Source organism: Seongchinamella unica, from assembly GCF_004354085.1.
In the GTDB taxonomy this organism is placed as follows: Bacteria; Pseudomonadota; Gammaproteobacteria; order Pseudomonadales; family Halieaceae; genus Halioglobus; species Halioglobus unicus.
Map to the genome: position 1 here is coordinate 1,138,859 of NZ_SMSE01000001.1, position 228,894 is coordinate 1,367,752.

Sequence of the window (228,894 nt, forward strand, 5' to 3'; positions counted from 1 at the left end):
ATCGAGCGGGCGCTGGATAAAACGGAGATTTTTGAACTCTATTTCAACCGCGTGTTCCTGGGCCACCGGGCGTACGGTTTCGAGGCCGCGGCACAGGTTTACTATGGCAAGGGCATTGCCGAACTCAGCCTGGCCCAGCACGCCATGCTGGCGGGCATTCCCAAGGCACCTTCCCGCAATAACCCGGTCAGCGGCCCGGAGGCTGGCCGGGAACGACGCAACTGGATCGCCGGCCGAATGCTGGAGCTGGGCTATATCACCCGCGAGGCGTACCAGCAGGTGTTGACGGAGCCGGTTACCGCCGAACTCCATGGCGCACAGATTTCCTTCGCCGCCCACTACGCCGCCGAGATGACCCGCCAGGCGATGCTGGATCGCTACGGCATGGGTGCCTATAACGACGGCTACCATGTGTACACAACCATCAGCAGCGAACTGCAGCAGTTGGCGAAGGAAGCGCTCATAAACGGCCTGCTCACCTATGACCGCCGGCACGGCTACCGTGGTCCGGAGCAGCGCTGGCCGATCAAGGAGGGCGACGCCACCGATCCCATCGCGCGCTGGGGCGACAAACTGGCCAAGATTCCGGTTATCGCCGGCCAGCAGCCGGCGGTGGTCACCGACATTCTCGAGGACCGCGTCTCGCTGCTGCTCAGTGACGGCAGTTCCGACGAACTGCTGTGGGAAAACGGGATGTCAGAAGCCCGACCCTACATCACGGAAAACTCCCGGGGTCAGCCACCGGAAGCTCCGGCAGACCTGTTCCAGCCCGGCGACCTGATACGCCTGGTGCGCAACGAGCAGCAGCTCTGGCAACTGGCCCAGGTACCTGCGGCCCAGGGCGCCCTGGTTTCACTCAACCCTGACAATGGCGCCATCATCAGTGTGGTCGGTGGCATGGGATTCGAGCTGAGCAAATTCAACCGGGCAACCCAGGCCATGCGGCAGCCGGGCTCCAACTTCAAGCCCTTCCTCTACGCCGCAGCGCTGGAAGCGGGCTTTACCGCCGCCAGCATCATCAATGATGCGCCGGTGGTCATGGAAGACCGGTCCCTGGAGGATATCTGGCGGCCAGAAAATGACGGCGGCGTATTCCACGGACCCACCCGCCTGCGCTGGGCGCTTACCAAGTCTCGTAACCTGGTGTCCATCCGGCTGCTGCAACAGCTCGGCACCGGCGAGCTGATCAGGGCGATTGATCGCTACGGCTTCGACACCGCGGACATGTCACCCGACCTGTCCCTTGCCCTGGGCACCCATGCGATGAGCCCGCTGGAAGTGGCGACAGGCTATGCCATGCTCGCCAACGGCGGGTTCCGGGTAGAACCCTACCTGATCGACCGGGTGGAAAACCTCGACCGACAGGCGATATACCAGGCCAGGCCACTCACTGTTTGCAGGGACTGCGATGAAAAACCAGTCACCGGTGGGGCGCAAGAGCTGAGTATGGAAGAGATCCTGGCGGCGGATAACGACCGGGACGAAGCCATGCCGGCGGCCCCACGGGTCATGGAGGAACGCGCCAACTTCATCATCAACAGTATTCTCCAGGATGTGATCACCCGCGGCACCGGGCGCCGGGCGCTGGTGCTGGAACGCAAGGACGTGGCTGGCAAGACCGGCACCACCAACGGGCCCATGGATGCATGGTTCTCCGGCTACAACCGCGATGTCGTCACCACCACCTGGGTGGGCTTCGACAACTACACCCCGCTGGGTCGGCGCGAATTCGGCGGCACAGCAGCACTGCCGATCTGGATTGACTACATGCGGACTGCGCTCGAAAACAGCCCGGACCAGCAGCGGCCGCTGCCCCCCGGGGTGGTCAATGTCCGCATCGACCCCGATACCGGCATGCTCGCGGGTTCGCGGCAGAAAAATGCGATATTCGAGTACTTCCGTGAGGAGAACGTGCCGCGCCAGGGGACAGACGGCGCGGAGGCGGGGGGCAGCCAGGGCACAGGCGACCTGGTCAGGGATATATTTTAGGGCTCGCTGCGAGCGACAGGCAATGCCCCCCGACCGGACTGTCAGTCAACCGGCTGCAGCATGGTCGGGTGATCGAGGTTCAGCATCCACCAGCCGCCACTCATCGGGATCAGCCAGCCGCGCACTTCCACCATGGCGCCTTCCAGTGCACGCAGTTGCCGGCGCGAAAACCGGCCCTGGTCATCTGCGTCTATTTTCACTCCCAGCTTACCCCCCAACTGCAACCACCAGCCATTGTCCTTGAACGAGACCCGGGTCACCCGGTCCCTGACGATATGAAACCCCGCCGCTCCCTGCGACAGGTCGGCCATCGCCCGGGGGTAAAATGCCGGCTCCGCCCAGAGGCCCAGGCCCTGCCGCCGCGCTGTGCGCTCCACTGAGGCGAGGCAAGCCGCGAGCGCCAGGTTGGGGGCTATGGCCACATGAAACCCCATTCCACTGGCGATCAAGCGGGCCGAGAGGCTGTTGCCCCGGCCATCAAAGGCATACGCCAACAACCGGTGATAGCGGTCGCGCCGGTCCTCCGCCGGCCGCAGCCAAACGGTCCTGTCCGGCCCCAGCAGGTCTTCCAGCGCTACCCGTGCTGCCTGCGCCAGCGGTTCATCTGCACGACCACCACGTCCTATTTCCGCCGTGTTCACGCCAACCAGGCGCACGCTTTCGCCATCGGCGAGACGCAGGGTATCACCGTCGATGACCACGGCGACCGAATGGCGCTGAAGCGCAGCCGTATCCGCCTGACAGGCGCCAGACGGCGGCGCGGGACGCGCGACGACACCCGCGCCGGGGCCATCACCGCGGGAACAGCCCGCGGCCAGCAGGCATAAAAAAAGCGCCAGTCCGGAGAGGAGCTGGCGCTTTCTGGATTCTGCGACGCGGGGCCGCATGCCATGCCTAGCGCTTGGCGCCGCCACGGTTGCCAAAACGCTGCTTGAAACGGTCCACTCGGCCGCCGGAGTCAACGATCTTCTGCTTGCCGGTGAAGAAGGGGTGGCACTGGGAGCACACGTCCACGTGAAAATCTTTACACAGGGTGGAACGGGTCTCGATCGTGTTGCCGCAACTGCAGGTAGCTGTCACAGTCTCGTACTTGGGATGGATCTCTGCTTGCATGGTATAGCTCCTTACATTGACGTCGCCACCCGATCTCCTGCCGGGCACCACGTCTGGTTACTGGAGTCTGCCGCCCAGCCCGGCCGGCCTGTTACGCCAACCTGACCGAACAGGGTCCAGGGAAAAAATAGGCGCGCATCTTACCAGACACAGCGGGATTGGCAAGCGCCCTGATTGGTGCTATTGCACCCCGGTGGGCACTGGTCACGGCGCTGGCAAACCCCCGTGGCCCGCCGGTGGCATTGATTGCTACACTTGCCTCCTCTCAGCAATCACCCCCAAGGGGCCCCATGCCCGTACTGCGACTGGCCATTCCCACGCCCCTGCGCACCCTGTTCGACTACCTGCCTCCCACCGATGCACCCGCTGGCAAGCTGGTGCCGGGTATCAGGCTGCAGGTTCCCTTCGGCAGGCGGGAGGTGACCGCTTACCTGGTAGAGGTCGTCGAAAACAGCGACCTTGACCCCCAGGCCATCAAACAGGCCATTCGCGTACTTGACCCCGAGCCATTGCCAGCACCCGCTGTACTGGCGCTCTGCGCCTGGGCTGCCAACTACTACCAGCATCCGCCGGGAGAGGTCTACCAGGCCGCTTATCCCCGGGCGCTGCGCAAGGGAGCGCTTCATAAAGGCCATGCAGAACCCGGCTGGCAGCTCACCACACGCGGCAAGGGGCTACCTCACGGGGCCCTGGCCCGCTCACCGAAACAGTCGCGTGCCCTGGCCCTGCTGCAGGCGTCGGGACAGGTCGCAACAGCGGGCCTGAAAGCGGCGGATATCGGGCCCGCCATCCTGCGGGCGCTGGAGCAGAAAGGCCTCGCCAAGCGCTGCGAGCTGACAGCGACGCCAGTTGCAGCCAGTGCGGCCAGCGGCCTGGTGCTGAACCCGGAGCAGGCCGGCGCCATGCAGCAGATCCTCGACGCGGGCACGGGGTTCAGCTGTCAGCTGCTGGAAGGTGTTACCGGTAGCGGTAAAACCGAAGTTTACCTGCAACTGATCGCAGACTGCCTGCAGCGAGGTCGGCAGGCACTGGTGCTGATCCCGGAAATCGGGCTGACCCCCCAGACCCTGGCTCGCTTCCGCGATCGCTTCCAGGCAGAGATTGCGGTACTCCATTCCGGCCTGAGTGATCGCCAGCGCTACCGGGCCTGGGAGGCGGCCCGCTCGGGGGCGGCTCACATTATCATCGGCACCCGCTCCGCGGTGTTCACTTCTCTGGCCAGGCCCGGTCTCATCGTGGTGGATGAGGAACACGACGCTTCCTATAAACAGCAGGACGGTTTCCGCTATTCCGCCCGGGATGTGGCGGTAAAACGCGGCCAGCTGGAAAACTGTCCGGTGGTACTCGGCAGCGCTACTCCCTCGCTGGAGAGCCTGCACAACGCCCTGCAGGGCCGCTACGGTCACCAGCGCCTGCTGCAACGGGCCGGCACCAGCGAGCTGCCGCAGCTGCGCGCTATTGATATCCGTCACACCCCGCTGGAATCCGGGTTTTCGGAAGCCCTGGTGCAGGCGATAGCTCAGGCACTGGCAGCGGGCCGCCAGGCCCTGTTGTTCCTCAACCGGCGCGGCTATGCCCCCACAGTGCAATGCCACGATTGCGGCTGGATTGCCGATTGCCGGGAATGCGATGCCCGGCTGACCCTGCACCGCCGACAGCGGCGCCTGCGCTGCCACCACTGCGGTGCCAGTCAGCCCCTGCCCCGGCACTGCCCGGAGTGCCGGAGTGAGCAGTTACTATCGCTGGGACTGGGAACGGAAAAGGCCGAGGACTTCCTGCGTCAACGGTTTCCAGGGGTGCCCGTTTACCGCGTGGACAGTGATTCCATGCAGGGCAGGGAGTCCATGGCGGCACTGGTCGGACAGGTAAATGCCGGCGAACCCTGCATCCTCCTGGGCACCCAGATGTTGACCAAGGGGCATCACTTCCCGGCGGTATCGCTGGTCGGGGTGCTCGACCTGGACGGTATGCTGTTCAGCACCGACTTCCGGGGCGAGGAGCGCTGCGCCCAACTGCTCACCCAGGTCGCCGGCAGAGCCGGGCGCGCCGAGGCTGCTGGAACCGTGCTGCTGCAAACCCACCACCCGGAGCACCCCACCCTGCGGGCCATGCTCTCCCTGGATTATCACCAGCAGGCCCTGGCGATGCTGGAAGCGCGGGAGCAGTCGCGGCTGCCGCCCCGGGGACAGTTGCTGCTGGTGCGCACCGACTGCCAGGATGCCGACTGCGGCGAGCAGTTTTTGCGCGACCTGCGCCAGAACTGCCAGGACCAGTTACCCCCGGGGGTTGAACTGATCGGCCCGCTACCCGCGCCGATGCAGCGCCGGGCCGGGCGCTTTCGCAGCCAGCTGCTGGTCCACTGCGACCAGCGCCGGCACTCGCAGCAGGCGGCTCGCCTGCTGGTGGCGCAGGCCCAGGTACTGCCGGCGCGCAAGGGACTCAAATGGTCACTGGATGTGGACCCCCAGGATATGTTCTGACACAGCCCTGTGATGCCCGATGGGGCCAGGGGCCCCGAAACTGGCTATCAACGGTGTATCCGGGGATAATACGCCCACGCGACCCGGCCAGGCCGGGCCCTCGAGACAACTCAGGTAACTCTCCCCAGATGAAGCAAGAGATCACCCAGCTGATAGAACAGGCGCTGGATGCACTGGTGGCACAAGGCCACCTGCCCGACGATACCCAGCCCCGCGTGCAGATTGACCGGACCCGCGACAAAAGCCATGGCGACCTGGCCAGCAATATCGCCCTCACCCTGGCGAAGGCCGCGGGTATGAAACCGCGGGAGCTGGCCACACTGATCTGCGAGTCCCTGCCGGCATCAGGGCTGGTGGCCCACACCGAAATTGCCGGGCCCGGTTTCATCAACTTCTTCCTCAGCGACAGCAGCAACCAGGCCATCGTGCGCACTGTGCTCGAGCGGGGCGACAGTTTCGGACACAGCGACACTGGCGCCGGGCGCCGGGTGCAGGTGGAATTTGTTTCCGCCAACCCAACCGGTCCCCTGCATGTCGGTCACGGGCGCGGCGCGGCGGTGGGCGACAGCATCTGTCGGCTGCTCGCGGCTACCGGTTGGGAGGTCGCCAGCGAGTTCTACTACAATGACGCCGGTGCCCAGATCGACAACCTGGCGCGTTCAGTGCAGGCCCGCTGCCAGGGCCTGGAACCCGACAGTACCGAATGGCCGGAGGACGGTTACCGGGGCGACTATATCGCCGAGGTGGCCAGGTCATACCTGGCCGGTGACACCATCGACGCCGAGGATCGGCATGTCACCGGCGCCGCCGATGCAGACAACCTGGAGGCCATACGCAAATTTGCGGTTGCCTATCTGCGACGGGAGCAGGATCTGGACCTGAAGGCTTTCGGCGTTCATTTCGACCTGTATTTCCTGGAGTCCTCGCTCTATGACAGCGGCGCCGTGGAGACAACCGTGGAGCGGCTGATCGCCAACGGCCATACCTACGAGCAGGACGGGGCCCTGTGGCTTCGCACCACCGAGTTCGGCGACGACAAGGACCGGGTAATGCGCAAGAGCGATGGCGGCTATACCTATTTCCTGCCGGACGTCGCCTATCACCTGAACAAGTGGCAGCGCGGCTTCAAGCGGGTGATCAACGAACAGGGCGCAGACCACCACAGCACGGTCACCCGGGTCCGGGCGGGGTTGCAGGCACTGGAACAGGGTATCCCTGAAGGCTGGCCCGACTACGTTCTGCACCAGATGGTCACCGTGATGCGCGATGGTGAGGAGGTCAAGATCTCCAAGCGGGCCGGCAGCTATGTCACCCTGCGAGACCTGATCGACGAGGTCGGCCGGGACGCAACACGCTATTTCCTGGTGGCCAGGGGACCCTCGTCCCAGTTGACCTTCGACATCGACCTGGCCCTGTCGCAGAGCAACGACAATCCGGTGTACTACATCCAGTACGCCCATGCCCGGGTTTGCTCAATCATGCGCAAACTGGCCCAGCAGGGCGACACCTGGACCGTCGACAGCGGGCTGGGCAGCCTGGAACGACTCACCGAGGAACACGAAAAAGCCCTGCTGCGCAGGCTGGACCAGTTCCCGGAAGTGGTCGCCAGCGCCGCAGCCGCCTCTGAACCGCATACCGTGGCCAACTACCTGCGGGAACTGGCCGGCGAATTTCACGCCTGGTACAACGCCCACAAGACCCTGGTGGATGACAAACCCCTGCGCGACGCCCGCCTGGCCCTGTCCGAGGCAGTGCGCCAGACCATTCGCAACGGCCTGGACCTGCTGGGCGTATCCGCCCCGGAGTCCATGTAAGACATGGGCAGGGACTACGCCAAAACGGGCAAAAGCGGACGCAAGCATCCCCCGGCGAGCAAGAAAACAGCGGCCCGCGGGCGCAACACCAATCCTCAGGGAAGCAGCGGCTGGCGCTGGTACGGTGCCGGGGTAATCACCGGTGTTTTCCTCAGTTTCCTCGCCTACCTTGGCAGCCTCCCTCCGACAGAGGCCCCGGGCGCCGGGGGCCACACCACCCCCGCAGCGGAAGAACCGGCACCGCCGAAACCTCGCTTCGATTTTTACACCATGCTGCCAGAGCAGAGCCTGGAGGAAGAGCCGCCGGCCAGTGAACCGGCCCGGCCATCGGCCTCTGCTGCCCCGCGGGAATACTACCTGTTACAGGCGGGGTCCTTCCGCCAGCGGGAGGACGCGGATCGGCGCCGGGCTGAATTGCTGCTGCTGGGACTGGAACCGGCGATCGAGGAGAGTAATGGCGAGAACGGCCGCTGGTTCCGGGTCTACCTCGGGCCCTTCGACTCCCGCTCAAAGATGTCCAAAGCCCGCAGCCTGACGGCAGCGCAGAATATCGACACCTTGTTGTTGAAGCGCGGCGGTTGATGCCAGTTAGTAACTAACCACCGGTCTGCGGGGCTGTATCTCCCTTCCCGGGACCGCCAAAAAGCGTACGTCCATGTACAGGCTCGGCCTCGGGCGTCCCTGCCCTCGGACGCCCCGGGAAGGGAGATACAGCCCCACAGCCCTCCGTCAGCTCCATAATCGCCTCTCTGGCGGGTGATCAGTATCGATGAGCGTTTCGACGAAATGCCCCAGGTCAAATGTGTGTATCTGGCAGAGGTCCGGAGAGTTGAAGGATCTTTTCCGGGGCGTCGGACGACAGGACGTCGTCCGCCGAGCCTGTACATGGACGTACGCTTTTTGGCGGTCCCGGAAAAGATCCTTCAACTGTCCGGACCGTGTAGCTTGAAAGAACCTTGAATCCCGGATATTCGACCCCATATCCGACAAACGACACAGGAGATCCTCCCACCATGGAACAATACAGAGGCACGACCATACTCTCGGTCCGCCGCGGCAACAGCGTGGTCATCGGCGGCGACGGCCAGGTTTCCATGGGTAATACCGTGATGAAAGGCAACGCGCGGAAAGTGCGACGCCTGCACAAGGACCAGGTGCTGGCGGGGTTCGCCGGCGGCACCGCCGATGCATTTACCCTGTTCGAGCTGTTTGAAGCCCAACTGGACAAACACCAGGGCCACCTGGTGCGGGCAGCGGTTGAGCTGGCCAAGGCCTGGCGCACCGAGCGTGCCCTGCGCCAGCTGGAGGCGCTGCTGGCCGTGGCCGACAAGGAAACCTCACTGATCATCACCGGTAACGGCGATGTCATCGAACCGGAAGACAACCTGATTGCCATCGGCTCCGGTGGCCCCTTTGCCCAGTCCGCCGCCCGCGCGCTGCTGGACAATACGGACCTCGACGCCCGCACCGTGGTTGAGAAAGGCCTGGCTATTGCCGGCGACATCTGTATTTACACCAACCACAACCGCACCATCGAAGAACTGACTTTTTAGGCTGTACCCATGTCAAACATGACCCCCCGGGAAATCGTCTCGGAACTCGACCAACACATCATCGGCCAGGACGAAGCAAAGCGAGCGGTGGCCATTGCCCTGCGCAACCGCTGGCGACGCATGCAGCTGCCGGAAGAGCTGCGGGCGGAAATCACCCCCAAGAACATCCTCATGATCGGCCCCACCGGCGTGGGCAAGACCGAAATCGCCCGCCGGCTGGCCAGGCTTGCGGCGGCCCCCTTCGTCAAGGTAGAGGCCACCAAGTTCACCGAGGTCGGCTATGTAGGCCGGGACGTGGAGTCCATCATCCGCGACCTCGTGGATACCTCGATCAAGATGATGCGGGAGCAGGAAATATCGCGAGTGCGCTTTCGGGCCGAGGAAGCGGCGGAAGAACGCATTCTGGATATACTGCTGCCGCCGGCGCGTGACAGCGAGGGCAGTACCGGCGAGAGTACCCGGCAGCTGCTGCGCAAGAAACTGCGCGAAGGTGACCTGGACGACAAGGAAATCGAGGTCGAGGTGACCGCGCCCGCCATGGGCATGGAGATCATGGCCCCGCCCGGCATGGAAGAAATGACCAATCAGCTACAAAGCATGTTTTCCAACATGTCCCGTGGCCAGCGCAAGACCCAGAAAATGCCGGTCAAGGCGGCCTTCGCCGCGCTCTGTGACGAGGAGGCGGCGAAGATGGTCAACGAGGACGAGCTCAAGCAAAAAGCGGTGGAAGCAGCCGAGCAGAATGGCATCGTGTTCATCGACGAACTGGACAAGGTCGCCAAGCGCAGCGAGGGTGCCGGCGCCGACGTCTCCCGCGAGGGCGTGCAACGGGATCTGTTACCGCTGATTGAGGGCTCCACTGTCTCTACCAAGCACGGCATGATCAAGACCGACCATATCCTGTTCATCGCCTCCGGCGCCTTCCACCTGGCCAGGCCGTCGGACCTGATCCCGGAACTGCAAGGGCGGCTGCCCATTCGGGTAGAACTGAATGCCCTGGGGCCGGAAGACTTCGAGCGCATTCTCACCGAGCCCAATGCCTCACTGACCGAACAATACCAGGCCTTGCTGGCCACAGAGGGGCTGCAGGTGGAGTTCACCCGGGACGGGCTGCGGCGGATTGCCGAAACAGCCTGGCAGGTCAACGAAAAAACCGAAAACATCGGCGCTCGTCGCCTGCACACGGTGATGGAGCGCCTGCTGGAAAAAGCCTCTTTCAGTGCCGCCGATGCCGGTGTTTCCAGCAACCAACTGCTCGTGGATGCCCATTACGTCAATCAGCAACTGGAAGCGCTGAGCGCCGACGAAGACCTGTCGCGCTTCATCCTCTAGGAGAGTGACGTGAGCACCGGCCCGATACCGACTGACATCCAGCTTCACACTCGCTCCCGGGAGCTGGAACTGACCTATCCCGAGGGCGAACACTATCACCTGAGCTGCGAATACCTCCGGGTTTACTCGCCTTCGGCGGAGGTCAAGGGTCACGGACCGGGACAGGAGGTGCTGCAAACGGGGAAACTCAAGGTCGCCATAAAGGCCATCCGCCCCGTGGGCAACTACGCCCTGCAACTGGTTTTCGACGACGGTCACGACACCGGGCTCTATTCCTGGGATTACCTCTATCAGCTGTGCACGGAACAGGAAGCCAACTGGCAGGACTACCTGAACAGGATGGCAGCCGCCGGCGAGGCACGCGACCCCGATGTACAGGTTGTAAAATTAGGTCACCCCTAAACCACCAGCCACACTGACCGCGGGGCCACATCGCGTTACAATGGCGCGTTCCCAGGAGGGCCCATGAGCGAAAAAGACACCACCCACTTCGGCTATAAAGAAGTCGACAAACAGGCCAAGGCCGGCATGGTCGCGGATGTATTCCACTCCGTGGCTTCCCGTTACGACTTGATGAACGACCTCATGTCAGGCGGCGTACACCGGATCTGGAAGCGCTTTACCATCGAACTGTCGGGTGTGCGTAAAGGCAACGCGGTACTCGACATTGCCGGTGGCACCGGCGACCTGGCCGCCAGGTTTTCGCGTATCGTCGGCCCCGAGGGGCGGGTGGTGCTGGCCGACATCAATGACTCGATGCTCAGGGTCGGCAGGGACAAGCTGCTCGATAATGGCCAGTGTGCCAACATCGAATTCGTCCAGGCAGACGCCCAGTTCCTGCCTTTTCCGGACGACTCCTTCGACTGCATCACCATCGCCTTCGGCCTGCGTAACGTCACCGAAAAAGAGACCGCACTGCGTTCCATGCTGCGGGTGTTGAAGCCCGGGGGGCGCCTGCTGGTACTGGAGTTTTCCAAGCCCGACAACGAGCTGCTCAGCAAGGCCTACGATACCTATTCTTTCCGCGTACTTCCGCTAATGGGCCGGCTGGTGGCCAATGACTCCGAGAGTTACCAATACCTGGCCGAGTCCATCCGCATGCACCCGGATCAGGAGACGCTCAAGGAAATGATGGAAGACGCCGGATTCGGCCGGGTGGAGTTTCACAATATGACCGGGGGTATCGTCGCCCTGCACAAGGGCATTAAGGCCTGAGTATGGCGGGCGCGATCAACCCCACCCTCCATACCGCCGGGCTGGCAGCGGCGGAGACTGCGCTCAACCGGGCCCTGGAGCTGGCGCCAGCAGGAGCAGGCCGGCTGGGTCAGCTGGACGATTGTGTCTTTGCCCTGCACTGTACGGCACCGGAGCTGGATGTCTACCTGCAACCCGACGGCCGGCACATCCGGCTGATGGGGATTTACGATGGGCCGGTTACCACCTCCATCCGCGGCAAGGCCTCAGACTTTGCCGAGCTGGCAACCGCTGGCGATCCCGCCGCCGCGTTGATCAATGGCAACCTGGAACTGCACGGCGACAGCGCGCCACTGCTGGAGTTGCAGTCCATCCTGGCGCAGCTGGATGTGGACTGGGAAGCACCACTGGTCAGCGCCCTGGGTGATGTCGCTGGTCACCAGCTGGCGCAGTTCCTGCGCGACAGTTTCAACTGGGGCAAACAGGCGTCGGCCAGTTTCAGCCGCCAGCTTGAAGAATTCATTCACGAGGAGGCCCGGCTCTGCCCGCCCAAACTGGAACTGGAAGATTTCTACCGGGACGTCCAGGATCTCGGCCTGCGGGTGGATCGCTTGCAGTCCAGGGCGGCGCGGCTGCGGAAAAAGCTACGCCAGCAGTCGGCAAAAGCCTGATATGTCCCGCGCCCTTCGCCTGCTGAAAATTTCCCGTACCATCGGACGCTACCGACTGGATGAGTTCATAGACACCAGTAATCTGCGGCCACAGCTGCGCTGGGCCTTGCGGCTTTCTCCCTGGCGACTGAAGGGGGCGCCCGATCTTCCCCGCGGGGTGCGGTTGCGCAAGTCCCTCGAGGAACTGGGGCCGGTATTCATCAAGTTCGGGCAGATGCTATCCACCCGCAGGGATCTGCTGCCGGAGGACATCGCCGACGAACTGGCCATGCTCCAGGACCAGGTGCCCCCTTTTCCGGGAGAGCAGGCCATCGCCATCATTGAGAGTGAGCTGGGGCGGCCGGTCGACGAACTCTTTGCCAGCTTTGAGCCGAGCCCCATGGCTTCCGCGTCTGTCGCCCAGGTTCATGCCGCGCGACTGCACAGCGGCGAGGACGTCGTGGTCAAGGTGGTTCGTCCCGACATCAACCCGGTGATCCGCCAGGACCTGGCGCTTATGTTCTCGCTGGCAAAACTGGTGGAGCGTTACCTGCCCGACGGCAAACGATTGCGGCCGGTGGAAGTGGTGCGGGACTACGAACTGATTATTCTCGACGAGCTGGACCTGAATCGCGAGGCGGCAAATGCCTCCCAGCTGCGGCGTAACTTCGAAGACGGCAAGCTGGTCTACGTACCCCAGGTGCACTGGGACTACACCTGCAGGAACGTCTTCACCATGGAACGCATCAGCGGCATCCCGGTCACCGACCTGGACACCCTGCGGGCCAGAGAGGTGGACCTCAAGCTGCTTGCCGAACGGGGCGTCGAGATCTTCTTCACCCAGGTGCTGCGCGACAGTTTCTTCCATGCGGACATGCACCCTGGAAATATATTCGTCGATGCCAGTGATCCGGCGGACCCGACGTACATCGCCGTTGATTGTGCCATCATTGGTGCCCTGTCGGAGTCCGACCAGTACTACCTGGCCCGTAACCTGCTGGCTATTTTCCGCCGCGATTACCACGAGGTTGCCCAACTGCACGTGGAGTGTGGCTGGGTGCCGCCTGATACCCGGGTCCAGGATTTCGAATCCGCCATGCGCGCGGTCTGCGAACCCGTATTCGAGCGGCCGATCAGTCAAATTTCCTTTGGCCAGCTGTTAATCTACCTGTTCAAGACGGCCCGGCGGTTTGACATGGAGGTCCAGCCTTCGCTGGTCCTGCTGCAGAAAACCCTGCTCAATATCGAGGGACTGGGGCGCCAGCTGTATCCCGATCTCAACCTCTGGGATACCGCCCAGCCATTCCTCGAGGAATGGGTTGCCGAGCGCTATTCGCCCCAGTCGATGCTGCGCAGGCTGCAACGCCACGCCCCCTCCTGGCTGGAACAGTTACCCCAGTTGCCCGACGTGGTGATGGACAACCTGCAACATGCACGCGAGCTGGAGCAGCGCTTTCATCAGCAACAGCAGCGCGCCCAGAAGCTGGCGGAGCAAGCCAGCATCAACACCCGTCGACGCCGGCGCCAGCTTGTGGCTGCGCTGGTCTGCGCGGCTGCCGCCATCAGCATGTTTCCCGGCGCCTGGCAACAACTGTCTTCAGCCCCCGCGATCAGCTGGGTGCTGGCCGGTGTTGGCCTGGCCCTGCTGTGGCCCCGGGAACCCTGAGCTGTGCCATAATGGGCAGTCCGCACGGTATACGCTATGAGTCTCAGTAAACACATTAAATGGAATGAAGCCGGCCTGGTGGCCGCGATCGCCCAGGACTGGGAAACCGGTGAGGTGCTGATGATGGCCTGGATGAATCCCGAAGCGCTGGATTTGACTCTGCGGGAACAGCGGGCCATTTACTACTCGCGTTCCCGTCAGGCGCTCTGGCGCAAGGGCGAGGAGTCTGGCAATGTGCAGCAACTCAGGGAGCTCCGCGTGGATTGCGATGGCGATACCGTGCTGTTGAAAGTCGAGCAGGTTGGGGGCATTGCCTGCCATACCGGACGTCGCAGCTGTTTCTATCGCCTGGCCGATAACAACGGTGAGCTCGTGGTGACTGATGAAGTGATCAGGGATCCAGCCGACATGTACGGAATAAAACGCTGATGAACGATATTCTGCAAGAGCTCGCCGGGATTCTGGAAGAGCGAAAATCGTCGGCCAATGCTGACACGTCCTATGTGGCAAGCCTGCACCAGAAAGGCCTCAACAAGATCCTCGAGAAAGTCGGGGAAGAGGCCACCGAGGCCATCATCGCCGCCAAGGAACTGCAGGCGGGAGGCAGCCGGGAGGCGGTAGTAGGTGAAGTTGCCGACCTGTGGTTTCACAGCATGATAATGCTGTCGCACCTGGACATCAGCCTGGACGAGATCGGCGCATGCCTGGCGGGCCGCTTCGGCATATCCGGGCTGGAAGAGAAAGCAAGCCGCGGGCAATAGGACCAAAAATTACTTGATACGGAGAACGTCATGGGAATAGGTGGCATAAGCGTCTGGCAGTTACTGATAATCCTGGCCATCGTGGTCATGCTGTTCGGCACCAAGCGACTGCGCACCCTGGGATCCGACCTCGGCAGCGCGGTCAAGGGATTCCGCAAGAGCATGGGTGAGGACGAATCAGCGGCCGAGAAAAAGGAAGCCGGAGACGACAGCTCTGAAAAGCCTGACGACAAAAATCGATAGTTGAGCAAACATGTTTGATATCGGATTTGCCGAACTCATTGTCATCGCGATAGTGGGCCTGCTGGTGGTCGGCCCGGAACGCCTGCCCGGTGCCATTCGTACCGGCAGCGCCTGGCTGGGTCGAATCAAGCGCGGCTTTAACGATATCAAGCGTGAAGTGCAACAGGAACTGCACAATGATGCAGTGATGCAGGAACTGAAAAGTACCCAACAGCAGCTCAGGGATGAAACGGCAGCCCTGCAGGAGCAGGTTCGCGGTGTGGTGGAGGAGGCCAGTCCGCTGCCAGAGACGAAAAAACGGCCTGAAGCGTCCGCCTCCGACGACAAAACAACCCCATGACCGAAACAGAATCCAACGATCAGCCGCTGCCGCTGGTCGCCCACCTGACCGAGTTACGGGATCGTCTCCTGCGCGCCCTGCTGTCGGTGCTGGTGGTGTTTATCTGCCTGTTTCCTTTTGCCAACGAAATTTACACCTTCGTCTCTGAACCCTTGCGCGAGTTACTTCCACCCGGGGCGACCATGATCGCCACCGAGGTCGCCTCGCCGTTTTTGACGCCCTTCAAACTCACCCTGGTGGCAGCGATTTTTATCGCCATTCCCTATATCCTGTTCCAGGCTTGGAGTTTCGTCGCTCCCGGCATGTACCGGCATGAGAAACGGTTCGCCATTCCCCTGCTGGCCTCCAGTGTCGCCCTGTTTTACCTGGGAGCCGCCTTCGCCTACTTCGTGGTGTTCCCGCTGATTTTTGCGTTTTTCACCAGCGTCGGGCCCGAGGGCATCACCATCATGACCGACATCAACAGCTACCTGAACTTCGTGCTCAAGCTGTTTTTCGCCTTCGGTATCGCCTTTGAAATCCCCATCGCAGCGATATTGATGATCTGGGCGGGTCTGACTACCGCCGAAGACCTGGCCAAAAAACGGCCCTACATTATCGTTGGCTGTTTTGTATTCGGCATGCTGCTGACCCCGCCGGATATTATTTCCCAGTCATTGCTGGCTGTGCCCATGTGGATTCTGTTTGAATTCGGGATCTTCTTTGGCAGGTTCCTGGAAAAAAACGCCACCGGCCCCGAAAGCGACAGCGTCTAGGGCATTCCACCTTATTGCGCTAACATGGGCAGACAGATCATCCGGACCGACCCGACGATGCCCATGCTCACCCGTTTATTGTTGTCTCTCACCCTTGTCGCTCCACTGGCCTGGGGCCAGGCCCGGGAAGCCACTGACCTCTCCGCCAGGGAGTTGATAGAGACCGCCCAGAAGGCTGAAGAGCTGGTTAAGGAAAAGGCGTCCTCCGACCCAAACGCACTCGAAGGCCAGAGCACGCCGCTGGCGACGATGCTGGGGCTGCGTGATGCCATACGCAAAAAAGACTACGAGACCGCCGGGGAATATCTTGATCGCCGCTACATTGACGATGCAGTGGGACAGTACAGCGACGAGGCATTGGTCCGGGCCCTGGCCTATGTCTGGAACCGCCAGAACATCAACGACGTTACCTCCGTCAGCGACAACCCCGAGGGCAAACTGGACGACGGGCTGCCCGCCTACCGAGACCAGATTGGCAGTGTCAGGCTGCAGGATGAGAAAGTTCCCATCTACCTGCAGCGGGTTCCCGACGGCAAGGGCGGCAGGGTGTGGAAACTGTCCAACGCCACCGTGGCCAGAATCCCCGACATGTGGGATGAGTTGGGCTATAACGACACCATCGTAAAAATTGGGCAATGGCTGCCGCAATTCTATTTCCTGGGATTGCAGAACTGGCAGGTCTTCGGCGTTATCGTATTTTTCATCATCGCCTGGCCCCTGGCCATGCTTGCCAGTTACCTGCTGATGAAGATTGCGCTGTTGATCCCCAATCGCTTCCCGCTGGGTATCGAGCGGTTCTTCCGCGGGCCGATGAAGTTTTTCCTCTATATCCTGATTGCCCGCGGGCTGATCAACGAACTGGGCCTGTCCCTCACCGCGCGGATTCTGCTGGATTCGTCGGGTGTCGACTACATCGCGTTCACGGTGCTCGCCCTGGGCTTGCTGTCCCTGCTCCGCGATTACCAGATTCGCAAAATGCAGTACGCGGGCAATACCCATTATGTGGCACTGCTGAAGCCGTTTACTACCATCGTCAAGGTCATCATGGTGACGATCATCGCCCTGTTCTGGGCGAAGCAGGCCGGCTACGACATGTCCACCATCCTCGCCGGCCTGGGCGTTGGTTCATTGGCGGTTGCCCTGGCGGCCCAGAAAACCCTGGAAAACGTGATCGGGGCGATTACCCTGTATACCGCCAGGCCGGTGAGCGCCGGTGACTTTTGCCGCTTCGGCAAGGTGAAGGGCGTTGTCGAGGAAATCGGGCTTCGCTCCACCATAATCCGCACCCTGGACAGATCGGTACTGGTGATTCCCAACTCGATGTTCTCCTCGGTAGAGATCGAAAACTATTCGCAGCGAGACCGCATTCGTTTTTTCAAACGCTACCAGATGGAGGTCCCTTCCTCGGCGCAGATGCAGCAGATTCTTGCAGATATTCGTGCCCTGATGAGCGAACACGATCTGGTGATCGACGAAACGATCAGCGTTCGTTTTGAAACCATCGTCGATGCCAACGCCATACTGCGTTTGGATGCCGGCGTCGACACGCTCGATTTCCAGGAATACCTGGCAGTGGCGGAAACCCTCAACCTGGGCATACTCGATATCGCCGAGCGGGCCGGTTGCCGGTTTACTGGCCCTGCCCAGCTCAATCTTGATGCCAAGGCAGAGTCGGCCAGCGCCGCTTCATGAGCAGTCCTTCGGGGGCCCTTGGCTCCCTGATCCCGGTCCTGGGATTCCTCCGACCCTACAAACTGCGATTGCTGGCGGCCAGCGCGGCCCTGTTATTCACCGCAGCAGCAACACTCTCCATGGGACGCGGACTCCAGGTGTTGATCGACCAGGGGTTTGCCGGTGACAGCGCCGACCTGCGCGCCGCCATTGGCCTGTTACTGCTCATCGCCGCTGCCATCGCCCTGGGTACATTTGCGCGTTTTTACCTGGTCTCCTGGCTGGGGGAGCGGGTCAGTGCAGATATTCGCAAAGCCGTTTTCGACAATATCGTCCGATTGCACCCGGGCTACTTCGAAGTCAATCGTTCCGGCGAAATCATGTCCCGCCTCACTACCGACACCACGCTGCTGCAGACCATTATCGGCTCGTCGTTCAGCATGGCCCTGCGCAGCGGCCTTACACTGGTGGGCGCGCTGGTTATGATGGTGATCACCAACCTCCAGTTGAGCCTGTATATTGCCGTCGCTGTGCCCCTGGTGCTTTTACCCATTCTGGTGTTCGGCCGTCGGGTCAGGCGCCTGTCCAACCAGAGCCAGGACAGTATCGCCAGCGTCGGCAGCTATGCCGGGGAAGTGATCCAGCACATCCGGGTGGTGCAGAGTTACACCCGGGAACAGTTCGAGAGCGCGGCCTTTGCCGGGGAAGTCGAGCGCGCCTTCAGCATTGCCCGCCGCCGGATCCGCCAGCGGGCACTGCTTATCTGCGCGGCCATACTGCTCATGTTCGCTGGCATGTCCGGGATGATCTGGTCCGGCGGACAGGATGTGATCTCCGGTGAAATGAGCGGCGGCGAGCTGGGCGCCTTCGCCTTTTACGCCATCATGGTGGGTTCAGGGGTGGCGACCATTTCCGAAGTCTGGGGAGAATTACAGCGGGCTGCGGGCGCTGCCGAGCGATTGATCGAACTGCTCAACACCCGCAGCGTGATTGTTGACCCGGGTCAAAAGCCCGGGAACAACGCCCGCAGGCAGCCGGCACTGGCGCTGGAGGAAGTGACCTTCCGCTATCCCACCCGCACGGAAGTGCCGGCGCTGGAGGACTTCAGCCTGCACATCCCCGCTGGCCAGTCGCTGGCCCTGGTCGGCCCGTCGGGAGCCGGGAAATCCACCGTCTTCGAATTACTGCAGCGCTTTTACGATCCACACTCAGGCAGGATCAGCCTGGACGGTGCCGATATTCGTGAACTCGGACTGAAACAATTGCGGGAACAGATAGCCCTGGTGCCACAGCAGCCGGCCCTGTTCACCGGGGACGTGCGCTATAACATCGCCTACGGCAAGCCCGGGGCAAGCGAGGATGAAATCGTAGCCGCCGCTTGCGCTGCCCACGCCCACGAGTTCATCAGTGCACTACCCGCTGGCTATGCCAGCCACCTGGGGGAACAGGGCGTCAGACTATCCGGAGGGCAGCGCCAGCGGATTGCGCTGGCGCGCGCCATACTCAATGACCCCCGTATTCTGCTGCTCGATGAGGCCACCAGCGCCCTGGACAGCGAAAGCGAATACCATGTGCAACAGGCGCTACAAGAGCTCATGCACAACCGCACCACGGTCATTATTGCCCATCGACTGTCGACCATCCGGCATGTTGACCGCATCGCCGTGCTCGATCAGGGCCGGCTGGTCGCGACGGGGACCCACGAAGAGTTGCTGTCAAATTGTGAACTGTACCAGCGCCTGGCGAGACTGCAGTTCCGCGATCAAAGGTCTGCCCGCGAGGCCTAGTCAGTCCTCAAACAGTTCGCCCCGCTCCCGACGCTCCCTGTTAATCCGCTGCAGATCGTCGAACGTCTCGCGAGAAATATCGACCATATCGCCAACCAGGCGAAAGCCCAGCTTCATGTTGTTGACCGAGCAACGCAGCGGCGCACTCAAAGGGGCTTCACGAAACATCTCCCGGGAGTTATCCAGCGCGGTACGCAGGTGATCGCCAGCGGTCTCGCTGGCAGTTTCTGCTGCGAGGGACAAGACCTCCAGCGATTCCATCAAAGCCTCTACACCCAACCATTCCTGGACAACGCCGCGCTCTACCCGACGGCGAACACCCCGGCGCAGGCGTCGAGCGAGATTCCGGAACTCCCGTTGTACCCTTGGGCCGAACACCGGTACCGATACCGCCCGCAAATCATCATCCTCTGCCAGTTCCCGCCAGTCCTCCAGGGTGAGCACCGATTCGATGTGGGGAAAGACCACTTTTTCCTCCACATTCATGTGCTCATACATGTGGCCCACATATTCCCTTCCAGCTTTGACGATGGCAGCGCCTTTTACCTCGCCCTCACTCCAGCGCTCTATTTCCCGCAGCAGTTGCCGACCACGTTTGGCCGTAGCATCGTGATCACGTTGCAGCGTATCCACATCTTCCGCCGCCCTGCGGTCCAGTTCAGCGACCCGGCCATAGATGAGATCTTCCCGGGGGTGGTGATAACGATCGGGCCAGCTGGCCATGTAGTCCATCACCTCGTAAACCACATGGGCGTCGACCGGCTCACCGGCTTCAATGGCCTGTAGCTGATCGGAAAACAACTGCATCACCGTGGCGATGTGCCGGTGTTCCGCCCGTAACGCTTTCATCAGCGGCTGTTCAGGCCCGGGCGCTGCCGTGGCCGGCCCCGGTTGCGCCCATGCCTGACGGCTGTAGGCCTTCCGGTCTTTGTCACTACTGGTGCTGCCAGCCTTTCCTTTCACGCCACCCTGCTTGCCGGGCGCTGTCGTGGGGGATGGTTTTGCAGTTCGTGCGGGGGCTTTTTTGCGCGCCGCGGGCTTCCTGGGGCTGGCTTTCTTTGCTGCCGACATGAGCGTACTCCTCGTTTACTGCTTCCAGCATAGGGCCCCAGCCTAGCCTGTCCAGTGAAGTTGGGCATTGATCGGGCTCATGAAAAGCAGGTAGGGACGAACAGGGTAATTAGCTGAACCGGAGCCCCTCAAAAAAAAACGCCGGCACTGGGCCGGCGTTTATCGGGGCGTTGTTGAACCCTAGCTGAACTCGCGGATCAGGCCGCCGATCGATTCCTTGGCGTCGCCAAACAGCATCCGCGTGTTGTCTTTGTAGAACAGTGGATTCTCGATCCCGGCGAAGCCGGAGGCCATGGAACGCTTGAGCACGAACACCGTGCGTGCCGCATCGACGTTGATCACCGGCATGCCGTAAATCGGGCTGCCCTCGTTCTCGCGGGCCGCCGGATTAACCACATCGTTGGCGCCGATCACGATGGCCACGTCAACATTTTCCATGCGTGGGTTAATGTCGTCCATTTCCAGGAGCTGATCGTAGGGCACGTCGGCCTCCGCCAGCAGTACGTTCATGTGTCCGGGCATGCGACCCGCCACCGGATGGATGCCGAAATTGACCTCAGCCCCATTCTGTTCCAACAACTCGGTGAGTTCCTTGACCACATGCTGGGCCTGGGCTACCGCCATGCCGTAGCCGGGAATAATCGCCACGTTGGTTGCAGCCTCCAGCACATAGTAGGCGTCTTCGACAGAGATGGGTTTGATTTCTCCCTCCACTTCCGTGGTGTCCTGCTTGCCACTGCCGAAGCCGGAAAACAGTACGTTGGACAGGGAGCGGTTCATCGCCTTACACATGATCTGGGTGAGGATGATACCGGAGGCTCCCACCAGGGAACCGGCAACGATCAGGATATTGTTATCCACCGCAAAGCCGGCGGCGCAGGCCGCCAGGCCGGAGTAGGAGTTCAGCAGTGAAATCACCACCGGCATGTCGGCGCCGCCAATAGGGATGACCGCCATGATGCCGAACACCAGCGAAAGGGCGATAACCACAAACAGCCAGGTCAGGTTGCTGGGATCCAGGCAGAACATCACCGCGCCACCGAGAATACCGAGCACGATCAGACTGTTCACCACCTGTTGGCCACTGAACAGCACCGCGCCGGAACCGATGGTCTCGGAGAGTTTGCCGTAGGCGACCAGCGAACCGGTGAAGGTCAGGCCACCAATCAGGATGGACAGGATAATGGTCACCAGCGTGAACGTACCGGCGTCTGGCGACAGGGCGGCCCAACCTACCAGCAGCGACGCCATACCGCCGAAGCCATTGAACAGGGCGACCATTTCCGGCATCGACGTCATCTGCACCATCCGCGCTGCTCCAGCACCGATGGCGCCACCGACAACAATGCCGATAACAATCCACTGGTAGTCGACAATGCCCTGGTCGAGCAGGGCGGCGACAATGGCAACCAGCATGCCGGTGGAGGAAATCATGTTGCCGCGCCGGGCTGTCGCCGGCGAGCCCAGCTGTTTCAGGCCGAAAATAAACAGGCCCGCGGATATCACATAGGCGAATTGAATCATCGTATCCATGATGTCCTAGCCCTCCTTTTTCTTGAACATGGCGAGCATGCGATCGGTTACCAGGTAACCACCCACCACGTTAATGGAGGCAAGGGCCACGGCTCCGGCTCCCAGCCAGTTGGCCAGGTCCTGGTTGCCGGTACCGGCCAGGCTGATCGCTCCCACCACGGTAATGCCCGAAATCGCGTTGGCGCCGGACATCAACGGGGTATGCAGGGTCGCCGGTACCTTGTTGATCAATTCAAAGCCCAGGAAGATGGACAGCATCAGGATAAATGTCAGGAATACTACTGCGGGTATCATGATTACGCCCCCTCTTCCACGATGTTTTTAATGGTGTCGTTGGTGATCTCTCCACCGTGGGTGATGATGCACCCCGGGAGAATGTCATCGTCGAAATCCACCACGAACAGTTTCTTTTCCTCACTCCAGTTGTCTTCCACCAGGTTGAACAGGTTGGCGGAATACATCTGGCTGGCGTCGACAGCCACCTCGCCGGCGAGGTTGCCCTTGCCGATAATGGTGACGCCTGACCACTCGACGGTTTCGTTAGGCACCGAGCCTTCCACATTGCCGCCGGTCTCGGCCGCCATGTCGACGATGACCGAACCGGGGGCCATGCCCTCAATCATGTCCTTGGTCACCAGCACCGGCGGCTTGCGGCCAAATACCTGGGCCGTGGTAATCACCACATCAGACTTGGCGATCACGTCCTTTTGCGCCTGACGCTGGATTTCTACCTGTTCCGGGGTCAGTTCCCTGGCGTACCCGCCGGCGGTTTCGCCGGTTTCACCAAGGTCGATCTCCAGAAACTTGGCCCCCAGGGAAGTCACCTGCTCCGCGACGACCGGACGGGTATCAAAGGCGGTTACCCGGGCGCCCAGGCGCTTGGCGGTGGCGATTGCCTGCAGGCCGGCAACACCGGCACCGATCACGAAGACGTTGGCGGGCTTGAGGGTGCCCGCCGGGGTCATCATCATCGGGAAAATGCGCGGCAGCGCCATGGCCGCCTCGATCACCATCTGGTAACCGGCCAGGTTAGCCTGGGAGCTGAGCGCGTCCATCTTCTGACTGCGGGTGGTGCGGGGAATCATTTCCATGGAGATGGAAGTAACGCCGGCCTCCTTGAACGCCTTGACGAGGCCGTGCTCGTTAAAGGGATCAAGATAACTGATATGGATCGCGCCACGCTTCATGAGAGTGATTTCATCCAGCTCCGGCTTGCGCAGGCGCAACAGCAGGTCCGCGCTGGAAAACAGCTCTTTGCGGTCGCTGGAGATAGTGGCGCCGGCGTCGGAATATTCGCTGTCAGTGTAACCGGAGCCGGTTCCCATGCCAGCTTCGATGACCAGATCAGCACCCATGCGGACCAGTTTCTTGGCCACCTCTGGCGTGATGGGCACCCGGTTTTCTCCCGGATGTGTCTCCCTGGGTATTGCGATGCGCATAACGGTTGTTACCCCCCGATGCTTGCTGTGTATTTTTTGTCGGCCTGTGGCTCACCGAAATTTTCCGTCCGGCGCGCTGGCGCTTTGTTGAGCTGGCCTCTGCGGGCCATTTATCCTACCCGCCCCGTGGAGCGGGCGCCTACTCTAGCACAGAGCAGAAAACGCCGGAACAATGACCAATATTCATCAGGTGAATTGTTCTGCCTCGCGCCATAGGGGTGATGAACGTTACTCCAATGCGCGGCAGTCGGCCAATTTACCTCCCTGGTGGCAGCAGACAAGGACGATGCAGCCCAAAAAAATTGACCAAACGGACCGGCCGCCAGTGCCTAGTCGAGGTAGGACCACCAGGGTGGCAACAGGGACCGGTAAGCCGGCCAGGCATACCGGCTGTCGACCAGTAGCGCCCGCCCATTGTCAGTGGTGGTACGAACCACCCGTCCCAGGGCCTGGTCCACCTTCTGCATGGCGGGATACAGGTAGGCGTATTCAAACCCGGCGCCGTAGGCCTGCTGGTACCAGTCGCGCAGGTTCTCGCGCTCCGACCCGACCTGCGGCAAGCCCACCCCGACAATGGCGACTGCCGATAACAGCTCACCCGGAAGATCAATCCCCTCGGAGAACACACCACCGAGGATGCAGAAAGCGGCCATGTTGTCGTGGTTGCCCAAGGCCTGGAAAAGGCCGTCGCGATCCTCGAGGCTCTGCTCCGGCAACTGCTGCCATAACCGCCGCTCCCGCCACAGGGATTCGTCCTCTTTCATCAGCGCGAGCACCGCGCCAAGGTATCGATAGGAAGGGAAGTAGACAATACAGTTGCCGGGCGCCTCCCGCAGAAAGCGGGAGAGGCGGCGTCCCAGCTCAGGGGCGCTGCGGTCACGCTGCCGATACCGGGTATCGATGGCCGTCTCCAGCTCCACCTGCAACTGGGCTTCGGAAAAAGGTGAGTCCAGCCGGCGGCACACTGCCGATTCATCCAGGCCGGTCAACTGGCGCATCCAGTGTTGCGGTGAGAGGGTGGCGGAAAAGGCGATGACCGCGTGGGCCCTGGCCTGGCAGCGGGCCAGCAGGCGCGACGGGTCCAGGCAATTGAGGCCCAGGCTCAACCCCTGGCTGCCCTCGCCACGTTTCAGCTGCAGGCGATATTCCCGTCCCCAGTTTTCAGCGACGCGCAACCACTGCAACAGAGCGAAATAAAAGTTCATCAATTGCGGATTGGCGGGGACAAACCGGGGATCGTCTGCCATGGCCCTGCCTACCGCCGCCACCACATCCCCCAGCGAGTTGACCAGGCCGGCAGGGAGCTCCTCGCGGAAGACCTCCTCCCCCCAATCCTCTTTCTGTAGCGCCAGCATCGCCCGGTTGACCTTCTCCAGGGCGCGTTTGGCCTCGGGCGAAGAACTGCGCTTGACCCGCATCAGCTCCGCCTTGCTGAGCCTGGCGCTGTACATTTCGCGGGCGCGTTCGGGCAGGTTGTGAGCCTCGTCCAGTAATATGGTCCAGCGTCGCTCGTCCCGGGCCATGAGGGAACCCACGCCCGCCGTGAGACTGTAGACGTAGTGCATGTCAGCCACAACGATATCCACCCAGGGCAGGAGATCCAGGGCCAGTTGATAGGGGCAGATCTGGTGAGCCCTGGCGATCGTCTCCACCGCTGGCCGATCGAGCACTCCGTGCCCGACCGCTTCGGCCAGTGCCCGGGGCAGGCGATCGTAATAGCCGCGGGCGAACGGACAGTCGTCACCGTGGCAGGCCCGGCCCGGGGAAAAACAGATCGATTCCTTCGCCGTCAGCGAGAGGCTGGATGCATCCATTCCCGCCCTAGCCATCAGCCCCAGGCAGTCCTCGGCACTGCGCCTGCCGACGGTGCGCGAGGTAACAAATACCACCGCTTCATGCTTGTGCCTGCCCAGGGCCTTGAGGGCCGGATAGAGCACTGCCGCGGTCTTGCCGATGCCGGTGGGCGCTTCCAGCATGGCCTGGCCACCCTGGTCGATGCACTTGTAAACCAGTTCCGCCACCACTCGCTGCCCCCGGCGAAATTCGCCATGGGGGAAATCCAGCCGCTGCAGGCTTGCCTGGCGGTCACGCCGACGCCGGCCCAGCAGACCGAGCCAGTCGGCAAATGCCGCCAGTGTTCCGGCAAGGAATTCCTGTAGCTCGGCCCGACTGTAGTACTGCAGCAGAGGCGCTTCCTCATCGCGGTCGATGTTGAACCAGGTCAACTGCACGGCCAGCCCATCGAGGGACTGCTCCTCGGCAATCAACGCCGCGTAGATCCGTGCCTGTGCCAGATGCAGGCGACTGACTGACGCGGGAATCTTTCCTGGATCCACCCGACAGGTTTTTATCTCCTCCACCAAGCCCCGGGCGGGGTCAAAACCGTCTGCCCTGCCCCGCAGCTGCAGCTGGATATCGCCCTGGCGATGGAGGTAACGGACCGGATACTCGCGAACATAGCTGTCCGGCCGGCGCCGGTACAGCCGCTGGTGCCCCTCCATCCCCTGCTCGGCACTCGGCGACGGGGTATAGCGGTGATCAATATCGCCGGAACGATGGCAGAAGGCCACCAGGTCACGTACGCTGAGACTGAACTCAATCATCAGTCCACTGTACCCAGGCGACACTGGCGGGTATGCCTTCCCGGGCGAAAAACCGCAGCCATCGCCGCTGGCTGTCCTGCAGGGCATCGCCAGGACCCTTAACCTCGATCATCCGGTAGTCTCCCGGGGTGCTTCCCAGGGCCAGCAAATCGGGAAATCCGCGACGATTTTCCCCGGGATCAAACAACATGCGCTGCCATATAGCCAACAGATGATCTCCGGGAATGATGCCTGCCGCCGCTGTCACCAGCGACTCGTCCAGGTATTTCCAGTTGACCCAGCGGCACTGGTAGCCCTCATACCTGCGCCACAGCGCCGGCAGCTCCTGCGCCAGGTCCGCCTTGGCCAACTGCTGCAGGCGGACCGATAGCCTATCCCTGCGGCGACTCTGGAATGTTTGCTCGTACATGTCGGCCGGCGCCGACTGGAAAGGATTATTGAAGGCGCCGGGCAGCGGCGCAAATATCTGTTCCCAGAACGCCAGGCCGAAGAGGCCATTCAGCAGCAGGTTCTCGACATAGTGAACAGCCTGCCATTGGGCCGCCAGCGCACTGCCGGCCAGCAACTCTACCGGTTGGTCGCCAGGGGTCAGGCGCAGGTGGATGTCATCGAAACTGTCTCGCCGTCTCGGTTGGGCGGTACCTTCCAGCTTGCGGCGCAGGCGCGGCGCCATACGCCCGGCTGCGTCGAGCTCCTCCTCACACCAGGGTTGCGCCTCAATCGTCTGGCACAGGGCGAGCGCCTGCTGCAACTCACCTTCCTGTTCCAACACCCGGGCCGTCCTTTCCCTGGCCGGGTGTAACTCGCTGAGTCGGTACAACGCCAGTGCCTGCTCATTGCAGCCCTTCCTCTCGAGCTGCCGGGCCAGCCGGTTACAGAGCCGATACCAGCGAGGCAGACTGGTGGCAAACCCGGGCGGCGTCGCTATCAGTTCGTCCGCCAGCGCCAACATACCCTCCAGGTCATCCGCCTCCTGCAACTCCCACCAGCGGTCCGTCTGCGCCGCACAGTCCAGGTATTCATCCAGTTCCGGCCGACCCGGAAACAGGCGATTGCCACGATCCACCGGGTAGGGGAAGTAGCGGGCAACGCCGAGCTCGCTGAGCACGAAATCAGTCAGGCCCTGGCGGCGATTGCCAAAAAACAACAACTGGAAAAGCGCTACTGTTTCCGGGTACTGGGGCGCGACGATGCGGGCAGCGTCAAATGCCAGCAGCTTCTGCAACAGGTCTGCCGGAGGTATTGCCGCCAACTGCTCGAGTTGCTCCCCCTTGCCACGACCGGACACCTCGAACATGACAGCAAGCTCCTCTCTGGTGCACAGGCGCCCGAGCGCTTCCGGCTCCAGACCGTCGGGCCGGAGAGCCAGGCCCGCCGCGAGCAACGCATCGAGGGCGCGGCCAGGATCGCCCAACTCCGCGTAGTCGAGCTTCCGCTCCCGGAACCAGGGGCCCACGCGCGAGACCAGCCGCACGTAAAGGCACTGGGCATCGAAGGGCTGCTGCGCATAGACTGCCAGGAACTGCTGTTCCGCGGCGGTGAGGATGTCGCCGTACTGTGACGCTACCGTCTCCAGCAGGCGCAGGAAATTGTCTCGATAATAGTGCGGTGAAAGGTCGGGCAAGCGGCCTGGCTCCCTAGTGCGGCTCCAGCCGAATCAGCCGGGAACGATCGGCCAGTGCGTAGATCAGGCCGTCCGGTCCGACCTGCACATCCCTGATCCGCATCCCCAGGTCCCCCAGCAGCCGGGTTTCACGGCCCAGGGAACCATCGGCATTGACCTCCAGGCGATTGATGCGGGTCATCCGCATGCTGGAAATCAGCAATGACTGCTTCCAGTCAGGGTAGGTATCCCCCGTATAAAAGTCGATACCCCCGGTGGCCAGCGAGGGTGTGTAGTAGATTAGCGGCTGCTCCATTCCCGGCTTGTGGGTCCCTTCGCCGATCTTACCGCCCCCGTACTCCTCGCCGTAGGTTATGACCGGCCAGCCGTAGTTTGCCCCGGGCCTGAGGATATTGATCTCGTCACCCCCCTGGGGGCCGTGCTCGGACACCCATATTTGTCCGCTATACGGATGGCGGGCGATGCCCTGGGGATTGCGATGGCCGTAGGTATAGATCTCCGGTCGTGCCCCGGCTTTACCCACATAGGGGTTATCGGGGGGAATCCCGCCGCTCTCGGTCAGGCGCAGGACCTTGCCGCTGTGATCCATGAGGTCCTGGGCCGGCGCCCGCCTGCCGCGGTCTCCCACTGTGATGTAAAGCTTGCCTGCATCCAGCAGCAGCCGCGACCCGAAGTGACGGCGCTGGGGGTAGGCCGGTCTCGCGGTAAACAGGTCCTGTCGATCCACCAGCCTGTCGCCCTGCAGGCGGGCGCGGCTGACCCGGGTGGTTAAGCCTTCTTCCACCGCCACGCTGTAACTGAAATATACCCACTGGTTGCGCTCAAAGTCCGGGTGCACCAGCACATCCATCAGCCCCCCCTGCCCTTCGTTCGCCACCGCGGGCAGCCCGTCGATATCGCGCGTGCTCCAGCTGCCCGGGGTGACAATTTTCATGACCCCCGGTTTTTCCGTGAGCAGAATGCGACCGTCGGGCAGAAAGTCCATGCCCCAGGGCTCTTTCAGCCATTCAATCAAGGTAACGACACGAATCCGGGTTTTCTCTCCGGGGCCGCTGGCACTGGCATCCTTCTCACGCACGGGCTCCACTACCGCGGGGCCCGGTTCCGGCAGACTACAACCGGCAAGCAGAATAACGGTGGCGACAAACAGTGCCGCAGGGGAAGATTTCGGGGTCATTCGGAGCTCAAAAGCAGATCTAAAACTCGGCGCTATAGTACGCGATCATCACCCGCATGTCAGATCCACAATCGCCCGACCCTGTACCGCTGGCGCAAATTGAGGCATTCTGGACCGGCATTCTCATAATCCGGCAGGAAGCGCCGGTAACGGCATCCCGTGACAGAAACCAACGAACAGATAACGCCGCTGCAGGCGTTCACTCCCATCATTTTCCTGGTGGTCATGCTGGCCTGTTCGGTCTACCTGTTCGGTTCGGACTCGTCCTATGGGGCCAACCAGATCGCCCTGATACTGGCAACCTGTGTCACGGCCCTGGTTGCCCGCCGCAGCGGCATTAGCTGGCGCCAGGCACAGGAGGGAATTGTCCACGGCATCGGCGTGGGGCTGGGTCCCACCCTGATCCTGCTGAGCGTGGGTATGCTCATAGGAACCTGGATTCTCTGTGGGACTGTGCCCGCGATGATTTTTTATGGCGTACAGATACTGGATCCAGGCATTTTCTACGCCGCCAGCGCGATCATTTGCGCCATTGTCGCGGTGAGTATCGGCAGCTCCTGGACCGTCGCCGGCACCCTGGGCATCGGCCTGATGGGTATCGCCGGCAGTTTCGACCTGTCGCCGGCGATTACCGCGGGTGCCATTATCTCGGGCGCTTACTTCGGCGACAAGCTGTCACCCATGTCTGACACCACCAACCTGGCATCTGCCGCCACCGGGGTTGATCTCTTTGACCATATCCGCCACATGCTGTGGACCACCATCCCCAGTTTTGCCATAGCGCTGCTGATTTTTTCCCTGATAGGCAGCTCCGAAGGTACAACACCGGAACAGATCCAGGCCCTGCAGCAGTCATTGAGCAGTGAGTTCAGTATTGGCCCGCATCTGCTGTTACCCCTGTTACTGATGCTGGGCCTGGTGTTCAAGCGCTTCCCGGCTTTTCCTTCCATCGTCATCAGCGCCCTGACCGGCGCCGTATTCGCCGTTATTTTCCAGCCCGAGCAGGTACAGAAACTGGCGGGAGACAGTGGCGACCTCGCCATGGGCTTTGTGCTACTGAAGGGTGTGTGGATTGCCCTGTTCGATGGCTATACCGCCAACAGCGGCAACGAATTCCTCGACGCTCTGTTGAGCAAGGGCGGCATGAGTTCCATGCTCAATACCGTCTGGTTGATTATCAGCGCCCTCGGGTTCGGCGGCGTTCTCGAGCGCACCGGCATTCTCGCCTACCTGCTGGGACTGGCACTGCGCGGTGTCAAAAGCGTCGGCTCACTGATCGTGACCACCGTGGTCACCTGCATCGGTACCAACATTCTTGCCGCCGACCAGTTTATCGCCGTAGCATTGCCAGGCCGTATGTTCAAAGACGCCTACACCGACAAAAACCTGTCGCGGCTTAACCTGTCCCGTACCCTGGAGGATTCCGCCACCCTGACCTCGGCGCTCATTCCCTGGAATACCTGCGGCGCCTACATGTCCGCCACCCTGGGAGTGGCCACGATCAGTTATGCGCCCTACGCGTTCTTCAACCTGCTGTGCCCGCTGATGGCTATTTTCTACGGCTTTATTCACTTTGCGCTGAAGCCCGCCTCCTACGACCTCTCGGGGCCGGCGGCCGTGACCGACTCATGAGTCGCGGCGACATCAGCTGGGACTATCCACAGCCCTATACCCTGGACGTGCGGGTGTCGACGGAAAATATCGACGGTCTCCAGCACACCAATAACACCGTGTACGTGCAATGGTGCGAGCAGGTGGCCTGGGCCCACTCGGTATCGCTGGGCCTTGACCTGGACGCCTACCGCAAGCTCGACCGGGCGATGGCTATCACCCACAGCCAATACCATTACCTGCAAGCCTCACGCGAGGGTGACGAGATTACTGCCGCTACCTGGATCGTCAACTGGGACAGGAGGCTGACCATGCAACGTCGCTTTCAGCTGGTTCGTGTCAGCGACGGCGTCACCCTGCTGCGCGGGGCAATGCGGTTTGCCTGTATTGAGATTTCCAGCGGGCGGCCCCGGCGCATGCCCCCGGAATTCCTGGATGGCTATGGCGAGGCTGTTCTGGGACTGGAAGACAAGGACCTGGTCAGCTAGCAGCGGGCCCAGTCAAAAGCGAGCACCTGGCGAATATCCGTTTTCCCGGTAGCGAGCATCAACAGCCTGTCCACCCCCAGCGCCACCCCGGAACACGCCGGCATCCCGGATTCCAGCGCCGACAGGAGCCATTCATCCAGCGGCCGTTGCGCCTGGCCACAGTCGCTGCGGCGTCTGTTGTCAGCCACAAAGCGCCGGCGCTGCTCGCTGGCGTCGGTCAGCTCACAGTAACCGTTGGCGATCTCCATACCCCGCACATAGAGTTCAAAGCGCTGGGCTACAAACTGCCCCTCTTTTTCCTCGACCCGGGCCAGGGCGGCCTGACTGGCCGGGTAATCGTAGACAAAACAAAGGCCGCGGTCAGCGAGGGCCGGCTCCACCAGATGACTCATCAGCAGGTCCAGCCACATGTCCCGGTCACCGCTGAGTGAGCCAACATCCAGGGATTCCCGGGCCCGGTCCTGTAACTGGTTGACGGTCGCGGTCAGGGGGTCCAGGCCGAGCTCGGCGCGGAACAGGTCGCGATAAGTGTGATACTCAACCGACTGCGGCCCCAGGCAGTGAGTGACAAGCTCAGCCACCTCCGTCATTAACTGGTGATGGTCCAAGCCGGGGCGATACCACTCGAGCAGGCTGAATTCCGGATTGTGCCGGGATCCTGCTTCGCCATCGCGAAAGGCTCTCGCCAGTTGGTAGATCGGCCCGCTGCCCGCGGCCAGCAGCCGCTTCATGGCGTATTCCGGGGAGGTCTGCAGGAAGCGGGGTGCGCCAAGGGAATTGCCCCGATCAACACAGAGTGGCTCGATGGCGGGATCCGTCACCCCACGGCTACACAGCAGCGGGGTCTCCACTTCCAGTACATCGCGGCTGGCGAAGAATGCCCGAATCCGGGCCAGCAGGCCCGCCCGGGCCCGCAGCTCCTCAATCGCTGCCGAGGGCCGCCAGTTCATCGGGATCAGGACTTGCTGGCGCGGCCCTGGTATTCACCGGTACGGGTGTCGACCCGGATGACTTCACCCTCACTGAGAAACAGTGGCACTTTGACCACGGCGCCAGTGCTGAGTGTGGCGGGCTTGCTGCCCCCCTGGGCAGTGTCGCCTTTCAGGCCTGGATCCGTCTCGGTAATTTCCAGCTCGACAAAATTTGGCGGCGCTACCGACAGCGGGCTGTCATTGTAAAGCGTCACCTCACAGCGTTCCTGTTCCTTGAGCCACAGATGAGCGTCGCCCACCGCCTTGGCATCAGCCTGGTACTGCTCAAACGTGTCCGGTTCCATGAAGTACCAGAACTCGCCATCGGTATAGAGGTATTCCATGGTGCGATCCATGACGTCAGCCCCTTCCAGCGATTCCCCCGACTTGAAGGTACGTTCCCACACCCTGCCGGTGTTGAGATTGCGCAGTTTCACGCGATTAAAGGCCTGGCCTTTGCCGGGCTTCACGAACTCATTGTCGAGAATGCTGCAGGGTTCACCGTCGAGCATGACCTTGAGGCCCGAGCGGAATTCGTTGGTTGAATAATTCGCCATGGTGCTACCGTTTTACTGTGGGCTGGAAAAGGGCGCTAATGATACCTCAGGGGAGGGGAATTGGGGAGATCGGGATTATTGCCGCTGGCCGTCACCTCGAGAAATAAGCTAATCTTGCTGCCAGGCACCTGAACCCGACGCAGGGACCGCGAACATGAGCACTGAAGCGCCAATAAAACTGAAATTTCCGCGGCAGGACCTGGCGCACTTCGACCCGTTCCAGACCGATGAAAACGCCGCCCGCAGCTGGGCAAGCGAATTGCCCGTGGCCAATCCACGCAGCGTGGCGCAACAGCTGCTGCAGGCAGTGAGCGAGCTGAATCGCCACCCATTGGCATCGGAGCTGAGGTTCAGGATTCTCGAGGCGATGGCCGACAAGCTGCAGGTTACCCTCGCCAACCTGACCCGCCGCTTCCTCAATCAGCCCCTGGTCATGCCGGAGGAGCCGCGGCAACTGGCCGAACTCACCAGTGACCTGCAGGGCCAGCTGGCTACGGCCTATTCTCTGGTCGCGGTAGAGACCCTGCAACGCAGTGACGAAGTTCGCCAGAGCAACCCCGCTCGCCTGGTGTGCGAATCGATACAGCGCGCCCTTTATCACGCGGGACACAATATCCTGCTGACCTTCCAGCTCTATCACCCGGTGGCACTGGGCGGCTGGCTCTCGCTGCACCAGTTGTATGCCCTGGCGGAGCGCCAGGGCCTCGCCACCCTCTCGGTCAGTGACGTACATGGCCAGGCTACCAGTGTCAGCGCCACTTACCTGCAGGCCCTGTTACTGGGTTGCTGTAAGCCGAATCAATTGCGCCAGTCCGACCTGGCGGCGATTTACGCTGGCCTCGGCGAGTGGCGGGAACATCTGCGGATCGGGCCAGCGGGCAGTTTCGAGGGCCTGTTCCTGGTGGACCTGGAATCTGACCAACCGCCGCTGTACAGCTCACTCTACGGCAGCGCTAACAGCAGTCAGTGCCGTCAGTTGGGCACCGCAGCACTGGTTACCTACCTGAAGCAGCTCAAGCAGCTGGATGACGCCCAGGGTAAACCGGGGATAAAACTGGAGAGCGGCATCACCCTGCCATCGAACATGCTCAGTCACCTGATCGACGCCCTCGGCAGCATGAGCATGCGCAACTTCAATCGCGTGCAGCTGAGCGCGCCGCTGTCAGTCAGTATCGGCCTGGGGTCAGCCCATGTGCATTCCTCCGGGGAGAGGACGTTTGGCCAGTTGCTCTACGGCGACGATTATATTCCCCCGCCGTCCGAAAGAGTCGGCAGCAACCCTTTTATGAGGGAAGAGGAAACAAAGCGGGACAGCTGGAGCACGGCCAATCCGGAAGAAGACTTTGTCCGCGACAGCAGCGGCAGTGGCATCGAGGCGGAACTGGCCCACCGGGTGGAACTGGATGACTATACCCGGCACGCCATTGAAGATGATTTACCCAACATCCCGCCGGAGCCCGAGGTGCCGGTTTACCAGGTCAGGCTGACCAATGTCAGTCCCGGTGGCTACTGCCTCGACTGGAGCGAAACGCTCCCGGAAGAAGTGCGAGCGGGAAACATTGCCTGTGTCCAGGAGAACCGGGACGACTACTGGGCCATTGCCGTGATCCGCTGGGTGAGCTCGCTACAGGATGCCCATACTCTGGTGGGACTGGAGTTGTTGAGCCCCAGAGCACAGGCCTATGGCGCCCTGGTCCAAAAGAAAACCGGACAGACACCCGTGCCACAGCGGGTATTGCTGCTGCCCGAAATTCCGCTGGTGGGGCAAGCCCAGACCCTGATCACTCCCCGGGCGGGCTTTCGAGAAAGACAGAAAGTTTCCCTGCTCCGCAAAGGTGAGAAGCTCCTGATCCAGCTGACTCACCAGATTTCAGCCACTGCCAGCTATGCGCAGTTCGATTTCCGCTACATCAGGCAGTTGGATGAAGTGCTGGCAGACGACAAGAACGGGCCACTGGATAGCGCCTACGACTCTGTGTGGAGCAACATCTAGCCTGCCCCGGAAGGGCTGTGTTCTCCGGGCTGCTGGTCGCGGTCACTGAAACCCAGCAGGTAGAGTATCGCGTCCAGCCCCAGCGTGGAGATGGACTGCTCCGCCGACTGTTTCACCAGCGGCTTGGCCCTGAACGCGATTCCGAGGCCGGCAGTGCTGAGCATCGGCAAGTCGTTGGCGCCATCGCCCACCGCTATCACCTGCTGCAGGTCTATGCCTTCGTCGTCAGCCAGCTGTCGCAGTAACTGTGCCTTGCGCTGACCATCAACAATAGTACCTGTCACCTTGCCGGTTACCCGGCCGTCTTCGATATCGAGGTCATTGGCGTAGACGTAATCCATCCCCAGACGCTGCTGCAGGAAATGGGCAAAATAGGTAAACCCGCCGGAGAGAATAGCCGTCTTGTAGCCGAGGGTACGCAGGGTCCCGATGAGGTGTTCGGCGCCCTCGGTAATCTTCAGCTGGCTGGCGATCTCGGCCAGGACGTTTTCCTCCAACCCCTTCAACAGCGCAACCCGCTCGCGAAAACTCTCGGCGAAATCCAGCTCTCCCCGCATGGCGCGCTCGGTGATGGTACTGACCTGCTCGCCGACACCGGCCCGGGCAGCCAGTTCATCGATGACTTCCGCCTCAATCAGGGTCGAATCCATATCGAACGCCACCAGCCGGCGATTGCGCCGGAAAACACTGTCCTGCTGGAATGCCAGGTCAACCTCCAGCGCACCCGCCACTTCCAAGAGATCGCGCCGGAAAGTGGAAGAATCCGACAACGGTCCTCGCACCGAGAACTCGACACAGGCTTTGGAGAAGGCGGGCAGCTCTCCCAGCGGAATTCTCCCGGACAGACGATTGATACCGTCAATGTTGAGACCGTGGGCAGAGACCACCTCACTCACCCGGGCCAGCTGGTCGGCGGTTATCTTTCGGGCCAGCAGCGTTATTATGTAGCGGGCCCGCCCCTGCGCATCCACCCACTCGCCATAGCTCTCGTTGCTGACTTCCGCTATCCGCGCGCGCATGCCCTGGTCTGCGGCGCAGGCCCGCACATCGGCAATCACCTGGTCATGGGGGCAATGCTCCGGTAACTCCGCCAGCACACCCATGGACAGCGTGGCATGAATAACCGCCTGGCCGATATCGAGAATATTGACCCCGTGGCCAGCGAGTATCCCGGTTATTCGAGCGGTGACTCCGGGATGGTCCTCTCCGGAGATAGTAATCAGCAGTATCTGACTCACGGCCTTTCCGACAGCTGTGCAATGGGAGCGCCATTCTACCGTTGGCGGGGGATAAAAACACCCGCTGCCAGCTGGACTGGTTTATACTGGCTGTCGTTTCCGCAGTGACGCCAAAACGTGCCCGACCGCTTTAAAAACGCCCCCCTGAGTCAACAGATCGCCACCCTGGCAGCCGCCCTTTGCCTGCTGGTCAGCCTGGCACTGGTCATTCTCGGCGCCATTTCCAGCAGGCACCTGCAACAGCAGCAGCAGCAGGAATTCGGCAATGCCCTGGCACACCAGATCGCCAGACGGGTCGGTGTGGCCCTGGAGGCGGGAGATCTGTTAAGCGTCACCGCGTCGCTGCAACGCTTCGTGGAAACCTCCTCCGCGGAAGAAATTGCCATTTTTGATGTCGAGGGAAAGGTGCTCGGCGAAGCAGGCCGGGCAGTCGGGAGCAACCTCCACCGCTACCGCGCCCCGGTACGTATCGAATCTGACGTGGCGGGAGAAGTGCTGGTCACCGTGAATTCCGATACTGCCATCGCTGCGCACCAGCGCTTCGTTCTCAGCCTGCTGGGGCTCGCGGTGCTACTGAGCCTGGCGGTGTATGGCGCCGGGCTGCAACTGGGCAAACGCCTTGGCTCGCGCATCGGACGGCTGTCACGCGCCCTGGCGCTGGAAGACAACGACCCGGGGAAAACCCCCGGGAACGAGCTGGAACTGCTGGAATCGCGGGTGGCGGCGCTGCCCATGGACCTGCTTCGTACTCGCAACGACACCGGGGCGAGGGAGGAAAACTATCGCTCTACCGCGGTACTTTACCTGCACCTGGAAAGCCTGGTCGACTACGTTGAGACCCTTAACGACCAGTCCCTGCAGCGCTACATCGACCGCCTGCACCAGGTGGTGTACGCCGCCGCCGGTTTCTACGGGGGTGAGCTGCACGTGTCTCGCCAGTTCGCCCTCGCCGTGTACTTCAGCGGGCCCAATAAGGCGGGCAGTGCCGCCTTCCGGGCGGCTTCCTGCGCCTGGCTGGTACAGGCCGTCAGCCGCGAGCTGGAAAAAACCATGCCCCTGTCAATGAAGATTTTCATGGCCATGTCGCAAAGTGAGCTCGGCGTGGGTGATGGCAGGGACATTTATCCGGGGCTTTACATGCAGCATACGCTGGACGAATTGCAGGCGGTATGTACCAGCAAACCGCCAAAACTGTTGCTGGCACCCGCGGTGCTGGAGGACATGGATATCGCCGGACGTCTGCAACTGCAGGAGACGGAGGTCCAGGACTTCGCCATGCTGGAAAGTTTTGCCGGTCCCTACCAGGACCTGCTGGAACGACAGCTGCAACTCATTATAAAGCGCTTGCTGGACCCGGGGCTGATCTAGCGGTCAGCCTGTTTTTCCACCACCATCGCATCCACCTTCTGGAACCCGCGGGGCAGCTTGTTACCCCGCCGACCGCGCTCACCCCGGTAGTGCTCCAGGTCAGCAAACCTGAGTTTGTGATGTCGTTTTCCGGCGTAGACCACGAGCGAATCCCTGGCGGTCAGCACCTGTACCGCGACCACAAACTCTTCACGGGCCTGCACCCGCGCCGAGGGAATACCGATAATCTTGTTGCCCTTGCCCCTGGCCATTTGCGGCAGGTCTGCCAACGGAAATACCAGCAGTCGCCCCTCGTTGGACACCGCCGCCACCCAGGCATTCTCGGCATCGCTGACGGCGGCCGGTTGCAGTACCGCGCTACCCTTGGGCAAATTGAGGGCACCCTTGCCTGCCTTGTTCTTGGTCTGCAGGTCACCCAGTTTGGCAACAAAGCCGTAGCCGGCATCGGAGGCCAGCAGAAACAGGTCATTTTCCGCGCCCATCATCAGCCCTTCAAAGGTGGCGCCGGAGGGAGGATTGATACGCCCGGTCACCGGCTCACCCTGGCCACGGGCTGAGGGCAGGTTGTGGGAGGGGATGGTATAGGCCCTGCCAGTGGAGTCGAGGATGACGGTCGGCTGATTACTGCGGCCTCGGGCGGCCATCTTGTAACTGTCGCCGGATTTGTAACTGAGGGACGCCGGATCAATTTCGTGGCCCTTGGCTGCGCGAATCCAGCCTTTTGCTGACATGACGACAGTAATGGGATCTGCAGTCATCAGGTCCAGCTCGCTAAAGGCCTGGGCCTCACCGCGGGCGACCAGTGGCGAACGCCGATCGTCGCCGTATTGCTCGGCAACAGCCAGCAGCTCTTTCTTTATCAGAGTTTTTAACCGGGTCGCACTGCCCAGAATTTTCTCCAGCTGGTCGCGCTCCGCTTTCAGCTCGTCCTGCTCGCCACGAATCTTCATTTCTTCCAGCTTGGCCAGGTTGCGCAGCTTGAGCTCGAGGATGGCTTCAGCCTGGATATCGGATATTCCGAAACGCTCCATCAACGCCGGCTTGGGCTTGTCTTCGGTGCGAATAAGATGGATGACCTCGTCAATATTGAGGTATGCCACGAGGTAGCCTTCCAGGATGTGCAGCCGGCGCTGAACCCGCTCCAGGCGATACTCCAGGCGCCGGCGTACCGTGTCGGTACGGAACGTGATCCACTCCTTGAGAATACGGTCAAGGCCCTTGACGCCCGGGCGACCGTCGATGCCGATCATGTTGAGGTTGACCCGGTAGCTGCGCTCCAGGTCGGTGGTGGCGAACAGGTGGTTCATCACCGCGTCCACGTCTACCCGGTTGGAGCGCGGCACCACGACCAGCCGGGTCGGGTTTTCATGATCCGACTCGTCGCGAAGGTCCGCCACCATGGGCAGTTTCTTTGCCTGCATTTGCTGGGCGATTTGCTCCAGCACCTTGGAGCCGGAGACCTGGTGCGGCAGCGCATTGATGACGATGTCGCCGCCCTCCCGCTCCCAGACTGCACGCATCTTCAGCGCCCCCCGGCCGCTTTCGTACATGGCGATAATATCTTCCCGGGGAGTGATAATTTCCGCCTCGGTGGGAAAATCCGGGGCGAGAACGTGCTCACAAAGCTCGCCGACAGTTGCCTTGGGCGATTCCAGCAGGTGTACCGTGGCGGCAACCACTTCTTTCAGGTTATGTGGCGGCACATCGGTGGCCATGCCCACCGCAATACCGGTGGTGCCATTGAGCAGGACGTTCGGCACCTGGGCCGGCAGCACCGAGGGCTCGTCCATGGTGCCGTCGAAATTGGGCATCCAGTCCACGGTGCCCTGGCCCAGCTCTCCCAACAGCACATCGGCGTAGGCCGTCAGGCGCGATTCGGTGTAACGCATGGCCGCGAAAGACTTGGGGTCATCGGGCGAACCCCAGTTGCCCTGGCCATCAACCAGCGGGTAGCGATAACTGAAATTCTGGGCCATGAGGACCATCGCCTCATAGGCTGCGCTGTCGCCGTGGGGGTGGAATTTACCAATCACGTCGCCCACGGTCCGGGCGGATTTCTTGAACTTGGCGGATGCTTTCAGACCGAGCTCGCTCATCGCGTACACAATGCGCCGCTGTACCGGCTTGAGGCCGTCGCCAACGTGGGGCAGGGCGCGATCCAGGATCACGTACATGGAGTAATCCAGGTAGGCCTTCTCGGTATAGGTCTTCATCGACACCTGTTCGATGCCGTCTTCGTCGATTTCGATAACGTCTGTCATGTGGTTTCCGTTGAATGGGTCACCGCTGACGGGCAGCGGTGGTAAAACTAGCCACGCAGGCCCACCAGCTGCTCATTGAGGTTGACGATGGAATTGGCCATGTCGATCAGCAAGCTGTGAATTGTGGAGGGGTTGCGCTTGATAAGCTCGGTGAACTGTTCTTTGGGGACCTTGACCACGGAACAGGTAGTCTTGGCGCGCACGGTGGCACTGCGATCGGCCTGGGTGAGGGCCGCCATGGCACCGAAGATTTCGCCTTCGCCAATGCGGCCGACAATGACCTCATCCACCAGCACCTCGGCGACACCCGCTGACATGTTGAACACGAAATCGGCCCGCTCACCCTGGCGGATAATGATCTCTCCCGGCTCGTACACCTCAAAGCCTGGCGTGGCTTCGGCCTGCTCCTGTACGCTGGCGGCGGTGATGCGCAGCATCAGGCCCGCGTAGGTCACCAGCAGCCGGGTCCACAAGCGGGTTCCGGCCTGGTCATTGAACACCCGGCGCATGAACTCCAGCGCAGGATAGCTGGCGAGGCGCGCACCGGAGTCAGAGCCATAGCATACCGCGGCGCTCTCATCTTTGGTGCCGGCGATGTCGGGCAACAGGATATCGCCCTCTTCCAGCAGGAATACGGTCTTGTCCTGGTAGCGGGCACAAATAGCACCGCGTTCCACCACATAAAACTGGTTGCCGTCGAATCCGCGAAAGTTTCCGCCACTGGTAGGCGCCACTTCCACCGGGATGGCGGGCATGTTGACCACCTCCAGCAGGGCGCTGATAAGTTTTTTATACTGCTGCCCGAGGATACTGAAATCCTGGGAGAGTTCGGCGTTAGCCAGCATGTGCGTCTCTCTGGGATGGCAGCTGTCCCCGGCCGCCGTGCCTCATTACCGCCGGACTGGGAACTACCCTGTTCCCGCGGCTATTTCGACCCTATAGTAGCAACTTCTCCCGGCCGGGAGAACGCCGAGTCGATGGAAAAGGAGAATCAGCAAAGTGAAGCAGCGCTGGCAAATCGCGGGCTTCGGGGAACTGGGCAATACCGAGCTCTACGAGATACTGAAACTGCGACAGGAAGTTTTTGCGGTTGAGCAGAACTGTGTCTACCAGGACGCCGATGGCCTGGACCCGCAGGCCATCCATATCGCCTGCTGGGAGGGGGAGACACTGCTGGCCTACCAGCGCTGCCTGCCGCCAGGGCTGCAGCAGCCCGAAAGCGCGCTGGGGCGTATTGTGGTGGCCCCCTCTGCCCGGGGCAGGAACCTGGGACGGGAACTGGTGCGCCGCGGCATCGCCCACAACCTCGAACAATGGCCAGCGGCAGCTATCCGCATCCACGCCCAGGCCCATCTGGAAAGGTTTTATAACGACCTGGGATTCGCCACCGATAGCGCCCCCTACCAGCTCGACGGCATCCCACACCTGGAAATGGTGCTGGCTAGACCTCCAGCATGAAGGTGACCGGGCCGTCGTTGACCAGGCTGACCTGCATATCGGCACCGAAGCGACCGGCTGCCACCGTCGGGTGGCGCCGGATGAGTTGCTCCAGCGTGTAGTCATACAGCGCCCGGGCCTGATCCGGCGGCAGGGCGGATGAAAAACTGGGACGCAAGCCCTTACGGGTATCGGCGGACAGGGTGAACTGGGAGACCAGGAGCACGCCACCATTGATATCGGCCACCGAGCAATTCATCCGCCCGGCGCCATCGGCAAAAACGCGGTACGCCAACACTTTGTCCAGCAGGCGGCAGGCGGCCGCCTCGTCATCGTCCCTGTCCAGACCGAGCAACACCAGCAGGCCCGTGCCTATTTCACCGACAGGCTCGCCCGCTACGGTCACCCGCGCCTCGCTGACCCGCTGTAGCAGGGCCTTCACGGATCAGCTGCGTGCGGCGCGCTTGCGCTCGTGTTCCTGCAGCAGCTTCTTGCGCAGGCGGATACTCTCGGGCGTCACTTCCACCAGTTCATCGTCTTCAATGAACTCCAGTGCCTGCTCCAGGGTGTGCCTTACCGGCGGCGTGAGCGTCAGGGCATCATCGGTACCGGACGCGCGCACATTGGTCAGCTGCTTGGCCTTGGTGGGATTGACCACCAGGTCGTTGCCGCGGCTGTGCAGGCCGATGATCTGGCCCTCGTACACGTCGACGTTGGGGTCGACAAACAGGCGCCCTCGGTCCTGCAGGTTAAACAGGCCATAGGCCAGGGTTTTACCCTTGACCATGGACACCAGCACCCCGTTGGTACGGTGGATGATCTCGGCATTCTTGACCGGGCCGTAGTGATCGAACACGTGGGTCATAATGCCGCTCCCGGAGGTCATGGTCAGGAACTGGGAGCGGAAGCCGATCAATCCGCGGGCGGGAATGATGAACTCCAGGCGCACCCGCCCCTTGCCGTCGGGGACCATGTTTTCCAGCTCGGCGCGGCGCAGGCCCAGCTCTTCCATCAACGAACCCTGGTGCTCGTCCTCACAGTCGATGACCAGCTGCTCGAAGGGCTCCTGCATAACGCCGTCGATCTCTTTCTGAATAACCTCGGGCCGGGAGACACCCAGTTCGAAGCCCTCACGACGCATGGATTCGATCAGTACCGACAGGTGGAGTTCGCCGCGGCCGGACACCTTGAACTTGTCGGGGCTGTCACCGGGTTCGACCCGCAGGGCCACGTTGTGGATAAGCTCCCGCTCCAGGCGCTCCTTGATATTGCGCGAGGTCACATATTTGCCTTCCTTGCCCGCGAAGGGCGAGTCGTTAACCTGGAAGGTCATGCTCACTGTGGGTTCGTCCACGCTCAGGGCAGGCAACGCCTCCACGTTAGCGGGATCACACAGCGTATCGGAAATATTGAGACCATCGATACCGGTGATACAGACGATATCACCGGCCTCGGCACGGTCTACATCGACCCGTTCCAGGCCCAGGTAACCCATGACCTGCAGCACCTTGCCGTTGCGAGTGCCGCCCTCGCTATCGACCACGGTCACCTGGCTGTTGGGCGCCAGTTTGCCGCGGGTAATGCGACCGACACCGATCACGCCAACATAGCTGGAGTAGTCCAGGGCGCTGATCTGCATCTGCAGGGGACCTTCGCTGTTCACCTGTGGTGAGGGCACCTTGTCGACGATGGTTTCGAACAGGGGCTGCATATCGCCGGCCATGTCCTCGTGGTCCAGGCCGGCTATCCCCTCAATCGCCGAGGCGTAAATCACCGGGAAATCCAGTTGTTCTTCATTGGCGCCAAGGCGGTCAAACAGGTCGAAGACCTGGTCCACCACCCAGTCGGGGCGCGCGCCGGGACGGTCGACCTTGTTGACCACCACGATGGGGTTGAGGCCCTGCTCAAATGCCTTGGAGGTAACGAAGCGGGTCTGGGGCATGGGGCCATCGACCGCATCCACCAGCAACAGCACCGAGTCCACCATCGACAGCACCCGCTCTACCTCGCCGCCAAAATCGGCGTGCCCCGGGGTGTCCACAATGTTGATGTGGTAGTCGTTCCACTCGATGGCGGTATTCTTGGCCAGGATAGTGATACCGCGCTCACGCTCCTGGTCATTGGAATCCATCACCCGCTCGGCCCCTTCAGTACGACGGTCAAGGGTTCCCGATTGTTGCAGCAGGCAATCCACCAGGGTGGTCTTGCCATGGTCTACATGGGCGATGATGGCGATATTGCGCAGTTTCTCTCTCAATGGACTAGCCTCAGCGGGTGATCGGGGCAAAAAAGGCCGCGAATTATACAGGAGATAAGCCCCGGACTGCCGCCTGTTAATGGTATTTTTACGGCGCGTACACTTTTACCCGGGTCAGCCCGGAATCCACCAGGTGGCTGGCGTGCAGCCGGCTCATGACACCCTTGCCGCAATAAAGCATATAGGTGGTGTCGGGGTTCAGCCCGGCCGCCTTGCTGTGTAGCTGATAAAACGGGATTTTTTCCACCGGTACGTGCACGTCGAGCGGGGCGAGCTCCTCTTCGTCCGGGTGACGAATGTCGATGATAGTGCTCTGGGCCAGCGGTACCGACAGGACTTCCACGTCGGTACGCAGCAGTTCCTCCTCCGCCAGCCTGTCAATGCGGGTGCGGGTGACTCCCGCCAGGGCCCGGTCGAGAATCGCCATGTCGAAGCGCTCTTCCTCCGCCCTTACCCGCTCCAGTCGCGCCCTGGTGGTGGGGTTCACCGAGATGACGCCGCAATACTCCGGCATGTTGGCGGCAAACTCGCCGGTACCAATCTCATTGGCCATACGAACAATAACTTCCTTGTCGGTGGCCACCAGCGGTCGCAGCACCAGGCTTGTACAGACCTCGTCGATCACCGCCAGGTTGCGCACGGTCTGGCTGCTGACCTGGGCTACTGCCTCACCAGTCACCAGGGCATCGATTTCCAGGTCGCGAGCGATACGATCCGCCACCCGCAGCATCATGCGCTTGAGGATGACCCCCATCTGGCTGTCCTGGATACGGGTCAGCAGTTCGGCAACCACCTCCTCAAAGGGCACACTGATAAAGAGTACTCGCTGGTTGCAGCCGTATTTCTGCCACAGGTACAACGCCACTTCCTTGACGCCGACTTCGTGGTCGCGACCGCCGAGGTTGAAAAACAGGAAGTGGGTACGCATACCCCGCTTCATGGTCAGGTAGCTCGCCACCGGAGAATCAAAACCACCAGAAATCAGCGACAGCACCGGGTCCACACTGCCCACGGGATATCCTCCCAGGCCCCGATAGCGCCGGCCAATCACGAACAGGGTTTTTTTGCTGATTTCGAGCTCTACCCGCACCTCGGGGTGCTTCAGTTTGACCCCGGCTGCCCCGCTCTGGGCCAGCAGCGCGGCGCCCACCTCGCGCTCCACGTCCACCGAGGTGAAGTCGTGACTACCCGTGCGCTTACAGCGCACGGCGAAGGTTTTACCCTCCAGCCGTGGCCCGTAAATGGGCAATACCCGCTCCGCAATATCCTCCAGGGCCGGCAACGGAGACTCAACCACCTCCAGGATATAGGTAATGCCGGGGGTGTTACGCATAGCCGCCACCATCAACTGCAGTTGCACCGGATCCTCGATGGAAGTTTCAACCTGCAGTTTGTCCCAGGCTTTTCTCACCTGTATGTCGGGATCGAACTCCAGCAGCACCGATTTCAGATTTTCGCGCAGCTGGCCTACCAGGCGACGGCGCACCGGCTTGCTCTTGATCGCGATCTCGGAGAAAAACTTGACAACAAATTTCATTGGAGTGGTAATGCTATGGCCTTTCGGGGCCGCGTATTATACCCCCGGACAGACAAGAGCGGGCTGTGCGGTATTGACAATGGCACGGCGCACCACAATAGATCACCCACGCACCCTATTGGTGCGCACCCGAACCACTGGCGGCAAGCTTCAACAAAAATGCTCTAAAAATCATATACTTATGTGCAGCACCTTTTTGGCACAGCTTTTGCTGTCTCTGAGACTGCCAATAAACGTAGGCCATGGCTCAGCCAGCCTGCAGCAATAGCACGCAGGCCGGCCCGCTGGCCATACACAATCCCATGGAGGAATAGCGATGTCAGAGAACACTCTGAACCTGATTAAAGAAAATGAAGCGCGCTGGGTAGACCTGCGCTTCACCGATACGCGTGGTAAAGAACAGCACGTTACCATTCCGTCCAAGGAAGTCGACGAGGACTTCTTCGAGGGCGGCAAGATGTTCGACGGCTCCTCCATTTCCGGCTGGAAAGGCATTAACGAATCAGACATGATCCTGATGCCCGACGACAGCGCCTCACTGGTGGACCCGTTCACCGATGACACCACGGTCATCGTGCGCTGCAACGTGGTCGAGCCCTCCACCATGCAGGGTTACGATCGGGATCCCCGCTCCGTTGCCCAGCGCGCCGAGGAATACCTCAAGTCGACCGGCATCGGCGACACTGCCTTCTTTGGCCCCGAGCCCGAGTTCTTCATTTTCGACGACATCAAGTGGAAAGTGGACATGTCCGGCGCCAGCTACCAGATCCATTCCGAAGAGGCGGCCTGGGTGTCCAATCACCAGTTCGAGGAAGGCAACATCGGCCACCGCCCGGGCGTCAAGGGCGGCTACTTCCCCGTGCCTCCGGTTGACTCCCTGCACGACATTCGCGCTGCCATGTGCACCGCCATGGAGCAGATGGGCCTGGACGTGGAAGTGCACCACCACGAAGTGGGCACCGCCGGCCAGTGTGAAATCGGCGTCAAGTTCAGCACCCTGGTAGCCAAGGGTGACGAAGTACAGGTCCTGAAGTACTGCGTACACAATGTTGCCCACGCCTACGGCAAGACCGCCACCTTCATGCCCAAGCCCGTGGTAGGCGACAACGGTTCCGGCATGCACGTGCACCAGTCCATCTCCAAGGACGGCGAGAACGTCTTCGCCGGCGACGGCTATGCCGGGCTGTCCGAGACCGCCCTGTACTACATTGGTGGCATTATCAAGCACGCCCGCGCTTTGAACGCGTTCACCAACGCGTCCACCAACTCCTACAAGCGCCTGGTGCCCGGATTCGAAGCACCGGTTATGCTGGCTTACTCCGCCCGCAACCGTTCCGCGTCCATCCGCATCCCTTACGAGCCCAGCCCCAAAGGCAAGCGCGTCGAGGTTCGCTTCCCGGACCCCACCGCCAACCCCTACCTGGCCTTTGCCGCCATGCTGATGGCTGGCCTGGACGGCATCCAGAACAAGATCCACCCCGGCGATGCCGCGGACAAGGACCTCTACGACCTGCCCCCGGAAGAAGGCAAGGCCATTCCCACTGTGGCGGCCACCTTCGACCAGGCACTGCAAGCCCTGGACGCAGACCGTGAGTTCCTGACCGCCGGCGGGGTCTTCTCCGACGACATGATCGATGCCTACATCGAGCTCAAGTCAGCCGAGATCGAGCGCCTGAACATGACCACTCACCCGGTTGAGTTCGACATGTACTACTCCGTGTAAGTCAGCGGCCAGTAGCGACAAGCCCGCCTCTTGGCGGGCTTTTTTATGCGCTTTCACACCATCTGAACTCTCCCGGCGGCGACTTTTCTGCTAGGGTACCGGGACGAGTTCCTGTCAGGCTGGAGAAAGCGCCATGCCCAAACACTTTTTATCGGTACTGTTCCTCGGGGCCCTGTTCGCCGTCCCCGCGCTAGCGCAAATCTACAAAACCACCGATGCTGACGGCAACGTGGTGTTTAGCGATAAGCCGCCGATAGGCAGTTCGAGCGCAGAAGCGGTTGAACTATCCCCCACCAATACCGCACCTCCGCCGCCGGTCATCGCGCCGGTGGAACGCAAACCCGCTGCACAGCAGGAAGAACCGGTCCCTGTTGCAGTCAGCATCAGCTCGCCCACCGATGAAACCACCATTCCGAAGGGTGGTGGGATTTTCGATGTGGTCGCAGCGACCAGCCCGGAGCTGGCCCCGGGACAGACCCTCCAGCTGCTGATGGACGGCCAACCCCAGGGACCGCCACAAACCGGTAATCGCTGGAAACTCGAGAACGTATTCCGGGGGCCGCACGATCTGGTGGTGCAGCGTCTTGGTGGGGATGGCGATGTACTTGCCAGTTCCGAACCGGTGCGTGTCTACGTACTGCGGCCAGGTATCTGACGCCGGCGCCCTTTACTGGACATGCCTTCCAAGCTGGTGCACCATATTGGTGCGCCAGGCCGTTACACCCGTTTCAGACCTCTACCAACCGGGCCGGGGACATCGCCATATCCATAGCGCGAGCGTCGATAGTCAGTACTTACATACCTCGTGCGCACAAGTTTCAAGCAATTTACTGCTTATTTACCGGGTTTGGCTATGTTGGCTCCATAATTGCTTGCCCAACAACGAATGAGCGCCGCAAACATTTAACTCGAGCACAGCACGCTATTTATGCAGTCCAACCAGGTCATTCTCGACAATATCAGTACCGCGGTCGTGGCCCTGGACGCCGAGCTCCGGGTCGTCTCGCTGAACAGTTCCGGGCAGGACCTGCTGGAAACTTCCGAGGCCCGCTGCCTGGGCCAGCCCATCCGCAAACTGGTGGCCCAGCCGGAGAGCCTGATGGATGTCCTCAAGCAGGTTCGCGCCAACCGCAGCCCCCTGGCCAGACGGGGCATGCCGCTGACCCTGCTCTCCGGACGGGAGATTCATGCCGACCTCATGCTTACCCCGGTCGCCGACAATGAGCATGGCTTCAGCCTGCTGCTGGAAATGCAGCCGGTAGACAGGCTGTTGAAAATCAGCCGCGAGGAAAGCCTGCACAATGTCCAGGAAACGACCCGGGAAATGGTCAGGGGCCTCGCCCATGAAATCAAGAACCCGCTGGGGGGTGTTCGCGGCGCGGCCCAGTTGCTGGCCCGTGAACTGCCTGATGAAGGACTGACCGAGTACACCAACATCATTATCCGTGAGGCGGACAGGCTGCGGGACCTGGTGGACCAGTTACTGGGTCCCAACAAGCATCTGCAGGCCCGCAAACTGAATATCCATGAAGTACTGGAACACGTGCTCAACCTGATCAGCGCGGAAACCGATAATCAGGTGACCCTGGTGCGAGACTACGACCCCAGTCTTCCCGACATTTTCGGCGACCGCAGCCAGTTGATTCAGGCCCTGCTTAATATCGTACGCAACGCGCTGCAAGCCGCTGAGAGTGATGCGGAATGCGTGATTGCGCTGCGCTCCCGGTCACAGCGCCAGTTCACCATCGGCACCCAGCGCCATCGCCTGGTTTGCCGACTGGACATAGAGGACAACGGGCCCGGTATTCCGCAGGCAATGCTGCAGACCATTTTCATGCCCATGGTGACCGGAAGAGCCGAGGGTACCGGGCTGGGCCTGACCATTGCCCAGTCGATTATCACCCGCCACGGCGGCCTGGTGGAGTGCGCCAGCGAACCTGGGTGCACCCGTTTCTCAATATATCTACCAATGGATTTAGATCATGCATAAACAGGCGCAAGTCTGGGTCGTCGACGACGACAGCTCAATCCGCTGGGTGCTGGAACGCGCCCTGAAGCAGGCCGGCATCAGCAACGAGAGCTTTGCTGACGCCGACCAGCTGCTGCAGCGGATCGAGACGGAAACCCCCGATGTCATCATCAGTGATATTCGCATGCCCGGCACCAACGGGCTGCAGCTGCTGGCGCAGATCAGCGAGAGCCACCCGCAGCTGCCGGTGATCATTACCACTGCCCATTCCGACCTGGACAGCGCCGTGGCCTCCTACCAGAAAGGCGCCTTTGAGTACCTGCCAAAGCCTTTCGACCTGGATGAGGTGGTCGCGATTACCGAGCGCGCGCTGGCCCAGGCCCGTGAACGCAATATGGAAACCCCCCAGCTGGAAGACCTGCCGGGCACGGAGATCATCGGTGAGGCGCCGGCAATGCAGGAGGTATTCCGGGCCATCGGTCGCCTCGCCCACAGTAACATTACCGTACTGATCAACGGCGAGTCGGGTACCGGCAAGGAACTGGTGGCGCACGCACTGCACAAGCACAGTCCCAGGGCCGCCAGGCCATTCATCGCCCTCAACATGGCCGCCATTCCCCGCGACCTGATGGAGTCGGAACTGTTCGGCCACGAAAAAGGCGCGTTTACCGGCGCCAACGCCAAGCGCGCGGGCCGCTTTGAACAGGCCGACGGCGGTACCCTGTTCCTCGATGAAATCGGCGATATGCCCGCCGAGACCCAGACCCGCCTGTTGCGGGTGCTGGCGGACGGGGAATTTTACCGGGTCGGCGGGCACACGCCGGTCAAGGTCGATGTGCGCATTATTGCCGCCACCCACCAGGACCTGGAGGAACTGGTGCGCCGCGGCGAATTCCGCGAGGACCTGTTCCACCGGCTCAACGTGATTCGCATACACATCCCCAAACTGGCCGAGCGGCGGGAAGACATTCCCCGCCTGATGCAGCACTTTTTCCAGTCCGCCGCCGACGAACTGGGCGGCGAGCCCAAAGTACTGCTGCCAGAAACCGAGGAGTTCCTGGTCAACCTGGACTGGCCGGGCAACGTACGCCAGTTGGAAAACACCTGCCGCTGGATTACGGTCATGGCCTCAGGCCGGGAAGTCCACCTGACCGACCTGCCACCGGAGCTTAGCCGTGATGTGACGGAAACCGCCGAGCGCAGCGAAGCCGACTGGAAAGAATTACTGCAGCGCTGGGCCCGCAATGAGCTGGTGCAGGGCAAGCAGCATATTCTCGACCAGGCCACTCCCGCCTTTGAGCGGGTGATGATCGAAGTAGCGCTACAGCACTCCCAGGGCCGCAAACGGGACGCCGCCGAACTGCTGGGCTGGGGCCGCAATACGCTCACCCGGAAGATGAAAGAACTGCAGATGTAGCTCCCGGCTACCGCCGCCTGTACCATGCAGGCATGCTCAAAATCGTTCTTTACCAGCCGGAGATTCCACCGAACACCGGCAACATCATCCGCCTGTGCGCCAACACCGGATGCAGCCTGCACCTCATAGAACCGCTGGGCTTCGACCTGGACGAAAAGAAATTGCGCCGGGCGGGGCTGGACTACCGGGAGTTCGCCACGGTACAGGTGCACCAGAGCCTGGTGTCATTCTGCGACCAGCATCCCGATTGTCGACTGGTGGGGGTGACTACCCGCGGAAGCAGCCTTTACCACGAGGCCCGCTACTCACCCCGGGACGCCCTGCTGTTCGGGCCGGAAACCCGCGGCCTGCCTGACGAGGTGCTGGCGCAATTACCGCCGGAACAGCGTATCCGCATTCCCATGCGGAAAAACAGCCGCAGCCTGAACCTCAGCAATGCCGCCGCGGTAATCACTTACGAGGCACTGCGGCAGCTGGGATTTTCCGGGCTGCAATAAAAAAGGGGCCGAGGCCCCTTTGCTTTGACGCAGCGGTCGCGTCAACTCAGTGAGTTGCTTCCTGGGCAGCTTCACCACCCTGCTGGGCTGCTGCTTGCGCCAACGCCTGCTGGTACAGCGCATCGAAGTTAACCGGTGCCAGCATAATGGGCGGGAATCCGCCTTTCACACACAGGTTGTCGATGGTCTCACGGGCATAGGGGAACAGGATGTTAGGCGCAGCCGTGGCCAGCACCCGGCGCAGGTCATCACCCTCGATGCCGGTGATCAGGAAAATGCCTCCCTGCTGCACTTCCACCAGGAACGCGGTTTCATCGTCTACCTTGGCAGTGATGGTGACGCTGAGCACAACCTCGAAGTTGCCGCTGTCATCGATCTTGTCGCTCTTGGTGTTCAGGTCCACGTTGATTGCCGGCTGCCACTGCTTCTTGAACACACCGGGAGTCGCGGGAGACTCAAAAGAAATATCCTTGGTGTAAATGCGCTGCATCGCAAATTGCTGTTGTACTTGTTCGTCGGCCATGGTGCCGTCCTCCATTGGTATTGGTTTGGTGCCGGGTTTTACGCCGATGTCACCTGTTTGAGTAAATCGTCCAGTTCGCCCATCTGCTCCAGACGGGACAGGTCGTCGTAGCCGCCCACGTGGCGCTCGCCGATCCAGATTTGCGGTACCGTCCTGCGGCCGCTTTTTTCCATCATTTCCCGCCGCAGTTCCGGGCGAGCTTCCACCCCGATGTCGGTGAAATCAACTTTCTTGCTTTCCAGCAACATGCGCGCCCTGACGCAATAGGGACAGAAGCGGGTGGAATACATGGTTACCGTTGGACTCATACTGCTTACCCGTTGTTTACCACGGGCAGTTGCAGATTGGTCCACTCCATCATGCCGCCGGTCATTATGTTTACGTTTTCAAAGCCTTCGGCGTTGAGTTTTTTACCGACCGGGCCAGCAGACTGGCCCATCTTGCATACCAGTACAATGGGCTTGTTCCGGTATTTTTCAAGCAGGCCGGTGTTGTTTAGCAGCTTTGCCGAAGGGATGTGCATGGCATCGACAATATGCCCGGCGCGAAAATCCGCCGTATCACGCAGATCGACAAAAACGCCCTGCTCCGCGTTCACCAGGTTGATGGCCTGCTGCGGGCTTAGGGAGGTGCCTGCTTTACGGGTTTCGTGCATGAACAGCATCACGACAACCGCCAGCAAGGCAGCCACCAGAATCCACTGCTGGGTCAGGAATTCAAAAAATAAATCCATGGTTGTGTCAGTCTCGAGATGGCGCGGCCGCCGGATGTGCGGTGAAGCCGTCGTTCCGCATCGCGCTGCAGGAACCGGGGCTGTTTTCAAAAGGACGCAAGTATACAGGCTAAGGGAGTCGGCAACCACCCCCGGAAGCCGCGCCAGCGCTGGCCTCGCGCCCACTGGGCAGCGGCGGTGCAAGGGTCGGCCAGACAAGGTAAAATGCCGACCTCTGCTACTGACCCCACACTGGAACTTCGATGAGCGATAGCCGCAAAAAAACCACTGTATTAATCATCCTCGACGGCTGGGGCCACAGGGAGGAAAGCGCGGACAACGCCATCGCCGGTGGTGATACACCGGTGTGGGACCGCCTGTGGCGCGAAGCTCCCCACACGCTGGTTTCAGGCTCCGGCCTGGATGTCGGTCTCCCGGCGGGACAAATGGGCAACTCCGAAGTGGGCCACATGAGCCTGGGTTCCGGGCGGGTCGTATACCAGAATATCACCCGTATCGACCAGGCCATCGCCGATGGCAGCTTCGCTGAAAATCCCGCTTACACTGACGCCATCGACAAGGCTATCGCCAACCACGGGGCTGTGCACGTGTTCGGCCTGCTGTCACCCGGTGGGGTCCACAGCCACGAGGAGCAGATTTTCGCGGCGATCCGCCTGGCCGCCGGACGCGGCGCGGAAAAAGTTTACCTGCACGCGTTTCTCGACGGCCGCGACACCCCGCCGAGAAGCGCCGGCCCCTCGCTGGAAAAAGCGCGGGCACTGTTCGAGGAACTCGGTTGTGGCCGGGTCGCCAGCATCTGCGGACGCTATTACGCCATGGACAGGGACAATCGCTGGGAGCGGGTGGAGCCCGCCTACCGTCTGTTAACCGAAGGCTTGGCGGAACAGACCGCGAGCGACCCCCTGGCGGCGCTGGAAGCAGCCTACCAGCGCGATGAGAATGACGAGTTTGTGCTGCCGACTGCTGTCGTGCCGGAAGGCACCGGGCCGGCTGCGGTCAGGGACGGGGATGCGGTCCTGTTCATGAATTTCCGTGCTGATCGGGCCCGGCAGCTGACCCGCGCCTTTGTGGACGATCACTTTGACGGCTTTGAGCGAAAGTGCCGACCGGACCTGGCCGCCTTTGTCACCACCACCGAATATGCCGCCGACCTCGACGCCAGCTGCGCCTTTCCGCCGGAGGGCCTGGAAAATGTGCTGGGCGATTACCTCGCCCAGCAGGGTAAAACCCAGTTACGCATCGCCGAGACCGAAAAGTACGCCCACGTCACCTTCTTTTTCAGCGGCGGTCGCGAACAATTGTTCCCCGGGGAAGACCGCGAGCTCATCCCCTCACCCGATGTCGCCACCTATGACCTCAAGCCCGAAATGAGCGCGCCGGAAGTGACCGACAAACTGGTGGCGGCCATCAAATCAGGTAAATACGACCTGATCGTGTGCAACTACGCCAACGGCGACATGGTCGGTCACAGCGGCGTTTACGAGGCCGCGGTACAGGCCGTTCAGGCCCTGGATACCTGCCTGGGCCGGGTCGAGGAGGCACTGCTGGAAGTCGGCGGACAGGCGCTGGTTACCGCCGACCACGGCAACTGTGAGCAAATGATGGATTACGAATCAGGCCAGCACCATACCCAGCACACCACTGAGCTCGTGCCTCTGGTTTACATCGGCAAGGAAAATGTCGAGCTGGATCCCAAGGGCGGCATTCTCGCCGACATCGCACCTACCCTGCTGGGTTTGATGAACATGCCCCAGCCTGAGGAAATGACCGGCCGCAATCTGGCGACAGCCAGCGCCTGACTGCGGGAGCTTCGACAATTTCACGCCTGGGAGCACTGCTGTTAGCGCTGGCGCTGGTTTCGCCGCAGGCGCTGTCGCAGTCCGACGAGGAGAAGACACGGGAGCAGCTGACCCGGTTACAGGCCGATATCACCCGCATCAGCCAGGAGATCAGCAGCGCCAACCGGCGTCGCAACACCCTGCAGAACCAGCTCCGCGAGGCGGAGCTGGAACAGGCGCGGATCAACCGGGACATCGACCGGGCCAACAGGGCCATCACCGGCCAGCGCGCCAGGCTGGAAGCGCTACAGAGCCGGGAAGCCGCACTGGAGAGGGACCGGGAAGCACAGCAGACCCGCATCGCCCTCGAGTTGCGTACTGCCTGGCAGATGGGCCAGCAGGGCCAAATCAAGGTGCTGCTCAACCAGGAGAGCCCGGATACCGTTGCCCGGGTGATGGCCTACTACCGCTATTTCTTCCGCGCCCGCAACGAATTGCTCAACGAGTTCCGGGCCACACTGGAGGCCCTGCAATCGACCCGGCAGGACATTGCCAACACGCTGGAGGAGCTGGAACAAAAACAGGCTCGGCTCGCCCGCAAACAGCAGGACCTGGAACGCGCGCAACAAACCCGGCAACAGGCGGTCGCCAGACTGAACGACAGCATCGAGGGCAAGGGTGCCGAGCTGAAACAACTGGAAGCAGACCAGAAAGAACTGCAGCAACTGCTGAACGCCATTCGCGAGGCCGTGGTCAACCTGCAGGTACCGGACAACTATCAACCGTTCAAGTCCGCCCGCTCCAAAATGCCCTGGCCGGTACCCGGCAGGGCCAGTTCCCGCTTTGGCGACCAGCGCAACCAGGGCAAGATGCGCTGGCAGGGCGTGACCATTCCCGCTCCTGCCGGCACACCGGTCAAGGCAATACATCACGGTCGCGTGGTCTACGCCGACTGGCTACGGGGTATGGGCCTGCTGCTGATCATAGACCACGGCAGCGGTTACATGAGCCTCTATGCCCACAACCAGACCCTGCTGCGTGAGGTGGGAGAATGGGTCAGCGCGGAAACGCCAATCGCCACCGTGGGCGACAGCGGGGGATTGAGCCGGCCGGCGCTTTATTTCGAGATCCGCGAGCAGGGCAAGCCGGTCAACCCCGCCCGCTGGTGCCGCCGCTGAGCACTTGGCCACTATCGTGGCCTTTGGGGTACACTTAATTCCCTATTGGACAATACAGGCCCCCGGCCAACTGGCGGTACCCATGTTCTGCACCATCCTCAAGCGGCTACTGAGCGCGGCCGCTATCACCCTGCTGTCGCTCCCGGCCAGCTCCGCCATTGAGGAGCAGGGACAGTTGCCACTGGACGAATTGCGCACCTTTGCTGACGTCTACAACCAGATCCGGGTCGGCTATGTCGAGGATATCGACGACAGTACCCTGTTGGAGTACGCCATCCAGGGCATGCTGATGAGCCTGGACCCACACTCCGTTTACCTGACCAAGGACGCCTTCGAAGGCCTGCAGGAAGCCACCACCGGCGAGTTCTCCGGCCTCGGCCTGGAGGTCGGGATGGAAGATGGCTACGTTAAAATCATCGCCCCGATTGATGGCTCACCCGCCGCCGAAGCCGGCCTGCAAAGCGGCGACGTGATACTCAAGCTCGGCAAGGCGCCGGTGAAGGGCATGACCCTGAACGAGGCGATTGACATGATGCGCGGACCGGCAGGCAGCGAGATCGAACTGACCATCGGCCGCCCCGGGGAAAGCCAGCCGTTCGAGGTAACCCTGATACGCGATGTCATCAAGGTCGCCAGCGTCAGGCAACGCTGGCTGGAGCCAGGTTACGGTTATATCCGCATTGCCCAGTTCCAGAGCGCTACCGGCGAGGATGTCAGCAAGGCGCTGCAAATATTGATGACCGAGACCGAACTGAAGGGTCTGGTGCTGGACCTGCGCAATAACCCGGGAGGCGTGCTGCGCTCCAGCGTTGACGTGGCCGGCCTGTTCATGGACGGCGGCAAGGTGGTATACACCGAGGGCAGGCTGCCCAATTCAGACATGGACTTTGACGCCCAGCCCACGGATGCCAGCTCGGGCACGCCAATAGTCGTCCTGATCAATTCCGGCTCAGCCAGCGCCTCGGAAATTGTCGCGGGGGCACTGCAGGATCACGGTCGGGCAGTCATCATGGGCACCCGCAGTTTCGGCAAGGGTTCGGTACAAACCATTTTACCGATATCGGATTCACGCGCGGTCAAGCTGACCACCGCGCTCTACTTCACCCCCAACGGTCGCTCCATCCAGGCGGAAGGGATAGAGCCGGATATTGAAGTGGAGCGAGCCCGGGTAACGGCCTACGACAATTCCCGCAGGGTGACTGAGTCGGACCTGTCCCGCCATCTCGACAACGCCAACGGCAGCAGTGGTGTCAAAAACAAAAAACCAGCCAGCAGCCTGCTGGGTAGTGATAACCAATTATACGAGGCCCTGACCCTGCTCAAGGGCCTGAACGTGCTGGGGATGCGCAATAAACAAGCGGAGAACACAGGGAATAACGCGGCGGCCGAATCCTGAGCGGAATTCGAGGCGCCCCCGGCTGCCAGGGCTGTTGCTATGGCTGTCGCTTGTCGCTCTGCCGGCCAGCGGCCAGGGCGCCGGTCACTGGAGCCAGAGCTGTGACACCGGGCCACCCTTCGCAATAGCCGCCCCGGCGTCGCGCGCCTCGCTGGTGCTGATCATCGATGACCTGGGGCACCGGCGCAGCCTGGGCATGGCCATGGTAAACCTGCCCGGCAAGGTCACTCTCGCCGTCCTGCCTCACACCCCTCACGCCAGGGAACTGGCCGAGGCCGGATTTGCCGCCGGCAAGGAAATCATGCTTCACGCCCCCATGAGTAATGCCGGTGGCATGCCCCTGGGTCCCGGCGGCCTGACTCCGTCACTGCCGCGTTCGGAATTCGATCGCATCCTCGGCGAAGACATCGATGCCGTTCCACACGCCCGCGGGATCAATAACCACATGGGCAGCGAGTTGACCACTAAACCGCTGCAAATGGGCTGGGTAATGCAAACCCTGCTGCGCCGGGACCTCTATTTCGTTGACTCGCGTACCAACCCGGCAACCGTTGCCGCCCAAACCGCCGCCGACTTCCAGGTTCCCCACCTGTCGCGTTCGGTATTTCTCGACAACGAGATCAAGACCGAGGCCATTGGCGCACAGTTCGAGCGTCTGGTGACGCTGGCAGAAAGGGACGGGCTGGCGGTAGGCATCGGTCACCCCTACCGGGCGACCGCTGAATTCCTGGCTGACGCGCTGCCGGCACTGAAATGTCGCGGCATCGAACTGGCGCTGCTGTCTGAAGTCCTGGCCCGAGGACAGGGCCAGCGGGTGAATGACGGGGCGCCGGCGTCAGAGCCGGACTTCAATTCCGTGCTCAGCCATGTAGGCCTTGGCTTCCGGCACGGTGTACTCGCCGAAGTGGAAAATGCTGGCGGCGAGGACCGCATCGGCCCCTCCCTCGATCACACCGGCCACCAGGTGATCGAGGTTACCGACGCCCCCTGAGGCGATCACCGGGATTTCCACAGCGTCGGTAATAGCCCGGGTCACCCCGAGTTCAAACCCGTTTTTGGTGCCATCCCGGTCCATGCTGGTCAGCAGGATTTCCCCGGCCCCCAGCTCCGCCATCCGGCGTGCCCAGGCTACCGCGTCGATACCGGTGGGTTTGCGGCCACCGTGGGTAAAAATCTCGTACCGCGGCTGGCCATCCACATCAGCCACCCGCTTGGCATCGATAGCGACGACAATGCACTGGGAACCAAAGCGCTCGGCGGACTCCCGGACCAGTTCCGGATTGTGGATGGCGGCGGTATTGATGCTGACCTTGTCGGCCCCGGCATTAAGCATGGTGCGAATATCATCCACGGTACGAATGCCACCGCCCACCGTGAGGGGGATGAACACATTCTCGGCGATCTGCTCCACCGTGTGCACGGTGGTTTCCCGACCCTCGTGGCTGGCGGTAATATCGAGAAAGGTGATTTCGTCGGCGCCCTGCTCGTTGTAGCGGATGGCGATTTCAACCGGGTCACCGGCATCGCGGATGTCGACGAAGTTCACCCCCTTCACAACGCGGCCATTTTCCACATCCAGGCAGGGAATAATACGTATCGCCAGCCCCATGCTCAGGCGGCCCCGTCGCAGAGGCGCTGGGCTTCGGCCACGTCCAGCGTGCCCTCGTAGATGGCCCGGCCGGTAATGGCGCCACAAATACCCTCGTCCGCAACCGCAGTGAGGGCACGGATGTCCTCGATGTCGGTAATACCGCCGGAGGCGATCACCGGAATGGAGGAGGCCCGTGCCATGGTCACGGTGGCCTCCACGTTGACGCCCTGCATCATCCCGTCCCGGGCGATGTCCGTGTAGACAATGGCGGAGACACCATCGGATTCAAACTGCCTGGCAAGATCGGTTGCCCTGACCTCGGATACCTCGGCCCAGCCATCGGTGGCGACCAGGCCGTCCCTGGCATCGAGGCCGACAATGACCTTGCCCGGGAAGGCGCGACAGGCTTCGCCGACAAACGCCGGCTCCTTGACCGCTTTGGTACCGATAATGACGTAACTGACGCCGGCGCGAACGTAGTGCTCTATGGTTTCGAGGTTGCGGATACCGCCGCCGATCTGGATGGGCAGGTTCGGGTAGGCGGCGGCGATGGCCGTGACCACCTCGCCGTTTACCGGCTCACCGGCAAACGCGCCATTGAGGTCAACCAGGTGCAGGCGCCGGCAACCGGCGTCCACCCAGCGCGCGGCCATGGCCACCGGGTCATCGGAAAACACGGTACTGTCGTCCATCAGGCCCTGGCGCAGGCGCACGCACTGGCCATCCTTGAGGTCAATCGCGGGGATAATCAGCATTGGCCGTTCCACTCCAGGAAATTTTTCAGTAATTGCAGGCCGGCGGTATGGCTTTTTTCGGGGTGAAACTGCACCGCGAACAGGTTGTCCCGGGCCAGCGCTGCGTCGGCGGTGACGCCGTAATCCAGGGCACCCGCCACCAGACCGCGGTCTTCCGCGTCTACATAGTAGCTGTGCACAAAGTAAAATCGCTCGCCATCCTCGATCCCCTGCCAGAGGGGGTGGGGGCGGGTCTGGCGGACTTCGTTCCAGCCCATGTGCGGTACCTTGAGGCGCTCACCGGCCGCGTCTCGCAGCGGATTGCCAAAATACCGGACTTCACCGGGAATCAGGTTGAGACAGTCGACACCGCCATTTTCCTCGGAGTGGGTCATCAACGCCTGCATGCCGACGCAGATCGCCAGTACCGGCTTGTGTTGTTCCACCAGGGCGTCGGCGAGCAACTGGTCACACTTGAGCCGGCGAATTTCGGCCATGCAGTCGCGCATGGCGCCCACCCCGGGAAACACCACGCGGTCGGCCTGGCGAATCTGTTCTGCATCGTGGGTGACCAGCACCTGCTCCGCGCCCACATGCTGCAGGGCGCTGGCCACCGAGTGCAGATTTCCCATGCCGTAGTCGATAACGGCGACAACACCACTCATAAGCGGGTCCTAAAGAACACCCTTGGTCGACGGGGTAACACCCGCCATGCGGGGGTCCTCGGCCAGCGCCATCCGCATGGCGCGGCCGAAGGCCTTGAAGATCGTTTCCGCCTGGTGGTGGGTATTGTCGCCACGCAGGTTGTCGATATGCAGGGTGACCTGGGCGTGGTTGACGAAGCCCTGGAAAAATTCCATGAACAGGTCCACATCAAATCCACCCACCGAGGCACGGGTAAAGTCCACGTTGAAGGTAAGCCCGGGTCGGCCTGAAAAGTCGATCACGACCCGTGACAGCGCCTCATCCAGCGGACAGTAGGCGTGGCCGTAACGCATGATACCTTTCTTGTCGCCGACCGCCTGGCTGAACGCCTGGCCGAGGGTGATGCCGATGTCTTCCACCGTGTGGTGGTCGTCGATATGCAGGTCACCGGTGGCGCTGATCTCGAGATCCATGAGGCCGTGGCGCGCAATCTGGTCCAGCATGTGCTCGAGGAAGGGAATCCCGGTATCAAAATTCGCGACACCGCTACCGTCCAGGTTCACCGCGGCGGTGATCTGGGTCTCCAGTGTATTGCGTTCAACGGTGGCCTTGCGTTCAGCCATCATGCACTCCAAATGGGTGGTTTTCCGGGGCCTGTCCCCAAAAGGCCGCACATTATAAGGGAATAGATAGCTGAATTCACTGGCAGAAATCCGCCTCCCTCAGTACCCTGTTCCGATGTGACAGAGCGTTAGGAAACTTCTTCGCTGCCGAGAACCGTCATCCCCGCGCACAAGGTGAATTGCGCTGCAAGCGCAAGAGAAAGTGCCCTGGGGTAGGCGGGGATCCAGAAACCCGGATTGCCAAGCCGCCCCATGCCCAACAATTTCGCCACCCGCATCCTCGCCTGGTTTGACCACCACGGCCGCCATGACCTGCCCTGGCAGCGCGATATCAGTCCCTACCGGGTCTGGGTATCGGAGATCATGCTCCAGCAAACCCAGGTAAAAACCGTGATTCCTTTCTTTGACCGCTTTATGGCGGCCTTTCCCACGGTCGATGCCCTGGCCGCCGCACCGGAGGATGAAGTGCTGCACCTGTGGACCGGGCTGGGTTATTACGCCAGGGCGCGCAACCTGCACAAGGCGGCGAGGCAGGTCTGTGAGCAACGGGGCGGGGAATTTCCCACGGATGTCGAGGGGCTGATGGCCCTGCCTGGCATCGGTCGTTCAACCGCCGGGGCCATCGTCAGCATCGCCCAGGGCAGGCGCGCTGCCATCCTCGATGGCAACGTCAAACGGGTACTGGCCCGCTACCATGCGATTGCCGGCTGGCCGGGAAAGACAGCGGTGCACAATGCGCTGTGGGATATCGCGGAAGCATATACCCCCGGTGAACGCTGCGCAGACTACACCCAGGGCATGATGGACCTGGGGGCTACCGTCTGCACCCGGTCCTCACCCCAGTGTCAGCGCTGCCCGCTGGTCGGGGACTGCGCGGCCCATCGCCTGGGCCGGGAGGGTGACTTTCCCGGCAAAAAACCGAAAAAGACCTTGCCCGTCAGGCGCACGCGCTTCCTTATGCTGCGGGACAGTGACGGTTGTGCCTGGCTGGAGAAGCGCCCGTCCCCGGGCATCTGGGGAGGGCTCTGGTGCTTTCCGGAGGGCGAGGACCTGGATCCGGAGCGCTGGTGCCTTGACCGGACCGGCCGCAAGCCGGACGCGGTCGAGACCTGGCCCGAGTTCCGTCATACGTTCAGCCACTATCACCTGGAAATCGTGCCGATACTTGTCGAGTTGGATGCAAAGCCCGGGTGGGTCATGGAAGCGGACCGGCAGCTCTGGTATAACGTGCGCCAACCACCACAAATTGGCCTGGCAGCCCCCGTTGCGGACCTGCTGGAGCAACTGGCCCGGCAGGGCCAGGCAAAGGAGTAAACACATGCCCCGCACTGTCTTCTGCAAAAAATACCAGCAGGAACTGGAAGGCCTGGATGCGCCTCCCTACCCCGGTCCCAAGGGCCAGGAGATCTTCGACAATGTCTCGAAAAAAGCCTGGCAGGACTGGCAGGCCCACCAGACCATGTTGATCAACGAGAAGCACCTGTCGCTGGTCGATCCGGAGGCGCGCAAATACCTGCAACAGGAAATGGACAAGTTCCTGGCGGGTGAGGACTACGACCAGGCTGAAGGCTACGTACCGCCCTCAGAGTGATCAGATTTCGTCCGCCTTCCGCCCTTGACTCGGAAACCCCATACGGGTTTAATACGCGCCTCTCGCGATCAGCGATTTGGCCCGGATAGCTCAGTTGGTAGAGCAGGGGATTGAAAATCCCCGTGTCGGCAGTTCGATTCTGTCTCCGGGCACCATACCTCCCTCTTAGTTAACCCCTGTTAATCTAAAAAATGTCGCTTTATCAGCGCCTTAGCTGGTATTGTTGCCCTCGTTAACCCAAGTTCACCCAGACCCATCGGGCACGCTCCGGGGGCATCAACGGGGGCACAGGGCCATATATGCCCATCTTATGCCCCCAATAGGGGGCACCATGCCACTCACTGATCCAGCGGCAAAAAACGCCAAAGCGAAGGAAAAAACCTACCGCCTTACGGACGAAAAGGGCCTCTACCTGGAGGTGCATCCGAACGGCTCCAAGTACTGGCGGCACAAATACCGCTTTGCCGGTAAAGAGAAGCGACTGGCCTATGGGGTATATCCAGAGGTCACCCTGAAGGAGGCTAGAAACGCCAGGGATGACTCCAGACGCCTCCTGAGAGACGGAATCGACCCCGCCAAGATCAAGCGTACCCGCAAGGCCCGCAGGAACTGGGAAGCCGAAAACACCTTTCAGGCGGTCTCTGAGGAATGGTTCCAGAAGCAAATTGGAAGCTGGGCAGATGGCACCACTAAGAAGCGTCGCGCCTTACTGGATAACGACCTACTCCCCTGGCTCGGAAAAATCCCAGTCGCCGATATCGAAACCATGGATCTCCTGGCCTGCCTGCAGCGAATCGAGGACCGCGGTGCCCTTGAGACCGCTCATAATGCCCGGCAAGTGCTCGGACAAATTTTCCGTTACGCCAAGCAGACCCGCCGCGTGTCCGAAAATCCAGCGCTGGACCTGAAAGGCGCCCTCAAGCCCAAGGTCACCACACACCATGCGGCCATTACCGCCCCCGCTGATTTTGGCAGGCTCCTCAATGCCATCGACGGGTATGAGGGCACCCACGTGGTTCGCTGCCTGCTGAGGCTATGCCCCCTCCTCTTCCAGCGACCTGGAGAAATGATCGCGATGGAGTGGACGGAAATTGACTGGAAGCAAGGGCTCTGGCGTCTGCCGGCCGACAAGATGAAAACCCGCCAGGCTCACGATGTTCCCTTGAGCACCCAGGCCATTTCCATCCTCAAGGATCTAGAGCCCCTTACAGGCAATTTGCCCTACGTCTTCCCCAACGCCCGGCGGCGCAAACATCACGTCAGCCCTGCGACCATCAACAGCGCCCTGCAGAAGCTCGGCTACGACACGAAAAAGACCCAGAGCGCCCACGGGTTCAGAGCTTCAGCAAGAACTCTTCTGGATGAGCAACTGGGATACCGGCTGGAGTGGATAGAACAACAACTCGCCCACCAGGTGAGGGATTCACTAGGCCGTGCCTACAACCGCACGAAACACCTACCACAGCGTCAGGAGATGATGCAGAAGTGGGCCGACTACCTTGACCAACTTAGGAAAGTGGCAATCTCTGGGTAATGTAAAAGAATCGCCAGATGTGCAAAATTCACGGAAGAATTTTCTGACAAAATTCCGCTGTAACACCTCATAAAAATCTTCATTTTCAGCCCAAAACCAACGACCCAAACTTACGCCATCCATAAAAATCAATGGGTTAGCATGGATTTGGTGAAAAAAATCCACCATGCATAATCTGGTTTTATGTACACCAACCTAGATATGCGGGGACCAATCGTGAAGGCCAATACCACGAACCATACAGGCACCATAGTAAGCCCTGAAATTCCACTGACCGGCTTCGTCCGAGCGAAGCAGATTCACCAATTCTTCGGTATCGGCCTAAGCACGTGGTGGCTCTGGGTCAAAGAAGGAAAAGCGCCACCTGGAATTCGTTTAGGAAGCAGGACGACTGTCTGGCGCGCTGAAGATGTCCGCGCCTTGCTGGACGAGTTGTCTCGAGAAGCTTAATCCCACCCCTAGAAGAAGGAAGCCCGCCCGGGCAGGAGCAGGCTTTCTGGAAACCTTAAAGATATTGAGTCTCGGAGTCCTTAATGAATACTACTCTAAATCTGTTCTACCCGGAATCGCTCAGTGAGCGTATCGGAGAACTTCTTTCTAGTTGCAGTCTGTCGAACCAGAAAAAACTCGTCTTCAACTACCTTGCCAGAAATCCGGGGGCTTGTACGGACGAAATTATAGCGGCCTGCGATGCCATCGACCCGTGTCGCAGGATACGGGAGCTCAATGTCGATCTCCTCCCGGAATACGGCCTCATAATCAAGGGAAGGCTTGCGACACATACTAGACTCAGCAAGTTCGGCCAGCACAAACGGGCTCACTCCTGGCAAATCATGAGGCTTGAAGATGTATAAGCCCAATAGCCTCGGAGTAAACAGCAAGGGTCGCAACGCTAAGACGAAGGCTTTCGCCGCACTGCCCCATGTCGTCATGGAACACCCGGACTACATAAACTTGCCCCCCTGGGCGAAAGTGTTGTTGTTCGAATTGATTTACCAATACCGGGGCAAAAACAATGGCGACCTTCATGCTGCGTGGTCGGTTCTTAAGAAAAGGGGGTTCAACTCTCAGGCGACCCTGAGTAAGGCGAAGAAGGCCCTGCTCGATGCTGACCTGATCCGGTGTTCACGCGACGGAATTTTTCTGAACCCCAATAGATCCTGTTCGTTATACGCATTAACGTGGAGAGGGGTCGACGACTGCAATGGAAAACACGATCTTAACCCGACGGTGGTCGCTCCAAGACGTTTTTAGATTGCCCTCTTCATAATCTGGAGCGACTCGCTACAGAAACCGTATCGCGCTTTCCCGAATACCAGGCACTCTCGATACAGTTTCTGTAGCCGATGGATTCATAAGATGTAGCCATAGCGGCGTGTCCCGTCTTCAGTATCTGAAGTCCTTACTAATATACCAAGGGTACGACTCTGTAATGGGCTAGGGCAGACAACTAACACTCAGGCATATGCGCCGGCCCTGGACCGAGGTCGATTGATACAGAGTGGTTGATAAATAAACAAAATTGCTGCGTTATGGCGAAAACATAGTGGCGAAGGGTTGCCCTGCGAATTGGCGCGTCCTTGAAGTAGACCACTACCGGGAAAAAACCCCGGAGGCTAACATGACAGAGAAAACACCAGGACAAGCAAGCGCCGAGGGGCACACCCTGACAATCGACCACCCCGCCGGTGGCCTGCGCTACATGGCCCACACATTTGACCTTGATGGAGGTGGCGTCGCGTGGGTGGATTCCGGATGGACGGACCCGCTGGCTTCCGGCCATGTCTGCCACTACCTCGAAGGCACCGTAACCGGCAACGAATCCGGCTGGCGACTTGTTACACCGGAGGGCGACAGCGTACCGATTCAGATCAGCCCGAGGCTTGCCTCACTGGAAGGTGAGCGCGGGATTGCCCGCGAAGACCTGCAGCGAGCTTTCGACGAACTCGAGCTGCATGGCTCACAAGACAAAACTGGTTAATAATCGTTCAAAACTTCACGGATGCGAACTGGACGCATAAGAGCTGGACAGCGACATCACTAGCGTTGGCCCAGATGCATCCAGAGTGGTTCCCCTACACCCAGATACAGAAATTACCGTTCAGGTCACACTTTTCAGCCTGGCAAGTTGCCCGGTTTCACCGGTTCTGCCACTATCAAAATAGGAAACTAGGGAACCTGAATTATGAAGCATGGACTCGCTTTCGCCGTTTTACTGGCCATCACCACCACCGCCAGCGCCCAAACCCAGTTCTATAAATGTAAGGATCAATGGGGCCAGCCCGTGTTCAGCCAACGCCCCTGCGGCGAGAACGCGCAAGCCGGAACCATTACCGGACCTGGGCGCAACGGCGGCCCCGTAAGCACCTCTCCCGCGCCCACAGCGACCGCTGCGACGACCACCGCCCCCTCCCAGGAACCAAACACCTGGGACAAAGTAGAGGCCTCACGGCTGCTGCGCGAAGCTGAGCGGGAGATAGACCGCAGGGAAGACCGCATTGAATACCTCGAAGCCGAGCGCGATAAGAAAATCGCCGCCCTCCGCAACAAGAAGCGCTACGCCAATAACAACCTGGCCGGTGCCACCTGGGAGGAGAGCATCTCCAGCGAGATGCAGGCCATCAACGACCAGTATCAATCCAAGATTGACTCCGAACTGCGTAAGATTGACCGCCTTCACGAGAGGGCTGACCGGGTTTCGGAAAGGCTTTAAGCTATCTGCTTATCGAAGGCGACCTCTCCTAGTTGGGCAGCGTAGAATGTGCCCTCGGCGACGAATCCAGACGAGTGAAAGGCTCCCTCGTAGAGCCGGCACTAGACTGCCGATAGCCACTTTTACCAATTAAAGAGTATTTTTATCCGTATATGGCCATCAAAAAATCCGACCTCTACTCCTCCCTCTGGGCCTCCTGCGATGAACTCCGCGGTGGCATGGACGCCAGCCAGTACAAGGACTACGTCCTGTTCATGCTGTTTATCAAGTATGTCTCTGACAAGTACGGTGACTCCGAGGACTTCGCGCCGCCGGTGACGATCCCCAGGGGAGCGAGTTTCAAGGATATGATCGCCCTCAAGGGCAAGCCGGACATCGGCGATAAAATCAACACCCAGGTCATCCAGCCGCTCATCGAGGCCAACACCCGCCTCGCCCGCAGCGACTTCCCAGACTTTAACGACCCAAATAAGCTCGGCGAGGGCCAGGCGATGGTCGACCGCCTCACCAACCTCATCGGCATTTTTCAGAAACCGGAGCTTGATTTTTCCAGGAACCGGGCAGACAACGACGACATTCTCGGCGATGCCTACGAGTATTTGATGCGGCACTTCGCCACCGAGAGCGGCAAGAGCAAGGGGCAGTTCTATACCCCCTCGGAAGTCAGCCGCGTGGTGGCCCAGGTAATCGGCATCTCGGCGGAGAATGCGGTGGCCGCCACCACCGCCTACGACCCGACTTGCGGCTCCGGCTCCCTGCTGCTGAAAGTCGCCGCCGAGGCGGGCAAGCACATCACCCTGGAAGGGCAGGAAATGGACGTGACCACCGCCGGTCTCGCCCGTATGAACATGATCCTGCACGACTTTCCGACCGCCAACATCCAGACCGGCAATACCCTGGCAGAGCCCAAGTTCAAGGATGGCGAACAGCTACGCACCTACGACTATGCTTTGGCCAACCCGCCCTTCTCCGTCAAGACCTGGAGCACCGGCCTAACCCTGGGCGACAGCGGCAAGGGCGACCCCTACCAGCGCTTTGAATGGGGCGTGCCTCCGGCTAAGCAGGGGGACTACGCTTTCCTGCTGCACATCATCCGCTCCCTCAAGAGCACGGGGAAAGGCGCCTGTATCCTGCCCCACGGCGTGTTGTTTCGCGGCAATGCCGAGGCCGCCATCCGCGCCCGGCTGGTCCGCTCCGGCTACCTCAAGGGCATTATCGGTCTGCCCGCCAACCTGTTCTACGGCACTGGCATCCCGGCCTGCATCCTAGTGCTGGACAAGGAAAACGCCACCGCCCGCAAGGGCGTATTCATGATCGACGCCAGCAAGGGCTTTATCAAGGACGGCAACAAGAACCGCCTGCGCGAGCGCGACATCCACATGATCGTCGATGTATTCACCAACAACGAGGAGCACCCCGGCTATTCCCGCCTGGTGCCCCACGACGAGATCGCCGACAATGACTTCAACCTCAACCTGCCCCGCTATATCGACACCCAGGAAGCGGAGGATATCCAGGATATCGGCGGTCACCTGCACGGGGGCATTCCCGCCCGCGATATCGACGCCCTCGCCGAGTACTGGCAGCTCTGTCCCGAGCTGCGCGCCGCTCTGTTCCAGCCCAACCGTCCCGGCTACTTTGACTTGCAGGTCGAGGCAGCCCAACTCAAGGATACCATTCACAGCCACCCCCAGTTCCGCGCTTTCATCCAGGGGCTGGAGCAGCACTTCGCCGCGTGGCGCGAAGCCGCCGCCGGCAACCTGCGAGCACTGCAGCGCGACTGCCAGCCGAAGGAGGTGATCTACACCCTGTCGGAAAACCTGCTGGCACACGCCGAGGGCCAGCCCCTGATCGACCCCTACGCCATTTTTCAGCACCTGATGGACTACTGGGCCGCGACCATGCAGGACGACTGCTACCTGATCGCAGCCGATGGTTGGGTCGCCAACACCAGTCGCATTATCGAGACCGACAAAAGGGGCAAGCGCAAAGACAAGGGCTGGACCTGCCAGCTGATCCCCAAGCCCCTGATCGTGGCGCGCTACTTCGCCGCGGAACAGGCGGCCATCGAGGCTCGGCAGACCGAGCTGGAAGCCACCAGCGCCAGCCTGACGGAGCTGGAAGAGGAACACGGCGGCGAGGAGGGCTGCCTCGGTGCCCTGGACAAAATCAACAAGGCCGAAGTGACGAGGCGCCAGAAGGAGATCAAGAGCGATCCGGAGGCGCAGGAGGAAATCGGCGTGCTCAGACAGTGGCTGAAGCTTAACAAGGAAGAGGCGGCGCACAAGAAGGCCATCCGGGAGGCCGAGGCCGATCTCGACCTTCTCGCCTACGAACAGTATCCGAAGTTGACTGAAGATGAAATTAAAGCGCTGGCAGTGGATGACAAATGGCTAAATACGATTACCGCAGCGATACAAGGGGAGCTGGATCGTGTTTCCCAAACGCTCACCAGTCGTATCAGCGTGCTTGCGGAGCGTTATGCGGTGCCGCTGCCGGAGGTTGTGGATGAAGTCGTCAAACTCTCTGCCAAGGTCGAAGCCCACCTAAAGAAAATGGAAGTCTCCGCATCGTGAAGTCCGGTTACAAGCAGACCGAGGTGGGCGTGACTCCGGAAGATTGGGAGGTAAAGTCAGTCGGAGATGTATGCAAGCTCATCAATGGCCGAGGATTCAAACCATACGAATGGAAAAGTACTGGTTTACCGATAATCAGAATACAAAACCTGAATGGCTCAAAAGACTTTAATTACTTTGACGGCTTATATGCAAAAAAATTGGAAGTTGAAAGCGGTCAACTACTATTTGCTTGGTCCGGTAGCCGAGGAACGTCGTTCGGACCTCATATCTGGAAAGGCCCAATAGGGCTTCTCAATTATCATACTTGGAAAGTTCAGATATATGAGAGCCAGATCTGCAAAGACTTCTTTCTTTATGCGTTAAAGCAACTGACCAAATATATCGAGGACCGAGCACATGGAGCTTCCGCGCTGGTCCATACTCAGAAATGGGAGATGGAAGCGTTCAAGTTCCCAATGCCGGCGTCAGCAGCCGAGCAACACGCCATCGCGGATGCCTTAAGCGATGTGGAGGTACTGCTGGGGGCGCTGGACCGACTCATCGCCAAGAAACGCGACCTCAAACAGGCCGCCATACAGCAGCTCCTCACTGGCCAGACCCGCCTTCCCGGATATCACGGCGAGTGGAAGGTAAAGCGGCTCGATCAACTTGCAGAAATCCGGAGTGGAGGAACCCCCAGCACAACCGTCGCCCACTTCTGGGACGGCGATATTCCATGGTGCACCCCAACCGACATTACATCGCTTGGTGGGAGGAAATATTTGAGCGGAACCACCCGGCTAATCACAAAACTCGGGTTGAATTCAAGCTCTGCGGAGATGATTCCAGCTCGCTCGATCATAATGACCTCGCGAGCCACCATTGGCGAATGCGCCATAAACCAAATCGCTGTTTCGACCAATCAGGGATTCAAAAATTTCGTGCCGAACGAAACAACAGATGTAGAGTTTCTATACTATCTACTGACTACTCAAAAGGCTCAGTTTGTTGGCCTTTGTGGAGGTAGTACTTTCCTCGAAATTGGGAAAGCCCAGTTAACCGTATTTCAAGTTCGACTCCCCAATGATAAAGATGAGCAGATCGCAATCTCCACAATACTTAGCGATATGGACGATGAAATCAACGCCCTTGAACAACGCCGCAACAAAACCCGCGCCATCAAGCAGGGTATGATGCAGGAACTCCTCACAGGGAAGACGCGTTTAGTCGATCCAATTCAAGCCAAGGCTGCAGAATGCTAAACAACTTTGCCAAGTTCCTGCTGGTTTCAACTTCGCTGTCTCCGTTATTAGGAGCCGTGGCTGTCAACAAGTTCGCTCGCGGTGAATCGCTTGTGCAATGGGGAAGTTGGCTGGCAGTGGCAATGCTACTAATATTTCTATGTTGGGCAGTGTTGATTTACGCTGCGAAGAATGCACAGCAGCATGCTTTCCTTATCAAGGAATTCGAGCGCGATGACAAGGAAGTGCTGGCGTTCCTTATTGCCTATCTATTGCCGTTTCTTTCCACCGATAAAATGGGATTCGCTGGCGACTGGCTTACAGGAACGTATGTCCTCGTAATCATTTTTCTCGTGATAGCACATGCCGGCGCACTCCACTTTAATCCGGTGATGGGCTTGCTGGGCTACCACTTCTACTCCGTCAAAAATGATGATGGAGTTTCACACCTTCTCATAAGCAAGGCCGAGCTTCGACGGCCCGGGCATGAAATCAAGACAGTAAAACTGGCAAATCACATTTACCTCAATACGGAAGGCAAGGATGCTCGATAACTTTCAGCTGACAGTCATTGTAAAGCAGGGCAGTCAGATATTGCTGCGGTATGTTCCATTGCATCAGGCGCTACAGCAGTCGCTTTCGGAAAACTGGCATACGCAATATGAGGCCTTTACCGAAGGAACTCAAGCAATTGAATTCAATGCTGGCTATACACCCGAGCAGCATGAGTGTTTTCGAATCGACAACTTTGAACTACCCCCGTGGCTTGCGACCGAGAATAGCCAGAGAACGCCCGACCTTGAACCGATAACAAACGACGAGAAGCTGGTTGCTTCAATCAAAAGCGTTGTGGCCTTTGCGCGAGACGGGGAGGGACAGGAGGTAATTCTATTCCAGAATTTCAGCCGTTCCCACGTCATTCAACCTGGCCGATTTTTGCTGCTTCAGAACAGCACTTATAGAACGATAGACCACCCCGGCCTTACCCTTGATGGAAAATTGAGTGCGGTTTTTAGGCGGGGCGATAACCATCTGCTCTTCCGCAATTTTCGAACGGTCAACTCCTTTCTGCCACTCTCGGAATTCTACGATGAAGCATCCGAAAGCGAAATACGCGACGTATTGGACCATGAGTTTCTGGAAGCCGAAGACCCCGATTCGCTGGCTATCGGCGCGAATCAATGGTTCCGAAAACGCTTTGCGATGCTGCGGGACTCAAGCGTCCTTGATAACTACTCTACTGAGGCTATTAAGCGGCGGTCCAGGGGGTACGACGTCGATATCCACATTTCTCACGGCAAGCTCGTATTTCCTGCGGACAAGGTGGCAGCGAAAAAGCTACTACAGTTTCTGAATGAGGAATTGTTTCGAGGCGCAATAACCGAAACGCTATACGAAACCAATTCTAAACGAGAGGCTGACTGACGATGGCTTTGCTAAAGAGCGTATTTCAGGAGATGACTAGCAAAGGGTTTCGAGATAACCGATTGATTTATCGCGTATTTCATTGAATTTTTAGCAAAGACCTTAACAAAGCCGCTCAGTTTTTGCCGAGCTTGTGAAGGGATAAGGTATATGCACACAACTATCCGCTCCGAGCGCCTGACCCAGGAGCGCGTGATCCGCCTGTTCAGCGACGCCAGCCACCCCGACTGTCTGGGCTACGGCTACCTGGGCGACTGGCACCAGCGTGACAACAACCGCCCCATTGAACCTGAGCTACTAGAAGCGAACCTGCAGAAACGGGGCTATAGCGATGCCCAGATCGCCGCATCCCTGCAGGCGCTGCAGCGCGCCGCCGACACCACCGGCATCACCCTCTACCAGGCCAACCTGCGCACCTACAATCTGCTGCGGTACGGGGTGCAGGTGCAAACCTCTGCCGGGCAGGAACACCAGACGGTCCATCTGATAGACTGGGACACGCCGGAAAACAACCACTTCGGTATCGCCGAGGAAGTCACTCTCAAGGGAGGCTACCAGCGCCGCCCGGATCTGGTCCTCTACCTGAATGGCCTCGCCATCGGCGTGATCGAGCTGAAGCGCAGCTCGGTGGATGTCGTGGACGGCATCCGCCAGCTTATCACCAACCAGGAGGCCATCTTCAACGAGGGCTTTTTCAGCACCGTGCAGTTGGTTTTTGCCGGCAATGACTCCCAGGGCCTACGCTACGGCACCACCGGTACGCCGGAAAAGTACTTTCTCAACTGGAAGGAGCAAAGTGAAGCGCCCCCGGCCGCGGGCTACTTGCTGGATGAACCGCTGGCGCAGATGTGCGAGAAGTCCCGCCTGCTAGATTTGATCCGCAACAGTGTCATTTTCGACGCGGGCCAGAAAAAGGTGCCGCGGGTACACCAGTACCTGGGCCTCAAGGCAGCGCAGGCACGCATCCAGCTGCGCGAGGGTGGAGTCATCTGGCACACCCAGGGCAGCGGTAAGAGCATTCTCATGGTGATGCTGGCCAAGTGGCTACTCGAATATGACCCGGACGGCCGGGTTCTGATTATCACCGACCGTGATGAGCTGGATAAACAGATAGGCGGGGTGATACGCAACGCCGGTGTAATCGGCGCGGAAGCGCCCTCGGCCCGTATCACCTCGCGCCGGGAGTTCGCGGACAAACTCTGCGCCCCCAACCCGCGACTGCTGTGCGCTTTGGTGCACAAGTTCGAGCCGGATCTGAAGAGCGAGCCTCCGCCGGTACATGGGCGGTTCTACGTGTTTGTGGATGAGTGTCACCGCACCCAGGGCGGCGGCATGAACAAGCAGATGAAGCGCTGGCTGGAGGACGCCATCTTCATCGGCTTTACCGGTACACCACTCCTGCGCAAGGACAAAAAAACCACCCGGGCGATCTTCGGCACCTATATCCATACCTACAAATTCGACCAGGCCGTGGCGGACGGGGTAGTGCTGGACCTGAAATACGAGGCCCGGGCTGTACCCCAGCGCTTGACCTCCAGACAGGACATCGACGACTGGTTCGACCAGGCGGCCAAGGGGCTGAATAACTACCAGCAGGCGGTACTCAGAAAGCGCTGGGCCACCATGGAAGAGCTGATGAGCGCCGGGGAGCGCAAACAGCGCATCATTGCCAGTATCATTCAGGACTTTAAGCTCAAGCCTCGACTAAATAATGACCGCGGCACCGCAATTCTGGTGGCGGCGTCCATCTACGACGCCTGCCACTATTACCGGCTGTTCCAGAACACCCACTTCGGCAGGTACTGCGGCATCATCACTTCGTACCAGCCCAACCACAACGCCATCTCCCGGGAACCGCCGGATAGCGACGAACGTTATAAGTTTGATACCTACACCCAGCACGTGCTGCAAGAGGGGCAAACCACCAAGGATTACGAGGATCAGACCAAGCATCGCTTTATCCACGAGCCCGCCAACACCAAGTTGCTGATTGTGGTAAGCAAGTTGCTAACCGGTTTTGATGCGCCATCGTGTACCTATATCTACCTCGATAACGAGATGCACGATCACAACCTGTTCCAGGCAATCTGCCGCACCAACCGGCTCGACGGCGATGACAAGGACTACGGGCATATCGTGGACTTCAAGGAGCTGTTTCACGACGTGCAGAACGCCATCGCGGTTTATACCTCCGATGAGCTGGATATCGACGAGGATGGCGACAGCGGCAACGTGACGGTCAAGAACTGGCTGGAAGAAGGCAGGAAAAAGCTTGATACCGTCCGGGAGGCCCTGTTATACCTTTGCGAGCCGGTGGAACAACCCCGTGATATCGAGCAGTACCTGCATTACTTCTGCGGGCCCGCCAGTGACCCAGACGCTCTAAACGACACCGAGCAGCTGCGTATCGCCTTTTACAAGGCGGTAGTGACCTTCGTGCGCGCCTACGCGGCCTTGTCTGCCGAACTGACAGAGGCCGGTTACAGCGCCACCGAGATCGCCCAGCTGCAAGCCGAGGCGGTTCTATTTGCCGAAATTCGGAACGCAATCAAGCAATACTCGAATGAAGAGCTGGACATCAAGCCCTACGAGGCAGACATGCGCCACCTCATCAACAACTATATCCAGGCTGACCAGTCAGAGCCCCTTGGTAATCTGGACACGCTGTCGCTGACCGAGCTGATTATCGAGACCGGCATCCATGATGCTATTGCTAAAAAGCTCAACGCAAAAGGCAAGCTGTCGAATAACGCGGTGGCCGAGGGGATTATCAATAACATTCGGAAAACCATCATCCGCGAACAGCTGACGGACCCGCGATTCTACGCCGAGATGTCGCAACTACTGGAAGACCTGATCAAGCAAAAGCGCGATGACACCGAATCCTACGAGGCGTTTTTGAACCAGGCTGAGGCCCTGGTGAAACGGGTCGTTACTAAAGATGGCGTTGCGACCGGCTCCCGGCCCGCCAGCCTGGACGGCCACCCGGAGGCCATTGTGATCTTCGATAACCTGCCGCTGATCATCCCCCAGCCCAGCGCGGCTGCTGAAGTGGCCGATCACGACCCGGGCGAAGCCGAACAACTAGCGGCTCTCGCCCTACAGATTGACGAGGCCATCCGCGAACACGCGCCCGCGGGATGGAAAGGCGACGATATTCGTGAACGGCAGGTGCTCAACGTGCTCTTTCCGTTGATGAATCGGGACCGGGAGGCCACCATGAAGCTCTTTGAGCTTATCAAGAACCAGCCGGGCTATTAATGCAGGAAACCATCACCCTTGGCGACATTGACATTCTGGTGACACGGAAGGCCATCAAGAATGTCCACCTGAGCGTTCATCCGCCAGAGGGACGGGTGACGCTGGTCGCCCCCGTCCATACCCGCCTGGACGTTGCGCGAGCCTACGCCATCTCTAAGCTCGGCTGGATACGCAAGCAGCAGGAAGACCTGCGCAACCAGGCCAGGGAGACGCCCCGGCAATATGTCAGCCGTGAGAGCCACTACATCTGGGGCAAGCGCTACCTGCTGCAGGTCAAGTACGTGGATACCAGGCCCGGGGTCAAACTTGACCACAAGCGGGTCACCCTCACGGTACGACCGGGGGCTTCGCGGGGGAAACGGGAAGAGGTTTACACGGCCTGGCAGCGCTCACTACTGCATGCCGCCATCCCCCCGCTCATTCACAAATGGGAGACAAAGCTTGGCGTTGAAGTAAGCGCCTACTACCTCCAAAGGATGCGTACCAAATGGGGAAGCTGTAACCACCGCACCAGAAACATCCGTCTGAACAGCGAACTTGTGAAAAAGCCAAAGGATTTACTGGAGTATGTGCTGGTGCACGAAATGGCGCACCTGATCGAGCCAAGCCACAACCAGCAATTTGTGGCACTACTGGACAAGCACTATCCACATTGGGAGGAAGCAAGAACAGAACTTAATGAGCTACCACTGAGTACGTAGCAAATCAAAACCCGTGTGGCGCAAAATTATGGTGCACCGAGGACACGATTTCCACATAGCAACGAGGCGAAAAATTGACCCCAATACCAGATAATCTGCTGTTCGTTAAAAGGAGAGCAGGCAACATAATTGCCCCCATTCAGCCGATTAAAGATGGTGAAAATTATAGTTACTACAGCCGCCGATCAGGCGCAGGAAGATCATTACCCGGCTACCCCTCAGTTTACTTCTTATTGGTAGACCTTCTTGGTTTTGAGCATTGGGGACAGGATGAAAAGGTGGCCTGGACAGTTCCAATTGAATTCAAGGGTGAGCGATTCTTAATCTCGCATCGGAAAATGGGTCTTGGACTATTTTGTTCTGAAGAACAGGAGGGCATGGCTAAGGAAATTGTAGACCTCATCAAGAAAGGAGTGCGAGCATCAGAACCTTATTTTGAATGGAGAGCCGAGCAAGCTATCGAAGCCTCCAAACTTAATGTTAGCAATCACTGTAATGATCTTTACGGTCGCTATCTTTACCACCTGGAGTGTTATGACAGCGCTGTAATCGATGCCAAAACAAGCAAAGCGAATATTGAACCCATCCAAGATAACTCGCTGGATAACCTCAATTCGCTATTCAGTTCAGCTTTTCTGTCTAACCAAAATGCCGACATCATTTCATGGAACGCCATTGCTGCTGTTGAGGCTTTCTACTCTTGGACCGAGCATTTGTTTATTCATTTGGCGATACTGGGGAGCACAGTTGCTAACGGAAGAGCCGTTGCTGACCTAGTAGGTCAAGAATGGAACGTTAAATTTAAAAAAGTACTTAATCTCTCTGATCAAGATAACAAAAAGTTCTATGACCAACTGGTGGAGCTGCGGAGAGAGGTGAGGAATTTTGTCGCACACGGCGCTTTCGGCAAAAACGGCCAAGCATTTCAGTTTCACTCGGGAGCCGGCGCAGTACCCGTCCATCAGCAGCCCACTAGCGGAAAAACGAAATTCAGTGTAGGTGATTCTTTGGTGATGGATGATGCAAAAGCAGTCGCTCTCACCCGGGCATTCGTTGACCACCTATGGTCAGGCTCCTTAGCTCCAGCGAGAATTTACCTAGAGGAAAGCTCGCTGCCGACAATACTCACATACGGGCTCGACGGTACTTATACAAATGCTATGGCGGATTCCTCGAGCATGACTGACTTTGTAACCCATCTAGTCTACATATCTGACCAAGCAGCGAATATGGACTGGTAGCTAAGGGCGACAACCCAAACTATGAAATACGAGATGCAAAAACGGGGGCATTTCTGGGGGCACAACCTCATATAGCAATATATAATAATCAATATAAACAATACTTTAAAGGGCTATATAAGATACGTCTCCGGGCACCATACAAAAAAGGCCTCGTCATCAGTGACGGGGCCTTTTTGTTTATGCCGACACCGTGTGTCGGCCCCGGAGCGCCGGCCGGTTCATTTCTGTCTCCGGGCACCATACAAAAAAAGGCCTCGTCATCAGTGACGGGGCCTTTTTGTTTATGCCGACACCGTGTGTCGGCCCCGGAGCGCCGGCCGGTTCATTTCTGTCTCCGGGCACCATACAAAAAAGGCCTCGTCATCAGTGGCGGGGCCTTTTTGTTTATGCCGACACCGTGTGTCGGCCCCGGAGCGCCGGCCGGTTCATTTCTGTCTCCGGGCACCATACAAAAAAAGGCCTCGTCATCAGTGCCGGGGCCTTTTTGTTTATGCCGACACCGTGTGTCGGCCCTAGCCGTCACCGCTGCCCTCTGTCTTCGGCAACGCGTCATTGAACGACAGCCAGTCAACGTGGGCATCCCAGAACACATGGGCCGCGGGTTGCCGGTCAATGGCATCGGTCATTGCCGCCAGGGCAATGTGCACTTCCCGGGGCCAGCGTTGGGAGCGGAAGAACAGGGAGGATCCGCAGTTGCCGCAAAAACCCCGTTGCGCCTGTTCAGAGGAGTCATACCAGAGCAAGTCGGCAGCGGCATCCAGGTGGAACGCCGCCTCGGTGACGCCCACCCAGGTCACCACCGCAGCACCATGGGCACGCTGGCACAGGGTGCAGTGGCAGTGGGCACACCACAGGCTGGCGCCGCTGTAATGAAACCTGACCTTGCCACACAGGCATTCGCCATGGAATTGCTGTTCCATACCTCAAGCCTCTATCCTGGAGAGAGCCTGCAGCGAGACCGTCTATAACGTCACTGGCCTTCAGCCGGGCGAAGGGGCTGCCGGCACAGGGCCAGGCAGCCTCGATCAGGTCGGGTTTATCAGCCCTGGCCCATGGCCTCTTTCATTTCGTCACCGGCTTCTTCCGCGGCATCACCCACTTCGTCAGCCGCGTCTTCTGCAGCGTCAGCCGCTTCTGCGGCGGCATCTTCCATAGCGTCGCTGGCATCAGCCGCCATCTCGGACGTGGAGTCGACCGCGTCAGCGGCCATATCGCCAGCTTCCTCGAGGGCATCGCCAGTTGCGTCAACGGCGCTTTCAGCCATGTCACCCGCGGCATCGACTGCTTCTCCGGTTTTTTCCGCCACGGTCTCCGCCGCACTGCCTACCGCAGTTTTTGCCTCTTCCACATCTTCCTTGCTGCAACCGGAAAGCGCCAGGACTGCCGACGCGGCAAAAATAGCGAGATAATTAACTGTCTTCATATGAATTCCCTTAAACAAGCGTTTTGGTTACGTCTTTTGGTTACCACTATTCTCGTGTCCACTCACGCGGAACCCCCAGACTACGCTGCCTGCGGCAGGTCGTCAAAAGCGAATACCGGCGCCGCAGTATCGTATCGGCCGCCCCTTCCGCCAGGCAACCGGCCCGATTTTATCAGCAAGCACTGTTTCAGGAGCACGGATGCACGGCCTGAGCTCTGGGGCAGATGCGCATAACCGTGTAAAGTTGAGTCACGGGGCTGCGGAAAAAAACCATGCTTGCCATTGTTTCCATCAATATCCTGGTCATCGCCATTGCGGTGATGATCCACTACGAATTCCTGTACCGGTTTACCATCCTCATGCCCAGGCTGAGAATCCGGCATCGTTTTCGCATTGTCATCGGGGTCTTTGCAGCCCTGACTGCCCATGCACTGGAGGTCTGGATATTCGCGGTGTGCTATTACCTGATGCACCATGCCCAGGAATGGGGATATGTTCAGGGCAACATCGAGGGCAGCCTGCTGGATTGCGTCTACTTCTCCTTCACCACCTACACGACGCTGGGCACTGGCGACATTGAACCCATCGGTGACCTGCGCTACCTGACCGGCCTGGAATCACTTACCGGCCTGGTGCTGATTACCTGGAGCGCCTCCTTCCTGTACCTGGAAATGACCCGTTACTGGGACCGGGACTGACTGGGTGCGAGTTCTGTGGCTGACCGTATTCCTGCTGACTTTCATCTGGTCAGCGATTGATCCGAAAGAACTCTCTACCTGGGCCCTGGAGGTGTCGCCTGCGATCATCGGCCTGGCGGTGCTGGTATCTACCCGCCGTTCCTTTCCACTGACGCATTTGCTCTACGGCCTGATTCTGCTGCACTGCGTGGTGCTCATGGTGGGTGGGCATTACACCTATGCGGAAGTGCCGCTGTTCGAGGGCCTGTTCGGTGCCGAACGCAACAACTATGACAAGCTGGGGCACTTTATCCAGGGCTTTGTGCCGGCGATGATCGCCCGCGAACTGCTGATCCGCAAACGGGTGGTCAACGGCGCAGCATGGCGTAATTTCATCATCGTCTGTTTTTGCCTGGCGTTCTCCGCATTCTATGAATTGCTTGAATGGCTCGCGGCGGTGATGATGGGAAGCTCGGCAGATGCGTTCCTGGGCACCCAGGGCTACCAGTGGGACACCCAGACCGACATGGCCATGGCCCTGCTCGGGGCCGTCACCGCGCTGGTTAGCCTGGGACACATTCACGACAGACAACTGGAGCAGCTTTGACATGAGGTCCATCACAATACGCGAGGGCACCACTGAGGATGTTGCACAGATTTACCACTTCATCCGCGAACTGGCCGTTTACGAAAAAGCCCTGGAAGAAGTCACCACAGACGAACCGATGCTGCGCGAGGCCCTGTTCGGGAATACTGCCCGCGCCTTTCCGCTGATCTGTGAACTGGACGGGACAGCCGCGGGATTCGCGATTTACTTCTACAACTTTTCCACCTGGCTGGGAAAGTACGGAATTTTCCTGGAAGACCTTTACGTTTCCCCGGAGTACCGCGGCCACGGCGCCGGCAAAGCGCTGTTACAGTACCTGGCCCGCAAGGCCGTCGACGAGGGCTGCGGCCGCTTTGAGTGGAATGTGCTGGACTGGAACGAGCCGGCCATCAGCTTCTACGAGGCCTGCGGTGCGGTTCCCATGAGCGAATGGGTGGGATATCGACTGCAGGGAACGGCGCTGGAGACATTCGCCGCCAGCTAGCAAAAGCGCTGTATCCCGGTTCTCTTCCGGCATTCGTCGCACCCCCACTGCAACTCACCGCAGATACCCTGATTCACACCTCACCCCCTGCTATGTTCAGTGGCAGCTAAAATCAAAGCATCCACAGGGGTGGGTCGTGAACCTGACTGCGAGCTCGTTGAAGAATCCCGCCGGCATTGCCGTTGCCGTGGCGGTCATCCTGTTTTTTGGCGCCTACAGCCTGACCCGGCTGCCGGTGCAGCTATTCCCGGACATCGAGAACCCGACCATCAGCATCCAGACCGGATGGCGGGCTGCCTCCCCGCGGGAAATTGAATCCGAAATTATCGAACCGATTGAGGCTGTCCTGCGCGGCATTCCCGGTCTCAAGGAAATGGCCGCCTACGCCAACGCGGGCAACGCCTGGGTCAACCTGGAATTCGGCCTCGACACCGATATGCAGCGCACGCTGCTAGAAGTGATCTCGCGGATGAACCGGCTGGATCCCCTGCCCCGCGACGCGACCCAGCCGGTCATCATGCTGGGCGGTGGCAACGGCGACACGCCTGCCCTGACCTTCTTTTTCCTGCAGTTACTCCCCGGCACCGAAGGGTCGATTTACGACTATATCCAGTTTGTAGAGGATGTGATCCGTCCCGCCATTGAATCAGTTCCCGGTGTGGCCCGGGTCGGCGTGCAACAGAACAACGCCGCCGGGGAGCAGGAGCTGGAAATTCGCTTCGACCCCTACCGGGCGGCGCAGCTGGGCATTCCACTGACGGAGACCGCGGCCAGGCTGGGTCGCGCCAATGACATCAGCGGCGGCTTCGTCGATGTCGGACGTCGCCAGTACACCCTGCGCTTTACCGGTCGCTATGAGCCCGGTGAACTGGCCGATTTCGTGCTCGAATGGCGTGATGGTCGCCCCATCAGACTCGGTGATATCGCCGACATCGCCGTCACCCGTGGCGAACAGGTGCTGACCAACACCCAGAATGGCAATCCCGCCGTCGCGGTGCGTATCGACAAGGAAACCAGTGCCAATGCCCTGCAGACCCTGAACGCGGTCAAGGCGGTGGTGGCGGAGCTGAACGCCGGGCCGGTTGCCGGCCGCGGCCTGGTGATGGCGCAATCCTTTGACGCATCCGTGTTCATCAACCGCGCTATTGGCCTGGTGGGTGGCAATATCGTACTGGGCATCCTGCTGGCGGTGGGCATCCTCTGGTGGTTCCTGCGCCGGTTCCGGGCGACACTGATCGTCGCCGTGGCCATTCCGGTATCGCTGCTGGCGACCTTCATTGTGCTCAATCTGACCGGCCGTACCCTCAATGTGATTTCCCTCGCGGGCCTCGCCTTCGCGGTTGGCATGGTGCTGGATGCAGCCATCGTGGTACTGGAAAATGTGGTCCGGCTGCGGGAAAAGGGCCTGAACAGTTTCGACGCCTCGCTGCAGGGCGCGCAACAGGTATGGGGCGCACTGCTCGCCTCCACCGCCACTACCGTCGCCATCTTCCTGCCGGTTATTTTCATGCGCGAGGTCGAGGGTCAGTTGTTCGGTGACCTCGCGATTACTATCGCCATCGCGGTGGTTGTATCGTTGCTGGTGGCGGTGACCATTCTGCCGCTGGCCGCCTGCACCTGGCTGCGGGAGGACAAACTGGAGGATCGTAACCGCGGCCTGTGGCTGCGTATCAGCAACTTCGTCATGTCGATCACGTCCACCCCGCGCAAGCGCTGGACCCTGGCGGCGGTGCTTATCCTTACCCCGCTCGGCGCCAGCTACCTGCTGCTGCCTGAGCTGGATTACCTGCCACCGGTCAAGCGCGACGCGGTGGATGCCTACTTCCAGTTCCCCCCCGGGGTCAGCGAACGCACCATCGCCGAGGAATACATCAAGGTGCTGGACCAGCGCATGGCGCCCTTTATGAGCGGCAAACGGGAACCGGCGCTGAAGAACTACTACATCCTCACCTGGAACGGTGGTGGTGGTATGGGGGCCCGGGTGGCGGACCAGTCCCGGGTGAAGGAGCTGGAGCGGATCATCAACCAGGAAATTTTTGCTGACCTGCCGGACCTGCAGTTCTTTGCCTCCCAGGGCAACCTGTTCGGCGGCTTTGGAGGTGACCGGGTCATTGCCCTGCACTTGCAGTCCCGCGACCGCGAGGCCATCGCCGAGGCGGCGTCACTGGGAGAAACCCTGCTGCGGGAAGCCCTGCCAAATAGCAACATCCGGGTCAGCCCCAACCTCGAGCAGGCGGAACCCGAACTCCAACTGTCACCCAACGATAGGAAAATCGCCGAGGCCGGCTGGGCGCGGCAGGACATCGGCACCCTGGTGCGGGCCATGGGCGACGGCGTGTACGTGGGGGAATACTTTAACGGCGAGAAACGGATGAACATCATTCTTCGTTCCCAGGCCTGGGATTCCCCCGAGCAACTGGCCTCGACTCCGGTGGTGACACCGGCGGGTTCACTGGTCCCCCTGTCCGAGCTGGTCGATATACAGCGCACCGTCGGGCCCAGCCAGTTGCGCCGGATTGACAGTCGCCGCACCATCACTATCGATGTGAGGCCGCCGGAAGATGTGTCACTGGAGCACGTACTCAGCACCATTCGCGAACAGGTCGAACCCCGGCTCAAGGCGGCACTGCCCGCCGACGGCAACATCCTCTATGGCGGCAGCGCCAACGCCCTGACCCGGGCCATCAAGTCCATGGGCAACAATTTTGCCCTGGCGCTGGTCGTGCTGTTCCTGCTGATGGCGGCCCTGTTCCGCTCGATGAAAGACAGCCTGCTGGTCGTCATGGCGATGCCGCTGGCCATGGTGGGAGGCATCGTCGCCATCCGCCTGCTTAACCTGATTACCTTCCAGCCCCTGGACCTGCTGACCATGATTGGCTTCGTCATCCTGCTCGGGCTGGTAGTCAATAACGCAATCCTGCTGGTTCACCAGACCCGCAGCGCAGAACGTGAAGGCGTCAGTCGCCACCATGCTGTAGAGCAGGCCCTGCTGACACGGTTGCGGCCTATTTTCATGAGTACCCTTACCAGCATCTTCGGCATGTTGCCGCTACTGCTGATGCCCGGCGCCGGCAGTGTGATCTACCGCGGCCTGGCCGCCGTTATCGTCGGCGGTATGTGTGTGAGCACCCTGTTCACCCTGCTGCTATTGCCCTGCTTCCTGCGCATGGGCGAAAGCCACAGCAGGGTGATCGAGGGCGATGGCAACCGGACGCCAACCCCCAAACTCAAGTCGGTGGCTTGAATGTCTACTGGAGAACAGCCATGAAATTCCTGAACCGTGCCCTGCTGGCAAGCTCCCTTTTCCTGGCCTGCGCAGGTCAGGCGGCACTGGCGCAGCAACCGGAGGCTATTGTCGAACTGGCGACCGTCAGCGAGCAGACTGCCAGCTCCGTAGTCAGGCTGCCGGGCACAGTGATCAGCACCCAGGACGCCCTGATCGCGGCGGAAATCAGCGGCCGCCTGACCTGGGTCGCCCAGGTGGGGGATCACGTCGAACGCGGCGACGTGCTGGCACGGATCGATGATCACCTGCTGCAACTGGAGGTGCGCAACAATATAGCCCAGATCGCCCGGCTGGAAGCCGACATCCAGTACAACAAGCGGCAGATAGCCAGGCTGCAAAAGCTCGCATTGCAGAACAACATGGCCAGAGCTGAACTGGATGAGGTGGAGTCACGGCTGGAAATGCGGCTGCAGGAGCAGCGCATCGCCGAGGTGGCGCTGGATCGCAGCCGTTACGACCTGCAGCGGGCCGAGGTGACAGCGCCCTTCCCCGGGGTGATTGCCCGTCGCGAACTGTACACCGGCGAATACACAACCCCAGGGGCAGCCCTGGTCCGGCTGGTGAATACCCGGCGGGTGGAGATCAGCGTTAACGCCCCGCTCAGGATTGCCCGCTACAACCACCCCGGCAGCGAAGTGGAAGTGGCAGCCAACGGCGAAAAGTCCATCAACGCGATTCGCGGTATGGTCCCGGTGGGCGACGAGCGCTCGCGCATGATGGAACTGCGACTGTCAGTGGATCCCGGACAGTGGATGATCGGCGAAGCGGTCACCGTCGAGCTGCCTGACAATGCAGCCAGCCTGGCGCTGAGCGTACCCCGGGACGCTTTGGTCTTGCGGGAAAATAAGGTCTTTGTCTACACCGTCTCCGAAGACAACACCGCCGTTAAAGTGCCGGTCAAAACCCTCGCCGGGCGCGGGTCGCGGATCGCCATCGAAGGGGACCTCGCGGTTGGTGATGCGGTGGTCATCAGGGGTGCCGAGCGACTGCGCGACGGGCAGGCCCTGAAGGTAGTCAGTCACGACCTGGCGGCTAAGTGAGGATCACCGTCGCGGCGCCCGGATCGGGATCAGCCGCGACCTTACCGATCACCCGGGCCTCGTCATAACCGGCATGGTGCAGGCCTGCCAGCAGATCGCTGGCCCGCGTCGGGGCAATGGCCAGCAGCAATCCGCCGCTGGTCTGGGGGTCGAACAGAATCTGCGCGGCCCCTTCCGGGGCCGCTGTGTCCGGTTCCAGTGCCTCCAGCCCGGCGGCCGCATTCGTCTGGTGCATGGTACTGCGCACCCCGGCCGCCAGTTGCTCCCTGGCGCCCGGCAAACAGGGCATGCCGGCCAGCTCCAGGGTAGCCCGCTGACCCGGGCACAGCATTTCCAGCAGGTGCCCCAGCAGTCCGAAGCCGGTGATATCGGTGCAGGCCGACACCTCAAAGGTCACAGCGAGCTCCGCGGCAAGGGCGTTGCTCTGCAGCATCATCTCGATCGCAGCCGCCAGGTCCCGACCGTCGGCGAGCTGCTGCATGTGGGCGGCGAACAGCACTCCCGTGCCGAGGGGCTTGGTGAGAATCAGCACATCACCATTGCCGGCCCCGCGCTTGGTTAACTGCCCGCCACTGGCAACTCGCCCGTTAACCGCAAAGCCAAGCTGCATTTCGGGTCCCTGCATACTGTGCCCGCCCGCCAGGATACAGTCGACTTTCGAGAACTCGTGCAGGGCGCCGGCCAGCACCTGGTGCAGGTCTCGCTCAAGCAGGCTGCCGCTGGCGAATGGCAGGGTGATGGCGGCGAGGGCGGAGACCGGCCTCGCGCCGCAGGCATACAGGTCGCTGAGTGCGTGATTGGCGGCGATGCGCCCCATCAGCCAGGGATCGGCCAGCAACTGGCGCAGCAGGTCCAGGCTCTGTAATACCGTCTCTCCGGGGGCGCCGGGAATGGGCGCTGCGTCGTCACCCTCGCCCGGGGGAACCACCTGCTCGGGAAATTCGTGGTGCAGGTCGGCCAGCACCGCGGACAGGCCGGCGGCTCCCACTTTGGCACCGCAACCACCGCAATGCGGTTTAGCCCCCGGCTCAAGGGCACCGGGCACGGCATCCCCGTCAATCGGCCCGGTCATGGCGGGCAGATTTTCAAACCGGCCCATGAATTCCCGGTCTATCCGGTCTTTCCATTGCCAGACCCAGCGTCCGGTTGCACTGAACAGACCCCGGTCCGCGGTTGCCTGTCTGTCGCCAAGTGACAGCAGGGAAAGAAAGCGCTGTTGCGGGCGGTGCTCGCGCAGTGGCCTGCCCAGCAGGGTGGCCCGCAAGTTGTGGGCCAGCGCCGGCGCCTGGCGCACGGCATATACGCCGGCCTTTGGCCGCGGGTGGTTTAGCTGGCTGGCAATATCACCGGCACCGAATACGGCCGGATCATCCGGGCAACGCAGGGTATCGTCTACCAGCAGGAAACCCCCGGCGTCGCAGGCGAGACCGCTTGCCGCTACCCACGGCGCCGCTGAGGCTCCGGTACACCAGAACAAGTCGTCGTAAAGGTGGCGGCTGTCATCCCCAAGCACGATGGCATCGTCTTCCACTTTCGCCACCCTGCTGTCGAGATAAAGCTCTACCCCGTGCCGCGCCAGTGCCCCCATAACGGCAGATCTCGCACGCCGGTTATAGCTCTGCAGTATTTGCGGGGCGCCGCAGAACAGGGCGATGGAAACGGGATCCTCCGCCAGTCGGTGAGCCATGGCCAACGCCAGTTCAACGCTGCCGGCGCCACCGCCGACCACCGCCAGCCGGTGGCTGCGGTCGGACAGCTGCAGGCGGGATTCGAGCTCACGCCAGCGTTGCCAGAGTCCGGCCACGGGCTTTACCGGCACCGAGTGGGCCCTGGCGCCGGGTACTGAATCCAGCTCCGGCTGCGAGCCAATATCAATACTGAGCAGGTCGTAGCTGATGGGCGGCCGTCCCAGCAACGTCAGTTGCCGGGCAGCGGGATCAAGCGCCGTGACCTCCGAGGCGATAAACCGCACCCCCGCCCACTGGCAGAGCCTGGCCAGGTCAATATGGGATTGCTCGAAGCTGTAATGGCCCGCCACCAGTCCGGGCAACATGCCCGAATAGGGCGTATGACTGGCGGGCGATACCAGGGAAATGCGCAGCCCGGCGATGGGATCCATGGCCAGCATTCGCAGCACCAGCGCGTGGCTGTGGCCGCCGCCTACCAGCACCAGGTCCTGCTGCAACTCCGCCGGGGTCTGCATCAGCGGCCCGCAACCCAATCCAGCACAGCCCGCCGGGAACCGCGATAAAGAACCTGGCCCTGGCGTTGTTGCAGCTGATAGTCGTACATCGGGTCGTAGTACTGCTCCAGCAGGAAACCGATCCACTGGCGATGGCCGTCGAGATCACCGCTTTGCCGCTGACGGGCAAAGGCCGCCGCCATCATTTCACTGACGCACTGGTGACGCTCCCCTCCCAGTCGCTTGCGGATTCTGAACAGGTCGGCCTGCAGCTTCTCTGCATGCAATGCATCGCCCTGCTCGCCGTAAAACGCCCGGTAACGCTGGCCCAGGTCGATAACATAATCCTCCACCACCACATCAATCCGTTCATCGAGGCTTTGTTCAAGTACGACCATCGGCGCCTTCGCCATCTTTTCCCGCAGGGCTTCGGGCAGATAGAGTCGACCGATCAACCGGCCTTCATCTTCCAGGTACACCGGTTCAGCGGAGCGGTGTTGAAGTTTCAGCAGTGCAATGGACAGCCGGTTTTCAAAATCAATCTGGCTGGGCTGGGGCTGGGGTAGTTGCCCGAAGGTGGATCCCCGATGATGGGCCAGGCCTTCGAGGTCGACAGCGTGGGGGATATCCAGGATGACCCGGGTCTTGCCGGTACCGGTTTTACCGCCAACCAGGACAAAGTGGCCCCGCTCGACAGAGCGCTGCAGTTCGTCGATCAGGAAGCGCCGCATGGCCTTGTAGCCGCCCAGGACCAGGGGGTAGTCAATCCCCGCGTCCCGCAGCCACTGCTGGACGGTCCGGGATCGCAGGCCGCCACGAAAACAGTAAAGATAACCCTCGGGGTGGTTGCGGGCGAATTGACACCAGGCCGCCAGGCGCTTTTCCCTGATGTCGCCGCTGACAATCCGGTGCCCCAATTCAATGGCCGCCTGCTGACCCTGCTGCTTGTAACAGGTTCCCACCCGGGCGCGCTCGTCGTCGGTCATCAACGGCAGGCTGGTGGCACTGGGAAAAGCGCCCCTGGCAAACTCGGTCGGGGCGCGCATATCCATCATCGGCGTATCGGCCAGAAACAGCGCGCGATAGTCGTCGGTATCGGGGCGTGCCGACAAGGGCTTACTCGGCCTCGCCACCGAAGATACTGATAACCCGGTCCTGCAGGGCAGAAATGGCATCGGACATCAGAGCGAAGTCCGCGTCCAGCCGGGCGGCGTTGTCTGCCTCTGGAATGTCCTCGTTCTCCTTCATCAGTTCTTCGCTGAATTTCAGTCGCCGCAGGCACAGGTCCTCGGCCAGCACCAGTTTCACCCGCTCATCCCAGGACAGCGCCAGGCGCGCCACCTGTTTACCGGCATTGAGATGAGTTTCCACCTCTTCACTCAACAAATCAACGCCACGACAGCGCACCACACCGCCCTCCTCGCCGGGCTCCCGCAGTTCGCACTCTTCCCCCAGGGCAAAATCGTCCGGCAGGTTCTGGTGCGCCAGCCAGCCGGTCATGGTCGCCGAGGGCGCATTATTCACCTGCGGCAGGACCACCGGAAATGAGCCGATACACTCGCGCAACAGGTTCAGCAATTCCTCTGCTCGGGCGGCACTGGCCGCGTCCACGAATATCCAGTTGTTGCGGGTGTCAATGTAGGCGTGAACCGCCGATGAGCGGGTAAATGCCCGGGGCAGGCAATCCTGGATGATCTCATCCTTGAGGGTCAGGCGCTCCTTGCGATACACCTTGCGCGCCTGTTCGGACTCGATATGCGCGACCTTCTCTTCCAGTTGTTCGCGCACGACGGTGGATGGCAGCAGTTTCTCTTCCCGCTTCAGCTTGATCAGCAAACGCCCGCCAGCGGCATGGGCCAGCGCGTCAGAATCCCCACCCAGCGGTGAGACCCAGCCCAGGGACAGGGCCTGGGACTTGGCGCAGGGCTCGAACGAGCGCGGGGTCAGTTGTTCCCCCAGGGTTTCGGCAGAGAGATCAAAGGGACTGGTGAGACGGTAGGCGCGAATGTTCTTGAACCACATAATTCTGTACAACTCTGGGAAAAGCCGGGGATTGTAACCCAGCGGCGGGACGCATTCGGCAGAAATATCCGCGACGTGTACAAATTGTTGTCCCCGGCGACCCCCCGGGCTGTTGTCTCCCCAAGGGTGAGCCGATTAAATGCTTCATCGACGACCAAACAGCCACAGCCAGTGCCACAGCGGCCGGACCAGATATGAGCGAACAGACCAGAACCAATCCCTCCCAACCCCGCCACCGTCGCGACATCGAGCAATGGGACATGGAAACCGACGTCGCCGTGATCGGCTTTGGTGGCGCCGGCGGTTGTGCCGCTATCGCAGCGGCGGATGCGGGCGCCCAGGTAACGATTTTCGAGCTGGCCAGCGCCAGTGGCGGTTCCACGGCCATGTCCAGTGCGGAAATTTACATGGGCGGGAATGGCGGTACCCGCGTGCAGCGGGCCTGTGGTTTTGAAGACAGCACCGAGGACATGTTTACCTACATGATGATGTGCGCCGGACCCCAGGCCGACGAAGCCAAAATCCGCAATTACTGCGAAAACAGCAGGGCTCACTTCGACTGGCTGGTAGATCTGGGGGTGCCGTTCAAAGACAGCTTCCACCAGGAGCGCGCCATCATGTGCCTGACCGACGACGGCCTGCTGTACACCGGCAGTGAAAAGGCCTACCCCTTTGCCCAGCAGGCCAAGCCCAGTCCACGGGGCCATAATCTATACATCGAGGGTGATAACGGCGGGCCGCTGTTTATGAAAATTGTCACCGAAAACGTGGAGCAACGCGACACTATTACGGTGCAATACGAGTCTCGCGCCCTCACCCTGATCATTGACGACAAGGACGAGGTCGTAGGTATTGTCATCCGCAAGGACCAGCAAGAACTGAATGTGAGAGCTCGCCAGGGGGTCATTCTCTGCGCCGGTGGCTTTGTGATGAACGAGGAGATGCTGCAAAAATACGCGCCCATGTTGAGCAAGGGCACCGAGCCCATCGGCAATCCGGGAGACACCGGCAGCGGTATCCAGATGGGTATGGCGGTAGGCGGTGCCGCGATCAATATGCACGAGGGATTTATCAGCATACCCTATTACCCGCCCGCGAGCATGACCTATGGTATAGCCATCAACGACAAGGCCCAGCGCTTCATCAATGAGGACGTGTACCACGCGCGTCTTGGCCACGCGGCCCTGCAACAGCAGGGGGATCGTCTCTACTTCATTGTCACCATCGACGATTACGGCAGTTACGAGCAGCTCAATTTCCTGTTTGCGCCCATAGCAGGCACCGGTGAGACCGTCGCGGAACTGGAGGAAGAGCTACAACTGCGCCAGGGTAGCCTGCAGCAAACCATCACCCTGTACAACGAGGACTGCCGGGCGGGTGAGGACACGCTTTACCATAAGGCCAGCCAGTGGCTGAAGCCACTGGAACCACCGCTGGTGGCGCTGGATATCACCCCCGGCAGGGGCTGTTTTGTGCCCTTCTTCACTCTCGGAGGGCTGGACACCCTGCCCACCGGTGAGGTCGTCAATCCCCAGCGCCAGGTGATTCCCGGTCTCTATGCCGCTGGCCGCACCGCCTGCGGCGTGGTCCGCCGTGCCGAGGGCTACTCCAGCGGTATGTCGGTGGGCGACGCGACCTTTTCCGGCCGGCTGGCTGGCAGGCAGGCCGCCTCAGCACCCAGACGTTGACCCTACCCGGACTTGTAAGCCCGCCATCGCGCTTCTACCATGGTCAGGCGGGTGCCAGACACCTGCTTTTCCCTTGCTGCCAAAAGAGGCCTGGCTATGAAGTACCTGCACACCATGGTGCGCGCTCGCGACCTGGAAGAAACCCTGGAATTTTACTGTGACAAGCTCGGCCTGATCGAGGTAAAACGCCACGACAGTGAAGCGGGCCGATTCACTCTCGTGTTTCTCGCCGCACCCGGGGATATGGCCACCGCCGGCAAGGACGCCAGTCCCTGTGTGGAAATCACCTGGAACTGGGATCCGGAGGAATACACGGGAGGTCGCAACTTCGGCCACCTCGCCTACCGCGTCGACAACATTTACGACACCTGCCAGCGACTGATGGACAAGGGTGTCACTATCAATCGCCCCCCCCGTGACGGACATATGGCCTTCATCAGGTCACCCGACGGCATATCCATCGAACTGTTGCAGGCGGGTGAGTCACTGCCGCCGGCGGAACCCTGGGCATCCATGGAGAATACCGGCAGCTGGTAGCTCCCCAGTGAGAAACAGCTTCTCCACCCGGTTAATCATGCTGCTGACCCTGGCGTTGGTGCTGATTATGGGTGGGGGCATGGCACTGGATTACCACTTTTCCCGGGAGGAAATTCTCAAGCGCCTGGCCGAGGAGGCCAGGATCGAGATTGGTGTTGCGATAAACGACACGGAAAACTGGCTCCGCGGCGTGCAGGCGACAACCCAACTGCTGGGCCGCGTGCTGGAGCGGACGGATTACAGTGAAGATGGCCTGCAACAGGTGCTGCGCGACGTGGTCGCCAACAACGATGAAATTTTTGGTGCCGCCATCGCACTCAATCCCTCGCTCAGCGACAACCCGGAGGGCTTCGCGCCCTACTACTATCTGGACAATGGCGTGGCCAGCTACGCCAATCTTGCCAGCGAACAGGCCAACTACCAGGCCCAGCCCTGGTATACCGCGCCGGTGAAGGCGGGCAGACCCCTGTGGAGCGAACCCTACTTTGATACCGGCGGTGGTGACGTGTTAATGACCACGTATTCGTTCCCGGTCTACCGCATCACTGACACGGGTGAGCGCTCGCTTTATGCGGTGGTGACCGCTGATGTGACCCTGGAGGATCTGCAGCGTGTTGTCGGCCAGCTGCACCTCGGAGAGAGCAGCTATAGCCTGCTGTTCAGCCGGGAGGGTCTGGTGATGAGCTCGCGCAACCGGGCCAGTGTGATGAAACACTACTCGCAAATGGCCTACAAGGGCGTAGACCTGGACAGCTGGCATGCACTGTTTGGCCACGCGCTCGGCGGCGAGCGGGTTACCGCCGAATTTCCCTGCCCGGAAGACACCGGCCGCTGCACCATCCGCATGGGTCGCCTGGAGAGCACTGGCTGGCCCATCGGGGTGGTCTACAGCCAGCGTGAAATCCTGGCACCGCTGCATCGCTACGAAATCAAGACCGCGCTACTGGGTCTGGGCACGCTGTTGCTGATGTCCCTGGCCGTGTACCTGCTGACCTCCCGGCTCACCCGACCGCTGCAACAATTGAGCATCGCTTCAGAGCATGTCGCCAGGGGTGAGCTGGACGTTCCCCTGCCGCAGGCACAGGGAGACGACGAGGTATCACGGCTGGTGCGCTCCTTCTCCAGCATGAACAGGGAGCTCAAGACCTATATCCAGGACCTGGAAACAGCCACCGCCAATCGCAGCCGCCTGGAAGGTGAACTGAACGCAGCGCGCGACATCCAGATGTCGATGCTGCCAGGTGGTGGCGAAGTGATGTGGCAAGCAGGAGGCGTCAATCTGTGGGCACAGGTGTTGCCGGCGAAAACGGTCGGGGGCGATCTGTACACCTACTTTCGCGACGGTAACCAACTGTTGCTGGCGGTTGGCGATGTTTCCGACAAGGGTGTACCCGCGGCGCTGTTCATGGCCCGCTCGATCAGTTTCATCCAGCAACTGGCCGGCAACGATGTCCCACCGGATGCTGCCATGGCACGCCTCAACAACGCCCTGGAGCGGGACAACCAGAGCTGCATGTTTGTCACCCTGTTTCTGGGCATACTCGACCTGGACAGTGGCGAGTTGTGTTTTGCCAGTGCCGGCCACACCGCGCCCAGCCTGTTGCGGCAAGGTCAGGCACAGTCGATTGTGCAGGACACCGGGCCGGCCCTGGGCCTGGCAGCAGACCAGGTGTATCCGCGCAACACGCTGCAACTGTCTGGCGGTGACCGGCTGGCCATTTTTACCGATGGCATCGACGAGGCGTTCAATGCCGATGCCCGAATGTACGGGGTAGAGCGAGCAAATGAGGAATTGCTGGCAAACGCAGGACTGCCCCTTGAGGCCTGCGGCCACGCTTTGATCGCCAGCGTCAACAAGCACACCGGCGATCAGCCCCAGTCGGACGACATCACCCTGATGCTGCTGGAATACACCGCGAGTGACGGGCGCAGCGGTTCCCATAGTTTCACCACCGGCGCAGGCCTGACCAGTCGGATCGAGGCCTGGCTGCAACCCCTGCTGCGGGGCTGGGCGGTTCCGGCAGACCTGGTCACGGAATTCACCCTGGTAGCCGAGGAGCTGGCCACCAACGTCCATAAATACGCTGCACTGGCGCCGGATGAGCAACTGATTGTTACCCTGGCACTGCAGGCGAACACCCTCGCCCTTGAAATCCGTGACCCGGGTAAGCCCTTTGACCCGCTCAGTGAAGGCCACCGCTCGACACTGGGAGCGGATATCGACTCTGCAGAGATTGGCGGCCTTGGTGTACACTTGGTGACCCGGCTCACTGATCGCCAGAGCTACCGCCGGGAAGGCAACCACAATGTTCTGCGGGTGGAAAAGGACATCCCCCACCCGGACTGCGGCAGCCCGCTTGAGCCACCCAAAAATTGAGGCCGACAACACCATGGACCTGACCACTACCGTTGCCATCGATGAAGAGAACTCCGTCGCCCGCGTCGCCCTGGCCGGAGCACTCAATACCGACACCGCGCCGGCCTTTGAACTGCGCCTGCAGGACGTGCTGAACCGCGGTTACCAGCTTACCGTGCTGGATATGAAGGATCTGGACTACATCAGCTCGGCCGGGTTACGGGTGATATTCAAGGCAGCCAAGCAAACCAAAAACGATGGACGAAAACTGGCGGCGGCCAACCGCAAGCCGCACATCGACAAGGTGTTCGATATTCTCAAGGCATTGCCTGATATGGCCGTGTTTGCCAATGAACAGGAGCTGGACGACTACCTGGACAGCATGCAGCGCAAACTCAGGGACGAGTGATTCAGCGCTGCAAAAAATCCAGTATCCAGCGCGCGACTCGATCGCCCTCTGCCGCCTTCGACAGTGACGCCATGCCGCGGTCGTAGGCTTCCTCGCCAATCGCCTGGCGGCGAAACTCCATAATTTCCCGGGAGTATCCGGGAACAAATTCGGGATGCCCCTGGAAAGTGAGGATGTGGTCCCCGATCTGAACCACCGCGTTTTCGCAGAAGTCGCTGCCCGCCAGTACCCTGGCGCCCTCGGCATTGCGCACCACCTGGTCCTGGTGGCTGACAAGGATATCGAAGTCGGCCGCGCCCCCGTCGTGCCACTCAGGGCACTCTGTGAACCGGTGCGTGTGTCGGCCCACCCCCCAGCCTTTGGTGGATTTTTCAGTCTTGCCACCCAGGGCCTGGGCGACCATCTGGTGGCCAAAACAAATGCCGACCAGTTTTTTCTTGCGGGCATCCAGTTCGCGAACAAAACCCATCAACCGGGCAATCCACTCCTTGTCCTCATACACCGAGGACTTGCTGCCGGTCATCAGGTAGGCGTCCACCTCGTCTATATCCGCCGGGTATTCCCCTTTCTCCACATCGTAAACCACAAACTCCAGCGCCGGATCTTCCCGTCCCAGCAGGGCGGTAAACATGTCCGGGTACTCACCAAATTCCGGTACCCACTCCGGACGCACGGCATCGGTCTTCAAAATTCCTAGTTTCATGGTTTACGCGAGTCTCCTGGGGCGGGTAATTACCCGCAAAACCCCATGATAAAAACGGCACCCGGTACTGTCTATACCACCATAGGGCAGGCCATTGCCGTCACCAAAAATACACGCCAGCGCCACCGAACTGCCACAGCGGCAACGCATTGTGGTCGCTGGTGCACTCCGGCGATGGCTACCTCGAGGTGTCGGTGCGACTGCCCTCGCCTGACCCTTGGGCTTAACGCAGCGATGGGTTAATGTGTCAGTCCACTTTAGTCGCGGGACCAGGACACTTGCTGAACCGACTGATTTTGCTGGCCCTGCTTTTTACCAGCGCCACCGCAGCGGCCAACGAGGGCGGATTCCGGGGGGCGGAAAGCTGCCGGGAATGCCACGCCAGCGAATACGATGCCTGGCGGGGTTCCCACCACGACCTGGCCATGCAGCTGCCTGGCCCGGACACTGTGCTGGGCAACTTCAACAACGCCAGCTTCAGCTATAACGGGATCACCACCCGCTTCTACCGGGACGGTGATAAGTTCATGGTGCGCACCGACGGTGAGGACGGCAAGCTGACCGATTTTGAGGTGGCCTATGTTTTTGGCGTATACCCTTTGCAGCAATACCTGCTGCCACTGTCCCGCGGTCGGCTCCAGGCACTGAGTATTGCCTGGGACGCGAGGCCGGAACCGGAGGGCGGACAGCGCTGGTACCACCTGTATCCCGACGAACCCATCGATTACCGTGATCCCCTGCACTGGACCGGCCCTTACCAGAACTGGAATACCCGCTGTGCTGAATGCCACAGCACCGACCTGCAAAAAAACTACGACCGTGCAACGCGCAGCTTTGACACCCGCTACGCTGAAATCGACGTCAGTTGCGAGGCCTGCCATGGCCCCGGTCAAGCACACCTGCAATTGGCCCGGGCGGGAAAGCTGGGCGACTCTCCTCAGGGTGGCTTCGCTACCGACCTTGCCCAGCGAGGCCTGTGGTCATTCCCCGCAGGTGAATCCATCGCCCGGCGCAGCGAACCGCTGCAATCACGGACCCAGATCGACAGCTGCGGCCGCTGCCACAGCCGCCGCGGCACCCTTGGCGACTACCACTATGGCGCAGACCTGCTGGACACCCACCGGCTGTCGCTACCCCAGTCACCCCTGTACCACTACGACGGCCAGATCCTCGACGAGGTCTATGTGTACGGCTCGTTTGTGCAGAGCAAAATGCACCAGGCCGGGGTCGTTTGCAGCAACTGCCATGAACCCCACAGCAACGCACTGAGGGCGCCGGGTAACGGCGTCTGCGCCCAGTGTCATCAAACCACTCGCTACGACACCCCTGATCATCACTTCCACCCTGCGGGCAGTGCCGGCGCATCCTGCGCTAACTGCCATATGCCGGAAACCACCTACATGGGCGTGGACCCTCGCCGGGATCACAGCATGCGCGTGCCGCGACCGGACCTGTCAGTCGTCATTGCCACGCCCAATGCCTGTACCCAATGTCACAGCGACAAGACGGATCAGTGGGCGCTGCAGGCCCTGCGCGCGCAGGGCGTCAATTTCCGGGACACCGGTAGCCATCCCGCCCGCAGTTTCGCCGCCTTTGACCGGGGCGACAGCCGGGCCGTACCCGGACTGGCACAGCTGGCCAATGATCCGCAGGCAGCCCCAATCTGGCGCGCGACAGCCATGGAAGCCCTGGGGCAGGCGGGCGGCCGCGAAGCGACCCAGACCATGGCCAGCCTGCTGTATCACGACGATTCGATTATTCGCACCAGCACGGTACGTTCACTGGATCAGTTGCTGTCACTGCCACAGCGTTTCCAGCTGCTCACACCCCTGCTCGACGACCCGGTCCTGGCGGTGCGCATGGAGGTAGCCGAGTCTCTGGCGGGAGTTCCGCTCGACCAGGTCGAGCCCGCTCAAGCGAAAGCACTCAGGACCCTGTTCGGCGAGTACCAGGCGGTGCAGGAGCAGCACACGGATATGCCGGGTGTCCTGATGCAACTGGCCATGTTCCAGGCCAATCGTGGTGACACGCCGTCCGCAGAACGGGCCTACCGGGAAGCACTGACGCTCAACGCCCAGCTGCTGCCGGCCTACCTTAACCTGGCGGATCTGTTGCGGGCTCAGGACAGGGACGAAGAGGCGCGGACGCTGTTACTCGAGGCTTTGGCCCTGGCCCCGGAAAATGGCAACGCCCTACATGCTCTGGGCTTGCTGGAAGCGCGCAGTGATAATCCCGACAGGGCACTGGATTACCTGGGCCGGGCGGCGGCCCGGGAAAACCTGGGCACCCGGCATCGTTTTGTCTATGCCATCGCCCTGCACGACCTTGGCCAGCCGCGAGAGGCGCTGATTGAGCTGGGCAGGCTGCATCGCCAGTTCCCGGCCGACCAGCAGGTGTTACTGACCCTGGCCAACTACAGCGCGGAACTGGGTGAGACCGCCCAGGCACGCGGCTACGCCGACAAGCTGGTGAAGCTGGCGCCCGGCAACCCCAACTACCAGCAACTGCAGCGAAGCCTTCAGGGAAAGTAGTGGCGGTCCAGAGCGGCTTCGTAGTCGGCGCGGATCGCAGCGGACTCATTGGCCAACTGGTGGCCCGCTGTGGGCAGGTAGCAGATCTCGGACCCGGGAAAGAGTTGGACAATGGCCTTCATGTTGTAACGCCAGCCCACCGTGCCGTCCTTGCATCCCTGGACCACCAGGGCAGGCCCCACGCCAAGGTCGGCCAGGGGCAGCGATTTCAGCCAGCGCCGCAGGGCACCAATCCAGGGCAGCGACACGCGGTGGCTCTGCAGTGGATCATCGCGCAGAAAATCCAGGAACCCCAGGTCCGAGGTGTTGTGGTTTAACCTCCGCTCGAGGCTATCGGTAAAGCGGTGCAATAGAATGTGCCCCAACTGCACGCCGCGCCAGCCAGCCGGTCTTACCAGCGGTGCCAGCAACGCCAGTTTACTGAATGGCCACCGGTGGTGCCTGGCCAGCTCCATCAATGCGGCACAGCCGGTGCTCTGTCCCAGGGCGTTAAACGGCAGGTCTGGCATCTGCGCCGCACTCACCACCTCGTGGACCGCCTGACCGTAGTCGGCAAAGTCATCGATACCGGCCCGCTCCCCACTGGACAGTCCGTGTCCCGGCAGGTCGAAGATCAGCACGTTGCAGCGGCGGGACAGGCCGTAGTCGATCAGCTTGTCGTATATCCCGCTGTGATCGAAGTAGCCATGCACCAGCAGCAGGTTGGCGCGGGCGCCGGGCTGCAGCCAGCGGTGAGTCAGCAGTTGGAAACGGCCCGATGGAATAGTGCCGCAATGATGCTGGACATCGGGGTATCGGGCGGTGAAGTCGAGGTTGTAGAACTGGAGGTAGTTTTCCAGTAGTGGCGAGTGCGGTACGGTTTCCGAGAAGGACGGAAGTGACTGGCGCAGTTGCCTGACCTGGTCCGGGGTCACCGGTACCTCGTCGTCCCCGCGCACCGGGTCAATTGCGCGGCAAGAGAATCCCCGGGGACAGGACGGGACCCCGGGAACGGGGCCTCAACGGATCCCCGCTTACGCGGGGATGACAGCTTTCGACCCGGGTTACCCGGCAACCGGCAAAGCATTCGCTGTCGCGTCACATCAACGGCCACAGGGCAGCAACGCAGGCGTCAATTTACCCGGGGCGTCAGTTCACCCGCATCGTACAGCAGGTGCATGGTCTCCAGGTTCTTGACCCGGATCTTGTCCGCATTGCCTGCGGTATTGAACGCTTCGTAGCGGGCGATACAGATATCGCGCATAGCGTCGATGGTCTTGCCCAGAAACTTGCGCGGGTCGAACTCGGCGGGATTTTCAGCGAGAAAACGACGCACCGCCCCGGTGGACGCCAGGCGCAGGTCAGTATCGATGTTGACCTTACGCACGCCGTGGCGAATGCCTTCCTGAATCTGTTCGACCGGAACGCCATAGGTTTCGGGGATCTCGCCACCATACTGGTTGATTATCGCCAACCAGTCCTGCGGCACAGAGGAGGAGCCGTGCATCACCAGGTGAGTGTTGGGGATGCGGGCGTTGATCTCCTTGATCCGGTCAATCGCCAGGATATCGCCCGTGGGCGGACGGGTAAATTTGTAGGCGCCGTGGCTGGTACCGCAGGCGATGGCCAGCGCGTCCACCTCGGTGGCCTTGACGAATTCAGCCGCCTCCTCCGGGTCGGTCAACATCTGGTCGTGAGTCAGCTTGCCGGCGGCACCAATGCCGTCTTCCTCGCCGGCTTCACCGGTTTCCAGCGATCCCAGGCAACCCAGTTCACCCTCTACGGACACGCCGCAGGCATGAGCCATTTCCACCGCACGGCGAGTTACCGCCACATTGTAGTCGTAGTCCATCGGTGTCTTGCCGTCTTCACCCAGGGAGCCGTCCATCATGACCGAGGAGAAACCCAGCTGAATGGAACGCTGGCACACCGCAGGGGAGGTGCCATGGTCCTGGTGCACCACCACCGGGATATGCGGGAACTCGTTCATCGCCGCTTCCATCATTGCCCGCAGGAAAGGCGCACCCGCGTACTTGCGCGCCCCGGCGCTGGCCTGCATGATCACTGGCGAATTGGTCTGGTCCGCCGCTTCCATGATGGCGCGGGTCTGTTCCAGGTTATTGACGTTGAATGCCGGTACGCCGTAGTCGTGCTCGGCGGCGTGGTCCAGCAACTGGCGCAAGCTGATTAATGCCATTGTGTTACCTCTGCGATCGTTTTGTGTGCGTTAGTCGGCAGCCCGGGCTTCCAGTACGGCCACCGCAGGAAGAACTTTGCCTTCCACATATTCCAGGAACGCCCCACCCCCGGTAGAAATATAGGATACCTTGTCGGCAATGTTGTATTTATCGATTGCGGCCAGGGTGTCACCACCACCCGCCAGGGAAAACCCGGCAGATTCGGCGATAGCCAGGGACAGGGCTCTGGTGCCGCCGCCAAACTGGTCGAACTCGAATACGCCCACCGGGCCATTCCAGAGTATGGTGCCCGCGTCTTTGAGCAGGCTCGCCATCGCTTGCGCTGACGCGGGACCAATATCAAAAATCATGTCGTCGTCGGCCACGTCCTCCGCTGACTTGAGCTCGGCTTCGGCGCTCTCGGAAAATTCCTTGCCGGTGACCACATCCGTGGGCAGGGGTATGCTGGTCTTTTCCATCAGGGCACTGGCGGCGGGTATCAGTTCATGCTCGCACAGGGACTTGCCCACCGGTTTGCCGGCAGCGGCGAGGAAGGTATTGGCGATGCCGCCACCCACAATCAGCTGGTCGACCTTCTCTGACAGGGTCTCCAGTACCGTGAGCTTGGTGGACACCTTGGAGCCCCCGACGATGGCGACCATCGGGCGGGCGGGGTCCGAAAGGGCCTTTCCCAGGGCACTCAGTTCGCCGGCAAGCAGCGGTCCGGCGCAGGCCACCGGGGCGAACTTCGCCACCCCGTGAGTAGACGCCTGAGCACGGTGGGCGGTGCCAAAGGCATCCATCACAAAAATCTCGCAAAGCCCGGCGTATGCCCTGGCCAGGGACTCATCATCTTTCTTTTCGCCGGGGTTAAAGCGGACATTTTCCAGCAGGGCGACCTCTCCGTCATTGAGTTCTACGCCCAGTTTCCAGTCTTCCACCAGGCTGACCTTCTGGCCCAGCAGATCCGCCAGGTGCTCTGCCACCGGCGCCATGGAGAACTGCTGCTCGAATTCCCCCTCGGTGGGCCGGCCCAGGTGTGACATGAGAATAACTTTTGCGCCCGCGTCCCGCGCCGCCACAATCGTCGGCAATGCAGCGCGGATACGGGCATCGGAGGATACCCTGCCATCCTTGACCGGCACGTTGAGATCCTCGCGGATCAACACCCGCTTGCCCTTGAGATCCAGGTCCTGCATCAGTTTCACATTCAGGGCCATTGAGATTGTCTCCTATAAACTTGTCCAGTGATGGGCAACATCCAGCATCCGGTTGGCGTACGCCCATTCGTTGTCAAACCATGTCAGCACCTTTACCAGGCGCGAGCCACTGACCCGGGTCTGGCTGGCATCGATGATGCTTGAACGCAGGTCGTGATTAAAATCGCAGGATGCCAGAGGCTCCTCAGTATAGCCCAGAACCCCCGCGAACCGGGATTGGGCAGCCTCGAGCAGGGCGCGGTTGACCGCTTCCACATCGGTGTCCCGGCAGGTCTGCACCGTCAGGTCCATGGCTGACACGTTCAGCGTCGGAACCCGCAGGGCCTGGGCGCTGAACCTGCCCTTCATTTCCGGCAGCACCCGCTCCACCCCCCGGGCCAGGCCGGTGTCGACAGGAATGATGGACTGGGACGCCGCCCGGGTCTTGCGTAAATCCGTATGGTGATAGGCATCGAGGACGGGCTGGTCGTTCATTGCCGAGTGTATGGTGGTGATAGTGCCGCTCTCTATGCCGACCGTATCCGCCAGGGCCCGTATCACCGGCACGATACCATTGGTGGTACAGGATCCGGCTGAAACCACCCGGTGCGACGGCCGCAGCTGGTCCTGGTTGATGCCATAGACCACGGTCGCATCCACATCGGACTGGGCCGGCTGGGAAAACAGCACTTTGCCTGCACCGGCGGCCAGGTGCTCCTCGGCGGTGGCCCGGTCGGTAAACGCCCCGGTGCATTCCAGTACGAGGTCAACACCGAGTTCCGACCAGGGCAAGGTGCTGATGTCGGCGCTGCGCAACAGCGTGATGGACTGCCCACCCACAACCAGTTGCCGCTCATCTCCGTGCAGTTCCCCGGGGAAACGACCGTGAGTGGAATCATAGCGGGTCAGGTGCAGCACGGTAACGGCGTCGGCCAGTTCGTTGATGGCCACAACCTGCATGTGCGCCTGCAGCGGGCTCTCCTGCAAGGCCCGCAGCACACTGCGGCCAATCCTGCCGTAACCGTTGATCGCCAGCCGAATCATGATGACTCCCTGGCTAGTCGATCAGCACCTCTTCCACGGCGGCCACCACGTTATCCACGGTGAAGCCAAACGCCTGGAACAGGTCGCCGGCGGGGGCGGATTCGCCAAAGGTGGTCATGCCGACAATGCGCCCGTCCAGGCCCACGTACTTGTACCAGTAGTCGGCGTGGAGAGCCTCGACGGCAACCCTGGCCAGCACGTCCGAGGGCAGAACAGCCTCGCGATACGCCGCGTCCTGGGCCTCGAACACTTCAGTGCTGGGCATGGACACCACGCGAATGTTCTTGCCCGCCTCTTCCAGGCGCTCGGCTGCAGCCATGGCCAGGGCTACCTCGGAACCGGTGGCGATCACAATCGCATCCGGAGTGCCGTTACAGGCTTTGAGCACGTAGCCGCCGCGGGCCACCTCTGCCACCTGCTCGGGGCTACGGTCCTGGTGGGGCAATCCCTGGCGCGAGAAGACCAGCGCGCTAGGGCCATCCCGGCGCTCGATGGCTGCCTTCCAGGCAACAGCGGATTCGACCGTGTCGCAGGGGCGCCAGGTATTCATGTTGGGCGTACTGCGCAGGGACGCGACCTGCTCCACCGGCTGGTGGGTGGGGCCATCTTCGCCGAGGCCGATGGAATCGTGGGTAAACACGAAGATCGACTGTTGCTTCATCAACGCGGCCATCCTCACCGCGTTGCGCATATACTCCATGAACACCAGGAAGGTGGCGCCGTAATTGATAAACCCGCCGTGCAGGGCAATGCCGTTCATGATCGCGGCCATACCGAATTCGCGCACCCCGTAATACAGGTAGTTCCCGCTGGCATCGTCCCTGCTGATGCCTTTTGATCCGGACCAGATGGTCAGGTTGGAGCCGGCCAGGTCGGCTGACCCGCCGAACAGTTCCGGCAGTATGGGGCCATAGGCATTGAGGCAGTTCTGGGAGGCCTTGCGGGAAGCGATGCTGGCACCATCGCGCTGGCACTCGGCGATATAGTCTTCGGCCCGGGCAGCAAAGTCTTGCGGCAGCTCACCCGCCAGGCGACGCTGGAGTTCGGCGGCGAGGTCGGGGTGGGCGGCGGCATAGGCGGCAAATTGCTCATCCCAGGCCTGCTGCGCTGCGGCGCCCTTGTCGCGGGCGTTCCAGCCGGCGTAGACCTCTTCCGGCACCTCGAAAGGCTCGTGAGGCCAGTCCAGGGCAATACGGGTGGCGGCGACTTCGTCACCACCGAGGGGAGCGCCGTGACAGGACTCGCTGCCCTGCTTGCCGGGCGAGCCCTTACCGATGATGGTCTTGCAACAGATCAGGGTCGGCTTGCCGGTCTCGTGGCGGGCGGCCTCAATCGCAGCCTTGATTTCAGAGGGACTGTGGCCGTTAACGTCGTTGATTACCTGCCAGCCGTAGCTCTTGAACCGCGTCGGCGTGTCATCGGTAAACCAGCCGTCTACTTCACCATCGATGGAGATGCCGTTGTCGTCGTAGAAGGCCACCAGCTTGCCCAGGCCCAGGGTGCCGGCCAGCGAACAAACCTCATGTGAAATGCCTTCCATCAGGCAACCGTCGCCGAGGAAGGTGTAGGTGTAGTGGTCGATGATGTCGTGGCCTTCACGGTTGAACTGCTCAGCCAGTACTTTTTCCGCAATGGCCATACCCACCGCGTTGCTGATGCCCTGGCCCAGCGGGCCGGTCGTGGTTTCCACCCCCGGGGTGTAGCCGTGCTCCGGGTGGCCCGGGGTCTTGCTGTGCAGCTGGCGGAAATTTTTCAGCTCGTCAATCGGCAGGTCGTAGCCGGTCAGGTGCAGCAGGGAGTAGATCAGCATGGAGCCGTGGCCATTGGAGAGCACAAAACGGTCGCGGTTGGGCCAGTCCGGGTTGGCCGGGTTATGCTGCAGGTAGTCGTTCCAGAGAACTTCAGCGATATCTGCCATACCCATGGGGGCACCAGGGTGACCGGAATTGGCCTTCTGGACTGCATCCATGCTCAGGGCGCGGATGGCATTGGCGAGTTCAGTGCGGTTGGACGACATGTGGTTCTCCGTTTCAGGGGGAAACTGCTGAAAAAAGGGCCGCCATTTTCGCGTAACAAGGCGCTAACAGCAATCAAATCGGGGGTAAATTGTACCTGCCCGCCCCGGGATTTCACGCCCGGTAAGCGCTAATCGGGGCCGGGGTGCCGGCACGCGGACACTACTGCGACATCGCCCCAAAGCTATATCAAAATATTTTGATATAGATTGCCCGTCCTGCTAGAATCCTGCGCCATGTTATCTGCAACCAAGACACCCGGAAGCGCCAACGAGCCGGAACAGCCCGATCTGGCCAGCGACCTGGCCGCTTTCTGTAAAGCCAGCGCTGACCCGCTCAGGCTGCAGGTCTTGCGGGTGTTGCGCGAGGATTCCTTCGGGGTTTCCGAACTGTGCGCGATTTTCAACATTCGCCAGCCCGCTCTCAGCCACCACCTCAAGGTCCTGGCCGGGGCGTCGCTGGTAGCCACCCGCCGCGAGGGGAATTCCATTTTCTACCGTCGCGCGGAACTGGGCCAGCGACCGGAGCTGGAAACGCTGCAAAGCGCGCTGTTTGAATCGGTGGACCGGATTGAGCTGCCGGCTGGAACAGAGCAGTCCCTGGACGCCCTGCACCGCCAGCGGGAGCAGAATTCGCGGAATTTCTTTCGCGATAATGCCGACAAATTTCGCCAGCAGCAGGATTTGATTGCCAGTTACGAGCAGTACGCGGGCTCGGTGGCGGATGTCCTGCGCAATGCCCGGCTGGCGCGACATGGCACGGCACTGGAGGTGGGCCCCGGTGACGGCAGCTTTCTACTGGAGCTGGCGCCCGCCTTCGATCAGGTAGTCGCCCTGGACATCGAGGCGGCCATGCTGGAGCAGGCGCGCGCCAGGGCCGGCGAAGCCGGCCTCAACAACATTGAATTTGTTCACGGCGAGACCGGCCACCCGCGGCTGGGCGAACTGCAGGCCGACTGTGTGGTCATCAACATGGTGCTGCACCACACACCAAACCCTGGCCAGGTCCTGAAAGATGTGGCCGGTTGCCTGGCCCCGGGTGGCGTGGTGCTGGTGACTGACCTGTGCCGCCATGACCAGGGCTGGGCCAGAGAGAACTGCGGTGACCTGTGGCTGGGTTTTGACCCGGCGGATCTAACCCGCTGGGCCCTGGCCGCCGGTCTGGATGACATCGCCAGTGTCTACCTGGCGCAACGCAACGGATTTCAAATACAGGTGCGCCTCTTTGGCCACCGCCAATCACTGAAGGAAACCAAGCATGAGTGAATATGCGATTTTCACCTCGGAGTCTGTCTCTGAGGGCCACCCGGACAAAATGGCGGACCAGATTTCCGATGCCATCCTCGACGCCATCATCGCCGATGACCAGGACGCCCGGGTCGCGGTAGAGACGATGGTGAAAACCGGCATGGCCGTTATCGCCGGTGAGGTCACCACCTCCACCTATGTGGATCTCGAGGAGGTTGTTCGCGCGGTGATTTTGGACATCGGCTACACCAGCTCCGATGTTGGCTTTGACGGTGCCTCCTGCGCCGTGCTTAACGCCATTGGCAAGCAGTCCCACGATATCGCCATGGGCGTGAACGAGGGCGAAGGCGCGCACCTGGAACAGGGCGCTGGCGACCAGGGCCTGATGTTCGGCTACGCCACCAACGAAACCGAGGTGCTGATGCCAGCGCCCATCTACTACTCACACCGCCTGGTGGAAAAGCAGGCAGAACTGCGCAAGCATGGCACCCTGCCCTGGCTGCGGCCCGATGCCAAGAGCCAGGTGACCCTGCGCTACGAGAACGGCAAGCCGGTGGCCATCGATGCGGTGGTGCTTTCCACCCAGCACGATGCCGACATAGCGCAGGCAGACATCCACGAGGCGGTGATGGACCTGATTATCAAGGAAACCCTGCCCGCCGAGTGGCTGCACGCAAACACCCAGTACCACATCAACCCCACCGGCCAGTTCATCATCGGCGGCCCTGTCGGCGACTGCGGCCTGACCGGCCGCAAGATCATCGTCGACACCTACGGCGGCATGGCCCGCCACGGCGGCGGCGCCTTCTCCGGCAAGGACCCGTCCAAGGTGGACCGCTCGGCGGCCTACGCCGGCCGCTACGTGGCCAAGAATGTGGTTGCGGCCGGTCTCGCCGATCGCTGCGAGATCCAGGTTTCCTACGCCATCGGCGTGGCCGAGCCCACCTCGATCGCCATTAACACCTTCGGCACCGGCAAGCTGTCAGATGACAAGATTGCCGAGCTGGTACGCGATCATTTCGACCTGCGCCCACGCGGCCTGATCGAAATGCTGGATCTGAAACGGCCAATCTACCGTAAAACTGCAGCATACGGTCACTTCGGACGCGAGGACGTAGACTTCACCTGGGAAGCGACTGACAAGGCAGAGGCGCTGAAGGCGGCGCTGTAACCATCTATCAAGGTCATCCCGGCGTGGGCCGGTAGATTCCGGCTTGCGCCGGAATGACAAGGACTTAACCTCAGGGCCTGGCGGCCCTGACGCAACTGAAGGACACAAACCATGAGCACAGCAGAAAAACTGGACACCAACACCGACTACAGGGTCGCCGATATCTCCCTGGCCGATTGGGGCCGCCGCGAGTTGGACATCGCCGAGGGCGAAATGCCCGCGCTGATGGCCCTGCGCGCCCGCTATGCCGACAGCAAGCCTCTGGCAGGCGCAAAAATTCTCGGGTGTATCCACATGACCATCCAGACTGGCGTGCTGATCGAGACCCTGACTGCCCTGGGTGCGGAGGTGCGCTGGTCCTCCTGCAATATTTTCTCTACCCAGGACCACGCGGCTGCAGCGATTGCGGCGGCCGGAATTCCGGTCTTTGCCTGGAAGGGTGAGACCGAGGAAGAGTATGACTGGTGCCTGGAACAGACCATCCTCAAGGACGGCCAGCCCTGGGATGCCAACATGGTGCTGGACGACGGTGGCGACCTGACCGCCATGCTGCACGAAAAATACCCGCAAATGCTCGACAGCATTCACGGCATCACCGAAGAGACCACCACCGGCGTGCACCGCCTGCAGGAAATGCTTGCAGCGGGCACCCTGAAAGTACCGGCGGTAAACGTCAATGACTCGATCACCAAGTCCAAAAACGACAACAAGTACGGCTGCCGCCACAGCCTCAACGATGCCATCAAGCGCGGCACCGACCACCTGATGGCGGGTAAAAAAGCCCTCGTCATCGGCTACGGCGACGTAGGCAAGGGTTCCGCCCAGTCTCTCCGTCAGGAAGGCATGATCGTTAAAATCACTGAGGTCGATCCGATCTGCGCCATGCAGGCCTGCATGGACGGCTTTGAAGTGGTCTCCCCCTATATCAACGGCGAGAACAAGGGCAACGACGAGTGCGTCAACCGAGAACTGCTGCAAACTACCGACCTTGTCGTCACCACCACCGGCAACTACAACGTTTGCGACGAGTACATGCTCAGGGCCCTGAAGTCCGGTGCCGTGGTTTGTAACATCGGCCACTTCGACAACGAAATCGATACCGCCTTCATGCGCCGCAACTGGGAGTGGGAAGAAGTGAAACCCCAGGTCCATAAGGTCTACCGCGACCAGGCCAGCAACGATCATCTGCTCTTGCTGTCCGAGGGCCGCCTGGTAAACCTCGGTAACGCCACCGGCCACCCCTCGCGCATTATGGATGGCTCTTTTGCCAATCAGGTACTGGCGCAGATTTACCTGTACGAGCGTAAGTTCGCCAATCTGGAGCCGGAAATGAAGCCCGCTGCCCTGTCCGTAGAGGTCCTGCCCAAAAAGCTGGACGAGGAAGTGGCCGCCCACATGATCGGCGGCTTCGGTGCAGTCCTTACCAAGCTGACCAGCGAACAGGCCCGGTACATCAACGTCAACATCGACGGCCCCTTCAAACCCGAAAGCTACAAGTACTAAGGAGCGATGGTGGCCAAGCCCAGAATCAGCTTTGAATACTTCCCGCCCAAGACCGAGGCGGGAAGGGAAAAGCTGCTCAATGAGACCACACCGGCGCTGAATGAGCTCAACCCCGAGTTCTTCTCTGTCACCTATGGCGCCGGCGGCACCACCCGGGACACCACCCTGGGGGTCGTCTCCGCCATCGGCGCAACCGGCATCGACGTGGCCCCGCACCTGAGCTTTGGGGGGGACGACGAGGAAACCGTTGCCGCCCTGCTGGAGACTTACCGGGAACGAGGCATCAAACGGCTGGTCGCCCTGCGCGGCGACATGCCCTCGGGCATGGGTGCGGCGATGCAGCTGGTACACGCCAACGACCTGGTGGGGTTTATCCGCGAGCGCACCGGCGATCACTTCGAGATTGAGGTGGCCGCCTACCCGGAAATCCATCCCGAGTCCCGCAGTTACGATAGCGACATACAATTCCTCAGGAAGAAACTGGACGCCGGCGCCAACAGCGCCATCACCCAGTATTTCTATAACGTGGAAGCGTATTTCTACTACCTGGACCAATGCGCGGCGGCGGGTATCGACAAGCCGATTTATGCCGGCATCATGCCCATCACCAACTACCAGAATCTGGCCCGATTCTCCCGCAACTGCGGCGCGGAAATCCCCCGCTGGATCTGCCAGCGCATGGAGAGCTATGGCGACGACCTGGACAGCGTGCGCAAATTCGGCCTGGAGGTGGTCACCCAGTTGTGCCAGACACTCATTGATTCGGGCGCTCCCGGCATCCACTTCTACACCATGAATCAGGTGGAGCCGACCCGGGAGATCTACAACAACCTGGGGCTGTAGCACCTGTTTGCTGTAACGCTGCGCGTCCTGTGCGGCGTTACCTTGTTTCAGGCCTTACCGATAAAATTCCGGTTGTGATTGGCGTAGCCGCTGATACCGAACCAGCGAGACAGACACCGCACGTACTCGGGATGCCCCACTACCTTGAGATCGCCACTCTCCCGTGCCCTGGACAATGCCAGGTCGCCGTACCAGATACGGGTAAGTGTCTTGAGGCTAGCGGTGATGTAAACGTCCACCTCGTGCCCCGTATCCACTTCACATAACTCCACCGTACCCTCGCAGACCCGGATGTATTGCCGGGGAAAATCCGGCAGGCCATCAAGATTGACCTGGATCAGGGAGTTACCGGAAGGCAGCTCTTCCACTTTCACACCGGCACTTATATCGCGCATCAGGGTCGTGGCGTTAAGCGCTTCATCGGTAATCCGGTCGTGGACCCAGTACATACCCCACTTGCCCAATTCCGAGAGCACCGGCTCCAGCGCCCGCCCCTTCGGGGTCAGGTGATAGGTGCTGCCACGCTGGCCCGCGCGCGCCTTGCGAACCAACACCCCCTGCTCTTCCAGAAACCGCAGGCGCGTCTTCAGCAGGCTCGGCGATATCCTCGGCATGTGACTCTGGAACTCGGAGAACCGCGTTGCCCCGAGCAACATCTCGCGAACGATCTGCAACGTCCAGCGCTCACACAATACCGAGGTCGCCAGGGAGATCGGACAAAACTCACCGTAGTCGAACATGGCTGGGCTCCCGTTATCTACACGAAGACCAGCGTACACCTTCGCCAGGATCAGCTGAAGACCCACCGGCGACGCTGACCTTCCTAGAAAGTCAGCGTCGCCGCACCCTGACGAATGCGCTCGAAGATGACACTGGCACCAGAGATAACAACCCCTTCGACCAGCGACTCTTGATCATAGCCGCGAGCGGTCGTACAGGGGGGGCAGGCCCAGACATCGCCGCCGCGAGCCATAAAATCTTCCAGCAGATTCTTGAGTGGCTCCATCGGGCTGACATGGGTGTGGTCAATGCCATTGCGGCGCACCAGGTCTATCGCTGCACTGGTGAGAAACACGCCCACTGTCTTGCCCGAGGTAAGCGCTCCATTGGCCAGTGTCAGGCCTACCGTAGAGACTTCATCGTGAATACCGCGTGTCATTACTATGATCAGGTCTTTGGTTTCGTTATCCATTGCTCTTTGCTCCTGTTATTGATAATCCTTCGGGGTCTCATCCCCGATCGCAAGAACAGCCTAGAGCAATGCAACGGTCAGTTAACCGACAAAATCTGTAGTAACTGGCTACTAAATTTGTAGTAAGCGGGTCGCATTAACTACCGTCCACAATCAACGACCGCTGTAGTAGCATGCGCCCATGCGTATTCCCCGGATCTACACCACTGCGGCACTTGCACCCCATGGCAGCTTTGAGCTGGAAGCGGGGCCCAGCCAGCACCTCGCCCGCGCCCTGCGTATGCAGGTGGGTGAAGCTCTGGTTGTATTCGACGGCCGTGGCGGGGAGTACCCCGCTACCCTGTCGGCCATCGGCAAGAAGCAGGTATCCATTACCACCGGGAAACACAACCCCAGGGAGGCCGAATCCCCCCTGGCCATCCACCTCGGTATCGCCGCATCACGGGGTGACCGCATCGATTGGGTAATTCAGAAGGCCACCGAACTCGGCGCGAGCCAGATCACCATCCTGTTAACCGAGCGCACTGAGGTAAAACTCCGGGGGGAACGGGCGGCAAAAAAATCAACGCACTGGCAACAGGTTGCCATCAGCGCCTGTGAGCAGTGCGGGCGCAACCGCATTCCACGGCTGGAGGCCCTGGTGTCACTGGATGCCTGGCTGCAGGCGACCCAGGCCGAACGTAAACTGGTCCTGCACCACCGCGCACTCAATGACGAGGGTGCGGATGCGGCGCCGGTGAGCGTTGCCCTGCTGATCGGCCCGGAAGGGGGTCTCAGCGACCGTGAAATCCGCCTGGCGGAATCGGCCGGCTACCAGTCGTTGCGGCTGGGACCGAGGGTGCTGCGAACGGAAACAGCACCGCTGGCAGCCATTGCCCTGCTGCAGGGAAGGTGGGGCGACATGCTCAGCTGAAGCCGGCGGTCCGCCTCAACCCCGCAAGCTTACCGCTAGTTGGGGACCTGGGTGCCCACCCGGACTTCAACCCGGCGGTTTTGTGCCCGGCCCTCAGTCGTAGCGTTGTCGGCGACCGGCGAGCTCTCTCCCATCCCTGACACATCGATAATGCCGGCATCGACATTTCGCTGGTTGACCAGGTAATCCCTGATCGCGTTGGCGCGACGCTCGGAGAGCTGCTGGTTGTAGTCCTCCGCCCCCACGCTGTCGGTGTGGCCGATAATATCGATGTCCACGACCGAGGCGCCCCTGGAGCGGATGCTGTCTCCTAGCGCCTTCAGCTCGACCAGGCCATTCTCCGTCACCTGCGCACTATCGAACTCGAACAGGGCAACGGCGGACAGTGTCATGGCTTCATAGCGGGGTTCGGCCGCCGCGGCCGCCGCCATGGGCTCGGGGTCAGTAAACAACTGGGGGTCGCATTCCCTGGTGGCCGTTGCTTCTGTCCAGTCCGGGGTGCGGATGCAATGGCCCTGGCGATCGGTGACCCGAACCACGGTTTCACCGCCGTTGGTGACATAGGGCTGGGTCTCGTAGGTTCCAGTCGCACCGGAGCAACCGGCCAGCAGAACAGCGGCGATGAATAAGGTTGCCGCAGTTGGCTGATAATTTTTCATTTAGATTTCTCCTCTGGCGTGAATCTCAGACAGCGAAAGGCGTCCATAACCTCATTTGACTCGCCGCAGAGGACCGGCGCAATAAGACCTTGGTCGCCTGCCAACGGCAGAAGGCAGTCTTTCAGCCGGTCCCTGCCGCATCCAGGGGAAAACATTCACCAGCAATAAAGTCGGCCACATGGCCTGTTACCCGGTCGCCATCCAGCCGGCGGTGCCAGGCCAGGTGCACGGTATAACCGGGCATATCCACGGGCGGGGGCAATAATTCGAACTCCGCGAACAGTTCCCGCGGCACCCCATGGACCGGCAGCATTGACACCAACTCGGTTTGTTGCAGCAGTGGCAGCGCCAGATTGAAGCTGGGAACCACCATCGCCACCCGGCGCTTTCGCCCCATTCCCTCCAGCAGCAGATCCAGTCCCGTTCGCGTCTCGCCCCGGCCCGACATGATAAGGTGTGGCAGTGCCAGCCAGGTATCGAGGTCAAACCTGGCCAGTGCAGGATGATCCTTGCGAAGAATAATCCGATAGTCTTCATGCGCCAGCTCTCGCCTGCTGATGCTGGACTGCACCTGTGGAAACTGGGAGATGGCGAGGTCCACTTGGCCCTTGACCAGCTGCTCCAGCGCGGCTCCGGGTCCCACCCAGGGCAGAAATACCAGGTTGACCCCGGGTGCGGTCGCTCCCAGGTAGGCGGCCAGTTTCGGTCCCAGGCTGGCGACATAGGCATCGGACATCGACAGCCGCAAGGTCTGCTCGATTCGCTGCAAGTCCTCATCGCGGCTCTCCAACACGTCTTCCAGCTCGACAAGTACTTGTTTGAGTCGATGGTGCAAACGGTCGGCCTTTGGGGTCAGGATCATCCCGCCCCTGCTTCGAATCAGCAGGGGATCGTCAAACAGCTGCCGACATCGCTCCAGGGCCGCGGAGGTGGCCGGTTGTGACAGGTTGATACGCTGGGCCGCACGGGATACGTGCGCTTCATCCAGCAGGGCATCCAGTATCACCAGCAGGTTGAGGTCGGTCTTGCGCAGGCTCATCGTCAATTATCCAAATAACAAATAATCTACTATATTTAATATTTGTTAGACAGCATTACCCGTTGTGACCACACTTGTCGCTGCAACCCGATTCACAGACGTTGAGGAGCAAACCATGCCCAGATACATCATCGAACGCGAAATTCCCGGGGCGGGAGATCTGTCGCCTGATGAACTGCAGGGAATTTCGCAGACTTCCTGCGGCGTACTAAAAAATATGGGGCCGGAGATTCAGTGGATCCGCAGTTTCGTCTGCGACGACAAGATCTACTGCGAATACCTGGCGAAAGACGAGGAACAGATCGCTGAACATGCGGCCACCGGGGGTTTCCCGGCCAACAGCATCAAGCGCGTGGCTTCGGTCATCGATCCGACGACCGCGGAGTAAGCCGGGCCGGCGACAACCGGGCACAACGGAGTGGGCTGCCAGCTGCCGGAGCCGGCTCATTGCCACGCAAAACGCGGCTGGTCGTAATGCAGGACCCGGGTGCTGCGCCCCAGCATGGCCACCTCCCGGAACTGGTAGAGCAGGGCCCCGGTGGGCGCGAAGATCACATCGCCGTTAAAGTGCATGGACAACACCTGCCGACCGCCCTGAGCGGCGTCACTCAATAGCGGGGAATCGCTGCGGGCCAGTTCGGTAAACCCGAAAGGCGAAATGCTCGCCACTTCGCCCGGGTTGGGCTGCAGCTCACGCCAGGGAATCTCATTCCAGACAACAACCGGGGTGATCAGGTAGCCCGAACGCGTCACGTAGTCATCGAGGGTGCCGAGAATCTGCTTCGCGTCCAGCGACAGATTGATCTCCTCGTGCATTTCCCGCAACGCCGCTTCCCTGACGGTTTCATCGGGGTCGAGTCTGCCGCCAGGCAGCGCCCATTGGCCGGAGTGGGCGCGCAGGCTGCGGGCGCGACGGGTGACAATGATCGCCGCTTCCCGCTCAAACCGCGTTATGGCCAGCACCACGGCTGCATGCTTCAGGTCCGGGTTGGACTGGGCCCGGGACTGGAAAGCGGAGAGGTTGGCCTGCAACTGCTCGCGCATACCCGGGCCGTGCTCATACTGCTGCAGGGTTGGCATTGGCCGCCCGCCCTCAGGCCTGCTGCTGCAGCCAGCGAGCATGGCTCCACTCGAGGAAATCCGTCACCGCATTCACCGTATGGTCGGTGCGCACGGAGTGGAACACCTCGAAGGCGTGCTGGGCGCCGGGCAGTTCCCCGTAAACCACCGCCTGTTTCGATGTCTTTTGCAGGGCAGAGACAAACGTCCGTGCCTCCTCTACCCAGACCAGGGAATCGTGGGTGCCATGGATCACAAACATCGGCGGTGCATCCTCGTTCACATTACTCAGTGGCGACCCCCTGTCCCACAATTCCGGGTCCTGCTCCTGACGACACTGCATCACCTTGTCGGCCAGCATTTTTTCCATCGACATCTCAGACCGGATATCAAACCGATCCAAAAAATCATACACGCCATAGAAGGGCACCGCGGCCTGGATGGACGTGTCCGCCTCCTCAAACCCGGGCTGATAGGGCGCGTAGTTTGGGGTCAACGCCGCCAGCGAACTCAGGTGGCCCCCGGCGGAGCCGCCGGTGATGGCAATAAAGTCCGGGTTACCGCCATACTCAGCGATATTGTCACGAATCCAGGCAATGGCTTTTTTCACATCGACAATATGGGCGGGAAATGCCGCATTCGGGCTCAGTCGATAGTTGATCGCCACGCACAGCCAGCCCCGTTGGGCCAGGTGGTACATCAGTGGCTTGGCCTGCTGTTCCTTCTCACCGATCATCCAGCCACCCCCGTGCACCTGCAGCAGCACCGGGAATCCGCCCTCCCGGGGTTCCCGGGGGTGGTAAATGTCCAGCAGATTGCGCTTACCGGCCTCAGCGTAGGCGATGTGTGAGTGCACGCGCACGCCTTCGCGCGCCATCCTGAATGGCCGCATCCAGTGAGCGGCCCTGACCCCATCCTCCAGCACCCGCTGGCGCTCAACCGGCAGGGTGCTGCGGTAGTCCTCGCCGAGGCCGCGCTTGAGTGACCGGCGCAGAACGAGTGGCGTCTCCATGGACTGGATGTGCAGGTAGGCAAGTCCCAGCCATGACAGGGCAAACACTCCCAGGCCCGCCTGGGCGAGACCGCTGTCCAGCAGCCCGCTGAATGCCAGCAATGCTGTCAGTGCCACCTGCCAGATCAGGTGTATCATGGCCAGCTCGCCAGTAAGCCAGGCGACCAGGAAATAAAAGGGGGCTGCCCAGTAGATGCGCCTGGCCTGGATGACCGCGCTCCAGGTGCCAATGGCGGACACGACCGCCAGGAAAAAATAGAGTCCGCTCACTATCGAGCCTCCGTCAGCATTGCAAACCGCCTATTCTAGGGCAGCAATCACTAATTCACTACCTGACACGCTTGCGCTGCTTTTAGCCATTGCGTAACGTAGCATGCCGCTTACCGACAGGAGTCCTCCATGACAATCAAACTGGGCGTGGTAATGGACCCCATTGCCGATATCAACTACAAAAAAGACACGACACTGGCCATGCTCTGGGCCGCCCAGGCCCGCGATTGGCAATTGTTCTACATGGAGCAAAAGGACCTCTACCTGCGGGATGGGGACGCCCGGGCGGCCATGTCGCCGCTGGCGGTATTTCACGACCCCGAGGCCTGGTACGACCTGAAAGACGCTGAGGATCAGCCGCTTGCGGAGCTCGATGTGATCCTGATGCGCAAGGACCCGCCCTTCGACAACGAGTACATCTACAGTACCTACATCCTTGAAGACGCCGAGCGCAAGGGCACCCTGATCGTCAATCGCTGCCAGGGCCTCAGAGACAGCAACGAGAAGGTCTTTGCCACGCAATTTCCCCAATGCTGCCCGCCGCTGCTGGTAAGCCGTGAAATAAACCGGCTCAAGGCATTCTATCGGGAGCACAAGGACGTCATCTTCAAGCCCCTGGACGGCATGGGCGGAAGTTCAATCTTCCGGGCCCAGGAAGGTGACCCCAATGTCAGCGTTATCCTCGAGACCCTCACCCAACATGGCCAGCAGAGCATCATGGCACAGCGCTATATCCCCGAGATCATCGACGGCGACAAGCGGATATTGACGATTAATGGCGAGGTGGTTCCCTACTGCCTGGCAAGAGTACCCCTGGCCGGGGAACTGCGCGGCAATCTGGCCGCCGGCGGAACCGGCAGACCCCAGCCACTCAGCGACCGGGATCGCTGGATTGCAGAGCAGGTTGCGCCCTTCCTGCGAGAGCGCGGCATTTTGTTTGCCGGTCTCGACATCATCGGCGATTACCTCACCGAGATAAACGTCACCAGCCCCACCTGTATTCGTGAAATTGACGCCGGATACGATCTGGACATCGCCGGTAATCTGATGGATTGTATTGCCGGGGAACTGAATAAACGGAGCTGAGCTGCCAGGGACGATGTATTATCTGGAGCACTCGGAGGGTGAACACAAACGGATGCGCAATGCGGTGCTGGTCGCCGCCGGCCTGCACGTTCTGCTGGCATTCGCGGTGTCGTTCAGCAGCCAGTCCAGCCCCCACTACAACCCGCAGATTGAAGTGACCCTGGCGACCCGGCCCAGCGCACAGGCCCCGGACGAGGCACGGCACATCGCCCAGCAGAACCAAAAGGGCTCTGGCCAGGAGGCCGAGCTCGAGGCCGCCAGCTCACAAAATAGCGAATCTCTCCTGCAGTCGCCCACCCCGCAACAGTCCGCACCGCGACATACGGATTCCGATACCAGTGCCAGCGGCGAGTTACTGTCGACCGTTGCCGCCGCTCCGCGGGTGGTCGACGAACAGCGCGAACAGGATGAAAAACGGCAGCAACTGACGCCGGGCACCAACCCGGAAGTCGACCCGCTGACCCAGCAGCTGGCATCGCTTGAGGCGACCCTGGACGAACAGACACAGGCCTACGCCAACCGGCCACGGGTCAGGCGACTCACCTCCGTATCCGCCAAACAGGCGGCCGACGCGGCTTACCTGGCGGACTGGCGCCAGCGGCTCGAGGCCGTTGGCAACAAGTACTACCCGGAAGCCTCGGTACGCTACGGGCTTTACGGTGACCTGCGGCTGCTGGTGGTTATCCGCAAGGACGGCAGCCTGGAAGATATCAAGGTGCTCAAGTCATCCGGATATGCGGTACTGGACGAGGCAGCACTCAAAATCGTGCGCATGGCAGCGCCCTACTCACCCTTTCCCGCTGAGCTTGCAGCCACGACCGACAAGCTGGAAATCATTCGCACATGGCAATTTCAGGAAAATGAGCTAGGCTCCAATTAACGCCGGAAAACAGCCGTTTTCGGGCATTTAAGACGCCACCGAGGTCATTTTCGCAACCATGCCAGGACGAGTGCACGCCACTACCGCGAGGAGCAGCGACAGTCTGCGGGATCATTTCCTGCTCGCCATGCCCTGTCTCAGTGAAGGCATTTTTTCCCACAGCATTACCTACATCTGCGAGCACGGCGAGAGCGGCGCCATGGGCATTGTTATCAACCAGCCCCTGGATCTCTCGGTGGGCGAGATTTTCGAGCACCTGCAAATCGACAGCCTGCGGGATTTTTCCAAGATGCCGGTCATGGCCGGCGGACCCGTGCAAATCGATCACGGCTTCGTGCTCCACCGTGGCAGCGACAGCGCCTGGGAAGCGAGCCTGAAAGTGACCGACGAAATCACCCTGACCACCTCACGGGATATCCTCCGCGCCATCGCCCACGGCAACGGCCCGGAGGAGCACCTCATCGCCCTGGGCTATGCCGGCTGGTCAGCCGGTCAATTGGAGCAGGAACTGGCAGAAAACAGCTGGCTGACCCTGCCCGCAGACAGCCAAATCATATTCTCCACGCCCGCCGAACTGCGCCTCAGCAAGGCTGCCGCGCAGCTGGGTATCGACATGAACCTCATCTCCGGGGAGGCGGGACACGCCTGAACAAGCCCCCCCGCACCGTCCTCGCCTTTGACTACGGCCTGCGCCAGATCGGTGTCGCCACCGGGAATACCCTGCTCGGCACCACCCGCCCCCTGCCCATTCTCAGGGCGAGGGACGGTATCCCCGACTGGGACGAGATCGCTAAACTGGTAGCAGAGTGGCAACCGGACCTGCTGGTGGTGGGTGAACCCCTGAACATGGACGGCAGTGCCAGCGAGCTCTCGGCCAGGGCCAACAAGTTTGCCCGACGCCTGCACGGCAGGCTGGGTATGTCAGTGATCATGGTGGATGAACGGCTCAGCAGCTTCGAGGCCAAGCAACAGAGCCGCGAGCGGGGCCACCGGGGAGATTACAACGCCGATCCTGTCGACAGCCTGGCGGCAGAACTGATCCTGCAGACCTGGCTGGCCGACAACAGGGTCCCGGAGCCCTGAATCAGCTGCGGCCCATAAAGCGGCCCTTGTCGTCCTTTTCGTCGTAGGACAGGGAAAAGTCGTCGCTGCCGACCCCGAACTGGCCTTTTTCGAACATCTTGATCGCCAGCCGCACATCGTTGGCGGAATCGGCGTAGCGGATCGCGTCTTCCTTGCTGATGAGGCCATCCTTGTAGGCCTTGGTCAGGGACTGGTCCAGGGTCTGCATGCCCAGTTCGGTAGACTTGGCCATCAGGTCCTTGATCAGGTGTACCTCACCCTTGCGGATGTGGTCTGCCACCAGAGGCGAATTCAGCAGTACTTCCACCACCGGCACCCGCCCCTCGCCGTCCTTGCGCGGCAGCAATTGCTGCGCCACCATGGAACGCAGGTTCAGTGACAGGTCCATCCACACCTGGTTGTGCTGTTCCGGTGGGAAAAAGCTCTGGATGCGATCCAGCGCCTGGTTGGCATTGTTGGCGTGCAGGGTACAAAGGCACAGGTGGCCGGTTTCGGCAAAGGTCAGCGCCTGCATCATGGTCTCGGCAGTACGTACCTCACCAATCATAATCACGTCCGGCGCCTGCCGCAGGGTGTTCTTCAGGGCCACGTCAAAGGACTCGGTATCCACCCCCACTTCCCGCTGCGTGACAATGCAGTTGCCGTGGTTGTGCATGTATTCGATGGGATCCTCGATGGTGATGATATGGCCGCGACTGTGCTCGTTGCGGTAACCCACCATGGCGGCCAGCGAGGTCGACTTACCGGTACCGGTGGCACCGACAAAAATCACCAGCCCGCGCTTGGTCATGGAGAGATCCTTGATGATCTCCGGCAGTCCCAACTCATCGATGGTGGGAATCTCGGTGACGATACGGCGCAACACCATGCCGTAATCGCCTTTTTGCTGGAAACAGCTGACCCGGAAGCGCCCCAGCCCCTCGCGGCCGATGGCAAAGTTGTATTCGTGGTGTTCGTGAAAGTGAATCCGCTGTTCTTCATCCATGGTGGAGAGAACCAGCTCGGCCGCCTCTTCCGACGTCAACGGAATGTCATTAATCGGGTACAAGGTGCCATCGATTTTGATACTGGGAGGAGCTCCGGCAGAGATGAACCCGTCCGAGGCCCCGTCGTCCACTACCCGTTGCAGCAAGTCTTCTATTTGCATGATACCGCCCCCTGTTTCTGGTTATTGCGTCACCCTAGAAATTCTCCGGCATGCGCGCTTTCTCCCGCGCCACATCGCGGGAAACAATCCGTTTGTCCACCAGCTCCTGCAGGCACTGGTCCATGGTCTGCATACCAATGGCGTGACCGGTCTGGATGGCTGAATACATCTGTGCCACCTTGTCCTCGCGAATCAGGTTCCGAATCGCAGAGGTGCCCCGCATGATCTCGTGGGCCGCAACCCGGCCGCCCGTGGTGCGCTTGAGCAGTGTCTGGGAAATCACCGCCTGCAGGGATTCCGAGAGCATCGAGCGCACCATGTCTTTTTCCGCCGCAGGAAATACGTCGATCACCCGGTCGATCGTTTTTGCCGCCGAGGTGGTGTGCAGGGTGCCAAACACCAGGTGCCCGGTCTCCGCCGCGGTCAGGGCAAGGCGGATGGTTTCCAGGTCGCGCATCTCACCCACCAGAATAATATCCGGGTCTTCCCGCAGGGCGGAGCGCAGGGCCTCGGCAAAGCCAAGGGTGTCCTTGTGCACTTCCCGCTGGTTGACCAGGCACTTCTTGGACTCGTGAACGAATTCGATGGGATCCTCAATCGTGAGGATGTGTTCATATTTATTGTCGTTGATAAAGTCGACCATCGCCGCCAGGGTGGTGGACTTACCGGATCCGGTCGGGCCGGTGACCAGCACCAGGCCCCGCGGCATCATACTGATATCCCTGAACACCTGGCCCATACCCAGGTCTTCCATGGTCAGGACTTTCGAGGGAATGGTACGGAACACAGCGCCGGCACCGCGGTTCTGGTTAAAGGCATTCACCCTGAATCGCGCCACGCCGGGGACTTCGAAGGAAAAGTCGGTCTCGAGGAATTCCTCGTAATCCTTGCGTTGCTTGTCGTTCATGATGTCGTAAATCAACTCATGAACCTGCTTGTGCTCCATCGGCGGCAGGTTGATCCGGCGAATATCGCCATCAACCCGGATCATCGGCGGCAATCCTGCGGATAGGTGCAGGTCAGAAGCACCCTGTTTGGCGCTGAATGCGAGAAGCTCTGTAATGTCCATTTTATCCCCTCTGGCATGACGACAAGCCGTTCAGGCTCCCCTGGGATCGCCAGGCCCTCGGCCCGCTGGCCGCTCTGTTCTTCTTTATTTGGGCTTTATATGGCCCCCGGTGCCGCGAATCAGCTACCATTCGCGGCATGAGCCAGCCCTTCCCCAACGACAATATAGCAAAGCTACTCCAGAGGGTACGTCTGAGTGCAGAAAAAAGCCAAAAAGCACACCGTACCCCCATACTGCTGGCGGTCAGCAAAACCAGGCCCGCCGCGGACATCCGGGCCGCCCATGCCTGCGGCCTGAACCAGTTTGGCGAGAGCTACCTGCAGGAAGCGCTGGACAAGATCGACCAACTGGCCGACCTGCCCATTACCTGGCATTTTATCGGCCCTATCCAATCCAATAAAACGCGGCCCATTGCCGAACACTTTCAGTGGGTCCACAGCGTCGCCAGGGAGAAGATCGCCCGCAGGCTGAGCGAGCAGCGCCCGACGGGGCTGCCCCCCCTGCAGGTCTGCCTGCAGGTGAATATTTCCGGCGAGGAGAGCAAGTCGGGTGCTAGCGTGGAGGCGTTGCCGGCGCTGGCGGCGCTGGTCGACGAGTTACCCGGCCTGCAGCTGAGGGGCCTGATGGCGATTCCCGCGGCCACCGACGATGAGCAGGAACAGCGACAGGCGTTTGCCCGTCTGCGCCGGGTGTTCGAGGCACTGCAGCAGGACCACCCCCACATGGACACGCTTTCGATGGGTATGTCCGGTGACTGGGAAGCGGCGATTGCAGAAGGCTCTACGATGATCCGGATCGGTACCGCCATCTTTGGGCCAAGGCAGAGGTGATATTGCCCGGCGGCGGGCGGTATACTTTCGGTTTGGAATCACCAACCACACCGTCATCCACGGCAAGCGGGAGTGACGGCACATTAACCCGCAACTAACTGAGATCCGGCATTGAGCACACCTACCATCGCCTTTATCGGCGCCGGCAACATGGCCACCAGCATTGTCGGCGGCCTGGTTGAAGCCGGCCACCCCGCCGACCACATTCGCGCTGCAGACCCGTTCCCGGAAAGCCTGGAGCGATTGCAGCAGGTCGCTCCCGTGCATGCCTGCACCAGCAACCATGAGGCGGCGGCGGGAGCGGACGTCATCATCCTGGCGGTCAAGCCGCAGGTTATGGCGGAGGTATGCACCGGTATTTCTGCCAGTCTGGCGACCGACAGCCTGGTCATTTCCATTGCCGCCGGCATCACCATCAACAGCATGCAGTCCTGGTTGGGTAACGCCACTGCCATCGTGCGCTGCATGCCCAATACCCCGGCCCTGCTGGGCTGTGGCGCCAGCGGACTGTTCGCCAATGAACAGGTCAGTGAGGTGCAACGGCGCCATGCCGAGCAGGTGCTGTCGGCGGTGGGATTACTCAGCTGGGTCCCCCGGGAGAAAGACCTGGATGCGGTTACCGCCCTGTCCGGCAGCGGTCCCGCTTACTTTTTCCTGTTCATGGAGGCAATGATAGACGCTGGCGTGGCCCAGGGCCTGGACCGGGGAACCGCGACCCGACTGGCCCAGCAGACCGCCCTGGGCGCGGCGCGGATGGCACTGGAAAGTGACGTCGACCTGATAGAATTGCGCCGCCGGGTCACCAGCCCGGGAGGCACCACCCAGGCCGCAGTGGAAAGTTTTGAAGCAGCCGGACTGCGCCAGTTGGTGAGTGAGGCAATGCAGGCCGCGGCCGACCGGGCCGACGAGATGGCAAGGGAGATGGGATAACAACATGGGTGCTTTTAACGAGATATTTATTTACCTGGTGCAGACAGCGCTAACCCTGTACATGCTGGCCATGGTCCTGCGCTTTCTGTTGCAACTGGTGCGCGCCGACTTCTATAACCCGATCAGCCAGTTCCTGGTGAAGGTCACCAACCCGCTGGTGTTGCCGGTGCGCAGAGTCCTGCCCGGTCTCGCAGGCATGGACCTGGCCTCACTGCTACTGGCACTGCTGCTGCAGATGCTGTGTATCATCGTCCTGATGGGGCTCTACGGCCTGGGATTGCCCAATCCGCTATTACTGCTGTTGTGGTCGGCACTGGGACTGCTGGGACTGCTGGTGAACATTTATTTTTTCGCCCTGCTGGCGATGATAATTCTCAGCTGGTTGGCCCCCGGCAGTGGCAATCCGGCCGTATTCCTGCTGTACCAGATCACCGAGCCGGTAATGGCGCCCTTCCGCAAGCTACTGCCACCCATGGGAGGCATGGATTTTTCGCCAATCCTGGTTTTCATCCTGATTAACGTGGTCCAGATCGCCCTGCGCCACATGGCGGCCGGAGTGGGCTTGCACCCGGCACTGGTCATCGGTCTTTGAGTAGCGGCTGATGACTGCAGACCGCGACCGCCGATCCATCGGCATAGTCACGCCCCAGCTCGCTCGCTTTGACAAGCCGTTCACCCTGGCCTGTGGCAAGGTGTTAGCCAGCTATGAACTCGTGTACGAGACCTACGGCGAACTCAATGCGGACCGCACCAATGCGGTACTGGTCTGCCACGCCCTCTCCGGCCACCACCATGCCGCCGGCTACCACAGCGAGGACGACCGCAAGCCCGGATGGTGGGACGAGTGCATAGGCCCCGGTAAACCCATCGACACCGATCGCTTTTTTGTCGTCAGCCTGAACAACCTCGGTGGCTGTCACGGCTCCACCGGCCCCACCAGTATCAACCCTGACACCGGTAAACCCTGGGGTCCCAATTTTCCGCCCCTGCGCGCCCGCGACTGGGTCCATAGCCAGGCCCGACTGGCAGACCGGCTGGGGATAGATTGCTGGGCGGCCGTCATCGGCGGCAGCCTGGGTGGCATGCAGGCCATGCGCTGGGCCCTGGAATACCCGGAGCGACTTAAACATTGCGTCGTGATAGCCGCGGCAATGAAACTCAGTGCTCAAAACCTGGCCTTTAATGAACTCGCACGCCAGGCCATTATCTCCGATCCTGCTTTTGAGGGCGGTAATTACATATACCAGCAGACGACGCCGGCCCAGGGGCTGGCCCTGGCGAGAATGGTCGGTCACATTACCTACCTCTCCGACGAGGCGATGGCCAACAAGTTTGGCCGCGACCTGCGCTCGGGCAGTTTCGAGATGGGCGACGAGGACAACATCGAGTTTCAGGTGCAGAGTTACCTGCGCTACCAGGGCAGCCAGTTTTCCGGCAGCTTTGACGCCAACACCTACATCCTGATGACCCGGGCACTGGATTACTTTGATCTCGCCCGGGAATACGACCACGATCCGGTGAAGGCATTCCGTCATGCCCGCTGCAGTTTTTTCGTTGCCTCATTCTCCACCGACTGGCGCTTCTCGCCAGCGCGATCCCGGGAAATCGTCAACGCCCTGATCGCCGCCGAGCGGCCGGTCACTTACACCGAAATCGAGGCGGACGAGGGCCATGATGCTTTCCTGATGCCTATACCGCGCTACATTGAAGCCTTTACCGCCTACATGAAGCGGGTGGGAGGTGACGGCTGATGCGCCAGGACCTGTCACATATCCAGCGCTGGATCGAACCCGGCTCCCGGGTACTGGACCTGGGCTGCGCCAACGGCGAGTTCCTGCAAATACTCAGGGACCAGCGCCAGGTGCGCGGCACCGGAATCGAGATCGACCAGGGAAACATTAACCAGGCCATCAGCCGCGGCCTGAATATCATCGAACAGGATATGGACCAGGGCCTGGGTAACTTTCCGGACCAGAGCTTCGACACGGTGGTGCTCGCCCACGCGCTGCAGGCAGTGCACTACCCCGACCGGGTGCTGGAGGAAATGCTGCGCATTGGCCGCCAGTGTATTGTCACCTTTCCCAACTTCGGTCACTGGAAGTGCCGGCTCTACCTGGGCGCCAGGGGACGAATGCCGGTGTCCAAGTTCATGCCTTACACCTGGTATAACACCCCCAACATCCACTTCTGCACCGTGCGTGATTTTGAGGCGCTATGCCGCGAGCGGGGCATCCGCATTCTGGCCCGCGACGTAGTAGGTAATACGGAGCGTAAACCGCTATTGGCCAATGTCTGGCCCAATATGTTTGCGACTACTGCGATTTACCACATCACCCGCTGAGGTCACCATGTACAGACTTGTTGTTATCCTGTTCGCCATTATCGCTCTGCAGGTCGCCCCCGCGAACGCCCAGCAGTCGCAAATGTTCGGCACCTACGAACTGCACTACAGCGTGGTCAACACCACCTTTATCGAACCGGACGTGGCCGCCACCTATGGCATCACCCGGGGTAAGGACCGGGCCATCCTGAATCTGTCAGTCAGGGAACACTTGCCCGGGGGCGGTGACGTGGGCCGGTCCATGCAGCTCAAGGGCACCACCCGGGACCTGCTGCAAAAACAGGAGGTCCTCGAATTCCAGGAGGTAAAAGAGGGACCCGCGATTTACTATATCGCCGAGATCAGTTTCCTCGACGAAGAACATCGCTTTTTCGAGGTCCACTTCCGCCCCGAGGGCGCGACCCAGACCTATACCTTCAAACTCCAGCACAAGATGTACGAGGACTGAGGGCAGCCATGGACAAGCAGATCGTCGTCCTTGCCAGTGACAACGCCGGCAAGCTGAAAGAGTTCAGCCGGATACTCGCTCCCCTGCACATGGAAATCAGGTCCCAGGGCGAATTTGGCGTGCCGGACGTGCCCGAGGATGGCTTGAGCTTTGTCGAGAACGCCATCATCAAGGCGCGGGCCGCCTGTGAGCATACCGGTTTGCCGGCAATCGCCGATGACTCCGGGCTGGAGGTGGACTACCTGCAGGGAGCCCCCGGTATTCACTCCGCCCGCTACTCCGGCCAGGGCGATGCCGCCAACAACGCCAAACTGCTGCGGGAACTGGAGGGCGTACCCGAGGGCAAGCGCAGCGCGCGGTTCCAGTGCGTGCTGGTGTATATGCGCAACCCCATGGACCCGACGCCGCTGATCTGCCAGGGGAGCTGGGAGGGACGCATCCTGTTTGCCGAGCAGGGTGAGCAGGGTTTTGGTTACGACCCGCTGTTTTATGTGCCCGAACACAACTGCAGTTCGGCGCAACTGCCTGCCGGGGAGAAAAACCGGATCAGCCACCGGGCCAGGGCCAGCGCCCTGTTATTGCAGGCGCTGGGCGGCGGCCGCTGAACCTGTGCAACTGCCACCCCTGAGCCTGTATATCCACCTGCCCTGGTGCGAGCGCAAATGTCCCTATTGTGACTTCAATTCACACGAGGCAACGCACATCCCGGAGGGGGACTATGTGCAGGCACTGTTGGATGATCTGCGCCGTGACCAGGACCTGGCGGCAGACAGGGAAGTGCAGACCCTGTTCATCGGCGGCGGCACCCCCAGCCTGTTCAGCGCCCAGGCCATTGACCGGCTGCTGCAAGGTGTGGCGCAGCAGCTCAATCTTGCGGTGACGCTGGAAGCCACCATGGAGGCCAATCCCGGCAGCGCAGAGGCCAGCAAATTCCTGGGATTTCGCCAGGCCGGGATCAACCGGCTGTCGCTGGGCATCCAGAGCTTCCAGGAAGACAAGTTGCAGGCACTGGGGCGAGTCCACGATGCCGGGCAGGCCCGCGCCGCGGTTGAGTGCGCCCAGGCTGCCGGGTTCGACAGCGTCAACCTGGACCTCATGCACGGTCTGCCCGGCCAGGGGGTTGAAGACGCGCTGGCAGACCTGCAGACCGCGGTCGATTTTCAGCCGGCACACCTGTCCTGGTACCAGCTGACGATCGAACCCAACACGGTGTTTAACAAGCGACCGCCAATCCTGCCGGTGGAGGACACCCTGGCGGATATCCAGGATGCCGGCGAACAGTTACTTGCCGATGAGGGCTACCGGCAGTACGAGGTTTCGGCCTACAGCCGCCCCACCATGCAGTGTCGCCACAATCTCAACTACTGGTCATTCGGGGACTACCTCGCCATTGGCGCCGGCGCTCACGGCAAGATCACCGGGGCAGACGGCCGGATTCTGCGCTATGCGAAAACCAGAACACCCGGGGACTACCTGACGGGAGAAAACTATACCGCCAGCAGCCGTGAACTGGGCAGGCCCGAGGTGATGAGCGAATTTATGCTGTTCGCCCTGCGCCTCAACGAGGGCTTCAGCCTGCCCGGATTCGAACGGGCTACCGGCCTGCAGGCACGTCATCTGCAACCGACACTGGGGGCACTGTGTGAGCGGGGCCTACTGGAACAAGAGGGTGATAACGTCCGGGCAACCATACTGGGGCGCCGGTTTCTGGATACGGTGATCGCCGAGTTCCTGCCGGCGTAACAGCCTCAGTCGCGCTGAAACAACAAGTCCCAGACCCCATGTCCGAGGCGCTCGCCGCGAGCCTCAAACTTGGTCAGAGGCCGGTCATCAGGGCGGGGGGCATATTCGCCAGGTCCCGCCTGGTTGCTCAGTCCCCCGGCGGCAGACAGGACTTCCATCATCTGCTCGGCGTAGTTTTCCCAGTCGGTGGCCAGGTGGATAACCCCGCCCGGTTTCAGCTTGCGGGTGAGGAGGGCGACGAATTCCGGCTGTATCAACCGTCGCTTGTGATGACGTTTTTTGTGCCACGGGTCGGGGAAAAATATCTGCACCGTATCCAGTGATGCATCGGCGATGCAATCCTGCAGGACTTCGACCGCGTCGTGGCAGTAGACCCTGATGTTATCCACGCCGTCATCGGCCATGGAATGCAGCAGGCGTCCCACCCCGGGTTTGTGGACCTCGATACCGACGAAATTTTTCTCTGGCGCCGCGGCGGCCATCGCCACCAGCGACTGGCCCATGCCGAAGCCAATTTCCAGCACCCGCGGTCCCGGGCGTCCAAAGCGGGCATCGAAATCCAGGGCGCCATCACTGTGCTCCAGCCCCCAGCGCACCCAGTTCTCCTTGAAAGCACGTTCCTGTCCCGGGGTCATGCGCCCGGTGCGCAGCACGTAACTGCGGATTCTGCGGTGCTTGCTGTCGTCGCTCATATCAGCCCAGCAGTTTCCAGCCGACCGCTGCCAGACAGGCCCAGCCGGCAATAAACGCCAGACCGCCCAGCGGGGTGACAGCACCCAGCCACTTCACGCCGGTGAGGGCGAGAAGATAGAGACTGCCTGAAAAAACAACGGTGCCGATGAGGAACAACCAGCCGGCACTCTTGAGCAACATCGTCTGGGGGTGGTTGAGCGCAATCACGCCCACGGCCAGCAGGGCCAGTGCATGGTAAAAGTGGTACTGCACCGCCGTTTCGAACACACCCATCTGGTACTCATCCAGGCGGTTGCGCAGCCCGTGGGCGCCAAAGGCGCCAAACACAACGGCGAGCATGCCACTGAGTGATGCGAGGGTAATAAAGAGTTTTGCCATGGTAGGTGCTACCCCTGAAATGCCGGAGCCCTCTGGAAGACGATGATGTTGATGTCAATCATCGCCTCCCGAGAGGGCTCCTTCAAGCGTGTTGGTCTAATCAGGCGGCGATCGCGGCCTTCAACTTTTTCATCGCATTGGCTTCCAACTGGCGAATTCGCTCAGCGGACACACCATACTGGTCGGCCAGCTCATGCAGTGTGGCTTTTTCATCTGCCAGCCAACGCTGGGCCAGAATATCGCGGCTGCGCTCGTCGAGGTCCGACAGCGCACTGTGCAACCGGCTTTCCGAATTTTCCTGCCAGTCACCCTCTTCCACCGCGGTGGCCGGGTCGGAGCTCTGGTCCTCCAGGAAGTACTGGGGGGCCTGCCAGTTGTCCTCTTCGTCGCCGTCGGTGGGCAGGTCGTAAGCGAGGTCGCGGCTGGCCAGGCGGCCCTCCATACGATGAACCTCCTTCACATCCACACCCAGGTCCTCGGCAACTGCCTTGGCTTCGTCGGCGCTGAGCCAGGAAAGACTTTTCTTCTGGCTGCGCAGGTTGAAGAACAGCTTGCGCTGAGCCTTGGTGGTGGCCACTTTCACAATACGCCAGTTGCGCAGGATGAACTCGTGCATCTCGGCCTTGATCCAGTGCACGGCAAAAGACACCAGACGTACACCCTTCTCCGGATTGAAGCGTTTTACCGCCTTCATCAGGCCCACGTTGCCCTCCTGAATGAGGTCGGCTTCCGCCAGGCCATAACCGGAGTAGCTGCGCGCGATATGCACCACAAACCGCAGGTGGGACATAACCAGTTCCCGGGCCGCGTTGAGGTTGTCGTTGTAGTAGAGATCCTCGGCAAGCTCGCGCTCGCGTTCGGGGCTAAGTACGGGGATGCTGCCAACGGCCTGGACATAGGCCGCGAGATTAGCTCCCGGTACCATCTGGTCTACAGGTTGCAGGCTGTTACTCATACTCGGTTCTCCATAAATTGGCGGGCAATATTAGCACTCTTTGTATTAGAGTGCTAATCACGGAAAAGTTCCCTGTCATTGAAAATTTTTATTAGTCAAATATCAATATAATCAATAGCTTAGCATGAATAAGCGAAGGGCTTTTGTCAGCGGGGCTGGATCGCCGCCAAATGCCGGCTTACCGCCAGCCAGGCGCCCGCCAGCCCGAGCAGGCCGCCCAGTATCAACAGGTTGAGAGCCCCCATCAATCCCAGTCCACGAAGGACGAAATCACTCTGGTAGAGCGCGGCCAGATCGGCCACGGGAGCAGACAGGAACCAGAGGGACAGGCTGACCAGGAGAGCGGCGGACAGACCGCCGCCCACACCGTACCAAAGCCCGGTGTACAGGAAAGGTCGGCGAACAAAGGGATTACTGCCACCCACCAGCTTGACGATGACGATCTCTTCCCGCCGGTTTTCAATCGCCAGGCGAATGGTATTGCCCAGAATTAACACCACCCCCAGTACCAGCAGGGCACCAATAGCCATCACCAGGCGGCGGCTCAACTCCATCAGGCTGTTTAGCCTTTGCAGCCACTCCATGTCCAGCACGGCTTCGGCGACATCGGGGTTTGCGGCCAACTGGGCGCGCAGGCCTGAAGTGCCGTCTTCATCCGCGGATGGCGCGGGGGTTACCAGCAAGAGGTTGGGCAAGGGGTTGTCCTCCAGGCTGGCCAGGACATCGGCAAACCCGGAAAGCGCACTGAACTCGGCCAGGGCATCCTCGCGGGAGACGAACAGCACATCGTCCACGTCGTCCCTGGCCCGGATCTGCCCGGCCAGCGCCCGGGCCTGTTCGCTGCTCACGCCCTCTTCCATAAACAGCGAGATCTGGGACGGACTGTCCCAGCCGGTGCTGAGCTCGGTGACGTTGTCCAGGGCGACATCCAGCCCCACCGGCAGCGCCAGGGCAATGCCGATCACCAGCCAGGTCATCAGGCTGGATACCAGGTTGTCCAGCACCCGTTGCAGACTGTCGGCTGCCGACAGCCGGTGGTGCCGCAGCCAGGCGTGGTAACGGTCGGAAAAACGGGCACGACTCTGCACCGCCCCTTCGGCCCTCACCCTGTTCACAACCCACCTCCGGTCACCAGGCGGCCTTCGCGCAGGGTAATGATGCGGTGACGCAACCGGGAGATGAGCGCCAGGTCGTGACTGGCGATCAATACGGTCACACCCACCTGATTGAACTCCTCGAACAGCTGCATGATCTCCGCGGAGAGCGCCGGGTCAAGGTTACCCGTGGGTTCGTCAGCCAACAGGATTTTCGGCTTGCCCACCACGGCCCGGGCGATACCCACCCGCTGCTGTTCGCCACCAGACAGGGTCACCGGCATGGCCCGCTCGCGCTTCAGCAGGCCGACCTTGTCCAGCGCCGCCCGCACCCGCCGGCCAATTTCCCGGTAGTCGTAGCCGGCAATAATCAGCGGCAGGGCCACATTGTCAAACACCGGTCGATCGAACAGTAATTGATGGTTCTGGAACACCACCCCGATGTCACGGCGATGCGCCGGGATACTGCGGTTGGGAACCCGGGCCAGGTCGATACCGTCGACCGAGACCATGCCCCGGGTCGCCCGGTCCATCAGCATGATCAGGCGCATCAGGGTGCTTTTGCCGGCACCGGAATGGCCGGTGAGAAACACCAGCTCGTCACGGGCGATGTCAAAGCTGACCTCGCGCAGGGCATCGTGGCCCTCCGCATAGCGCTTGCTGACCCGTTCAAAGCTGATCATGCAGCAGGATCATCCCCGGCAAACAATGCTTCGATAAATGGCTCCGCTTCAAAGGGCCGCAAGTCGTCAGCTGACTCGCCGATGCCGATAAAGCGGATCGGCAGTCCGAGCTTGCGGGCGATGGCGAAAATCACGCCTCCCTTGGCGGTACCGTCAAGCTTGGTCAGGGTGATGCCGGATACCCCCACCCACTGGCGGAAATGGTCCGCCTGGGCCAGGGCGTTCTGGCCGGTGCCCGCGTCCAGCACCAGCATGACTTCGTGGGGCGCCGAGTCATCCAGCTTGCCCATTACCCGGACCACCTTTTTCAGCTCTTCCATCAGGTTGTCCTTGTTGTGCAACCTGCCGGCGGTATCGGCGATCAGTACATCAATCTGCCTGGCCTGGGCAGCCTGCAGCGCATCGAACACCACCGAGGCGCTATCGGCGCCGGTGTGCTGGGCTATCACCGGAACCTGGTTGCGCTCACCCCACACCTGCAACTGCTCAACCGCCGCGGCCCGGAACGTGTCACCCGCTGCCAGCATCACCGAGTGCCCCTGTGCCTGGAACCGCTTTGCCAGTTTGCCGATTGTCGTTGTCTTGCCTACACCGTTAACCCCCACCATCAGCATCACATAGGGTTTGTTAGCACTTACTGACAAGGGCTGTTCGCAGGGCTTGAGCAGGGCCAGCAATTCTTCTTTCAGGGCTCCCTGCAGGGCCTGGGGGTCGGTCAGTTCCTTGCGCGAGACCCGTTGGGTGAGGTGCTCGATGATCTCCATCGTCGCTTCTACTCCCACGTCGGCCATCAGCAGGCGGGACTCCAGTTCCTCCAGCAGGTCCGCATCGATTTCCTTGCGGCCCAGAAACAGGTTGCCCAATCCCTGGACCAGGTTATCGCTGGTCTTGCCCAGACCACGGCGCAGGCGGCTGAAAAAGCCGGGCTTTTCCCGGGTGGCGGGAGTGACTGCCGGGGCTGCCGTTGGCGCTGCCGGTGCCGTCGGCTCAGCGGGCCTGGCCGCCGCTGCTGTCGCCTGTTCGGCCACTGCCGACGGTTCAACAGGTGCCACCGCAGTTGGCGCGGATTCCGTTGGTACCGATTCCGTTGCTGCGACTTCCGCCTGCACGGGCAGGGGTTCAGGCACCGGTTCTGGCACGGCTTCTGTGCTCCTTGACGGGACAGCGGCAGCTGTCGCCGGAGGAGTGGCAGCGCTTCCCGCACTCCCCTCCGGCAGATCTTCTTTTCCCGCCGCCGAATCGGCGCTCACCGGTACTGCCGCTTCCTCGGCAGGCGCGGGCGCCTCCGGCTTTTTATTGCGTTTGAAAAATTTCATATTGGTCGTGTTAGAGTCTGCGGTCACCAGAGGGGCGGCCGCGAAAGGGCCTATCCTACCACTGCTTCACAGAGTGATTAAATGTCGCGAGGCACAAAAGCGCGAGGCCGGGCCAGTCAGCTGCGCATCATCGGCGGCCAGTGGCGGGGGCGCAAGCTGTCATTCCGGCCGGTCGCGGGGCTGCGCCCCACCACAGACCGGGTCAGGGAGACCCTGTTCAACTGGCTGGCACCGGATATCCACGCCGCCCGCTGCCTCGACCTGTTCGCCGGCAGCGGGGTCCTCGGCCTGGAGGCCCTGTCACGGGGTGCCGCCAGCTGCGATTTTGTCGAGCGGGACGCTGCCACCCTGGGCCAGGTCGAGAATCATTTGGCGACCCTGGATGCCAGGGACCGGGGCCACTGCCACCGGATCGGGGCAATCAATTTTCTTGAGCAGGCAGCCGACCGCTGGGACATCGTTTTTATCGATCCACCCTTTGGCCAGGGTCTTGTAGGCCCCAGCTGCGCGTTACTTGGGGCAAAACAACAGGTGACCGATAACGGGCTGGTCTATATCGAAACCGGCGCCAGCGAAGCGCTCCCTTCACTGCCACCTGGCTGGGAACTGCACCGGGAGAAAAAAGCCGGCGACGTGTGTTACCGGCTGTTCGTTGTCCGGTCAGCGTGAATCGGGTTACCATCCGCTGCATCTTCTTCCACTGCCAGGCAGACAGCAATGCGCACCAATACGGTCATTTACCCGGGTACCTTCGACCCCATCACCAACGGTCATGTCAATCTTGCGGAACGCGCTGCCCGACTGTTTGACAAAGTGGTGGTCGCCATCGCCCACAGCGAGAAGAAAACACCCCTGTTCAATCTGGACAAGCGGGTGGAGCTGTGCCGGACTGCCCTGTCACACCTGGATAATGTGGAAGTGACCGGATTCAGCAATCTGCTGACAGATTTTGCCAAGAGCCAGGGAGCACGCTGTGTGTTACGAGGCTTGCGCGCGGTGGCGGATTTTGAATACGAGTTTCAGCTGGCCAACATGAATCGGGCAATATACCCGGAATTCGAGAGCATCTTCCTCACACCCTCGGAACATCTATCTTTCATTTCGTCGTCGCTGGTGCGGGAAATCGCCGCGCTGAACGGCGACATCACGCCCTTTGTGCCGGCGCCAGTGGCGGCGGCACTTCAGGCGCGCTTTTCCTGAAATAGCGTGGTCGGGCCGGGAGCAGGCGAAGACTTCGCGGCTTAACCTTCCTCGCGTGCGGCGCGAATGGCGTCGACGTCCTTGTGGGTATAACCGGTGTTACGACAACCCAGGCAACGCATGAACGTGGACTCACCGGGCCCCAGGATCAGGGTCTCCGCTGCTTCACCGGCGTGTCCCGCCAGCAGGGTGAACGGCAGGCTCACCAGCCAGACCGCGGCACCGCCCGCTGTCATCACCAGACCCACGGGCCTGGCCACCAGCAGATCTCCCACCATGGCCCATTCGTTAGGGCTTTCATCGATTGCCGATTCTGCCAGCAGTGCCTGCGGCACCATCAGGCAGGAAATCATGAGGGCTGTTACCAGGCGACGAGCGCCTTTGCTTCTTGTCATTGTATTACTCCCCGAGGTCCCATCCCCGTCCCCTATGGAGTTTTTAGTGTAGCCTGTTCATCGCTGGCAGGCCACGCAGTACACCGTAGTTCGCTGACTAATTCGACTTTCTTGCATTTTTTTCCCACATTGCTTGCAGGGCAGGCCCTCGCGCCCATAGGCAAACAGCTGCTGGGCGAAGTACCCGGGCTTACCGTCACCGCCAACAAAGTCTCGCAGGGTTGTACCCCCCTGCTCTATAGCCGAAGTAAGCACTTGCTTTACACGCTCAGCCAGCACCTGGTAGCGAGCCCGGGAGATACGCCCGGCAGCCCGGTCGGGACGGATGCCGGCAAGGAACAGCGCCTCGTTGGCGTAAATATTACCAACCCCAACCACGATCTTCTGGTCCATGAGAAACGATTTGACCGGCCCCCTGCGCCCCCGGGAGCGTCGATACAGCAGGTCTCCGTCGAAATCCGCGGACAGCGGTTCCGGGCCCAGCCCCACCAGCAGTGGGTGCGCTTCACCTGCGGGCTGCCACAGGCAGCACCCGAACCGCCGGGGGTCGTTATAGCGGAGGATCTTGTCGCCCGACAACACAATATCGAAGTGGTCGTGAAATGCGGCGGGCTCCGCCGGGTCCACCAGGCGCAGGGACCCGGACATTCCGAGGTGCAGCAACACATATCCCGGCGCAGTGTGGAACAACAGGTACTTGGCACGGCGGTGCACCGCAGTAATTCGCTGCCCTTCTATCATTGCCGGCAGGTCATCGGGAATCGGCCAGCGCAGGCGGGGCTCACGTACAAGCATGGCCTTGATTTCGCGACCATCCACATGGGGGGCAACTCCACGGCGGGTGGTCTCTACCTCTGGCAGTTCAGGCATTGGGCGGTATCGCTGGTTGGGGGTGGCAATGATACCCCGGCTACAGGCACAAAAAACCCCGGCAATGTCCGGGGTTTTTCGACGTACGCTGGGGGAGGCTTACTTGATCTTGCCTTCCTTATACATCACGTGCTTGCGGGCGACGGGATCGTATTTCTTCATTTCCAGCTTGTCTGGGGTGGTGCGCTTGTTTTTGTCTGTGGTGTAGAAGTGACCAGTGCCAGCAGACGAATTCATGCGAACTTTTTCTCTCATCGGACTACTCCTTATACCTTCTCGCCACGGGCGCGGATATCATCGAGAACGCTTTCAATGCCGTTCTTGTCGATGATGCGCATGCCCTTGGAGGAAACCCGCAGGCTGACGAAGCGCTTCTCGGATTCCACCCAAAAACGGTGCTTGTGGAGGTTGGGCAAAAAACGACGACGGGTACGGTTTTTTGCGTGTGATACGTTGTTTCCGGTAACCGGACGCTTGCCGGTGACCTGACATACTCTTGCCATGATCCTGTCTCTCCCAAATCGCAGGGAATTAATAAATAAGAGGCTTTTACGGGCCCAAAAAAGGGACCCCAGCCGCGCGGAGCGCGACTTTATACCAGAACAGCCACCCCATAGCAAGAAATACCCACGCCAGGTTTTGAGCGCCGCCGGGCTTTACAGCAGTCCTCCCTCGGCAAAGGAGAACTCCTGGCCCGCGCCGACAATGATGTGATCCAGCACCCGGATGTCGAGCAGCCCCAGTGCCGCCACCAGGCGCTCGGTAATCCGGCGATCGGCACTGCTGGGCTCGGCCACGCCGGAGGGGTGGTTATGGGCGAAAATGACGGCAGCGGCGCGGTACTGCAGGGCCCTAACGGCCACTTCCCTGGGGTATACCGCCGCCCCGTCAATGGTACCCAGAAACAGGTCGTCGCAACGAATAACCCGGTGCTGGTTGTCGAGAAATATGACGCTGAACACTTCCCTCACCTGGGCTCCGAGATGGTGTTGCAGGAATCGCCGGGTGCGCTGGGGACTGGATAATACATCAGCGTCTTCCAACTGTTGCAGCGCCAGCCGCCGTGCCAGCTCAACCGAGGCCTGCAGCAGCGCATACTTGGCACGACCCACACCCTGGCAGGCCAGTATACTGGCGGGGTCTGCCCGCAACAGCCCGGCCAGGCCACCGAACTGCTGCAGCAATTGCCGGGCCAGCACTACCGCATTGCAGTCCCGGTAACCGGTCCGCAGCAACACCGCCAACAACTCTGCGTCGGCCAGGCTTCCCGGGCCCCGCAACATCAACCTGTCCCTCGGGCCCTCTCCCGGCTCCCATGCCTGATCTGCCACAACGCGCCTCCCTGAGCCCGCCCCCGGTGTCAAATAAAGGAAGCAGGTGGTATCTTTCCATGCCTTCGGGCAACAATTGTGGCAATTCAGGTCCAGCAATGGCACATCTATTTAATCGCAATGTCCTCCTTGGCGTGAGCGGCGGGATTGCCGCGTACAAGTCGGCAGAATTGGTGCGCCAGCTGCAGGAACTGGGTGCTACCGTGCGGGTCATCATGACCCGGGGTGCGCGCGAGTTCATCACCCCGCTAACGCTGCAGGCGCTATCGGGACATCCGGTGCACACGGAGCTGCTGGACGAGGAAGCAGAACAGGGTATGGGCCATATTGAGCTCGCCCGCTGGGCAGACCTGCTGCTGATAGCCCCCGCCACTGCGGATGTCATTGCCCGCCTGGCCGCCGGTCGCGGCGATGACCTGCTGACCACGGTCGCCCTGGCCACGGCAGCACCCAAACTCATCGCCCCGGCCATGAACCAGCAGATGTGGCGTGATCCGGCGACCACAGCCAACGTGGCCACCCTGACCCAGCGAGGTTTCAGGATGACAGGCCCGGCCGCCGGGGAACAGGCCTGCGGCGACGTGGGTCCGGGCCGCATGGAACAGCCGCCGGTGATCGCCGAGGCAGCGGCGTCGCTGTTCAGCAGCGGGTTGCTGGCGGGAAAGCGCGTGCTTATCACCGCCGGACCCACCCGGGAGGCGCTGGACCCGGTGCGTTACATCTCCAATCACAGCTCGGGCAGGATGGGCTATGCGCTGGCAACAGCAGCCGTCGACGCCGGCGCCCGCACCACGCTGGTCAGCGGGCCCGTCAACCTGCCGGTGCCTGAACACGTCCAGTGTCACCGGGTGGAAAGCGCCCTGGAAATGCTGGAAAAATGCCAGCAACTGGTGGCCGACTGCGACATCTTTATCGCCTGTGCGGCGGTCGCCGACTATCGTCCCGCACAGGTGCAACCGCAGAAGATCAAGAAAGGCGACGACACCACCACCCTCGAGCTGGTGAAAAACCCTGACATTGTCAGCACCGTGGCCGCCAGCGAGAACGGCCCTTTCACGGTGGGTTTCGCCGCCGAGACCCGGGATGTGCTGCACTACGCGCGTTCCAAAATGCAGCGCAAGAGCCTCGACATGATCATCGCCAATGATGTCTCCGACAGCAGCATCGGTTTCAACAGTGCGGAAAACGAGGTCACGGTGCTGTGGCCAGGCGGGGAACAGACCCTGGCCCGCGCCAACAAGGCGGCTATCGCCCGCCAGATCGTGGAGTTAATCGCCAATCACCGCTAAACCCGCGACCCATGAACAAAAAATCGCAATCCGCGTTCACCCGAAGCGCGGGGCGTAATATCATTTGCTGCAAGCCACTGTCGGCCAGGGATAATGCTGAATCACCTAAAAAAGAAGAAACAGGGCGCCCCCGGGGAGCCAAAACGCCAGGCTGCGAGTAATCCCCAGGGCATTGCGGCCGACGGCAACGCCACCTACAAAACCGTGGGCACGGGCCTGCTGGTCACACTGCTGGTGGTACTGGGCAGTTTCGCCTACCTGTTGCTGCTTCGCGAACCCGCCGTCAAAACCCAACAGGCGGACCGGGTTGCCGGTGCCTATGCCACCCAGCAGGCGACCAACATCAACGCTCGTATCTCACTGATGCGCGAACGCCTGCAGAGTACCGCCCAATCGCCACTGGCCCTTGCGGCCATTGCCAGTCGCGGGAGGCAGGAAATTGACAGCCTGGAACAGGCGGTGCTGGACTACTTCCCCGACCTGTTGACCCTGCGGCTCATACCTGTCGGCGACATGGGTACCGCAGAATTCGAGCGGGGTACCCAAGGCCTGCGCAACCATATAGAGGTCGACTTGGTCAGGCGCACCGCCAGGGGTCAACAAACCCTGCCGGAGGCTTTTCAGTTCGAGGACCACTGGCTGACCACCATTGCAGAACTGGTGAAACATCCGGAGCGCGACGACCGGCGCGCCGTGCTGGTTGCCACCATCGATAACGAGGCCTTCTCCAGGGAGCTGCGGGCACTGAACGCCGACACCGGCAGGTACGCACTGGAGCAGATCTACACCGCCAGCGATGGCAAAACCAGCACCAACATTATCGCCCAGGCAGGCAGCGCCAGCGCCAGCGAGTACCAGCGCTACGCAACCATCCCCGACACCAACTGGCGTATCGCCTTTACCCCCTCGGCAGACCTGATTGCCTCGCTGGGGGCCTCCAGCGTGCCGATTTATCTGGTTCTTGCACTCTGCCTGGCGGCGGCCCTTGGTGGTTTTGCCATCGTTGCGGTGCGCATTCCCAGAATTATCGAGGACGATGTCAGCCGGATGATCGCCGCAGCGGATCGCAAATCGGAACTGAGCCTGAGCGTGCCTGAGTTGGTCGCTGTCGCCCGCCAGCTGCGCCGGGCTACGCTCCGCGCCCTGCGCCAGGCTGACGGCGGTGCGAGCGCTCCACTGCCTTCCACCAATGGCGAGCTGGAAATTGCCGAGTCAGCGGATGATTTCCCCTCGGCGGCGGAGCTTGATGAGGTGCTGGAACTGGATCTGGTCATGGAGGAAGATCCGGCCGCACCGGCCACGATTCCCAGTGACTTCCCCGCCCACATCTTTCGTGCCTATGACATTCGCGGCGACGCAGCCAGCGAGCTCACCACGGAACTCATGGAGAAAATCGGCCTCGCCATCGGCACCCTGGCGGGGGAGATGCAGGAGCAGTCACTACTGGTGGGCTGTGACGGGCGCAACTCCAGCCCGGCCCTCAAGTCCGCACTGGTCAGAGCACTGATGGAATCCGGCAGGGACGTCATTGATATCGGGCTGGTGCCGACCCCGGTACTCTACTTTGCCACCCGCCACCTTAATTGCCGGTCCGGCTTGATGATTACCGGCAGCCACAACCCCAGGACCGATAACGGCCTGAAGATCGTACTCAACCGGCAGACCATTAACGCCGGCGGTATCGAGGATATTCGCGACCGCGTTATCAGGGGTGAATTCAGCAAGGGTAACGGCCGGATGATCAAGGAAGACGTTGTCCCCGCCTATATTGACGAGGTCGCCCAGGACATCGCCATCGCCGTGCCCCTCAAGGTCGTGGTGGACGCCGGCAATGGCGCCACCAGCGATGTCGCCCCCCAGTTGTTCGAAGAGCTCGGCTGTGAAGTCGTTCCCATGTACTGCAGCGTGGACGGCAACTTCCCCAACCATTCCCCCGACACCTCCAATGAGGACAACCTGCGCGCCCTGTGCGAGGCGGTCGTGCGGGAAGAAGCTGATTTCGGCGTCGCATTCGACGGCGACGGCGACCGGCTGGCTGTCGTCACCGGTTCCGGCCGCATTGTCCGCTCCGACGTGCTGCTGATGATCTTCGCCCAGGATGTGGTGTCACGGAACCCGGGGGCGGATGTTGTATTCGACGTCAAGTGCAGCCGCAACCTGACCCAAGTGATTACCCGCAACGGCGGTCGGCCGGTGTTGTGGAAGACCGGCCACGCCTTCATGAAGGAAAAGATGGCGGAGACGGGTGCCCTCCTCGGCGGCGAGTTCTCCGGCCACATGTTCTTCGGAGAACGCTGGTTCGGCTTTGACGACGGCATGTACGCCGCCGGCCGGCTGGCGGAGATCATGAGCACCCAGGGCGACAGTCTGGACGACATTATCGACGGCTTCCCCAAAACCGTGAACACCCCCGAGATCCTCATCCCGGTGGCCGAACATAACAAGTACCCGCTGATGGACCGCATTGTTCGCAACACCGACTTCTCCTCCGGCAAGGTCAATACCATGGATGGCATACGTGTCGATTTTTCCGAGGGCTGGGGCCTGCTGCGGGCTTCCAATACCAATCCGGTACTCACTGCCCGCTTTGAGGCGACCAGCGAGGAAGCACTGGAAATGATCATGAACGAGTTCCGCGAGCAAATCGCGCTGGTGGACTCTACCTTGCAACTGAACTTCTGAGCCGGCCCGGCTCCCACAGGTATCACATGTCACTCGACCGCGACGCAGCCCTCAATATTGCCAAGGTTCTTACTGAGGCCCTGCCCTACATCCAGCGCTTTACCGGCAAAACGGTGGTGGTCAAGTTTGGCGGCAACGCCATGGTCGACCCCGAGCTACACGAGAGTTTTGCCCGCGACGTGGTGCTGATGAAGCTGGTGGGAATGAACCCTGTGGTCGTCCATGGCGGCGGCCCGCAAATCGGCAAGCTGCTGGAAAAGCTCAACATTCACACCGAATTCGTCGACGGCATGCGGGTCACCGATGCCGAGACCATGGATGTGGTTGAAATGGTGCTGGGAGGAAGCGTCAACAAGGAGATCGTCTCTTCCATCAACCGAAACGGCGGCAAGGCGATTGGGGTGACCGGAAAGGACGGCCAGCTGATCCGCGCCCGCAAGCTCAAGGTAACCCGCCACAGCCCGGAGCTGGATGCATCAGAGATTATCGACATCGGTCACGTGGGCGAGGTCGACCAGATCGATACCGAGGTGCTGTCGGTTATCCTCAACAGTAATTTCATTCCCGTTATCGCGCCCATCGGGGTAGACCGCCAGGGCAACAGCTACAACATCAATGCAGATCTGGTGGCGGGTAAGCTGTCGGAAGTCATGCAGGCGGAAAAACTGATGCTGCTGACCAACGTCTCCGGGCTGCTGGACAAGAATGGTGACATCCTCACCGGCCTCAGCACCAAAGAGGTCGACGGGCTGATTGCCGATGGCACCATCCACGGCGGCATGCTGCCCAAAATCAGCTGCGCCCTGGACGCGGTCAAATCCGGGGTAGCCAGTTCTCACATTATCGACGGCCGGGTGCCTCACGCCGTGCTGCTGGAAATCTTCACCGACGAGGGTATTGGCACCCTGATTACCAACAAGCGCGACTGATTTTGTGACCCAGTGCGCGCTGGCACTATATTCTCAGCCATTTTTCGCGGTTGCTTATTGCAGCGCTCACGGGTAATCGCTAGCATGGTGAATAACCCGAGCGACGCGTACTTTTCATGCCTCCCAGAAAGTCCCAACGGCGCCAGCAAATTCTGGAAGCTCTTGCCCAGATGCTGGAGGCCAACCCCGGCAACCGGATCACCACTGCGGGACTGGCAATACAGGTAGGCGTATCGGAAGCCGCCCTCTACCGACATTTCCCCAGCAAATCCAAGATGTTCGAGGGTTTGATCGAATTTATCGAGGACACCCTGTTCAGCCGCATCAAGCTCATTCTCAGTGAAGAGCCCAGCGCTGCGGGACGTTGCGAGAAAATGCTGATGCTGTTGCTGGCCTTCACCGAGCGCAACCCGGGCATTACCCGGATTCTCACCGGCGACGCACTTGCCGGTGAGACCGAGCGCCTGCACCTGCGGGTGGCCCAGTTGTTTGATCGTTTTGAGACCCAGCTCAGGCAGGTCATCAGGGAGGCCGAGATGCGCGAGGGACTGCGCCCGGTAATCCCCTTGCCGGCCGCTGCCAACCTGTTGATGGCCGCCGCCGAGGGTCGCATTTCCCAATACGTGCGCTCGGGCTTCAAACGCTCACCGACGCAGGACTGGAAACTCCAGTGGGACCTGCTGATGGACGGTTTCTTCAAGGAGGCTGTGAGCCAGCCACACCCGGGGCAGGGTGGCTTTGCCCAGCCGCTGAGCCAGGGCTGAGACCCCGGCCCTTTAGCGGCGCGGGTCTTCGCGCATGTTTTTCTGCTTTTCCGCCCGCTGCCGGGCCATCATATTGCGCCGGAATTCCACCATATCCAGCAGCACACCAAAGCGCTCGATATCCGCTTCATAGGCGGCCTGCACCGCCTTGATCTCTTCATTACGATCGGCGATGGCACGGTCTGTAATCGCGATTTCTGACTGCAGATCGGCAATCGCCTGCAGCCGGGCCTCGTCCACCTGCTTGCCCATACGCTCCATCTCGGCAGCCTGGGCCTGGTAGTTTTCCACCTGCTGTTTCAGCGAGCGCTTGTTGGACTTGAGAATGCTCACCCGAATCCGCAGGTCGCGCAGGGCGCGCTCCTGGGCAGCCTCGATGTCCTCAATGGTGCTGTAGCGCAGCAGCAGGGCCTCGTCCCATTCCCGCAACCGCGCCTGTTCGGCCAGGGCCTCCTCTTCCAGACGTTTGCGGGCGTCGGCCTCTTTCTGCTCTTCCTCGGTCAGTTCCCGGGGCACCACACGCATCACCACGCCTTCGTCGTTGAGGATCTCGTACCCTTTTTTGACGTATTCCGGCGGCACCTGGTAGTCGACCACCGTGCTGCCCTCATCGTTGATATAACGGTAAAGCTCCACGGCGAAAGCCGGAAGCGGCAGCACAACAAGTGCCGCGGCAGCAATAAAAGCGGATAGTAGGGGCTGCTTGCAATTCATGCCGCCCAATATAGGCGCTGGCGATACTCGGAACAAGTCACACCCCGTAGCGATTGCGGTATGCCTTCATTTTCTCCAGCGCGTCGGCGGACTCGCCGGTTTGCTCAAGGTAAGCAATGATGTGGCTCATATCGATAATACTGAGCACCGGCACGCCATAGGTTTTTTCCAGTTCCTGGATCGCCGACAACTCTCCCTCGCCCCGCTCCTGGCGGTTGAGGCCGATGGCGACCCCCGCCAGCCTGGCGCCGGCACCCTCAATCATGGCAATCACCTCACGGACGGCAGTTCCCGCAGTAATCACATCATCAATCACCAGCACCCGGCCTTGCAGCGGCGCCCCCACCAGCACGCCGCCCTCGCCATGGGCCTTGGCCTCCTTGCGGTTGTAGGCAAAAGGCACATCCACGCCATGCTCGTTAGCCAGCGCCACGGCCGTCGCGGTGGCCAGCGGAATGCCCTTGTAAGCCGGTCCCAGCAGCACGTCGAACTCGATTCCGGAGGCAGCAATGCGGTTGGCGTAGCAACGGCCAAGGGCAGCCAGGGCGCGCCCGCTGTCGAATGCTCCGGCGTTAAAAAAGTAGGGGCTGATGCGGCCCGACTTGAGGGTGAATTCGCCGAACCTGAGCACCTCGTACTCCTTCGCCAACTCGATGAATTCCGTCTGATAAGCCTGCATGGGGGTGATTCTCCTCGAGGTATGGCCCGAATTCACAATTGTTGTACATTTCCGGACTTTGTTATCCAAGCATTCCCGGCTAGAATGGGCGGCTGCCCGGTCTCTACTACTGCCCCGTCACCCATGACATGACGGGCCAGTCAAATAAACAGCGACAGTAGCGGGACTGAAGTCAGTAGCAATCGGAATACGAGTTAGGACAGTCCGTGAGGCAGCCTGAAAGCGGCTGCCCCCTTGGGCTGGATATAATACACGCTCTCATATCAAGGGGCTATGAATGCGGATCATCAGTTTCAGCGCCGACGGCATCAAGAACGCCGCCGAAAAAGGATTTTACGACTGGCTGAAAGAACAGGATGCGGATTTCGTCTGCATCCAGGATTTACAGTGCTCCGAATATGACCTGCAGGACAACCTGTTCTTCCCCGAGGAGTACAACCCTTACTTCTTCGATGACATCGATGGCAAGGCCAATGGCGTCGCCATCTACTGCCGCAAGCTACCGAAAGCCATCATGACCGGACTGGGCTTCGCCGACTTTGACATGGAGGGCCGTTATATCCAGGCGGACTACGAGAACATCAGCGTCGGCTGCCTGCTGGCGCCCTCCGCCGAGCCGGGCAATGCCGATCAGCAGGCCCGGAAAAACGAGTTTTTCGACCTGCTGGGCAACCACCTGCAAAAGGTCCGCAACAAACGCCGCGAATTCATTATTTGTGGCAACTGGAACGTTGCTCACACCGCCGGCGACGTCCAGGATACCGAGAGCAATAGCACGGTCTCGGGGTTTCTCGCCGAGGAGCGCCAGTGGATGAACGAATTGTTTAGCGAAGGCTACGTGGATGCTTTCCGGGAGATCAACTCGGACCTCGACGAATTCACCTGGTGGCCCGAAGGCGATCGTGGCAAAAATGGCTGGCGCACTGATTTCCAGGTGATCTCCAAGGGCCTGCAGTACTCAGTGGACTACGGCGCTATCTACAAAAGCCGCGAGTTCTCCAACCACGCCCCGGTGATCATGGATTACGACATCGAGTTGTAGTCTTCCACAGCCCAGGAGCTATCCTGGATACACGTCATCCCGGTAAAGTTACGAACCTACATATGTTAGATCTAACCGGCTCGTCACTGGGAAAGTCCTTCTGAAACGACCGCAAGCTCCGCTCCGTTTTCGGGCTGCTGCGGAACTCGGCATGGGTTGCTGGGCGCAACCCATAAGCAGCCTCAGACAGTCCTCGCAGAAATCCCCCGAAAACTCCGTTACGCAAAAAGCGGCGGCCTGATGGTTTCTGAAGGCTTTACCCGGCGCCGCTCCTCACTACGGCATAATCGCCTGATCCGAGGGCCGTTCGGTGTGGATGCCGGCAAACCGCATAGCGGGAAAAAAAGCGTCAACCCTCCGCCAACGCCGCCTTCTGCTTCTCGATCAGCTGGAATATCCCGTCACTCGCCAGGTCAAGCATCGCATTGAGCTCTTCACGCCTGAACGGCGCCTGCTCGGCGGTGCCCTGCACCTCGATAAAGCCGCCGGACTCCCCCATGATCACGTTCATATCGGTATCGGCAGCGGAGTCCTCTGGGTAATCCAGGTCCAGCACCGGAACCCCCTGGTAGACGCCAACCGACACCGACGCCACCATTTCCAGCAGTGGGTCGGTCTTGATGATTTTCTCCCGTTGCAGGTAGTTGACAGCATCCACCAGTGCCACCAGGGCGCCGGTAATGGAGGCGGTGCGGGTGCCGCCATCGGCCTGGATCACATCGCAGTCGATGGTGATCGTGTTCTCGCCAAGCTTGTTGAGATCCAGGGCGGCCCGCAGGGAACGGCCAATCAGGCGCTGGATTTCCACGGTGCGGCCGCCCTGTTTGCCACGACTGGCTTCACGGCCCATCCGGCTGTCGGTTGAGCGCGGCAACATACCGTACTCCGCAGTGACCCAGCCGCTACCCTTGCCACGCAGGAAACGGGGCACCCCCTCCTCCACGCTGGCAGTACAGATAACCTTGGTATTGCCGAAGCAAATGAGGACGGAACCCTCGGCGTGACAGGTAAATTTACGGGTGATGGTAATGTTCCGGAGTTGATCCGGGCTGCGACCGCTGGGGCGTTGCATGTAAGCTCTCCAATGAAAAGAATGTGCAAGTATACGCGCCGCAGCCTACTGTGAGCAGTCCCGGCAAGCTGCTACACTTTCAGCCCACTTCAAATGACAAGGAATCGCGGCATTGGCCAGGATACACAGCATGACAGCGTTCGCTCGGGAGAGCAGTAACACCGGGCAGGGCGTGCTGACTGTAGAGCTGCGAACCGTCAACCACCGTTACCTGGATTGCAGTTTCAAGCTGCCCGACAGCCTGCGCGTGCTGGAAACCCGTCTACGCGAACTCGCCGCCCGCAAACTGGCCAGGGGCAAGGTGGACTGCATGATCCGGATTCAGCCGCTTCCCGAGCGCAGTGCAACCCTGGAGATCAATCAGGAGCAGCTGAAACAGCTCGCCGCCGCCAGCGACTGCGTCTCCAAAGTCATCGACATTTGCAAACCCACCGCTCTGGAAGTGCTGCAGTTCCCCGGTATCTGCAGCGCGCCGGAGCAATCCGAGGAAGAGCTACACCAGGCTGCCCTGAACCTGTTCGAAACAGCGCTTGCGACTCTCGCCGACAATCGCGCCAGGGAAGGGCAGAAACTCTCCGCCATGATTGGCGAACGTATAGACCAGGTGGAAGCCGAGGTCGCGGTAACCCGCAAGCGGGTGCCGGAGCTGCTGCAGCAGCAGCGGGACAAGGTCATCAGCAGAATCGAGGAGCTGGACGTGGAAGTGGACCAGGGTCGGCTGGAGCAGGAGCTGGTGCACATGTCGCAAAAAGCCGACGTGGACGAGGAACTGGACCGGCTTGACGCCCACGTCGCCGAGGTACGCCGCGCCCTGGACAAGGGTGGCCCCTGCGGCCGGCGCCTGGACTTTCTGATGCAGGAACTGAACCGCGAGGCCAACACCCTGTCGTCAAAGTCTACCTCCAGCGGCACCACCCAGAACGCCGTGGAACTGAAGGTGCTGATCGAGCAGATGCGTGAACAAATCCAGAATATTGAGTAAGGGCCAAAGCCGATGAGTCGAACCGGAACCCTGTATACCGTATCCGCCCCGTCCGGGGCCGGCAAAACCAGCCTGGTGGCGGCCCTGGTCGAGCGCACCGAGGACCTGCGGGTCTCCGTGTCCCACACCACCCGGGAGAAGCGCTCCGAGGAAGTTCACGGCGTGAATTACCACTTTGTCGGCGAGGATGACTTTCTCGCCATGCTGGAAGATGCCGCCTTTCTGGAACACGCCAAGGTGTTCGGCAACCTTTACGGCACTTCCCAGGCCTGGGTAGAGGAGCAGCTGGAGGCCGGGATCGATGTCATTCTGGAAATCGACTGGCAGGGCGCAGCCCAGGTGAAACGGTTGCTGCCAGAGACCAGGGCGATTTTTATCCTCCCCCCGTCCCGCTTGACCCTGCTGCAACGCCTGACTGCCCGCGGCCAGGATGACTCCACCACCATCGAGAGCCGCATGGCCGAGGCGGTAGAGGAGATGTCCCACTACGTGGAGAGCGATTTCCTGGTGGTAAACGAAGATTTCGACAAGGCGCTGGCGGAGCTGCAGGCCATTGTCAGCTGCCATCGACTGGCCACCGACAAACAGCGACAGACCCTGGAAGCGCTGTTGAACAAGCTGTTCAGCTAGGGCCTGTTCACACTGGCTGAGCTGGCCCTGCTGTGGCAGGCATTATTCACGCTGGAGCAATAGGCCACACACGGGTATAATTTCCGGTTCCGTTTTATTACTTACTATTGGGAAATTTGATTCATGGCACGTGTAACCGTTCAAGATTGCCTGGAAAACGTTGCGAACCGCTTTGAGCTGGTCATGGTAGCCAGCAAGCGAGCCCGGCAAATGGCCACCGGCGGCAAGGATCCCCTGGTTGATGAGGAATCCGACAAGCCCACCGTTATTGCCCTGCGCGAAATTGCCGAAGGCCTGGTCACCCCGGACATCCTCACTCGCGAAGACGAACTGGAAGCCGAGGAGGAGCTGGCGGAAGTCATGATGGAGGCCAGCAGCGAGTCCCTCTAAGCTCCACCAGGGGCATCGCGGGGCAGCAAAGTTATGAACGCCGTGCAACCTATCGATGCCCTTACCCACACGCTCCAGAGCTATCTCACCCCGGAGCAAAGCAACAGCGTAAGACGAGCCTACTACTTCGCCGAACAGGCCCATCACGGCCAGCTGCGGCGCAGTGGCGAACCTTACGTCACCCATCCGCTGGCAGTTGCCATCATCCTCGCGGACATGCACATGGACCACCAGAGCCTGGTGGCGGCCATGCTTCACGATGTCATCGAAGACACCGGCATTCCCAAGTCCGCTATCGGCGAACAGTTTGGCGCCCCGGTGGCGGAACTGGTTGACGGGGTCAGCAAACTGACCCAGATGGAATTCGAGTCGCTGGAAGAGAAACAGGCGGAGAATTTCCAGAAGATGGCGCTGGCCATGGCACGTGACATCCGGGTGATTCTGGTGAAACTGGCAGACCGCCTGCACAACATGCGCACCCTGGGTGTGCTCCAGACCAGCAAGGCTCGCCGCATCGCCAGGGAGACTCTGGATATCTACGCGCCCATTGCCATGCGCCTGGGCATGAACAACGTGCGCATGGAGTTCGAGGACCTGGGTTTCAGCGCCCTGCACCCCATGCGGGCACGGCGCATCAAGGCGGCCATGCGCAATACCCGCGGCCACCGCAAGGAACTGGTGGACAAGATCCGCCAGCAGATCGAGGCCACCCTGGAACAGGAAGGTCACCAGGCCGAGGTCATGGGCCGGGAAAAGCACCTCTACAGCATCTACAAGAAGATGAAGTCCAAGCGGAAATCCTTTTCCGAGATCATGGACATCTACGCCTTTCGTATCATCGTTGACTCGGTGGACACCTGCTACCGGGTGCTGGGCTGCGTGCACAGCCTGTACAAGCCGGTGCCCGGCGAGTTCAAGGACTATATCGCCATCCCCAAGGCCAACGGCTACCAGTCGCTCCATACCGTGTTGATGGGCATGCATGGGGTACCGATTGAAATCCAGATACGCACCCGGGAAATGGAAGACATGGCCAACAACGGCATTGCCGCTCACTGGCTGTACAAGAGCGACACCCAGTCGGCCAACGGCAGCCACGCCCGGGCCCGGGAATGGGTACAGGGTCTGCTGGAAATGCAGCAGCGGGCGGGCAATTCGCTGGAGTTTATAGAAAGCGTCAAGATTGACCTGTTCCCGGACGAGATCTACGTATTCACGCCCAAGGGGCGCATTATGGAGCTGCCCCGGGGCGCCACCGCAGTGGACTTCGCCTACGCGGTGCACACCGATGTGGGCAACAGCTGCGTCGCCTGTCGCATCAACCGTCGACTGGCGCCCCTGTCGGAACCCCTGCAAAGCGGCCAGACCGTGGAAATTCTCACCGCCAAGGGGGCCAGCCCCAATCCCTCCTGGTTCAACTACGCGGTGACCGCCAAGGCGAGGACCAACATCCGCCACTTCCTCAAGCACCAGACCCGTGAGGATTCCGTTGCCCTGGGCCGCCGACTGCTGGACCGGGCCCTGGCCGCCATGGACAGCAGCCTGGAGACCATCCCTGAAGACGAGATGGGCGAATTCCTGAGCGAACACCAGTACGACAGCCTCGACCAGCTGGTGGAAGATATTGCCCGGGGCAATCGCCTGCCCGCCATCACCGCCCAGCAAATTCTCGGCGAGGTGGGCGCGGACCAGAAGGAGCCCGACCATGCCCACCCGGTGGCGATCCGCGGCACCGAGGGCTTTATGCTCACTTACGCCAAATGCTGCCACCCGATTCCCGGTGACCCTATCGAAGGCTACCTGAGTTCGGAGAAAGGCGTCGTAGTGCACCGTGAGCGCTGCAATAACCTGGGCGACATGCGCGGTAACAGCGAGCGTCTGGTAGCCCTGCGCTGGGACGACCAGGTCGAGGGCGAGTACGCGGTGGAGCTGCGGATCGAGGTGGAAAATCGCCGTGGCATGATCGCCGTGCTGGCCACCAGGATCAACGCCATGGGTGTCAACATCGAGAAAATTTCCACCGAGGACAAGGATTACCAGTTCACCTATGTCGACCTGGAAATGATGGTGAAGAACCGGGTACACCTTGCGCGAATCATGAAACGCTTGCGCAGCACCAATTCTGTGCGCAAAGTAGTCCGCATCAAAAACTAGGGCAAGCAGGAGCACGCACGTGAGCAACCGCGCCATTATTTCCACCCCGGACGCACCGGAAGCCATTGGCCCCTATTCCCAGGCGGTAAAAGTAGGCAATACCGTATGGATCTCCGGGCAGATCCCGCTGGTTCCCGGCTCCATGGAGCTGGTTACCGGCGACATCAGCGCCCAGGCGACCCAGGTATTCAACAACCTGGCGGCCATCGCCGAGGCCGCCGGTGGCTCACTCAACCATGCCGTCAAGATCAATATCTCCCTGACCGACCTGGGCGATTTTGCCGCGGTCAACGAGGTCATGACCGACTTCTTCAGCCAGCCCTACCCCGCCCGTGCCTGCGTGCAGGTCGCCGCCCTGCCCCGGGCGGTAAAGATCGAAGTCGAAGCCATTCTCGCCGTCTGATGACACTCACCGAACTGCGCTATCTCGTTGCCCTGTCGGAAGCGGGACACTTCCGCAAGGCCGCCGACGCCTGTAACGTCAGCCAGCCTACCCTCAGTATCGCCATCAAAAAGCTGGAAGAAGAACTGGGCATCAGCCTGTTCGAGCGCGCCAGGCATAAGGTGAGCCCTACTCCCATCGGCGAGCGCATTGTGGACCAGGCCCGCACGGTGCTGCAGGAAATAAACAACCTGGTGAACCTCGCAGAACAGGGGAAGGACCCGCTGGGCAGTGTGCTCTCCGTGGGCGCCATCTACACCGTGGGACCCTACCTGTTCCCCCGTCTGGTGCCCCGTATCAGGAAGCTGGCCCCGGGCATGCCCATGTACATCGAGGAAAGCTACACCGCAGACCTGCGGGTGAAGTTGAGCAGCGGCGCCCTCGATGCGATTTTCATTGCCCTGCCATTCACCGAGCCAGAGGTGGTTACCCGACCCCTGTTCGATGAACCGTTCATGGTCTTGATGCAAAAAGATCATCCGCTGGCCGGCGACAGGGAAATTGAGCCAGCTGCCCTGGCGGAACACCGGGTGCTGCTGATGGGTGAGGGGCACTGCTTTCGCGACCAGGTCCTTGAGGCCTGTCCGGGGCTGCAGGAATCCATTGCCGCCCATAACGCCAGGGACCAGGCCGTCGTAGAGGGCAGCTCGCTGGAAACCCTCAAACACATGGTGGCCAGCGGCATGGGCATCACCGTGCTGCCGGAATCGGCAGCCAGCGTCGCCTCCTATGGCGAACAGGACCTGGTGCTGCGGCCGTTCACCGATCCCACCCCCCACCGCACTATTGCCCTGGCCTGGCGAGTTACTTATCCCCGCCACCAGGCGATTGATGTGCTCGCCGAGGCGCTGAAGGATTAGTGGCCGGAATTGCCAGTGACCCGGTAACCCAGCTGCGCGGTGTCGGCCCCAAGCTGGCGACAAAGCTTGCCGACGCCGGCATCCAGCGAGTGGAAGACCTGCTGTTTCACCTGCCGCTGCGCTATCAGGACCGCACCCGCGTGACGCCCATCGGCGCTGCCCAGGAAGGGGTGGATGTGGTGATCGAGGGCGACGTGCGGGTAGCCGATATTGCCTTTGGCCGTCGCCGCAGCCTGGTGGTCAGGCTGCAGGATGGGTCCGGCACCATCAGCCTGCGCTTTTTCCATTTCTCCGCGGCGCAGAAAAACAACCTCAAACCGGGCACTCGCCTGCGCTGTTTCGGCCAGGTACGCCGCGGCAGCAGCGGGCTGGAAATGTATCACCCGGAATACCGCCAGGTTAACGAAGGCGAGGCCCTCGTCGAAGAAGTGCTGACACCGGTGTATCCGGCTATCGGGGGTATTGGCCAGAACCAGTGGCGCAATCTCTGCGCCCAGGCGGTGAACCGGCTTAAACACACCGCGCCACCGGAGTTACTGCCCGCCAACCACCGCCTCACCTATGGTCTCGGTGACGCCCTGGTTTATCTGCATTCACCCCCGCCCGACGCCCCCCAGCAAGCCCTGCGCGAGGGCGAACACCCGGCGCAACTGCGGCTGGCGCTGGAGGAACTGGTTGCCCACAACCTGACCTTGCAGGGCTTGCGGGCCCAGCAGCAGTCGGAGGGTGCACCCGTGCTGGCCGGCAACCCCGCGCTGCTCAACCGGTTCCTGGACTCACTGCCGTTCACCCCCACTGGTGCCCAGCGACGGGTAATGGCGGAGATTCACGACGACATCACCCGCCCCCATCCCATGCTGAGACTGGTACAGGGTGACGTGGGGTCGGGCAAAACGCTGGTGGCAGCGGCAGCGGCACTGCAGGCCATTGCCAGCGGTTACCAGGTGGCCATCATGGCGCCCACCGAGATTCTCGCCGAGCAGCATCGCAACAATTTCGCCAACTGGTTCGCCGAACTGGAGATTAACATTGCCTGGCTGAGCGGACGCAGCAAGGGTAAAAAACGGCAAGCCGCGTTACAGGCCATTGCCTCCGGACAGGCGGCGTTGGTGGTCGGTACCCATGCCCTGTTTCAGGACGATGTGCTCTTCGATCGACTGGGCCTGGTGGTGGTGGATGAGCAACACCGCTTCGGCGTCCACCAGCGACTGTCGCTCACTGAGAAATCGGGGAAAAATGTTGGCAGGCCGCACCAGCTGGTAATGACCGCCACCCCCATACCCCGCACCCTCTCGATGGTGGCCTACGCCGACCTCGACTGCTCGGTCATCGACGAACTGCCGCCGGGGCGCCAACCGGTGGAGACCGCGCTTATCGACAACAGCCGACGGGAGCAGATTGTCGAGCGGGTCAGCAATGCCTGCGCGGGTGGACGCCAGGCCTACTGGGTCTGCACCCTGGTAGAGGAAAGTGATGTGTTGCAGGCACAGGCAGCCGAAGCAACGGCCCGGGAGCTGGCGGAGGCACTGCCAGGGCTGCGCGTGGGCTTGGTGCACGGGCGGCTCAAGCCCGCCGAAAAAGACGCCGTGATGGCCGCATTCAAGGGCGCCGAGCTGGACCTGCTGGTGGCAACCACCGTGATCGAGGTGGGAGTCGATGTGCCCAATGCGAGCCTGATGATCATAGAAAACCCGGAACGCCTGGGCCTGGCCCAGCTACACCAGCTGCGCGGACGGGTGGGTCGTGGCACCGCCGCCAGTCATTGCGTTCTGCTGTACCAGAGTCCGCTGTCCTTCAACGGCAAACAGCGCCTGCAGGCCATGCGCACCAGCAATGACGGGTTCTTTATCGCCGAGAAAGACCTGGAACTGCGCGGGCCGGGTGAAGTACTGGGCACCCGGCAAACCGGCCTTATGGAGTTTCGCATCGCCCAACTCCCGGCCCACAACCATTTACTCGGGGAGGTCCAAAGACTGGCCGGGGAAATACAGGCCACCCGTCCTGACCTGATCGAGCCGCTGATCAAGCGCTGGACCGGCAGCAACCGCGAATTTGCCAAGGTGTAACGCTAAAAAATTTGGGGTCAGAGTAAAAACTTGGAATGCGACCAAGATAATACAATCATCCGGTTTGAAGTTTTTACTCTGACCCCAAATTTTTACTCTGACCCCAAATGTGTCTGCGGATCGAACAGCGCATTCCAGCGGAGCTGCAGCTCTGCTGGCCCCAGGGCTTCCAGCCGCTCCACGTTGCGCCCCGGAATCCCCGCGGGATCGGGATAATCCAGTAACACCCGCTCCAGCATATCCTCCCTGATCAGGTGGATGGTAGGCCAGGGGGAGCGGTTGCTGAAGTGGCTGGCGGCATTCGCGGGCTCGCCCTCGAACTGGTAGTCCGGGTGAAAGCTGGCCAGCTGGATAACGCCCTCCAGTCCGGATTCGCCAAGCAGGTCGTGGGCAAGTCCAAGGAAATCCAGGTAGTCCTCGAAATCGGCGAGGGCCGTGGTGAACACCAGCAGGCTGGTGGCAATCTCGGATTCAGGGCTCGATTGAACCCGATCCAGTTCAGAGAGGAAAAAATGCTGCAGCGCCGAGGGATCGGCCGCCGGGCAGGTCACAATTCGCAGCTGGGGTGAAGTCAGCAGCGGCCGGGCGAACGGGCAGAGGTTGAGACCCACCACAAACTCATCGAGCCAGCGGCGGGTCTGCTCTTCTGCAGGCCCGGGATCCAGCATGCTCAGGCCATAATGGCCGGCAGTTCCTTCTGCAGCGTCATCTTATGCCGGGTGGCCTCACCGGTGAGGGCAAAGCCCAGCAGGGCACCGCCGCTGTCGCGGAACTCAGCCTTCACGTTGTGGCCATCGATTTCGAAGCTCCACTCACCCTGTGCGCCTTCGGCGGGAGGCGCCACGGTGACCGGGCAAGCGGGCACCTTGATGGTAACGGGCATTGCGGGGTAGCTGACTTCGGTCGGCTCACCGGCCAGGGTCTTGCCCAGGGCTCTGGCCTGGGCCATCAGCGGTGCCACATAAACCAGCACGTGCCCGTCTACCTCGGCACAGTCTCCCATGGCGTAAACATTGGGCGCGCTGGTTTCCAGCAGGCGGTTGGTCACTACGCCGCGATTGGTTTTAATACCTGAGGCCTGGGCCAGGTCCACACGGGGACGCACCCCCACGGCGGAAACCACCAGGTCAGCGACGATGGTTTCGCCGTTGTTCAGACTGACCTCAACACCCACAGCGGCCTTATTGACCTCGGTCACCAGCGGTCCGAAGTGGAATCTGGCGCCTTTCTCTTCCAGCGCCGCCTGCACCGCCTTGCCCGCGGGCTCGGGGAGCAGCGTCGGCAGGCAATAACCCAGCGGATCCACGGTCTCGGTCTGGAAACCGCCATTGATCAGGTCGTTGGTGTACTCACAGCCGATCAGGCCACCGCCGATCAGGCACACCTTCTTCACGTCGTTTTTCTTCATCGCCGTGCGGAAGTCGTCGTAGTCCAGCAGGTCGTTAATCGAGTACACCCTGTCCAGGCCGTCGCCGGCGATGGGCGGCCGGATCACGTCGGCCCCCAGGGCCAGTACCAGCTTGCCATAATGCACGGCGGTATCGGTATCGCCGACCTTGATCAACTGGTGTTCGGTATCAATCGCGCCCACCTTGGTCATGGTCCAGACGCTGGCCTTGAGCATACGACCCATGCTGCCCGCATCCATTTGTGCGAGGTCGTCGGTGGACATGTCCTTGGTGAACCCGGTGGAAAGCATCGGCTTGGAGTAGGAGCGACCATCGTCAGAGGTAATCAGGATCAGCGGCGTGTCCTGATCGTGCTTGCGAAATTCCCGGGCCAGACCATAACCAGCGAGGCCCGTGCCGAGAATGACCACTGGCGCATGGACGGTATCCACCGCCGGTTCCTCATGGTGGGGAGTGTCGTCTACCGGGGATTCCTCCAGCAGTTCGAAGTCTTCCTTGCCCACACCACAGTCGGGGCAAAGCCAGTCCTCGGGGACGTCTTCCCAGCGGGTGCCAGGGGCGATGCCGTCATCGGGCCAGCCCTGTTTCTCGTCATAAATCAGGCCGCAGACTATACATTCCCATCTACTCATCGTTGTTCTCGCTCGTGCTGTCTTTGCTTCTGGGTGTAACTTTCCCGGCGCTGCACACAGCGCCCGGGAAAACAGATTCAGGGGAGGCAACACTATAAGGTTGTGTGAAAATTGTGCAAGCGCAATCTGGGCCCCGGACGCTGGCAATTTGAGCCAGCGGCGCCTTGCAAGCGACCGGCTGATCGCGCATCCTCGCCCCTTCATGAATGAAGACGCCTGCACAGCCAATGCATCCCCGCCACCAGCCGGTCACCGGGTTCACCGGGAGCCCCTGTGGCGACCGGTCAAACAGTTCACCACCGGCGAGCTGGCGCCGGCTGTGCGGCGCTGGCTGCTGGACGACGGCTCCCTCACCGGCCGCTTGATCGATCAGTGCCGCGGTCCGTTCAGCGTGCAACGGCTGTATCAGGGCTGGGACGTCCCACTACCATCGGAACGCCGGCTGCTGCGCCTGCCGCAGCGGCAGCTGTCCATCGTGCGCGAAGTGGTGCTCCGGCAGGGCGATGACAGCGTGGTGTTTGCCCGCTCGGTTCTGCCCCTCACCAGCCTGACCGGCAAGCTGGCACACCTGCGGCGACTACAGAACCGTCCCCTCGGGGCGATTCTTTTCAATCACGCCGGCATGCGTCGCAGTCCCTTCGAGGTCGCCCGGCTGGACGGGGCCAGCGACTACATCCCCGCGTTTCTGCGACAACAGGAACCGGCCTGGGCCAGGCGTTCCCGCTTTACCATCGACGGCCGGAGCCTGATGGTGAGCGAAGTTTTTCTGCATGCCTTCCAGCCCTGGCCCGCGGTACTGCCCGTCCACAGAACCCAGCGCGGCAAAGTCAGCGCTGCAATTCTCAGCCCGAAACAGTAAGCTTGGAGCCCCGCCCCAGGTAACCGCACCATGCCCACCGAATCCAGATTACAGGCCCTGTTACAGCTGATCCGTTTCGACAAGCCCATAGGCACCCTGCTGTTGCTGTGGCCCACCCTGTGGGCCCTGTGGATTGCGGCGCAGGGTGTGCCGGACTGGGACCTGCTGCTTATTTTTTGCCTGGGAACCTTCCTCATGCGTTCCGCCGGATGCGTGGTTAACGATCTCGCGGACCGCCACTGGGACGGTGAGGTAAATCGCACCCGGGGCCGGCCACTGGTCACCGGCGCGGTGTCGGCAAAGGACGCACGGCTGCTGTTCCTGGGCCTGCTGGTCAGTGCCTTTGTACTGGTGCTGCTCACTAACACGCTGACGATAAAATTATCGTTCGCGGCGGTGGCGCTGGCCTCAACCTATCCCTTTATGAAGCGCTACACCCACCTGCCACAAGTGGTGCTGGGTGCGGCATTTTCCTGGGGCATCCCCATGGCTTTTGCCGCCCAGACCGGCGAATTGCCGGCGGGGTTGTGGCTGTTGTATGGCGGCAACGTGCTGTGGACCATGGCTTACGACACCAAGTACGCCATGGTGGATCGCGAGGACGACCTGGTCGTCGGCATTAAATCCTCCGCCATCCTGTTCGGCGACCGTGACCGGGTCATGATCGGCATGCTGCAGCTGGGGTTTCTTGGCTTGATGGTGGCTGCCGGTGTTGAATTCGGGCTGGGCACGTTCTATTACCTGGGACTGGTCGGGGCGGCAGGCCTGTGCGTATATCACCAATACCTGATACGCGAGCGGGACCCGGCAACATGCTTCAGGGCTTTCCTTCACAACAACTGGGTGGGCGCGGTGATTTTCGCCGGTCTGCTGCTGGACTACGCTTTTTGAGGCCGGGGTCACGGTGGAGCTGAGCGCGGAGTTTATCACCAGTCTGGAGCAGGTGGACGCCGCCCAGTGGGAGGGCCTCTGCGGCACCGACTACCCCTTCCTGCGTCACCATTTTTTGCTGGGACTTGAGCAATCGGGTTGCACCACCGCGGAAACCGGCTGGCAGCCCTGTCACCTGATCCTGCGGGAGGGGGAAACGGCAGTGGCCGCACTGCCGCTGTATCTCAAATCCCATTCCTACGGGGAATATGTGTTCGACTGGTCCTGGTCACAGGCCTGGCAACAGAACGGCCTCCAATACTACCCCAAGCTGGTCAGCGCGATACCCTTTACCCCGGCCACCGGGGCCCGACTGTGTCACAGCGACGACCTTACCACCGATCAGGCCTGGCACATGGCGACCCGGGCGCTGGAGCAGTTTGCCCGCAAGCAGGGGATCTCCAGCTGGCACCTGCTGTTCCCCGAGGAATCGGTGTCCAATGCGCTGCTGGCCCGGGGCTTTCACCAGCGCCAGGCCACCCAGTTTCACTGGTTCAATGAGGACTACCGGGACTTCGATGATTTCCTCTCCGGCTTCAGCAGCCGCAAGCGCAAGTCCCTCAAGCGAGAGCGCCGCCGGGTGCAGGAACAGAACCTGGAACTGCAAACCCTGGTGGGCGGGGAGATCAGCGCAGAGCACTGGGAAAGGTTTTACCACTTCTACCAGTACACCTATGCCAAGCGCAGTGGTCATGGCGGCTACCTGACCCGGGAGTTTTTCACCCGGGTCGCAGCCGCAATGGGTGACCAGGTCATCATGGTCATGGCATCTCACGAGAGTAAGGCCGTTGCCGCAGCCCTCTACTTTCGCTCTGCCGACACGCTTTACGGGCGCTACTGGGGCTGTGAACGGGAGTTTGACTGCCTGCACTTTGAAGCCTGCTACTACCGGGGCATCGAATATTGCATTGCACAGGGCATCACCCGCTTTGACCCCGGGGCCCAGGGGGAACACAAAATCCAGCGCGGCTTCCGGCCGGTTGCAACCTTCTCCAACCACTGGATTGCCGATCCGGGCCTGTCAGCGGCAGTGGCTGACTTTACCCGCCGGGAACGGCCACACACCGAAGCCTATAAGAAAGAAGCGGAAACCCTGCTGCCCTTCAAGCAGGCGCCCTGACACGGCACCGCAGGCTGGGCCCGCTCAGGCTTTGCGCCAGGCCAGCAAACGGTTATTGGCAGGCATCTCGACGTCGGAGCGCGGGACAAAACCCGCCGCCGCGGCCAGCGCGTCCACTTTTTCGACATCGCGGATGGCGCTATAGGGGCTTTGCTGCGCCAGCCAACCGTCAAACCTGGCATTGCTGTCCGAGGTGTACTGCCCGCCGTAATTAAAGGGACCGTAAATCGCCAGCAGGGTGTCGGCCCCGGCGCGCTCGCCGAGTTCGGCAAACAGATCCTGTACCGACGCCCAGGGCATGATGTGCAGGCTGTTGGCGGTAAAAACAGCGTCGGGTATTTTCGCCCCCGGCCAGGGGCGCTGACTGACATCCAGGGCGTACGGGGGGAGCAGGTTCGCTCCACTGAAGGCATCGCAGCGCGGTTTCAGTACAGCCAGGTGCTGCTGCACCTCCGTAGGCTGCCACTGGAGGTGTGGCAAATGACCGGCAAACCAGCTGGCATGCTGGCCAGTGCCGGAGCCTATCTCCAGCACCCGTAGGCGGTCGACGAATAGTTCCCTCAGGACCTCGAGAATCGGGCCCTTGTTGTTTTCGCAAGCCTGGGAAAAGGGCAGCCTCTCCACCGGACAGGCTTACTTTTGCGCCGGTGCCTGATCCCGGGTAAACACCCACTCGTGGGCGGTGGACTCGGCCTTGTTGTAGCGATAGCCGTCCTTGCGGAACTGCTTGATACCTGCCGGATCATTGAGCTCTTTTTCGATGATGAAACGCGCCATCTGGCCGCGGGCCTTCTTGGCGTAAAAGCTGATGACCTTGTACTTGCCGTTCTTGAGGTCCTTGAATACCGGGGTGATGATTTCGGCATCCAGCTGCCGCGCCTTCACCGACTTGAAGTATTCGTTCGAGGCGAGATTGACCAGCACTGGCGAACCGGATTTTTCCAGCTGCTTGTTGATGGCCTGGTTGATGTCGTCACCCCAGAACTCATAGAGGTTCTTGCCGCCACGGTTGGCGAACTTGAGCCCCATTTCCAGCCGGTAGGGCTGCATCAGGTCCAGCGGACGCAACAGGCCGTAGAGGCCGGAGAGAATGCACAGGTGCTTCTGCGCGAAACCCAACTGGGATGCGCTCAGGGTTTCTGCTTCGAGCCCGGTGTATACATCGCCCTTGAACGCCAGCACCGCCTGCTTGGCGTTATCCAGGCTGAAGGGTGCGGTCCAGTTCATAAACCGGGCGTGGTTGAGCTCGGCAATATTGTCGCTCACGCCCATCAGGGCGCGGATATCGTCGGGGCTCATTTTACGGGCATCCTCAACCAGCTCTCCCGCACGCTCGATGAACAGCGGCTGGCTCGCCTTGCGGGTGGTCGGGGCAGTGTCAAAATCCAGCGTCTTCGCCGGCGAAATTACGGTCAGCATTACTCAGGGCCTGTAGGTTATTGCAGCGCCGGGGGTGTCCCCTTTAGCGAGGGGGCTATGATACTCTGCACTCCGTCCAATAAAAAAGACCCGATCCACATGGCTTTCGTGCGCAAGCTTGTGCAGACCATAGACGCCTTTACCGACCGGTTCGGCCGCGCCCTGGCCTGGCTGGTGCTGGCAATGGCGCTGCTGATCACCGTTATCGTCGTCATGCGCTACGGTTTTAATACCGGCTCTATTTTTGCCCAGGAACTGGTCACCTACATGCACGCCACCCTGTTCCTGCTGGGTGCCGGCTATGCCCTCAAACACGGCGCCCATGTCCGGGTGGATATTTTTTACCGGGGTTTTTCCGACCGCGGCCGGGCCTGGGTAAACGCACTGGGTGGCGTGGTATTCCTTATCCCCCTGTGCCTGTTCATCATCGGCGTAAGCTGGAATTTCGTCAGCGAATCCTGGGCCATGCGGGAAACGTCCTCGGAGCTGGGTGGTATCGCCGCGGTCTACGCCCTCAAGGCGCTGATTCCCGCCATGGGTATCAACCTGCTGCTACAGGGCCTGGCGGAAACCCTGCGCAACGCCCTGGTGCTGGTAGAGGGAGACGCCTGAATATGGAGTATTTATCGCTCTATATGTTCCTGGCGGTCTGTCTGTTGTTGATGCTGGGTTACCCCGTCGCCTTCACCCTGGCAGGCACCGCCCTGGCTTTCGCTGCTGGCGGCATCATCGCCGGGGTCTTTGACGCCAGCTTCCTCAACGCTTTCCCCGGCAGGGTATTCGGCACGATCAACAATACCACCCTGATCGCCGTACCCCTGTTTATTCTGATGGGGACGATACTGGAAAAATCGCGCATCGCGGAAGAACTGCTGAGCAGCATGTCGCGCGTATTCGGCCGCCTGCAGGGAGGTCTGGGGATCTCGGTGGTCGTGGTCGGCATGTTCCTGGCAGCCAGCACCGGTATTGTCGGCGCCACTGTTGTCACCATGGGCCTGCTGTCACTGCCCAGTATGCTCCGCGCAGGCTACAGCCCGGCACTGGCCACCGGCACTATATGCGCGACCGGCACTCTGGGCCAGATCATTCCTCCCTCTATCGCGCTGGTCCTGCTGGGGGACATTCTCGCCAATGCCTACCAGCAGGCCCAGCTCAAAATGAACGTATTCAGCACCCAGACGGTGTCCGTGGGAGACCTGTTTGTGGGTGCGCTGATTCCCGGCCTGGTGCTGGTGGCGCTGTACATTATCTACCTGACGGTCTATGCCCGCATCAGGCCGGATGCGGCACCACCGGCGGAAGAAGACCCGGTCTCGGTGGCCGAGGTACTGCGGGGCCTGTTACCACCGCTCATACTGATCGTGCTGGTCCTGGGATCTATCCTTGTAGGTGCGGCGACGCCGACGGAAGCGGCCGGGTTTGGCGCTGTGGGCGCTTTGGTGCTGGCAATGGTCCGACGGCAGATGAACCTCGCCCGCCTCAGGGAAGCCGTGATCGATACCATGGAAGTGACCTGCATGGTGTTCATGATTCTCATCGGCGCCGCTGTGTTCTCGCTGGTATTCCGCGGCTTTGGCGGGGAAGAGCTCATTCACGGCTTCTTCCTCGATATGCCAGGCGGGGTAATGGGGGCCACCCTGGTGGTGATGCTGGTGATTTTCCTGCTGGGTTTTATTCTCGACTTTATCGAGATTACCTTCGTGGTAGTCCCTATCGTCGGCCCGATCCTGTTGGCCATGGGACTGGACCCGATCTGGCTGGGCATCATGATTGCCCTCAACCTGCAGACCTCTTTCCTCACCCCGCCCTTTGGCTTTGCCCTGTTTTACCTGCGCGGTGTGGCCCCGGATACCGTGTCAACCGGGGCTATCTACCGCGGGGTCCTACCCTTTATAATCATCCAGCTGTTGCTGATGACGGCGCTGTGGTTCTGGCCCCAAATGGCTACCTGGCTACCCGCTCTCCTGCAAAAGTAACCATTAACCCTACAGATTACTCAGGCGTAAGCGCATGAACGACATCGACAGCACCCCCGTGCCTCAGGGAGACCTGGCCCTGCAAACCGTGGCCATGCCCAAGGACACCAATCCCAACGGGGATATCTTCGGTGGCTGGCTGATGTCTCAAATGGACATCGCCGGTATGGTGACCGCCGCTGAGGTCGCCGGCGGGCGCGTCGCAACCGTGGCCATTGACGCCATGGCATTTCTGACGCCGGTACACGTGGGGGCAGTCGTCTCCTGCTACTGCGACGTACTCGAGATCGGCCGCAGTTCGATTCGCATCGTCGTGGAAGTATGGATCAACTCACAGCACGACGGTGAGCCAATCAAGGTGACGGAAGGCGAGTTTGTGTTCGTGGCCATCGACGACAATGGCCGAACCCGCGCAATCCAGCGTTAAAAGTCCTCGTCTTCCAGCACCACGTCACGCAGGTTGATGTAGGACTGCTCGGAAATGTGGTGATAGTTGCGCACGCCCTTGTAGAAATCCGAGTAGGACGCATAGACCTTGGCTGCCATCGGGTCATTGGTGGCCAGCTTGTCCAGCGCCTCCCGGGTGCCTTCCCATAGCGCCCTGAGGACGTCATCAGGGAAACGACGCAGCTCCACACCGTGGTCTTCAATCAATTCCCGCAGGGCTTCGTTATTACGCCCGGTGTACTCGTCGAGCATGTCCTGGCTCGAGGCGCGGGCCGCATAGCGCACAATGGCCTGCAAATCCTCTGGCAACGCGGCCAGGGACTCCTTGTTGACGATAAATTCGAGCACCGAACCGGGCTCGTGCCAACCCGGGTAGTAGTAATATTTCGCCACCTGGTGGAAGCCCAGTATCCGGTCATTGTAAGGCCCGACCCACTCGAGGGCATCGATAACCCCGGTTTGCAGTGAGGTATAGAGCTCGCTGCCCGGCAGGGTGACGGAAGTGCCACCGGCGGCGGTAAACACCTCACCTGCGAGGCCGGGAATGCGCATTTTCAGGCCCTGCAGATCCTCGATGGAATTGATCTCCTTGTTGAACCAGCCGCCCATCTGCACCCCGGTACTGCCGCCGCCCATGGGCACCAGGTTAAAGGGCGCGTAGGCCTCTTCCCAGAGCTCCAGTCCACCACCGTAGTGCAGCCAGCCAAAGGTTTCCTGGGCATTGAGGCCGAAGGGAACCGCCGTAAAAAACACCGATGACGGCACCTTGCCCTTCCAGTAATAGGCGGCGCCGTGACCGGCGTCGGCAACGCCCTGGGATACGGCATCGAATACACCGAGGGCGGGAACGATTTCACCTCCGCCATAGACCCGTATTTTCAGGCGGCCGTTACTCATTTCGTCGACCATCCGGGAGAGGTTTTCCGCCGCCGAGCCGAGGCCGGGGAAGTTCTTGGGCCAGGTAGTGACAAGCTTCCACTCGAAGTATTCGTCAGAGCCGGCCAGCGCCTCTCCCCTGTGGCCGCCCGCTGTCTGTCGACCCGCGTTATCGGTGGCCCACAGGGCGATCACGGCCACCAGGGCCGCCACCAGAAGGAGTATGATAATGGGCGTAAAGCGCTTTTCCGCTGGAGCCAAGTTCATTGTTATATCCCCGTTATACCAGCTGCAAATTGGCGTATTGCAGTACCAGCCACTTGCTGCCTTCGGCATCGAAGTTTACTTCCACCCGGGCGCTGCTGCCTCTACCCTCGAAGTTTAGCACGGTACCCTCACCAAAAATCTGGTGGTAGACCCGCTGGCCGAGACTCAGCCCCGTATCCGGCACAGTGGCCTGGCTGAGACTGCTGACGGGGCGCGACACGGTGTTGTTGAGACGCACCTCCTGCAGCAGTTCTGCCGGTATTTCGCGGATAAAGCGGGAGGGTGCATTAAAGTTTTCACTGCCGTGCAGTCGCCGGGATTCGGCGTAGGTGATCACCAGTTGCTCCATGGCCCGGGTGATACCCACGTAACACAGCCGGCGCTCCTCCTCCAGTCGGCCCGGTTCCTCGATCGACATGCGGTGGGGAAACAGGTTTTCCTCCATTCCCGCCAGGAACACCAATGGAAACTCCAGGCCCTTGGCCGAGTGCAGGGTCATCAGCTGCACGCTGTCTTCGTGTTCGTCAGCCTGGGCGTCACCGGCATCCAGGGCCGCGTTATCGAGAAACTGCTGCAGGGGGGAGGTGTCTTCAGCCTCATCGCTGACAAACTGCTTGGCTGCGCTCACCAGTTCTTCCAGGTTTTCTACCCGGGCCTGGCCCTTTTCGCCTTTCTCCTTCTGGTGATATTCGATCAGGCCCGCGTGCCCGATCACGTGCTCCACCAGTTCCTCCAGGCTCAGTTCATCCGTGCCGGAGTCCAGCTCGTTAATCAGCACCTGGAAGCCCTCCAGCGCTGACAATGCCCGGGCGGGCAGCAGTTTTTCCGCGATCACAGTGTCAATCGCCTGCCACAGGGACAGTTCCCGGCTGCGGGCGCAGCTGCGCACCACATCCATGGTTTTGCTGCCGATACCCCGCGGTGGCGTGTTGATGACCCGCTCTACCGCAGCGTCATCACCTCGGCTTTGCAGCAGACGCAGATAGGCCAGTGCATTGCGGATTTCCAGTCGCTCATAAAAGCGCTGGCCGCCGTAAATCCGGTAAGGTATGCCGGCGCGAATCAGGCCTTCTTCCAGCACCCGGGATTGGGCATTGGAGCGGTAGAGAATGGCCGTGGAAGCGCGATTGTTTCCATTGCTCACCCACTGTTCGATCTGTTCGACGATAAAGCGGGCTTCGTCATGCTCGTTAAAGCCCGCGTACAGGGTAATGGGCTCACCCTGTTCGCCGGCGGTCCACAGCTCCTTACCGAGGCGGCCGAAGTTGAACGCGATGACGCCGTTGGCGGCCTGCAGGATGGTCTGGGTGGAGCGATAATTCTGCTCCAGCCGTACCGTGCGAGTACCCTTGAAGTCCTCGCCAAAGCGCTGGATGTTCTCAATCCTGGCACCCCGCCAGCCGTAGATAGACTGGTCATCATCGCCCACCGCCACCACCGGAATCTGCTTACCCGCCAGCACCCGCAGCCAGGCGTACTGGATGGTATTGGTATCCTGGAACTCGTCCACCAGGATTTGCCGGAACCTGCCCTGGTAATGGGCCAGCACGTCCGGGCTTTGCAGCCACAGTTCGTGGGCTCGCAACAGTAACTCGGCGAAATCCACCATGCCCGCGCGTTCACAGGCGGCTTCGTAAGCCCGATACACCTGCAACATGGTCTGGGCATAGAGGTCGCCGTGGGGAGCATCGATATGGTGTGAACGCAGCCCCTCGTCCTTCTGCGAATTGATGTACCACATGGCCTGTTTTGGCGGCCAGCGGCTTTCATCCAGCTCCAGTTCCCGGCAGACACGCTTGACCAGTCTGAGCTGGTCATCGCTGTCCAGGATCTGGAAGTTTTGCGGCAGTCCCGCCTCTTTCCAATGAGCCTTCAGCAGGCGATGGGCCAGGCCGTGGAAAGTCCCCACCCACATACCGTGGCTGGGTATGCTCAGCATTTCCTCGATGCGGGAGCGCATCTCCCGGGCAGCTTTGTTGGTAAAGGTCACCGCCAGAATCGACCAGGGGGAGTAGTCCTCGGCGCGAACCAGCCAGGCAATGCGGTGCACCAGTACCCGGGTCTTGCCACTGCCGGCTCCGGCGAGCACCAGCATATTCTGGCTTTCGGCAGCGACCGCATCACGCTGGGCCTGATTGAGGGGAGAGAGAATATCCGATACATCCATCAGCGCATTCTAACCGAGAGGCCGCCGCCACGGGGGGCTTTTTTCCGTCGATGGCGACCACCTGTCCACCAGGCATGCACAACAGGCGGTGACGAGCCGATTGCCATGGCCCCAACCATCTCGTGCCTGACAATTCGCTACAGAAAATGGCGATTAGCTCTGCTACTATCAACTGCATCTGGGGCAATGGGGCAGTGTCCGAAATGGGCAACCGGGACGACGATCACACGCAATGGCGGCAAGGGGACGAAGACCAGCCCCACAACGACAGCCTGTTCAGCGACTTCGACGACGATGAGTTCGAGGATTCAGATCGTGACAGCGACTTTGCCGCTATTTACACCGAGGTTGAGGAAGAACCCGAACTCCCGGCAGAGGACAACACCTGGGAGCTAATAGGCAGCACCTGGGAGCTGGTAGAAGAGTCCCCGGAGGAGGACGCCGCTGCAGATATCAGGGAGCGCTGGGACGAGGCCGGCGAATTCGGGTCGGAAGAGCCGGACCTGTGGAACGCGCGCCCCAATCCCCCTGGGGCATTCGACGACGAGCCCCCGGACGCCGAGGATACCCTGGCCATGGCGGCTATCGACAGTGAAGACCTCGATGATCCAACCGGGGAAGCGTGGGAGGAGTTCGAGGATGACGAGGAACTTGAGGAAGAGGGCGGCGCCGAACTGTCGATATCGCTGGGTATGATTGTGGTCGCAGTCGTCGCCCTGGTACTCATGGGGGCCGGTGGCTATGGCGTTATCGAACAACGGGCCGGAATGCAGGAAGAAATCCGCGAACTGCAGGCCAAGCTGGCCACAGCCGCACCGCCCCATGAAGTGGCTGCGGCCAGGCTGGCCGCAGAGGAGGCCACCGAACGCAGTACCCGGCTTGAGCAGCAGGTGGAGCAACTGGCTCGGGAGAACCGCAGCCTAGAGGCCATTGTCAGTGGCCTGGAAAAACAATTGACCGCCCAACAGGAGGCAATAAAAAAAGCGCCACCGCCCGCTAAGGCAGCACCTGCCGCCACAGTCAAACCGGCGCCAGCGAAACCAGCAACAGGCGGCAGCTCGCCCGCCACTGCCGGCAGCTGGTTCGTCAATTTCAGTTCCTATACCCTGCGCAGCACCGCCGAAAGCTGGGTGAACAAATTGCAACCTGGCAAGGGTCGGGTAATAGTTACCAGCGGAGACAGTAACGGCCGCACTATCTACCGGGTGCGGGTAGTAGACCTGCCGGACAAAGCCTCAGCTGAGGCAATAGCCCGATCCCTGGAACAGCAATATGACCTGCCTAAATTGTGGGTGGGCAGATCCGGCTGACTTGGCAGAATCAACGTCTGCTGTTAATGTTTATGCCTCGAAAAACTGGCTGAGATAAGACCATGAAAGCAATCAAGTACACCGCCCTGGCACTGGCCCTGGGCAGCTCCTCCGCCCTTGCTGCAGACTGCGAAGCACCTGCGCAACCCGAGATGCCGGACGGCTCCACCGCCACCATGGAACAGATGCTGGCCGGCCAGAAAGCCGTCAAGGCATTCCAGGTTGCCAACCTGGAGTACATGAAGTGCCTGGAACCCGCACTGACCGCCGCTGAAGCCGCGGCCAAGGCAGGGGAAGAAGGTGCCATCGAGAAATACCAGGCAGCCCAGGACAGCTATAACGCAGCCGTCTCCGCCGAGGAAGCTGTCGCCGGCGAGTTCAATACCGAAATCCGGGAATACAAGGCCGCCAACCCGAGCTGACCTTTACGGGTCGCTCGACCCAGAGCGGCCCAACCTTCACCCGAGTAGTTCCAGAGGCCCCCACGGTGAGTGGGTCAGGGCCACCGCAATAATGTATGCCGCCGTTGCCAGTGCAGCCACGTAGGCCAGTAACTGGCTCCGCTTGCTGGTAGCAAAGCGCATGACGGTCATTCCCAGGCCGATATACAGCAACAATGCCAGCACCTTCGCGACTACCCAGGGTAGCGCCAGTGGCGACACTCCCCAGATGCCCAGCATACCCACCGCCGAGGCAAGCAACACGCTATCGACCAGGTGGGGCAGCACCCGGCTGATGGGCGCCTGCAAGCGCGGGTTGCCGGTCAATGCCCAGTAGCCGCGCAGGGAGAACCCGGCGACTGAACCCAGCCCGCAGCAGACGTGGACAAACTTTAAAATCGTCAATAGCGTCATTTCGCCAGTTTACCAGCAACTGTTACAGTAACCCCATGACACCTGCCAGCGTCCAGAGGCTCACCCGACTCGCGATTATTGCCGTTACCCTGCTGCTGGCAGCCTGCCGGATGCCGGTAAAGGTCAGCGGACAGGGCTATGTTTTCGGCGAGGACGCCGGGCAGCTTTACCGCGCAGGCTACACATTCGAGATCAACGAGGATTTCCAGGAGACGTTCTGGCCCGTGCCGGCGCCCGGGTACAGCTTCGGCCGCTGGACGGACATTTGCAATAACCTCTACGGGCCCTGTGAACTCACGCTGGATGAACCGCTGTGGAGCCGGGACGACAGCATCCCCCTGGGGGCACGTTTTCGCCGGAACTACAGCGGCCCCCTCGAAATCCGGTACTACGAGACCTACTGGTACGAAGCGACCCGCACACTCTCTGTGCCCCTGTCCCGCGTTGATCTGCGCGGCGCGAACGGCGCTGGCTCGCCGCGCTACTTCATGGCATCGCCGGACCTTGAGGTCATTGTCCCGGCAGCGCGAGTTGGCCCGGACCTGCTGTTCCCGCTACCAAATGACGAATACCCGCCCGAAGACTACTGGCTATTTGCCTCGGCAACAGATAGCGAAGGGATTATCGCCAGTGCATCCATCAGCTTCGGGTTGGCCAGCAAGGTCCCTGCCGGAGGCTTCACAGCCTATGACGGCGCCTCGCCCTGGGCGTCGGCACTGCCCGCCTGCGTAGCGGCAAATACACCCTTCCAGTTATGCTCACTGGCGACCCTGCCATTCATCGGCCAGCAGGCTGCGAGTCCCTCGGTCGAGGAGGTACTGGCGCGCACGGTGGTATCCCACCCCTGGATGGGGCGTCGCTTTGAGCAGGTTTTACGCGCTTTACCGCAGGACATGCTGCCGCTGTTTCGGGGGGCTACGGCCGTTGTGATCGGCGCAGATATTCGCCCGGCATTCTACACCTCGGCCACCGGGGCGATTTACCTGGACCCCCAGGATTTGTGGCTCACCCCCGAGGAGCGGCAGACTATCGACTGGGCGCCCGACTACCGGACCGAATATGGCCATGACCTGAACTTCATTTCCTACGACCTCTATATCAGCGGCAGCGAGGCAGCCTGGACGCCTGCTTACCTGTACGAGGAATTCGAGTCCCGCACGCTGCAGGACATCCTGCTGCCAGTAGCCACCCTGCTGGTCCACGAGCTGGCCCATGCCAATGACGCCGTGGCACCGGCGCTACTGGGCCTGGTCTCCGATGATGAAACCGTGCTCGAGGCTGTGCTGCGACTGGAGAACCGGAGTCCTTCACTGCAATTGCTGAACACCTACCCGCTGACGTCTTCCTTCCTGTACCAGCTGGCGGAGATCCTGTACTTCGGCGCGCCCGTTGCGGAGCCCGTGCTGGAGCTGAGTGCCCGTGGGCTCGGTCTGGAATTTGTCCAGGACGAAGCCAATGCGCTGTACGCCTTCGCCACACCGTACGAGGACACCGCAATGTTGGTGGAAGAAGTTCTGACCCATTACTTTTTCGGTGCCGACAGGCTGGTTTCATTTCTCGATGCGCCGGTGTCCGGGTCGGGCGACTGCAGCGACTACACCGTGCAATGGAGCAGCATCAATCGGGTCGCCAAACCGGCGGTAAAGGAACGGGCCAGGTTGGTGTTATCAGGCATTCTTGATGTAGCAGACGTTTCCCGCTACCTCGCTGCCATACCGGAGCCACGAAAACTGCAACGCGGACTGAGTCTGTGTGAAAACCTCGACCGTCTCGCCAGCGCGCCCGGCGCGCTTCCGGGCAAATTTATCCCGCCGCCGGAGCTGGCGAGAAGGCAGGTTGAGAAAATTCGCAGCCACCGCCAGATGCGCCAGCGTAGCGGGCGGGGCCGCGCCGGACGGGGGCGCATTGTTCCGCGCTGACTGTTCAGAACCGGTAACGCCCCTGCAACGCAAGCGTGCGCGGGCGGCTGAGACTACCGATTGTGGTCGTACCGGCGGGCACCAGCTGGCCGCCGAAATAAGGAAAACCGAAGCCAAAGGAGCTGGATTCGTCCAGCAGGTTACGCCCCACCAGCGCCAACTCCCAGCCACCTCCAGGGTCAGCTACGGACAGGCGCAGGTTCACCAGCGTCAGGGCGCCGTCGAGACTCGTCTCTCCAAGCTGCTGGTACTGTTCGTCCCGGTAGTTGATCGCACCTTCCAGTCGCCACTGCAGCTGGTTTCCCGGCACCGGCAGCACCCAGGACCCATCCACCGAGGCTGACCACTGCGGGGCGTAGGGCAGGCGTTGGCCGGTGTCGGTTTCCTCGGCATCACTGTAGGTGGCACTGGCGCCCAGTACCAGGTCCGGGGTCACGATCCAGCGGGTCTCCAGTTCCAGGCCCCGGCTGCGAGCCGGTACCGTGGAGGTAAGAAAGCCCGTACCAATGAATGACACTACCTGGAAGTCATCGATATCGGTATTGAAAACAGCGGCGTTGAGCAGGCCGCTGCCGCCCGCCAGTTGCCACTTCAGGCCCAGTTCCGTTGTTTCCGCCTCTTCCGTATCGAACTCCGCTTCTTCAGGGACGGCGACATCATTGGTAAATCCGCCACTTTTACTGCCATTGGCCCAGGAGAGGTAGCCCATTAATTCATTGCTGACGTCATATTGCAGGCTGAGAGAGCCATCGAGATTGTGTTCCGAGCGACTGAGGTCGCTGGGTGGCACTTCCGGCGCCAGCAGATCGGCCAGGATATCGGCGAGAAAGCCACCACTGCGCAATCGTTCCCGCCCCCAGACGGCGTCCTTTTCCTCATCGGTGTAACGCAGTCCCACACCCAGTTGCCAGTCACTGCCCAGGTACAGGCGCAACTGGCCAAATCCCGCCAGCACCCTCGTATCCTGGTCATAGGTCTTGAGACTGGCAGCATCGATGGGCAACGGCCCCAGGGTATAAGGCGGGGGAAAAGCCGAATCGGTGATATTGGCGTATTCCAGGGTACTGTCATGGTAATAAACGCCGAGCAGGTAATCGAAGCGTTTACCGGTCGGAGAGGCGAGGCGAAACTCCTGGGTGAACTGCTCATAGTCGCTGGCGAAAATCGAGGTGAGATAATCCACTGAGAGGAAATCGGTATCGGTCAGCCGGTGGTTGTCATAGTCCGACCAGCCGCTGAGCGAGGTAAATGTCATGTCACCCAGACCCTGCTCGTAATGCAGCGTGGCCCGGTGTGTGGTCTGCTCATCGTCCGCTTCACCCTTGCTGCCATAGGAAGTAAAGGCGTGTTTGTCCCGATCCAGTCCGATGTCTGCGCCGGGATCCATCCCCAGCATAAAGCCGAGCTGATCCACATCGGGCTGGAAAGTGTCTCCGCGGATACGCAGATCGTCGTACTGGTAGCTGGCATAAAGATCGCCGTCATTACCGAGTACAAAACTGGCGCCTATCCTCAGCGTCGATTGTTCGCGCTCCGGCACTTCATTACCGGTGGCCCGGTTATCGACGTAACCGGCCTCGTCCACGTAATTAAACGCCAGGCGATAATTACCCAGGGCACTGGGCAGGTCGACGGCGCCAGTGGTATAGACACTGCCAAACTCGGTTTCGTAGTCGGCCTGCAGATAACCGGCCAGTTCATCTCCCGGCCGCACGCTGACGATACTCAGTGCCCCCAGGCTGGTGTTTTTGCCCAGCAGGGTGTTCTGGCTGCCCTTGATCACTTCCACTCGCTCGAGGTCGAACAGCGAAGCCTGGAACTCGCGGATGCGGCCAGTCCAGATGCCGTCGATAAACAGCCCTACCGACTGGTCCAGGCTTTCGCTGGCAGAGCCGGTACCGAGGCCGCGAACGGTCACCTGGGCAAGATTCTGGGGGGTGTGCTGGATCACCAGGCCCGGCACCGAGTCAGCAAGGTCGGTGGTCGTTCTAATGGTGAAGTTGTCTATCAGGGCAGCGTCGACGACGCTGATGCTGATGGGTATGTCCTGAACGTTTTCTGTCCGCTTCTGGGCAGTGACCAGTACTTCTTCCAGCACCAGCAACTCCGCTGCCTGGGCTGAAAAATGAGAGTTGGCCAGTAATAAGGCAAGGCCACAGGGTCTCAGCCGTCCCCTGAAGGGGAGCCATCGATAATGAGCAGACATCAATTTATATCCCGGGGCGGGACGGAAATGGTCTACCTGGTCAGCTGCCGCTGTCGTCGAAACAGGCCTCAGAATCGGTAATCCAGAAACAGGGTGGGTCCTTTGAAATCGATGTTGTATTCGTTCTCTCGCCGGGACGATTTTTCCTGGGTGAGGTCGAGTTTGACGTACTGATAGCCAAGCGTCAGCGACCAGTGATCGCCCATGCCGTAGGCAATACGCGGGTGAATGTAGGTAAAGCCGCCGTCGTAATCGCCGTAGTTGGCACTGAGCCAACCGGCGTAGAGCCCCATACCCCACTTGTGGTTCAGCCTGTAGTAGGCCTGCAGTCGAAGGTTGGGCAAGGGTGCCAGCAGCTCACTGCTGCCGGTGGTCGCCTCCCGCTCGATATTTCCCACAAACGCCCGACCCCTGATGGAGGTTTCCAGGTCGATTGCATGAATGCCTCCCCCGACCAGGACCTCGGCATTGGCGTTGCTGTAGGCCGAATACATTACGTCCAGGATATAGGTGTCGATACTGAGTTCGGTGTCAACAGAAGCGCCCGCCTGGAATTCCTTGCCATCGAAGTTAAAGTCTTCTTTCACTGCGCGACGACCGTTCTGGTCAAACTGGTAGGCGAGGCCAACCAGCATCCACCGGGGCTTGAAGCGCCAACGCCCCTCGAGTGCCCAGCTCAAGTCATCGTGCTTGATGCCCAGGTCATCGAGGTCGACTTTCACCTCCGGCAAGGCGCCCACCGTTGCCCGCAGATCCGCATCCACGGTCTGGTAGGCCATGCCAATGCCCACCATATCCCTGACGTGAAAATCCCCCGGCTCTTCCGCTGAAAAGCCCGAGGTGGCAACCAGTAGCAGCAAAAGCAGCGAAGATCGGAAGTTCATAGTGTTTTCCCAGAAGCTTGAATTTCTGCGGGACCCACAACTGCAAAACGTATTGAGCCCACTGAGAGTTTGATTATGCCGGCTCCCGGGCCCTTTGAATAGTTGTTCTCTGCTACTCCACCGTGACCGACTTCGCCAGGTTGCGCGGCTTGTCGACGTCAGTGCCCTTCTGCACGGCAACGTGGTAGGACAGCAGTTGCAGGGCCACCGTGTAGACGATGGGTTTTACCACCTCCGGACAGTGGGGCATGTTAAGCACCCGAACCCGGGGTTCACTGGCGAAACCGGCCTGGCGATCGGCGAATACAAACAGCTCGCCACCCCGGGAGCGAACCTCCTCCAGGTTTGACTTCAATTTTTCCAGCAGGTCATCGCCGGGGGCCACGGCAACCACAGGCATGTTGTTATCCACCAGCGCCAGCGGCCCGTGCTTGAGCTCACCGGCCGGGTAGGCCTCGGCATGGATGTAGGAGATCTCCTTGAGTTTGAGGGCGCCCTCCATGGCTATCGGGTATTGAATCCCGCGACCCAGGAACAGTGCGTGGTGTTTGGCGATAAAGGCTTCGGACAAATCCTCTATGTCGCGATCCAGTTCCAGGGTCTCCTGCACATACTCTGGCAATCGTTGCAGGGCGTTGACCAGATCCGTGGCCCTGTCCTCGCTGAGACCGCGGCGCCTGCCCAGGGCAATGGTCAGCATTAACAGCGCTACCAACTGGGTGGTAAACGCTTTGGTGGAGGCTACACCAATCTCGACACCGGCCCGGGTCAGGAACACCAGATCGCTTTCCCGGACCAGGGAACTGTTGTCCACGTTGGCTATTACCAGTGAGGCGAGGAAATCGCCCGGCGCCGCATCTCGCAGGGCGGCGAGCGTATCGGCCGTTTCACCCGACTGGGAAATGGTGACCAGCAGGGTGTTGTCATGCTGGACCCGTTTGCGGTAGCGGAACTCCGAAGCCACCTCCACCTGGCAGGGAAGCCCCGCCAGTTCCTCCAGCCAGTAACGAGCCACCATGCCGGCGTGGAAACTGGTGCCGCAGGCGACAATCTGTACGGCCTGAACCTTGTCGAATACTGCTGCAGCGCCTTCCCCGAACAGTTCGTCGGCAACCCGGTGCCGGGCATCGAGGGCCAGGGTTGCGGCGAGGGCGCGGGGCTGCTCGTAGATTTCCTTGAGCATGTAATGGTCGAACGCGCCCTTGTCAGCGGATTCAACGGCTTCATCGATGCGGATTTTCTCCCTGCGAACCCGCTCGCCCGCCTCGTTCCAGATACTGATGTCCGCCGGAGTCACCAGCGCCAGGTCTCCCTCCTCCAGATAGATAAAGCGGTCTGTCACCTGGCGCAGTGCCATCGGGTCCGAAGCCAGGAAATTCTCGCCGATGCCCACCCCGATCACCAGTGGGCTGCCCTGTCGGGCGCCGACGACCTCGTCCGGATGTTCCACATCAATCACTGCCAGCGCGTAGGCACCCTCCAGCAGCGACACCGTTTCTCGCATGGCATCCACCAGCCCAAGCCCTTGAATCAGATGCGAATGAAGTAAGTGAACAATCACTTCGGTGTCGGTGGCGGAAACAAACTGATAGCCCTGCTCCTGCAGCCGGGCGCGTAACTGCTGGTGGTTCTCAATAATACCGTTGTGCACCAGGGCGACTCGCGCACCGGACGTATGGGGATGGGCATTCACCGCCGACGGCTCGCCATGGGTCGCCCAACGGGTATGGGCGATACCGGTACAGCCGTAATAGGGCTCTAACTGCTGGGCCCGTTCAAGCTCAGCCACCTTACCCAGCTGCTTGTGCAGCAACAGGTTTCGCTCATTATCCAGCAGGGCCAGGCCGGCGGAATCGTATCCCCGGTACTCCAACCGGCGCAATCCCTCCAGCAGAATTTCCGAGACTTCCCGGCGTGCTGCCGCCGCGACGATGCCGCACATAATCAGCCCTCCCCGTCTTTTTTGCCGGGACGCTGCCAGCCGGCGATATTGCGCTGCCGGGCGCGGCTGACCGCGAGCTCATTTTCTGCCACCGCCCGGGTCACGGTAGAGCCGGCCCCGACAAAGCCACCGTCCGCCACTTCCAGTGGCGCCACCAGCGTGCTGTTGGAACCGATAAACACGCCGTCTCCCAAATGGGTCCGGTGTTTGTTAACGCCATCATAGTTACAGGTAATGGTGCCGGCGCCAACATTCACCCCGTCGCCCATCTCACAATCACCAATGTAGGTCAGGTGATTTACCTTGCTGCCCACGCCAATGCTGGCTTTCTTGGTTTCCACAAAATTGCCCACACGCGCTTCTTCAGCCAGCACCGTGCCCGGCCGCAGCCGCGCAAAGGGCCCGACACTGGCTCTGGCGCCCACTACCGCCTCTTCCAGATGGCTCATGGCATGAATGGTCGCGCCCGCCGCCACCTCCGTGTTGCACAACACGCAGTTGGGACCTACGCGGACACCGTCACCAAGAGTAACCTCGCCCTCTATCACCACGTTGACGTCAATCCTGACATCCTGGCCACAGCGCAGGCTGCCGCGGACGTCCAGCCGTGACGGATCAGCGAGATACACCCCTTCCCGCAACAGGGCATGGGCCTGGCGCAACTGAAACTCGCGCTCCACCTGGCTCAGCTGCAGACGGTCATTGACACCGAGAATTTCCAACTCGGAACCGGCGAGCTGGGTATGCACCTGACTCCCCTCGGCCACCGCCATGGAGAGCACATCCGGCAGGTAATACTCCCCCTGGCTATTGGCATTGCCAACGGCCGGCAGGTATTTATTCAGGTCACTGGCGGGCGCAGCCAGCACTCCGCTGTTTATTTCGTTTATTTCCAGCTGGTCAGCGGTTGCATCCTTGTGTTCTACAACCTCCAGCAGGGCGCCATCGGCGTCGCGCAGTATTCGGCCGTAACCAGCCGGGCTACCCACCCGGGCGGTCAACAGCGCCGGCCCCTCCCGGGCCTGTTCAACCAGGGCGCGCAAGGTTTCCGGGCTGAGCAAGGGCACGTCGCCATACAGCACCAGTACGGCGCTTTCCGGTTTTACGGCCGGCAGGGCCTGCAGCACAGCGTGGCCTGTGCCCAACTGCTGTTCCTGCCGCACCCAGTTCAGCGCCTGGCCAGCCATGGCTGCCTCGACGGCCCCGGCACCGTGGCCAACCACCACATGGATCGCCGCAGGCGCCAGTTCCCGTGCCGTGTCCACCACATGCTGCAACATGGGCCGCCCGGCGACCGGGTGCAACACTTTGGGAAGGGAAGATTTCATGCGGGTGCCCTGCCCCGCAGCGAGGATAATAACTTCGAGATTCATGTCCCTGTTCCAGGCTGGCCCCGGGGCCAGATGTCAGTAATTATTTGACAATGTTTTTCCGATAAGCGCATATTAATCTTACAAATATTCAATACAACGCCTTTTGTCACAAATAAATTGACAACAAATGAAGTTCGATAGCCTGCACCAGCTCGGCCTTGACGACCGGGAGATCAGTATCTACCGGGCCCTGCTGCGGCTGGGGCCTGCCTCCATTCGCGATGTGGCCGCCGAGTCAGGGGTAAACCGGGGCAGCACATACGAAACCCTCAAGCAGCTGGCGGGCAAGGGAGTGGTCAACTATTTTCCCCGGGGACGACGTCGGGTATTCCAGGCAGAAGAGCCAGAGCAGCTATTACAGTTGGGCGAACGACGACAGCAGGCCCTCTCCCAGGCCATGGAACAACTGCGAACCGAGGTGATTCCGGAGCTCAAACAGTCACGGGCCGAATTCAGCCCGGGTAATGTGCGCTTTTACGAAGGCGATGACGGTGTAGAGCTGGTACTGCGGGACATTCTCGACTCCACCGCTGCCGACCCGGAGCGCGGTTATTCGGTCATCTCCACCAAAACCCTGCGGGAGCATCTCTATCGCCCCTTTCCCAACTTCACCCGGCAACGGGAAAGTCGCGGCATCCGGGTGCGGGTCATAGCCGTTGGTGAGGGGGGTGACGAGGCCGAGTACGCCGAGCGCAAGTGGTTGCCCGCCAGTGATACCTCCGATGCGTCTTACATCGCCATTTACCCGCCCAAGGTGGCCATGATCACATTGGCAGACAAGGATTATCCGGTCGTGGTCATCATCGATTCAGCTGCTATCGCATCCACCCAGCAAATCCTGTTCGATACCCTGTGGGGACTGCTGTAACGACGGGCTAGTTTTTCTCAAGTTTCCTAACCTGTGTTGGTCGAAGAATCGATGGCCACGTCAGCGGCGCCGGTTGCGACCTGCCGCAAGGCCTGGAAACGGCGCTGGCGATGCTGTCCCGACTATACTAGTAACCCCATGAGGGTAATCCCTGCTGACAGATTTTCTTCTATGCTGGATCCCCCACGGTAAGCGCCAGTAAAGGATACAGACATGAGCCGCATCGTCACTTTCGCCGCGACCCAACTCAGCATCGGCTGGGACATCGAGGCCAACATGGAGAAGGCTGAAAAAGCCGTGCGCGACGCCCATGCAGCGGGCGCCCAGGTGATACTGCTGCAGGAGCTGTTCGAGGCGCCCTATTTCTGTAAAACACAGCAATACAGGTACCTTGACCTGGCCAAACCGCTGATCGGCAATCCGCTGATTGATCGTTTCTCAAAACTGGCCGCGGAGCTGGCAGTGGTGCTGCCCATCAGCTACTACGAGCGCGATACCAACACTTTCTTCAATTCACTGGTGATGATCGACGCCGACGGCAGCGTGCTGGACAATTACCGCAAGAGTCATATTCCGGATGGCCCGGGTTACTGCGAGAAGTTTTATTTCACCCCGGGGGACACCGGTTTCAAAGTGTGGAAAACCCGTTACGGTGTATTCGGCGCGGGGATCTGCTGGGACCAGTGGTTTCCGGAAACCGCCCGTTGTTGTGCGCTGATGGGCGCCGAAGCCATGTTCTATCCAACCGCTATAGGCTCCGAACCCCAGGATCCCAGCCTGGACTCCAGCGGCCACTGGCAGAGGGTCATGCAGGGGCATTCGGCCGCCAATATCCTCCCGGTGATTGCCTCCAACCGCACCGGGGTCGAACAGGACGATGGCATCAGTACCACCTTTTACGGATCTTCATTCATCACCAACCACACCGGTGAGAAGATCGCCGAGGCTGGGCGCGACGAGGAGAAGATCCTGGTCGCTTCCATCGACCTGGAAGAGTCTGCAAGCTACCGCCGCGCCTGGGGCCTGTTCCGCGACCGCCGCCCGGAACTTTACAGCGCCATTGGTCACAACGCCTGCGGACACAACGTCGAATGAACGCAGCGCTTGAGTCCACACCGCGGGCGGATGGCTTCCGCATGCCGGGAGAGCACGAACCGCAGCAGGCGGTGCTGATGGCATGGCCGGAACGCGGCGATAACTGGCGCAATAACGCGGGCCCCGCGCAACGAGCCTTTACCGCGGTGGCTGCAGCGATAGCCGAAGCGACCCCGGTAACGATGCACGCCAGCGCGAGCCAGCTCGAATTGGCCCGCAGTGTGCTGCCGGCCAATGTCGCGGTCGTGGAACTACCCTGCAACGACAGCTGGATGCGCGACATCGGCCCCAGTTTTGTGGTCAATGAGGCCGGCGAAATCCGCGGCGTCGACTGGGCGTTCAACGCCTGGGGCGGTGCGGTCAATGGCCTCTATGACGACTGGGCAGACGACGATGCACTGGCAAGCCGGGTACTTTCCCTGCGCAACGAGGGGCGCTACCGGGCACCCTTGATCCTGGAGGGCGGTGCTATTCACGTGGACGGTGAAGGCACCTGCATCACCACCGCCGAATGTCTGTTACACCCCGGGCGTAATCCCGGGCTGGACCAGTCGCAGATCGAGGGCCTGCTCTGCGACTACCTCAACGTGGACAAGGTCATCTGGCTGCCCCGCGGTTTGTACAATGACGAAACCGACGGCCATGTGGACAATATACTGCACGTGGTAAAACCCGCTGAGGTGGTACTCACCTGGTGCGATGACCCGGCGGACCCGGTATACGATATCTGTCGGCAGTGCCTGGCCACCCTGGAAACGGAGAAAGACGCCAGGGGGCGCGAGTTTACCGTACACAAGCTACCCATGCCCGGACCGCTGTATATCAGCGAGGAAGAAGCGGCCGGGGTGACGCCTTCGGCGGGCATGGAACGAGCGGCCGGGGAGCGACTGGCGGCCTCCTACGCCAACTTCCTGATTACCAACCAGCGGGTGGTGTTCCCGCTGCTGGACCCGGCACACGACGATCAGGTGAAGGGCAAACTGACCAGCCTCTTCCCGGGCCGGGAAATCGTCGGCGTCCCCGGCCGGGAAATCGTCCTGGGCGGCGGCAACATTCACTGCATCACCCAGCAGATCCCGGCCACAGGCGAGAATTGAGCCGCGACGGGCCTCAGGGCCGGTCCAGTGCCAGCCGCCGGCCACTGCCCGGAGGAACACAGCTGAAGGTCAATACATTTCCCGCCACCAGCGCCGCCTCCCGCAGCGCGCTCGCGCCCCACTCCTGGCCAGCGCTATCGATGTAGGTGTGGTCGTCAAACAAGGCCGAAAAGCGCGTCCGGTCAAGCACCCCGCGAACAATGAGATCGCACTCCGGTAACGGCCCGGTGACATTCGCGCGCTGTTCCAGCAGGTCCAATCGATCCAGAACCGCCTCTTCCACACCTGTGGCGAGGGTGACCTGTTGCCCGACCACCGGCGCCATATTGCTGTCCGCAGCCATGACGAAGCGCACCACATCCAGCTGGTTGTCTGCCACTGGCGGCGGAAAGTTGAAGGTTGAGGTGGCAAAGAAATCCAGTAAAGACGCTATGGAGCCATCGTGAAGGTAGCCGAACCCCCTGATCTGGTTCCCCCGGTAGCGGCGATCACCAAAATTACCCGAGGTACCAAACATGCCCACCTTGGCATAGGCGTTGCGAAAACTCGGCACCTTGAAATTTTCCGCAATTCCCTGTCCCTCAAAGCTCATCAGGCCGGCGGTACCAAAGTGTCGTTGTTCCGGATCCAGGCTATGACAGTGATTACAGCTCCCGGTGCCGGTAATATTGTCCACGTTGAAGTAAATATCACGACCCCTGGCCTGGCCGGTGGTGAGGCGGTTGTCCAGCCTGCGAACCGGATTGGGCGGCGGTGTCAGGGCCATCGCAAAGTCGGTGAAGGCCTGCATATCCCTTTCCGGTAGTTCTTCGCTACGGCCCACCAGGCCGACAAACGCCGGATTAAACTCCTTGAAAGCCGCAGCCTCAATACTTTCCAACTCCCCGTTAACCCGCTGACGGTTCTGGCCAGTGCGGTCCCCTCGCCAGTGCTGCGGTCCGCTGTCGGCGATACCACGCAGGGTTTGGGTGGTCATGGGACCCTTCATGGGGTGGAAGTTGAGGGTAGTCTTGATGCTGCGGGTCACGTAGTCGTTGGGATTGGGCTGCAGGGAAGCATCGGGATTACCCAGGTCCCAGGCCAGGTGATCCAGATCACCGAATACATGACAGCTGGCACAGGCGGAGGTGCCGTTGGCCGAGGTTTCCCGAGCGTCATAGAGGAATTGACGACCAGCGATGATCTTGTCCGGCTCCGGGGTAAACAGGACCTGCCGATCCAGCATGTTTCCGCTCGCGGTGTCCCAGAGGGAAATGGCATTGTCAAAGCGCGTGTATACCGCAAGATGTACGCCATCTTGCGTCAGCGCCAGTCCGGCGGGACCGCCTCCGGGTAAATCTGCCTGCAGCGCGATGGAAGGTTCATAACTCCCCGTCCGTAATTGCTCAGTGGGGATGGATGCCACCTTGCCGGAGCCAAACGCCGCCACGTAGAGCCTTGTGCCATCGGGGCTGACCACCATACTGGTTGGCTGGCTCAGGCTTTTCTGCACCTGTAATGGCGGATAGATCGCGCCTTCTGCCACATCAAAATCGATATGCGAATTCAGGTGATTGGACACCACCCGATTTCCGCTCAACACCGAAATGCGGCTCTCGGCAATATGGCCCCTGACTGTAGTGGCTGTCTCCCCCGACCCCTCGAAGCGGATATGGTTGAGCGATGCGAGATTACTGACATAAAGCTCGCCGCTCACCGGGTTAACCGCCATATTGAACAGCACCGTGCCTATCCCCGACTGCTGTCTGATCACCCCGGGTATCTCGGCAGCCGCGTCGATAGCAAAGACATCCAGGTCAGGCAGATCGAACATGACTTGTGCAGACCAGTCCCTGCCCGACTCATCAGTCCAGCGGGACCCGACTTTCCTGACGATCAGGCCCGTGTCCGGCTGCAGCTTGCCGTCGATATTGGTTGCCGGCGGCGGCTTCGCACCTGCTACCACGTCCTGGGCAAGCGTGGTGGTACCGTTCCCTGACATGAACGCGGCGGCATACACGGTTTGACCGTCTGGCGCGACCGCCAGCGCTCTCGGGCTGTCCGCAAACAGATTGACGATAGCCAGGGGGTTACCGTTCAGGCTGCCGTCCAGCGCATCACGGTCATAGACCCACACATCCGCCCGACCCAGGCCTGCGCGAGTCAGGTGGTCGGGGCGGAACCGGGGGTGATTTTGCCCGCGGTAAGCGGCAGTGATAAATGCGCGACGCCGTTCGGGACCGGCGAAAACAATATCCCGCGGTTCGTCTCCCACCTGCAGGGTCTGTTGCACACGGGGGATATCATCCAGACGGACGATACTGACCGAATCGCTGAGGTGGTTGACCACCCAGGCTTCGTTATCGTTGGCAAATGCCACGGCCACCGGCTCCAGGCCCACCATCACGCTACCCAGCAGGTCCAGGCCTCCCGCACTGAGCCCGTAGATTTCGAGGCAGTTAGCCGGTGTGTTGGTCACCAGCAAGCGACTGCCGTCGGGACTGATGGCAACAGGCCGCACCGGCCCGCTCTCGAACAGAACGTAATTTGCAGTTGAGTCGGCCCGCAGGGTGGCGCCAGCCGAACCACAGGAAAAGGCGGCACGGGGTTCCGGCGCCGGATCCGTGGGAGAACCCGGATCCACCGGTTGGCCCGGGTCAGGGGCGGGGGCCCCGGTGCCCGTGTTTCCGGATCCCCCGCCGCAGCCAATTGGGAGTCCCAGCAGGCAGGCGATTAAAACCGCACGTATCATTATCAGTCTCGAGGTTGCGCGCCAGAGGAGGACAGTAGCGTATCAAGGGCCAGGGGCCAAGAGACAGGCGACCTTTGCGCTTTTTCATCAGTACTCTGAAACGAAAAAAGCCCCGGCTTTGAACCGGGGCTTTTCCAGTGCTCTGGCCTGCCAGCAGGCCGGCGGGGCAAGGCCTAACCCCGGCCCGCCCGGTTTTTCATCTTGCGCAGTGTCGCCAGCTGGGCGGCGGCCTCGGCCAGCTGCGCCGAGGCGCGGCCGTAATCGAATTCGCCGGACTGGTTGGCCAGGGCGTGCTCCGCCTCGCGGCGGGCTTCCTCGGCGGCGGCCTCGTCCACGTCATCCGCGCGCAGGGCGGTGTCGGCGAGGATGGATACCACGCCGGGCTGCACTTCCAGGAAGCCGCCGGATACATAGTACACCTGTTCATCACCGTCCTGGGTGACGATACGCACCGGGCCGGGCACCAGGTTGGTCAACAGCGGCGCATGGCCGTAGCTGACACCCAGCTCACCCTCGCCGCCGGTGGCCACCAGCATTTCCACCAGGCCGGAGAAGATCTCTTCTTCGGCGCTAACGATGTCGCAGTGAATTGTCATTGCCATATTCCTGGCCTCTCTAAACTACGACTGACTTACAGGTTCTTGGCTTTCTCGACAGCTTCTTCAATGCTGCCGACCATGTAGAAGGCCTGCTCGGGCAGGTGATCGTATTCACCGGCGAGAATGCCTTTGAAGCCTGCGATCGTGTCCTTCAGGGAAACGTACTTACCGGGAGAACCGGTGAATACTTCCGCCACGTGGAAGGGCTGCGACAGGAAGCGCTCGATCTTACGGGCGCGGTCTACCGTCTGCTTGTCTTCCTCGGACAGTTCGTCCATACCCAGGATCGCAATGATGTCCTTGAGCTCCTTGTAACGCTGCAATACGTTCTGCACACCGCGAGCGGTGTCGTAGTGCTCATTACCAATCAGCAGCGGATCCAGCTGGCGCGAGGTGGAGTCCAGCGGGTCTACCGCAGGGTAAATACCCTTGGCGGCAATATCACGAGACAGTACCACGGTTGCATCAAGGTGGGCGAAGGTAGTTGCCGGAGACGGGTCAGTCAGGTCGTCCGCCGGTACATACACCGCCTGAATAGAGGTAATGGAGCCGACCTTGGTAGACGTAATACGCTCCTGCAGTACACCCATCTCTTCCGCCAGGGTGGGCTGGTAGCCTACCGCGGAGGGCATACGACCCAGCAGTGCCGATACCTCGGTTCCCGCCAGGGTGTAACGGTAAATGTTGTCGATGAACAGCAGTACGTCACGACCTTCATCACGGAACTTCTCGGCCATGGTCAGGCCGGTCAGCGCCACGCGCAGACGGTTACCGGGGGGCTCATTCATCTGGCCGTATACCATGGCCACCTTGGATTCGCTGAAGGTTTCCACGTTTACAACGCCGGACTCCTGCATCTCGTAGTAGAAGTCGTTACCCTCACGAGTACGCTCACCTACACCGGCGAATACCGACAGACCGGAGTGCTGAATCGCAATGTTGTTGATCAGCTCCATCATGTTTACGGTCTTACCTACACCGGCACCACCGAACAGGCCGATCTTGCCACCCTTGGCGAAGGGGCAGACCAGGTCGATGACCTTGATGCCTGTTTCCAGCAGCTCTTCAGCAGCGGACAGCTCATCATAGGCGGGCGCATCACGGTGAATGGGAGCACGCTCTTTCTCGCCGATAGGGCCACATTCGTCGATGGGGTTACCCAGCACGTCCATGATGCGGCCCAGGGTTTCCTGGCCCACAGGCACGGAAATCGGTGCGCCGGTGCTCTCGACTGAAAGACCACGGCTCAGGCCCTCGGAAGAACCCAGCGCAATGGTGCGGACCACGCCGTCGCCCAGCTGCTGCTGAACTTCCAGGGTGGTGTCCTTCTCGGTGATTTTCAGTGCATCGTATACCCGGGGCACGGCGTCACGTGGAAATTCCACGTCGATTACCGCGCCGATGATTTGTACGACTCGTCCGCTACTCATGTTCGGATCCTCTGTTTTTGCAAATATTCCGTCGGGCCCAGGTTTTTACCCTGACCCCAAATATGTTTTTAACTGATCGCCGCGGCGCCGCTGACAATCTCAGACAGCTCCTGGGTAATCGCCGCCTGGCGCGCCTTGTTGTAGATCAGCTGCAGGTCATCAATCAGCTCGCCGGCGTTTTCGGTGGCGTTCTTCATCGCCAGCATCCGTGCGGCCTGCTCACAGGCGCCGTTCTCGACAACCGCCTGGTATACCTGGGACTCGATATAGCGGGTCAGCAGGCCTTCCAGCAGTTCTTTCGCGTCGGGCTCGTAAATGTAGTCCCAGTGGTGCTTCATCTCGTCGGACTCTTCCGCCTCCAGGGGCAGCAACTGCTCCACGGTAGGCCTTTGAGTCATGGTGTTGACGAATTCGTTGCTCACCAGGAACAGGCGATCAATCCTGTCTTCAGCGTAGGCGTCCAGCATGGCTTTTACACCACCGATCAGGTCTGCCACCGAGGGCTCTTCACCCAGGTCGCGAACGGCTGCGGTGACGTTGCCGCCATAGCTGTTGAAAAACGCTGTGGCTTTGGCGCCGATCAGGCTGAGATCGATCTCGATGCCCTGATCGTTCCACTCTTTCATCGACTTCACGGTCGCCTTGAACAGGTTGATGTTCAGGCCACCGCAGAGACCACGATCAGTGGACACCACGATATAACCGACACGCTTAACCTCGCGCTGCTCCATGTACATGTGCTTGTACTCGGGCGCTGCGTTGGCGATATGACCAACAACCGAGCGCATGCGGCGGGCGTAAGGCTTGCCCAACTGCATGCGATCCTGAGCCCTGCGCATTTTGGAAGCAGCAACCATTTCCATGGCGCTGGTGATCTTCTGCGTGCTCTGGATGCTCGAGATCTTGGTGCGGATTTCTTTTCCGGCTGCCATAGCGAATTACCAGGTCTGAGTCGACTTGAACTTCTCGATCGCGGCCTTGAAGCTCGCCTCGATCTCGTCGTTGTAGTCCCCGCTCTCGACGATGCTGTTCATCAGGTCGCCGTGCTCGGCGTGCATGTAGGACAGCAGGGCGTGTTCGAAGTCACCAATCTTGGCGACATCGATGTCATTCAGGAAGCCTTCATTGGCAGCGTACAGCACCAGGCCCATTTCAGCGATAGACTGGGGCGAGTACTGCTTCTGCTTCATCAACTCGGTAACGCGCTCACCGTGATCAAGCTGGGCTTTGGTGGCGTCATCCAGGTCAGAGGCAAACTGTGAGAAAGCCGCCAGTTCACGATACTGGGCCAGTGCGGTACGAACACCGCCAGACAGCTTCTTCATGATCTTGGTCTGGGCTGCACCACCAACACGGGATACGGAGATACCGGCGTTCATCGCAGGACGGATACCGGCGTTGAACATGTCCGCTTCCAGGAAAATCTGGCCGTCGGTGATGGAGATCACGTTGGTCGGTACGAATGCAGAAACGTCACCGGCCTGGGTTTCAATCACCGGCAGGGCCGTCAATGAACCGGTCTTGCCTTTGACTTCACCGTTGGTGAACTTCTCGACGTACTCGGCGTTAACCCGGGCAGCACGCTCCAGCAGGCGCGAGTGCAGGTAGAACACGTCACCGGGATAAGCCTCACGTCCCGGCGGACGACGCAGCAACAGGGATATCTGGCGATACGCCCAGGCCTGCTTGGTCAGGTCATCGTAAATGATCAGGGCGTCTTCACCGCGGTCGCGATAGTACTCACCCATGGTGCAACCGGCAAACGGTGCCAGGTACTGCATGGCAGCCGGGTCAGACGCAGTAGCAGCCACAACGATGGTGTGTTCCATTGCGCCGTGCTCTTCCAGCTTGCGCACAACGGCGGCGACCGAGGATGCCTTCTGGCCAACCGCGACGTAGACGCACTTAATGCCGGAGCCTTTCTGGTTAATGATGGCGTCAACCGCGATCGCAGTCTTACCGATCTGGCGGTCACCAATAATCAGCTCGCGCTGTCCGCGGCCGATGGGCACCATGGAGTCAACCGCCTTCAGGCCGATCTGCACGGGCTCGTCTACTGACTGACGGGCGATAACGCCGGGAGCTACTTTCTCCAGGGCATCGGTCATGGCAGCATTAACGGGGCCCTTGCCATCGATGGGGAGACCCAGTGCATCTACCACGCGACCCTGCAGTTCGGGGCCCACGGGTACTTCCAGGATGCGGCCGGTGCAACGGCAGCTCTGGCCTTCTGCCAGGCCCTTGTAATCACCGAGGATTACCGCGCCGACGGAGTCGCGCTCCAGGTTCAGCGCCATACCATAGACGCCGCCTTCAAATTCAATCATCTCACCGTACATCACTTCGGCGAGACCGTGGATACGAATAATACCGTCCGTTACGGAAACGACGGTGCCTTCGTTGCGAGCTTCAGACGACACATCGAGCGACTCGATGCGCGACTTGATGATCTCGCTAATCTCAGATGGATTCAGTTGCTGCATGCTCTGTTCCTCAATCCTAATGCTAGGAATTCATTGCTTCGGCCAGCTTGTTAAGCCTGCCGCGCACGGAGCCATCGATCACCAGATCACCGGCCCTGATTAATACGCCACCCAGAAGGTCATGGTCAGTGGAGGTGCTTACCTTCACTTCGCGCTCGAGTTTCTTGCCCAGTACTTCCGCCAGCTTGTTGGCGGTTTCGTCCGTCAGGTCAAAGGCGGAGACAACTTCCACGTCTATCGACTTCTCCAGGTTTGACTTGAGCAGTTCAAACTGGGCGGCAATGACCGGCAACAGTGACAGGCGCTTGTTGGAAGCGAGAATGCTGACAAAATTCTTCACTTCCTGGCCAGTCGCATCGCCGCAAACCTCGTTCATGGTCTGCGCCTGCTGCTCGTCGGTCAGGGACGGATTGTCCAGTACCGCGTCCATGCCCTCGTCCGCGGAAACCGCAGCGGCAGTGGCCAGCTGTTCGGACCACTGGGCCAGCGTGCTGTGCTCGCGGGCGAACTCGAATGCGGCCTTGGCGTAGGGGCGTGCCAGTGTGCTTAGTTCAGCCATAGCTCCCTCGCGATTACAGCTCTGAGGCCAGCTTCTCGACCAGCTCGTTGTGAGCCTCCCGGTCGATAGCGGCACCCAGAACCTTTTCGGCGCCGGCCAGAGACAGGGCCGCAACCTGACCACGCAACTGTTCGCGTGCACGGTTGGTTTCCTGCTCGATCTCTGCCTGGGCAGATGCCTTCACTCGATCTGCCTCGACAGTCGCTGCGTCCTTGGCCTCTTCAACCAGTTGCGCGGCGCGCTTGTTAGCGGCGTCGACAATGCCCGCAGCCTCTTCCTTGGCTTCCTTCAGGCGTTCGACCGCCTTCTCTTTCGCCAGTTCGAGGTCGTGGCTGGCGCGGTCAGCGGCAGCCAGGCCGTCGGCAATCTTTTTCTCGCGCTCTTCCATCGCGGCCATAATGGGCGGCCACACGTACTTCATGCAGAACAACACGAAGCCTGCAAACGCGATCATCTGTCCAATAAGCGTAAGATTTATATTCACGCTCTTCTCCTCACAGGTTGTTGGGGGCCGCTCGAAACCACCGTGGCCCCGTTAAACAATGTCTCTTATTAACCTGCTACAACGAAGATCAGGTACATCGCGATACCAACACCGATAATGGGGATCGCGTCTACCAGGCCAGCGCCCAGGAAGAAGGTAACCTGCAGCTTGGGAGCCAGTTCAGGCTGGCGAGCAGAGCCTTCGATGAGCTTTCCGCCCAGCAGGCCCACACCGATAGCGGCACCAAGACCACCCAGACCCATCATGATGGCGGCAGCAACGTAGATCAGTTCCATGATTTTCTCCTAGAGTTTAAAGAACCAAGTTGATTGAAAGTTGATTAATGATCTTCATGGGCCATGCTGAGATACACGATCGTCAGCACCATGAAGATAAATGCCTGCAGGGTGATAACCAGAATGTGGAATATCGCCCAGCCAATCTGCAGCAGACCTGCGGGCACCATCCAGGCAATACCGGCGCTGAACAGGGCTGCAATCAGAATAAAGATCATCTCGCCGGCGTACATGTTTCCGAACAGACGCAGGCCGAGGGAGAAGGGCTTGGCCAACAGGCCAACCACTTCCATAAACAGGTTAATCGGGATGAACACCCAGTGGTTGAAGGGGTTGAGGGTCAACTCCTTCACAAAGCCGAAGCCTTTCACCTTGATGGAGTAGTAGAGCATCAGGACAAACACGCCTACTGCCATGCCCATGGTGATATTGGGGTCGGTGGATGGCACGATCTTCTGGTATTCCACTCCCAACAGCATCAGCGTGTGGGGAATCAGGTCAACCGGGATCAGGTCCATCAGGTTCATCAGGAAGACCCAGACAAAAATGGTCAGGGCCAGGGGCGCGACCAGCTTGTTGTGGCCGTGGAACGTATCTCTAACCGTGCCGTCGACGAACTCGACAACCATTTCAACCGCATTGAGCAGGCCACTGGGCACACCGGCTGCGGCCTTTTTGGCCACCGAGCGGAATATCCAGCAGAAAATAATACCCAGGCCGATCGACCAGAGCATGGAGTCGACATGAATGGCGTTGAAACCCATTGCCGCCGCTTCTGCGCCGCCGTGGGCCATGGTCCAGGTGCCGCCTTCGCCGACAACGCTGCCGTCGTAGCGCTCAAAACCGGCAGGCAATTTGCCATAGGTCAGGTTAGTCAGGTGGTGGACAATATATCCGGAGATTGTCAGTTCTTCGCCTGCAGCTGCCATCTATAGGAACTCTTGCGTCTATCTCTCATTTCACCGGCTGCGCGCGAGCAGCAACCAGCTACCAATAATTTGTATCGCCAGCATTGCCAGGTAACCGGCAAATACGGCCAGGCCGCTAATCGGCCGCACCGTTGCAAAGACAACGGCAAACCCGGCAGCGCTCAGCATGAACTTGCCGATTTCCCCAGCGTAGCTGGACCGGGCCACTGCCCTGGCAGACTTCGCACCCCGCCAGCGAAAGGCCAGCCGGGCGAAATATGCCTGCGGGATAATGGCTATCGCAGCGCCGGCGGCGAGCGACCAGGCCAACACGTGATCGTATGCCCATAAAGGAACGCACACTAGTGTCAGGACCGCCAGTTGAGCCAGAGTGATGCGATGGACGGGAGGACGTGCTATTTCAGCAGCGGGCATAAATGCCTCTCGTAACTCACCTCACCCATAGCCGCACGGCTTTCATCCTCGTTCAGGGCGCGCGCATTATAGGGTGATTGAGGGGTGGGTTCAACCAGACGAAGGTCGCTATCCAAATTAAAACCCTGTGCTTTTGTGCACAGTTTCCCGACACGTTTGTGGGGATATAGCCGCAATTTCCGGCGGTTTGGCTTATTTTGTGTGTTGATTGTTTTTTATCCACCAGATGCTGTGGAACCGCCTCCACCTCGGTATTCCCGCGCAGGCGGGAATCTGTGCCTCGGCGGTCATTTAATATGCGCCAGTATCCCGTCCAGCTCATCCAGCGAGCTGTAATTAAGTACCAGCTTGCCCTTGCCCTTGGCGCTGTGCTGGATCTGTACCCGGGTGCCCAGTCGCTGGGACAGGTCGTCCTGCAGGTGGCGGATATTGGGGTCAATGGTTTTATCCGGCCTGGGCTTGTCTTTGGTCGAGAGCGTATTGCGCACCAGGGCCTCGGTCTGGCGCACCGACATGCCCTTGCCCACCACCTGGGCGGCGGCATGGGACTGGTCACCTCCCTCCAGCCCCAGCAGGGCCCGGGCATGGCCCATTTCCAGGTCGCCGTGTTCTACCAGGCGGCGAACATCATCCTGCAGGGTCATCAGGCGCAGCAGATTGGTCACCGTGGAGCGGGATTTGCCGACCGCATCGGCCACCTCCTGCTGGGTGAGTTCAAATTCCTGCTGCAATCGCTGCAGCGAAGCCGCTTCCTCAATGGGATTGAGGTCTTCCCGCTGGATATTCTCGATCAACGCCATGGCGATAGCGGCCTCGTCGGGCACATCGCGAATCACCGCCGGGATGGTGTCGAGGCCCGCCAGCTGGGTGGCCCGCCAGCGACGTTCGCCGGCGATGATCTCGTACTTGCGATCAGAAATGGGGCGCACGACGATGGGCTGCATCACCCCCTGGGCCCTGATGCTGTCAGCCAGTTCCTGCAGGGACTCGGGCTCCATATCGCGGCGCGGCTGGTACTTGCCCCGCTGTATCAGGTCTACCGCAAGCTCTTTCAGGGTTTTATCCGGGTCGGCGGCAACGTCTGCCAGCGGACTATCGGCGACCTCGGCGGCTTCACTGGCGGCGGCACTGGCACCCAAAAGGGCGTCGAGGCCTCTTCCAAGGGAGCGTTTTTTCGACATCCTGACTCTCCGTTACTCTGCTGCCGGGGCCGGCGCGGTGACACCAGCCGCGGCAGCGCCTGACGCCCGGGCCAGCTTCTCCTCGCGGCGGATTATTTCTCCCGCCAGGGCCATGTAGGCCTTGGAGCCGCGGGAGAACTTGTCGTAATACATGGCGGGAATGCCATGGCTGGGTGCTTCCGCCAGTCGCACATTGCGCGGTACCACCGTGCGATAGACCTTGTCCCCGAAATGACTGTGCAACTGGTTGGACACCTCGTTGGTGAGGCTGTTGCGCGGGTCGTACATGGTGCGCAGTATGCCTTCAATCTGCAGCTGCGGGTTTACCGTCTCGGCAATCTGGGAAATGGTGCGTACCAGGTCAGACAAACCCTCCAGGGCAAAGTACTCACACTGCATGGTGATGATCACCCCGTCCGCTGCCACCAGCGCGTTCAGGGTCAGCATGTTCAGTGATGGCGGGCAGTCGATCAGCATATAGTCGTAGGCGCCTGAGACCTCGATGAGCGCCGCCCGCAGCCGGCGTTCCCTGTGTTCCACCTGGATGAGCTCCACCTCGGCCGCCGTCAGGTCACTGTTGGAGGGCAGCACATCGTAACCGCTGTCGGCGGCGTGCCGGGCCACCTGGCTAACCGGCGCGCGATTCACCAGCACATCATAAATACTGCGCTCGACAGCATACTTGTCGATGCCGCTACCCATGGTGGCATTACCCTGGGGATCGAGGTCTACCAGCAATACACGTTTCTTCATGGCGGCCAGGGAGGCGGCCAGATTGACGCAAGTCGTTGTTTTGCCGACACCCCCTTTCTGGTTCGCAATTGCGATAATTCTTGCCACAAGATCCCCTGGTGTGTTGTTGGCGCTGTTAGTCGCGCAAAGTCATATCCACCAGGTGCCGCTGCTCCCCCAGCCCTGGCACCTCCAGTGGGTGCACGGCCTGCAACTGGCAACGGTCTGCCACCGCGGCAATTTCTGCCTCTGGATAAGCGCCTTTCATGGCGAAAAAGTGTCCGCCGGGTGCCAACAGGTGCTGGCAACCGGTGACCATATCCTCCAGAGAGGCAAACGCCCGGGAGAGCACCGCATCGAAGGGGCCCTGGTCAAAAGACTCCACCCGCGCCTGGTGAACGGTCATATTATCCAAGCCCAGCGCAGTTTTCACCTGAAACAGGAATCGGGTCTTCTTGCCGTTGCTGTCAAGCAGATGAAACTCCCTGTCGGGAAAGAGTATGGAGAGCGGAACACCGGGCAGGCCGCCACCGGTGCCGACATCGATCAACCGCTGCCCACTGACGTAGGGAGCGATAGACAGGCTGTCAAGCAGGTGGCGGGTCACCATTTGCTGCGGATCCCGCACAGCGGTGAGATTGTAGGCCCGGTTCCACTTGATCATCAGCGCCAGGTAGGCCAGCAGCTGGCGCTGCGAACCCTCCCCGCTCACGACCCCCAGGCGCTCACAGCCCCGGGCCAGCTGACTGCCTATGGCTGGTTCCAAGTCAGGCAAGCTTGCGGGAATCTCCGCCGCTGACGGCCCCGAGCGCACCGCGCTTCTTCAGGTAAATCAGCAACAGCGACACGGCAGCCGGGGTGACTCCGGGTATTCGCCCGGCGCGCGCCAGGGTCTCCGGGCGGGCGTCGCCCAGCTTCTGCTTGACCTCGTTGGACAGGCCGTCCACCTGCTCATAGTCGAGATCGGCCGGCAGCCTGGTGTTTTCATGTCGGCGCAGTCGGTCGATTTCCTCCTGCTGGCGATCGATGTAACCGGCGTACTTGGCCTGGATGGCCACCTGCTCCGCAGCCTGCCGGTCGGGTGTCGGGTCGCCCTTGAGGCTGGCGATGTCGGCGTACTCCAGTTCCGGGCGCTTGAGCAGGTCCGCCAGCGAATACTCCCGGGCCAGAGGGCTGGTCAGCTTGGCGGCCAGTTGCGCCGCTTCCGGGCTCCCGGGCTGTATCCAGGTGCTGCCCAGGCGGGCAGCCTCGGCGGCAATGGCCTCGCGTTTCTCTGCAAAGCGCTGCCAGCGGACATCGCCGACCAGGCCCAGTTGCCGGCCCTTTTCGGTAAGTCTCAGGTCGGCGTTGTCTTCCCGCAGCAACAGGCGGTGCTCGGCCCGGGAGGTGAACATGCGATAGGGCTCGACGGTGCCCATGGTGATCAGGTCATCCACCAGCACCCCGATGTAGGCCTCGTCGCGACGCGGACACCAGGGCTCTTCACCACGGACCGCAAGCGCGGCGTTCAGGCCGGCCAACAAACCCTGGGCCGCGGCTTCCTCGTATCCGGTCGTCCCGTTGATCTGGCCGGCAAAGTAAAGTCCCGGCAGTGCTTTGGTCTCCAGGGAGTACTGCAGGTCGCGAGGGTCGAAAAAGTCGTACTCGATGGCGTAACCGGGCCGGGTGATGTGGGCATTCTCAAACCCCTTGATGGAATGCACCAGGTCGATCTGCACGTCGAATGGCAGGCTGGTGGAAATACCATTGGGGTATAGCTCCGGTGTCGTCAGGCCTTCGGGCTCGATAAACACCTGGTGGGAATTCTTGTCGGCAAAACGGTGAATCTTGTCTTCCACACTGGGGCAATAGCGCGGGCCGACACCCTCGATCACCCCGGAAAACATCGGCGAGCGGTCGAGGCTGGCGCGAATAATATCGTGGGTGCGCTCATTGGTGTGGGTGATCCAGCAACAGCGCTGCTCCGGGTGCTCGGATACATCGCCGATAAAGGACATTACCGGCAGGGGCTTATCGCCCCACTGCTCCTCCAGTCCGGAAAAGTCCACCGTGCGGGCATCAATACGCGGCGGCGTACCTGTCTTGAGGCGCTCCACCCGGAAGGGCAATTCCCGCAGGCGCCGGGCCAGGGCAATGGAGGGCGGGTCACCGGCGCGGCCACCGGCACTGTTTTCCAGCCCGATGTGCAATTTGCCGCCAAGAAACGTGCCGGTCGTCAGCACCACCCGCGGCGCCCGAAACGTCACCCCCATCTGGGTAATGGCTCCGGCGATGCTACCGTTCTCGATCAGCAGGTCATCCACCGGCTGCTGGAAAATGCTCAGGTTTTCCTGGCTTTCAAGAATCTGGCGGATGCTATTCCGATACAGCACCCGGTCGGCCTGGGCGCGGGTTGCCCGCACCGCGGGCCCCTTGCGCGAGTTCAATACCCGAAACTGGATGCCGGCCCGGTCAGTGGCGCGGCCCATGGCGCCACCAAGGGCGTCTACCTCCTTCACCAGGTGGCTTTTGCCGATACCGCCGATCGCCGGGTTGCAGGACATCTGGCCCAGGGTATCGACACTGTGGGTCAACAGCAGGGTACGACAGCCCATGCGGGCTGCCGCCAGGCAAGCCTCGGTCCCGGCGTGGCCACCACCGATCACGATGACATCGAACTGTTGCTTGAATTCCACTCGGGTCTACCCTTCAGGCATTTGGGGGCGCGATTATACGTGGGCCGGTGCCGGTGTTCAAAAATTGTTCGACTGTAAAAATGCCGTCCGGGCGACCTTGGACAAGCCTTCTACAGCCCGTGTAAAGTGGCCATTGCCGCGGCCCGGAGCCCGCCACTTCCCACTCATTCGATTATCAAGGGTAGTACTACTATGGATTGGTTGCTGACATTCCTGGCTGTTTTCAACGTCGCCTCGATGTATACCGTTTTCAGCCCGCGGGTGAAACCGCGCAAGGCTGTACCCTGGGGAACCTTCGCTACCGCCCTGCTGGCGACCGAGCTGGCGTGGATCTGGTTACCGCTGCAGGCTCTTCTGGCCTGGTTGCTGGCGCTGGCCGGGGCTACTGATTCCAACCTGGGCTCGCTGGCAATGCTGGTGCTGGCAGTGAGCTGGGGCGGCCTGGTCTGGAGCATCTGGAAATCAACCCACGCCCGGGACACGGTCGAGGGCGCTCTGCTGGACAGGATCGGCTACGGCTATCGTGCCGAGATCCCGGCTGAGCGCAGCAGCGAATTGCGGCGGGAGGTCAGCTTCGACGACTGGCGCGACCCGCGCCCCACCCCCGTCCCCGGTGTCGAGGTGCTGCGCAATATCCCCTATGGACCCCACGGCGTGCACCAGCATCTGGATATCTACCGGCCCCAGGTTATCCCCGAGGGCGGCTGCCCGGTGCTGTTGCAGATACACGGCGGCGCCTGGATGATCGGCGACAAGAAACACCAGGCACTGCCACTGATGTACCACCTGGCCAGCCGCGGCTGGATCTGCGTGGCGGCCAATTATCGACTCAGCCCCAGCGTCGCCTTCCCTACCCACTTGCTGGACTGCAAGAAAGCGCTCTGCTGGATTCGTGAAAATGGTGACGAATACGGCATGGATACGGATTTCATTGCTGTCACCGGCGGCTCCGCCGGTGGTCATCTCACGGCCCTGATGGGGCTTACTGCCAATCGTCCCGAGCTGCAGCCGGACAACCCCGACACGGATACCACCCTGCAGGCGGCGGTCCCTTTTTACGGGGTTTACGATTTCCTGGTACGTTATGACCAGCACCCCAATCGTCAGGTTTACCAGAAGTTCCTTAACGGCAAGGTCATGCATGAAACCGTGGAGGAAAACCCGGAACTATGGGACCTTGCTTCTCCGGTTGTCCAGGTCCACCGGGACGCCCCTCCCTTCATGATTCTACACGGCACTCACGACAGCCTGGCCTCGGTCAGGGATGCACAGGTATTCGCCCAGAAACTGGAAGAGGTCTCGCAACAGCCCGTGGTATATGTGGAGATGCCGGGAGCAGAGCATGCCTGGGAGTTGATACACTCCCTGCGCACGGAACATACAGTGGACGGAGTACACCGGTTTCTGGAGTGGGCACTGGCGCGACACCGGAAGGGCAATGGCTGAACCGGCCAGGTTCCCGCGCAGTACACAGCGCTGCGCGGTAGTGACGGGCAGTCGCCGCGCTTTGGCTGGAGAGTCTTGCGAGTCTCAGTCTCCTGAGCCGCCCTGGACCCGCTGATCGCACCAGGCCAGCAAGTCCGCTATCACCTGTTCCCGCTCCGGTTCATTCAGAATCTCGTGATAGAGCTGCGGGTAAAGCTTCAGCTGTTTGTCTGCCGAGCCCACGGTCTCAAACAGGAACTGCGCTCCCGCCGGAGATGCCATGGAGTCCTGTTCCCCGTGCATGATCAGCAGCGGCAGGTGGATTTCCCCAGCCCGTTGCTGGACTTCGTTCATCGCTTTGAACAGCTCGGAAACAAAGCCCGCTGACATCTTGCCGTGATTGACCAGCGGGTCCTCGGTATAGGCTTTTACCACTGCCGGGTCTCGACTGACACCGGCGGCATCAAGCTGTAATACCCCCAATCGCGGAGCGATAAGCGACAGCAGGCGGATAATCGCCAGCTGCAGGAAACCCGGTTCCAGGTCGCTCATTATCGCAGGGCCTGACAACGCGCAGGCGACAAAGTCCTGCTGGTGGCGCAGCAGGTAGCAGCTGCTGATCAAACCGCCCATGCTGTGACCGAACAGAATCATCGGCAATCCCGGGAAACGTGCGATCACCTGTTGCCGGAAACGCTCCAGGGTTTCCAGGTGGTCGTCGAAGCTGGCCATGTGGCCATACTCTCCGTCGGAACGACCGTGGCCAATGTGATCCAGCGCCGCAACCGCATAACCGGAAGCGCAGAACCGCTCAGCCACTGCGGCGTATCGACCACTGTGCTCACCGGCACCATGAACCAGCAATATCACTGCCCGGGGTTCCTGGTCGGGCAGCCAGTACTGGTAGTACACCGAGTGCCCGGCCGCGCCCTCTAGTTTTCCTTCCTGATGTTGCACGCGCCCTCCCTATCCCTCTTCGTCGAGGAATTTTCCAATTTCGTCCCAGGCCTCGCAGGCCTCGGGAAGCTGAGGATAAAACATATGCCAGACATGGACCACATGCTGCCAGCTCTGCAGCCTTGCCGGTGATCCCTGGGATACCGCCCGGTTCACGTACCGGCGCCCGTCATCACACAGCATCTCTGCCTCGCTGACATGTACCAGGGTGGGGGGCAGGTCATGGAGATCCCTGAACACCGGTGAAATTGTCGGATGTGCCGGTGTGGTGCGGTTCTGAAACAGGCCGACCCAGAGCAGTAGCGGCCGGGGAAACCTGGCCAGGCCCCGTAGCATGGGGCCGAGCATGGCGTCGGTCTCGATATTGCCTTTCATGCTCGGTGAGCCCAGGGTGGCATCGGTCAGGGGTGACAGGGCAACGACGGCGTCCGCCTTGCGGCTGCCGTGGTCCCTGGACCACGCCGACATCATCAGCGCCAGGTTACCGCCAGCCGAATCACCCGCCAGATAGGCCTTGTGGGCGGTGGACGGTCCCTCGGGACCATTGGCCAACATCCATTCGTAAGCGGTGCGACAGTCCTCTACACCTGCCCTGCGCGAGTGTTCCGGCATCAGGCGGTAGTCTATCGCCAGCACAGCGCAGCCGGAGACCTCGGAAAATCGACTGGTTATATTGCGGTGACTCCGGGGACTGCCCATGACAAACGCACCACCATGGATATAAAGCAGTCGCCGCAGGCTATCGGCACCGGGTGCCTGCACCCACTCGGCGGCAACGCCGGCTGCATTTGCCGGTGTGAAGCTGGCAGACAGGTCCAGGCCATCGGAGATCTGGTCCATATACTGGCGCATCAGGCGCAACTGGTCCTTGCGCGGCGCCTCACGGACAGACCCCATTCCCACACCCAGCGAAGCAACCACCTCAGCGTGGGCTTCACTGGGTGGTCGCCCCAGGCCGAACTGCTCTCCCGGGGGCTGGTCGTACTTACCCAGATCAGGCCCATTGAGATACACCCGGGTGACAACTGCCACTACTGCCAGTATCACCAGCACCAGCCAGATCCAAATCATCAGTACATTTCCGGAAAGCCAAGGAACCCGCATTCTGTGCGCCGCGACCATTTGATACAAGTACCCGCGGCGGGTCATGCTTGTGCAAGCTACCGGGTTTTGGTTAGCATGCAGGGGCAAGATCAAATAATAATCAACATGGAGTCAGCTGTATGTCTGGATATCATGTAATACCTCCCTTGCTCGGACTGGCCGGCCTGGTCGTCGCTTTCATTATTTATCACATCATGATTCGCCATAACCACGGTGATGGCGTCGTCAAGAAAATTGGCGACCAGATTCACCTGGGCGCCATGGTGTTTATGCAGCGCGAGTACAAGATGCTCGCCATCTTTGGCCTGGTGTTACTGGTGGGCATCTTCGTTTCACCGCTGGGTGCAAATACCGCCATCGCCTTCCTGGTGGGTGCGCTGTCGTCGGCGATCGCCGGCTTCCTCGGCATGTTCGCCGCCACCAAGGCCAACGTGCGAACCGCGGTGGCGGCCCACAATCACGGCCAGGACCTCGCCTTGTCCATTGCCTTTTACGGCGGATCCATCATGGGTTTGTGTGTCGCTTCCCTGGGCCTGATCGGCCTGGGCAGCCTGTACTGGTACTTCGGCGGCGACCCACACACCGCTCACGCCATTCATGGTTTCGGCATGGGAGCCTCGGTCGTCGCCCTGTTCTCCAGGGTTGGCGGCGGCATCTTCACCAAGAGTGCCGACGTGGGTGCGGACCTCGTAGGCAAGGTGGAAGCCGGAATCCCGGAGGACGACCCCCGCAATCCGGGGGTGATTGCTGATAACGTGGGCGACAACGTGGGTGATATCGCCGGTATGGGATCAGACATTTTTGAATCCTACTGTGGCTCCATGATCGCCTGTATCGCCATCGCTTCAACCATGGCCATCTCGGCGGATGAAAAGGACGCGATGATGTTCCTGCCACTCAGCCTTGCCTCCATCGGCCTGCTGGCATCGCTGGCCGGTATTTTCATCGTTCGCGCTCGCAGCTCCGCGGCCCCGGAAGTCGCCCTGAGAACCGGTACGCTCGCCGCCCCGGTGGTGTTCGCCGCCATGGCCTACTTCCTTATCCAGGCAATGGGTCTGGGCACCAACATCTGGTATTCGGTCGTGGCCGGTGCGGTCGGTGGTGTCCTGATCGGGCTGATAACCGAGTACTACACCGGCTCCAAACCGGTCATACGAATAGCCAAGTCAGGCGAGACAGGGCCGGCAACGGTCATGATCACAGGTCTGGCGGTTGGCATGCAGTCGGTGGTACTGCCGATTCTGTTCCTCGCCGCCATTATCTGGGTCTCGACCAGCATGTCCGGCTTGTACGGCGTGGGCATTTCAGCCGTGGGCATGCTCGCCACGGTGGGTATTACCATGGCCATCGATGCCTATGGGCCGGTGGCGGATAACGCCGGCGGTATCGCTGAAATGGCGGGCATGGGCGAAGAAACCCGCAAAATCACCGACGGACTCGACGAAGTGGGTAACACCACGGCTGCCATCGGCAAGGGCTTTGCCATTGGCGCCGCGGCCCTTGCCGCGCTGGCGATCATTGCCGCCTTTGTGGAAACCGTGGAGGTCAACAATCCCGGCTTCGCGCTGGAGATTTCCGACCCGACGGTGTTGGTGGGCATGTTCATCGGCGGTACCGTGCCATTCCTGATCGCGTCCATTACCATGACCGCAGTCGGTGAGGCCGCCTTCGACATGATTACCGAGATCCGCCGCCAGTTCCGGGAAATTCCCGGCTTGCTGGAAGGCAAAGCCGAGCCTGACACCGCCCGCTGCGTCGACATCGCCACTTCAGCGGCGCTGCGGAGGATGATAGGCCCTGGCGCTATCGCGGTCGCCACGCCGATAGTGGTGGGGTTCGGGCTTGGCGCCACCGCGCTCGGCGGGATGCTCGGCGGTGCCCTGCTGGGCTGTGTGTTGATGGCTCTGATGATGGCCAACGCCGGTGGCGCCTGGGACAACGCCAAGAAATATGTCGAAAAAGGCAATCTCGGCGGCAAGGGCTCCGACACCCACGCGGCGACCGTCGTCGGCGACACCGTGGGCGACCCCTTCAAGGATACCTCCGGTCCTTCGATGAACATTCTCATCAACGTGATGGCTATTGTCAGCCTGGTGATTGCGCCGCTGCTCTGAGCCTGTCCCGGTGGGGCCACCCGGGCCCCACCGCTTATCGCTGCAGTTTCCCTAAGATACAATCTCACGGCCAAAGAAGAGCGCCGTGCCTGCACTGACCGCCGCCGAGAAATCCGAACTGCTATCGAAGATGTGTCACTACATCCCCCAAGCCCGTCACCTTGGGGTTCACCTTGTTGCGCTGGATGACCAGGAGATCACCCTGTGCCCGCCCTACCGGAAGGAACTGGTCGGTCAGCGGGACCTGCGCATGGACTACTCGGCCGCGGCTCTGCACCTGATCGCCAAGATAGAACAAACGGTTATACCAAAAACCACAAATTTCTCACTCGACTACCTGCGACCCACCCGGCTGCAGGATACTTACGCGCAATGCGCTCTTACCCGACAGGGTCGCCAGGTCGCAAATGTAAGTATCACCGCCTGGCAGGAACGTCGGGACCGACCCTGTGCCATTGCCAGGGCGCATTTCCTCATACCCGAACAATAACCAGTAATAAGGAGTAACGAAGATGGCTCGCTGGAAACGCAAGGAAATCGAAAAGGCCTTCGACAAGTTCCAGGCCGCCGCGCTCAAGGGCGCACAAACCAGTGACTGGAGCGACTGGTCCAACTGTTTCACCGAGGATGCCACCTACTTTGAACATAATTACGGGCGCTACTGGGGACGACAGCGTATTCACGACTGGATAACCGACACCATGAACCAGTGGCCCGCCAGCAGTATGACGGCATTCCCGGTGCGCTGGTACAGCATCGATGTAGAAAAAGGCTGGGTGTTTGCGGAAGTCATGAACCGCATGGAAGACCTGGGCGACGGTAAAATCTACGAGGAGCCCAATATCACTATTCTCCACTACGCCGGGAACGGGCTGTTCAAATACGAGGAGGATGCCTACAACCCGCACAATATGGGTGTCATGATCGGCCAGTGGCTGGCCGCCCGGGAGGCCCTGGAAAAGACGGCCGACAAAGCCAGCGGGGACTGAGCCCAAGGGCTCAACACCCAGCGCAAGATCGTGCTGCGTTTCGACAGGCGAGTCCGGCGCTGGGTTATCCCGGAGGGGTGTTAAAGTGCGAACGTCCCTGTTCGCTGGCGTGCAACCTTGCACAAACCGAAGTATTTCAAAAACCGCGCTCACAATCGATTACGGCGGATTACCGCTGTTGGTGACATCGATCGATCAAGTGTTGCCCAGACTGCGGCTGGTCAAGCAGTTAAGTGACGCTTGAATATTAAATGGTTATACTCAAAAATTCTGCCACACCGCCGCAGCGCGTTATACAGGAGCCAACCGCCGCCATGCAGTTCACCGACCAGCACAACGAAATTCGTCGCACCGTCTCCCAGTTTGTCGAAAAGGAAATCAACCCGAACGTGGAAGAGTGGGAAGAGGCAGGTATTTTCCCGGCCCATGAGGTATTCAAGAAGGCCGGTGAACTGGGCCTGCTGGGCATCCACAAGCCCGAGGAATACGGTGGCCTGGGCCTGGACTACAGTTATGCCATGGTCGCTCAGGAGGAATGGGGGGCAGCCAACCACGGCTCAGTACCGCTGGCCATCGCGGTGCAGACAGACATGGCTACACCCGCCCTGGCGCGCTTTGGCAGCGACGAACTGAAGCGGGAGTTCCTTACTCCCGCCATCGCCGGGGAAATGGTAACCGCTATCGGCGTCAGTGAACCCCACGCCGGCTCGGATGTAGCCGCGATAAAAACCACCGCCCGCAAGCGCGGTGGCGACTACGTGATCAATGGCACCAAAATGTGGATTACCAATTCCACCCAGGCGGACTACATTTGCCTGCTGGCCAATACCTCCGATGACCAGAAGCACCAGAACAAGTCACTGATCATTGTCCCTACCAGTACGCCCGGGTTTTCAACGTCACCGCGGCTTAACAAGCTGGGTATGCGCGCTTCGGATACCGCACAGTTGTTTTTTGACGATGTCGTCGTGCCCCAGCGTTACCTTATCGGAGAGGAAGGCATGGGTTTCACCTACCAGATGATGCAGTTCCAGGAGGAGCGATTGGCGGGTGCGGCAATCACCATCAAGGGCCTGGAGAACTGTATTCGCGACACCGTGGAATACACCAGCCAACGAGAGGCTTTTGGCAAGCCACTGCTGGATAACCAGATCATCAACATGAAGCTTGCGGAAATGCAGATGGAAGTAGAGTCCCTGCGAGCAATGATTTACCGCGCCTGTGAAATGTACATCAACGGTGAAGATCCCACCTTACTGGCCTCCTATTCCAAATTGAAAGCCGGCAAACTCAGTAACAGCATCCCCACCGAGTGCCTGCAGTTCTGGGGTGGTATGGGCTATATGTGGGACAATCCTGTGGGCCGGGCCATGCGCGATATGCGCCTGACCTCCATCGGCGGCGGCGCCGATGAAGTCATGCTGGGCATTATCGGCAAGCGCATGGGATTAATGGCCCGCTGAGCGGGCGCGTTTTCCAGCGGCGCCGGTCCCCTTAAAGACCCATCTGGCGCACCGCCAGGTCACGCATGATTTCCTCGGAACCACCGCCGATTGCGAACACCTTTACCTCCCGATAAATCCGTTCCACCGGATTACCGCGCAGGTAAGCGGCACCTCCGAAAATCTGCATGGCTTCCGATGCGACAAACTCAAGGGCTTTGGTGGCGGCGAACTTGCCCTTGCAGATTTCCGCTACCGGCATATGGCCTTCGTTGATCTGCCAGCAGATCATGGTGCCGTAGGATTCGATCTGGTCGATCCTGGCGGACATCTCGGCAATCTTGTGGCGAATGACCTGGTGCTTGATCAGCGGTTTGCCAAAGGTCTCGCGCTCCTTCGCCCAGGCAATGGATTCCTCCAGGCAGGTCTTCATCATGCCCAGGGCACCGGCAATCATGGACAGGCGTTCGTAATTGAAATTCTGCATGATGGCGATAAACCCGTGGTTTTCTTCGCCCATCAGGTTTGCAGCAGGTACCCGGCAGTTATCAAAATACAGGGTGGCCTGGTCGGAAGCCCACCAACCCATTTTTCGATCCAGCGGTGTGCGGCTGAATCCCGGTGTGTCGGCGTCAACAAAAAACAGGGAAATACCCACCAGGCCTTCGCCACCGGTGCGAGCGCCGACAACAAAGTAGTCGCCCTTCATACCGCCGGTAATAAACGTCTTGACGCCGTTGATGACCCACTCGTCACCCTCCCGCACTGCCGTCGTCTGCATATTGGCAACGTCAGAGCCCCCACCGGGTTCTGTAATTGCCAGGCATGAGCCCTTGCGGCCGAGCACGATATCCTCCAGGCAACGTTCGCGAATTTCCTCGTTGGCCAGGTGTTCAATGGGACCGATGGAAATACTGCGTCCCCCTACTCCTGCCCATACCCCGGTACCGCCCGCCTTTGCCATTTCCTCTGCGGCTGCAAATCGCATAAAGGCGTCATCAAACCCCAGACCACCGTGTGCCTCGGATACGCCAAAGCCGAAGTAGCCCATACTTCCCAGCTCTTCGTGCAGTCGCCAGGGAAAGTCTGCGGCCTCATCCCATTCATCGATATTGGGCTTTATTTCAGTTTCAACATAGCGTTTGACGGTTTCCCGAAACGCCCGGCGCTCTTCGGTCTCGAACGGGTTTTGCACGATTTGTTCCCTCTGTTATTCCTGTTCGCTGATTTCCAGTACCAGGGCGCCGGAAGCCAGCTGCTGTCCGGCGCTTGCCTGCACATGGGTGACAATGCCCGTCACCGGCGTGGATAGCCGGTGTTCCATTTTCATGGCCTCTATCACGGCCACGTCCTGGCCGGCCTTCACCCTGTCCCCAACGCCAACAAACACCTCCATGAGATTACCGTGCATGGGCGCAACAATGGTGCCGCTACCGCCAGCGCTGTCGGCGCCACCGGTGAAAGCCAGTTGGTTGCTAAGGTTGGCCAGTTCTCCACGAAGCTGCACGCTCACCTGGCCGTAACCGGGATAGGCGTATCGAACATCAAGTTGCACCTGGTCAATACACACACGGGCCTCGTTTTGCTGCGCGGCGATCCACTGCAGGTTGATTATTCGCTCATCGATCGTGACGCAGTACCGGTCTGGCGACAATTCTTCGAGGTACACATCCACCGGGTTCTCCTGGTCGCCAAAGCGGTAGTGGTTGCGCATGGCCCGGGTACCCTTGAAGCCACTCATGGCCGGCAGGCAAGCGGGCACTGTCAGCGCAGCCTGATCAATGGATGAGCGGTACAACAGACAGGCGCCTACGGCCATCTGTTCGACCGCCGCCGTGGCCGGTTCCCCAAAGCTGTCGGGGTAGTTTTCGGCGATAAACGCTGTCGTTGCCTCTCCATTGATAAACGCCTCTTTACCCAGCACATCGATCAGGAAGGCCCGGTTGCTGGGTACTCCCAATAAACTGGTCTTCTGCAACGCCCGCAGCAGCCGGCGCCGGGCAATGTCCCTGTCCTCACCCCAGGCAATAATCTTGGCCACCATGGGGTCGTAGAAAGGCGATATTTCCTGGCCCTGCAATAAGCCGTGATCCACCCGGATACCCTCGCCAGCCGGCGGGTCCCAGAGGTGGGCAGTGCCGGTCGCCGGCAGAAAATCATTGGCAGGGTCTTCGGCATAGAGCCGCACCTCAATAGCATGACCGTGGAGTTTTACCTCTTCCTGGGTGAGGGGCAGTGAGTATCCCTGTGCAACCTTGAACTGCAGGGCGACAAGGTCCTGACCTGTGATCATCTCGGTAACCGGGTGCTCCACCTGCAGGCGGGTGTTCATTTCCAGAAAATAGAAATCGCCACCGGCATCCAGCAGGAATTCCACCGTACCCGCACCGACATAGTTAATACTTTCAGCGGCATTCACCGCCGCCTGACCCATAGCCTCGCGTAGCTGGGGTGTCATCACCGGACAGGGAGCCTCCTCAACCACTTTCTGGTGACGGCGCTGCACGGAGCAATCCCGCTCTCCAAAATGGATGACATTGCCCTGACTGTCGCCAAACACCTGGATTTCAACGTGGCGCGGCTGGATCAGGGCCTTCTCGAGAATCAATTCACCAGAACCGAAGGCATTTTCCGCCTCTGACCGGGCGGACGCGATGGCCACCGGCATCTCGTCCAGCGATTGCACCAGGCGCATACCGCGACCACCACCGCCCGCCGCTGCTTTCACCATAATCGGCACACCGAGGTTTTCGGCGGCCGCCAGCAGGGCAGCGTCAGACTGGTCCGAACCCTGGTACCCGGGAATACAGGGCACCTCTGCCGCCAGCATGCGGCGCTTTGACGCTGCCTTGTTACCCATGATCTCGATGGCCTCGGGACCCGGACCGATAAAGACGATACCGGCATCAACACAGGCCTGGGAAAAGGCGGCATTTTCCGCAAGAAAGCCGTAACCCGGGTGAATGGCCTGGGCACCAGTGCTGGCAGCCGCGGCGAGAATCCTGTCCATATCCAGGTAGGATTCACCGACCGGCGCGGGGCCGATCAGCACCGCTTCATCAGCCAACTTCACATGCGGCGCCTGGGAATCCGCCTCGGAATAAACCGCGATGGCCCGATAGCCCTGCTGTTGCGCACCGCGAATGACCCGCACCGCAATCTCACCGCGGTTTGCCACCAGAATACTGTCGAACTGTCTCATCAAGCGTTCCCTGTGTTATTCCATGCGGGCCTGCGCTTCTCGGCAAACGCCGCCAGTCCCTCTCGGGCCTCCTCCGCCAACAGGCAGTCAGCAAACTGCTCAGCGGCAAACTGCACCAGTTCATCACCATCAAGCTGGGTAGCAGCATTGATAATCTGCTTGGTGGCGGCAATGGCACCGGGAGCACCCGCGCGGGCTTCCTGCAATAGTTGAGCCGCCCTGACCTCCAGGGCCTCGGCGTCCTCCTCCACGAAATGAACCAGTCCCAGCCGCCCTGCTTCCTCACCGTTGAACCTTGCGGCAGTCAACATGATGCGGCGCGCCTGCGACTGGCCAATGCGCCCGATGATGACAGGAGCAATTTGTGCCGGCGGAATACCCAGGGTGACTTCAGTCAGGGCAAAACGGGCGTCCCGGGTGGTCATAGTGACATCCGCCAGGCAGGCGAGGCCAAGCCCACCCGCCATGGCGGCGCCCTCTATCATCACCAGGAACAACTGGGGCATGGCCTGTATGGCCTTCATCAGTCGACCGAAATCGGCATTGAAGCGGACAATCTCATCCCTGTCGGCGTCATTCTGGAAGACGGTCTTGAACATTTTCAGATCACCGCCTGCGCAGAAAATACCGCCCTTGCCGCGCAGGATGACAAAGCGGATGTCTTTTTCCCCGGCTAGCGCTTCCAGCACCCGGGCCAGGTCATCGGCTACCGGCGTTGACAGCGCGTTGCGCACATCGGGACGGTTAAACCAGATGGTGAGGGTATCTTCCTGTTGTTCCAGCAATAGGTGTTCTACATCAGGTAGCATGGATATCTCCAGATTCTCGGTAACCAATGCCGTTACATGCGGCCAACGCCGAAGGTATTGGGGTGGGTGGTGCGGTTGCGGGCTTCCCAACAGGTCTGCAACACGAAGCCAAGTACCTTGCGGGTGTCGCGGGGATCGATAATGCCGTCGTCCAGCATTCTCCCCGAGGTGTAGAAGGCATCGGACTGCTTGTTGAAATGGGCGATAATTTTCGCTTCCTGCGCTTCGATCATTTCCGGCGGCACTTCGATACCCTTGCGCCTGGCGCCGGCGAGCATCACTTCGGACATGGTCCTGGCGGCAGACTCGCCGCCCATGACGCCGATATTGATATTGGGCCAGCTGAACAGGAAATCGGGGTCGTACCCCTGGCCGCACATGCCATAGTTGCCGGCGCCAAAACTGGCACCGATCATAAAGGTAATGCGTGGAACCCGGGCATTGGTTACCGCCTGGATCATCTTGGCGCCGTGCTTGATCATCCCCCCCTGCTCGAATTGGGTACCCACCATGTAGCCGGTAATATTCTGCAGGAAAACCAGGGGGATATCCGACTGGTCGCACAGCTGGATGAACTGGGCACACTTGGTGGCACCGGAATTGTCGATGGGACCATTGTTACCGATGATGCCTACCGGCATGCCGTATACCCTGGCCTGCATGCAGACGGTGGCGGCACCATACCCGGGTTTGAAGTCGAGTATGTCTGAACCGTCGACGATACGGGCAACCACCTCGCGGACATCGTACGGCTGACGATAATCGGAGGGCACTATGCCCAGCAATTCCTCGATCTCGTAAACCGGCTCGTCGAATTTCCGCGGTGGCATGTTGGGACACAGCCGATTCCAGTCCAGCCGTTCCATGAGCTCGCGGCAAATAGCAATGCCATGGCCATCATCTTCCGCCAGGTACTCCACCAGCCCGGACACCGTCGAGTGCATTTGGGCGCCACCGAGTTCGGCGTCATCGGCTTCCTCGCCGGTCGCCGCCTTGAGCAGAGCGGGCCCCGCCAGGTAGGCCTTGCCGTTGCCTTTCACCCCGATAACGTAATCGCTCAACCCGGGCATATAGGCACCACCTGCCGCCGAAGCTCCGTGCAATACGACAAAGGTTGGAACGCCTGCAGCGCTGAGGCGGGCCAGCCGGGCGAACACTCCGCCCCCGTCCATCCACATCTCCACCTCGTATTCCATCAGGTTGGCTCCCGCGCTTTCCACCAGGTGCACCAGGGGAAGTTTCTTCTCTCTGGCAATCTCCAGCAACCGGTTGGCTTTTTTGGTCGAAAGCGCAGTCATGGCGCCGGCATTGATGCCGGCGTCGTCCACCATCACCATGCAGCGGGTTCCGGCAATATAGCCAATCCCGGCTATGGTACTGCAGCCGGGCACAGAGACATCCCGGTCCTCGGTGTCCACCGTGAATCCGGCCATATTCAAGAGTTCCAGGAAAGGCATGCCCGGATCCAACAGTCGCGACAATCGCTCCCTGGGTAGTATCTGGCCGCGTTTTTCAAAGCGGGGCAAACTTTTGTCAGACAGGGTCGCGGCCCGGTCCAGGATCTCCCGCAGCGTCCCGACTGACGCCAGCATGTCCTCGCGATTCCTGCGGAATTCCCCGGAATCTGTATTTATCTTGGAAAGAAATTGCGTCATGGGTTAATCCTCAGGCGCAGGGTTGTCATAGGTTGAATTGCTCCGCCAGGGAGCGGGGCACCATGATGGACTCGCTCAACAGCAATTGGGCATAGCCCTTGCCCTGTGGATCGGTGCGCAAACTGGCAACACCGCCACCCCCCAGGACATCGTGGAGAAGAAAGTTGAAGGCATGACAACCGGGCAGGTAGAAGCGTTGCACCGGCGCTGATTGCTCAGGCTCCAGGAAATGGGCAAAGTATTCGGACACTCGCCCGACGGTTAACTGGGCGGCAATGAAAGGTACAAACTCAGGGTGGCGGGCAATAATTCCGATATTCGCCTTATTGCCCTTGTCACCGCTTCTTCCAAAGGCCAGTGACTCCAGCGACACCGCTACTGCATCGCTGCCCACCTCTTCCTCCGGGGCTTGATGGGCAACTGTTGCGTCGGGGTCATAGGCCGTTTGCACTTCATCCTGCAAGGTAGCGACCTGGCCTTCCACATCCACGCTGATGTCCAGCTCCTCTTTGGCTACGATCATGGAGAACAGGCGCACTACGGGTGAGGGTTTGGGTCTGGCCCCGGCAAAGCCGGTGAGGCCCGGTGGTGCGGTCAGGGCCATACCCACCATTTCCTTGAGCAGGACCCCGATGCCCTTGGGACTGGGATGTTTGGCGGCAATCTTGATGTCCACTTCCCGGACCGGTCCCACCCGACGGGCGGCACCGAACTGCGATTCGGCACCAATAATCTCAACGCAAGTCTCGGTAAAATCGGGCAGGCCAGCCTGTTCCAGGACCATGCGGCAACGTTGGAACAGGGTCTCGGCGAATTTCTCTGCCTTGCGATCGGCATCACGCCCATACAGGGTCCAGATGTGCCCGCCGCGAAAACCATCCGCGTAGGTTGCACTCACTTTGTACCCGAGCGGCGCCCCAAGGCCCCTCGCCCCGGTGACCGAAACCCGGTCCGGGCCAGTCTGCTCCAGGGTCACGCCGCTGAAGTCGCAGGCCACATCGGGCAGAAGGTAGGCCTGGGGATTCCCTATCTCATAAAGCATCTGCTCTGCCACAGTACCGACGGTAACCGCTCCGCCGGAGCCCTCCGGCTTGGTGATAGTCACCCTGCCACTGGCCTCGATTTCAGCAAGCGGATAACCCGCCTGCGGTAACGTATCAACGACCTGTTCCCAGTCTGTGTAGTTGCCGCCGGTAGCCTGGGTCCCACACTCAAGAATGTGGCCGGCGAGGCTGGCCTGGGCCAGCTGGTCAAAATCCCCGCGCTGCCAGCCAAACGCGTGAATACAGGCCCCCAGAGTGACTGCACTGTCCACACATCGACCAGTGATCACGATATCAGCCCCCGCATCCAGGGCAGCGGCAATCGGGAAGGCGCCGAGATAGGCGTTAATACTGGCAACCCTGTCCGCATCGGGAAAGGGCTCTCCGTTGAACATTTCCCTGACCCCACTGGCAGCGAACTCATCGGCGCGAGCGAGCAGGTCATCACCGTTGACCACGGCGACTTTCAGCGCCAGGCCCTGCTCCCGGATTAATGTCCGTGCCGCGGCACCACAGGCCTGGGGATTGACACCGCCCGCATTGGCGATGAGCTTCACTCCCTGCTCAGCAATCGTTGCGAGATTGGGCTTGAGCACGGCGCCGATAAAGTCGGTGGCATAACCCATACTGTCATCAGCGGCCCGGGCGCGGGCCATAATCGACATGGTTACTTCAGCCAGGTAATCGTAAACCAGGTAATCCAGTCTGCCGGTGGCCAGCAGCTGCGGAGTTGCCATTGCGGCATCCCCCCAAAAACCGGATGCACCGCCGATACAAATGCTATCTTTCATAGATACCGCCTGATTTCAGCACTGGGTCGCGTGGACCGCTGCCATTGAAAAACAATGCGATACTAAATTATTATTAAGTAACACTCAAATGCTTTCAGGCGACCCACAGATGAACAGGACCGAGCTCAATAAATCACGCAGTCGACTGGAACAGCGCGAGGCCGACATCATGAACGCCGCGACCAGCCTGTTCGCCGAAAAGGGCTTCCACGGCACCTCAACCCGAAAAATCGCCGCCGCTGCAGGGGTTTCCGAGGGCACACTGTTCCACTACTTCGCGACCAAGAACGTCCTGTTGCAGGCGATCCTGGATAACTTCTACGCCGAGTTGATCGAGAGTGCCCAGGAGGGTATCAGAAAAATCATGGGTACTCGTGACCGGCTACTGTTCCTCGCCAGGAACCACCTGCGCATTCTGATGGACCAGCAGGCGCTGATGGCACGGCTGATACAGGTATACCTTTCGGTGGATGTGAATTACTACAGGGATTACAAAAACTCGCTCCTGCACCAACTCAACTACCGTTACACCCGTATTTTCGACGGTGTCATTATGGAAGGCATGGAGCGAGGCTACATCCGGGAAGACCTGGAATTGTCTGCGATTCGCGACTTGTTCTTCGGCGGTCTGGAGTACGGCATGCGCACACTGATGGGGCGCAAATCCAGCAAGAAAAAAATCGATGCCCATGTGGAGGCGATTGTTCAGCCACTGTGGGAGAGCATGCAGGTCGCTGAAACAACGGCGGGCGGTAAAAACGTAACAGACAGTCGTCTGGAACAGGCCTGCGAGAGACTGGAAAAAATTGCCGCGCGGATGGAGAAAAGCTGATATCGGCAGAGGTCACCGCGACCAGACTGCGCCACGCTCAGTGCAGGAAACGATCTTTCAATCTGGCGATCTTGTCTTCATCCAGATCCAGCGCTGACTCGTAAAAGTGCTCCCTGGAAGCAAAGTGCCGCCGGATTTCCTCAAAGCAGGCGTGAATGTAATCCGGCCTGACTTCCATCAATGGGCGCAGCACGTGCTCTGGCACTACCTCCCCGGATTCGTCCCTGAACTGGCTGGATAACTGTTTTAATTCTTCTTCAATAGGCAGGTACCGATTGGTCAGCAGGTAGTCCTCAACGATGGATTCCTCATCGACCCCGAGCACATCCAGGATCAGGGCGGCACCAAATCCTGTGCGATCCTTGCCCGACGCACAGTGAATCAGGGTCGGATGATCCCCGGCCAGAATCAATTGGAACATTTCACAATACCTGGGCATCTGGCTGGCAACAAAGTCCCGGTTCATCTCTTCCATGAAACTGGAGGCATCATCTACCGCGATAATTCCCTGGTGAAGGTTTTCCATAAAACTGGTCCGACTACCGGGGGTTATCGGCAAGCTGGCGATCCTGTGGCTACTTTCGTGCCCAAGAAAAGTCGGCTCCAGTTCCTGCTCCAACACCTGACGGAAATCACACACCAGGGTCAGTCCCAGGCGCCTGACGTAATCGAGGTCCTCGTCGGTCAAACGCGACATCTTGCTGGAACGGTAAAGCTTGCCCCACTTCAGTTGCCGACCACATGCAGTCTGGTATCCCCCCAGATCGCGAAAATTTGGGGTACCTGCCAGGGGCAGTCGACGCTCCGCCAGGATCGCAGTCTCCCCCTGACCCGAACGAAGACAAAAATAATGCCGGACAGACTTGTCAGGATTAGGGACCAGCGCCTGCTCGCCACGGGTGCTGAGAATTGGCGTCCCGGGACTGTCCTGTCGGTAAAAATATTCCGGATCATCGGACATGTAAATACTGACCCGATGCCCGGGTTCAAGGGTGCGCCAGTGTAACTCATAGTCCTGCTCGGCATTGCGTTCCACATGACAGGCGCTCAAATCAAACATTCACATCACGCTCCATCTCCGGCTCACGTTAACCTGGCCAATAATCCCGGTACCAGGCGTTCGAGACGCCACAGGGTAGCCAGGGCCAGGTCTACCTGTTCGCTACCGATTTGCCGTTGTCGGCTATCCTCGATATCAATCGAGCGCCCGACGTTGTACATCAGCCAGTTTAGCCAATCTCCCTGTACGCAGTGCAAGGCCGCTTCGACCTCATCAACTGATCCTCTTCCCCCCGCCCGCAGGTAGGCCGACAGCATTTGATCAAACCGATATTCACTGAAGTCCAGGGTGATGCCGCTCCAGTCCAGGGATTCCAGGACAATCTCATGGGTCGGGTTCAACCGATGGGCTGACTCCCAGTCGATAATCAACGGCTGGTCGTCACCGGTCCACAGGACATTTTTATGATCCATATCGCCATGACTGACAACCGTATGCTGCGACAGGAACCCGGCGGCCTGCTCATGTCGATTGATCAGGCGCAAGAACAGGCTTGTGCCTCGTTCCAGTTCAGCGGCGCGGCTCGAATTCCTGCGGTGGGCAAAGTGCACCAGGGTATGCAGTCGGTCCTCGCTCAGCACCGCATATTCCTCGCCCGCCAAACCAGGGACGTCCAGGTCGGCCCTGTGCATGGCCGCAAAAAGTTCAGCAACCTGTTCGGCATGTCTGCAATCGATATCCTCTCGGTGCAGGGCCCTGGCTTCCACCCAGGGGTAAACCAGATAACCTGAGGCATCGATCAGTTGCAGGTACCGACCCTCCTGCTGGAGAGCAACCACGGCGGGGATATCGCAATGGGAAAAACGGGCGGCAACGCTTTCGGAAAGTTCAAAATGCCGGGCGGTAGGCTCATCCCGGGGATCAAGGTCGGCTGATAGCTGCTTGATCGCATAACAGCCGCCAGCGGTCTCCAGCCGCCACATGCTGTGGTGTAAGCCTCCACTGACTGGCTCGGGGGTAGACAGCGGAAAGCCCAACTGCAGGGTATCACACAGTTGCTGCAGGTGAGTCGGATTATCGGCAAGAGGTAAATTCACGCAGCCTGCTCCTCGGGTGACACCCAGTGTACCCAAATGAGCGCAGTTACCAATGATGCAAATCGATTGGATTGGAGAATCTGTGCGGCCCTGTTTTGTTTTTACTTATTAAGTTAAATATTTATTAGGTATGTATATAAGGATTATTGTTGTTGTAATTATTAGGGCCCCCTTGAGCTGTGGTTAACCTGATTAAATCCAATTAATTCAACATCTTGTGGTAAGCATAAGCACCGCTGAAAACCCTGAGTCTGGCGGTGAAAAGCACTGATAAACGTGAGGATGGAATGGGGATAAATCGCGCCGCTTTTTCCTTCGTCGGTCGGCAGCTGACTTATCCCTGTTGTCTGCAGCCATTTATCCCGTGGTGATTCAAGCTGTTGTCCCCAGCACGCTATCTGGCCCCTGCCGTCAGTAACAAGTGATGTACTACCAGTGGACAAGTTGTTGCCCGGGTAAGCGCAAGGCATAACCCTGTGGATAGGGTCGGGATCGTTTGTGGTTTGCAGGGGGATTACTTACCGATGCAGAAACTGGAGAAGATTTCGCCGAGAAGTTGATCGGAACTCACTGCGCCGGTGATTTCCCCCAACGCATTCTGGCATTCCCTGAGATCCTCGGCCAACAGTTCCCCGGCGCCGGCATTTTCCAGTTGCGCCCGACCCGCGGCCAGGGCATTGGCGGCTTTTTCCAACGACAGTAAATGTCGGCGCCGGGCACTGAAGCTGCTTTCCTCACCTTCGGTATAACCCATGCACTGCTTCAGGTGGGATTTGAGCAGGTCCATGCCGGCGCCGGTTTTGGCGGATAATTCAATGACCGGGGTGCCGCCATGATCACTGATGTTCGGATCGCGTCCGCTCAGGTCGCATTTATTGTGGACCACACTGATGGCGATATCACGGGTCAGGTGGTCGTGGATCTCCGGCCAGATTATTCGTGGATCGTCATCGTTATGGGCCGGATCCGAGCCATCCACGACCAGCAGGATATGGTCGGCGGACTCCATTTCCGTCCATGCCCGGCGAATCCCCTCTTTTTCCACCTCATCGGCGCTGTCGCGCAGTCCCGCTGTGTCGACTATGTGCAGGGGCATGCCGTCTATCTGGATATGCTCGCGCAATACATCGCGTGTGGTGCCTTCAATCGCGGTAACGATTGCGCTGTCCTGGCCGGACAGGGCATTGAGCAGGCTGGATTTGCCGGCATTGGGCCTGCCAGCGATCACCAGCTTCATTCCTTCCTGTAGCAACGCACCCTGTCTGGCCTGGGCCTGTACCCGGTCCAGTTGATCGATAATGGCCAACAGCTGTTCACTGACCTGGCCGTCCTGGATAAAGTCGATTTCCTCCTCCGGGAAATCGATAGCTGCCTCCACATATACCCGCAGCCGGGTGACCAGGTCCACCAGTGCAGTAATTTCGCGGGAAAAAGCACCCTGTAATGAACGATTGGCATTCAGTGCAGCCTGCTCGGTCGTACTATTGATCAGGTCGGCGATAGCTTCCGCCTGGGCCAGGTCAAGCTTGTCGTTGAGAAAGGCGCGTTCGGAAAACTCGCCGGGCCGCGCCTGCCTGGCGCCCCGATCGGTGCAGGCCCTGACAATCAGGTCGAGAATGACCGGACCGCCGTGGCCCTGGAGTTCAATCACATCTTCACCGGTAAAGGAGTTGGGCGCGGGAAAGTAGATTGCTATGCCCGAATCGATAGGCTGTCCGGCGGAATCAACAAACTGGCAGAACCGGGCATGCCGCGCTGGCAGTGTGTTACTGGTGATCGCCTGGCCAATAGCCAGCGCATGTTTGCCCGAGAGGCGCACAATACCCACCCCACCCCTGCCGGGGGCGGTGGCTACTGCAACGATGGTTTCGGCGCCAGTATCGGTCGGATCAGTCATACCGACAGTATACCGTTCCGCTGCCTGACGGAAATCCGGCGGCTCAGCTTTCGGCGTTTTCGATCTGCCTGGTGATCACGTATTGCTGGGCCATGGACAACAGGTTGTTGACCACCCAGTACAGCACCAGACCGGCAGGGAACCAGAGGAAAAAGAAGGTGAATACGATAGGCAGCCACTGCATGATCTTGGCCTGCATGGGGTCAGTGGGCGGCGGGTTGAGTTTCTGCATGAACCACATACTGGCGCCCATCAGTACAGGCAGGACGAAGTAGGGGTCCATCACCGACAGGTCGTTAATCCACAGGGCAAAAGGTGCATGGCGCAGTTCGACGCTTTCCATCAATACCCAGTACAGGGCGATGAATACCGGCATTTGCACCAGGATAGGCAGGCAGCCCCCCATGGGATTGACCTTTTCCTTTCGGTACAACTCCATCATGGCCTGGGACTGCTTTTGTTTGTCGTCCGCGTACTGCTCGCGGATATCCATCATTTTGGGTTGTACCTTGCGCATGCGCGCCATGGACCGGTAGCTGGTAGCGGAGAGCTTGAAGAAGGCTGCCTTTACCAGAACGGTCAGCAGGATGATGGCCACACCCCAGTTACCCACCAGGGCAAAGATTTTATTCAACAACCAGAACAGTGGCTGGGCGATCCACCATAACCAGCCGTAGTCCACGACCAGGTCCAGGTAGGGGGAGATCTCGGCAAGGCGGTACTGGTCTTTGGGGCCGGCGTAAAACTGGGCGCCGGTCTGACCGGACTGACCCGGGTCCAGAGTCAGCGCGGGACTGGTGAAGCCGGCAATATTAAAGCCGGCAGAGGTCACCCGGGTGCTGTAGGTATGGCTCTGCTCGGCGTTGGGAATCCAGGCACTGAGAAAATAGTGTTGCAACATGGCAATCCAACCGCCGGGCAGTTGTGCCTTGAAGGGCTCTTCGCGCATGTCTTCGAAGCTGAATTTGGTAAAACGCTCATCCGGCTGGGTGATGGCAGCCCCCAGAAACGGTTGCATGCCCATACCGGAGTTGCTGTCTGACGGCGCTGGACTGCTGTCGCGCTTGATCTGGCCGAACAGGTTGGCGTGCCAGCGACTGTCGCTGTTGTTTTCTACCAGGTAGTCCACCTGGACAAGGTAGTCACCCCGGGTGAAAGTGAAGCGCTTGGTGACATTCACATCACCCTCACCCTGCCAGTGCAGGTTTACCACAAGCTTGTCCTGGCCTGCTGCCATTTCATAACTGTCTGCGCTGGCGGTGAAAGTCGCCCTTCCATTGCTGTCGATACCGTTGGTGCCGATCAGGCCGCTCTGGGCAATATAGGTGCGCTGTTCATTTTGCTCCAGCAACACAAATGGAATATCGGGGTTATCAATTTTTTCCAGGTGTCGGGGTAGGGCCAGCTCTATGATGTCACCACCCTGCAGATCAATAGCCAGCTGCAGGCTATCGGTCCTGACCAGAACGATGCGGCCAGTGTTCGTGGCAGTGCTGGGGGTATCAGGTGTGTCGGTCGACGCAGCTGATTGCGGGGCTGTTGGTACATCCTCGTCATTGACGGACACCGGTTCATCGACAACCCCGGGAAGTTCAGCGGGCTGGGAGTCTCCATTGGCAATCAGGCGGGTCGTCTGGGCATCTGCCGCCTGGGTTCTCTCGTCCTTGAAGGCAACCCATTCGGTGAGCAGCATGAAGGAGAGAACGGCGATCGCGCCAATAAGCAATGAGCGTTGCAAATCCATAGTGATATCTGTGGCTTAGTGTGAGTGGCTGCAGGGAGGCACCGGATCGATGCCCCCCTCATGCCAGGGATGGCATCTAGACAGGCGGCGGATTGCCAACCAGCTTCCTTTTATTACCCCGTGTTCGGCGATGGCCTGCTGGGCGTAGCTGGAGCAACTGGGATAAAAACGGCAGTTGTTGCCCAGGAATGGACTCAGCAGGACCTTGTAACAGGTAATAAGGTAGATAAAGAAGCGACGCATCAGGGTTCCATGCCTTGGCTGGGTTGGGACGCATGGCGGATCAGTTTCTGCCACTGCTGCCGCAATATAGTTGATAGCTCTGCATTATCCAACTGATCCAAGCCGCGCCGGGCCAGTAAAATGACGTCCAGTGGCGGTTCGGAGGGAGGCAGGTGACGGAATACTTCCCGTGCTATCCGTTTTATCCGGTTACGTTGCACCGCCAACCGGACATTTTTTTTGGCTATAACTAAACCCAGGCGATGCCCGGGTTCATTATTGGTTCGTGCCAGAAGCAGTAATTGCTTGTGCGAGGCTCTCGCCTCGGCGCCGTCAAATACCCGGCTGTAATCTTTGGCATTGAGTAGGCGCCTGGCTTTGCCGAAACTGTAGTCAGCACCCACCCAGAGTGGTGTCCGTTAAGCGGACAGGACCTTGCGGCCCTTGGCGCGACGGCGATTCAGGACTGCGCGACCGCCCTTGGTGGCCATGCGGGAGCGGAAACCGTGGGTGCGCTTGCGCTTCAGTACGCTGGGCTGAAATGTTCTTTTCATGACTCTATTCCAATTGGTTGATGTGGTGGGCCTGGGTATTCCGCAAAGGGAACAGCCACTGGCCTGAAAAAAGGTGGGGTATTCTATTGAAATGCCGGTGTTAATACAATGCAGGTGGCTGCTTTTTTTAAGGGCCGTTTGGGGTAGTGTTGCCGCTCTTTCGGCAAATTTTGAACCCGGTTCCGATGCCAGCCCGTCTCTTCGACCTATCCCAGATAGCTCGCGGCTTACAGCCATCGCCCCACAATTTTTTCAGTAGTTGTATACAGGATATCCACAGATAAAGTTATCAAAATATATTTTTGCTGGGTTGGTCAAAAAATAGCCTCAAACACAATAAAGTATTGAAATAAAAGAATAAAAAATTTTAATAGAGGCGGAAAATATGTGTGGATAAGTGGCGAAAGCGGGAGTATTATCTCTCCACCGATCAGGGGAAAATCAGATCGGTGAAAAAATAAATTGAATCATAATCTGACGAGAGCAGGCGCGCGTTCTTGGGCGCCTCAAGGGGAAAGTTTTGCCTGGCGTGGTATGGAAGCAATGCGTCGACAGACTCCAGGATGAATTGCCTTCACAGCAGTTCAATACATGGATCAGGCCGTTACAGGCCAGTACCGACGGACAATCACTGACACTTTTTGCCCCCAACCGGTTTATCAAGGATTTCGTGTCCGACAAATTCGCCCAGCGGATTTCCGAGCTGTTGGCGGAACTGGAGCCAGGGGGCGACCTGGACGTGGTACTGGAAATAGGCGGCCAGGCCCGGTCCGCTTCCCCGGTTGCTGCGCTCACACCGGCAACCATGCCGGTGGCGAACGATATGCCACCGGCGGTATCCGGTTCGGCGGTGTCCAGCGGCGGCATTGGCAGTGGCAATTATGCTTTGCGCCGCGGCCATAATGGCGAGCGGCAGGCGGAAATCGAAGGATCACTGCAACACCAGCAAAACCTGGTGGATACCTACACGTTCGATAATTTTGTCGAGGGTAAGTCAAACCAGCTGGCGCTGGCGGCAGCCAGGCAGGTGGCGGAGAACCCCGGCGATTCCTATAACCCGTTATTTTTGTATGGTGGGGTCGGTCTCGGCAAGACGCACTTGATGCACGCCGTTGGTAATGCACTCAAACGCACCAAACCCAATGCCAAGATCGTGTACCTGCACTCTGAACGCTTTGTGGCCGACATGGTAAAAGCGCTACAACTGAATGCCATCAGTGATTTCAAGCGTTATTACCGCTCGGTGGATGCGCTGCTGATCGACGATATTCAGTTTTTTGCCAAAAAAGACCGCTCGCAGGAAGAATTTTTTCATACCTTCAATGCGCTGCTTGAAGGGGGGCAGCAGATGATTCTCACCTGCGACCGTTACCCCAAGGAAATCGATGGTCTCGAGGAGCGACTCAAATCGCGCTTCGGTTGGGGCCTGACTGTCGCGGTAGAGCCTCCGGAACTGGAAACCCGGGTTGCAATTCTGATGAAAAAAGCCACCCAGGCACGCATTGATCTGCCCCCGGAGTCCGCGTTCTTTATTGCCCAGAGAATTCGCTCCAATGTCAGGGAGCTTGAAGGCGCGCTCAAAAGGGTGATAGCGAGTGCTCACTTCACCGGTAAAAACATCGATATTGACCTGATCAAGGACAGCCTCAAGGATTTGCTGGCCCTGCAGGACAAACAGGTCAGCCTGGATAATATTCAGCGTACCGTGGCGGAATATTACAAGATCAAGGTAGCGGATTTGATGTCCCGCCGTCGCAGTCGATCGGTGGCCCGGCCTCGCCAGGTGGCCATGGCATTGGCCAAGGAACTTACCAATCACAGCCTGCCGGAAATTGGCGACAGTTTTGGAGGCAGAGATCACACGACAGTTCTTCATGCATGTCGTAAAATCAAGGAACTTCGTGAAACCAATTCAGATATTCGCGAAGACTATAAGAATTTGCTGCGATCGCTCACTACCTGAGGTAGAAGAGGGAAAGAAGTTTTGTTTTATAATTAAATGGCCGGCCACGGCTTTTTCGTGTTGAGGAATAACAACGCATATGAAGTTCACTGTTTCGCGGGACGCCCTTCTCAAGCCCTTGAACCTGGTTGCCGGTGTGGTCGAACGCCGCCAGACCTTACCGATTCTGGCTAACGTATTGATGGTGCTGGAGGATGATCGCCTGTCCCTGACGGGCACCGATCTGGAAGTCGAGCTTGTGGGCCGCGTTCAACTGGCGACCGCCGGAGAGTCAGGAGAGCTCACCGTGCCGGCTCGCAAGCTGGTGGACATTTGTAAATCATTGCCGGAAGGCAGTGAAATCAGTTTTGCCGCGGAAGATGGCAAGGTTACGGTCAAGTCGGGCCGCAGTCGATTTACCCTCTCCACGTTACCGGCCCGCGAGTTCCCCAATGTGGAAGACAGCATGGGAACCCATCAGTTTACGATCAAGCAGGGCCAACTCAAGCGCCTGATTGATCGCACCGGTTTTGCCATGGCCCAGCAGGATGTGCGCTATTACCTCAACGGCATGCTCTGGGAGCTGAAAGACAAGCAACTGAAAGTGGTCGCTACTGACGGCCACCGGCTAGCCCTGTGTACCCTGCCCGAGCAAGTCGATTCCAGTGAGGACGCCCAGGTTATTCTTCCCCGCAAGGGCGTGCTGGAATTGGCGCGACTGCTGCTGGCAGAGGAAGAGGACATTGCCGTTGTCATCGGCAGCAACCACATTCGGGCGACCACTGATGAGTTCACCTTTACTTCCAAACTCGTGGACGGCAAGTTTCCCGATTACCAGCGCGTACTGCCCCGCTCGCCCAATAAAATTGTGCTTGGATCCCGTGTGGAACTCCGCCAGGCTTTTACCCGCACCGCGATTCTGTCCAACGAAAAGTACCGCGGTGTGCGCCTCAAATTGACGGATAACAGCCTCGATATTGTCGCCAATAACCCGGAGCAGGAAGAAGCCGAGGAAGCCGTGCCGGTGGATTACCAGGGAGAAGCACTGGAGGTGGGCTTCAATGTCAGCTACCTGCTGGATGTGCTGGCGGTATTGAGTGGTGAGCAAGTCAAGTTGTCCCTGTCGGATCCCAATAGCAGCGCACTGCTGGAGGAGTCTGATGAGGGCGATTCCCTGTACGTGGTAATGCCCATGCGCCTCTAGAGGGCGCATCCCCTCCCCCCGTTCCAGCCGAGCGCTGATGCCAGCCGCCAATACCAGTCTTTCCCGTCTGCAGATTAACCAGGTACGCAATCTCAAGGGAATCAGGCTGGACCAATTTCAGCGAGTTAATGTCTTCTTCGGGCACAATGGTAGTGGTAAAACCAGTGTCCTGGAGGCTATTCATTTGTTGGGCATGGCCCGTTCCTTTCGCGGCAGTATCAAGTCCCTGGTCAGCCATGGCGAGGAGTCGTGCACGGTTTTTGGTGCGCTCAGGCCAGGAAATACCACCCTCGGTGTGCAGCGGAGTGTATCCGGCGAAGTCCGGATCAAAATTGCCGGTACCCCGGTGAGGACCGTCGCCGAACTGGTCGAGTACCTGCCCCTACAGGTGATCAATGCCAATAGCTTTGACCTGTTGATGGGCGCACCCGGCGCCCGGCGCCGCTATCTGGACTGGGGAGTGTTCCACGTGGAACATCGTTTTTTTGACCAGTGGCAGCGGTTTCAGCGCGGAATAAAACAACGCAATATGCTGCTGCGCCGTGTTAAAATGGCGTCCGAAGAGCTGTCCGTGTGGACGCGTGAGCTCGCCCAGTCCGGGGAGGCCCTCAGCCAGTACAGGGAAGCCTATTTCAGGCTACTGTTGCCCCGGTTTATCGCGATTATGGCCCGGTTAGCCCCGTCCCTGCAGGGACTGGAGCTGCGCTACAGAAGGGGCTGGGATAAGCAGCTGAGTTATCAGGAGGCCCTGGTGAACAGCACGGACTCTGATCTCGAACAGGGCTACACCCATGTGGGCCCCCAGCGAGCAGATATCAGAGTATTGACTGACGGCCACAGCGCGGCAGACACCCTGTCCAGGGGGCAGCAAAAGCTCGTGGTTTGCGGGTTAAAGCTGGCTCAGGGACAACTGATGTCGGAGATGGGCAAAGGCCATTGCACCTACCTGGTGGATGACCTGCCATCTGAACTCGACCGGGAGCACTGCGGCCTGGTGTGTGAATTACTGGCATCCATGCAGGCCCAGGTGTTCATCACCTGTGTACAACAGCGGGATATTGGGGATGTATGGCCTGACCACGATCAACCGGCGTTGGCCATGTTCCACGTGGAACATGGTGAAGTCACGCCTGTTCAGACGGGTGATTCGGCCATTGATAAATAGAAGATACAACGAGAGTTATTCATGAGCGAAGAAACTGAGCACAATTACGATTCATCGAGCATCAAGGTACTGAAGGGCCTGGACGCGGTACGGAAGCGCCCCGGTATGTACATTGGCGATACCGATGACGGCACTGGCCTGCACCACATGGTGTTTGAACTGGTGGATAACTCCATTGACGAGGCCCTGGCGGGCCATTGCAGTCGGATTGATATCGTCATTCACCCGGATGAATCTGTCACCGTGGGTGATGACGGGCGTGGCATCCCGACAGAAATGCACGATGAAGGGGTTTCCGCCGCGGAAGTTATCATGACCGTGCTGCACGCCGGTGGTAAGTTTGATGACAATACCTACAAGGTATCCGGGGGTCTGCACGGCGTGGGGGTCTCCGTGGTGAATGCACTGTCTTCCGAGCTGGTACTGACCATTCGCCGGGAAGGTAAACTCTACGAGCAGACTTACCGCCATGGCGTGCCGGATGCACCCCTGGCAATCATCGGTGATACCGACTCATCCGGTACTTCTGTCCGCTTTCATCCCTCTGGTGAAACATTCACCAACATAGAGTTTCACTTCGAGCAACTGGCCAAGCGCCTGCGAGAGCTGGCATTCCTCAACTCCGGGGTGTGTATTGCCCTGAAAGACGAGCGCAGTGGTCAGGAAGAGCTTTACAACTACGAGGGCGGGCTCAGGGCCTTCGTGGACTACCTCAACCAGAACAAGACACCGATCAACAAACCCTTTTATTTTCAACTGGATACGGATGAGGGCATTGGCGTGGAGGTTGCCCTGCAGTGGAATGACTCATTCCAGGAGAGCATACTTTGCTACACCAACAATATTCCCCAGCGCGACGGTGGTACCCACCTGGCAGGGTTCCGCGCGGCACTCACCCGAAACCTCAATGCCTATATTGAAAGGGAAGGCCTGGCGAAAAAAGCCGCAGTTTCCACCACCGGCGACGACGCCCGTGAAGGCCTGACCGCTATTATTTCGGTGAAGGTGCCGGACCCCAAGTTCTCCAGCCAGACCAAGGACAAACTGGTTTCCTCGGAGGTGAAAACCGCCGTGGAGCAGGCCATGAACGCGAGGTTCAGTGACTACCTGCTGGAAAACCCCCAGGAAGCGAAGGCAGTCGTTGGCAAAATGCTGGATGCTGCCCGTGCCAGGGAAGCGGCTCGCAAGGCCCGGGAGATGACCCGGCGCAAGGGTGCTCTGGATATCGCTGGCCTGCCCGGCAAATTGGCGGACTGCCAGGAGAAGGACCCTGCCCTGTCGGAGCTTTACCTGGTAGAGGGTGACTCCGCCGGCGGCAGCGCCAAGCAGGGCCGCAACCGCAAGTTCCAGGCGATCCTGCCCCTCAAGGGCAAGATTCTCAATGTCGAAAAGGCCCGCTTCGACAAAATGCTGGGCTCCGCGGAAGTGGGCACGATTGTGACGGCTCTGGGCTGCGGGATTGGCAAGGAGGAGTTCGATCCGGACAAGTTACGCTACCACAGCATTATTATCATGACCGACGCGGACGTCGACGGCTCACATATTCGCACCCTGCTGCTGACGTTCTTTTTCCGCCAGATGAGGGAGCTGATCGAGCGCGGTCACGTGTATATTGCCCAGCCCCCCCTGTACAAGATAGCCAAGGGCAAGCAGCATCAGTACCTCAAGGATGACGAGGCGTTGAACCAGTACCTGACCCAATCCGCCCTGGAAAATGCGTCAATCTTTGTCAATCCTGACGCACCGCCGATCTCCGGCTCGGCGTTACAGGCACTGGTGGACCAGTACCGCGCCGTCGCGGCAACCATTGATCGCCTGTCCAGGCTGTATTCTCCCGAAGTGCTGTGGGAGATGGTCTATGGCGCTTCCCTCAACGTTGATGAGATGAAAGATGAAGCGGCCGTAGCCCGATTCGCCGACCAGATAAGTGAGCGCTTACTATCGGTAGAGTCTGGCGCTGCCATGTACAACGTGGTGGTGCGCAAGGACCAGGAGCGTAACCTGTACTTCCCGGTCGTGAAACTGCTCGCTCATGGCGTAGAGACCGAAACCGAGTACCACCACGAATTTTTTTCCTCTGGCGAATATCGCAGCCTGGTTGAACTGGGCCAAACCCTGAATACCCTCATAGAAGACGAGGGATATTTCCAGCGCGGCGATAAAACACTGCACACCCAGAGCTTTGCCGAGGGCCTGACCTGGCTGATGGCCGAGGCTCGTCGAGGTTATAACATCCAGCGTTATAAGGGCCTGGGTGAGATGAACCCGGACCAGCTGTGGGAGACCACCATGGACCCGGAAGTACGGCGCATGCTGCAGGTCTCCATCGAGGATGCCATTACCGCCGACCAGATCTTCACTACCCTGATGGGCGATAACGTGGAGCCTCGCCGGGATTTTATCGAGCAGAATGCGCTGTCGGTAGCGAACCTGGATGTGTGATCTTCAGTAGCGATTCGTGCTTAACTTGAGATACTCGCCCGGCCGCTGAATTCCGGGCACCGATAACGGCACTTCCGGTCAATGCCGGCATCGCCTGGAGCCATGAACCGGGCGAGGCCCGCATCGTGTCTCGTGGATGGGGGAGTGATCTCAATCGGGAGGCAACAGGCGCCATTGGAGAATCATCGCCGCCAAGGCGGCGGTTGCGTCGTTGCTTTAGCTTGCCATTCGGATCAGAACCACTCACGGCTCTTCGCAAATGTCACGTGAGCTTGCCTGCTGGATGTCACCGCGACTTTCCCCTGCCCTAGGCAATGGGCACTTCGCCAACCGCATCTGCCTGCATCGTTACATCGCTTTCCGGCTGGTGTTCTTCCTGAAACTTTTCCACCTGGGTTTCAACCTTGTTCACTTTGCGGCCGTACTGGGCGATGTGAAACGTTGCGTCGCCTTCGTAAACCAGTGGCAGGTTTGTGCGTCCAATCACCACGCCATGGGTAGTCGCCACGATGGGGGTTTCAGTCGTGCCCAGGGGGTCGGCGACCACAGCGATCACCTGCCCTTTTTCTACCTTGGCGCCCAGGGGAACAAAGGTGCGCAACACGCCACTGTCCGGTGATCGCAACCAGCTGGTCTGGTCGCTGACGATGAGTGCAGCCGGTGTCTTCTTGCTGCGCGATTTGGGCAGCATACCGATACTGCGCATGACGTTGATAACGCCGGTAACCCCGGCCCGGATGTAGACCTCCTCAAAGCGGAGGGCTTCACCGGCCTCGTACAGAATGACCGGAATGCCGGCATCGCCGGCGCACTCACGCAGGGATCCATCACGGATTTTGGCGTCGATGGCCAGGGGGACGGCGAATGCCTCGGTCATTGCCAGCGTTTGGGGGTCATCGAGATCGGCGCGGATTTGCGGGAAGTTGCTTCGATGCCGGGCGCCCGTGTGCAGGTCAATGCCATGAGTGCATTTACTGACGACTTCGGTCAGGAAAGTGTGCGCCACCCTCCCCGTCAACGATCCCTTGGCCGAACCCGGGAAAGATCGGTTCAGGTCGCGCCCATCGGGAAGATATCTTGTGTGATGCATGAAGCCGTAAACATTCACAATGGGAATGGCGATCAAAGTGCCCCGGATACTCTTCAGCGCGCGATGTTGTAACACCCGGCGGATAATCTCCACCCCGTTGATTTCGTCGCCGTGAATGGCGCCGCTGATAAACAGGATAGGTCCAGGCTTTTTACCGCGGATGATCTGCGCTGTAATCGACAGGTCGTCATGGGTGTACATAGCGGCCACCGGCAAGCGTATGGTTTGCCGCTGTCCGGGCAAAATTTCGAAACCACCGATTTCCAGATCTGACATGGCGTTGTTAGTTTCCAGTTTGGATCAATGCAAGCTTAGCCCGTCCGCCCGGGCTTTCGCTTTTTGCGCCGACCCTGGACAAAAGAGCGGCCCGGGTCCACGAGGTAATTTCGTCGAATGGCGGTGCGACCCAGCAGGGCCCGGAATTTCATCGAATCCCTGTCGGTCAGGGTGACTTCCGCTGAAAGGCGCTGATCGCCCACCGTGATCGTGGTTTCAATCACGTAGCGGGTTTCCTCGTGACCTCCTGAATCGCGTACAACCCGCCTGTCCCTCACCGCTGCCTCGCAGTGCACTTCGGTTTCGTTATCCCGCTGATTGGGGTGGATGCCAAAACGAATCCAGTCGGCCCCCTCGCGTTCGAAGGGCTCAACGTAAAACGCGTGCAGACAGCTGGTGCGGGCACCGGTATCTACCTTCGCCTTGATACTCGAAATGCCGAGGTCTGGGAAGCCAAGCCACTCTCGCCAGCCCAGGATGACCTTGTCTGCGTTCATACTTAGGCTCTTGTCGAGGAATCTGCCGTGGTTTCCACCTGGGTATCCAGTTCCTGTACGACCGGGCTGCGTTTGCGCCGGGTGCGTGCCGGAATCAGGTCCCGCATGGCTTCCATTTTACCGAAACACAGCAGCTTGTCGCCGGGTTCCAGCAGCCGGGTTTCCTTGGGGTTTGGAATTACCTTGTTACCCCGGTACAGGGTGAGCACGTTGACGTCGTTTTCCCAGAGTTTTGTTTCGGTAATGGTTTGACCAACAAACTTCGAGCCTTCAGGTACATAGATTTCAGTCACCCCATAACCCTTACTGACGGTGAGCCTCTGTCGCAGGTCGATTTCGGGGAAATCCACTTGCGCCGCGATGTAGTCAATGACGGCGCCGGCGATGTCCAGTTCGGTGGCCGTCTCAATACCCTCCAGCCCGGGTGAAGAGTTCACTTCCATGACCTGCGGACCGTCCTTGCCTTCCAGCATGTCGACACCGGCCACCCGCAATCCGAGTATCTGTGCGCAGCGGACCGCGGTCTGGGTGTATTGCTCATCCAGCTCAACCGGTTCTGCAATCCCTCCGCGATGCACATTGCTGCGGAACTCCTGGCCTTGCGCCACCCGTCGCATGGCGGCGACCACGCGGTCGCCCACCACGAAGGCGCGAATATCCTTGCCCTTACTCTCGGCGACAAACTTCTGGATCAACACGTTCTGTTTCTGGCTCTGCAGCAGTTCGATGATGGACTCTGCCTGTTTCACCGACTCCGCCAGCAATACCCCGATACCCTGGGTGCCCTCGATCAGCTTGATGACAACGGGCGCACCACCAACGCGATCAATGGCCGGCAACACGTCCTTTTTGTCGCGGACAAACGTGGTCCGGGGAATGCCCACGTGATGGCGGCTCAGGATCTGCAGGCTGCGCAATTTGTCCCGTGAGTTGGCAATACCGTGGGCGGTGTTGGCGCAGAACACGTCCATTTCCTGGAACTGACGCACAACCGCCGTACCGTAATAGGTAATGGATGCGCCGATGCGCGGCAGAACGGCGTCATATTCACTCAGTCGCTTCTGCCGGAAGTAGAGTTCCGGGCTTCCGCGATCAAGATCTATGGCAAATTTGAGTGTGTTGAGCACCTTGACCCTGTGACCCCGTTGTTCGGCTGCCTCTCTAAGCCGCCGGGTGCTATAGGCGTTGGGGCTGCAGGAAAGTATCGCTAGTTTCATTTAGGGTTACCCGATTGTGGTGAATTTACCGTGGTTACGCGCACGGTGTGGTGACGCTGTATAGACCGGAGCCAGGGCCGATTGCGGTCGGCGAGTCTGATACAGGATCTTTGGTTTGCATATGCTGAAGTTTCGGCATTATTTATCAATCGACCGCGGGCTTTGGTTGTCTGGTACAAGGTTATTCGTGGCCTAGATAATGCTCGACAGCAGTGTCGCGGTACCCAGGAACGCCATAAAGCCGGAAATATCGGTCACTGTGGTCAAGATAATCGAAGATGCGGTCGCCGGATCCTGGCCCAGCCTCGACAATACCATGGGTACCAGTGCTCCGGAAATACCGGCCATGACCATGGCGGTGATCATGGCGATGGCGATGACCACGGCCAATCCAAAGGACTGGCTCCAGGCCCAGACCCCCAGTCCGCAGGTGATTGCCAGCGCGGCGCCGTTGATCAGGCCGATCTGAACTTCCTTGGTCAGCACCTGGCGCCAGTGGAGGGTATTTATTTCTTTCAGGGCCAGCCCGCGCATGGTGACCGCCAGTGCTTGTGACCCGGCGTTACCGGATTGGCCGGCCACCACGGGAAGGAGGATTGCCAGCGCGGTAAACTGGGCGATCGTGGATTCGAACAGGCCGACGACAGAGGCCGCGAGAAAGGCGGTGAGCAGGTTGATGTGCAACCAGACCAGCCGTCTTTTTACCGCAAACAGGGGTGGTGAAAGGGCCCGTTCGTCGGCGCTCGCTCCCACCATGCGCTGGATACCGGCGGTAGCGGCTTCCTCCGCCGCCTGGAACAGGTTGGCGTAGCGAATAATGCCGAGTAGTTTCTGGTCGTGGTCGACCACAGGGATCGAATCCACCTTGCTCTGGTCGAACAAGGTCACCAGGTCCTCCTCGGTCGAGGTCAGGTTGGCGACTGCGGTTACACTGTTGAGTATCTCCGACATGAGGGTATCGGGCTCAGCCAGGGCCATGTCCTGCAGGTCGACGCGACCCACCAGCACGTCGTCTTCGCTTACCACATACAGTGAGCGCACCCGTTGTGCTTTCGATTTGCGCAATACAGCCAGTGCCTCACCCACAGTCTGGTCGGCGCGGTAACGGGCCAGTAATTTGTCCATGAAGCGGCCGGCGGTACGCTCGGGGAATTCCAGCAGCTCCCGGAATTCGCTTTGCAGGCTTTTAGGGAGGCTATGCAGGGTTGCGTCGAGTTCCTCCTCGCTGAGGCTGCGGAGAATCAGCAGCGCGGTCCGGATGTCGGCCAGCTGCAGAACACGGGCCCTGCGCTCGGTGTCGAGCGCGGTGAACATGAGTTTGAGCCGGCCGGGATCAACATATTCCAGCAAGCGGGTCAGGCCCTCGTCAGACAATTGCGCTACTTCGTCCGGGGGCAGAGCGTGCTGCTCTACAACGCGGGCGGCATCAGCGGGAAATTCCCGCACATAATGCTCCCGCAGTTCTTCGGCGAGGTTCATTTCTGCTTACCCAGTATGGATTCGAGCATGCGAGCACACACATCCAGGTAGGCATTGGCCAGCTCTGAAAACACCTGCTCCAGGTTAAAGGACACGGTATCGGTGTCCCCTGCTACCCGGGTAACGGTCGCCCGGCTCACTACCCCGATCACCCGATGCCTGCCATCGACCACGGGCAGTTCCGAGTACTGCATCCACTGCCGGGCAGAGAGTGCGGTGCGGACATTGGTGAAGCCGTTTAGCGCCTCGACGCTGTCGGCTATATCCCCCACTCGAAGGGGCCGGTTCTTGCGGGCGATCACCGCCTGCAAACTGAGAATACCGAGGTACTTTCCCTCATCATCAACCACCAGGACGGTGCGCGGAGTGGTATCGGTGTTTGCCGACAGCTGCTCGCAAAAGTCGCCGCATATGGTGGTCTCTGAAACCCGAATGAACTCCTTGGTTACCAGCGAGGCGACACTGTGCGTCGGAAACTCAAGCAATTCATAAAGCGGCCGGCGTTGCCTTGGCGGGACGGTGGCCAACACCACAGAATAGCGGGACTCCTGTAGATGTGAAGCCAGTGTGATGGCGTCATTGCCCTGGGCAATCAGCAGCAAGCGACCAACCAGGGCAGGATCCAGCGTTCGCAGCAGACCGGTCAGTTGCCAACTGGAAAGGCAGGCCATCAGCCCCGCCGCCGTTGCCAGCGGCAGGCTTTCAATCAGCGCCGCCAGTTCCGGCAACTCGTGACTGGTGAGCAGAGCCGCCATTTCCTCTGGCTTCTCGGCGGCGAACTGCAACAACAAGTGGTCATCCAGCTGCACTGGATTCACTCTCGCTGTCTTCTTTAACCAGCAGGACTTCCGAGTCCATAAAGCGGGCGGTAGGGATGGTCACCAGACCCTTGCCCGATTCAATAACCACGGCAGTGCTGAGGATCTCGACGATTTTGCCCTGGCTGCCGTCGATGCGGATGTTGTCTCCGATCCGGTAGCGGTCCAGTGAGCGCCGGGCGAGGAGGTTTTCCACCAGTTGACGGCTGCCCAGGGCAAAAGCCAGCGACAATCCGCCAAAAAAGAAAGCCAGCAGGATGACCATCACGTTGGAGATGAAGGATATATCGATGGCGGTCTGGGCCAGGCCGGTCAGGATCGCGGCGGTGACCACAATCAACTGGGCGAATCGCGGTACCAGGTGATCAGTGCCGACGCTCATCAACCCGGCAAGCAGGCTGCGCACCACCAGTCCCAGCAGATAGCCGGAGAGAATAATCAGGCCGCCCAGCAGTAACTGTGGCACATACTGCAACAACAGCCCCAGCCACTCCTTGACGACCGAGATGCGCAGGGTTTGTAACGCCGCCAGCAGGAACAGCACCAGGGTGCCGTAGTAGACTGCGCCCTGGGCGATGCCGCGCAGCGCCCTCAGATCCAGCTTATCCAGCCGCGAGGGCGCCCGGCGCCGGAGATAGCCTTCCAGCGACATCAGCCAGCGGTCCACCAGTCCCGACAACAACCTGGCCAGCAGGAATCCCGAGATTGCTATGAGGATCGCCAGCAATTCCGGTTGTTCGTTAAACAGGTCGGACACCATGTATGGTTCCTTTTTGGCTCAGGCCCTACTGATACTAGCCACTGGCCCCTGTGGGCGCCAGCCTTTTATCAGGACTGCGATTTTTCCCGTATCTGCTGGCGCATACTGCTGTGTTTCGCCGGAGGTGGGGGTGGGAACAGTTTATTGGGGAAGCTGGTGTTACCACGCTCCAGTTTGATAACCGGCTTCTGCAGGATCAGGGAGTTTGGGTAGGTGATGATGTTGCCTGCCTCGGTGCGGAGAAGGACGTGAAACAGGCTGATTTCCTCGACCGTACCGGAAATGTCGAAGTCGGCATCGGTGACCTTGATCCGGTCGCCCACCCGGTAGGGAAAGCCGAAGAAAATAATCATGCTGGCGGTGATATTGCTGAGGATAGACCACTGGGCGAACATGGCGACGCCGACCACCGCAAATACGGATGAAAGGAATAGCGAAACCTCACTGTAGCCGAGCCCCATAACCAGGCAGATCACGAATACAAAAATGGTAAACAGGGCGATATTGGCGGTTTTGCTGAGGTATTTCACTCTCACGGCAGCAACCTGTTTGCTTTCCCCCAGGCGCCTGAACGTAGCTCCCATCGCCCGGATCAGGAACAGGTAAACCAGCAGGCATAACAACAGCGAGATCAATTTCATTGGGCAGTTTCCTTCTCCGTTTCCGGGGCAGTGGTCTCTTCATCTTCATCGGAAGAGCGTGGGTCCAGCTCGAAGGTGTTTGGCGCCATGTCCGCAGCGGCAGCCTCGAAGGGGGTTTGTTCTGCTACGGTGACCGTGCGCGGCACCCGCAACAGGGCATAGAGTAGCGCTGAAAACAGCAGAAACAGGACCGCGAATGCCCAGAACATCGACGCTGAGCCAAATACGCCCATAATCTGGCCCATTGCGACCGGAGCGACCACCGCGCCGATGGAGTGAAGCAGCAATACCGACGTACCTATGGCCACAAACTCTTCACTGGAGCAGACATCCGCGGCCGTGGCCAGGGAAATAGCGTATATCGGCATGGCCATGGCCCCGAACAGGAACACCGCGGCCAGAAACCAGGTCTGGGCGGTGCCCATGGCCACCGCTACCGAGCTGACGGCAGCCCCCAGGCAGAGCAGGATCAGGATGTAGCGCCGGTCCATGCGGTCGGAGAGCCAGCCCAGAGGGTATTGCAATATCGCCCCGCCAATGATGGCGGTGCTCATGAACCAGGTGACATATTCATAGGACCCGTCGATCTCGCTGGCAAACAGGGCCCCCACCGACCAGAAGCTCCCCATCACCAGACCGGACAGCAACGCCCCGGCAAAGGCTGTCTGTGAACGAGAGTACAGCAGGCTGAAACCGCTTTGGGTCTGCTGGACCGGGCTGGGGATGATGCGCCGGGTAAGCCCCACCGGGATGATAGCCAGGGCAATGAAGACCGCGGCCAGGGTGTAGGGTAGCGAACTGTCCACCGGCCCGACGTTGATCAGAAACTGCCCCGCGGTCATGGCCAAGAGGGTAATGAATGTGTAGATCGCAAGAATGCGGCCGCGGGTGTCTGCTGTTGACTGGCTGGTCAGCCAGCTCTCGATGACCGCATAAAGACCACAGATGGCGAGCCCGGTAATGAATCGCAACACGAGCCAGGCCTGCCAGGCATTGATCATCTCCAGTAACAACAGGGCGCTGACCAACGCCGCTGCGAGCACGGCAAAACAGCGAATGTGCCCGACCCGGCCAATGATGGGCGGTACACCGAGACAGCCAGCGATAAAACCGAGAAAGTAGCTGGAAGCGCTGAGGCCAATCAGCCACTCGGGCATGCCCAGGGCGCTGGCCCGCAGTGGCAAAAGGGTCAGCTGCATGCCGTGCCCGACCAGCAGCAACGCGGTTGATAGCAGCAGGGAACTGACAGTAAGCAATACTTTCATGTACGGCTCTCCTTCACCTCAAAAACGGCAATCGGGCCGCCGATAATACGATGGGTTGTGGGTACTTCATACCTGTTTTCGCGCGGTGTGCCCATATGCGGCCGCGGCCTGCGCGGGTCGTCCACCATTCGTCGCAGCTACCCTGCCATTCGCCGACTGAACGCTGTCGCTCAACGAATCACGGTTTTTCTATCACAGTCTTTCACCTAGTGTTAATCCCAACACCAGCGCAAGAGTTCTTGAGCTGGTACTCAAACGGCAAGTGGCCGGATTACTGTAGGGAGATACACCATGAACAACAATGCGATGAAAACCGTTCTGTCCGTTGCTGCACTGACTCTGACCGCGGGGCTTTCGTCACACGCCGCAGCCGGGACAATGAATGAGACATTTGTACACGGCTCAGCGGTGCCGTCAAAAACTGTGACCTATGACCGTGGCGAGTTGGCAACCGCCCAGGGACGAGCCCGGGTAGAGCGTCGGATCGAGAACGCGGCCGAGGCGGTCTGCGGGCCTACAGACTACCGTGAAGTCGGCAGCCTGATGCGGGTCAGCAAGAACAAGTCCTGTGTTGAACAGGCGATAGAGTCTGCCATGAGCAAGCTTGGAGCGGACCACGTCGCGACCATCGACTAATCGTTTCCTGACCCCTGCAACCCCTGGCGGGAGTCACTCAGGGGCACTGCTTGCGGAGGCAGTGCCCCTTCATTTTTCCAGCTCTCCAGCGCGCAGCGCAGGCCAGCTGGGGAGAGTACAACCAGGCCGGCCATAATTCCGGGTAACCCCTCATAGATATAGTGTTCGAGGCCCAGCCAGCGCCAGACAAGTGCGGTACCCAGACCGGTGGCAACAGCGCACAGGCTGAGCCCTTGTGAGGGTTTCCAGTTCAGGCACAGCGCCAGGAGTAGTGGCGCAAAAGCGCTGGCCAGAGCCGACCAGGCCATGATGACCAGGCTGAACACACTCTGGCTGTTAATGAGCGCCAGCCCCAGCGCCGACAGGGTGATGACGATGGTAGTACCCTTGATGACGATGG

General features: G+C 60.2%; 214 protein-coding genes, 1 tRNA gene and 3 pseudogenes (2 of these 218 only partly in view). 111 read left to right on the top strand and 107 right to left on the bottom strand.

Annotated elements, in window-relative coordinates; translation table 11 throughout:
• On the top strand, positions 1–1,989 hold the 3' portion of the coding sequence (locus E2F43_RS04950) for a penicillin-binding protein 1A (protein ID WP_133210175.1). It extends 447 nt beyond the left edge of the window; the window shows 1,989 of its 2,436 coding nt (coding positions 448–2,436); its start codon lies off the left edge, out of view; its stop codon occupies positions 1,987–1,989.
• Positions 1,990–2,030: 41 nt separating this feature from the next.
• On the opposite strand, the gene E2F43_RS04955 is transcribed toward E2F43_RS04950, so the two are convergent.
• Positions 2,031–2,876 (bottom strand): thermonuclease family protein, encoded by an 846-nt coding sequence (locus E2F43_RS04955; RefSeq protein ID WP_133210177.1) that lies wholly within the window; start codon positions 2,874–2,876, stop codon positions 2,031–2,033.
• A gap of 7 nt (positions 2,877–2,883) precedes the next feature.
• Positions 2,884–3,102, bottom strand: coding sequence for a 50S ribosomal protein L31 (gene rpmE / locus E2F43_RS04960; RefSeq protein ID WP_133210179.1), 219 nt, complete (start codon positions 3,100–3,102; stop codon positions 2,884–2,886).
• Positions 3,103–3,392: 290 nt separating this feature from the next.
• Between rpmE and E2F43_RS04965 the strand changes: the two genes are divergently transcribed.
• The 16 genes from E2F43_RS04965 to E2F43_RS05040 all read left to right on the top strand — a co-directional run bounded on the left by E2F43_RS04965 (position 3,393) and on the right by E2F43_RS05040 (position 19,348).
• Positions 3,393–5,582 carry a primosomal protein N' gene (locus tag E2F43_RS04965; RefSeq protein ID WP_133210181.1) on the top strand — a complete coding sequence of 730 codons (2,190 nt, stop codon included), beginning with the start codon at positions 3,393–3,395 and terminating at the stop codon, positions 5,580–5,582.
• 128 nt (positions 5,583–5,710) lie between these two features.
• Entirely contained in the window at positions 5,711–7,396 is a 1,686-nt protein-coding gene (gene argS / locus E2F43_RS04970; RefSeq protein WP_133210183.1) for an arginine--tRNA ligase, read from the top strand.
• A gap of 3 nt (positions 7,397–7,399) precedes the next feature.
• Positions 7,400–7,978 (top strand): SPOR domain-containing protein, encoded by a 579-nt coding sequence (locus E2F43_RS04975; RefSeq protein WP_133210185.1) that lies wholly within the window; start codon positions 7,400–7,402, stop codon positions 7,976–7,978.
• Between the two features lie 431 nt (positions 7,979–8,409).
• Positions 8,410–8,949 (top strand): ATP-dependent protease subunit HslV, encoded by a 540-nt coding sequence (gene hslV, locus E2F43_RS04980; RefSeq protein ID WP_133210187.1) that lies wholly within the window; start codon positions 8,410–8,412, stop codon positions 8,947–8,949.
• Between the two features lie 9 nt (positions 8,950–8,958).
• A complete protein-coding gene (gene hslU / locus E2F43_RS04985) occupies positions 8,959–10,281 on the top strand; it encodes an ATP-dependent protease ATPase subunit HslU (RefSeq protein ID WP_133210189.1) in 1,323 nt (440 codons plus the stop codon).
• A 9-nt stretch (positions 10,282–10,290) separates the two neighbouring features.
• Positions 10,291–10,683: a gamma-butyrobetaine hydroxylase family protein gene (locus E2F43_RS04990; RefSeq protein ID WP_133210191.1), complete on the top strand. Its 393-nt coding sequence runs from the start codon at positions 10,291–10,293 to the stop codon at positions 10,681–10,683.
• A gap of 63 nt (positions 10,684–10,746) precedes the next feature.
• Positions 10,747–11,496, top strand: a complete 750-nt coding sequence (gene ubiE, locus E2F43_RS04995) for a bifunctional demethylmenaquinone methyltransferase/2-methoxy-6-polyprenyl-1,4-benzoquinol methylase UbiE (protein WP_133210193.1) — start codon at positions 10,747–10,749, stop codon at positions 11,494–11,496.
• 2 nt (positions 11,497–11,498) lie between these two features.
• Positions 11,499–12,146: a ubiquinone biosynthesis accessory factor UbiJ gene (locus tag E2F43_RS05000; RefSeq protein WP_133210195.1), complete on the top strand. Its 648-nt coding sequence runs from the start codon at positions 11,499–11,501 to the stop codon at positions 12,144–12,146.
• A 1-nt stretch (position 12,147) separates the two neighbouring features.
• Entirely contained in the window at positions 12,148–13,791 is a 1,644-nt protein-coding gene (gene ubiB, locus E2F43_RS05005) for a ubiquinone biosynthesis regulatory protein kinase UbiB (RefSeq protein WP_133210197.1), read from the top strand.
• A 36-nt stretch (positions 13,792–13,827) separates the two neighbouring features.
• On the top strand, positions 13,828–14,220 hold the full coding sequence (gene hisI / locus E2F43_RS05010) for a phosphoribosyl-AMP cyclohydrolase (protein ID WP_133210198.1): 393 nt from the start codon (positions 13,828–13,830) through the stop codon (positions 14,218–14,220).
• On the top strand, positions 14,220–14,552 hold the full coding sequence (locus tag E2F43_RS05015) for a phosphoribosyl-ATP diphosphatase (RefSeq protein ID WP_133210200.1): 333 nt from the start codon (positions 14,220–14,222) through the stop codon (positions 14,550–14,552). The genes hisI and E2F43_RS05015 overlap by 1 nt, the downstream gene beginning before the upstream one ends.
• A 30-nt stretch (positions 14,553–14,582) precedes the next feature.
• Positions 14,583–14,795, top strand: coding sequence for a twin-arginine translocase TatA/TatE family subunit (gene tatA, locus E2F43_RS05020; RefSeq protein WP_133210202.1), 213 nt, complete (start codon positions 14,583–14,585; stop codon positions 14,793–14,795).
• 10 nt (positions 14,796–14,805) lie between these two features.
• A complete protein-coding gene (gene tatB / locus E2F43_RS05025) occupies positions 14,806–15,135 on the top strand; it encodes a Sec-independent protein translocase protein TatB (protein WP_133210204.1) in 330 nt (109 codons plus the stop codon).
• Positions 15,132–15,890, top strand: coding sequence for a twin-arginine translocase subunit TatC (gene tatC, locus E2F43_RS05030; RefSeq protein ID WP_133210206.1), 759 nt, complete (start codon positions 15,132–15,134; stop codon positions 15,888–15,890). Before tatB ends, tatC begins: the two co-directional genes overlap by 4 nt.
• 24 nt (positions 15,891–15,914) lie before the next feature.
• Positions 15,915–17,582 (top strand): mechanosensitive ion channel family protein, encoded by a 1,668-nt coding sequence (locus tag E2F43_RS05035; RefSeq protein WP_238946749.1) that lies wholly within the window; start codon positions 15,915–15,917, stop codon positions 17,580–17,582.
• Positions 17,579–19,348: an ABC transporter transmembrane domain-containing protein gene (locus E2F43_RS05040; RefSeq protein WP_133210208.1), complete on the top strand. Its 1,770-nt coding sequence runs from the start codon at positions 17,579–17,581 to the stop codon at positions 19,346–19,348. Before E2F43_RS05035 ends, E2F43_RS05040 begins: the two co-directional genes overlap by 4 nt.
• Here E2F43_RS05040 and E2F43_RS05045 read toward each other — a convergent pair whose 3' ends face one another.
• The 7 genes from E2F43_RS05045 to E2F43_RS05075 form a co-directional block, all read right to left on the bottom strand.
• Complete coding sequence (locus tag E2F43_RS05045; protein ID WP_238946750.1) at positions 19,349–20,419, bottom strand: hemerythrin domain-containing protein; 1,071 nt, start codon at positions 20,417–20,419, stop codon at positions 19,349–19,351.
• A 180-nt stretch (positions 20,420–20,599) separates the two neighbouring features.
• Positions 20,600–21,952: an NAD(P)(+) transhydrogenase (Re/Si-specific) subunit beta gene (locus E2F43_RS05050; RefSeq protein WP_133210209.1), complete on the bottom strand. Its 1,353-nt coding sequence runs from the start codon at positions 21,950–21,952 to the stop codon at positions 20,600–20,602.
• A 6-nt stretch (positions 21,953–21,958) separates the two neighbouring features.
• Complete coding sequence (locus E2F43_RS05055; protein WP_133210211.1) at positions 21,959–22,246, bottom strand: NAD(P) transhydrogenase subunit alpha part 2; 288 nt, start codon at positions 22,244–22,246, stop codon at positions 21,959–21,961.
• Positions 22,247–22,248: 2 nt separating this feature from the next.
• The gene (locus E2F43_RS05060; RefSeq protein ID WP_133210213.1) at positions 22,249–23,391 is read right to left on the bottom strand and encodes a Re/Si-specific NAD(P)(+) transhydrogenase subunit alpha; all 1,143 of its coding nucleotides are present in this window, start codon (positions 23,389–23,391) and stop codon (positions 22,249–22,251) included.
• Positions 23,392–23,720: 329 nt separating this feature from the next.
• Positions 23,721–25,994, bottom strand: a complete 2,274-nt coding sequence (locus E2F43_RS05065) for an ATP-dependent DNA helicase (protein ID WP_165954196.1) — start codon at positions 25,992–25,994, stop codon at positions 23,721–23,723.
• Positions 25,987–27,618: a VRR-NUC domain-containing protein gene (locus E2F43_RS05070; protein WP_133210217.1), complete on the bottom strand. Its 1,632-nt coding sequence runs from the start codon at positions 27,616–27,618 to the stop codon at positions 25,987–25,989. The genes E2F43_RS05065 and E2F43_RS05070 overlap by 8 nt, the downstream gene beginning before the upstream one ends.
• Before the next feature lie 13 nt (positions 27,619–27,631).
• On the bottom strand, positions 27,632–28,795 hold the full coding sequence (locus E2F43_RS05075; protein ID WP_133210219.1) for a PQQ-dependent sugar dehydrogenase: 1,164 nt from the start codon (positions 28,793–28,795) through the stop codon (positions 27,632–27,634).
• Between the two features lie 159 nt (positions 28,796–28,954).
• Here E2F43_RS05075 and nhaC point away from each other — a divergent pair, with 159 nt between their 5' ends.
• Entirely contained in the window at positions 28,955–30,427 is a 1,473-nt protein-coding gene (gene nhaC / locus E2F43_RS05080) for a Na+/H+ antiporter NhaC (protein WP_275259557.1), read from the top strand.
• Entirely contained in the window at positions 30,424–30,894 is a 471-nt protein-coding gene (locus E2F43_RS05085; protein WP_238946751.1) for an acyl-CoA thioesterase, read from the top strand. Before nhaC ends, E2F43_RS05085 begins: the two co-directional genes overlap by 4 nt.
• Here the strand turns inward: E2F43_RS05085 and epmA are convergent.
• Entirely contained in the window at positions 30,891–31,844 is a 954-nt protein-coding gene (gene epmA / locus E2F43_RS05090; RefSeq protein ID WP_133210221.1) for an EF-P lysine aminoacylase EpmA, read from the bottom strand. The two genes, E2F43_RS05085 and epmA, sit on opposite strands and share 4 nt — an antisense overlap.
• A gap of 5 nt (positions 31,845–31,849) precedes the next feature.
• The gene (gene efp, locus E2F43_RS05095) at positions 31,850–32,422 is read right to left on the bottom strand and encodes an elongation factor P (protein WP_133210223.1); all 573 of its coding nucleotides are present in this window, start codon (positions 32,420–32,422) and stop codon (positions 31,850–31,852) included.
• A gap of 154 nt (positions 32,423–32,576) precedes the next feature.
• Here efp and E2F43_RS05100 point away from each other — a divergent pair, with 154 nt between their 5' ends.
• Entirely contained in the window at positions 32,577–34,415 is a 1,839-nt protein-coding gene (locus tag E2F43_RS05100) for a GTPase (RefSeq protein ID WP_133210225.1), read from the top strand.
• On the opposite strand, the gene serB is transcribed toward E2F43_RS05100, so the two are convergent.
• Positions 34,412–35,653: a phosphoserine phosphatase SerB gene (gene serB, locus E2F43_RS05105; RefSeq protein WP_133210227.1), complete on the bottom strand. Its 1,242-nt coding sequence runs from the start codon at positions 35,651–35,653 to the stop codon at positions 34,412–34,414. The genes E2F43_RS05100 and serB overlap by 4 nt on opposite strands.
• 117 nt (positions 35,654–35,770) lie before the next feature.
• Between serB and E2F43_RS05110 the strand changes: the two genes are divergently transcribed.
• On the top strand, positions 35,771–37,021 hold the full coding sequence (locus tag E2F43_RS05110) for a hypothetical protein (RefSeq protein ID WP_133210229.1): 1,251 nt from the start codon (positions 35,771–35,773) through the stop codon (positions 37,019–37,021).
• Here the strand turns inward: E2F43_RS05110 and parC are convergent.
• Positions 37,018–39,282: a DNA topoisomerase IV subunit A gene (gene parC, locus E2F43_RS05115; protein WP_133210231.1), complete on the bottom strand. Its 2,265-nt coding sequence runs from the start codon at positions 39,280–39,282 to the stop codon at positions 37,018–37,020. The genes E2F43_RS05110 and parC overlap by 4 nt on opposite strands.
• 47 nt (positions 39,283–39,329) lie before the next feature.
• Positions 39,330–40,127 (bottom strand): Crp/Fnr family transcriptional regulator, encoded by a 798-nt coding sequence (locus tag E2F43_RS05120; RefSeq protein ID WP_133210233.1) that lies wholly within the window; start codon positions 40,125–40,127, stop codon positions 39,330–39,332.
• Between the two features lie 154 nt (positions 40,128–40,281).
• Between E2F43_RS05120 and E2F43_RS05125 the strand changes: the two genes are divergently transcribed.
• Positions 40,282–40,740, top strand: a complete 459-nt coding sequence (locus E2F43_RS05125) for a GNAT family N-acetyltransferase (RefSeq protein ID WP_133210235.1) — start codon at positions 40,282–40,284, stop codon at positions 40,738–40,740.
• Here the strand turns inward: E2F43_RS05125 and dtd are convergent.
• From dtd to thiI, 3 genes are all read right to left on the bottom strand, one after another.
• A complete protein-coding gene (gene dtd, locus E2F43_RS05130) occupies positions 40,724–41,161 on the bottom strand; it encodes a D-aminoacyl-tRNA deacylase (protein WP_133210237.1) in 438 nt (145 codons plus the stop codon). The genes E2F43_RS05125 and dtd overlap by 17 nt on opposite strands.
• Positions 41,162–41,164: 3 nt before the next feature.
• A complete protein-coding gene (gene typA, locus E2F43_RS05135) occupies positions 41,165–42,976 on the bottom strand; it encodes a translational GTPase TypA (protein ID WP_133210239.1) in 1,812 nt (603 codons plus the stop codon).
• A gap of 88 nt (positions 42,977–43,064) precedes the next feature.
• The gene (thiI, locus tag E2F43_RS05140) at positions 43,065–44,513 is read right to left on the bottom strand and encodes a tRNA uracil 4-sulfurtransferase ThiI (RefSeq protein ID WP_133210241.1); all 1,449 of its coding nucleotides are present in this window, start codon (positions 44,511–44,513) and stop codon (positions 43,065–43,067) included.
• 316 nt (positions 44,514–44,829) lie between these two features.
• Here thiI and glnA point away from each other — a divergent pair, with 316 nt between their 5' ends.
• The 5 genes from glnA (at position 44,830) to E2F43_RS05165 (ending at position 50,119) form a co-directional block, all read left to right on the top strand.
• The gene (gene glnA, locus E2F43_RS05145; RefSeq protein WP_133210243.1) at positions 44,830–46,236 is read left to right on the top strand and encodes a glutamate--ammonia ligase; all 1,407 of its coding nucleotides are present in this window, start codon (positions 44,830–44,832) and stop codon (positions 46,234–46,236) included.
• Between the two features lie 133 nt (positions 46,237–46,369).
• Positions 46,370–46,891: a DUF4124 domain-containing protein gene (locus tag E2F43_RS05150; protein WP_133210245.1), complete on the top strand. Its 522-nt coding sequence runs from the start codon at positions 46,370–46,372 to the stop codon at positions 46,889–46,891.
• A 273-nt stretch (positions 46,892–47,164) separates the two neighbouring features.
• A complete protein-coding gene (gene glnL, locus E2F43_RS05155; RefSeq protein WP_133210247.1) occupies positions 47,165–48,226 on the top strand; it encodes a nitrogen regulation protein NR(II) in 1,062 nt (353 codons plus the stop codon).
• Positions 48,219–49,622: a nitrogen regulation protein NR(I) gene (gene ntrC / locus E2F43_RS05160; protein WP_133210249.1), complete on the top strand. Its 1,404-nt coding sequence runs from the start codon at positions 48,219–48,221 to the stop codon at positions 49,620–49,622. The genes glnL and ntrC overlap by 8 nt, the downstream gene beginning before the upstream one ends.
• A 32-nt stretch (positions 49,623–49,654) precedes the next feature.
• Positions 49,655–50,119, top strand: coding sequence for a tRNA (cytidine(34)-2'-O)-methyltransferase (locus E2F43_RS05165; RefSeq protein WP_133210251.1), 465 nt, complete (start codon positions 49,655–49,657; stop codon positions 50,117–50,119).
• A 46-nt stretch (positions 50,120–50,165) separates the two neighbouring features.
• Here E2F43_RS05165 and secB read toward each other — a convergent pair whose 3' ends face one another.
• The 3 genes from secB to E2F43_RS05180 are packed head-to-tail and all read right to left on the bottom strand — an operon-like array spanning position 50,166 to position 51,375.
• The gene (gene secB, locus E2F43_RS05170; RefSeq protein WP_133210253.1) at positions 50,166–50,642 is read right to left on the bottom strand and encodes a protein-export chaperone SecB; all 477 of its coding nucleotides are present in this window, start codon (positions 50,640–50,642) and stop codon (positions 50,166–50,168) included.
• Positions 50,643–50,680: 38 nt separating this feature from the next.
• A complete protein-coding gene (gene grxC / locus E2F43_RS05175; protein ID WP_133210255.1) occupies positions 50,681–50,950 on the bottom strand; it encodes a glutaredoxin 3 in 270 nt (89 codons plus the stop codon).
• A gap of 5 nt (positions 50,951–50,955) precedes the next feature.
• A complete protein-coding gene (locus E2F43_RS05180) occupies positions 50,956–51,375 on the bottom strand; it encodes a rhodanese-like domain-containing protein (protein ID WP_133211117.1) in 420 nt (139 codons plus the stop codon).
• Positions 51,376–51,617: 242 nt separating this feature from the next.
• On the opposite strand from E2F43_RS05180, the gene gpmI reads away from it, so the two are divergent.
• The 4 genes and pseudogenes from gpmI to E2F43_RS19185 all read left to right on the top strand — a co-directional run.
• Positions 51,618–53,174, top strand: coding sequence for a 2,3-bisphosphoglycerate-independent phosphoglycerate mutase (gene gpmI, locus E2F43_RS05185; RefSeq protein WP_133210257.1), 1,557 nt, complete (start codon positions 51,618–51,620; stop codon positions 53,172–53,174).
• 368 nt (positions 53,175–53,542) lie between these two features.
• Positions 53,543–54,331, top strand: coding sequence for a murein hydrolase activator EnvC family protein (locus tag E2F43_RS05190; protein WP_133210259.1), 789 nt, complete (start codon positions 53,543–53,545; stop codon positions 54,329–54,331).
• A gap of 82 nt (positions 54,332–54,413) precedes the next feature.
• A complete protein-coding gene (locus E2F43_RS05195; RefSeq protein ID WP_133210261.1) occupies positions 54,414–55,727 on the top strand; it encodes a S41 family peptidase in 1,314 nt (437 codons plus the stop codon).
• Positions 55,728–55,881: 154 nt separating this feature from the next.
• Positions 55,882–56,505, top strand: a pseudogene (locus E2F43_RS19185) (divergent polysaccharide deacetylase family protein); the annotation flags it as partial.
• A gap of 57 nt (positions 56,506–56,562) precedes the next feature.
• Here the strand turns inward: E2F43_RS19185 and hisF are convergent.
• The 4 genes from hisF to hisB are packed head-to-tail and all read right to left on the bottom strand — an operon-like array spanning position 56,563 to position 59,320.
• On the bottom strand, positions 56,563–57,336 hold the full coding sequence (gene hisF, locus E2F43_RS05205) for an imidazole glycerol phosphate synthase subunit HisF (RefSeq protein WP_133210265.1): 774 nt from the start codon (positions 57,334–57,336) through the stop codon (positions 56,563–56,565).
• A gap of 2 nt (positions 57,337–57,338) precedes the next feature.
• Entirely contained in the window at positions 57,339–58,073 is a 735-nt protein-coding gene (gene hisA, locus E2F43_RS05210) for a 1-(5-phosphoribosyl)-5-[(5-phosphoribosylamino)methylideneamino]imidazole-4-carboxamide isomerase (RefSeq protein ID WP_133210267.1), read from the bottom strand.
• Entirely contained in the window at positions 58,067–58,717 is a 651-nt protein-coding gene (hisH, locus tag E2F43_RS05215) for an imidazole glycerol phosphate synthase subunit HisH (RefSeq protein WP_133210269.1), read from the bottom strand. Before hisH ends, hisA begins: the two co-directional genes overlap by 7 nt.
• 9 nt (positions 58,718–58,726) lie before the next feature.
• Positions 58,727–59,320 (bottom strand): imidazoleglycerol-phosphate dehydratase HisB, encoded by a 594-nt coding sequence (gene hisB / locus E2F43_RS05220; protein WP_133210271.1) that lies wholly within the window; start codon positions 59,318–59,320, stop codon positions 58,727–58,729.
• A 252-nt stretch (positions 59,321–59,572) separates the two neighbouring features.
• On the opposite strand from hisB, the gene mutY reads away from it, so the two are divergent.
• The 15 genes from mutY to E2F43_RS05295 all read left to right on the top strand — a co-directional run bounded on the left by mutY (position 59,573) and on the right by E2F43_RS05295 (position 75,585).
• Positions 59,573–60,634, top strand: coding sequence for an A/G-specific adenine glycosylase (gene mutY, locus E2F43_RS05225; RefSeq protein ID WP_133210273.1), 1,062 nt, complete (start codon positions 59,573–59,575; stop codon positions 60,632–60,634).
• A 4-nt stretch (positions 60,635–60,638) separates the two neighbouring features.
• Entirely contained in the window at positions 60,639–60,911 is a 273-nt protein-coding gene (locus E2F43_RS05230) for an oxidative damage protection protein (RefSeq protein ID WP_133210275.1), read from the top strand.
• 79 nt (positions 60,912–60,990) lie between these two features.
• Positions 60,991–61,066, top strand: a tRNA-Phe gene (locus E2F43_RS05235).
• A 176-nt stretch (positions 61,067–61,242) separates the two neighbouring features.
• Positions 61,243–62,445 (top strand): tyrosine-type recombinase/integrase, encoded by a 1,203-nt coding sequence (locus tag E2F43_RS05240; RefSeq protein WP_133210277.1) that lies wholly within the window; start codon positions 61,243–61,245, stop codon positions 62,443–62,445.
• A gap of 201 nt (positions 62,446–62,646) precedes the next feature.
• Positions 62,647–62,895: a helix-turn-helix transcriptional regulator gene (locus tag E2F43_RS19520; RefSeq protein ID WP_133211119.1), complete on the top strand. Its 249-nt coding sequence runs from the start codon at positions 62,647–62,649 to the stop codon at positions 62,893–62,895.
• 83 nt (positions 62,896–62,978) lie between these two features.
• Entirely contained in the window at positions 62,979–63,299 is a 321-nt protein-coding gene (locus tag E2F43_RS05250) for a hypothetical protein (RefSeq protein WP_133210279.1), read from the top strand.
• Positions 63,300–64,066: 767 nt separating this feature from the next.
• Complete coding sequence (locus tag E2F43_RS05255; protein ID WP_133210281.1) at positions 64,067–64,426, top strand: hypothetical protein; 360 nt, start codon at positions 64,067–64,069, stop codon at positions 64,424–64,426.
• Positions 64,427–64,630: 204 nt separating this feature from the next.
• Positions 64,631–65,158, top strand: coding sequence for a DUF4124 domain-containing protein (locus tag E2F43_RS05260; RefSeq protein WP_133210283.1), 528 nt, complete (start codon positions 64,631–64,633; stop codon positions 65,156–65,158).
• A 152-nt stretch (positions 65,159–65,310) separates the two neighbouring features.
• Complete coding sequence (locus E2F43_RS05265) at positions 65,311–67,734, top strand: type I restriction-modification system subunit M (protein ID WP_133210285.1); 2,424 nt, start codon at positions 65,311–65,313, stop codon at positions 67,732–67,734.
• Positions 67,731–68,978, top strand: a complete 1,248-nt coding sequence (locus E2F43_RS05270; protein ID WP_133210287.1) for a restriction endonuclease subunit S — start codon at positions 67,731–67,733, stop codon at positions 68,976–68,978. Before E2F43_RS05265 ends, E2F43_RS05270 begins: the two co-directional genes overlap by 4 nt.
• Positions 68,972–69,511: a hypothetical protein gene (locus E2F43_RS05275; protein ID WP_133210289.1), complete on the top strand. Its 540-nt coding sequence runs from the start codon at positions 68,972–68,974 to the stop codon at positions 69,509–69,511. Before E2F43_RS05270 ends, E2F43_RS05275 begins: the two co-directional genes overlap by 7 nt.
• Positions 69,501–70,382: a hypothetical protein gene (locus E2F43_RS05280; protein ID WP_133210291.1), complete on the top strand. Its 882-nt coding sequence runs from the start codon at positions 69,501–69,503 to the stop codon at positions 70,380–70,382. Before E2F43_RS05275 ends, E2F43_RS05280 begins: the two co-directional genes overlap by 11 nt.
• 150 nt (positions 70,383–70,532) lie before the next feature.
• Positions 70,533–73,643 carry a type I restriction endonuclease subunit R gene (locus E2F43_RS05285; RefSeq protein ID WP_133210293.1) on the top strand — a complete coding sequence of 1,037 codons (3,111 nt, stop codon included), beginning with the start codon at positions 70,533–70,535 and terminating at the stop codon, positions 73,641–73,643.
• The gene (locus tag E2F43_RS05290) at positions 73,643–74,344 is read left to right on the top strand and encodes a M48 family metallopeptidase (protein ID WP_133210295.1); all 702 of its coding nucleotides are present in this window, start codon (positions 73,643–73,645) and stop codon (positions 74,342–74,344) included. Before E2F43_RS05285 ends, E2F43_RS05290 begins: the two co-directional genes overlap by 1 nt.
• 74 nt (positions 74,345–74,418) lie before the next feature.
• On the top strand, positions 74,419–75,585 hold the full coding sequence (locus E2F43_RS05295) for a hypothetical protein (protein ID WP_133210297.1): 1,167 nt from the start codon (positions 74,419–74,421) through the stop codon (positions 75,583–75,585).
• A 515-nt stretch (positions 75,586–76,100) separates the two neighbouring features.
• On the opposite strand, the gene E2F43_RS05300 is transcribed toward E2F43_RS05295, so the two are convergent.
• The gene (locus E2F43_RS05300; RefSeq protein WP_133210299.1) at positions 76,101–76,508 is read right to left on the bottom strand and encodes a GFA family protein; all 408 of its coding nucleotides are present in this window, start codon (positions 76,506–76,508) and stop codon (positions 76,101–76,103) included.
• Between the two features lie 119 nt (positions 76,509–76,627).
• Positions 76,628–77,011 (bottom strand): hypothetical protein, encoded by a 384-nt coding sequence (locus E2F43_RS05305; protein ID WP_133210301.1) that lies wholly within the window; start codon positions 77,009–77,011, stop codon positions 76,628–76,630.
• Positions 77,012–77,283: 272 nt separating this feature from the next.
• Between E2F43_RS05305 and E2F43_RS05310 the strand changes: the two genes are divergently transcribed.
• From E2F43_RS05310 to E2F43_RS05330, 5 genes are all read left to right on the top strand, one after another.
• A complete protein-coding gene (locus tag E2F43_RS05310; RefSeq protein WP_133210303.1) occupies positions 77,284–77,709 on the top strand; it encodes a potassium channel family protein in 426 nt (141 codons plus the stop codon).
• A 4-nt stretch (positions 77,710–77,713) separates the two neighbouring features.
• A complete protein-coding gene (locus E2F43_RS05315; protein ID WP_133210305.1) occupies positions 77,714–78,295 on the top strand; it encodes a DUF2238 domain-containing protein in 582 nt (193 codons plus the stop codon).
• Between the two features lies 1 nt (position 78,296).
• Positions 78,297–78,779, top strand: a complete 483-nt coding sequence (locus E2F43_RS05320) for a GNAT family N-acetyltransferase (RefSeq protein ID WP_133210307.1) — start codon at positions 78,297–78,299, stop codon at positions 78,777–78,779.
• A 136-nt stretch (positions 78,780–78,915) separates the two neighbouring features.
• A complete protein-coding gene (locus E2F43_RS05325; protein WP_133210309.1) occupies positions 78,916–82,023 on the top strand; it encodes an efflux RND transporter permease subunit in 3,108 nt (1,035 codons plus the stop codon).
• Positions 82,024–82,043: 20 nt separating this feature from the next.
• Entirely contained in the window at positions 82,044–83,105 is a 1,062-nt protein-coding gene (locus tag E2F43_RS05330; RefSeq protein ID WP_133210311.1) for an efflux RND transporter periplasmic adaptor subunit, read from the top strand.
• Here E2F43_RS05330 and selD read toward each other — a convergent pair.
• The 4 genes and pseudogenes from selD to rdgC form a co-directional block, all read right to left on the bottom strand.
• Positions 83,098–84,204 (bottom strand): selenide, water dikinase SelD, encoded by a 1,107-nt coding sequence (selD, locus tag E2F43_RS19610; RefSeq protein ID WP_476707501.1) that lies wholly within the window; start codon positions 84,202–84,204, stop codon positions 83,098–83,100. The two genes, E2F43_RS05330 and selD, sit on opposite strands and share 8 nt — an antisense overlap.
• A pseudogene (locus E2F43_RS19615) lies at positions 84,205–85,308 on the bottom strand (FAD-dependent oxidoreductase); the annotation flags it as partial.
• Positions 85,308–86,399: a tRNA 2-selenouridine(34) synthase MnmH gene (mnmH, locus tag E2F43_RS05340; RefSeq protein WP_133210315.1), complete on the bottom strand. Its 1,092-nt coding sequence runs from the start codon at positions 86,397–86,399 to the stop codon at positions 85,308–85,310. The gene mnmH and the pseudogene E2F43_RS19615, both read right to left, overlap by 1 nt.
• Before the next feature lie 4 nt (positions 86,400–86,403).
• Positions 86,404–87,309 (bottom strand): recombination-associated protein RdgC, encoded by a 906-nt coding sequence (rdgC, locus tag E2F43_RS05345; protein WP_133210317.1) that lies wholly within the window; start codon positions 87,307–87,309, stop codon positions 86,404–86,406.
• Between the two features lie 194 nt (positions 87,310–87,503).
• Here rdgC and E2F43_RS05350 point away from each other — a divergent pair, with 194 nt between their 5' ends.
• The 4 genes from E2F43_RS05350 (at position 87,504) to E2F43_RS05365 (ending at position 92,299) form a co-directional block, all read left to right on the top strand.
• Positions 87,504–88,997 carry an FAD-dependent oxidoreductase gene (locus E2F43_RS05350; protein ID WP_133210319.1) on the top strand — a complete coding sequence of 498 codons (1,494 nt, stop codon included), beginning with the start codon at positions 87,504–87,506 and terminating at the stop codon, positions 88,995–88,997.
• Positions 88,998–89,093: 96 nt separating this feature from the next.
• Entirely contained in the window at positions 89,094–89,534 is a 441-nt protein-coding gene (locus E2F43_RS05355) for a VOC family protein (RefSeq protein WP_133210321.1), read from the top strand.
• Between the two features lie 7 nt (positions 89,535–89,541).
• Positions 89,542–91,911 (top strand): SpoIIE family protein phosphatase, encoded by a 2,370-nt coding sequence (locus E2F43_RS05360; protein ID WP_133210323.1) that lies wholly within the window; start codon positions 89,542–89,544, stop codon positions 91,909–91,911.
• Positions 91,892–92,299: an STAS domain-containing protein gene (locus E2F43_RS05365; RefSeq protein WP_238946752.1), complete on the top strand. Its 408-nt coding sequence runs from the start codon at positions 91,892–91,894 to the stop codon at positions 92,297–92,299. Before E2F43_RS05360 ends, E2F43_RS05365 begins: the two co-directional genes overlap by 20 nt.
• Position 92,300: 1 nt before the next feature.
• Here the strand turns inward: E2F43_RS05365 and E2F43_RS05370 are convergent, their stop codons facing one another.
• Entirely contained in the window at positions 92,301–93,002 is a 702-nt protein-coding gene (locus E2F43_RS05370) for a glutamine amidotransferase-related protein (protein ID WP_133210325.1), read from the bottom strand.
• A gap of 278 nt (positions 93,003–93,280) precedes the next feature.
• On the opposite strand from E2F43_RS05370, the gene E2F43_RS05375 reads away from it, so the two are divergent.
• Positions 93,281–95,533, top strand: coding sequence for a tetratricopeptide repeat protein (locus tag E2F43_RS05375; RefSeq protein WP_133210327.1), 2,253 nt, complete (start codon positions 93,281–93,283; stop codon positions 95,531–95,533).
• On the opposite strand, the gene E2F43_RS05380 is transcribed toward E2F43_RS05375, so the two are convergent.
• The 5 genes from E2F43_RS05380 to tkt all read right to left on the bottom strand — a co-directional run bounded on the left by E2F43_RS05380 (position 95,521) and on the right by tkt (position 101,949).
• Complete coding sequence (locus E2F43_RS05380) at positions 95,521–96,471, bottom strand: alpha/beta hydrolase (protein ID WP_165954199.1); 951 nt, start codon at positions 96,469–96,471, stop codon at positions 95,521–95,523. The genes E2F43_RS05375 and E2F43_RS05380 overlap by 13 nt on opposite strands.
• Positions 96,472–96,644: 173 nt before the next feature.
• Positions 96,645–97,709: a class II fructose-bisphosphate aldolase gene (gene fba, locus E2F43_RS05385; protein WP_133210331.1), complete on the bottom strand. Its 1,065-nt coding sequence runs from the start codon at positions 97,707–97,709 to the stop codon at positions 96,645–96,647.
• Between the two features lie 30 nt (positions 97,710–97,739).
• Positions 97,740–98,909 carry a phosphoglycerate kinase gene (locus E2F43_RS05390; RefSeq protein ID WP_420820757.1) on the bottom strand — a complete coding sequence of 390 codons (1,170 nt, stop codon included), beginning with the start codon at positions 98,907–98,909 and terminating at the stop codon, positions 97,740–97,742.
• Positions 98,910–98,921: 12 nt separating this feature from the next.
• On the bottom strand, positions 98,922–99,932 hold the full coding sequence (gene gap, locus E2F43_RS05395) for a type I glyceraldehyde-3-phosphate dehydrogenase (RefSeq protein ID WP_133210333.1): 1,011 nt from the start codon (positions 99,930–99,932) through the stop codon (positions 98,922–98,924).
• Between the two features lie 13 nt (positions 99,933–99,945).
• Positions 99,946–101,949 carry a transketolase gene (gene tkt / locus E2F43_RS05400; protein ID WP_133210335.1) on the bottom strand — a complete coding sequence of 668 codons (2,004 nt, stop codon included), beginning with the start codon at positions 101,947–101,949 and terminating at the stop codon, positions 99,946–99,948.
• Between the two features lie 234 nt (positions 101,950–102,183).
• Between tkt and E2F43_RS05405 the strand changes: the two genes are divergently transcribed.
• The 4 genes from E2F43_RS05405 (at position 102,184) to metF (ending at position 106,711) form a co-directional block, all read left to right on the top strand.
• Positions 102,184–103,212, top strand: coding sequence for an ArsR/SmtB family transcription factor (locus tag E2F43_RS05405; protein ID WP_133210337.1), 1,029 nt, complete (start codon positions 102,184–102,186; stop codon positions 103,210–103,212).
• Positions 103,205–104,365, top strand: coding sequence for a methionine adenosyltransferase (gene metK / locus E2F43_RS05410; RefSeq protein ID WP_133210339.1), 1,161 nt, complete (start codon positions 103,205–103,207; stop codon positions 104,363–104,365). Before E2F43_RS05405 ends, metK begins: the two co-directional genes overlap by 8 nt.
• Before the next feature lie 111 nt (positions 104,366–104,476).
• Positions 104,477–105,868, top strand: coding sequence for an adenosylhomocysteinase (gene ahcY / locus E2F43_RS05415; protein ID WP_133210341.1), 1,392 nt, complete (start codon positions 104,477–104,479; stop codon positions 105,866–105,868).
• A 6-nt stretch (positions 105,869–105,874) separates the two neighbouring features.
• Entirely contained in the window at positions 105,875–106,711 is an 837-nt protein-coding gene (gene metF / locus E2F43_RS05420; RefSeq protein WP_133210343.1) for a methylenetetrahydrofolate reductase [NAD(P)H], read from the top strand.
• A gap of 47 nt (positions 106,712–106,758) precedes the next feature.
• On the opposite strand, the gene E2F43_RS05425 is transcribed toward metF, so the two are convergent.
• Both E2F43_RS05425 and E2F43_RS05430 read right to left on the bottom strand, forming a co-directional pair.
• Positions 106,759–107,451, bottom strand: a complete 693-nt coding sequence (locus E2F43_RS05425; protein WP_133210345.1) for a winged helix-turn-helix transcriptional regulator — start codon at positions 107,449–107,451, stop codon at positions 106,759–106,761.
• 83 nt (positions 107,452–107,534) lie between these two features.
• Positions 107,535–107,903 carry a DsrE family protein gene (locus E2F43_RS05430; RefSeq protein ID WP_133210347.1) on the bottom strand — a complete coding sequence of 123 codons (369 nt, stop codon included), beginning with the start codon at positions 107,901–107,903 and terminating at the stop codon, positions 107,535–107,537.
• Between the two features lie 181 nt (positions 107,904–108,084).
• Between E2F43_RS05430 and E2F43_RS05435 the strand changes: the two genes are divergently transcribed.
• Complete coding sequence (locus tag E2F43_RS05435; protein WP_133210349.1) at positions 108,085–108,816, top strand: 16S rRNA (uracil(1498)-N(3))-methyltransferase; 732 nt, start codon at positions 108,085–108,087, stop codon at positions 108,814–108,816.
• A 35-nt stretch (positions 108,817–108,851) separates the two neighbouring features.
• Here E2F43_RS05435 and E2F43_RS05440 read toward each other — a convergent pair whose 3' ends face one another.
• Both E2F43_RS05440 and E2F43_RS05445 read right to left on the bottom strand, forming a co-directional pair.
• Complete coding sequence (locus E2F43_RS05440; RefSeq protein WP_133210351.1) at positions 108,852–109,475, bottom strand: OmpA family protein; 624 nt, start codon at positions 109,473–109,475, stop codon at positions 108,852–108,854.
• 121 nt (positions 109,476–109,596) lie between these two features.
• Positions 109,597–110,514 (bottom strand): LysR family transcriptional regulator, encoded by a 918-nt coding sequence (locus E2F43_RS05445; RefSeq protein WP_133210353.1) that lies wholly within the window; start codon positions 110,512–110,514, stop codon positions 109,597–109,599.
• A 115-nt stretch (positions 110,515–110,629) separates the two neighbouring features.
• Here E2F43_RS05445 and E2F43_RS05450 point away from each other — a divergent pair, with 115 nt between their 5' ends.
• A complete protein-coding gene (locus E2F43_RS05450; RefSeq protein WP_133210355.1) occupies positions 110,630–110,902 on the top strand; it encodes a DUF4242 domain-containing protein in 273 nt (90 codons plus the stop codon).
• A 56-nt stretch (positions 110,903–110,958) separates the two neighbouring features.
• On the opposite strand, the gene E2F43_RS05455 is transcribed toward E2F43_RS05450, so the two are convergent.
• On the bottom strand, positions 110,959–111,594 hold the full coding sequence (locus tag E2F43_RS05455; RefSeq protein WP_133210357.1) for an NUDIX hydrolase: 636 nt from the start codon (positions 111,592–111,594) through the stop codon (positions 110,959–110,961).
• Positions 111,595–111,607: 13 nt separating this feature from the next.
• Positions 111,608–112,855, bottom strand: a complete 1,248-nt coding sequence (locus E2F43_RS05460) for an alpha/beta hydrolase (protein ID WP_133210359.1) — start codon at positions 112,853–112,855, stop codon at positions 111,608–111,610.
• A gap of 129 nt (positions 112,856–112,984) precedes the next feature.
• On the opposite strand from E2F43_RS05460, the gene gshB reads away from it, so the two are divergent.
• From gshB to ruvX, 4 genes are read left to right on the top strand one after another with little or no spacing between them, the layout of a single operon-like run.
• The gene (gshB, locus tag E2F43_RS05465) at positions 112,985–113,941 is read left to right on the top strand and encodes a glutathione synthase (protein WP_133210361.1); all 957 of its coding nucleotides are present in this window, start codon (positions 112,985–112,987) and stop codon (positions 113,939–113,941) included.
• A 13-nt stretch (positions 113,942–113,954) separates the two neighbouring features.
• A complete protein-coding gene (locus E2F43_RS05470) occupies positions 113,955–114,821 on the top strand; it encodes an energy transducer TonB (protein WP_133210363.1) in 867 nt (288 codons plus the stop codon).
• Positions 114,822–114,879: 58 nt separating this feature from the next.
• Positions 114,880–115,470 (top strand): YqgE/AlgH family protein, encoded by a 591-nt coding sequence (locus E2F43_RS05475; protein WP_133210365.1) that lies wholly within the window; start codon positions 114,880–114,882, stop codon positions 115,468–115,470.
• On the top strand, positions 115,467–115,904 hold the full coding sequence (ruvX, locus tag E2F43_RS05480; protein ID WP_133210367.1) for a Holliday junction resolvase RuvX: 438 nt from the start codon (positions 115,467–115,469) through the stop codon (positions 115,902–115,904). The genes E2F43_RS05475 and ruvX overlap by 4 nt, the downstream gene beginning before the upstream one ends.
• A gap of 1 nt (position 115,905) precedes the next feature.
• On the opposite strand, the gene E2F43_RS05485 is transcribed toward ruvX, so the two are convergent.
• Together E2F43_RS05485 and E2F43_RS05490 are read right to left on the bottom strand one after the other, a co-directional pair.
• Positions 115,906–117,051, bottom strand: a complete 1,146-nt coding sequence (locus E2F43_RS05485; protein ID WP_133210369.1) for a PilT/PilU family type 4a pilus ATPase — start codon at positions 117,049–117,051, stop codon at positions 115,906–115,908.
• A 34-nt stretch (positions 117,052–117,085) separates the two neighbouring features.
• Complete coding sequence (locus E2F43_RS05490) at positions 117,086–118,120, bottom strand: type IV pilus twitching motility protein PilT (protein WP_133210371.1); 1,035 nt, start codon at positions 118,118–118,120, stop codon at positions 117,086–117,088.
• A 137-nt stretch (positions 118,121–118,257) separates the two neighbouring features.
• Between E2F43_RS05490 and E2F43_RS05495 the strand changes: the two genes are divergently transcribed.
• From E2F43_RS05495 to hemW, 8 genes are all read left to right on the top strand, one after another.
• Positions 118,258–118,950, top strand: a complete 693-nt coding sequence (locus tag E2F43_RS05495) for a YggS family pyridoxal phosphate-dependent enzyme (protein WP_133210373.1) — start codon at positions 118,258–118,260, stop codon at positions 118,948–118,950.
• Positions 118,951–119,061: 111 nt separating this feature from the next.
• Positions 119,062–119,880 (top strand): pyrroline-5-carboxylate reductase, encoded by an 819-nt coding sequence (gene proC / locus E2F43_RS05500; RefSeq protein WP_133210375.1) that lies wholly within the window; start codon positions 119,062–119,064, stop codon positions 119,878–119,880.
• 4 nt (positions 119,881–119,884) lie between these two features.
• Positions 119,885–120,472 (top strand): YggT family protein, encoded by a 588-nt coding sequence (locus E2F43_RS05505; RefSeq protein ID WP_133210377.1) that lies wholly within the window; start codon positions 119,885–119,887, stop codon positions 120,470–120,472.
• Positions 120,473–120,482: 10 nt separating this feature from the next.
• The gene (gene metX / locus E2F43_RS05510) at positions 120,483–121,631 is read left to right on the top strand and encodes a homoserine O-succinyltransferase MetX (protein ID WP_133210379.1); all 1,149 of its coding nucleotides are present in this window, start codon (positions 120,483–120,485) and stop codon (positions 121,629–121,631) included.
• The gene (gene metW / locus E2F43_RS05515) at positions 121,631–122,221 is read left to right on the top strand and encodes a methionine biosynthesis protein MetW (protein ID WP_133210381.1); all 591 of its coding nucleotides are present in this window, start codon (positions 121,631–121,633) and stop codon (positions 122,219–122,221) included. The genes metX and metW overlap by 1 nt, the downstream gene beginning before the upstream one ends.
• 7 nt (positions 122,222–122,228) lie before the next feature.
• Complete coding sequence (locus E2F43_RS05520) at positions 122,229–122,669, top strand: DUF4426 domain-containing protein (protein ID WP_238946753.1); 441 nt, start codon at positions 122,229–122,231, stop codon at positions 122,667–122,669.
• 8 nt (positions 122,670–122,677) lie between these two features.
• Positions 122,678–123,274 carry an RdgB/HAM1 family non-canonical purine NTP pyrophosphatase gene (rdgB, locus tag E2F43_RS05525; RefSeq protein ID WP_133210383.1) on the top strand — a complete coding sequence of 199 codons (597 nt, stop codon included), beginning with the start codon at positions 122,678–122,680 and terminating at the stop codon, positions 123,272–123,274.
• A 4-nt stretch (positions 123,275–123,278) separates the two neighbouring features.
• Entirely contained in the window at positions 123,279–124,412 is a 1,134-nt protein-coding gene (gene hemW, locus E2F43_RS05530) for a radical SAM family heme chaperone HemW (RefSeq protein ID WP_238946754.1), read from the top strand.
• 5 nt (positions 124,413–124,417) lie between these two features.
• On the opposite strand, the gene trmB is transcribed toward hemW, so the two are convergent.
• The 6 genes from trmB to ftsY all read right to left on the bottom strand — a co-directional run bounded on the left by trmB (position 124,418) and on the right by ftsY (position 129,531).
• Complete coding sequence (gene trmB / locus E2F43_RS05535) at positions 124,418–125,104, bottom strand: tRNA (guanosine(46)-N7)-methyltransferase TrmB (RefSeq protein ID WP_133210387.1); 687 nt, start codon at positions 125,102–125,104, stop codon at positions 124,418–124,420.
• A gap of 1 nt (position 125,105) precedes the next feature.
• A complete protein-coding gene (locus tag E2F43_RS05540) occupies positions 125,106–125,483 on the bottom strand; it encodes a DUF423 domain-containing protein (RefSeq protein ID WP_133210389.1) in 378 nt (125 codons plus the stop codon).
• Positions 125,484–125,583: 100 nt separating this feature from the next.
• Positions 125,584–126,438, bottom strand: coding sequence for an RNA polymerase sigma factor RpoH (rpoH, locus tag E2F43_RS05545; protein ID WP_133210391.1), 855 nt, complete (start codon positions 126,436–126,438; stop codon positions 125,584–125,586).
• 146 nt (positions 126,439–126,584) lie between these two features.
• The gene (gene ftsX, locus E2F43_RS05550) at positions 126,585–127,553 is read right to left on the bottom strand and encodes a permease-like cell division protein FtsX (protein WP_238946755.1); all 969 of its coding nucleotides are present in this window, start codon (positions 127,551–127,553) and stop codon (positions 126,585–126,587) included.
• On the bottom strand, positions 127,550–128,215 hold the full coding sequence (gene ftsE / locus E2F43_RS05555; RefSeq protein ID WP_133210393.1) for a cell division ATP-binding protein FtsE: 666 nt from the start codon (positions 128,213–128,215) through the stop codon (positions 127,550–127,552). Before ftsE ends, ftsX begins: the two co-directional genes overlap by 4 nt.
• Positions 128,212–129,531 carry a signal recognition particle-docking protein FtsY gene (ftsY, locus tag E2F43_RS05560; RefSeq protein WP_133210395.1) on the bottom strand — a complete coding sequence of 440 codons (1,320 nt, stop codon included), beginning with the start codon at positions 129,529–129,531 and terminating at the stop codon, positions 128,212–128,214. Before ftsY ends, ftsE begins: the two co-directional genes overlap by 4 nt.
• A gap of 81 nt (positions 129,532–129,612) precedes the next feature.
• On the opposite strand from ftsY, the gene rsmD reads away from it, so the two are divergent.
• Positions 129,613–130,200 (top strand): 16S rRNA (guanine(966)-N(2))-methyltransferase RsmD, encoded by a 588-nt coding sequence (rsmD, locus tag E2F43_RS05565; protein WP_133210397.1) that lies wholly within the window; start codon positions 129,613–129,615, stop codon positions 130,198–130,200.
• 48 nt (positions 130,201–130,248) lie between these two features.
• Complete coding sequence (gene coaD / locus E2F43_RS05570) at positions 130,249–130,731, top strand: pantetheine-phosphate adenylyltransferase (RefSeq protein WP_133210399.1); 483 nt, start codon at positions 130,249–130,251, stop codon at positions 130,729–130,731.
• 41 nt (positions 130,732–130,772) lie between these two features.
• On the opposite strand, the gene E2F43_RS05575 is transcribed toward coaD, so the two are convergent.
• The 5 genes from E2F43_RS05575 to radC all read right to left on the bottom strand — a co-directional run bounded on the left by E2F43_RS05575 (position 130,773) and on the right by radC (position 133,327).
• On the bottom strand, positions 130,773–131,126 hold the full coding sequence (locus tag E2F43_RS05575; protein ID WP_133210401.1) for a hypothetical protein: 354 nt from the start codon (positions 131,124–131,126) through the stop codon (positions 130,773–130,775).
• Between the two features lie 57 nt (positions 131,127–131,183).
• The gene (mutM, locus tag E2F43_RS05580) at positions 131,184–131,996 is read right to left on the bottom strand and encodes a bifunctional DNA-formamidopyrimidine glycosylase/DNA-(apurinic or apyrimidinic site) lyase (protein ID WP_133210403.1); all 813 of its coding nucleotides are present in this window, start codon (positions 131,994–131,996) and stop codon (positions 131,184–131,186) included.
• Positions 131,997–132,095: 99 nt separating this feature from the next.
• A complete protein-coding gene (gene rpmG, locus E2F43_RS05585) occupies positions 132,096–132,251 on the bottom strand; it encodes a 50S ribosomal protein L33 (protein WP_008293439.1) in 156 nt (51 codons plus the stop codon).
• Positions 132,252–132,262: 11 nt separating this feature from the next.
• A complete protein-coding gene (gene rpmB / locus E2F43_RS05590; protein WP_133210405.1) occupies positions 132,263–132,499 on the bottom strand; it encodes a 50S ribosomal protein L28 in 237 nt (78 codons plus the stop codon).
• Between the two features lie 153 nt (positions 132,500–132,652).
• A complete protein-coding gene (radC, locus tag E2F43_RS05595) occupies positions 132,653–133,327 on the bottom strand; it encodes a RadC family protein (RefSeq protein WP_133210407.1) in 675 nt (224 codons plus the stop codon).
• 98 nt (positions 133,328–133,425) lie between these two features.
• On the opposite strand from radC, the gene coaBC reads away from it, so the two are divergent.
• From coaBC to slmA, 4 genes are all read left to right on the top strand, one after another.
• A complete protein-coding gene (coaBC, locus tag E2F43_RS05600) occupies positions 133,426–134,616 on the top strand; it encodes a bifunctional phosphopantothenoylcysteine decarboxylase/phosphopantothenate--cysteine ligase CoaBC (protein ID WP_133210409.1) in 1,191 nt (396 codons plus the stop codon).
• A 93-nt stretch (positions 134,617–134,709) separates the two neighbouring features.
• Positions 134,710–137,298: a phosphomannomutase/phosphoglucomutase gene (locus E2F43_RS05605; protein ID WP_133210411.1), complete on the top strand. Its 2,589-nt coding sequence runs from the start codon at positions 134,710–134,712 to the stop codon at positions 137,296–137,298.
• A 26-nt stretch (positions 137,299–137,324) separates the two neighbouring features.
• On the top strand, positions 137,325–138,227 hold the full coding sequence (gene argB, locus E2F43_RS05610) for an acetylglutamate kinase (protein ID WP_133210413.1): 903 nt from the start codon (positions 137,325–137,327) through the stop codon (positions 138,225–138,227).
• 116 nt (positions 138,228–138,343) lie between these two features.
• Positions 138,344–138,991, top strand: a complete 648-nt coding sequence (slmA, locus tag E2F43_RS05615) for a nucleoid occlusion factor SlmA (RefSeq protein ID WP_133210415.1) — start codon at positions 138,344–138,346, stop codon at positions 138,989–138,991.
• A 12-nt stretch (positions 138,992–139,003) separates the two neighbouring features.
• Here the strand turns inward: slmA and E2F43_RS05620 are convergent, their stop codons facing one another.
• Entirely contained in the window at positions 139,004–139,651 is a 648-nt protein-coding gene (locus E2F43_RS05620; protein WP_238946756.1) for a hypothetical protein, read from the bottom strand.
• Positions 139,652–139,742: 91 nt separating this feature from the next.
• Positions 139,743–140,384: an orotate phosphoribosyltransferase gene (pyrE, locus tag E2F43_RS05625; protein WP_133210419.1), complete on the bottom strand. Its 642-nt coding sequence runs from the start codon at positions 140,382–140,384 to the stop codon at positions 139,743–139,745.
• Between the two features lie 277 nt (positions 140,385–140,661).
• Here pyrE and E2F43_RS05630 point away from each other — a divergent pair, with 277 nt between their 5' ends.
• Complete coding sequence (locus E2F43_RS05630) at positions 140,662–141,426, top strand: exodeoxyribonuclease III (protein WP_133210421.1); 765 nt, start codon at positions 140,662–140,664, stop codon at positions 141,424–141,426.
• Positions 141,427–141,775: 349 nt separating this feature from the next.
• On the opposite strand, the gene rph is transcribed toward E2F43_RS05630, so the two are convergent.
• On the bottom strand, positions 141,776–142,498 hold the full coding sequence (gene rph, locus E2F43_RS05635) for a ribonuclease PH (RefSeq protein WP_133210423.1): 723 nt from the start codon (positions 142,496–142,498) through the stop codon (positions 141,776–141,778).
• Between the two features lie 130 nt (positions 142,499–142,628).
• Between rph and E2F43_RS05640 the strand changes: the two genes are divergently transcribed.
• The 7 genes from E2F43_RS05640 to recG all read left to right on the top strand — a co-directional run bounded on the left by E2F43_RS05640 (position 142,629) and on the right by recG (position 150,022).
• A complete protein-coding gene (locus E2F43_RS05640) occupies positions 142,629–143,480 on the top strand; it encodes a YicC/YloC family endoribonuclease (RefSeq protein ID WP_133210425.1) in 852 nt (283 codons plus the stop codon).
• A 12-nt stretch (positions 143,481–143,492) separates the two neighbouring features.
• Positions 143,493–144,110: a guanylate kinase gene (gene gmk, locus E2F43_RS05645; RefSeq protein WP_133210427.1), complete on the top strand. Its 618-nt coding sequence runs from the start codon at positions 143,493–143,495 to the stop codon at positions 144,108–144,110.
• A 123-nt stretch (positions 144,111–144,233) separates the two neighbouring features.
• Positions 144,234–144,500 carry a DNA-directed RNA polymerase subunit omega gene (gene rpoZ / locus E2F43_RS05650; protein ID WP_133210429.1) on the top strand — a complete coding sequence of 89 codons (267 nt, stop codon included), beginning with the start codon at positions 144,234–144,236 and terminating at the stop codon, positions 144,498–144,500.
• A 33-nt stretch (positions 144,501–144,533) separates the two neighbouring features.
• A complete protein-coding gene (gene spoT / locus E2F43_RS05655; RefSeq protein ID WP_133210431.1) occupies positions 144,534–146,654 on the top strand; it encodes a bifunctional GTP diphosphokinase/guanosine-3',5'-bis pyrophosphate 3'-pyrophosphohydrolase in 2,121 nt (706 codons plus the stop codon).
• Between the two features lie 19 nt (positions 146,655–146,673).
• Positions 146,674–147,057, top strand: coding sequence for a RidA family protein (locus tag E2F43_RS05660; RefSeq protein ID WP_133210433.1), 384 nt, complete (start codon positions 146,674–146,676; stop codon positions 147,055–147,057).
• Positions 147,057–147,956 (top strand): hydrogen peroxide-inducible genes activator, encoded by a 900-nt coding sequence (locus tag E2F43_RS05665; protein ID WP_133210435.1) that lies wholly within the window; start codon positions 147,057–147,059, stop codon positions 147,954–147,956. Before E2F43_RS05660 ends, E2F43_RS05665 begins: the two co-directional genes overlap by 1 nt.
• Positions 147,956–150,022 (top strand): ATP-dependent DNA helicase RecG, encoded by a 2,067-nt coding sequence (gene recG, locus E2F43_RS05670; RefSeq protein WP_133210437.1) that lies wholly within the window; start codon positions 147,956–147,958, stop codon positions 150,020–150,022. Before E2F43_RS05665 ends, recG begins: the two co-directional genes overlap by 1 nt.
• A gap of 92 nt (positions 150,023–150,114) precedes the next feature.
• Here recG and E2F43_RS05675 read toward each other — a convergent pair whose 3' ends face one another.
• Entirely contained in the window at positions 150,115–150,690 is a 576-nt protein-coding gene (locus E2F43_RS05675) for a DUF1415 domain-containing protein (protein WP_133210439.1), read from the bottom strand.
• 2 nt (positions 150,691–150,692) lie between these two features.
• Positions 150,693–152,063, bottom strand: a complete 1,371-nt coding sequence (locus E2F43_RS05680; protein WP_133210441.1) for an FAD-dependent oxidoreductase — start codon at positions 152,061–152,063, stop codon at positions 150,693–150,695.
• A 148-nt stretch (positions 152,064–152,211) separates the two neighbouring features.
• Between E2F43_RS05680 and E2F43_RS05685 the strand changes: the two genes are divergently transcribed.
• Genes E2F43_RS05685 through E2F43_RS05695 form a run of 3 tightly spaced genes read left to right on the top strand, consistent with a single transcriptional unit; the run spans position 152,212 to position 154,972 of the window.
• On the top strand, positions 152,212–152,922 hold the full coding sequence (locus E2F43_RS05685; RefSeq protein ID WP_133210443.1) for a chorismate--pyruvate lyase family protein: 711 nt from the start codon (positions 152,212–152,214) through the stop codon (positions 152,920–152,922).
• Between the two features lie 30 nt (positions 152,923–152,952).
• The gene (gene ubiA / locus E2F43_RS05690) at positions 152,953–153,813 is read left to right on the top strand and encodes a 4-hydroxybenzoate octaprenyltransferase (protein WP_133210445.1); all 861 of its coding nucleotides are present in this window, start codon (positions 152,953–152,955) and stop codon (positions 153,811–153,813) included.
• Between the two features lie 13 nt (positions 153,814–153,826).
• Positions 153,827–154,972 (top strand): GNAT family N-acetyltransferase, encoded by a 1,146-nt coding sequence (locus E2F43_RS05695; RefSeq protein ID WP_133210447.1) that lies wholly within the window; start codon positions 153,827–153,829, stop codon positions 154,970–154,972.
• A 24-nt stretch (positions 154,973–154,996) separates the two neighbouring features.
• Here E2F43_RS05695 and E2F43_RS05700 read toward each other — a convergent pair whose 3' ends face one another.
• Together E2F43_RS05700 and yaaA are read right to left on the bottom strand one after the other, a co-directional pair.
• On the bottom strand, positions 154,997–155,596 hold the full coding sequence (locus E2F43_RS05700; protein WP_133210449.1) for a DUF938 domain-containing protein: 600 nt from the start codon (positions 155,594–155,596) through the stop codon (positions 154,997–154,999).
• A gap of 9 nt (positions 155,597–155,605) precedes the next feature.
• Entirely contained in the window at positions 155,606–156,391 is a 786-nt protein-coding gene (yaaA, locus tag E2F43_RS05705; RefSeq protein WP_133210451.1) for a peroxide stress protein YaaA, read from the bottom strand.
• Positions 156,392–156,448: 57 nt separating this feature from the next.
• Here yaaA and E2F43_RS05710 point away from each other — a divergent pair, with 57 nt between their 5' ends.
• The 3 genes from E2F43_RS05710 to E2F43_RS05720 are packed head-to-tail and all read left to right on the top strand — an operon-like array spanning position 156,449 to position 158,794.
• A complete protein-coding gene (locus tag E2F43_RS05710; RefSeq protein WP_133210453.1) occupies positions 156,449–157,003 on the top strand; it encodes a TRAP transporter small permease subunit in 555 nt (184 codons plus the stop codon).
• 2 nt (positions 157,004–157,005) lie between these two features.
• Positions 157,006–158,367 carry a TRAP transporter large permease gene (locus tag E2F43_RS05715; protein ID WP_133210455.1) on the top strand — a complete coding sequence of 454 codons (1,362 nt, stop codon included), beginning with the start codon at positions 157,006–157,008 and terminating at the stop codon, positions 158,365–158,367.
• Between the two features lie 34 nt (positions 158,368–158,401).
• A complete protein-coding gene (locus tag E2F43_RS05720; protein WP_133210457.1) occupies positions 158,402–158,794 on the top strand; it encodes an acyl-CoA thioesterase in 393 nt (130 codons plus the stop codon).
• Here the strand turns inward: E2F43_RS05720 and E2F43_RS05725 are convergent.
• Complete coding sequence (locus E2F43_RS05725) at positions 158,791–159,957, bottom strand: TRAP transporter substrate-binding protein (protein WP_133210459.1); 1,167 nt, start codon at positions 159,955–159,957, stop codon at positions 158,791–158,793. The genes E2F43_RS05720 and E2F43_RS05725 overlap by 4 nt on opposite strands.
• A 13-nt stretch (positions 159,958–159,970) precedes the next feature.
• Positions 159,971–162,124, bottom strand: coding sequence for a DNA helicase II (uvrD, locus tag E2F43_RS05730; protein ID WP_133210461.1), 2,154 nt, complete (start codon positions 162,122–162,124; stop codon positions 159,971–159,973).
• 203 nt (positions 162,125–162,327) lie between these two features.
• Between uvrD and E2F43_RS05735 the strand changes: the two genes are divergently transcribed.
• Both E2F43_RS05735 and E2F43_RS05740 read left to right on the top strand, forming a co-directional pair.
• Positions 162,328–163,434: an SPOR domain-containing protein gene (locus E2F43_RS05735; protein WP_238946787.1), complete on the top strand. Its 1,107-nt coding sequence runs from the start codon at positions 162,328–162,330 to the stop codon at positions 163,432–163,434.
• A gap of 62 nt (positions 163,435–163,496) precedes the next feature.
• Complete coding sequence (locus tag E2F43_RS05740) at positions 163,497–163,856, top strand: hypothetical protein (RefSeq protein WP_133210465.1); 360 nt, start codon at positions 163,497–163,499, stop codon at positions 163,854–163,856.
• Positions 163,857–163,892: 36 nt separating this feature from the next.
• Here E2F43_RS05740 and E2F43_RS05745 read toward each other — a convergent pair whose 3' ends face one another.
• Entirely contained in the window at positions 163,893–164,279 is a 387-nt protein-coding gene (locus E2F43_RS05745; protein ID WP_165954201.1) for a SirB2 family protein, read from the bottom strand.
• Positions 164,280–164,323: 44 nt separating this feature from the next.
• On the opposite strand from E2F43_RS05745, the gene E2F43_RS05750 reads away from it, so the two are divergent.
• Entirely contained in the window at positions 164,324–166,207 is a 1,884-nt protein-coding gene (locus E2F43_RS05750; RefSeq protein WP_133210469.1) for a hypothetical protein, read from the top strand.
• Between the two features lie 4 nt (positions 166,208–166,211).
• On the opposite strand, the gene E2F43_RS05755 is transcribed toward E2F43_RS05750, so the two are convergent.
• From E2F43_RS05755 to glmU, 4 genes are all read right to left on the bottom strand, one after another.
• Positions 166,212–168,305, bottom strand: coding sequence for a TonB-dependent receptor (locus E2F43_RS05755; RefSeq protein ID WP_165954202.1), 2,094 nt, complete (start codon positions 168,303–168,305; stop codon positions 166,212–166,214).
• 176 nt (positions 168,306–168,481) lie between these two features.
• A complete protein-coding gene (locus E2F43_RS05760; protein WP_133210473.1) occupies positions 168,482–169,297 on the bottom strand; it encodes an outer membrane beta-barrel protein in 816 nt (271 codons plus the stop codon).
• Between the two features lie 112 nt (positions 169,298–169,409).
• Positions 169,410–171,239 carry a glutamine--fructose-6-phosphate transaminase (isomerizing) gene (gene glmS, locus E2F43_RS05765; RefSeq protein WP_133210475.1) on the bottom strand — a complete coding sequence of 610 codons (1,830 nt, stop codon included), beginning with the start codon at positions 171,237–171,239 and terminating at the stop codon, positions 169,410–169,412.
• Between the two features lie 2 nt (positions 171,240–171,241).
• A complete protein-coding gene (glmU, locus tag E2F43_RS05770) occupies positions 171,242–172,612 on the bottom strand; it encodes a bifunctional UDP-N-acetylglucosamine diphosphorylase/glucosamine-1-phosphate N-acetyltransferase GlmU (RefSeq protein WP_133210477.1) in 1,371 nt (456 codons plus the stop codon).
• A gap of 127 nt (positions 172,613–172,739) precedes the next feature.
• Here glmU and E2F43_RS05775 point away from each other — a divergent pair, with 127 nt between their 5' ends.
• The 3 genes from E2F43_RS05775 to aguA all read left to right on the top strand — a co-directional run bounded on the left by E2F43_RS05775 (position 172,740) and on the right by aguA (position 175,672).
• Positions 172,740–173,480, top strand: a complete 741-nt coding sequence (locus tag E2F43_RS05775; RefSeq protein ID WP_133210479.1) for a TrmB family transcriptional regulator — start codon at positions 172,740–172,742, stop codon at positions 173,478–173,480.
• Between the two features lie 213 nt (positions 173,481–173,693).
• A complete protein-coding gene (gene aguB, locus E2F43_RS05780) occupies positions 173,694–174,575 on the top strand; it encodes an N-carbamoylputrescine amidase (protein ID WP_133210481.1) in 882 nt (293 codons plus the stop codon).
• Positions 174,572–175,672: an agmatine deiminase gene (aguA, locus tag E2F43_RS05785; RefSeq protein ID WP_133210483.1), complete on the top strand. Its 1,101-nt coding sequence runs from the start codon at positions 174,572–174,574 to the stop codon at positions 175,670–175,672. Before aguB ends, aguA begins: the two co-directional genes overlap by 4 nt.
• A 13-nt stretch (positions 175,673–175,685) precedes the next feature.
• On the opposite strand, the gene E2F43_RS05790 is transcribed toward aguA, so the two are convergent.
• From E2F43_RS05790 to mnmG, 14 genes are all read right to left on the bottom strand, one after another.
• Entirely contained in the window at positions 175,686–178,403 is a 2,718-nt protein-coding gene (locus E2F43_RS05790) for a hypothetical protein (RefSeq protein ID WP_133210485.1), read from the bottom strand.
• A gap of 173 nt (positions 178,404–178,576) precedes the next feature.
• A complete protein-coding gene (locus E2F43_RS05795) occupies positions 178,577–179,005 on the bottom strand; it encodes a F0F1 ATP synthase subunit epsilon (RefSeq protein WP_133210487.1) in 429 nt (142 codons plus the stop codon).
• Between the two features lie 29 nt (positions 179,006–179,034).
• Positions 179,035–180,432, bottom strand: a complete 1,398-nt coding sequence (gene atpD, locus E2F43_RS05800) for a F0F1 ATP synthase subunit beta (protein WP_133210489.1) — start codon at positions 180,430–180,432, stop codon at positions 179,035–179,037.
• Between the two features lie 68 nt (positions 180,433–180,500).
• Entirely contained in the window at positions 180,501–181,364 is an 864-nt protein-coding gene (gene atpG, locus E2F43_RS05805; protein ID WP_133210491.1) for a F0F1 ATP synthase subunit gamma, read from the bottom strand.
• A gap of 6 nt (positions 181,365–181,370) precedes the next feature.
• Complete coding sequence (gene atpA / locus E2F43_RS05810) at positions 181,371–182,915, bottom strand: F0F1 ATP synthase subunit alpha (RefSeq protein WP_133210493.1); 1,545 nt, start codon at positions 182,913–182,915, stop codon at positions 181,371–181,373.
• 22 nt (positions 182,916–182,937) lie between these two features.
• The gene (locus tag E2F43_RS05815) at positions 182,938–183,474 is read right to left on the bottom strand and encodes a F0F1 ATP synthase subunit delta (RefSeq protein WP_133210495.1); all 537 of its coding nucleotides are present in this window, start codon (positions 183,472–183,474) and stop codon (positions 182,938–182,940) included.
• Positions 183,475–183,487: 13 nt separating this feature from the next.
• Complete coding sequence (locus tag E2F43_RS05820) at positions 183,488–183,958, bottom strand: F0F1 ATP synthase subunit B (RefSeq protein ID WP_133210497.1); 471 nt, start codon at positions 183,956–183,958, stop codon at positions 183,488–183,490.
• Positions 183,959–184,026: 68 nt separating this feature from the next.
• Positions 184,027–184,254, bottom strand: coding sequence for a F0F1 ATP synthase subunit C (gene atpE, locus E2F43_RS05825; RefSeq protein ID WP_009020576.1), 228 nt, complete (start codon positions 184,252–184,254; stop codon positions 184,027–184,029).
• A gap of 44 nt (positions 184,255–184,298) precedes the next feature.
• Positions 184,299–185,183: a F0F1 ATP synthase subunit A gene (atpB, locus tag E2F43_RS05830; protein WP_133210499.1), complete on the bottom strand. Its 885-nt coding sequence runs from the start codon at positions 185,181–185,183 to the stop codon at positions 184,299–184,301.
• Between the two features lie 30 nt (positions 185,184–185,213).
• Positions 185,214–185,597 carry an ATP synthase subunit I gene (locus E2F43_RS05835; protein ID WP_133210501.1) on the bottom strand — a complete coding sequence of 128 codons (384 nt, stop codon included), beginning with the start codon at positions 185,595–185,597 and terminating at the stop codon, positions 185,214–185,216.
• A 287-nt stretch (positions 185,598–185,884) separates the two neighbouring features.
• Complete coding sequence (locus tag E2F43_RS05840) at positions 185,885–186,778, bottom strand: ParB/RepB/Spo0J family partition protein (RefSeq protein WP_133210503.1); 894 nt, start codon at positions 186,776–186,778, stop codon at positions 185,885–185,887.
• Positions 186,779–186,790: 12 nt separating this feature from the next.
• Positions 186,791–187,618: a ParA family protein gene (locus tag E2F43_RS05845; protein WP_133210505.1), complete on the bottom strand. Its 828-nt coding sequence runs from the start codon at positions 187,616–187,618 to the stop codon at positions 186,791–186,793.
• A gap of 28 nt (positions 187,619–187,646) precedes the next feature.
• Positions 187,647–188,285 carry a 16S rRNA (guanine(527)-N(7))-methyltransferase RsmG gene (rsmG, locus tag E2F43_RS05850; RefSeq protein ID WP_238946757.1) on the bottom strand — a complete coding sequence of 213 codons (639 nt, stop codon included), beginning with the start codon at positions 188,283–188,285 and terminating at the stop codon, positions 187,647–187,649.
• A complete protein-coding gene (mnmG, locus tag E2F43_RS05855; protein ID WP_133210507.1) occupies positions 188,278–190,185 on the bottom strand; it encodes a tRNA uridine-5-carboxymethylaminomethyl(34) synthesis enzyme MnmG in 1,908 nt (635 codons plus the stop codon). The genes rsmG and mnmG overlap by 8 nt, the downstream gene beginning before the upstream one ends.
• Before the next feature lie 192 nt (positions 190,186–190,377).
• Between mnmG and E2F43_RS05860 the strand changes: the two genes are divergently transcribed.
• Positions 190,378–191,631 carry an alpha/beta hydrolase gene (locus E2F43_RS05860; RefSeq protein ID WP_133210509.1) on the top strand — a complete coding sequence of 418 codons (1,254 nt, stop codon included), beginning with the start codon at positions 190,378–190,380 and terminating at the stop codon, positions 191,629–191,631.
• Between the two features lie 84 nt (positions 191,632–191,715).
• Here the strand turns inward: E2F43_RS05860 and E2F43_RS05865 are convergent, their stop codons facing one another.
• Together E2F43_RS05865 and E2F43_RS05870 are read right to left on the bottom strand one after the other, a co-directional pair.
• Complete coding sequence (locus tag E2F43_RS05865; protein WP_133210511.1) at positions 191,716–192,567, bottom strand: alpha/beta hydrolase; 852 nt, start codon at positions 192,565–192,567, stop codon at positions 191,716–191,718.
• A gap of 9 nt (positions 192,568–192,576) precedes the next feature.
• Positions 192,577–193,638 (bottom strand): alpha/beta hydrolase, encoded by a 1,062-nt coding sequence (locus E2F43_RS05870; RefSeq protein WP_133210513.1) that lies wholly within the window; start codon positions 193,636–193,638, stop codon positions 192,577–192,579.
• Positions 193,639–193,790: 152 nt separating this feature from the next.
• Between E2F43_RS05870 and E2F43_RS05875 the strand changes: the two genes are divergently transcribed.
• The 4 genes from E2F43_RS05875 (at position 193,791) to E2F43_RS05890 (ending at position 198,237) form a co-directional block, all read left to right on the top strand.
• A complete protein-coding gene (locus tag E2F43_RS05875) occupies positions 193,791–195,785 on the top strand; it encodes a sodium-translocating pyrophosphatase (protein WP_133210515.1) in 1,995 nt (664 codons plus the stop codon).
• Positions 195,786–195,870: 85 nt separating this feature from the next.
• A complete protein-coding gene (locus E2F43_RS05880) occupies positions 195,871–196,275 on the top strand; it encodes a PaaI family thioesterase (RefSeq protein WP_238946758.1) in 405 nt (134 codons plus the stop codon).
• Positions 196,276–196,297: 22 nt separating this feature from the next.
• Entirely contained in the window at positions 196,298–196,774 is a 477-nt protein-coding gene (locus tag E2F43_RS05885; protein ID WP_133210517.1) for a nuclear transport factor 2 family protein, read from the top strand.
• A 314-nt stretch (positions 196,775–197,088) separates the two neighbouring features.
• Complete coding sequence (locus E2F43_RS05890; RefSeq protein ID WP_133211133.1) at positions 197,089–198,237, top strand: acyl-CoA dehydrogenase family protein; 1,149 nt, start codon at positions 197,089–197,091, stop codon at positions 198,235–198,237.
• Positions 198,238–198,268: 31 nt separating this feature from the next.
• Here the strand turns inward: E2F43_RS05890 and E2F43_RS05895 are convergent, their stop codons facing one another.
• Genes E2F43_RS05895 through E2F43_RS05915 form a run of 5 tightly spaced genes read right to left on the bottom strand, consistent with a single transcriptional unit; the run spans position 198,269 to position 205,716 of the window.
• Positions 198,269–199,411 carry an acyl-CoA dehydrogenase family protein gene (locus E2F43_RS05895; protein ID WP_133210519.1) on the bottom strand — a complete coding sequence of 381 codons (1,143 nt, stop codon included), beginning with the start codon at positions 199,409–199,411 and terminating at the stop codon, positions 198,269–198,271.
• A gap of 15 nt (positions 199,412–199,426) precedes the next feature.
• Positions 199,427–201,418, bottom strand: a complete 1,992-nt coding sequence (locus E2F43_RS05900; protein ID WP_133210521.1) for an acetyl/propionyl/methylcrotonyl-CoA carboxylase subunit alpha — start codon at positions 201,416–201,418, stop codon at positions 199,427–199,429.
• Positions 201,418–202,227, bottom strand: a complete 810-nt coding sequence (locus tag E2F43_RS05905; protein ID WP_133210523.1) for an enoyl-CoA hydratase/isomerase family protein — start codon at positions 202,225–202,227, stop codon at positions 201,418–201,420. The genes E2F43_RS05900 and E2F43_RS05905 overlap by 1 nt, the downstream gene beginning before the upstream one ends.
• A gap of 32 nt (positions 202,228–202,259) precedes the next feature.
• On the bottom strand, positions 202,260–203,882 hold the full coding sequence (locus E2F43_RS05910; protein WP_133210525.1) for an acyl-CoA carboxylase subunit beta: 1,623 nt from the start codon (positions 203,880–203,882) through the stop codon (positions 202,260–202,262).
• 25 nt (positions 203,883–203,907) lie between these two features.
• Positions 203,908–205,716, bottom strand: coding sequence for an acyclic terpene utilization AtuA family protein (locus tag E2F43_RS05915; RefSeq protein WP_133210527.1), 1,809 nt, complete (start codon positions 205,714–205,716; stop codon positions 203,908–203,910).
• A 109-nt stretch (positions 205,717–205,825) separates the two neighbouring features.
• Here E2F43_RS05915 and E2F43_RS05920 point away from each other — a divergent pair, with 109 nt between their 5' ends.
• Entirely contained in the window at positions 205,826–206,548 is a 723-nt protein-coding gene (locus E2F43_RS05920) for a TetR/AcrR family transcriptional regulator (RefSeq protein WP_133210529.1), read from the top strand.
• Positions 206,549–206,585: 37 nt separating this feature from the next.
• Here E2F43_RS05920 and E2F43_RS05925 read toward each other — a convergent pair whose 3' ends face one another.
• The 7 genes from E2F43_RS05925 to rpmH all read right to left on the bottom strand — a co-directional run bounded on the left by E2F43_RS05925 (position 206,586) and on the right by rpmH (position 213,062).
• Positions 206,586–207,608, bottom strand: a complete 1,023-nt coding sequence (locus tag E2F43_RS05925; RefSeq protein WP_133210531.1) for a tyrosine-protein phosphatase — start codon at positions 207,606–207,608, stop codon at positions 206,586–206,588.
• Positions 207,609–207,631: 23 nt separating this feature from the next.
• A complete protein-coding gene (locus tag E2F43_RS05930; protein ID WP_133210533.1) occupies positions 207,632–208,645 on the bottom strand; it encodes an aminoglycoside phosphotransferase family protein in 1,014 nt (337 codons plus the stop codon).
• Between the two features lie 514 nt (positions 208,646–209,159).
• A complete protein-coding gene (gene mnmE / locus E2F43_RS05935; RefSeq protein WP_133210535.1) occupies positions 209,160–210,542 on the bottom strand; it encodes a tRNA uridine-5-carboxymethylaminomethyl(34) synthesis GTPase MnmE in 1,383 nt (460 codons plus the stop codon).
• A gap of 43 nt (positions 210,543–210,585) precedes the next feature.
• Entirely contained in the window at positions 210,586–212,286 is a 1,701-nt protein-coding gene (gene yidC, locus E2F43_RS05940) for a membrane protein insertase YidC (protein ID WP_133210537.1), read from the bottom strand.
• Positions 212,287–212,301: 15 nt separating this feature from the next.
• A complete protein-coding gene (gene yidD / locus E2F43_RS05945) occupies positions 212,302–212,529 on the bottom strand; it encodes a membrane protein insertion efficiency factor YidD (protein WP_133210539.1) in 228 nt (75 codons plus the stop codon).
• A complete protein-coding gene (rnpA, locus tag E2F43_RS05950) occupies positions 212,529–212,912 on the bottom strand; it encodes a ribonuclease P protein component (RefSeq protein WP_133210541.1) in 384 nt (127 codons plus the stop codon). The genes yidD and rnpA overlap by 1 nt, the downstream gene beginning before the upstream one ends.
• Positions 212,913–212,927: 15 nt before the next feature.
• Positions 212,928–213,062, bottom strand: a complete 135-nt coding sequence (rpmH, locus tag E2F43_RS05955; protein ID WP_082850157.1) for a 50S ribosomal protein L34 — start codon at positions 213,060–213,062, stop codon at positions 212,928–212,930.
• A gap of 520 nt (positions 213,063–213,582) precedes the next feature.
• Here rpmH and dnaA point away from each other — a divergent pair.
• The 4 genes from dnaA (at position 213,583) to gyrB (ending at position 219,815) form a co-directional block, all read left to right on the top strand.
• Positions 213,583–215,025: a chromosomal replication initiator protein DnaA gene (gene dnaA / locus E2F43_RS05960; RefSeq protein WP_133210543.1), complete on the top strand. Its 1,443-nt coding sequence runs from the start codon at positions 213,583–213,585 to the stop codon at positions 215,023–215,025.
• Positions 215,026–215,104: 79 nt separating this feature from the next.
• A complete protein-coding gene (dnaN, locus tag E2F43_RS05965) occupies positions 215,105–216,208 on the top strand; it encodes a DNA polymerase III subunit beta (protein WP_133210545.1) in 1,104 nt (367 codons plus the stop codon).
• A gap of 37 nt (positions 216,209–216,245) precedes the next feature.
• Entirely contained in the window at positions 216,246–217,373 is a 1,128-nt protein-coding gene (gene recF / locus E2F43_RS05970; protein WP_133210547.1) for a DNA replication/repair protein RecF, read from the top strand.
• A gap of 21 nt (positions 217,374–217,394) precedes the next feature.
• Positions 217,395–219,815, top strand: a complete 2,421-nt coding sequence (gene gyrB, locus E2F43_RS05975) for a DNA topoisomerase (ATP-hydrolyzing) subunit B (protein WP_133210549.1) — start codon at positions 217,395–217,397, stop codon at positions 219,813–219,815.
• Positions 219,816–220,122: 307 nt separating this feature from the next.
• Here gyrB and E2F43_RS05980 read toward each other — a convergent pair whose 3' ends face one another.
• The 9 genes and pseudogenes from E2F43_RS05980 to E2F43_RS06015 all read right to left on the bottom strand — a co-directional run bounded on the left by E2F43_RS05980 (position 220,123) and on the right by E2F43_RS06015 (position 227,858).
• Positions 220,123–221,181, bottom strand: coding sequence for a succinylglutamate desuccinylase/aspartoacylase family protein (locus E2F43_RS05980; RefSeq protein WP_133210551.1), 1,059 nt, complete (start codon positions 221,179–221,181; stop codon positions 220,123–220,125).
• Between the two features lie 35 nt (positions 221,182–221,216).
• On the bottom strand, positions 221,217–221,678 hold the full coding sequence (locus tag E2F43_RS05985) for an ATP-dependent zinc protease family protein (RefSeq protein WP_133210553.1): 462 nt from the start codon (positions 221,676–221,678) through the stop codon (positions 221,217–221,219).
• Positions 221,679–221,680: 2 nt separating this feature from the next.
• On the bottom strand, positions 221,681–221,971 hold the full coding sequence (locus E2F43_RS19190) for a cation:proton antiporter regulatory subunit (protein ID WP_420820766.1): 291 nt from the start codon (positions 221,969–221,971) through the stop codon (positions 221,681–221,683).
• Positions 221,972–222,895: pseudogene (locus E2F43_RS05990) on the bottom strand (ATP-grasp domain-containing protein); the annotation flags it as partial.
• Between the two features lie 192 nt (positions 222,896–223,087).
• Positions 223,088–224,374 (bottom strand): magnesium transporter, encoded by a 1,287-nt coding sequence (locus E2F43_RS05995; protein WP_133210557.1) that lies wholly within the window; start codon positions 224,372–224,374, stop codon positions 223,088–223,090.
• Positions 224,371–225,192: a CBS domain-containing protein gene (locus E2F43_RS06000; protein ID WP_133210559.1), complete on the bottom strand. Its 822-nt coding sequence runs from the start codon at positions 225,190–225,192 to the stop codon at positions 224,371–224,373. The genes E2F43_RS05995 and E2F43_RS06000 overlap by 4 nt, the downstream gene beginning before the upstream one ends.
• Positions 225,170–225,952 carry a mechanosensitive ion channel family protein gene (locus E2F43_RS06005; RefSeq protein ID WP_133210561.1) on the bottom strand — a complete coding sequence of 261 codons (783 nt, stop codon included), beginning with the start codon at positions 225,950–225,952 and terminating at the stop codon, positions 225,170–225,172. Before E2F43_RS06005 ends, E2F43_RS06000 begins: the two co-directional genes overlap by 23 nt.
• A gap of 68 nt (positions 225,953–226,020) precedes the next feature.
• On the bottom strand, positions 226,021–226,593 hold the full coding sequence (locus E2F43_RS06010) for a mechanosensitive ion channel family protein (protein ID WP_133210563.1): 573 nt from the start codon (positions 226,591–226,593) through the stop codon (positions 226,021–226,023).
• Entirely contained in the window at positions 226,590–227,858 is a 1,269-nt protein-coding gene (locus tag E2F43_RS06015; RefSeq protein ID WP_133210565.1) for an MFS transporter, read from the bottom strand. Before E2F43_RS06015 ends, E2F43_RS06010 begins: the two co-directional genes overlap by 4 nt.
• Positions 227,859–228,149: 291 nt before the next feature.
• Between E2F43_RS06015 and E2F43_RS06020 the strand changes: the two genes are divergently transcribed.
• Entirely contained in the window at positions 228,150–228,494 is a 345-nt protein-coding gene (locus E2F43_RS06020) for a UrcA family protein (protein WP_133210567.1), read from the top strand.
• Here the strand turns inward: E2F43_RS06020 and E2F43_RS06025 are convergent.
• Positions 228,491–228,894, bottom strand: the final stretch of a protein-coding gene (locus E2F43_RS06025; protein ID WP_238946760.1) for a sodium/proline symporter. The gene runs 1,078 nt beyond the window's last position; only the last 404 of its 1,482 coding nucleotides appear in the window; its start codon lies off the right edge, out of view; its stop codon occupies positions 228,491–228,493. The genes E2F43_RS06020 and E2F43_RS06025 overlap by 4 nt on opposite strands.

What these genes read in the sequence shown, in the direction of transcription:
- E2F43_RS05925 (WP_133210531.1), bottom strand. Translation starts at nt 207,608, where the DNA reads ATGTTTGATTTGAGCGCCTGTCATGTGGAACGCAATGCCGAGCAGGAC.
- ftsE (WP_133210393.1), bottom strand. Translation starts at nt 128,215, where the DNA reads ATGATCAGCTTTGAACGGGTCAGCAAGCGCTATGCGGAGGGCCACGAT.
- E2F43_RS05150 (WP_133210245.1), top strand. Translation starts at nt 46,370, where the DNA reads ATGCCCAAACACTTTTTATCGGTACTGTTCCTCGGGGCCCTGTTCGCC.
- E2F43_RS05710 (WP_133210453.1), top strand. Translation starts at nt 156,449, where the DNA reads ATGATACTCTGCACTCCGTCCAATAAAAAAGACCCGATCCACATGGCT.
- E2F43_RS05000 (WP_133210195.1), top strand. Translation starts at nt 11,499, where the DNA reads ATGGCGGGCGCGATCAACCCCACCCTCCATACCGCCGGGCTGGCAGCG.
- E2F43_RS05355 (WP_133210321.1), top strand. Translation starts at nt 89,094, where the DNA reads ATGAAGTACCTGCACACCATGGTGCGCGCTCGCGACCTGGAAGAAACC.
- parC (WP_133210231.1), bottom strand. Translation starts at nt 39,282, where the DNA reads ATGACAGACGTTATCGAAATCGACGAAGACGGCATCGAACAGGTGTCG.
- E2F43_RS05450 (WP_133210355.1), top strand. Translation starts at nt 110,630, where the DNA reads ATGCCCAGATACATCATCGAACGCGAAATTCCCGGGGCGGGAGATCTG.
- E2F43_RS05505 (WP_133210377.1), top strand. Translation starts at nt 119,885, where the DNA reads ATGGGTGCTTTTAACGAGATATTTATTTACCTGGTGCAGACAGCGCTA.
- efp (WP_133210223.1), bottom strand. Translation starts at nt 32,422, where the DNA reads ATGGCGAATTATTCAACCAACGAATTCCGCTCGGGCCTCAAGGTCATG.
- gmk (WP_133210427.1), top strand. Translation starts at nt 143,493, where the DNA reads ATGAGTCGAACCGGAACCCTGTATACCGTATCCGCCCCGTCCGGGGCC.
- aguB (WP_133210481.1), top strand. Translation starts at nt 173,694, where the DNA reads ATGAGCCGCATCGTCACTTTCGCCGCGACCCAACTCAGCATCGGCTGG.
- hisB (WP_133210271.1), bottom strand. Translation starts at nt 59,320, where the DNA reads ATGGCTGAACGCAAGGCCACCGTTGAACGCAATACACTGGAGACCCAG.
- grxC (WP_133210255.1), bottom strand. Translation starts at nt 50,950, where the DNA reads ATGAGTCCAACGGTAACCATGTATTCCACCCGCTTCTGTCCCTATTGC.
- slmA (WP_133210415.1), top strand. Translation starts at nt 138,344, where the DNA reads ATGCCTCCCAGAAAGTCCCAACGGCGCCAGCAAATTCTGGAAGCTCTT.
- E2F43_RS05920 (WP_133210529.1), top strand. Translation starts at nt 205,826, where the DNA reads ATGAACAGGACCGAGCTCAATAAATCACGCAGTCGACTGGAACAGCGC.
- rph (WP_133210423.1), bottom strand. Translation starts at nt 142,498, where the DNA reads ATGCAACGCCCCAGCGGTCGCAGCCCGGATCAACTCCGGAACATTACC.
- E2F43_RS05915 (WP_133210527.1), bottom strand. Translation starts at nt 205,716, where the DNA reads ATGAAAGATAGCATTTGTATCGGCGGTGCATCCGGTTTTTGGGGGGAT.
- E2F43_RS05890 (WP_133211133.1), top strand. Translation starts at nt 197,089, where the DNA reads ATGCAGTTCACCGACCAGCACAACGAAATTCGTCGCACCGTCTCCCAG.
- E2F43_RS05900 (WP_133210521.1), bottom strand. Translation starts at nt 201,418, where the DNA reads ATGAGACAGTTCGACAGTATTCTGGTGGCAAACCGCGGTGAGATTGCG.
- E2F43_RS05390 (WP_420820757.1), bottom strand. Translation starts at nt 98,909, where the DNA reads ATGGCCCTGAATGTGAAACTGATGCAGGACCTGGATCTCAAGGGCAAG.
- metF (WP_133210343.1), top strand. Translation starts at nt 105,875, where the DNA reads ATGGTGGCCAAGCCCAGAATCAGCTTTGAATACTTCCCGCCCAAGACC.
- tatA (WP_133210202.1), top strand. Translation starts at nt 14,583, where the DNA reads ATGGGAATAGGTGGCATAAGCGTCTGGCAGTTACTGATAATCCTGGCC.
- E2F43_RS04965 (WP_133210181.1), top strand. Translation starts at nt 3,393, where the DNA reads ATGCCCGTACTGCGACTGGCCATTCCCACGCCCCTGCGCACCCTGTTC.
- tkt (WP_133210335.1), bottom strand. Translation starts at nt 101,949, where the DNA reads ATGTCGTCCAACCGCACTGAACTCGCCAATGCCATCCGCGCCCTGAGC.
- E2F43_RS05060 (WP_133210213.1), bottom strand. Translation starts at nt 23,391, where the DNA reads ATGCGCATCGCAATACCCAGGGAGACACATCCGGGAGAAAACCGGGTG.
- E2F43_RS05055 (WP_133210211.1), bottom strand. Translation starts at nt 22,246, where the DNA reads ATGATACCCGCAGTAGTATTCCTGACATTTATCCTGATGCTGTCCATC.
- E2F43_RS05725 (WP_133210459.1), bottom strand. Translation starts at nt 159,957, where the DNA reads ATGAACTTGGCTCCAGCGGAAAAGCGCTTTACGCCCATTATCATACTC.
- E2F43_RS05520 (WP_238946753.1), top strand. Translation starts at nt 122,229, where the DNA reads ATGTACAGACTTGTTGTTATCCTGTTCGCCATTATCGCTCTGCAGGTC.
- E2F43_RS05280 (WP_133210291.1), top strand. Translation starts at nt 69,501, where the DNA reads ATGCTCGATAACTTTCAGCTGACAGTCATTGTAAAGCAGGGCAGTCAG.
- mutY (WP_133210273.1), top strand. Translation starts at nt 59,573, where the DNA reads ATGCCCAACAATTTCGCCACCCGCATCCTCGCCTGGTTTGACCACCAC.
- E2F43_RS19520 (WP_133211119.1), top strand. Translation starts at nt 62,647, where the DNA reads ATGCGGGGACCAATCGTGAAGGCCAATACCACGAACCATACAGGCACC.
- ubiB (WP_133210197.1), top strand. Translation starts at nt 12,148, where the DNA reads ATGTCCCGCGCCCTTCGCCTGCTGAAAATTTCCCGTACCATCGGACGC.
- E2F43_RS05075 (WP_133210219.1), bottom strand. Translation starts at nt 28,795, where the DNA reads ATGACCCCGAAATCTTCCCCTGCGGCACTGTTTGTCGCCACCGTTATT.
- E2F43_RS05815 (WP_133210495.1), bottom strand. Translation starts at nt 183,474, where the DNA reads ATGGCTGAACTAAGCACACTGGCACGCCCCTACGCCAAGGCCGCATTC.
- E2F43_RS05680 (WP_133210441.1), bottom strand. Translation starts at nt 152,063, where the DNA reads ATGAGTAGATGGGAATGTATAGTCTGCGGCCTGATTTATGACGAGAAA.
- metK (WP_133210339.1), top strand. Translation starts at nt 103,205, where the DNA reads ATGAGTGAATATGCGATTTTCACCTCGGAGTCTGTCTCTGAGGGCCAC.
- glnL (WP_133210247.1), top strand. Translation starts at nt 47,165, where the DNA reads ATGCAGTCCAACCAGGTCATTCTCGACAATATCAGTACCGCGGTCGTG.
- E2F43_RS05605 (WP_133210411.1), top strand. Translation starts at nt 134,710, where the DNA reads ATGCTGAATCACCTAAAAAAGAAGAAACAGGGCGCCCCCGGGGAGCCA.
- coaD (WP_133210399.1), top strand. Translation starts at nt 130,249, where the DNA reads ATGCGCACCAATACGGTCATTTACCCGGGTACCTTCGACCCCATCACC.
- rdgC (WP_133210317.1), bottom strand. Translation starts at nt 87,309, where the DNA reads ATGTGGTTCAAGAACATTCGCGCCTACCGTCTCACCAGTCCCTTTGAT.
- hslU (WP_133210189.1), top strand. Translation starts at nt 8,959, where the DNA reads ATGTCAAACATGACCCCCCGGGAAATCGTCTCGGAACTCGACCAACAC.
- E2F43_RS05040 (WP_133210208.1), top strand. Translation starts at nt 17,579, where the DNA reads ATGAGCAGTCCTTCGGGGGCCCTTGGCTCCCTGATCCCGGTCCTGGGA.
- E2F43_RS05300 (WP_133210299.1), bottom strand. Translation starts at nt 76,508, where the DNA reads ATGGAACAGCAATTCCATGGCGAATGCCTGTGTGGCAAGGTCAGGTTT.
- E2F43_RS05305 (WP_133210301.1), bottom strand. Translation starts at nt 77,011, where the DNA reads ATGAAGACAGTTAATTATCTCGCTATTTTTGCCGCGTCGGCAGTCCTG.
- E2F43_RS06020 (WP_133210567.1), top strand. Translation starts at nt 228,150, where the DNA reads ATGAACAACAATGCGATGAAAACCGTTCTGTCCGTTGCTGCACTGACT.
- E2F43_RS05440 (WP_133210351.1), bottom strand. Translation starts at nt 109,475, where the DNA reads ATGAAAAATTATCAGCCAACTGCGGCAACCTTATTCATCGCCGCTGTT.
- E2F43_RS05575 (WP_133210401.1), bottom strand. Translation starts at nt 131,126, where the DNA reads ATGACAAGAAGCAAAGGCGCTCGTCGCCTGGTAACAGCCCTCATGATT.
- glmS (WP_133210475.1), bottom strand. Translation starts at nt 171,239, where the DNA reads ATGTGCGGCATCGTCGCGGCGGCAGCACGCCGGGAAGTCTCGGAAATT.
- metW (WP_133210381.1), top strand. Translation starts at nt 121,631, where the DNA reads ATGCGCCAGGACCTGTCACATATCCAGCGCTGGATCGAACCCGGCTCC.
- E2F43_RS05675 (WP_133210439.1), bottom strand. Translation starts at nt 150,690, where the DNA reads ATGCTGGATCCCGGGCCTGCAGAAGAGCAGACCCGCCGCTGGCTCGAT.
- E2F43_RS05260 (WP_133210283.1), top strand. Translation starts at nt 64,631, where the DNA reads ATGAAGCATGGACTCGCTTTCGCCGTTTTACTGGCCATCACCACCACC.
- E2F43_RS05120 (WP_133210233.1), bottom strand. Translation starts at nt 40,127, where the DNA reads ATGCTGGCTAACGCCGAACTCTCCCAGGATTTCAGTATCCTCGGGCAG.
- aguA (WP_133210483.1), top strand. Translation starts at nt 174,572, where the DNA reads ATGAACGCAGCGCTTGAGTCCACACCGCGGGCGGATGGCTTCCGCATG.
- hisH (WP_133210269.1), bottom strand. Translation starts at nt 58,717, where the DNA reads ATGAGTGGTGTTGTCGCCGTTATCGACTACGGCATGGGAAATCTGCAC.
- E2F43_RS05425 (WP_133210345.1), bottom strand. Translation starts at nt 107,451, where the DNA reads ATGTTCGACTACGGTGAGTTTTGTCCGATCTCCCTGGCGACCTCGGTA.
- epmA (WP_133210221.1), bottom strand. Translation starts at nt 31,844, where the DNA reads ATGAACTGGCGGCCCTCGGCAGCGATTGAGGAGCTGCGGGCCCGGGCG.
- E2F43_RS05265 (WP_133210285.1), top strand. Translation starts at nt 65,311, where the DNA reads ATGGCCATCAAAAAATCCGACCTCTACTCCTCCCTCTGGGCCTCCTGC.
- E2F43_RS05065 (WP_165954196.1), bottom strand. Translation starts at nt 25,994, where the DNA reads ATGATTGAGTTCAGTCTCAGCGTACGTGACCTGGTGGCCTTCTGCCAT.
- spoT (WP_133210431.1), top strand. Translation starts at nt 144,534, where the DNA reads ATGAACGCCGTGCAACCTATCGATGCCCTTACCCACACGCTCCAGAGC.
- E2F43_RS04975 (WP_133210185.1), top strand. Translation starts at nt 7,400, where the DNA reads ATGGGCAGGGACTACGCCAAAACGGGCAAAAGCGGACGCAAGCATCCC.
- E2F43_RS05015 (WP_133210200.1), top strand. Translation starts at nt 14,220, where the DNA reads ATGAACGATATTCTGCAAGAGCTCGCCGGGATTCTGGAAGAGCGAAAA.
- E2F43_RS05870 (WP_133210513.1), bottom strand. Translation starts at nt 193,638, where the DNA reads ATGATTTGGATCTGGCTGGTGCTGGTGATACTGGCAGTAGTGGCAGTT.
- E2F43_RS05320 (WP_133210307.1), top strand. Translation starts at nt 78,297, where the DNA reads ATGAGGTCCATCACAATACGCGAGGGCACCACTGAGGATGTTGCACAG.
- E2F43_RS05495 (WP_133210373.1), top strand. Translation starts at nt 118,258, where the DNA reads ATGAGCCAGCCCTTCCCCAACGACAATATAGCAAAGCTACTCCAGAGG.
- mutM (WP_133210403.1), bottom strand. Translation starts at nt 131,996, where the DNA reads ATGCCTGAACTGCCAGAGGTAGAGACCACCCGCCGTGGAGTTGCCCCC.
- E2F43_RS05885 (WP_133210517.1), top strand. Translation starts at nt 196,298, where the DNA reads ATGGCTCGCTGGAAACGCAAGGAAATCGAAAAGGCCTTCGACAAGTTC.
- E2F43_RS05275 (WP_133210289.1), top strand. Translation starts at nt 68,972, where the DNA reads ATGCTAAACAACTTTGCCAAGTTCCTGCTGGTTTCAACTTCGCTGTCT.
- argB (WP_133210413.1), top strand. Translation starts at nt 137,325, where the DNA reads ATGTCACTCGACCGCGACGCAGCCCTCAATATTGCCAAGGTTCTTACT.
- E2F43_RS05330 (WP_133210311.1), top strand. Translation starts at nt 82,044, where the DNA reads ATGAAATTCCTGAACCGTGCCCTGCTGGCAAGCTCCCTTTTCCTGGCC.
- E2F43_RS05180 (WP_133211117.1), bottom strand. Translation starts at nt 51,375, where the DNA reads ATGGATTTATTTTTTGAATTCCTGACCCAGCAGTGGATTCTGGTGGCT.
- ftsY (WP_133210395.1), bottom strand. Translation starts at nt 129,531, where the DNA reads ATGAAATTTTTCAAACGCAATAAAAAGCCGGAGGCGCCCGCGCCTGCC.
- fba (WP_133210331.1), bottom strand. Translation starts at nt 97,709, where the DNA reads ATGGCATTAATCAGCTTGCGCCAGTTGCTGGACCACGCCGCCGAGCAC.
- E2F43_RS05405 (WP_133210337.1), top strand. Translation starts at nt 102,184, where the DNA reads ATGTTATCTGCAACCAAGACACCCGGAAGCGCCAACGAGCCGGAACAG.
- E2F43_RS05085 (WP_238946751.1), top strand. Translation starts at nt 30,424, where the DNA reads ATGAGTCGCGGCGACATCAGCTGGGACTATCCACAGCCCTATACCCTG.
- E2F43_RS05630 (WP_133210421.1), top strand. Translation starts at nt 140,662, where the DNA reads ATGCGGATCATCAGTTTCAGCGCCGACGGCATCAAGAACGCCGCCGAA.
- E2F43_RS05285 (WP_133210293.1), top strand. Translation starts at nt 70,533, where the DNA reads ATGCACACAACTATCCGCTCCGAGCGCCTGACCCAGGAGCGCGTGATC.
- E2F43_RS05910 (WP_133210525.1), bottom strand. Translation starts at nt 203,882, where the DNA reads ATGACGCAATTTCTTTCCAAGATAAATACAGATTCCGGGGAATTCCGC.
- yidC (WP_133210537.1), bottom strand. Translation starts at nt 212,286, where the DNA reads ATGGATTTGCAACGCTCATTGCTTATTGGCGCGATCGCCGTTCTCTCC.
- E2F43_RS05640 (WP_133210425.1), top strand. Translation starts at nt 142,629, where the DNA reads ATGACAGCGTTCGCTCGGGAGAGCAGTAACACCGGGCAGGGCGTGCTG.
- gshB (WP_133210361.1), top strand. Translation starts at nt 112,985, where the DNA reads ATGACAATCAAACTGGGCGTGGTAATGGACCCCATTGCCGATATCAAC.
- atpG (WP_133210491.1), bottom strand. Translation starts at nt 181,364, where the DNA reads ATGGCAGCCGGAAAAGAAATCCGCACCAAGATCTCGAGCATCCAGAGC.
- E2F43_RS05100 (WP_133210225.1), top strand. Translation starts at nt 32,577, where the DNA reads ATGAGCACTGAAGCGCCAATAAAACTGAAATTTCCGCGGCAGGACCTG.
- E2F43_RS04955 (WP_133210177.1), bottom strand. Translation starts at nt 2,876, where the DNA reads ATGCGGCCCCGCGTCGCAGAATCCAGAAAGCGCCAGCTCCTCTCCGGA.
- E2F43_RS05050 (WP_133210209.1), bottom strand. Translation starts at nt 21,952, where the DNA reads ATGGATACGATGATTCAATTCGCCTATGTGATATCCGCGGGCCTGTTT.
- metX (WP_133210379.1), top strand. Translation starts at nt 120,483, where the DNA reads ATGACTGCAGACCGCGACCGCCGATCCATCGGCATAGTCACGCCCCAG.
- hslV (WP_133210187.1), top strand. Translation starts at nt 8,410, where the DNA reads ATGGAACAATACAGAGGCACGACCATACTCTCGGTCCGCCGCGGCAAC.
- E2F43_RS05840 (WP_133210503.1), bottom strand. Translation starts at nt 186,778, where the DNA reads ATGTCGAAAAAACGCTCCCTTGGAAGAGGCCTCGACGCCCTTTTGGGT.
- E2F43_RS05790 (WP_133210485.1), bottom strand. Translation starts at nt 178,403, where the DNA reads ATGATACGTGCGGTTTTAATCGCCTGCCTGCTGGGACTCCCAATTGGC.
- E2F43_RS05045 (WP_238946750.1), bottom strand. Translation starts at nt 20,419, where the DNA reads ATGTCGGCAGCAAAGAAAGCCAGCCCCAGGAAGCCCGCGGCGCGCAAA.
- E2F43_RS06015 (WP_133210565.1), bottom strand. Translation starts at nt 227,858, where the DNA reads ATGAAAGTATTGCTTACTGTCAGTTCCCTGCTGCTATCAACCGCGTTG.
- rpoH (WP_133210391.1), bottom strand. Translation starts at nt 126,438, where the DNA reads ATGAGTAACAGCCTGCAACCTGTAGACCAGATGGTACCGGGAGCTAAT.
- yidD (WP_133210539.1), bottom strand. Translation starts at nt 212,529, where the DNA reads ATGCGTCGCTTCTTTATCTACCTTATTACCTGTTACAAGGTCCTGCTG.
- argS (WP_133210183.1), top strand. Translation starts at nt 5,711, where the DNA reads ATGAAGCAAGAGATCACCCAGCTGATAGAACAGGCGCTGGATGCACTG.
- ubiA (WP_133210445.1), top strand. Translation starts at nt 152,953, where the DNA reads ATGCCCACCGAATCCAGATTACAGGCCCTGTTACAGCTGATCCGTTTC.
- E2F43_RS05835 (WP_133210501.1), bottom strand. Translation starts at nt 185,597, where the DNA reads ATGCCCGCTGCTGAAATAGCACGTCCTCCCGTCCATCGCATCACTCTG.
- E2F43_RS05760 (WP_133210473.1), bottom strand. Translation starts at nt 169,297, where the DNA reads ATGAACTTCCGATCTTCGCTGCTTTTGCTGCTACTGGTTGCCACCTCG.
- glmU (WP_133210477.1), bottom strand. Translation starts at nt 172,612, where the DNA reads ATGAATCTCGAAGTTATTATCCTCGCTGCGGGGCAGGGCACCCGCATG.
- thiI (WP_133210241.1), bottom strand. Translation starts at nt 44,513, where the DNA reads ATGAAATTTGTTGTCAAGTTTTTCTCCGAGATCGCGATCAAGAGCAAG.
- E2F43_RS05795 (WP_133210487.1), bottom strand. Translation starts at nt 179,005, where the DNA reads ATGGCAATGACAATTCACTGCGACATCGTTAGCGCCGAAGAAGAGATC.
- E2F43_RS06010 (WP_133210563.1), bottom strand. Translation starts at nt 226,593, where the DNA reads ATGAAATTGATCTCGCTGTTGTTATGCCTGCTGGTTTACCTGTTCCTG.
- E2F43_RS05715 (WP_133210455.1), top strand. Translation starts at nt 157,006, where the DNA reads ATGGAGTATTTATCGCTCTATATGTTCCTGGCGGTCTGTCTGTTGTTG.
- ubiE (WP_133210193.1), top strand. Translation starts at nt 10,747, where the DNA reads ATGAGCGAAAAAGACACCACCCACTTCGGCTATAAAGAAGTCGACAAA.
- E2F43_RS05290 (WP_133210295.1), top strand. Translation starts at nt 73,643, where the DNA reads ATGCAGGAAACCATCACCCTTGGCGACATTGACATTCTGGTGACACGG.
- E2F43_RS05985 (WP_133210553.1), bottom strand. Translation starts at nt 221,678, where the DNA reads ATGAACGCAGACAAGGTCATCCTGGGCTGGCGAGAGTGGCTTGGCTTC.
- E2F43_RS05035 (WP_238946749.1), top strand. Translation starts at nt 15,915, where the DNA reads ATGGGCAGACAGATCATCCGGACCGACCCGACGATGCCCATGCTCACC.
- rpmG (WP_008293439.1), bottom strand. Translation starts at nt 132,251, where the DNA reads ATGAGAGAAAAAGTTCGCATGAATTCGTCTGCTGGCACTGGTCACTTC.
- rpmB (WP_133210405.1), bottom strand. Translation starts at nt 132,499, where the DNA reads ATGGCAAGAGTATGTCAGGTCACCGGCAAGCGTCCGGTTACCGGAAAC.
- E2F43_RS05370 (WP_133210325.1), bottom strand. Translation starts at nt 93,002, where the DNA reads ATGAAACTAGGAATTTTGAAGACCGATGCCGTGCGTCCGGAGTGGGTA.
- uvrD (WP_133210461.1), bottom strand. Translation starts at nt 162,124, where the DNA reads ATGGATGTATCGGATATTCTCTCTCCCCTCAATCAGGCCCAGCGTGAT.
- E2F43_RS05195 (WP_133210261.1), top strand. Translation starts at nt 54,414, where the DNA reads ATGTTCTGCACCATCCTCAAGCGGCTACTGAGCGCGGCCGCTATCACC.
- E2F43_RS05740 (WP_133210465.1), top strand. Translation starts at nt 163,497, where the DNA reads ATGAAAGCAATCAAGTACACCGCCCTGGCACTGGCCCTGGGCAGCTCC.
- E2F43_RS05240 (WP_133210277.1), top strand. Translation starts at nt 61,243, where the DNA reads ATGCCACTCACTGATCCAGCGGCAAAAAACGCCAAAGCGAAGGAAAAA.
- E2F43_RS05190 (WP_133210259.1), top strand. Translation starts at nt 53,543, where the DNA reads ATGGGCCAGCAGGGCCAAATCAAGGTGCTGCTCAACCAGGAGAGCCCG.
- E2F43_RS05980 (WP_133210551.1), bottom strand. Translation starts at nt 221,181, where the DNA reads ATGTCAGATCTGGAAATCGGTGGTTTCGAAATTTTGCCCGGACAGCGG.
- E2F43_RS05875 (WP_133210515.1), top strand. Translation starts at nt 193,791, where the DNA reads ATGTCTGGATATCATGTAATACCTCCCTTGCTCGGACTGGCCGGCCTG.
- E2F43_RS05255 (WP_133210281.1), top strand. Translation starts at nt 64,067, where the DNA reads ATGACAGAGAAAACACCAGGACAAGCAAGCGCCGAGGGGCACACCCTG.
- recF (WP_133210547.1), top strand. Translation starts at nt 216,246, where the DNA reads ATGCCAGCCGCCAATACCAGTCTTTCCCGTCTGCAGATTAACCAGGTA.
- hisI (WP_133210198.1), top strand. Translation starts at nt 13,828, where the DNA reads ATGAGTCTCAGTAAACACATTAAATGGAATGAAGCCGGCCTGGTGGCC.
- E2F43_RS05485 (WP_133210369.1), bottom strand. Translation starts at nt 117,051, where the DNA reads ATGCAAATAGAAGACTTGCTGCAACGGGTAGTGGACGACGGGGCCTCG.
- tatC (WP_133210206.1), top strand. Translation starts at nt 15,132, where the DNA reads ATGACCGAAACAGAATCCAACGATCAGCCGCTGCCGCTGGTCGCCCAC.
- E2F43_RS05435 (WP_133210349.1), top strand. Translation starts at nt 108,085, where the DNA reads ATGCGTATTCCCCGGATCTACACCACTGCGGCACTTGCACCCCATGGC.
- E2F43_RS05455 (WP_133210357.1), bottom strand. Translation starts at nt 111,594, where the DNA reads ATGCCAACCCTGCAGCAGTATGAGCACGGCCCGGGTATGCGCGAGCAG.
- trmB (WP_133210387.1), bottom strand. Translation starts at nt 125,104, where the DNA reads ATGAGCGACGACAGCAAGCACCGCAGAATCCGCAGTTACGTGCTGCGC.
- pyrE (WP_133210419.1), bottom strand. Translation starts at nt 140,384, where the DNA reads ATGCAGGCTTATCAGACGGAATTCATCGAGTTGGCGAAGGAGTACGAG.
- E2F43_RS05430 (WP_133210347.1), bottom strand. Translation starts at nt 107,903, where the DNA reads ATGGATAACGAAACCAAAGACCTGATCATAGTAATGACACGCGGTATT.
- E2F43_RS05735 (WP_238946787.1), top strand. Translation starts at nt 162,328, where the DNA reads ATGGGCAACCGGGACGACGATCACACGCAATGGCGGCAAGGGGACGAA.
- ahcY (WP_133210341.1), top strand. Translation starts at nt 104,477, where the DNA reads ATGAGCACAGCAGAAAAACTGGACACCAACACCGACTACAGGGTCGCC.
- rpoZ (WP_133210429.1), top strand. Translation starts at nt 144,234, where the DNA reads ATGGCACGTGTAACCGTTCAAGATTGCCTGGAAAACGTTGCGAACCGC.
- tatB (WP_133210204.1), top strand. Translation starts at nt 14,806, where the DNA reads ATGTTTGATATCGGATTTGCCGAACTCATTGTCATCGCGATAGTGGGC.
- rsmD (WP_133210397.1), top strand. Translation starts at nt 129,613, where the DNA reads ATGTCGCGAGGCACAAAAGCGCGAGGCCGGGCCAGTCAGCTGCGCATC.
- atpB (WP_133210499.1), bottom strand. Translation starts at nt 185,183, where the DNA reads ATGGCAGCTGCAGGCGAAGAACTGACAATCTCCGGATATATTGTCCAC.
- E2F43_RS05165 (WP_133210251.1), top strand. Translation starts at nt 49,655, where the DNA reads ATGCTCAAAATCGTTCTTTACCAGCCGGAGATTCCACCGAACACCGGC.
- E2F43_RS05905 (WP_133210523.1), bottom strand. Translation starts at nt 202,227, where the DNA reads ATGCTACCTGATGTAGAACACCTATTGCTGGAACAACAGGAAGATACC.
- dnaN (WP_133210545.1), top strand. Translation starts at nt 215,105, where the DNA reads ATGAAGTTCACTGTTTCGCGGGACGCCCTTCTCAAGCCCTTGAACCTG.
- E2F43_RS05750 (WP_133210469.1), top strand. Translation starts at nt 164,324, where the DNA reads ATGACACCTGCCAGCGTCCAGAGGCTCACCCGACTCGCGATTATTGCC.
- E2F43_RS05310 (WP_133210303.1), top strand. Translation starts at nt 77,284, where the DNA reads ATGCTTGCCATTGTTTCCATCAATATCCTGGTCATCGCCATTGCGGTG.
- gyrB (WP_133210549.1), top strand. Translation starts at nt 217,395, where the DNA reads ATGAGCGAAGAAACTGAGCACAATTACGATTCATCGAGCATCAAGGTA.
- E2F43_RS05540 (WP_133210389.1), bottom strand. Translation starts at nt 125,483, where the DNA reads ATGGCAAAACTCTTTATTACCCTCGCATCACTCAGTGGCATGCTCGCC.
- hisA (WP_133210267.1), bottom strand. Translation starts at nt 58,073, where the DNA reads ATGCTGATTATCCCCGCGATTGACCTCAAGGATGGCCAGTGCGTGCGC.
- E2F43_RS05775 (WP_133210479.1), top strand. Translation starts at nt 172,740, where the DNA reads ATGAAGTTCGATAGCCTGCACCAGCTCGGCCTTGACGACCGGGAGATC.
- E2F43_RS05470 (WP_133210363.1), top strand. Translation starts at nt 113,955, where the DNA reads ATGTATTATCTGGAGCACTCGGAGGGTGAACACAAACGGATGCGCAAT.
- atpE (WP_009020576.1), bottom strand. Translation starts at nt 184,254, where the DNA reads ATGGAACTGATCTACGTTGCTGCCGCCATCATGATGGGTCTGGGTGGT.
- rpmH (WP_082850157.1), bottom strand. Translation starts at nt 213,062, where the DNA reads ATGAAAAGAACATTTCAGCCCAGCGTACTGAAGCGCAAGCGCACCCAC.
- gpmI (WP_133210257.1), top strand. Translation starts at nt 51,618, where the DNA reads ATGAGCGATAGCCGCAAAAAAACCACTGTATTAATCATCCTCGACGGC.
- E2F43_RS05490 (WP_133210371.1), bottom strand. Translation starts at nt 118,120, where the DNA reads ATGGACATTACAGAGCTTCTCGCATTCAGCGCCAAACAGGGTGCTTCT.
- E2F43_RS05860 (WP_133210509.1), top strand. Translation starts at nt 190,378, where the DNA reads ATGGATTGGTTGCTGACATTCCTGGCTGTTTTCAACGTCGCCTCGATG.
- rpmE (WP_133210179.1), bottom strand. Translation starts at nt 3,102, where the DNA reads ATGCAAGCAGAGATCCATCCCAAGTACGAGACTGTGACAGCTACCTGC.
- E2F43_RS05665 (WP_133210435.1), top strand. Translation starts at nt 147,057, where the DNA reads ATGACACTCACCGAACTGCGCTATCTCGTTGCCCTGTCGGAAGCGGGA.
- ntrC (WP_133210249.1), top strand. Translation starts at nt 48,219, where the DNA reads ATGCATAAACAGGCGCAAGTCTGGGTCGTCGACGACGACAGCTCAATC.
- coaBC (WP_133210409.1), top strand. Translation starts at nt 133,426, where the DNA reads ATGGCACATCTATTTAATCGCAATGTCCTCCTTGGCGTGAGCGGCGGG.
- atpA (WP_133210493.1), bottom strand. Translation starts at nt 182,915, where the DNA reads ATGCAGCAACTGAATCCATCTGAGATTAGCGAGATCATCAAGTCGCGC.
- yaaA (WP_133210451.1), bottom strand. Translation starts at nt 156,391, where the DNA reads ATGCTGACCGTAATTTCGCCGGCGAAGACGCTGGATTTTGACACTGCC.
- E2F43_RS05350 (WP_133210319.1), top strand. Translation starts at nt 87,504, where the DNA reads ATGAGCGAACAGACCAGAACCAATCCCTCCCAACCCCGCCACCGTCGC.
- E2F43_RS05475 (WP_133210365.1), top strand. Translation starts at nt 114,880, where the DNA reads ATGCCAGGACGAGTGCACGCCACTACCGCGAGGAGCAGCGACAGTCTG.
- atpD (WP_133210489.1), bottom strand. Translation starts at nt 180,432, where the DNA reads ATGAGTAGCGGACGAGTCGTACAAATCATCGGCGCGGTAATCGACGTG.
- E2F43_RS05250 (WP_133210279.1), top strand. Translation starts at nt 62,979, where the DNA reads ATGAATACTACTCTAAATCTGTTCTACCCGGAATCGCTCAGTGAGCGT.
- secB (WP_133210253.1), bottom strand. Translation starts at nt 50,642, where the DNA reads ATGGCCGACGAACAAGTACAACAGCAATTTGCGATGCAGCGCATTTAC.
- E2F43_RS05995 (WP_133210557.1), bottom strand. Translation starts at nt 224,374, where the DNA reads ATGAACCTCGCCGAAGAACTGCGGGAGCATTATGTGCGGGAATTTCCC.
- E2F43_RS05230 (WP_133210275.1), top strand. Translation starts at nt 60,639, where the DNA reads ATGCCCCGCACTGTCTTCTGCAAAAAATACCAGCAGGAACTGGAAGGC.
- gap (WP_133210333.1), bottom strand. Translation starts at nt 99,932, where the DNA reads ATGATTCGGCTGGCGATCAACGGTTACGGCAGGATTGGCCGCAGTGTG.
- mnmE (WP_133210535.1), bottom strand. Translation starts at nt 210,542, where the DNA reads ATGACTGATCCGACCGATACTGGCGCCGAAACCATCGTTGCAGTAGCC.
- rdgB (WP_133210383.1), top strand. Translation starts at nt 122,678, where the DNA reads ATGGACAAGCAGATCGTCGTCCTTGCCAGTGACAACGCCGGCAAGCTG.
- hisF (WP_133210265.1), bottom strand. Translation starts at nt 57,336, where the DNA reads ATGGGGCTGGCGATACGTATTATTCCCTGCCTGGATGTGGAAAATGGC.
- E2F43_RS05445 (WP_133210353.1), bottom strand. Translation starts at nt 110,514, where the DNA reads ATGAGCCTGCGCAAGACCGACCTCAACCTGCTGGTGATACTGGATGCC.
- E2F43_RS06005 (WP_133210561.1), bottom strand. Translation starts at nt 225,952, where the DNA reads ATGGTGTCCGACCTGTTTAACGAACAACCGGAATTGCTGGCGATCCTC.
- selD (WP_476707501.1), bottom strand. Translation starts at nt 84,204, where the DNA reads ATGGGCCGGTTTGAAAATCTGCCCGCCATGACCGGGCCGATTGACGGG.
- glnA (WP_133210243.1), top strand. Translation starts at nt 44,830, where the DNA reads ATGTCAGAGAACACTCTGAACCTGATTAAAGAAAATGAAGCGCGCTGG.
- E2F43_RS05720 (WP_133210457.1), top strand. Translation starts at nt 158,402, where the DNA reads ATGAACGACATCGACAGCACCCCCGTGCCTCAGGGAGACCTGGCCCTG.